The sequence below is a fragment of the Nonomuraea sp. NPDC050663 genome, from assembly GCF_044456985.1.
Taxonomy (GTDB): Bacteria; Actinomycetota; Actinomycetes; order Streptosporangiales; family Streptosporangiaceae; genus Nonomuraea.
Map to the genome: position 1 here is coordinate 1 of NZ_JBITGL010000012.1, position 225771 is coordinate 225771.

Sequence of the window (225771 nt, forward strand, 5' to 3'; positions counted from 1 at the left end):
ACTGTTGAGTTCTCAAGAAACGGACGCGAACACCGTCTGCACTAGCCCGGGGCGCTTCGTTCCGTTATGTCTTAATTCTCTCAGGCGCTTCAGTCTCTGTCAAATTGACTCGGACCGATTCACCTGCGGGAATTTCGACCGCCCCGTTTCCGGGACAACCCCTCTAACTTACCAGACGATCCGGACAGATGCGAATCAACCGGACAGACCTTCAGGAAGTGGGATTCGCGCAGAGCTCGTCTGCGCTCTGCAACTGTACCAGCCCTCACGGGCCACACGGGCAACCTTGAGATCTTTCCCGCGCGGAAACCTCTTCAAACCTCCCGCTGCGGCAAGTGGACAGCAAGTCATCCGCAATCGCCCCACGATACGAACTACACACGAGCAGACTGCACCCTCGGAGGTGTCCGCAATGACCCGCTCGGAGTTCGATGACATCCGCGCCTACGTCGCCGACGAGACGACGCAGGCCCGCGACCTGGCGAGCATCGCCCGCAACCTGATCGACGACCTGGAGCGGGCGCACATGCGCGAGGCCGCGCTGCGCACCTACTACCTGCGCCTGCTCACCGCGGCCAGGGCCACCGTCGCCGCGGAGACCGTGGGTGCGCCCGACCCGCTCGCGTTCGTCAAGCACGAGCTGGACGAGCGGGGCCAACTGCCGGAGGACGGCGAAGCCGTACAGCGCATCCTGTCGGACGCCCGGGCCGCGGCAGCGTTGCTGGCCTGCCTGGAGCAGACGCCGCAGACCAGGCCGCGGGGCCCGCGCCTGCGCAAGTGCGTCGGCACCGGCCGCAGCCTGCCCCGCTGAGAACCGCCGGCCGCCGGCTCAACCGACGGCCTGCGGGACCAGGCCACCGCTCGGGCCGTCTCTCCAGCACCCATCCCCCGCCACCACCAGCGCACCCCGCAACCTGTTGCCCCGATAAAACCGTCGCAACACCCTGCCTTGGCGCTCCGCCTGCAACGATGCGCTTATGTGGCATCGGGGGTTGAACTGGGCAGCCATCGTTCTCGTCGGTGGCTTCGCGCTCACGTGGCTGGGCGTGGTGGTCTTCGCGGCCGACGCCTCCGCCCTCTGGGTCCGGTTCGCCCAGGCGGCATTCGGCGTGTTCCTCGTCGGCTGGGCCATCCAGAAGACGGTGGTCATGATCCATGACTGACCAGCCGTACAACGTCAACCAGGACCTCGGGGACGACGAGCAGATCTCCGAAGAGGCCCTGTACCTGGACAGGCTGCCCCAGCGCCACAAGATCGAGGAGATCGACGACGAGGCCAGTCGCGGCATCTTCCACTGGGTCAACGAGGAAGACAAGCGCGATTCCGACACCTACAACGACCCGCTCGAAGAGCCGGAAACGCTCAGCGAGATCCTCGATCACGACCGCGCCGAGAGCGACGACTAGTCACGCCGACGGCTGGTACGGCGGCGCCACACCCCACCCCCACCTCGGCACCGGAGCCCGCGTGGGCGGAGTCGCCCCGGGCTGCGAGTTCGCCAGCGCCAGCCGCGTCCCCCACTCGATGTAGCTCGCGAAAGCCGCCCGGAACTCCGGATCGTCCGGCAGCCCGACCTCGTCGGCCGCGTCCATGAGCAGGCTCACCCACCGCCGCCGCTGGGCCTCCGTGATGCCCTTCCCGAGGTGCTGCGCGAGCATGTGCGGATATCCGCCCCGCTCGCTCGTGTACCGGTCAGGCCCGCCGAAGACCTCACTGAGCCACATCGCCACGTACTTCGGATGCCCGGGGTCCATATGCGCGAACAACGGACCCACCACGTCGTCCTTGCGCACATGCCCATAGAACACCTCGGTCAGCCGCGAGAACGCCTCCTCACCCCCTGCCCACTCGAAGAGCGTGGGTTCGGTCTTGTGCAGGATCCGCTCGTAGTGCCGCATCTCCTCGATGTCCGTCACATAAGGCTGGATCTCGGCAAAGAACTCCCGGAAGTGCTCACTCTTCCGGAACCCCTCCATATGCCCCTGCGCGGAGGTCCACACGATGCGCAGGATGTAGTGGTCGGGCTCGTCCACACACTTGCTCAGCTCGTAGTCGAGGCACTGCGGCGCCTTGCCGAGCGGCACCGCCGCTCTGCCGTACGCGGCCTCGAACTCCGCCGCCCGCCCGGCCGGCACCGTGTACCGGATGTATTCCACGATCATGTAATCATGTAATCACGCCGCCCTGGCACCCACAAGGTTAGAGTGCGGTCGTGGAGCTGATCGCCGCCGGCCGCACCGCCGACGTCTTCGCCCTCGACGCCCACCGCGTGCTGCGCCGCTACCGCTCCAACAGCACCGCCCTGGCCGAGGCGAAGATCATGGAGCACGTCCGCGCCCACGGCTTCCCCGTGCCCGCCGTCCACGACGCCACCGAGACCGACCTCGTCCTCGAACGCCTGCAGGGCCCGACCATGCTGCAGGCCTTCTCCCGCCGCCCGTGGCGGGTGCTGCGGTACGGCAGGCGGCTGGGCGAACTGCACGACCGCCTCCACCGGGTCCCGGCGCCCGACTGGCTGCCCGGCGACGGCAACCAGGTGCTCCACCTCGACTTCCACCCGGACAACGTGATCATGACGCCCGACGGCCCCAGCGTGATCGACTGGTGCAACGCCCGCTCGGGCGAGCCGGCCCTCGATGTGGCGACCACCCTCATCCTCCTGACCACCGGCGAGGCACCCCAGGGGGTCGAGCGCCTCGCCAGAAAGGTGATCAGCGACGCCTTCCTCCGCGGCAGCCGTACCGACCCGGAACCCGGGCTGCGAGCGGCGACGCGAGCCCGCCTCGACGACCCCAACACCACGCCCGCGGAGCGTGTCCTCCTGCTGGGCATACTGGAACGATGCTGAGTCTGTTCGATCGCCAGATGCGGCGAGATGCGCGGCCCGACGCCCCGGACGCGAAGGTGGAGCACGTCGACGGCGTCGTACGCCAGGTCTCCGCGGGAGGATGGAACGGCATCCTCTGGTCTGGTCTCTCCCATGACACCGCGGACGCCGCCATAGCCGCGCAGGTCGCCTTCTACGGTGACCTGGGCTACGAATTCGAGTGGAAGCACTACGCCCACGACCAGCCCGCGGACCTGCCCGAGCGGCTTCTGGCCGCCGGCTTCACGGCCGACGAGCCCGAGACCCTGATGCTCGCCCGCATCGACGACCTGGCGCTCGACGGCCCGGTGCCCGACGGCATCGAGCTGCGCCGCGTGACCTCGCCCGCCGACGTCGACCTCATGATGCGGGTGCACACCGCGGCCTTCGGCACCAGCGCCGAGCACATCCGCACCCGCCTGCTCGCCCAGCTCGACTCGGTCGTCGCCGTCGTGGCCATGGCCGGCGACGAACCCGTCAGCGCGGCACGTCTCGAACTCCACGAAGGCACCGATTTCGCCAGCCTGTGGAGCGGCGGCACGCTGCCCGAATGGCGCGGACGCGGACTCTATCGCTCTCTGGTCGCCCACCGCGCGGGCATCGCGACCGAACGCGGCTTCCGCTACCTGCAGGTGGACGCCTCCGACCAGAGCCGCCCGATCCTCGAAAGGCTCGGCTTCACCCCCGTGACCACCACGACCCCCTATACGAGGTAGGCGTGGATTCGCCCGGATACGGATCCCGGCACCCGGAGCTGATCACCCTCCTCGACACCCTCACCCCCGTGGCCGTCACGCGCATCTCGTGGATCGGCCTGACCGACCTCGACGTCGCCGCCTACCGCGACTGGCCGGCGTGCCCCGACTTCCTCGTGACGTCCGTCCGGTGCATCGTGCGGGTCGACGACCGCGTCGTCGTCTGTCACACCCCGGACGGCCCCCACATCGTGCCCGGCGGCCGACGCGAGCCGGGCGAAAGCCACACCGCGACCGCCGTACGCGAAGTGCGCGAGGAAACCGGCTGGCTGCTCGACGAACGCGACCTCACCTTCGCCGGCTTCTTCCACTACCGGATGCTCGACCCCCTGCCGAAGGATCATCCCTTCCCGCACCCGGACATCCTCCAGCTGGTCTACACCGCCAGAGCGACCCGGCACTCCGCCGACTGGAGCTCCTGGAGCGACAGCGAGGGCTGGGAACAACACCACGACCTGGTGCCCACCGCCGACCTGCCCACCCTGCCCGTCCCCACCTACCAGCTCAGCCTGCTCCCCACGTGACCACCCGTCAGGCGGAAAGCAGAACCCCCAAGAACAACGCCGCCAGCGCGGTGAGCCCGCTCAACGCCCCCAGCACCGCCATCGCCTTCTTGCTCTTCGCCCGCGTGTGCAAGAACGCCGTAACCCCGGAAAGCACCACAACGCCCAGCTTCACGTGCAGAGTCGCCTTGAAGGCAGGATCGTCGTTGTCGTCGGCCAGCATGTTCCACACGCCCGTCGCGACCAGCACGGCGAACGCCGGCCAGGCGGCCCGGTTGAACGCGTTGGCGGCCACCTTCGTCACCCCGTCCGCGGTACGGCGGAGCGCGGGAACCAGAAACGCGAGCGTGAACTGCCCACCCACCCAGATGGTGGCGGCCAGCACGTGCAGGAAGACACGGACGGTGTCGAGCGATACGGAGAGCACCAGAACAACCTAGTGGCCAGGCCCCTCGCCCCCCGCACCGCAACCACCTGTCGCAGAACCATCCACCGCCCATCAGGATGGTGGAACAGGACCCCCGGTGCCAGCCAGAAAGGCAGCCCCATGTCGACCGCGCAGTTGTACGACACCATCGGAGCCACCTACACCGTCACCCGCCGCACAGAACCCCGCATAGCCGCCCAGATCTGGGCCGCCCTCGGCGACGCCCGCACCATCCTCAACGTCGGCGCAGGCACCGGCTCCTACGAACCCTCCGACCGCTACGTCCTCGCCGTCGAACCGTCGGCCCTCATGCGCTCCCAACGCCCCCCGAACGCGGCCCCCTGCCTGGCAGGATCCGCCGACCACCTGCCCTTCGACGACCAGACCTTCGACGCCGCCATGGCCATCGCCTCCATCCACCACTGGCCGGACCCGATCGCCGGCCTACGCGAGATGAAACGCGTCGCCCGCCGCGTCGTGATCTTCACCCACGACACCAGCGAGGAAGGATGGCTCGACCGCTTCTGGCTCATCCGCGACTACCTGCCCGAGATCTCGAACCTCCTGACCGGCCGCCCCACCGCCACCGAACTCGCCGACACGATCGGAGGCCGCCTGGAACCGGTCCCCATCCCTTGGAACTGCGCCGACGGCTTCTTCGAGGCCCACTGGCGCCGCCCCGAGGCCTACCTTGACGAGAGCGTCCGCCGCGGGGTGTCGGTGTGGTCCCGGGTCGGGGCGGAGGTGGAACAGCGTGTCGTGCGCAACCTTCGCGACGACCTCACCTCCGGCCGCTGGTCCGACCGCAACCGGGACCTGGCCGACCTGGAGGCAGCAGAGCTCGGCCTGCGCCTGCTGATCGCCTGACCGCGGGTTGGACCGTGATGGATCGGATGGCGCTCGCCCTCCTGCTGCAGGACGGCGGAGACGCGGCATCGGCCTGCCGCAGCGTCCTGCTGGCGGGCGGCACCTTCCAGGTCTACGAGGGGGCCGTCTCCGTCGGCAGCTTGTTCTCGACCTATCGGCGTCGGGAACGGCTGACGCGGACAAAGGGAGTCGATTCCCTGGGCTTCGCCTCCGCAGTGGCCCTGCTCGAAGCCTGCGAGTTCGAGCAGGTTCTTGTCGGCTACGTGCAGGGCGGCGAGCCCCCGTATCACTTTCAAGTCTTCCTGGCCCCAGATGCCACAAGGCTGGTCGCCTGCCTCGGCGTCCCTTTGGCTCGTCGCCGCACCGAGTAGCCGCCTGCTGTCACCCGCATGGAGGGATATGTCGCTCCTCGCCCGTGACCGCAACCGGGGGCGCGTGAGACGCCCGTGGCAAGACTTGAAGGGAACCTGATGGAGGCTCAGCTTTCTGATGAGGCCCGCCGGCGATTCCGCGAGGCTGCGGAAGCGCTGGCCGCTGTGGTGATGCAACATGCCGAAACCCTGTGCGCGATGGAGGGCGGACAACGTGAGGTACCCGAGATCTTCTCGCTGAACGACCGCCTCTCGCAGGCTGCGGGGCGCTTCAAAGAAGCCCAGTTCGACCTCACCGGAACCTACCCATCCTTCGACGTCACCCAAGACGAAGATGACTGGGAAGAGGATCACTCGGACTCTCCGCCCGCAGAACGCATTGCGATCCTCATGCGCCATGACTTCGTGATCACAGATCAGGAAGCGCTTCTCAAGGCCGGCAGAGCCGCCTACCTGCAGACGTGGCCGGACGACATCGACGATGACGCGCTCTTTGACGTCCAGACGGCAGATCGGGCCGTCTACCAGTTGCTCCATGCCTCCGGTCAGGACCAGATCCTTCGCGACGTTCCTGGACTCAGCCCAACCGGTGGCGTCCAGGCCACGCGGGACGTGAACGAGCCCCTCGATTTCGCCCACCCGTTCGCCGTCTATTACGACGAGAGTGACGAGGTCCGCTGCCCTCTCGGCCAGGCACCTCCTCGGGAAGCGCCGGAGAGGCCGAGGAGAACCTCACCGACACGAAGCAACGGGTGAGCCTCCGCGTATCGTCGCGATCTGCGGGTCAACCCGTTTCATGATCGAGATGACGGAGGCCAAGTTGCGGGAGTGCAGAGCCGGCAGCCTAAACCCGGTCGCTGAACAAACCCGTGCGGCCCGACCGCGACGCCCAACCACCCACCCCTCCACAGCTCCGGCGCACTGGAAGAAGATGCACTGGCCGTGGTCGGACAGGACATCGGCCCAGTCGGACGACGCGTCGGCCTACCCGGCGTCGGATCTCGCCAACAGGCGGCCAGGGGCCCCGGTGTCGCGGCAGTCGATTGCCATGCGGTGAAGCGTGCGACTGGGGCGATAACGGACGACGGACGACCGGAATACAGCTTCATCAGGAAGCTTGTGCCGCGAGAGCCTGGATTGCGATATTCGACCGGTGTCCGATCTTGTGCAGGAGACCCTCGCCGACCATCCGGAAGCACCGACCCGACGTCGCCGACTAACCGCGGTGCTGGCCGTGGTGGCGGTGCTGCTCGCCGGCGGCGGATTCGGCGCCTGGAAGCTGTACAGCGCCGACCCCGGTCTTACCTCCCCGCCGCAGCGGCCGTGGCCCACGGGTGGCACGCTGCGCGTCTTCGTCTGCGCGGGGAAGGCGGAAGGCAGATTCTGCGACGGCAAGGTCGCCACTCAGGAACAGAAGCAGGCGGTGGCCCAGCGCCTCAGAGCCCTGCCCGGAGCCACCGCCATCCGGTTCGAGGACCAGGCGACGTTGTGGGCGAACATCTGGAAGCCCATCATCGATGCTCCCGGGATGCCGCCCGTCCAGATGACGGAGAAGGACGTCTTCGAGGCGTTCTCCGTCAAGGTGGCCGAACTGTCGGCGGACACCGCCGCGACCTTCGAGAACGTCCCCGGCGTCGCCGGGGTGTCGTGGCGGCGTACCGGATTCTGGGTGGGGGTGACGGACCTGCGCGTCAGGTTGTGCGGCTACCGAACGGCCGCGAGGGAGGGCTCGCCGTGCGAGCACCGGAGCCTGGCGAGCGAGGAGGAGATCCACGCCATCTACGAACGGCTGCGCGCCGTGCCCGGGATCACGGCGATCTACCGGGAGAACGCCTCTCACGCGCGACAGGACCTCGACAACCAGTCGCCTCCAACTTCCTCGACATCCGGCGACGACCCCGGACAGCAGCCGGGGAGTTCGCTGCACGTGAAGCTGGACGACCCCGCGATGGCGGACGAGGTCAAGCGCGCAGTGGCGGGGATGGCCGGTGTGGACGAGGTGGCGGCCGACGTCGACCCGTTCTAGCGCGGCCCGCTGGAAACAGAAAGCTCCGCCAAGCACGCATCCGGGGCGATTGCCAAGCAGGGAGCATCCGCTGAGATGTGCGAGCCGAGAAAGCGCCTCGAGACAGCAGGCGGGCTACACGCAAATAGAAAATGCCCTCCGAGAGGATCTCTCGGAGGGCATTTTCACTGGTATCGGGGGCAGGATTTGAACTTGCGGACCTCTGGGTTATGAGGCGAACCACGATCGTCTCCGCCGTCTCGGGTCGTCGCGAGCATCGCCCGGACCTCGGATCGCGGGTGTACGGCAGAGCCGTCAGATCACGTCTCGTCCACCCGGTTCCGGGTCGTCTCACTGCGTCCCATTTTACAAATCCGTTTACGAAAGCGTCGCCTGACCTGGTCCTACGCGTCAGCAGAACCGAAGACGGGAAACCGCTCTTCAACCTCAGTGAGGGCGGCAACGATCGCCGGGATGTCGCTCTGGTCCAATCCCTCGATCTCAAAGCTGAGGGTGTTCCACATCGACGGGTCGTCCGCCACAGTCGCCTTGATCGTCAGGGAACCATTGCCGTGGCACTCAACGACCAGCTCTATCCAGTTCTCCAGCGAAGACAGCACGGCACGTCCCTCGACGGCTGCGTACACGCGCTCCAACTGCTTGTGGAAGGACTGAAGCTCGTCACTTCGCAAGCCTGCGCCGATCTTGGCCGTGAAGCCGCCCACCCTTACGAAGATGGGCGAGATGAGCCAGTTCCCGTCCCAGTAGTCCACATGGCTCGGGTGCATCCGGCCGTCCACACGAATGGCGATGTGATCAGACTGCTTACTCCGGCCAATGAGGATCTCCGCGGGCTCCATACGCTCATCCTCCCTGATACAGGCTGCTTCCCGAGCTCGGCCATGCGGGCCACCCGCAGACCCCGCCCTGCCGGATCATCCCGGGGCCCGAGGCCCCGCCGGAGGCGTTGAATTCAGCCTTCCGCTAGGCACGGGCATGTGCCGTCGAGGTGCTTGTAGTCGTAGTACCTCGGGTGCCCGCAGTAGCAAATGCTGCGCCACATGTTCACCGGGTCGCTGGACTGGTCGGGGCCGGTGCCGCATGCCGGGCAGTCGGACGGCTCGTCATCATCGTTCCGAGGAGGCGGGCTGTCCATGACGGCACTGTACGTCGCGGCGGCGTGCCGGTGGTCGGCGAGTTCGCTGGGTACGGCGGGGCCGCGTCTACGGCGATGCCCCGCGCGGCGCCCGGCGCCCAGGGCGCAGCGCGGCACGGGGACGCTGGCGCGGGGCGTACGGCGGCGCGGCGCGCCGCCGCTTGATCCTCATGAGAACAATTCGGCAGGATTCTCGTCCGTGCACGATGAATCGGTCATGTGCTGATGCTCTGGGCGCTCCATGTGCTGTATCGGTTGAAGATCTCAGAGATGCCGTTCGCGCCGAAGCGGGCTTGCATAAATTCGTCGAGTAGGTCGAAGAGCACGCCACTTGCCACCCGATCCGCGTCCTGGGACAAGGGAAGCTCATAGCCATCAGGGAACGCAATCTGGAGGGTGAGGGCACCCCATACGAGCGAGGAGTCTCGCCCAAGGCGCATGATCAGCCACTCGCGGAAGCCCGCCAAGAGCCCCCACTCGTTTCCGGCATCGCAGCCGGTCAGGAAGATCTCATAGTGCTTGAATGAGCCGTCGAGGCCGTACATCCCTGGACGCGTTTGAACCAGGCGGAACAACCGTCGGTAGTCCACCGGCACCTCACCTGACTCGGGAATCGACGGCGGCGAGTGCGAGCTGCCACGGATAGATGTCCAAACGCTCCTCACTCGTGCTAGGCGGGTGTGGTTCAAACTCTCCAGGGCCGAAGAGCACTCGGACTCCGTCTCGCTGAAGGCTGCCCATGCTCTCGCGGAACGGCTCACGGTTCGCCAAGGCACAGTTGACGAACGGGAGCACAACCACAGGGATCTCCAAGCCGGGCGCCTCGGAGAGCACTCCAAGTGCGTAAGTGTCGGCCACACCGTGGGCGAACTTGTTGATCGTATTGAAGGTCGCGGGAGCAACGATGATGGCATCGGCTCGGGGCGATTTTGGTTCGTCAGGCTTGCGGTACTGGCTCCGCGCCGGTCGGCTCGTCTGCTCCTCCAAAGCAGGAACGTCGATGAAGGCGAGCGCCGATGGTGTGGCAACGATCTGGACGGTCCAACCCTCGGCCCGGACCAACTCGACCAAGCGGCCCACCTCACGTGCGGGGCCGGCGGCGCAGACGTTCACACAGAGGACCTTGCTCAAGCCGTGACTCCCAAAGACTCCGCGAACTCACGCGCCTCCCGGCGGGCAGTGATGGGCGCGCCGTCCAGTAGATCACGGACGAGGCGGAGTGACGCTGGGCGGGGCCGATCTCCTCGGGTGCAATGTCTCCAGCGGCCCGCATGACGTAAAGGGCGCGGTGGTGCTGCTTGCCCCAGATGAGGAACGCGCGAGCGGTGTCCAGCAAGAGCGTGGCCTTGCGCTCGCTGATCGGCAGGGCGTCGATGTCGGCCTGGTCGTCATCGAGATCATGCGCGTCGTGGTGGACGGCAAGGTCGTGGAGTCGGACGGCAAAGACCGAGAATGCTCAGCGCATCAGGGCCCTCGACCCGTTCACTCACACCCCGGTACGATCACCGGACGGTTCAAGGGCCTTGCCGCCAAGGCGCGTCTCCCGGAGATCGACCTCCGCGACGTACGGCACAGCTACGCCACGGCGGGCCGAGACGCAAAGATCGACTGGAAGGCCCTCAGCCAGCGGATCGGACACGCTGACGTGGCCTTCACGATGAAGCAGTACGTCCAAGCCGACCTCGACACCGACCGCCAGGTCGCCAACGCCTTGGCCGAGCTGATCATCGGCGGGAATCTCGCTTCGGTAGAGAAAAGTGCGTGAATCACAACGCGGGTTCCTCCAGGGCTCTCGCGGCCGCTGTTGCTGTTACGAACACCTTCGGCCAGCCAGGATGCCGCAGGTACACCTCGGCCGACACGTCGCCAAGAGCGTCTACCACGGCGATCAAAGCGTCTACCGCCGCCTGGACGGTGTCCGCTTCACGTTCCGACCGAAACAGCTCAGGGACCATCTCGCGGGCCGACCCCACGTCCATGAACGTATCGTCGATCAGCCAGTGGACGGCCGAATCAAGATCTGGCCAGCCTTGCCTGCGCCGCCAGAGTTCGTGCAGCGTGTCGTCGCTCAAGGCGCGCAGAGCCTCCAGGACGTTCCCCCGCCATTCGGGAAAGGTCACGTCGCCCGCCCCGTTCTCCACCTGCATGAGCCGGAGCGTAACCGAAGATCCCGTTTGCACATCCGTTTACAGAGCACACGAAAAGGCCCTTCCGGAGAGATTCCGGAAGGGCCTTTACCTGGTAGCGGGGGCAGGATTTGAACCTGCGACCTCTGGGTTATGAGCCCAGCGAGCTACCGAACTGCTCCACCCCGCGTTGGCGTGTGTCTAAAGACTATCGACAGCGCGGAGCGGGCGCAAATCAAGTGCCCCTACGACCCCCCACTAGGAGAAGCCGAAGGTGAAGCGCTAGGCGAGGGGCTGGCCGAAGGGGTAGCCGAGGCTGTCGGCGTGGCACTGGTGCCCTGCGCCTTGAGCTTCTCGAGGTTCGCCAGCGCCCCCTGCAGCGCCTTCTGCGACTCGCCGAACTTCGTCCAGTTGGGCGGCGACTCCTTGAGAGCGTTCTGCCCGTCGTTGTAGGCCTTGGCGACGGCGTCGATCGCCTGGGTGAGCTGCGTCGTCGCGGGGTTGGCCGGTTGCTGGTTGCCTGGGTTCGTCTGTGGCGGCTGGTTGTTGGCCGGGGCCCCACCGAAGACCTGCTTGAGCGCGTCTTCCAGGGTGTCAGCGGAGCCGATCTTGTTGCCGAACGAGACGAGCACGCGGCGGAGGATCGGGTACGGCTCCTGGCCGGTGCCGGCGGCCGCCTGGATGTAGACGGGTTCGACGTAGACCAGGCCGCCGGCGTACGGCAGCGTCAGCAGGTTGCCGTAGCGGACCGCCGAGGACTGCAGGCCGAGGAGGTTGAGTTCTCCGGCGAAGCGGCTCTGGAAGTTGTTCTGTGCCTGGCCTGGGCCCGGGATGGCGGTGGATGACGGCATCCTGAGCACCCGAAGCTTGCCGTAGTCGGGGCCGGCGGTGGCGTCGACGGCCATGAAGGCGGCGAGGTTGGGGCCCTGGCGCGGGACGAACGTGGTCGTCAGCGAGAAGGTGGGCTTGCCGCCGGGCATCGTGGTGGTCAGGTAGTACGGCGGCTGCTTGATGTCGTTGTTGGCTCCGGCGGAGGGGTCGCGCGGGACCACCCACACGTCCTGGCCGCCGTAGAAGGCGCCCGGGTCCTCGATGTGGTAGCGGGCGAGCTGGTAGCGCTGCACCTTGAAGAGGTCTTCCGGGTAGCGCACGTGGGTGCGCAGGTCGGCCGACATCTCGGAGACGGGCCTGATGATGCCGGGGAAGGCCTTGCCCCACGTCTTGAGGATCGGGTCCTTGTCGTCCCAGCCGTACAGCGTCACCGTGCCGTCGTAGCCGTCGACGACGGCCTTGACGGAGTTGCGCATGTAGTTGATCTTGTCGCGCGGCTGGGCGGCGACGACGCGACGCTCGACGGCCAGGTCCCTGGTCATCGTCTCCAGCGACTCGCTCTGGGCGTACGGGTAGTTGTTGGAGGTCGTGTAGCCGTCGACGATCCACTTGATGCGCCCGTCGACGATCGCCGGGTACGGGTTGGCGTCGAGGGTGAGGAACGGCGCGACCTTGGCGACGCGGTCGCGCGGGTCACGCTCGTAGAGGATCTTCGACTGGTCGTTGACATCGCTGGAGAGCAGGATGTTGACCTCGCCGTACTTGGCGGCGTAGACGAGCCGGTTGAAGAACGAGCCGACCGGCACGCCCACGCCGGTGTAGGTGGTGTTCTTCTGGCCGGTGCCCGCGCTCTCGGGGTAGTCGAGCTCCTGCGGGTTGTTGGGGTTGCCGCCGGCGATGACGTACTCGGTCTCGGCCTGCTCGCCGAAGTAGACGCGCGGCTCCTTGAGCTTCTCGGCCAGCGCGCCGCTGCCGGGCAGGTCCTTGGCGTCGTAGTCGGGCAGGCCGCCCTGGGTGGTCACGTCGCCCGAGGTCACCTTGTTGCCGGGCGCGGCGACGAAGCCGAAGCCGTGGGTGTAGACGAGGTGCCGGTTGATCCAGTTGTCCTGCTCGGAGGGCGGGCCGGTCAGGTCGCGGACCGCGACGACGTGGTCGATCATCTTGCCGCCCGTGTCAGGGTAGCGGTCGACGTCGAGCGCGTCGGGGAAGTCGTAGAAGCCACGGATGCGCTGGGTCTGCTGGAAGGTCTTCGACACGAGCGACGGGTCGAGCAGGCGCACGCCGGAGACCGAGGTGTCGCCCGCCGCGTTGACCTGCGCGGGGTCCTCCTTGGCGTCGTATTCGATGACCTCGGCGTTGTCGATGCCGTACGCCTGTCTGGTGGCGTCGATGTTGCGCTTGATGTAGGTCGATTCCTTGGCCTGCTGGTTGGGCTTGACCTGGAACTGCTCGACGAGGGCGGGGTAGACGCCGCCGATGAGCACCGCGGACAGCACGAGGAGGCCGAAGGAGACGCCGGGGAGCATGCCGCCTGGCCGTACGACACCCGCGAAGAACATGGCCGCGCAGATCAGCGCGATGATCGCGAGGATCGTCTTGGCCGGGAGGACCGCGTTGATGTCGGTGTACGACGCGCCGTGCACGAAGCCCCGGTCGGAGAAGACCAGGTCGTAGCGGTCGACGAAGTAGGCGCCGGCCTTCAGCAGCACGAACACGCCCAGGAGCACCGACAGGTGCACGCGCGCGGCACGGGAGGCGTGCACGCCGGGCGACTGCAGGCGGAAGCCGCCGTACAGGTAGTGGGTGATCGCGGCGAGGATGGCCGACATCACGATGGCGGTGAACAGGAAGTTCAGCAGCATGCGGATGAACGGCAGATCGAACATGAAGAAGGCGATGTCGAGCCCGAACTGGGGATCCTTCTGCCCGAAGTCGGTGCCGTTGACGTACTGCAGCCAGGTCTTCCACTGCCCGGCGAACTGGGAGCCCGCGAAGAGCGCCAGCACCGCCATGCCCACGATGAAGATCAGCTTGCGGTGCGGATCCAGCGCCATGCGGTAGCGGTCGGCGCCGCTGGCGCCGCCGAACATGGCGGGACCGAACATCGGCCGCATGCGGAAGGCCAGCAGCATGTTGCCGCCGACGATGCCGACCATCAGCAGCGCGCCCACGACGAACAACACGATCTGCGTCAGCAACATGCCGGAGAAGACCGTGGTGTAGTCGACGTTGTCGAACCACAGATAGTCGGTGTAAAAGCCGGAGAACAAGAAGAACAGGGCCACGATCGCGACAATGGCGATCGCGACAGGAAGCAGCAGTCGGGGGCGGCGCAAACGCATCGCCCGTCCGCCTCCTGGGGTCCGGAAGCTCAAGGCCAACCCCTCGGTCGTGATTTACAAACGGTCCGTGTCTGGCAACCTACACCGATGTGCCAGCCGTACGGCTAACGCATGGCGTCCGCCAGAAGTTTCATCCAGCAGCGCAACTGGGCACCGGGCCCTTACCGGACGCCAGGGCGTCGAGGGCGGTGACCGCCTCGTGGAGCGTCGTGGCCTTCACCAGGCGCAGGCCGTCGGGGGCGGAGTTGACCGCCTCGGCGCAGTTGTCGGCGGGCGTGAGGAAGACCGTGGCGCCCGCGTCTCGCGCGCCGACCATCTTCTGCGCGATGCCGCCGATCGCCCCGACCCTGCCCTCCGGCGTGATCGTGCCGGTGCCGGCGATCGACTTGCCGCCGGTCAGCTCGCCGGGGGTGAGCTTGTCGAGGATGCCGAGCGAGAACATGAGGCCGGCGCTGGGCCCTCCCACGTCGCCGACGTTGATCGTGACGGTGAAGGGGAAGTTGTACTTCTTCGTCGAGAGTGACACCCCGACCATGGCGTTGCCCTCGGGCCCCGCTGCAGCGACGATCGGGACCTCCTGCTGCTTGCCGTCGCGGGAGATCGTGAAGACCACCGTGTCGCCCGGCTTGTGCGATTTGACCTGCGCGGTCACCGTGTCGACGGTGACGACGTCGACGCCGTCGACCTTGAGCAGCTGGTCGCCCGTCTTGAGCTTGCCCTCGGCCGGCATCTCCTTCTCGGTGCCCGCCACGACGACCTCGGCGGTGAAGGGGATCTTCAGTTCGGTCAGCGCCGCCGCGGTGGCGTTGTCCTGGGAGCCGGTCATCTCGGCGGCGTTCTGCTGCTCGACCTGCTGCGCGGTCTGGTTGGGCGGGAAGATCGTCGTCTCGGGCACGACCGCGACCGTCGGGTCGAGCCAGCCGCGCAGGGCGGTCAGCAGGTCGATGCGGTTGGTCGGCCCGCCCTTGTACTCCACCGTGACCAGGCGCAGGGCGCCGGTGGTGGCGAAGGTCTCGTGGCCGGTGATCGTGATCACGGGCTTCTTCTCGACCTCGCCGAGGGTGTTCTCTGTCGGCCCCGGGCTCAGCACGACGTACGGCACCGGCAGGAACGCTCCGACGACACCGAGCGCGAGCACGAGGAAGCTCGCCACCAGAAGGGTCAACGCACGTCGCGACATGGGGATGAGCTTATTCGCAGGCGCCGACCCATTCATTCGACCCGTCGGCGAACTGCTGATGTTTCCAGATCGGGACCTCCGCCTTGAGATCGTCGATGAGCCGGCGCGACGCCTCGAAGGCCTCCCCCCGGTGCGGGCAGGCCACGGCCACGATCACCGCGATGTCGCCCAGCTCCAGGTCGCCGACCCGGTGCACGGCCGCCAGCGCGGTCACGGGGAAGTCGGCGGCGACCTTCTCGGCGACCCTGCGCAGCTCGTCGACCGCCGACGGGTGGGCGGAGTAGGACAGGCGCGTCACGGGCTTGCCGTGGTCCTGCTCGCGCACGGTGCCGACGAACAGCGTCGTGCCGCCCGCGGCATGCGAGCCGACCGCGGCGAAGATCTCGTCGACCGACAGCGGCGTGTCACGAATGTCGAGCAACCGGATGACGTCCACGAGCAAAGCCTACGGCAGAGCCACGTCACGATCCCGTACGGCAGGCAGCCTGTGGACAACGCCCCGGATCAGATGCGCCTCTTCTTGCGCACCTGACGCACGATCGCCGCGGTGCCGATGACGGCGACGGTCGCGCCCGCCGCGGTGAGGGTCGCCTCCTTGACCGGCAGCCGCCTGCCGACGACGGTGGTGCGGTTCTCGCGCAGCTCCAGGAGTTGTTCCAGGGCGGCCTCGTTGCTCCAGGCCGGCTTCCATCCCGCTTCACGCAGCTTCGCGCAGTCGACGACCCAGGGATAGACCACGTAGTGCAGGTCAGTGGCCGGAGCCGGGGTGATGCCCAGCCGGTGCAGCCGCTGTGCCGTGCCGAAGGTCAGTCCCGCGGGCAGCTCGAAACCGCGGATTCCGGACAGCTCCTCGACCTTCTCCTGCTCCAGCCAGCTGTCGGAGCCGACCGCCACGACGCCCGTGACCAGGCCGCGTGCGGCCATCTCCAGCGCCGACACCAGGTCGTCGACGTGGCAGAACTGCCATCGCGGCGAGCAGCCCTTGACGGTCAGCAGGCGAGGCGCCTCGAAGTGGCGCGTGATCACGGTGTCCATGCCAGGACCGACCACCGCCGCCGGACGCAGGACGGTCAGCTCCAGGCCGGGATGGCTGCGCGCGGCCAGGCGGGCGACCCCCTCGATCTCCAGGTAGTCGCCGACCACTCCCGTGTCGGGCTCGGCCGCCACGGCGGATTCCTCTGGAAGCGGAACCGGGTTGTCGGCCGCCGCGCCGTACACCATGGCACTCGTGACGAGCACCACGCGCCGCACGCGAGCGGCCGCGCTGGCGGTCAGCACCGTCTGGGCGGCCCGCAGGTTGTAGGCACGCCGTTCCGACGGGTCGGAGTCGAGGGCGAAATCACCCGCGAGATGGACCAGGACATCGATGTCGGAGATGCGGTTCGCCAAGAGCGGATCGCGGACGTCGAGCACTCGCCACGTGACGTCCTGGACGTCGCCTCGCTGCTCGTCGATGGCCACGACTCTGCGGAAATCACCGGAGGTCGCGAGCCTGGAGAGCAGTTCGCGGCCCAGGCCCGAGGCGGCGCCGGTGACTGCGACGACGGGTTGGCGCGGTCGTTTCGAGGTAGGCACCAGGTCCTCACTTTGCACTGATCCGCCGTGGGACGACTAACGTGGCGGATGTGGACTCCTCCCTATCCTGCACGAGGTAGAGCGGTGACTGACCTGCCAGGTCGTGAAAACGACCCCAACGAGAACCCGTTCGCCATGTTCGGCAACCCTGAGCAGATGGCTCAGGCGATGCGGCAGTTCGCCGACATGCTGTCGGCCCCGCAGGGCTCCGGCCCCGTCAACTGGGACATGGCCAAGAACATCGCCCGCCACGCCGTCGTGGCCGAAGGCGACCCCAGCGTCATGGAGGGAGAACGCCGACAGATCATCGAAGCGCTCAAGCTGGCCGACCTGTGGTTGAACGAGGTCACCACGCTGCCCAGCGGCGTGACGCAGCCGCAGGCGTGGAGCCGGTCCGAGTGGATCGAGAACACCGTTCCGGTGTGGAAGCAGCTGGCCGAACCGGTCGCGGCCAAGATGGTCGAGACCATGAGCGGCACGCTCGGCGGCTCGGGGCTCCCTCCGGAGGCCCAGCAGATGGCCGGGCCGTTGATGGGCATGCTGAAGCAGATGGGCGGCATGATGGTCGGCCAGCAGATCGGCACGGCCCTCGGCTCGCTGGCCCGTGAGGTGGTCGGCACCACCGACATCGGCCTGCCGCTGTCCGACACCGCCGCGCTGCTGCCCGGCGGCATCGCCGCCTTCAGTAGCGGCCTGGAGATCCCCTCCGACGAGATCAGGCTCTACCTGGCGCTGCGCGAGGCCGCGCATCACCGGCTCTTCCAGCACGTCCCGTGGCTGCGCTCGCACCTGCTCGGAGCCATCGAGGAGTACGCCAAGGGCATCACGATCGACACCTCCGCCCTGGAGGAGCAGATCCGCAGCATCGACATCAACAACCCCGAGGCCATCCAGGAGGCGCTGGGCGGCGGTCAGCTGCTCAAGCCCGAGGAGACCGAGCGCCAGAAGGCCGCCCTGGCCCGCCTGGAGACCACGCTCGCACTGGTCGAGGGCTGGGTCGGCAACGTGGTCGACGCGGCGGCCGGCGGCAAGCTGACGTCCGTCGCGGCGCTGGGCGAGACCGTACGGCGGCGCCGGGCGACCGGCGGTCCCGCGGAGGTGACCTTCGGCACGCTCGTCGGGCTGGAGCTCCGTCCCCGTCGCCTGCGCGAGGCGGCGGCCCTGTGGTCGGCGCTTGAGCAGGCACGTGGCGTAGACGGCCGCGACGACGTCTGGGGTCACCCCGACCTCATGCCGACCGCCGAGGACCTCGACGACCCCGCGGCCTTCGTCAGCGGCGACTCGACCTGGGACATCTCCAAGCTGGACGAGGACAAGTGACGGCGCTTCACGACGACGCCGTCACCGTCCTGACCGCCTGGACGGCTCCGACGCCCGAGGAGGAGGTGCTGCGCAAGGAGTTCCTGGCGCATCTCGAGGCGCACGCCGACGCCATGGACCGCGGCTGCGTGCCAGGGCACCTGACGGCGACCACCGCGGTGCTGTCGCACGACGGGTCCAAGGTGCTGCTGACGCTGCACCCGAAGGCGGGCATGTGGCTGCCCATGGGCGGCCACTGCGAGGCCTCCGACACCTCGCTGGCCGGCGTCGCGCTGCGCGAGGCCACCGAGGAGTCGGGCATCGAGGGGCTCAGGCTGCTGCCGGGACCGCTCGCGCTCGACAGGCACGAGGTGTGGTGTCACCCGCCGTTCTCGTGGCATCTCGACGTGGAGTACGCCGCCGTGGCGCCCCCCGGCGCCGAGGCGGTCATCAGCGACGAGTCGCTCGACCTGCGCTGGTTCCCGGTGGACGACATCCCGGATCCGTCCGACGCGGCCACCCGCAGGCTCGCCCTCCTCGGTCGCGCCCTGGTGGGCTGATGGTCGGCGGTGAGATCGTCGTCCCTCGCCGCAAGCGCCGGATGCCCGCCGCGCTGGCCTGGACGGCGCTCACGCCCTTCATCGCCTGGGCGGTGACCCGGTCGTTCGGCCTGGAGCGCGGCGCCTGGGCCACGCAGGTCATGACCGCCACGCCGTACGCCGCCCTGGGTTCGCTCGTCCCGCTGCTGCTCGCGGCCGGTTCTCGCCGGCGCGGGGTGACGGCCGTGGCCGCGCTGACCACCGTCGCCCTGAGCGCGAGCGTCCTGCCCCGCGCGTTCGGCGCCGCCGACGCGGCCACCGGCCGGCCGCTACGGGTGCTCTCGATCAACCTGCTGTACGGCAGAGCCGACGTCACCCAGGTGATGGAGCTGATCAGGCGCCTGAAGCCCGACGTGTTCAGCGCCCAGGAACTGACCCCTGGAGCGGTCGAGGCGCTCGACGCCGCCGGATTGATCACCCTGATGCCCCACCGGGTGCTCCAGCCCGAGTGGAACGCCGGGGGAAGCGGCCTGTACTCCCGCTTCGGGATGACAGCGCAGTGGGACCTGGTCAACGCCACGGCGGCCCACAAGATGCCCGCAGCCCGCGTTGACGTGCCGGGGACCGGCAAACCGGTCGAGATCATCGCGGTGCACCCCTACGCGCCGATGGGCCACCACGTGACCGACTGGGAGCAGGCGCTCGACGCCCTGCCCGCCGCCACGCCCGAGGTGATCAGGGTGCTCGCGGGCGACTTCAACGCCAGCCTCGACCACGCCGCGCTGCGCAGGGTGCTGACGCGCGGCTACAAGGACGCGGCCGACTCGGCCGGGGCCGGGCTGATCCCCACCTGGCCCGCCGGACGGCGGATCCCGCCGATCATCACCATCGACCACGTGCTCGTCGACTCGGGCGTGGGAGTGCGCTCGGTGTCGGTGCACACCCTGCGGGGCACCGATCACCGGGCGATCTTCACTGAACTAGCGCTCTGAGGTTGTCCCAGCCTTCGAGGCCGGGGTCGAGGAGCCTCAGGTCCTCTGGCTTGCGCAAGCGGTGCCAGCCCGGTCCCGTCGCGATCATCCGGCGGCCGGGAGCCTGCTCCCGCATGGCCTGGACCGGGTTGTCGGCGTCGAGATCGGGGTGCACCCAGTCGGGCAGGGGCAAGGCCGCGGCGATCGCGACCGCTCCGCCGTACAGACTGGGGCAGACCGCCAGCGGCGCGCGCCCGAGCTCGCGGAAGAGCTTGCCGATCAGCAGCGGCGGCAGATCGGGGGCGTCGGCGCTGACGATCGCGGCCTGCTCGGCGCCGAGTTTGCCGAAGATCTCTCTCAGCGGCGTGTCATCCGCGATCGTGATCACTTCGGTGCCGGGCCAGACGATCTCCTCGAGCTCCGGGATGCTCGTGACCAGGACCGGGGTGACATGCTGCAGGCCCGCGACGACCTCGTAGGTGTCCTCCGCCATCGCGGTGAGGATCTCGCGGTCGAACGAGTCGTTCTGTTTCGCCAGGACGGCGACGATACGGGTCAACACTCCTCCGGCTGGTTCGCCGCCGCGGCGGAGAACCCTTCAAGAAAGCCGCGCGCCCGCTCCGCCTTGGGGTACTGTTCGACCAGCTTCCAGAACCTGGGGCCGTGGCTGGGCACCAGCAGGTGCACCAGTTCATGGATGATGACGTAGTTGATGACCCATTCGGGCAGGCCCCGGATCCGGGTCGAGATCCTGATCGTGCCGTTCTCCGGAGTGCAGGAACCCCACCTGTGCTGCTGGTTGTCGACCCAGCGCACACTCACCGGCTGAGCCATGCCGTTGAGATACTTCAACGACAGCTCGTTGGCCCGCTCCAGCAGACCATCGTCGGTGGGACGTCGGCGTTTCTCCTTCGCCGCCAGCCGCTCGAGCATCCGGCTCACCCATTCATCCGCGTCTTCGCCGCTAAGCCAGGCGGGCAGAAGCACGATCGTCTTGTCGCCGTCACGATAAGCGGAAACCGTACGCCGGCGACGAGAACTTCGTCGGACCTCGACTGTCTCGGGGGGCACATATGCACGGTAGCCGACACGCGCAAATTTCCACAGGGGGTGGATCCCGTTTTCCCTGGTCAACAGATTAAGTCCCGGTGAATTTGGGCCGCCGCCTTTCCCGATTGGCCGCCAGCCCTTCCAGCATGTCGGCAGAAGCCATGGTCACGGGCTGTGCGAGCGACTCCCATCGCAGCGCGGCCTCCAGATCCGGATGCTCCTGGTTCAGCGCGACTTTCGTGAGCTTGGTGGCGACGGGGGCGTTTCCCGCGATCATTGTGGCGATCGTGGCGACCTCGGAAATCAGATCTTGATTGGCGAATGACTGATTGATCAGACCTCGTGAAGCCGCCTCGTCTCCTCTGATGGTGCGACCGGTCAGGAGCAGTTCCCGCGCCAGGCGCGCTCCGGCCGCCCTGGGCAGCAGATACGTGGCCGCCATACCGGGGTGAAGGCCCAGGCTGGTGAAGGGGACGAGCAGTTTGGCGTCGTCGGCGGCGTAGACCAGGTCGCAGGCCAGCGCCAGGCAGAATCCCGCGCCCACGGCGGGGCCGTTGATCGCGGCGATCGTCGGGATCTCCAGCTTCGTGATCGACAACCAGGCCCGGTAGAAGGCGAGCATGCGGTCGCGCAGGTCGGGGACGGTTTCCGTGCCGCGCTCCGCCAGCCACGACATGTCGCCACCCGAGCAGAAGGCGCTGCCCGCGCCCGTCACCACCACGACCCTGGCCAGGCGATCCTTCGCCAGCTCCGCCATGGTGCGCTGCCACTGCTCGGTCATGCCCTCCGTCATGGAGTTTCTGCGGTCGGGGCGGTTGAGGGTGAGGGTGACAACGCCGTTGTCGTCCCTTTCGACCAGAAGCTCGCTCATGGTCGAGATCGTAGACCGCCCGGAGGTTATCCACAGGGCGGCACAACCAGCCCAGCTCGGTTGATCCGCTGTGGCAACCTCTGCGGGCATGAGGCCACGAATCAAGCCAGGGCTCCGCGTCGTCGAACGCGACGAGCACACCGTGCAGGTCGGGCTGCATCCGGGGCGGCGGGTGCTGATCGGCGACGGCGACGGCGCCACCGTGCCCGTCGGGCGGTTCACCGAGCGGGTGCGGCGGTGGTTGCTGGGGCTCGACGGCACCCGCGACCTGGAGGGCGTGCTCCGGGCGGCGGCCGGGGCGCGGCTCGATGCCGGGCAGGCCCGGGAACTGGTGGGGCGGTTGTTCGAGTGCGGGGTGCTCGACGACGTGCCGGGGGTGGTGGGGGCCGACCTGTCCTTGGCCGAACGGGACCGGCTGCGGCCGGAGCTGGACGCGGTCGCGCTCGGCGCCGGTGACGGCGGGCACGCCGCCTTCGAGCGGCGCCGTGGCGCGCACGTGCGGGTGCACGGGGCCGGGCGGGTGGGGGCGCAGGTGGTGGCGCTGCTGGCTGCCGCGGGGGTGGGGCGGATCTCGGTGACCGACCCCGGGCCCGCGAGGCCGGAGGACATCACGCCCGGTGGGCTGGGGTGGCAGGAGGTGGGCGGCCGGCGAGACGCGGGGGCGGTCGCCGTGGCACTGCGAGTGGCGGGTGGCGGCGCTTTTGCGCGCGACGGCGCGGGGCAGAGCTCAGGCGCGTCGCAGCCAGGCCAGCGTCCGGGTGAGGTCGCACCTTCTCCAAAATCTCGAGCGCGGTCTCGCGATCTCGGCAAACCCACCCCCATCCACGAGCCCGGCACCCCCGTCCCCCTCCGCGCCCCGTCCGTCACCGCCTGGGTCGCCGGTGGCCAGGTCAGCGACGGCTCCCAGCTCCCCGACCTCGTCGTCCTGGCCCCCGTCACCCCACTCGACGGCCTTCTGATACGCGACCTGCTCGCCTGGCGCGTGCCCCACCTCCTGGCCGAGGCCTACGAAGAACACGGCGGCGTAGGCCCCCTCGTCGTGCCGGGCGTCACCCCTTGCCTGCACTGCCTCGACCTGGCCCGCCGCGACGCCGACCCCGGCTCGCCGATCGTCTCCGCGCGGGTGGGCGGCTCGTCCCCCGGCGAGTTCTCCTGCAGTACGGCTCTCGCGACGCAGGTGGCGGCGGCTGTGGCTGGTCATGCGCTTGCTTTCCTGGAGGGCAGGGAGACCCCTGTGACGAACGCCACTATGGGGATATTGCCTGATTGGCGCATGAAGTGGAGATCGGTAACGTTTCATGAGCAATGTCGTTGCTTCCGAAACAATCCCGGTTCGCTAACAATGGTCGAGTCGACCCTTTGTGGTTGACCCACGGATCCAGCTCGGGCAGACCGGCATCGGCCAGCCCTGCGCGACCGACCGACGGGGGTCGGCCGTAACGTGGCTGACCAGAGATCGGTGCGTCCGAAGCGACCGACCCGATGCCGAGCCGGCCTCCATCGGCCGCGCCGACATCGTGTCAGCCCGACCGGCGTCTCGACTTCGTGGCGGCTTGGGGGGTAGATGTGATGGTGAGGAAGCCGAAAGGCCGGTTCACCGTCAGATCGTCCCGAGCGGCCGATCCGGTGGCGAGCCGGCCCAGCGGCCGGCCCGACGTCGAGCCGGGGCGGTCCGAGCGGCCGGCCCGGCATCAAGTCGGGGCGGTCCGAGCGGCTGGTTCGGCAGCGAGCCGGGGCGGTCTCAACGGCCGGCCCGACATCGAGCCGGGGCGGTCCGAACGGCTGGTCCGGCAGCGAGCCGGGATGGCCCGAGCGGCCGGCCCGACATCGAGTCGGGGCGGTCTCAACGGCTGGTTCGGCAACGAGCCGGGGCGGTCCGGGCGGCCGGCCCGATATCGAGCCGGTCGGTCCAACGGCTGGTCCGGTCCGGTGCCCGCGACTGATCACGGGAAGGGGGGAGCGGGAATCTCCATGAGATCCCGCGCAACACGGTGAGCGATCTTCCGCGCCGCGCTGTCACGCGTTCCGCCAAGCTGGCCACGCTTCCGCTGAGCTTCGCCGGCCGCACGGCCGTGGGCATCGGCAAGCGCATCGGGGGCAAGTCAGCCGAGCTCGTCGCCCAGGAAATCCAGCAGCGCACCGCCGATCAGATCTTCAAGGTCCTCGGTGAGCTCAAGGGCGGCGCGATGAAGCTCGGCCAGGCCCTGTCCATCTTCGAAGCCGCACTCCCCCCGGAGATCGTCGGCCCCTACCGCGCCACGCTCACCAAGCTCCAGGAAGCCGCCCCTCCGCTGCCCGTCTCCACGGTCCACCGGGTCCTGGCCGAGGAACTCGGCGACGACTGGCGGGAGAACTTCCTCGACTTCGACGACCAGCCCGCCGCGGCCGCCTCCATCGGCCAGGTCCACCGCGCCGTCTGGCACGACGGCCGCGCCGTGGCCGTCAAGATCCAGTACCCGGGTGCGGGCAAGGCGCTGCTCGGCGACTTCAAGCAGCTCGCCCGCCTCGGCAAGCTCTTCGGGGTGATGCTGCCCGGCCTCGACATCAAGGCCGTCCTCGACGAACTGCAGGAGCGCATCGCCGAGGAACTCGACTACCTGCGCGAGGCGGAGGCCCAGCACGCTTTCGCGCTGGAGTTCAAGGACGACCCCGACTTCTTCGTGCCCGACGTGATCGCCGCCAACGAGCACGTCCTGGTCACCGAGTGGATGGACGGCACCCCGCTCTCCAAGGTCATCACCGGCGGCACCCAGGAAGAACGCGACCAGGCCGGCCTGCGCTTCGTGCGCTTCCTGTTCTGCTCGCCGGCCCGGGTCGCCATGCTCCACGCCGACCCCCACCCGGGCAACTTCCGCCTCCTGCCCGACGGGCGGCTCGGCATCCTCGACTTCGGAGCCGTCAACCGGCTGCCCGACGGGTACCCCGTGGTGTTCGGGCAGCTCACCCGGATCTTCAACCAGGGCGACATGGACACCGTCGTCGCCGGACTCCGCGCCGAGGGTTTCATCCGCCCCCACATCGAAGTCGACGCCGACGCGTTGAGGGCCTTCCTCGCGCCGTACGTGGAGCCGACGGCGGTGGAGGAGTTCACGTTCAGCAGGGAGTGGCTGCAGGCGCAGGCTGCCACGGTCACCGACCTGCGGCCGACCAACGTGGTCAGGCAGCTGAACCTTCCCGTGTCGTACGTGCTGATCCACCGGGTGCACGCGGCGGGGGTGGGTGTTCTGTGCCAGCTGGGAGCGACGGCCCGGTTCCGCGACGAGGTGATCAGGTGGGTGCCGGGCTTCGCCGACGACGAGGCGGTTCCGCTGGCGTAGGACGAGCTCCGGTCGCTGAGGCCCCCTTCGCCATGCCGCGGGCGGCCTCGGTTGCCGCCGTCCCTTCGCCACGCCAGCGGGTCGCGTCGCTCGCCGCGGCCCGTTCACCATGCCATGCCGTGGGAGGCCTCGGTCGCCGCCGTCCCTTCGCCACGCCAGCGGGTCGCGTCGCTCGCCGCGGCCCGTTCACCATGCCATGCCGTGGGAGGCCTCGGTCGCCGCGCCCCCATCCGGACGCCATGGGAGAGCTCGGTCGCCGTAACCGCCATGCGCACGCCATGAGCTCTCCGTCGCAGCCCGGCCTCACCGCCATGGACCGCGAACTTCGCCGCACTCCTTCACCGCCCCCAGGTAGGCGACGTCGCCGCGCCCCCACCGCCTAAGAACGCGGACGTCGCGGCGTCCCCTACCGCCTAAGAACGCGGACGTCGCGGCGTCTCCCACCGCCAAAGACCACGTGCGTCGCCGCGTCTCCCACCGCCAAAGACCACGAATGTCGCCGCGTCTCCCACCACCGCCAAAGGCCTCAGCCTTCCCCTCCCCACAAACGAAAAGGCCGAGTGTGCGTGCACACTCGGCCTTTGTTGCGGGCGCTCATCGGTACTACCCGAGGACGCGGGCGAGGCGTTCGGTCGCTCGCCGTACCTCCTCCCGAGCGCGGCGGACGCGCTCGGCGCGGGTGGCGAGGCGGTGCTCCGCCGCTTCGCGGTGGAGGGTCTGCATTCGGTCGGCTACCAGTTCCTGGTGCATAAACATGGGGTGTAAATCCTCTGAGTAAGTGGGAGGCCGTTGCCTCCGTTGGGGTGCGCCCGGCGAATGGTCGCCGGGCGCGGCGGGGTGCCGGGCGTGCTCTTCAGCGCCCGGCTCAAGCTCTGCGCTGGGCCTGCTTTTCAGCGCCCGGCTCAGGCTCTTGCGCCGGGCGTGATCTTCAAGGCCCGGCCCAAGCTCCTGTGCTGGGCCTGCTCTTCAGCGCCCGGTTCAAGCTCTTGCGCCGGGCGTGCTCTTCTGTGCCCAGCTCGGTGCTCGTGCTGGTACGGCGGGCCGTACCGGGTTGTCGTTTCGCACGGGGGCCGATCGGGTCGGCCCCCGGCGAAGTGGGTGGTTGGTTGTGCGGGCCCGGGGACCGCGCCGGCGGGTTGGCGCCGGCGCGGTGTCGGACCTGGTCACGCGGGGTCGGATGTGCTCTTCTCATCCGGCCCGGGTGGGTCGGGCTGCCTGGAGGTCAGGCATGCCCGCCCGGGTTCGGGCTCGCCCCGGCGGTGCGGGGGGTCACCCGACTCGTGGTCAGTTCACGAGCGCGCGGTTGAGCCTCTCGGTGGCCCGGCGTACGTCCCGCCGGGCGCGCTGGACGCGCGACATCCGAGAGATCAGGCGCTGCTCCTCCGCCTCGCGGTGGAGGGTTTGTATTCGATCGACGACCAGTTCCTGGTACAGATAAGGCATTTCGAGGCTCCGGGTGGTGAAGTAGCTCATTGGTTTGGTTCTTTCGTGCTCGTAGGTGCGATGTGCGAAGTGCGAGGTCTCAGGCAGCGACCGGGTGCTTGCGCGGACGCCCGCGAGGCCGCTTACGCGGAACGACGGTGCCCCTGAGGATGAGCTCGCCGCCCCACACGCCCCACGGCTCCTCGCGCTCCAGCGCGCGGGCCAGGCAGCCTTCCCGGATCGGGCAGCTACCGCACAGGGCCTTGGCGAACTCGACGTCCTCGGGCGACTCGGCGAACCAGAGGTCGGGGTTGCTTCGGCACGGGATCTTGGCTTCGTCGATCAGGTCCATGATCGGCTGCGCCCCCATCGTGTCTCCTTGGGTCGAACTAATGTTCTGGTTGGTTACCTCTTGGGTGGTGGGGAGTCGCGGAAAAACAAAGAGGCCGCGGATCCTGTCTGCGGATCCGCGGCCTGGAGGCTGATAGTCGCCGGTCAGGTTATGACCGGTCTATCCCTCCAGGGTTGCGGACCACGCAGTCCACCCTTGTTGGCGATCTGCTGGGTCGGCAGGTAGGCAGGCAGAGCTGCGGCAAGAGCCGGAACTCCACGGTGAGCGTCACGGATGAAGACAGACTTCGCCCGTGCGACTCTTTCGACGCCGCCGGCGAGAACCGGACCGGCCTCACGGCATGCGGAAGCGAGCCACTTCGTGGCCAACTCACTCTTCATGCTGATGATCACCGGTAGCTCACCTCCACTCTCTGGATCGTCGGACAGGACTGTCCGACTCGCTTGACCATGACCCTAAACCGGGAAGCCGGGAAGGGGCAACATATTTTCTACCTGGGATTTTGCGACTTTGTCACGCGGATCATCGCCTCCTGAACCACGGACACCACCAGGTCTCCCGATTCAGTGAACATCTGCCCGCGGGCCAAACCACGCGCGCCCCCCGACCAGGGGGACTCTTGAGCATAGAGCAACCATTCGTCCGCTCGGAACGGGCGGTGGAACCACATCGCGTGATCGAGTGACGCGCCCATCACATTGGACGCCCCCCACGCGAGGCCGTGCGCGAGCAGCACCGTGTCGACGAGCGTGAAGTCGGAGGCGTAGGCGGCGAGCACGACGTGCAGCAGCGGGTCGTCGGGCAGCTCGGCGTCGGCGCGGATCCACACGTTCGTCTCGGCGCTGCGCAGCGACGGATCCTTGTGCGCCTCCCACGTGAGCGGCGAGATGTAGCGCGCGTCGATCGGCCGAGGACGCTCCAGCCACGCCGTCCACTCGGGATCGTCACCCACGACCTCGCGCATCCGCTCCTGGAAGTGCGGCAGCACCTCGGGCCGCGGGACCTCGGGCATCTGGGTCGCCTGGTGCTCGATGCCCTCCTCGGGCATGTGGAAGGAGGCCGACATGGTGAATATCGCCTTGCCGTGCTGGATCGCCACCACCCGCCGCGTCGTGAACGACCGCCCGTCGCGCACACGCTCCACGTTGTAGACGATCGGGATCGACGGGTCACCCGGGCGGATGAAGTAGGCGTGCAGGGAGTGCACGTTGCGATCCTTGGGCACCGTGCGGCCCGCGGCCACCAGCGCCTGCGCGGCCACCTGCCCGCCGAACACCCGCTGGATGCGCTCCTCCGGGCTCCTGCCACGGAAGATGTCGAGCTCGATCTGCTCCAGATCGAGCAGATCGAGCAGCTCCTTGAGCGCCTCGTTCACCGCCGCTCCCATTCTTTGGATTCTTGCCCGCCTGATGGCGTACGAACAGTGTGACGTGTCCGCACGCCCCCGGGTCACCCGGGGGCGTGGGCTGTGGACAACCATGTCGTACGGCTGGCGCAGGGTTGCCGCCACCCGCCGCCGTGGGCGGGCGTGCGTGCTCCAGGGCAGGCAGTCGGACGTGGCCGGGCGCCGTCACGTGGTGAGGATTGCCCACGTCCGGGGTTGAGGGACGCGGTCGTGGCCCTCCCGACGCACGGCGGGTGCCGACCGTAAGCGAGCCGGGGCGAAGTGGCGTGGAGTGAGGCGGGCGTAGGGCGAGCCCGTCCTCTCAGGCCGGGGACGAGTGGTCCGCGCGGCACAGCTCCAGCACGTCGGCCCCGTACTTGTCGAGCTTCACCCGCCCGATCCCCGCGATCGCCAGCAGCTGCTGCTCCGAAGTCGGCACCCGCTCGGCGATCGCCTGCAGCGTCACGTCCGTGAACACCACGTACGTCGGCACCTTGGCCTCCTTGGCCGTGGCCGTACGCCAGGCCTTGAGGGCGGCCAGCAGCGCCTCGTCGTAGTCGCTCGGGCAGCTCGCGCAGCGTCCGAGCTTCTGCTCCGCCGCTGCGACGAGGGTCTTGGCGCACACGCGGCACGAGATGGGCGCGGCCGGGGTGCGGCGGGGTTCGCGGGTGGCGGTGGAGGAGCGGGCCGGGGCCGTGGCGCGGCCGGTGAGGCCGTCGAGGAAGCGTGACGGCTTGCGGCCCTTGCGGCCGCCCGGGGCGCGGGCCAGGGCCCACGACAGGTGGAGGTGGGCGCGGGCGCGCGTGATGCCGACGTAGAGCAGGCGCCGCTCCTCCTCGATCTGCTCGGGAGTCTCGGCGTAGATGATCGGCATCATGCCGTCGGTCAGGCCGACGAGGAAGACGGCGTCCCACTCCAGGCCCTTGGCGGAGTGGAGGGAGGCGAGGGTGACGCCCTCGACGGGCGGGGCGTGCTGCTCGCTGGCGCGGCGTTCGAGCTCGGCGACGAAGGCGGACAGGTCGCCGCCCTCGGCGGCCACGTCTTCCGCCAGGTCGGCGAGGGCCTTGAGCGACTCCCACTTCTCGCGGGCCTTGCCGCCGCCGGAGGGCGGGTTGGGGGTGAGGCCGATGCCGGACAGGATGTGGTGGACCTCGGAAGCGAGGGGCGCCTCGCCTGCCGAGCGGGCGGCGCCGCGCAGGAGCACGACCGCCTGCCGTACCTCGGGGCGTTCGAAGAAACGCTCGGCGCCGCGCAGGACGTAGGGGACGTCGGCCTTGGCCAGGGCCTCTTCGTAGGCCTCCGACTGGGCGTTGACGCGGAAGAGCACGGCGATCTCGCGGGCGGGCACGCCCTGGTTGAGCAGGGTGGAGATGGCGCGGGCGACGGCGGCGGCCTCGGCGGGCTCGTCGTCGAACTCCTCGAAGCGCGGCCTGGGCCCGTCGGGCCGCTGGGCGACGAGCTCGAGTCTGTGGGGGGTGCGGCTCTTGGCCAGGACCAGGTTGGCGAGATCGACGACCTGGGGGGTGGAGCGGTAGTCGCGCACCAGCTTGATCACCTGGGAGTTGGGGAACTCGACCGAGAAGTTGGTGAGGTAGCGGGGCGAGGCGCCGGTGAAGGAGTAGATCGTCTGGTTGGGGTCGCCGACGACGCACAGGTCGTCGCGCCCGCCGAGCCAGGTGTCGAGCAGGAGCTTCTGCAGCGGGTTGACGTCTTGGTACTCGTCGACGACGAAGTAGCGATACTGCTGCCTGATCTGGGTCGCGACCTCTTGGTGCTCGGTCATGACGGCGGCGGTGAGCTCGAGGATGGTCTCGAAGTCGACCAGGTGGCGCTCGCGGCGGATGCGCTCGTAGGTGTCGTAGAGCTCGGCGACCTGGGCGGCGTCGATCGGCGGCGTGCGGTGGTGCTTGGCCGCGGCGGCGACGTAGTCTTCCGGGCCGATCTGGGTGACCTTGGCCCACTCGATCTCGCCGGCGATGTCGCGCAGCTCGGACCGGTCGGGATTCTTGCGGATCGCGCGGGCGGCCTCGACCAGGAGGGGCAGCTTCGACTCGATCACGGCGGGAGCCGATCCGCCGATCACCCGCGGCCAGAAATAGGTCAGCTGGCGCAGCGCCGCGGCGTGGAAGGTGCGGGCCTGGACCAGCGGCGCGCCGAGCACCCGCAGCCGCTGGCGGAGCTCTCCCGCGGCCCGAGTGGTGAATGTCACAGCGAGCACTCCGGAGGGCTCGACGACCCCGGATCGGACGGCGTGGGCGATGCGGTGGGTGATGGCGCGCGTCTTGCCCGTGCCTGCTCCAGCGAGGACGCAGACGGGGCCGCGCACGGCCTCGGCCACTTCGCGCTGCTCCGGGTCAAGCCCGGCAAGAACGTCATCCACTCGCTCATCCTCCCAGCAGGTGGCGGAGGAGTCCGCCAACCTGGCAATATTCCAGGCGCCATGTGAGAGTCACGCCAACTCCAAAAGTTAGGCCATCACCCCGACAGTTTCGGGGGCACGGTGGAAAGGAAGGCCCCGTTTGCGACCCGCGGTGACCTTGGCTGCGCTCGCTCTCGCCGCGCTCGTTCCCGCGGCCGCGCACGCCACCAGTGCGACGGCCGCTGCCGCGTCCACGCTGAGCATGACCTCGGCGAACGCCGCTGCCGCGTCCACGCTGAGGACGACCTCCGTGAACGCCGCTGCCGCGTCCACGCTGAGCTCGACCTCGGCGACGGCCGCGAAGGACCCGACGCCCGAGCCGACCGTTCACACCACCACCGACCCGTTCGGCGTCGGCGGCTTCGCCTTCGAGACCATCTCGTACGGCCCGCACAAGCGCCAGGCCATGGACGTGTGGTGGACCCCCGACGGCATGAAGCGCCCCGGCATCTTCCTCATCCACGGCGGCTGGTGGTCGTCGGGCGACAAGACGCAGGCGACCTCGATCGCCCGCACCTACGCCGAGCTGGGCTACACGGTCTTCAACCTCAACTACCGCCTGTCCGGCGACGCCGCCTGGCCCTCCCAGCGCGGCGACGTGCTCGACGCCATCCACACCGGGATCAGGTCGGCCGAGCGCTGGCAGTTCGACCCCAGGAACTACGTGATCCTCGGCTTCTCCGCGGGCGGTCACCTGGCCACCGCGGTGGGCACGTTCGGCGACGGCGAGCTGCCGGGGCTCAAGGGCGTCGTGGGCGTCTCCCCCGTGATCTCGCCGCTGCTCGCCTTCCACGACGGCGACGAGACCATCGACCCCAACCGCCGCAAGCTGCGCGATGCGGCCGTCCAGCTGGCCGGAGGCTGCGAGCCGCTGGGCAAGTGCTCACGCGTCTGGGCGAGCATGGAGGTGCAGTGGCACGCCAGCCGCAAGGACGCGCCGGTGCTGACCGTGCACTCCCAGGACGAGTTCGTGCCGCCGTCGCACAGCGTGCGGCTGAAGAGCATGCTCGGGCAGGTCGGCGTCCCGATGACGGTGCTCACCGTGCCCGGCATCGCGCACAGCTCGCCGCTCTACCGGACCCCCGGGGTAGCCGAGCGCATCCAGAAGTGGATCCTCGAGAAGATCGGTTGATCTTTGAAGGAATTCCGACGGGGACTCGCGTTGTTGCAGTGAGCGCCTCATAGACGGAAGGACATCTGGAGATGGCGCTCACGGTTTACAGCACCACGTGGTGTGGCCCCTGCAAGCGGCTGAAGTCGCAGCTCAGCAGGGAAGGCATCGCCTATCGGGAAATCGACATCGAGGCGAACCCCGGCGCGGCCGAATTCGTGATGAGCGTCAACAACGGCAACCAGACGGTGCCGACCGTCGTCATCGAGACGCCGAAGGGCAAGGTCGTCAGGACCAACCCGAGCGTGCTCGAGGTCAAGGCTCTCCTGGGCGTGTGACGGGCGTGACCCTGGGGAGCTCGGCGCTCCCCAGGCGAGGTCACCAGTCGCCGTCGAGGTGCCTGCCGTACCAGGTCTCGATCAGCCGGCGCGCGATCGACACCGGCGGCGGCAGCCGTACCTCGCCGGACTCCAGGGCCGCTGCGAGCTCCTCGCGTGAGAACCAGCGGGCCTCGGCGATCTCTTCCTGGTCGAGCACGAAGTCGGTGCTCACCGCGTCGGCGAAGAAGCCCAGCATCAGCGAGCGCGGGAACGGCCACGGCTGGCTGCCCAGGTAGCGCGCGTTGACGACGGCGACGCCGACCTCCTCGGCGACCTCGCGGGCCACCGCGTGCTCCAACGACTCCCCCGGCTCCACGAAGCCGGCCAGAACCGACAACCGGCCGGTCGGCCACTGGGGTCCGCGGGCGAGCAGGCAGCGGTCGTCCTGGTCGCGGATGAGCATGATCACGGCGGGGTCGACCCGCGGGAAGTGCTGGCTGCCGTCGGCCGGGCAGACGCGCACGTGGCCGCCCTGCTTGGACTCGGTGAGCGTGCCGCATTGGGGACAGAAGCGGTGCGTGGAGTGCCAGGCCTCGAGTGCCACGGCGTAGACGAGCAGGCCGGCGTCGCGGTCGCCGAGCAGGCCGCCCACCTGGCGGAGCCCGGCGGCGACGGGACGTCCCTCGGGGGCGTCGCCGAGCCGCATCGGCACGGTGACGCGGCCGTTGAGGTCGGCGGTGTCGGGCAGGTCGGCCACGACGGCGAAGTAGGTGACGCCGTCGGAGACGCCGAGCAGGAACCGCTCGCCCACGGGCGCGTCGGCGGTGGGGAACAGGACGGCCTCGACGTCGGAACCCGAGCGCGTGACCAGCGTGTGGCCCTGGCTGACGACCATGACCCTCGTCGCCGGGTCGCCCCAGGCCCGCTCAAGCCCGGCCGGATCGTTGCGCAGCAGCGCGGAGCGATCGATCGTCCCCCGCGCCAGCAGCAGGGGGCCCAGCAACTGTTCGCCAATGCTCATGGTCACGCGCCACTACCTCCCAGAACCTTGGCCATCCTATGCCGACAAAAAGTCCCGGCCATTAACCTGGCCGGGACCGAGGGTCGACGCGCGGGATCGTCGCAGGTCAGCGGGCGAAGACCACCACGTTGTCGCGGTAGCTGCGGCCGTCGAACGATCCGCCGCAGGTGATGAGACGCAGTTCAGGGCCGCGCGTGGCGCCGTAGACGACGGCGTTCGGGACCTTGGCCTTGGAGTATTGGGCGATCCGGTAGACGGTGAACGTCGCCCGGGTGCCGTCGGCGCGATGGACGTGGATCTTGCGGCCGGGGGTGAGCGAGCGCAGGCGGTAGAAGACCGCGGGGCCGGTCCTGGAGTCGACGTGCCCCGCGATGACCGCCGCGCCGCGCTCGCCCGGCTCGGGGCCCGCGACGTTCCAGCCCGCCAGGTCGAACCGCTTGGGGGCGACGAGCTTGCCCTTGCGGTCGAGAGGGAGCGGGATGATCTTGGTGCTGACGCCGATGGAGGGGATGCGCAGCCGCACGGGGTTCGCGACGTCGGCCGGCGCGGCGACGGGACGGGCGCGCGGGACCCGGGCGTACGGCTCGGCCTGGGTTCCGGCCTGGGTTCCCGCCTGGGTTTCCGTGTACGGCTCGGCGAGGGGCTGGGCCTGGGGCACGAGGACCGGGCGCAGGGGCTGGAGCGAGGAGGTCGCCGGGGGTGAGGCGGCGCAGGCCGTGGAAGCCAGCGCCGCCATTCCCAGCGCCGCCAGGGTGCGGCGCACGGTCACCGCTCCTGGGCGGAGGTGCGGCGGCGCAGCCACACGGCACCCCCGGCGAGGGCCGTCAGACCGGCCAGGCCGGCCGCGGCGGGAACGAGCGGGTTGACGCCGGACTCGGCGGAGACGGGCTCGACCGAGGTCCAGGTGCCGCCCGCACCGGTTTCGACGCCGCCGCTCGGGGTGTCGTCGTCATCGTCGTCGCGGGCGACCCCGCCCTTGCCCGTCTCGACGCCACCCTGAGGCGAGTCGTCATCGTCGTCCCGGGCGACCCCGCCCTTGCCCGTCTCGACCCCGCCCTGAGGCGAGTCGTCGTCATCGTCCCGCGCGACTCCACCCTTGCCCGTCTCGACGCCACCCCGAGGCGAATCGTCGTCGTCATCGTCGTCGTCGCGAGTGACACCGCCCTTGCCGGTCTCGACCCCGCCACGCGGCGCGCCGTCGTCGCGGTCGTCGTCGCGGTCGTCGTCGCCGCGCGAGGAGCCGCGGTCGTCATCGTCGTCGTCCCCGCCGTCATCGTCGTCGTCATCGTCATCCGCCACCACGACCGCCACCCCGCCCAGGGGCGCGGCCGTGGCGGAGGCCGGTACGGCGCCGGCGGCGAGCAGCCCGCCGCCGCTCCCCCCGACGATCGCCAGTGCCAGAACCAGACGCTTGAGTTCCATCGAATTCCTCCCGGATCCCGAAGTCGTTTCACCTTCCTGACTTCAAGATTCGAGCCCCCCGGTGGCACTCTCATGACGCCCGCGTGAGACGCCTCTCATCCGGCCTTCAGCCGGTACCCGGTCCCCCGCAGCGTCTCGATGCGGTCGCTGCCGATCTTCTTGCGCAGGTATCTCACGTACACGTCGACCACGTTCGAGCCGGGGTCGAAGTCGAACCCCCACACCTGGCTGAGCAGCTGCTCCCTGGTGAGCACCTGGTCGGGGTGCCTGCAGAACACCTCGGCGAGCGCGAACTCCCGCGTCGACAGCTCGACGGCCCGTCCGTCGACGTGGACTCTGCGCGTGCGCAGGTCGAGGGAGATCCCGCCGACCTTGAGCACGGTCGCCTCGGGCGCGCCCCCGGCCTTGAGCCGTAGCCGCACACGCGCCAGGAGCTCCTCGAAGGCGAAGGGTTTGGGCACGTAGTCGTCGGCCCCGCCTTCCAGCCCGGCGACCTTGTCGGCGACGCTGTCGCGCGCGGTGAGGATGATCACCGGGATCGTCACCCTGGCCTCGCGCAGCCGGCGCAGCACGGTGAAGCCGTCGGCCAGCGGGAGCCCGATGTCGAGCACCATGAGGTCGAACTGCCCGCTGCGCGCGTATTCGTAGGCGGCCTCGCCGTCCTCCACGACGGTGGTGACGAATCCGTTGCCGCGCAGCCCCTTCTCCACGAAGGAGGCGATGCGCCGTTCGTCCTCAGCTATCAGGATCCGGTTCATCGCACGTCCCTTCCACAGTGATCACGAAGCGCGCGCCGTCCTCGACGTGCACGGTTCCGCCGTGCGCCTCGGCGATGGAGCGCACGATGGCCAGGCCGAGCCCGGCTCCTGGGCTGGATCCCACGCGGACGAAGCGCTGGAAGATCCGTTCCCGGTCGTCGGCGGGCACGCCGGGCCCGTCGTCGCGCACCCACAGGGTGACCTGGCCGTCCTGGACGGCGGAGCCGACGGCGATCTCCCCGCCCTCCCCGGTGTGGCGGAAGGCGTTGGCGACGAGTTGCATGAGCGCCTGTGTGAGGCGCTGCCGGTCGGCCATGATGCTCACCTCGGCCAGCGAGTCGACTCTCCAGCGCCGTTCGCCGAGCGCTCTGGCCTTGGCCACGACGCTGACGGTCAGGTCGGCGACCTCGACCTCCTCGACGGCCAGGAAGCCGGGTTGTTCCGCCTTGGCCAGCGTGAGCAGGTCCTCGACGATCCTGCTCATCCGGTCGAGTTCGTCGGTGACGAGGGCGAGGGTCTCCTCGCGTTCCTCGTCGGAGGCTCCCATGAGTTCGAGGTGGCCGCGCACGACGGTGATGGGGGTGCGCAGTTCGTGCCCGGCGTCGTCGAGGAACTCCCGCTGGATGGCGAAGGCACGTTCCAGCCGGTCGAGCATGTGGTTGAAGGTGCGGGCGAGCGCGGCCACGTCGTCGTTGCCGGTGACGGTGAGGCGCTGGCTCAGGTCGGAGGAGTCGCTGATGCGCTCGGCGGTGGTGCGCACGAGCCGTACGGGTGACAGCACGCGTCCGGCGACGAACCATCCGGCGGCTCCGGCCAGGGCGAGCGCGCCGAGGGCGGAGAGCACGAGGAGCCTGACGGCGCGGTCGACCTCGGCGCGGTGGCGGTCGTAGAAGACGAGGATCACGAAGTGACCCTTCCTGGCGTCTCCGATGACGCTGACCGGGATGGCGGCCCAGCGGATCCTGCCCTCGTCGTGGGAGCCGGTGGCGACCTGGGTGTGCCGCGCGATGCGGTCGATCAGCCGGGGGTCGGCCTCGGCCCTGTGGTCGGGCGATCGGCCGTGCCAGCGGCCGTCGACGAGCGTGAAGAAGGTCTCCCAGCGGTCGGCGACGTTGACCTGGAGGTAGGCGTCGAACAGCTCGTCGAGGTCGCTGACGGGCCGCTGGGCGGCGAAGCCCCTGAGCTTGTCGACCTCGTTGCGCAGCTCGTCGTTGACGACTTCCGCCTCGCGCTGCACGAGCACGGCCCATCCGGCGGAGATCGCCACCGCCAGCGCCAGCCCGACGACCGCCAGCATCCAGCCCACGATGCGGAAGCGGGCGCTCACGGCGGCGGCTCAGTCGTCATCGTCCTCATCATCGTCCCTGGCTGGAGGTTTGCGCGAGACGCGTTCCTCCTTGGTGGCCTCCGGCCGGGCCGAGCTGGACGACGTGGTGGGAACCACAGACGGGGTGACGACCACCGGGCCGCCGAGCTCGGGCTCCTGCGCGCTGACCGCTTGCATGGTGATGAGCACCAGCGCCAGCACCGCCGCCGCGGCCACCCCTGCCAAGGAAGTCCTCCGGATCACGGCCGCCACGCTAGCCGCGGCCGCCGCCCTGCTTCGTGAGACGAGGATGAGAAAACTCTCATACCCTCTGATTGGAGCGTCGGGCCCACATGATGATCTCATCCCGGCTAGGATCAGCGACTTAGGTTAGCCTTACCTGATCTCGGGGGTACTCTGCCTTGCGGCTCTACCTGACCGCGCTCAAGCCGACCGACTCGGTGACCCACGGCTTCCTGCCCGCCGCCGAGGCCCTGGGCTGCGAGGTCACCATCCTCACCGACCGGCCGGAGCAGCACCCCGGCGCCGTCCGCTGCGACGTGCGCGACCCGCGGGCGCTGATCGACGCGATCGAGCATCTCGGACGCCCCGACGCGATCTTCTCCAACTCCGACCACCTCCAGACCGAGACCGCCCTGGCCGCGGCCTACTTCGGCCTGCCTGGCAAGGACTGGAGGGCGTGCCTGGCGGCCAAGAACAAGTTCCTCATGCGCCGGGCGCTGACCGGCGTGGAGCAGGTGTTCTCGCTGCGGCTCGCGCCGGGCGACCCGGTGCCGGACGGCCTGCCGTACCCCCTGGTGGTCAAGCCGCGCGAGGGGGTGGCCAGCGAGGACGTGGAGCTGGCCGACGGGCCCGGCGGGGTCGAGGAGGTGCGGCGGCGGCGCGCGGGCGAGGCGGTGGTGCTGGAGGAGTACCTGCCGGGACCGCTGTACACACTGGAGACCCTGGGCGATCCTGACGGCATCACCGTCCTCGGAGGGTTCCGGACGACCTTGGGAGCTCTGCCGTACTTCGTGGAGGAGCGGCTGGACTGGACTCCCCCGCCGCCCGAGCACAACCACGTGCTCGATGCCCTGCGCGTGCTCGGCGTGGGCTTCGGGGCCTGTCACACGGAGTACGTGATCACTCCGGGCGGCCCGCGCCTCATCGAGGTCAACTACCGGGTGATCGGCGACCACTGCGACTTCCTGCTCGCCGACCTGCTCGGGGTGCCGCTGTTCGAGCACATCCTGCGCGTGCACCTGGGCGAGCGCGTGCCCGAACTGCCGGCCGCAGGCAGGTACGGCACGGCGGTCTCCATCGTGGCCGAGCGCTCAGGAGTGATCACGGCGGCGCCCGGCGAGGTGTCGGCGCACGACGGCGAGGTGCGCCTGTGGCACCGGCCGCTGCGCCAGGAGGGCGACAAGGTCGAGCAGACCCACACCAACCGCGACTACCTCGGCGTCGTCCGCGCCGTCGGGCCCTCCCGCGAGGCGGTCGAGCGGGCCGTGGCGGCCTTCCGCGCCGCCCACCCCTGGGTGGTCTCATGATCGCGGCCCGCGTGCTCAACGCGCTGCTGAGGGAGAACTACGGCGACCTGGCCCGCCGGGTCTCGCGCGACAAGCACGGGGTCTCGGTGACGCTGGCCGGCGGCCGGGCCGTACGGCTCGCGCCGGGGCGGCTCTTCCAGGACTTCGTCGTGGCCCCCGGCGAACGCCTGGAGCTGCCGGAGGTGCTGGAGACCCTGGAGGCCGTGGCCGACCCGGCCGACGCCGACGGGGTGGCGGCCTTCCGCCAGGAGTGCGCCGAGGCCGAGCTGGCCTGGGCGCTGCTGCAGGAGCACCGCGACACGATCCTGCCCCGGCTGGCCGACGGGTCGCTGATCTCCCTGGAGAGCCTGGCCGCCTTCGCCGACCACCCGGTCTACCCGACCTCGCGCGCACGCGGCGGGCTGACGGCCGAGGAACTGCTCGCCTACGCGCCGGAGTTCGCGCCCTCGTTCGAACTGCGCTGGGCGGCCGTGCGAGCCGCGGAACGGCACGACCTGCCCGCCTGGTGGCCGGAGTTCGGCCAGGTGGGACTGGCGCCGATGCCGGGGCACACGCTGTTCCCCGTGCACCCGCTGTCGCTGGCGCAGGTGGCCGCGCTCGACGGCGTGACCGTGGCGCCCCGGCCCCACCTGCGCGTGCGGCCGACGTTGTCGATGCGGACGGTCGAGGTCGAACCGCGCACCCATCTGAAGCTCCCCCTGGCCACCAGCACGCTCGGCAGGCGCAACAGGAGGTCCATCAAGCCCGGCACCCTCGACGACGGCGCCAGGGCCCAGCGGCTCCTGGAGCGGATGGCCGACCCCCGGGTGCTGGTCGCCGACGAGCAGACCTACGGCCACGCCGGTCACGAATACCTGGCGTGGATGGTCAGGAAGCTGCCCGGCCAGGGCCAGATCGTCCCCGTCGCCGCCTTCCACGCGATCGACCTGCCCGTCGAGGAGCTGCTCTCCTACCTGGAGATTCTGATCGGCTGGAACGTGCGGTTGTTCGTGGAGTACGGCGTGGCGCTGGAGGCCCACCAGCAGAACCTGGCGATCGTGCGCTCGCCCGATGGCCCGAGGTTGCTGGTCAAGGACAACGACGGCCTGCTCGCGTCGCCGTCGAGACTGGCCGCCCGGGGCATCGAAGCGCCCGCCTTCTCCGACGAGCGCATGCTGACCGACGACCCGCACGCCCTGGCCGACGTGTTCGTCACCATCACCCTGCACCTGGCCGCGGCGGCCGTGCTGGTGGGCAGGCTGCCTGACGACAGCGCGACCGGCCTGCTCAGGCAGGTGCTCGACGACGCGCTCAGGCCGTACGGCAACGACCCCATGGCCAGGATCCTGCGCGCCAGGACCCTGGAGGCGGCCCGCCTGACCGGCAAGTCCATGGTGATCGCCGGGACCCTCGTCGCCAAGGAGCGCACCGGCGCCCGCGACGTCAACAAGTACTACGGCACCAGCGGCCCCAACTACCTGCGTGCCCCGTCGATGCTGAGGAGTGCCTGACGTGGAGAGCCTGCTCCTTGATCCACCGGCCGCGCGGGCCGAGGAGGCGACGCTCGCCGCGCTGCTGCGCTGCTGCGTCCGCGAGGTGGCCGGGGTGCGCGGCCTGGTCTGGTCGGCTCCGCCGTACCTGCTCCTGCGGGTGGCGGGGACGTTGGTGCGGGTGCGCGCGCACGGCGGCGCGGCGCTGCGGTTCGAGGGCGCGCCCGAGCGGCTGGCCGACGGCGCCTGGGTGCCGCTGACCTCCGGCGAGCTGGTACGGCTGACCTCGCGGGAGCTGTCGGGGCACAACCCCGAGTTCTCCGGCCAGGTCGCCACGTCGAGGGAGGCGATCGCCGCCATCCTGCGCGCCAGGGCCGAGGCGGCCCCGCCCGCCGACCCGTGGCTCGTCTCCGAGCAGTCGCTGGTCTACGGGCATCCCTTCCACCCCAGCCCCAAGGCGCACGGCGGCACGGGCTGGCTGCGCTTCGCGCCCGAGGCCCACGCCGAGTTCCCGCTGAGGTTGCTGGGCGTGCCCGAGGAGCTCGTGCGCCAGGAGGGCGATCCCGGCGCCCTCGACCTGCTGGGCACGGCGCCGCCCGGCCATGTGCTGCTGCCCGCCCATCCCTGGCAGGTGGAGCTGCTCAAGCTCGACGACCGCCTGCTCGACCTGGGCGAGACGTCGTGGCCGGTGTCGCCGACGTCGTCGGTGCGCACGGTCTACGACCCGGTCAGCGAGAAGTGCCTGAAGTTCAGCCTGGACGTGCGCATCACCAACTGCGTGCGCAAGAACGCCTGGTACGAACTGGCGGGCGCGGTGGAGCTGACCAGGCGCCTGGAGCCGGTCTTCGCGGCGCTGGGCACCAAGTGGCTGCCGGAGCCCGGCTACCGCACGACCGCCTCGCACATCGAGGGGCTGGGCGTGATCGTGCGGGAGAGCCCGTGGGCGGTCTGCACGCCCGGCCTCACGCCGACGCTCGCCGGGGCGCTGGCGCTCGGGGTCGAGACCTCCGACCCGCTCGCCTGGTGGTCGGCCTACGTCTCGGCGGTGGCGCTGCCCGTGCTCGACGCCTACTTCACCCACGGCGTGGTGCTGGAGCCGCACCTGCAGAACGTGCTGGTCGCCATGGACGACCTGCCGCGCGAGGCGATCTTCCGCGACCTGGAGGGCACCAAGCTGGTCGCCGGGCGGCACGACCTGTCGGGCCTGGACCCGGCGGTGGCGTCGGCGCTCACCTACGACGCTGAGCGCGGCTGGTCACGTGTCGTCTACTGCCTGGTGGTCAACCACCTGACCGAGATCGCCGCCGCCCTCGCCGGTCACGACGACGACCTGCTGCGCACGTTGTGGCAGGAGGCGCGCCGCCTGGTCGCGGAGTACGCCGGGGAGATCGGCTGGCCGGTGCGGCTGTCGGACCTGCTCGCGGGCGAGCCACTGCCGGCCAAGGCCAACCTGACCGTACGCTGGGCCCGTCATGCCGACCGTTCGGCCGGTTACGTCCCGATTGGCAATCCCTTCGCATGATCACCGCACGCGTCGTCGAAGCCGCCCAGCGCCTGGGCGACCAGCCCGCCTACCTGTACGACCTGCCTGCGCTCGACGCTCACGCGGCAGCCGTACGGCAGGCGCTCGACGGGGTCGAGCTGTACTACGCCGCCAAGGCCAACCCCGATCCCCGCCTGCTGGAGGTCCTGGCCCCGCACGTCGACGGCTTCGAGGTGTCGTCAGGAGGCGAGTTCGCGCACGTGCGCGGCCTGTTCCCGCGGGCGAGGCTGGCGCTGGGCGGGCCCGGCAAGACCGACGCCGAGCTCGCGCTCGACCCCTACCGCCTGCACGTCGAGTCGCCGAACGAACTGCGCAGGATCAAGCGCCTCGGCGTCGAGGCCGACGTCCTGCTGCGGCTCAACCTCGACACGGAGGTCGCGGGCGCCTCCCTGACGATGAACGGCCCCTTCGGCATGGACCCGTCGGCGGTCGCCGAGTGCCTGCCGCTGTTCGACGAGCGGGTACGGCTGCGCGGCGTGCACGCCCACCTGGCCAGCGGGCTGGAGGCCGCCCAGCTGCTGGAGCTGGCCGCCGAGATCGCCAGGCACCACCCGAAGGAGGTCAACGTGGGCGGCGGCATGGCGGTCTCCTACACCGACCAGGGCCACCGCTTCGACTGGCAGGCGTACGGCAAGGGCCTGGCCGCGCTGAAGCGCCCCGACCAGGTGCTCCGCGTCGAGCCCGGCCGCGCGCTGACCGCCTTCTGCGGCTACTACGCCACCCGCGTGCTCGACGTGAAACGCACCAGGGGCGAGCGGTTCGCCATCCTCCAGGGCGGCACCCACCACCTGCGCACCCCGGTCACCAAGGGCCACGACCAGCCGTTCACGCCCATCCCCGCCCGGGCCGGGCGCGAGGAGCCGACGACCCTCGTGGGCCAGCTGTGCACGCCCAAGGACGTCTTCGCCCGCCGGGTGCCCACCGCCCTGGAGATCGGCGACCTCGTGGTCTTCGAGATGGCCGGGGCCTACGCCTGGAACATCTCCCACCACGACTTCCTGATGCACCCCGAGCCCGGCTTCTTCTACCTCGACTGAGGCACGGCCTCGATGAGCGCGACCAGGCCCGCCTCGTCCATCAGGTTCACCGGCCGGATCGTACGGTTGACCCTGACGTAGTGGAAGGCGGCGCCCACCTGGGTGACCGGCACCTCCGCCAGGTGCGCCCAGGCCAGCCGGTAGGCGGCCAGCTGCACCGAGGCCGCCTTGGCCGCCTTTCCGGTGGGCGGCTTGCCGGTCTTCCAGTCGACGACCTCGTAGGAACCGTCGGGCGCCTGGAAGACGGCGTCCATGCGGCCGCGGACCAGCCGGTCGGCGATCATCGTCTCGAACGGCACCTCCAGGTCGAGCGGCCTGCGCTCGGCCCACTCGGACTCCTCGAAGCGTGCCTGCAGCTCGGCGAGCCGTACGTCGGCCTCCTCCTCCTCGAACAGGTCGAGATCCAGGTCGTCGATGAGCCGCTGCTGGCTCCAGCGGCCTTCGAGCCACTTGTGGAAGTTGGTGCCGCGCCTGGCCAGGGGGGCGGGCTTGCGCGGCACCGGCCGCCTGATGCGGCGGGCCAGCTCGCCGGGATCGGCGGCCAGGGTGACGAGGGACGAAACGGTGAGCTTCGAGGGCAGCTCGACGGCCAGCCCGGCCCGCTCGCGGTAGGACGCCCGCTCGCGCAGCAGCAGCTCGGTGTCGCGTTCCCAGGCGCGCAACCGTTCGTCGTCGAAGGGACGCAGCGGGTCCTCCGCGATCTCCAGCGCGCCGACGAGCGCGTCCTCGACCATGCGGGCACCGTCGAGCACCGACTCGTAGCGCAGACCCTCGGGCGTGACGGGCCAGGTGGCCTCGGCCGGCTCGGCGAGCAGCGGGTTCGTCTCGCCCTCGGCCAGCGGCGGCGCCCAGAAGGCGATGCGGTCGGCGGTGTCGCGCACCTCCAGCAGGAACTCCGACGGGTCCAGCGGCTTGGTGGCGCTCCCCCAGCGGTATCCGGAGCAGATCAGGTGGAAGTGGGCGCGGGTGACGGCCACGTAGGCGAGCCGCCGCTCCTCCAGCAGGTCGCGCTCGCGGCACTGCTCGTCGAAGTCGGCCAGCTCGTCCTTGGTCAGCCCGGTCAGGCGCGGCAGGTCGCCCGCGTCGCCGCGCAGCGGGTAGGGCAGCTTGCGGGGGTTCTCGGTCCAGCGGGAGTTCATCACCGGGGTCGCGGGGAAGATGCTGCCGGTCGTGACCGTGCCCTTCGAGCTGAGCAGCTGCGACATGCCCGGCACCACGACCACCGGCCACTCCAGGCCCTTGGAGGCGTGGACGGTCATCAGCTTGACGCTGTTGCTCTCGCCGACGCGCCCGGCCTCCAGCCCGAACTCCTCACTCTCCGCGGCCTGGAGGTAGGCCAGGAACGCGCCCAGGGTCGGGTCTTCGGCGTCTCCCGCGAAGCGCGAGGCGGCGTCCTGGAAGGCGTCGAGGTCGGCGCGGGCGGCGAAGGCCCCGCCCCGGGAGCCGACCTCGATGTCGAGGCTCATGCGCCGCTCGATCTCGGTGATCAGGTCGGGCAGCGGCTGGGCGGTGCCCTTCCTGAGCGCCCGCAGCTCCTGCGCGTAGGCGACGAGCCTGGTGCGCGCCAGCGGCGAGAACAGCTCCAGCCACGCCTCACGGTCGGGCAGCTCGTCGAGGGCGTCGACCAGGCTGCCGCGCTCCTCCGCCAGGTCCACCACGACCTGGTCGAGCGGGTCCTTCTCGGGCTTGCTGCCCTCGCGCGCCTCCCGGTTGAGCTCGCGCGCGCACTCGCCCAGCTGCTTGAGGTCGGCGGGACCGACCCGCCAGCGCGGACCGGCCAGCAACCTGACCAGCGCGTCGCCCGCGGTCGGGTCGTAGATCACCCGGAGCGTGGCGACGATGTCGTTGACCTCGGGCACGGTCAGCAGGCCGCCCAATCCCACGACCTCGACCGGGATGCCGCGCTCCTCCAGAGCCCGCCTGATGGCCGGGAACTGCGACCGTTTGCGCGCCAGGATCGCCACGTCGTTGGGCTGGATGGCGAGCGTCTTGGCCTTCTTGCGCTCCCCCTCGCCCCACGGCAGCCCGTCGGGCGCGACCTCCTGGCCGAGCAGGTGCGCGATCCCGTCGGCGATCCACTTCGCCTCGTCCTCGGCCGTCTCGTGGAAGGCGCACGTCACCCGCCCTCTGTCGACCCGGTTGGAGCCCGGCACCAGCACCGGCACCTCCCTGGCCTCCATCCGCAGCGGCAGCTGGACCCTGGCCGCCACGTCGAGCACCCGGTCGCCGTTGCGGAAGCTGACGCTCAGCTGCCTGACGGGCGCCTCGTCGCCGCTGGAGGTGCGGAAGTCCTGGGCGAAACGGCGCAGGTTGCCCGCCGAGGCGCCGCGCCAGCCGTAGATGGACTGGCACGGGTCGCCCACGGCCGTGACCGGATGGCCGTTGCCGAAGAGGCTGCGCAGGAGCACGAGCTGGGCGTGGCTGGTGTCCTGGTACTCGTCGAGGAGCACCACCGAGTAGCGCCCGCGCTCGATCTCGCCCACTTCCTTGTGGTTGGAGGCGATGCGGGCCGCCAGCGACATCTGGTCGCCGTAGTCGATCACCTCACGCCGGCGCTTGAGCCGCTCGTAGGCCTCCACCAGGGGCAGCAGTTGCTCCCGGGCGTCGTGGACGGCGAGCGGTCTGCTCTGCGCCTGGGTGGTCTTGCCGGTCAGCTTGCCGTACCCCTGCCTGAGCCACTCCCCCACGGCCCGCACGTCGTGCCCGCCGCGCAGGTGCTCCGACAACTCGCCCGCCAGCTCCAGCACGGCGGCTGTGACGCTCGGCGGGCCCAGCTCGACCTTGTCCATCGGCCCGTCGTAGCCGACGACCACCCGGCTGGCCAGCTGCCACGAGATAGCCGGGGTGACCAGCCTGAGCGTGGGCTCCAGCGCCTCGCGCAGCGCGTGGTCGGTGACCAGGCGGGCGGCGTAGGCGTGGTAGGTCGAGACGGTCGGCTCGTTGTCGAGCACCTCGGGCTCGACCAGGCCCGCGTCGGCCAGGCCCGCCAGCCGCTCCCTGACGCGGTGGGCGAGCTCGGCGGCGGCCTTGCGGGTGAAGGTCAGGCCCAGCACCCGCTCGGGCCTGACGAACCCGTTGGCGACCAGCCAGACCACCCGTCCGGCCATCGTCTCGCTCTTGCCCGAGCCCGCTCCCGCCATGACGACCATCGGCCCCAGCGGCGCCTCGATCACCAGGGCCTGCTCGGGCGTGGGCGGCAGGACCCCGAGCTTGCCCGCCAGCTCGACGGGGTTCAGGGGGCTGGGGGTCTCCTTCAGCACACCTGGCCTCCGCTGTCGTTGACGGGACACGAGCCGCGGGCCGCGCAGGTGCGGCAGCCGTCATTCACCTTGGCCTGGAAGAACGGGCCCGACATGCCCAGCGCGACGGTGTCGACCAGGTCCTTGGCCCAGTTCGGGTCCTTGTCGTCGGCCAGGGCCTGCTGCTTCTGCTCCATGGCGTCGTTCTTGCCGGCCGCCTTGCCGACCTGGACCAGCGCGGCGCCGCCCGGCTCGGTCAGCCCGTGCTTGGCGAAGGCGTCGAGCAGCACGGCCAGCTGGTAGACGCCGAGCTGCGGGTGACGGTCGAGGTCGCCCGCCTTGGGCTTGCTGGAGCCGGTCTTGAGGTCGATGATCACCGCCCTGCCCTGGTCGTCGCGCTCGACCCGGTCGACGCGGCCCTTGATCTCGACGCCCTCGGAGACCATGGCGGTGAACGACTCCTCCATGGCGACCAGCTCGCGGGGATTCTCCTTGTGCCAGCGCACGAACTTGGAGATCATCTGCTCGGCCACCTGGCGCTGCTTGCGGTTGAACCACACGCCGCCGAAGTCGAGCTCGTTCCAGATCTGGTCGAGCCGCTGTCCCAGCAGGTCCTCGCTGGGCAGGTCGGTGGCGGCCAGGACGGCCAGGGCGTGGATGACGTTGCCCAGGCCCTGGGCGGTGCTGGTGCCCGCCGCGCCCACCGCGGTCTCCAGCAGCCAGCGCAGGCCGCACTTGGTGAAGTTCTCGACCGCCGACGGCGAGATGCGCACGATGTCGTCGGGCCAGCCCAGCGGCCGGTCGTCGGTGATCGGCGTCAGGGCGTACCAGTCGTTGGGATGGGCGCCCTGCACCCCGGAGGCGGCCAGCCTCGCCAGGTGCTGGGCGGCCGTCTGCCGCACCCTGGCCGGCTTGGTCGGGTCGGTGACGACGCTCCTGAGGTCGGCCACGAGCGCCGACATGTTCAGCCACCTGGCCTTGTCGTCGACACCGGCGTTCTCGACCGCTCCCGGCATCAGCTCGGCCAGGAACCTGGAGGGCCGCTCGTCGGTGTCGTCGCCGCCCACCGCCGTGACCACCAGCTTCTTCCTGGCCCTGGTCGCGGCCACGTAGAAGAGCCTGCGCTCCTCCGCCAGCAGCTTGGAGGCCAGCTGGGCCGCGGCCACCTGGGTGGAGTCGAGCGCCTGGCCCTCCGACAGCTCGATCAGGGTCTCGGAGCCCAGCATCGAGCCGCGCAGCCGCAGGTCGGGCCAGGTGCCCTCCTGCACTCCCGCCACCACGACCACGTCCCACTCCAGGCCCTTGGAGCGGTGGGCGGTCAGCACCCGCACCGCGTCGCCCTCCGGCGCCCGGTCGGCCAGGGTGTCGGCGGGGATCTCCTGGCTGGCCAGGTCGTCGATGAACACCTCGGGGCCCGCCTTGGGCACCCGGTCGACGAACCGCGCGGCATAGTCGAACAGCGCCACGACGGCGTCGAGGTCGCGGTCGGCCTGGGCGCCGCGCGCGCCGCCCGCCAGGCTCTGCTCGGTCCAGCGTTGCGACAGGCCGCTGGCGTCCCACAGATCCCACAGGGCGTCCTCGGCGGTGCCGCCCTGCAGCACGGTCGCCTCTGCCACAGCCAGCAGCTTGGCCACCCGCTCCGCGGGCAGCGCGATGTGGTCTTCGAGCCTCGTCAGCTCCCTGGCGTCCCTGATCGCCGCGATCAGCAGCTCGCCCGAGGACCTGGCCTCGCCCGCCGGCTCGCCGTTCTCCTCGGCGAGCTGGATCGCCTCGTTCTCGGCGATCTTCAGCGCGCGCCTGAGGCGGCGCACGCCGATCATGTCGGTGCCGCCGAACGGGCCGGTGAGGAGCTCCTCCGCCACCGCCTCCTCGAGCATGGCCGGGTTGATCGCGATGCGCAGCAGGGTCAGCAGCGGGCGCACGCCCGGCTCCTGGGCCAGCGGCACCTCGTCGCCCGCGACCAGGGTCGGCACGCCCGCCGAGACCAGGGCCCGCCGCAGCAGCGGCACCTGCCGCGTCGCCGAGCGCACCAGGACCGCCATGCGGTGCCACGGGACACCGTCGATCAGGTGCGCCCTGCGCAGGGTGTCGGCCACCACCGCCGCCTCCTGGGCGACGCTGTCGGCCAGCAGGACCTTGACCTCGCCCGGCTCCGCGTCGTCGGCGGGGATCAGGTCGCGGTGGCCCTTGGCCTTCCTGGGGGGCGGAGCGATCCACTCGCCCTGGCCGTTGGGCTCCTGAGCGGGGGCCTTGTCGGGAGTGGGGGCTGCGGGCAGGCGGGTGGCGACCCGGCGCGACGCCTCCAGCAGATCCGCGCCGCTGCGCCGGCACACGCGCAGCGCCACCACCGGAGCCGCGTTGCCCTGCCGGTCGGGGAAACGGCTGGGGAACTGGAGGATGCCCTGGACGTCGGCGCCGCGGAAACCGTAGATCGACTGGTCGGGGTCGCCGACGGCGATCAGCTCGCGCCCCTCGCCCGCCAGCTGCTGCAGGAGGAACTCCTGGGCGGGATCGGTGTCCTGGTACTCGTCGACGAAGACGACGTCGTAGGCGCCGCGCTCCCTGCGCCGCACGTCGGGCTCGGCCAGCAGGCCGCCCGCCTCGCGGATCAGCTCGGTGTAGTCGAGCGACGGCTCGGGATCGAGGTCGAAGCGGGCTTCGTACCGCAGGGAGAAGCGCCCGGCGGCCACCCAGTCGCCCCTGCCGTACTGACGGCCGAGCTCGACCAGGCGCTCGCCGTCGAGGCCGCGCTCGGCGGCCCGCGACAGGAAATCGCGCAGCTCCTCGGCGAAGCCCCGGGTCTTCAGCGCCTCGTGCAGGAACTCGGGCCAGCCGCGCGCGCCGTCCTCCAGCTCGCCGTGGAGCAGGCGGCGGACCTCCAGCAACTGCTCGGGACCGGTGAGCAGGCGGGGCACGGGACGACCCTCGCGTACGGCCTCGCGGCGCAGCAGGGTGTAGGCGTAGCTGTGGAAGGTCAGCGCCAGCGGGGTCCTGGTCGTGCGGCGCATGCGGCCGGTGATGCGCTCACGGAGCTCACCCGCCGCCTTGCGGCCGAAGGTGAGGATCAGCACCCGCTCGGGATCGAGGCCGCGCCGCTCGATGCGGTCGACGACGGCCTCCACGATCGTGGTGGTCTTGCCGGTGCCGGGACCTGCGAGGACGAGCAGCGGGCCGCCGGTGTGCTCGACGACCGCACGCTGGTGCTCGTCGAGAACAGGAGGCGCAACCGGCCCCCCGCCCCCACGTCGCACCAATCGCCAGGTCTGACCACTCACAACACTCAATTCCACCAGACCACAGAGGTAGATCGTGCCGAGTTGACCGTTCTGGCGCGACGATTCGCTCAAGGTAGCGGTCCAGCCGGGGACGAAACGCCCGACACGCCGTCCGCAGCCATGCCGATTCGGGCTGGCGCGGCCCTATCCGCGCAGGCGAGATCGTGCCGAGTCGCCGATGTTCACATCGGTGCACTGGCGAGTGCACCCCGTGCGGGTGCGGGGGGCGGCCGATAAGCCGACCGACCCCCGACCGGCGGAGACCGAGCTTCTAGCCGAAGAGGTGGTCGACCACGCGGGCCGTGGCCTTGCCGTCGTCCTTGGGGGCGAAGGTCGCGCGGAAGCTTTCGTACCTGTCGGCGTAGGCCGAGGTGATCGCGGGCAGGTCGCGCAGCGCCTCCACCACCTCGGCGGCCGTCGACAGCACCGGGCCCGGCGCCTGCTCGCGCAGATCGAGGTAGAGCCCGCGCTTGGAGGCGTACTTGTCGAGGTCGTAGGCGAACACGATGATCGGCTTCCCGGTGGCCGCGAAGTCGAACATGCTCGACGAGTAGTCGGTGACCAGCGCGTCGGCCACGAGCAGCAGGTCGGCCGTGTCGGGGTAGGTGGTCACGTCGACCGCGCCGGCGGGCACGTTGGGCATGGCCTGCATCGGGTGGGCCCTGACCAGCAGCTGGTAGTCGTCGGACGCGGGCAGGCGCACCGAGGCGTTCTTGCGGTCGTAGTCGCGCCACGTGGGCGCGTAGAGGATCACGGGCCGGTCGGGGTCAAGGCCGAGGCGGGCGCGGATCTCGGCGGCGCGGGCGCCGGCCGACGACGAGGAGAGCATGTCGTTGCGCGGCAGCCCGGCCTCGATGATCTCGCCCTGGTAGCCGAAGGCGCGGCGCAGGACCGGGGTGGCCCACGGCGACTGGGAGATCAGCAGGTCCCAGCCGCGCACCTCGGCGGCCTGGCGGTGCCAGACCGGCGGGCGCGGGTCGCGCTGCATGTGCGACTGGTCGTTGCCGATGTGCTTGGCCGGGGTGCCGTGCCAGGTCTGCACGACCACCTGGTCTTCGCGGGCGCGGAACCAGGTGGGCAGGAAGGAGTTGGTGATGATGTGGCGGGAGCGTGCCAGGGCGGCGTGGTGCTCGCGGCTGCCCGCCCGCACCAGGGTCGCGCCGTCGACGGTGAACGCGCCGTCCTTGACGATCCAGATGTGCTCGCCGGTGTGGCCGCGCCTGACGCGCTCCTCGAAGATGGCGCGGACGCTGTCGGCGTAGAGCCGCCCGTCGTTGACGACGTAGACGGTCGCGTCGTTGAGCGGCTCCTTGCGCTGGGCGGGGTAGAAGACCCGGCGCAGCTGGTGGGTGCCGGCCAGGCCCTTCTCGTCGGCGGGCCGCACTTCCTCCGACATGATCACGGGCACGTCGAAGCGGGTGGAGACCAGGCGGAAGGAGTGGCCGCCGACCGTGCGCTGCTCCTCGTCGAGGTCGCGCAGGGCGGCGTGGTCCATGCGGACGGGGACGATCTCGCCGGACGGGTGCTTGACCGACAGGTTCCAGGTGCCCGACGACAGCGGGACGGTCTCGCCGAAGCGGGGCATCGAGCCGGGCTCGAGCCGTACGGAGAAGTCGTCGCCGTCGCGGACGAGGGGCAGGTGGTACATCAGCCCGGAGCGGTGGCGCAGCGTCAGCTCGGTCGCGCCGGTCACGTCGGGGTAGTGGGCGCGCAGCTCCAGCGTGGAGCCGTTCCACGAGACCGCGCGGATGACCGGGCGCACGCGGTGGGCCGAGACGACGACGCGGTCGCGGCGGTCGCCCAGCACGGTGATCTCGCGGTCGCCGACGACGGCGCGCGTCTCTCCCGCGTCGGACAGCATGACCGAGGCCGCCGGGTCGCCCTTGGGCTCGACCCAGAGCCGGCGCCCGTCCTTCTCGTTGACCAGCGAATGTACGGCCAGGCCGATGAGGACCTGGGTGCCGCCGGCGACGGGGGTGAAGTCGGCGGCGATGCGGTGGCCGCCCAGCCGCGCGTGTCCCTTGGTGACGTTGCGTCCGGGCAGCAGGACCCGCAGCTCCAGCCGGTCGTCGTCGAGCGAGACCCCGGCGAGCTCGGCCCGGTTGGGCTGGAGCACGACCTGGAGCGCCCGGTCGGAGGTCCACACGGGACGCACCCACCAGCCTTCGCGCACGCGCAGCCCCGTGGGGCGCTCGGTGCGGCCGATGGCGGCGCCGCGCAGCAGTCCGGTGGCGCGGGCGCCGCGGCTCCAGAAGACGATCTCGGCGCGCCAGGTGGTGGTCTCGGGGATCGCCAGGCGGCGGCGGACCAGGCGGCGCACGCCGCTCACCATGGCGCGCAGGGAGGCGCGCCAGCGCAGGGCGGCGGGCGAGACGGTCGCGGTGAAGCCCGACCAGTCGTAGTTGCAGCCGACCTCGCGGGCGGTGTGGGTGGCGTGGGGGGCGTGGGCGCGGCGGGTGCGCAGGCGCACGGGCGGCAGCCAGCGGGGCCCGCGCAGCACGACGGTGGCGCGGTTGAAGCGGCGGCTGCGCACCGACAGGCCCGCCAGGTAGGCGTGGCCGTGGACGTGGAGCCTGCCGTCCTTCCAGTGGATGTCGTCGATCTGCGTGACCGGCACCAGGTCGGACTTGCGCAGCCGGAACAGCTCCGCGGGCAGCTCGCCCGCGAAGGGCAGGTCGGCGTACCAGCGCAGGCCGCGCCTGATGCGCCTGGACGGCTCCGCGGCGGCGGAGACGACCTTCGACAGCGTGTCGCCCTCGACGAGCTCCTCGACGTCGCGTGTCTCGATGAGGTGGACCAGCAGCCGACGGGCGACCGGGAGGTCGCGCTTGACTGAGGGCGAGACCTGCGCGAGGTAGGGGCGCAGGAGCTCGACGAGCTCGCGCCTGCGGGCTCCTCCCCGCTTGATCGCCAGGTCCATGCGGGCGCCGAGCGGTCCGCTCAGCACATCCGCGTCGAAGGAATCCTGCCCGCCGCTCCCGACGGCCGTCATGACCGCCTGGAGCGATTCGCCCCGATCGCAAAGGTCTTGAACAGCCCTCAGGCGCTCGCCGCCCAGGCTTGGGGGTGTGACGCCGGTGGCCATCGGCGAGACCGCCTTTCGCAACCTGTTCTCCAGTGCTGGCTAGCTTAGTGGTCGCCGTCCACCGGATTACCTACATCGGACTGTCTACGCAGCTCATGACTTTTCCTGAGAATCCGCTGAACCGTCCCATCTGGCACACCGCATATCTGCTTTCTCATGACGCACAGGAGTACCTTCTGAACGCCAGTGCTGGAGGCACTCCTGCTCGTGCCCCTGAACCGGGCGGCCGTCGGCCCGCACCACCCGCCACCACGGCACTCCTCCGCCCCAGTGCGACATCACCCTGCCCACCTGGCGGGGCCCGCCCTGGCCCAGGTATTCGGCGATGTCGCCGTAGGCCATCACCATGCCGGGAGGGATGCGCTCGACCACTTCGAGCACCAGTTCGGCGTACTCGTCCACGCGGACCAAGCTAGCGACGTTGGTTGAGCACCGCCACCGACCACCCGAAGGCCACGAGCCCGAGCAGCGCTCCCCCGCCGAAGATCCACATGTGCCACGGGTCGGGTCCAGGCCGCGACGGCTGGGGCGCGTTCGGGCCGGCCCCGAAGTGCGCGTTGTCGGGTACGGCCTTGCCGCGCTGCTGCGGCTGCAGCTTCTCCGCCGCGGCCAGGGCGGCGGCGGCGTCGACGACACCGAAGCCGGTCTTGTCGTCGTATCCCGCCAGCGGGCGGGCACGGGTGCTGGCCGACAGGGCCTGGGCGACCTGCTCGGGCCGCAGGCTCGGGTATTCCGACTTGATCAGCGCCGCCACCCCCGCCACCAGGGCCGAGGCGCCGCTGGTCCCGTCGGCGACGGAGTAGCGCCCCGACCTCTCGGCGATCGGCAGCCCCACCCCTGGCGCGGCGACCAGCACCGAGAGGTTGTCACTGCTGAACGTGGCGCCCTTGCCCGCCTTGTCGACGGCCGAGACGCCGATCACCCCGGGGTACCCCGCGGGGAAGGTCCAGTAGGAGGTCTGGTTCTGCTTGGCGTACTCCGACAGGCCGTCGTTGCCGACCGCGGCCACCAGGACCACGCCGCGCCGCAGGGCGTAGGAGACGGCCTCGCGCTCGGAGCGGTTGGCGCCGTAGGAGCCGATCGACATGTTGATCACCTGGGCGCCGTGGTCGGCGGCGTAGCGGATCGCCCTGGCCAGGGGGCTGACGCGAGAGGGCGCCACCTCCTCGGCCGGCGGGATCATGTTGGGTCCCGCCTCCTCCTCCAGCTCGATGGGGAGGGACAGGACCTTGGCCTCGGGCGCCGCGCCGATCATGCCCTTGTCGGCCCCGGAGGCGGCGATCAGCGAGGCCATCGCGGTGCCGTGCTCGCCGATGGTGCCCGGCCGGTTCTCCGCCGTCGTCATGTCGCCGGCGAGAGTGACGCGGCCCTTGAGCTCCTTCACGTCGGGGTCGACGCCGCTGTCTATGACGCCCACGGTGACGCCCGCCCCCTTGGTGGTCGCCCAGGCCTGCTCCAGGTTGAGGGCGTTGATCACCCACTCCTGCTGCTCCCGCACCGGAGGCGCGCTCGCGGTGCCGTACAGCAGGACGGCGGTGGCGGTCAGCGCCTTGGCGAGGGTCAGCACACGTTCCCCTGGGTGCACGGAGGGACGCTCGGCGGGTCGGCCAGGAAGTAGGCGATCTGGTTGCCGATCGACTTGGCGGCCGGCCACAGCTCGCTGTGCAGGATCTCCTCGGGAGGTATCGACTCGCGGGTGCGGCCGTCGGCGTAGCCGCCGGTGGAGAAGACGATGTACGGCCCCGCGCCCACCCAGCCGTTGCGCTGGCGCTGCTCGACGCCGAACCGCTCGGCGACGGTGCCGGGGAACGACACCGGCAGCACCCCCACCCGGTCGTCGGCCGAAAGCTCCTCGTTGGCCGAGACGCGCGACTCCTCGCTCTGCAGGACCGCGACCCCGACGGTGAAGACGAAGGTGGCGCTCTCGTCCATGTAGGTGGCCCGCAGGAGGGCGACGCAGCCGTGGCGCCCGAGCACGTCGGCGACGGTCACGTCGAGGCCCTGGGCGCAGGTCGACTGCGGGGCGATGCCGATGCGGCGCGCGTACTGCGGGGCCCGCTCCAGGCCCATGTACTTGACCTCTTCCGGGAAGACTCCCGCCGCCGGCCAGGCCTGCCAGCGCTGGGCGATCTCCTCCTGCTGGTAGCGGTACTGCTCGGCGGGGGTCAGCGGGCGCGAGCGGGTCTCGACGATCATTCCTGCGGAGCCGAGCAGCACCACGATCGCCGACAGGGCCACGATGAAGCCGACCATGCCGCGGAAGAGGCGGCGGTAGCGCACGCCCTGCTGGAGGTCGGCCATCTCGGCCCGGCGCTGCGCCGCCAGGGAGCCCGCCCGGGTGGCGGCGGGCCAGGAGCGCACGCGAGAACGCCGCGTGGCCGCCGCGCCGAACGGTGACTCACCGCTTCGTCGGCTGCGGGGCAACGGGGTCATCGGCCTCCTGGGGGCCCTGCTCGGCTGATCACTCACTCGCACACTCCGCGGATGTTCTGCCTATTTCGTCCCCTCAAGCAGGCGGATCATGCGTCGTCATACGAGTAAGTGCGGCGTGCCCTTTTGACAACGAGCACGATCGCCCCTACCGAAAGCGCGGCCCCGAGTGCCCCTGCCAGGGCAATCGCCCCGTAGAGGGCGATGTGCCGCCGGTCGCGCCGCACGATCTGGATCGGGTCGGCCGGGCCGGGTCCGAGCGCCTGGTCCGGATTCTGGGCGGTCGCGGCGACGTGCGTGTGCTTCGCCAGGCGTGCCGCGGTGGACAGCGAACGCGAGGCGTTGACGACGCCGAAGCCGGTGCCGGTGTCGTAGCCGCCCCTGGTCCCCCGCACGGCCCCGGCGGTCAGCGCCTGGGCCACCAGGGCGGGCGACAACTTCGGGTACTTGGACTTGACCAGTGCCGCCACGCCTGAGACGAGCGCGGAGGCCTGCGAGGTGCCGCGCCCCACCCAGTACTCGTCGCCGGGACCGGCGCCGAGGATGTCGACGCCGGGGGCGGCGACCGTCACCGACGGGTTGTCGTTGGAGAACGACGCGCGCCTGGCTCCCTGGTCGGTCGCGGCCACGGAGATCACCCCGGGGAAGGCCGCGGGGTAGGAGTAGGGCGCGAAGCCGTTGGCGCCCTTCTTGCCCGCCCCGTCGTTGCCCGCCGCGGCGACCAGCACGACGCCCTTGGAGATCGCGTAGCGGACCGCCGCCCGCTCCTCCTTGGTCGCCAGCTCCTTCGAGATCGACATGTTGATGACGTCGGCGCCGCGGTCGACCGCGTAGCGGATCCCGTTGGCGACCACGTTCTCGAACCGTTCGTCGGAGTTGAAGGCGCCGAAGCCCTTCTCCTCGTCCTCCAGGATCACCCGGACCGACAGCAGCCTGGCCTCGGGCGCCACCCCGATGACGCCCTCGCCGCCTTCAGGACCGTGACCGTGCCCGGCGATCAGCGAGGCCATGTAGGTGCCGTGGAGCTGCCGCGGCGCCACGCCGGGCGGGTTGGCGCCCTCGGTGAAGTCCTTGCCCACGATGACCGAGCCGGCCAGGTCGCGGTGGTCGGGGTCGACGCCGGAGTCGAGCACGGCGACCGTCACGCCCTTGCCCTTGGTGACCCGCCAGGCCTGCGGCAGCGCGAGGGTGTCGATCACCTTCTGCTGGCTGCCGCGCACCTCGTCGGCCTGCACCGGCAGCGCGGGCACCAGGACGAGCGCCAGGGCCACGGGCGCCGCCCTGCGCCAGCGGATCAGCACTGCCACTCCTGTTCGCCGCAGGCCGGCACGCCCGGCCTGGACAGCGCCGCCAGCACCCGCTCCCCCAGCTCTGAGGCGAAGGCGAAGATGGAGGGGCGGCTGCCGCCGATCGACTTGGCCGTCCGGCCGTCGACCTGTCCCGCGGTGGTCATCACCACGTACGGCCCGGCCTGCCGTACCGAGCCCGCCTGCCTGCCCGCGTCGGTGAAACGGTCGGCGACGGTGCTCTTGAAGGCCAGCGCCCGCAGCCCTGGCACCGGGTCGCCGCCCTGGGAGAACAGTGACGCGGCCCGCTCGGCCCTGAGCTCGTCGGGCAGCACGAGCACCCCCACGGTGACGACGACGCCGCCGAGGGCGTCGAGGTAGGTGGCCTTGAGCGCGGCGCGGCAGCCGGTCTCGCTGAGCGCCTTGCGCGCCTTCTTGTCGACGGCGGCGGTGCAGCCGGTGGCCGGTGAGATGCCGACCCTCTTGGCCTTCTCCTCGCCGCCCTGCTCCGCGGTGTAGACGAGGGTGCTGGGGAAGATCCGCCCGGAGGGCCAGGTGCGCCAGCGCTCGGCCACCTCGCCGTCGGCGGCGGACTCCAGCTCCGCCAGGGTGGGCCCGCGGGTGAGCTCGCTCGCGGCGACGTTCGCGGCGACGACGGCCGCGACGGCGCAGATCACGGCCAGCGCCGATGCGGCGATCAGCGACGGCCATGGACGGGTGGAGCTCACGCCCACTGACCCTAATAGGGACGAACGAGTGCCATCACCCGTTCGTCCCGATCGGTCGGCTAGTAACTCGGCAGGCTCGGGTCGACGGTCTTGACCCAGCTCAGCACGCCGCCGCCCACGTGGACGGCATCGGAGAAGCCGGCGTTCTTGACGATCGCCAGGGCCTCGGCCGAGCGCGCGCCCGACTTGCAGTGGAGCACGATCCGCTTGTCCTGCGGCAGCTTCTCCAGGGCCGAGCCGTTGAGGAACTCGCCCTTGGGGATCAGCGTGGCGCCGGGGATCGAGACGATCTCGTACTCGTTGGGCTCGCGCACGTCGATGAGGAAGATGTTGTCGCCGTTGTCCTGCATCGCCTTGAGCTCGGCAGCGGTGATGGTCGAGCCGCTGGCCGCCTGGGCCGCCTCGTCGGAGATCGTGCCGCAGAAGGCCTCGTAGTCGTCGAGGAGCTGGGTGACGGTCGGGTTCTTGCCGCACAGCACGCACTCGGGGTCCTTGCGGACCTTGACGTCGCGGTACTTCATCTCCAGGGCGTCGTAGATCATCAGACGCCCGACCAGCGGGTCGCCGATGCCCGTGAGCAGCTTGATGGCCTCGTTGACCTGGATGGAGCCGATGCTCGCGCACAGCACGCCCAGCACGCCGCCCTCGGCGCAGCTCGGGACCATGCCGGGAGGCGGGGGCTCGGGGTAGAGGCAGCGGTAGCAGGGGCCGTGCTCGGCCCAGAACACGCTGGCCTGGCCGTCGAAACGGTAGATCGAACCCCAGACGTACGGCTTGCCGAGCAGGACCGCCGCGTCGTTGACCATGTAGCGCGTGGCGAAGTTGTCGGTGCCGTCGACGATCAGGTCGTAGCCCGAGAAGATGTCCATCACGTTCTCGGTGGTCAGAGACGTGTTGTGGACGATCACCTCGATCAGCGGGTTGATCTCGCGGACCGTCGCGGCGGCGCTCTCGGCCTTCAGGCGGCCCACGTCGGACTGGCCGTGGATGATCTGGCGCTGGAGGTTCGACTCGTCGACCACGTCGAAGTCGATGACGCCCAGCGTGCCGACACCCGCCGCGGCGAGGTACATCAGGGCCGGCGAACCCAGGCCGCCGGCGCCCACACACAGCACCTTGGCGTTCTTGAGCCGCTTCTGGCCCTGCATGCCCACGTCGGGGATGATCAGGTGGCGCGAGTAGCGGCGCACTTCGTCAACGGTGAGCTCGGCGGCCGGCTCGACCAACGGAGGCAAGGACACGGTTCTACACTCCCGTTTCAGGGGTTCTTTCCAGAAGGAAACCTAGCTGGCCAGTGGGGCATTCCCCAACCGCGTCTCAAGGATCAGACGGCGCGCCTCTGCGGCCACGACCTGCGGAAGCTCCATCTGGGCGCAGTGGCCGCAGTTGGGAAGCAACACCAGCCTGCCGTTGGGGAAAGTACGGCCTGCCTTCCTGGCCATGATCGGGCGCACCAGCCGGTCGCGCCTGCCGTAGATGAGGAGGGTCGGCGCGGTGATCGCGGCGGCGTCGCTCCAGAGGGAGCCGCGGAAGTATTCCGCGACGATCCCGCGCGCCGAGCCGATCATGGCCTGTCCTGAGTACGGCAGGCCGTCACGGCGGCGAAGCTCGGCCACCGCCTCCTGCAGGCGCTCGGGGTGCACCAGGCCGGGGTCGGCGTAGATCATCGCCATCGTGGCGGCGACACGCTGCTCGGCGGGCAGCCTGCCCAGGACCGTCGCCGCCAGCTCGCCCAGGCGGGGCGTGGTGGCCAGGAAGACCCTGGCCGGGCCGTACCTGGGCATCAGGTCGGGCAGCGCCGGGCTGATCAGGGTCAGCGAGCGCACCAGGTCGGGCCGCAGGGCCGCGGTCCGCACCGCGACCGCGCCGCCCAGCGAGTTGCCGAACAGGTGCGCGGGCCCGGTCTCCTCCAGCAGGCCGATCACCGCTCCGGCGTGGCCGGTGATCGTGTAGTCGCCGCCGGACGGCGCGGGCGAGTGACCGTTGCCGGGCAGGTCGACGGCGTGCCCGGTGACGACGTCGCGCAGCTCGCCCATGAGGTCGGTCCAGTTGGTGGCGGAACCCGCCAGGCCATGGACGAACACCGCCTGCTCCGGCGGTCCTGACGGGGTTTCGCGCACGTGCACGGGCCCGGCCATGCGCCCGGGCCACACAGGGATCGGCTGCTCCACGCCTCCACGATAGCCGGATCCTGTTTGTATAAATTAGTGATAAATCGCGGTTTTTGGGGGCGATTGTCCGGATATGTCCTAGGGCGATGGACAGCCGACCATTCGGGGGAAGCACGATGTCCAAATTCCGAACCAGATTCGCTGCCGCGGCGCTGATCGCCGCGCTGACCGGTGGATTCATCGAACTGGGAGCCACCGGCGCCAGCGCAGCCACCAGCGCCTCGCCGAGGACCGCGGTGAGCACGGCGAGCACGGGACAGAGCTCCATGGCACCCGTGACCGCCAAGCCCTGCTGGCGGTTCAAGAAGGCCAAGAAGCGCCGGCACTGCTACAACAAGCGCTCGAGCTGGGGCTGGGGCTGGGGCTGGTGGGGCTGGAAGCACCGCGGCTGCGGCAGCAAGAAGGTCGTCATCTCGGTCAGGAACGGCAACTGGCACATCAAGCGCTACCGCAAGTGCGGATGGCGCTCGTGGTGGTGACCAAGCCGACGGTGTAGTTCCGTCGTCCTGACTCGCGGCCGGGCCCAGCCCGGCCGCGAGTCCTTTTTTATATAAATTGGGAATAAATAGACTCTTATGTCCACAATTGTCCCGATATGGTGCTTATGAGACGAGCACGACAGTCAGGGGGATGGCAATGTCCAAGCTCAGAACGACGCTCACCGGCGCAGCCCTGGCCACCGCACTCGCGGGAGGCTTGATGGGCTTCGGGGCCACGAGTGCCAGCGCCGGCACCGTCTCAGGGATCACCACCGCGTCGCCCGTGGTCTCCGGGCACAAGTGCATCTGGATCGGCAAGAAGCTCAAGGTCTACAAGGGCTACAAGGTCAGGAAGGTGACCATCGTCTGGAAGAACGGGGACTGGCGCATCAAGCGCACCTGGGGCTGCTCCCTGAAGAAGAAGTGGCACTGGTGAGCACGCTCCTGCGCAGGCCCGCCGCGACCTCGATCCCGGCTGGATGGGGCTCGCACGGCAAGTGGCGCGACGTCGAGGGCTGAGGCCCGGAGACAGAGAGATGCCCGTGGATCCAAGGGGTCCGCGGGCATCTCATTTTGGACATTTCATATCAAATGCGGACAGGTGCTTAAATCAGCCACCAATGACTGCAATGAACGTGCCCAGCGATAAGCAAAAGCCTCTTATTCGCCGTTTATGATCATGAATGCTCGGAGATCATCCCAACCAGGAAGACTCAAGACGAGAGAGTCATCCCGGACAATAGCCAAGCAAATCCGGCTATTTTCCGAAATGCACCAACCGTCAAGGGGAAGCACATCATGTTCAACATCAAGCGTGCAGTCGCGGCGGCCGCCCTGTCCGCCGCCATGGCTGGTGGGGCCCTGACTCTGACCACTACTTCCGCCAGCGCCGCGACGCAGGGCGTCACCGCGTCGCCTATGACCATGGGCCCTTCGTGCATCTGGATCAACAAGGGCAGCAAGCTGAAGGTCCGCAAGGGCGAGCGGTACAACAGGCTCAACGTCCGCTACAACTTCGACACCGACACCTACCACTGGAAGCGCGTGCGTGGCTGCGCCAAGGTCTCGCGTCACTCGTGGTAATTCGCTGATTTGGGTCAGATATTGACCCGAATGCGAAGGGCGGGGCTCCTTTAGGGGCCCCGCCCTCCACGCTGTATTCATATATGCGCCGGTGGAATTCGCGGAATGCGAATTCCACCGGCGGTCAGGCCGACTTACGCGTCTTGCGCTTGGGCTCGGCCTTTTCCTCCTTCTCGGCCTTGTCGGCCTTGGCCGGCCGCTTCGGCTTGGCGGTGGAGGTGCCCCGCTCCTTCTTGGCCGCCTCCACGGAGGCCCGCAGAGCCGCCATGAGGTCAACCGCGGGTCCGGCCTCCTCGGTCTCGGGCGCGGCGACGACCTCCCTGCCCTCGATCTTCGCCTCGATCACCTGCTGCAACGCCTCGCGGTACGCGTCGTGGTACTCACCCGGATCGAAGTCCGACTCCATGGTCGCGATCAGCGACTCGGCCATCTTCAGCTCCTGAGCCCGCACCTCGATGTCCTCGTCGAGGAAGTCGAACTCCGGCTTGCGGATCTCGTCGGGCCAGAGCATCGTCTCCAGCACGAACACCCCGTCACGCACGCGGAGCGTCGCCAGCGACTCCCGCTGGCGCAGCGCCACCTTGACCACGGCGACCTGGCCCGAGCTCTCCAGCGCGTTGCGCAACAGCACGTAAGGCTTGGCGCCCTGGGCGTCGGGTTCCAGGAAGTACGACTTGGCGAAGTAGATCGGGTCGATCTGGTCGGCCGGGCTGAACTGCAACACGTCGATGCGACGCGAAGTGCTCAGCGGCAGGCCCTCGAAGTCCTCGTCGGTCAACACCACGATCTCGCCGGTCGCCAGCTCGTACCCCTTGGCGATGTCGGCGTAGGCGACCTCCTCACCGCACTTGGTGCACACCCGCTTGTAGCGGATGCGGCCGCCGTCCTCGCGGTGCACCTGGTGGAAGGCGACGTCCTTCTGTTCCGTCGCGGAGTACAGCTTCACCGGGATCGTGACCAGCCCGAAGGAGATCGCGCCCTTCCAAATGCTGCGCATGGCCCACCTCACTCAATATCCGGGCTCATCTCGGGGCACATACCCGGACATGGGCGATCCAATGCCGTTTCCCGTCGAACCCATGCTGGCCGTACCAGGCGCATTGCCGTCCGATCGCGAGCAGTACGGGCTCGAGGTCAAGTGGGACGGCATCCGCGCGGTCATGGATCTGACGGGCGCGTTGCGCATGACAGGAAGGCATGGGGCGGACTACACCCGCCGCTACCCTGAAATATCGGGATTTCCTGTGACTGACGTGGTCCTGGACGGCGAGATCGTCGCCCTCGACCCCAGCGGGCGGCCCAGCTTCGTGCGCCTGCAGCACCGCATGCACCTGACCGATCCCGATCCGGCCATGCTCCGGCTCTACCCCGTCACCTATCTGCCCTTCGACCTGCTCTACATCGACGGCACGTCCCTGCTCGACGTGCCGTACCGGACCAGGCGCGACCTGCTGGAGCAGCTCGACATCGGGGCTCCGCCGTACTTCCCCGGTGACTCCGACCTGCTCGCGGCCACCATGGCCCAGGGGCTCGAGGGGGTGGTCGCCAAGCGGCTCGACTCGCCGTACCGGCCGGGGACCAGGTCGAACTGGTGGATCAAGGTCAAGAACCTCGACTCCAGGGAGGTCGTGATCGGCGGCTGGAAGCCCGGCAAGGGCCGCAGGGCGGGCGGCATCGGCTCGCTGATCATGGGGGTGTTCACCGAGCGGGGCCTGACCTACGTCGGGCACGTCGGCACCGGCTTCACCGACGCGGCGCTGGAGCGGCTGCACGAGGTGCTCAGCCCTCTGGAGATCCCCCGCAGCCCCTTCCACAACCCGGTGCCCTGGCGCAACAGGTGGGTTAGGCCCGATCTCGTCGGGGAGGTGGGTTACACGATGTGGACCGACGATCACAAATTGCGTCACCCGGTGTGGCGCGGACTGCGACCCGACAAGATCCCTGCTGAGGTGGTCCTGTGAAGAAGGTGCCCGTCAAGGTCGACGGCCGGGAGCTGGTGCTGAGCAACCTCGACAAGGTGCTCTACCCCGAGGTCGGCTTCACCAAGGCCGAAGTCATCGACTACTACAGCCGGATCGCCCCGGTGCTCCTGCCGCATCTCGACGGCCGCCCCCTGACGGTCAAGCGCTACCCCAACGGCGTCGACGGGAAGTCCTTCTTCGAGAAGAACGCCCCCTCGCACACCCCGTCATGGGTGCGGCGGGCGCGGCTGCCGGTGCCCGGCAGCACCAAGGACCGCGACACCATCGACTTCGCCGTCGTCGAGGACCTGCCGACGCTGGTCTACTACGCGAACCTGGCGGCGCTGGAGCTGCACGTGCCGCAGTGGCGGGTCACCAAGGGCGGCCAGGCGCAGGAGCCCGACCAGCTCGTCTTCGACCTCGACCCGGGCGCCCCGGCGACCATCGTCGAGTGCTGCCAGGTCGCGCTGCTGCTGCGCGAGGTGCTGGAACACGACGGGCTGCGGGCCCGGCCCAAGACGAGCGGCAGCAAGGGCATGCAGCTGTACGCCGACTGGGACGGGCGCGCCGAGCCGTCGGTGTACGCCAAGGCGCTGGCGCAGCTGCTGGAGCGCGAGCACCGGGGGAAGATCATCAGCACGATGACCCGTTCGGCCCGCACCGGCAAGGTTTTAATCGACTGGAGCCAGAACAACCCCGCCAAGACCACCGTGGCGCCCTACTCCCTGCGGGCCAGGCAGCAGCCGACCGTCTCCACACCCCTGTTGTGGACCGAGGTGGAATCCTGCCGAACTCCCGATGAACTGGTATTCACCGCTGCTGACGTGCTGGAACGGGTAGAGGAACATGGCGACCTGTTCAGCCGGGCGTAGTGTGGAGAGGTCCACGACAAGAGGGGACGAATGATGTCGGAGATGGACGTACGTGGGGATGAGCGCCCCTTCGACGACGACACGGAACTGCCGCTGGAGGCCTCGGAGGCCGACGCCGCCGAGCAGCATCGCGGACTGCGCGACGACGACGAGGAGCCGCGGCGCGAGATGCCGCTCGACGTCGATCCCGCGGACGCCGCCGAGCAGGACAGGCCGGCCGCCGACGATGACGACGACGATTACCGCTGAGTATCGGAGGAGTCTCGATGAGGTCGTTACTCGCACGTAGGATGTCCGAACGAACGACGGATGTCCCCTCGCTCTAGGAGAGCTCATGACAGCAACGCCGGATGCGAAGCCCCGAGGCACTCGGCTGCCCCGGCTCGCGCGCCGCAGGCAGCTGCTGAGCGCCGCGCAGGAGGTCTTCGTCGAGAACGGCTACCACGCCGCCGCCATGGACGAGATCGCCGACCGCGCAGGGGTCAGCAAGCCGGTGCTGTACCAGCACTTTCCCGGCAAGCTTGAGCTCTACCTCGCGCTGCTCGACCTGCACGTCGACGACATGATCAACCGTCAGCGCGAGGCCCTGGCCTCCACCCGCGAGAACAAGCTCAGGGTGCAGGCCACCTTCGCGGCCTTCTTCGACTTCGTCTCGACGCAGGGCGAGGCCTTCCGCCTGGTCTTCGAGTCCGACCTGCGCAACCTCGCGCCCGTACGGCAGCGCGTGGAGCGTTCTCTGCGCGAGTGCGCCGAGATGGTCAGCGTCGTCATCCAGGAAGACACCGGGTGCTCCAGCGAGGAGGCGCACCTGCTGGCCGTCGGGCTCGTCGGCATGGCGGAGGTCAGCGCCCGATTCTGGGTCACCACCCACGGCTCCATCCCGAAGGAGGCCGCCGAGCAGCTGATGGCCCGGCTGGCCTGGCGCGGCATCAGCGGTTTTCCGCGTACGGCGTAAGCCGTTCGCTTGCCGCGATCACCTGCGTTCCCGGGGCCCGCATGCGGTCACGATGGGATGGGCAACCCGTCTCATGAGGGAGCACGATGGAAATCAAGATCGGCGTACGGTCCGTACACCGCGAGCTCATTGTGGAAGTCGACCTGACGGCTGAGCAGGTCGAGGAGGAGATCAGGCAGGCGATGGCGGCCGACCGCGGCGTCTTCGCCATCACCGACGTCAAGGGCCGTCGCGTCGTGGTCCCGGTCGCCTCGCTCGGCTTCGTCGAGATCGGCGAGGACGAGGCCCGGCCGGTCGGCTTCGGCGGCACGCTCTGACACGACCTCACGCCGGGGGCAGGGCTCGATCAGGGCCGCCCCCGGCTTCGTCGTGTCCGGCGCGCGGCTTCGTCGTGTCCGGCGCGCGGCTTCGTCGTGTCCGGCGCGCGGCTTCGTCGTGTCCGGCGTGCCCCGGGCCGTCAGTCGAGGGCTCCCGCCCAGTCGCTGACGAGCTTGGCGTAACGCGCCGGATCGGCCTCGTGCATCACGTGGGGCGCCTCGGGCAGCGACACGTAGTCGACCCGCTGACCGGCGGCCTCGATGATCTCGCGCACCCGCCGCGCCTGCAGGTCGCTGAGCGCCCCGACCAGGTGACCGCTGTCGGGATCGGCCATCCGCATGTGGTGCGTCATGAGCACCGGCACCCTGACCCGGGCCAGCATCGCCTGGTGATCGCAGCCCGCGTTGGCCAGGTCCGTCGACCACGCCCGTGCCCACTCCGGGTCGTACTCCTTCAGGTGCTGCGGCGGGGTGGCCGACGGGCTCTCCCCGTCGCCCAGCATGAACGCGATGGCCGGCACCAGCGCCGGGGGCAGCTCCCGCGGCAGCGCCTCGATCATGCCCTCCCAGTCGCCCACCGACCATTGGTCGCCCAGCCACTTGGCCCACGCGTCGAACATCGGGCCCATGGTCTGGCGCATGCCGGGGCCGTACGGCGGGGCGGCCTGGGCGGAGAACAGCGGCGGATCCTCCAGAACGGCCCCCCGGATCTGGCCCGGCTTGGCGAAGGCCGACAACCACGTGGCGACCAGCCCGCCCGATGAGTTGCCCGCCACCACGACGGGGCGCTCGATCACCAGGTCGATGAAGCGCACCAGGTCGTTGCCGAAGTTGTCGAGCGTGTAGCGGCCCGGGGTCCAGGTGGAGCGTCCCTGGCCGCGCAGGTCGACGGCGAAGACCTGGAAGTGAGGGGTCAGCAGGGGGATGGCCTGTTCGTAGCCCCACCACGACTCGCCCTGCGCGGGGACGAGCAGCAGGGCGGGGGCCGCCGGGTCTCCCTCGGCGACGTGGTTCATCCGGACCTCGCCGAGATCCACGATGTGCTCCTCGAAGGCGTGCGGCACGAAACTGTCCGCACGGTCCTCGGCCTCGGAGATGCGCATGAAGATCCGCCTGCCCGCCGTACGCTCCCGCAAACGGGGCCGGGCGAGCGCTCAGATGCCCAAGGCGGCCATGCGCTTGCCGTGCTCCTCGGTCAGCTGGGCGAACAGGCGCGAGATGTCCGCCTGGTCGGCATCGGCCAGGAGCCGCGCGAGCTGGGGCCGGGCGGCGGCCACCTGCTGGGCCTGGCTGAGCCCTTCGCCGACGAGCCGCCTGGCCCACAACGCCAGCCGTCCCGCCTGCGTCGGGTCGTCGGCGAGCGCCGCGCGCACCCGGTCGACCACGAACTCCGAGCGCCCCTGGTCGGCCAGGACCTCCTCGACGAGCGGCGCGATGGAGGGCTCCAGATGACGGGCGGCCTCGCGGTAGAAGTCGAGCGCGATGCCGAGCCCCACGTAGGCCTTGACGAGAGCCTGCAGCCAGTCGCCCGGCTTGGTCTGCTCGTGCCAGGCGTCGAAGGCCTCCGCGAAGGGCGCCATCGCGGACTCCGGGTCGGCGCCCAGCTCGGCGATCCGGTCGCGCAGCAGCACGAAGTGTCCGTACTCGGCCACGGCCAGCGATCCGAGCTCGGCGCGGTCGGTCAGGTTCGGCGCCAGCTGGGAGGCGTCCTCGGCCATCCGCAGGAAGGCCGTGAGTTCGGCATAGGCGAGAGCACCGAGCAGATCGACATCACCGGATTCCGTCATGGACGCAGCGTAGGTCATGGGAACAACCTGAGTCTCGGCCAGCGTTGTGCTATCGAGTACACTGCTGTGTGAAAGTGCGACCGCACTGTGTTAGTCCGGGGGAATCTCTCCCGCCAACCCCCAATTCTGGGTTCGCGAGGGCGCGAGTTGATGCGCCCGAGCCGCCAAGCGTAGCTCGGCGAGAGACACAACGGTCGCTGACGAATTGAGAGGACTGGCCTCTCCGCGCGGACCACATGATCCCGGAGACCCAGTCTTCACTGGTGAGACTGAGGCAGGCCAACCTGACTACGTTCCGTGAACTCGGAGTAATTCCGGAGATCGCCGATGCCCTCGAGACCGAGGGCATCTCCACCGCCTTTCCCATCCAGGAAATGGCGCTCCCGCTCGCGCTCGCGGGCCAGGACCTCATCGGTCAGGCTCGCACCGGCACGGGCAAGACCTACGCGTTCGGCATCGCCATGCTGCAGAGCATCGGCAAGCCACGCAAATCCCGCAAGAAGCCGCGCGGCCTCGTGGTCGTGCCCACCCGCGAACTGGCGATCCAGGTCTCCGAAGACCTGACGACCGCCGCGGGCAAGCTCGGCTCCCGCGTGCTGACCGTGTACGGCGGGCGCGCGTACGAGCCCCAGGTCGAGGCGCTCAAGGCCGGTGTCGACGTCATCGTCGGCACGCCCGGGCGCCTGCTCGACCTGGTCAAGCAGAAGCACCTGGACCTGAGCCAGGTGACGATGCTGGTGCTCGACGAGGCCGACCGCATGATGGACCTCGGCTTCCTGCCCGACATCGAGCGCATCTTCAAGCTCGTCCCCGACGAGCGGCAGACGATGTTGTTCTCGGCGACCATGCCCGGCGAGATCGTCGCGCTGTCGCGCAAGTACCTGAACCGTCCGACGCACGTCCGCGCCGAGAACAGCGACGTCGACGAGAGCGAGCTGACCCCGCAGGTCCGCCAGTTCGTCTGGCGGGTCCACCGCATGGACAAGATCGAGCTCCTGGCGCGCATGCTCCAGGCCGACGGCCGCGGGCTGACCATGGTCTTCTGCGAGACCAAGCGCGCCTGCGACATGGTCTCCGAGCAGCTGCAGACCCGCGGTTTCGCGGCTGCGGCCGTCCACGGCGACCTGGGTCAGGGCCAGCGTGAGCAGGCTCTGCGCGCCTTCCGCAACGGCAAGATCGACGTTCTCGTCGCCACCGACGTGGCGGCGCGCGGCATCGACATCGACGACGTCACCCACGTGGTCAACTACGACACCCCCAACGACGAGAAGACCTACGTCCACCGGATCGGCCGCACCGGACGTGCGGGCCGCACCGGCATCGCGGTCACCTTCGTCGAGTGGGAGCAGCTGACCCGCTGGAAGATGATCAACCAGATGCTCGGCCTGGAGTTCGCCGAGCCGGAAGAGACCTACTCCTCCTCGCCGCACGTCTACGCCGAGCTGGGGATCCCCGAGGGCACCAAGGGCGTTCTGCCCCGCGAGGCCCGCAAGCGGGCAGGGCTCGACGCCGAGAGGCTCGAAGACCTGGGCGAGACCGGACGGTCGCGCACCCGCGTCAAGGAGCGCGAGCGTCCCGCGCGCGCCCCACGCGAGCGTCGCCGCACCCGCGGCGGTCGCAGCGTCGAGGAAACCCAGGTTGTCGAGGCGGAGGTCGATTCCATGCCCGAGCGCAAGGTCGAGGAGACGCCGGCGCTGATCTCAGCCGATGAGCTGGAGACCAAGCCCAAGCGCACCCGCACCAGGCGCACGGTCGCCGAGCCGGTTCACGCGGAGGCCGCGGACGAGGCGCCCAGGCGCGTGCGTACGCGGCGCGAGCCCGTGGTGGCCGACACGGCGGTGGCCGACACGGCTGACGTCGCGGTGGCCGAGCCCGTCGTGGCGGAGCCGGTCGCACCCCAGCCCGTGGCGCAGCCCGCGGTCGCGGAGGCGCCGAGCTTCCTCAGCACGCCGCCGCCCCCGGTGCGCCGGGAGCCGGAGCGGATCGTGCCCGCGAGCCCGTTCCAGGTGATCTTCCAGTCACCTGACCTGGCGACCGACGACGACGAGATCGCCCCGTCGGCGGCCACGGAGCGGCAGCAGCAGCGCCGCCGCGCCCGTGGCAACGGCGCCGGAGGCGGAGGCCAGCGGCGCCGCTGATGTGGCGTTGAGCGAGACGAAGGGCGCGGCCATCCGGCCGCGCCCTTCGCCGTACCGGCAGGCGGCGGCAGGCAGCGGGAGGCAGGCGGCACGTGGCAGGCGGCAGGCGGCAGGCGGCACGCGGCGGGAGGCAGGCGGCGTGAGACGCGTGGCAGGCGCTTTCGGCGCATCAGCCGCCCGCGTCGGAGTACGGCGGGCGGCTAGAGCTCCAGGCGCATCAGCGGGCGCGTCGGCGTCCTGCGGGCCACCTCCACGAAGCCCGCCCCCTCGAACAGCCCCTTCCACCCGTGAAACAGCTCCGCCGCCGGAAGCTTCTTCTCCGAGTCCCGCGGATACCCCTCGACCGCCCGCGCCCCCTGCCCTCGTGCGAACTCCACCGCCGCCTCCAGCAGCGCCGTGGCCGCGCCCCGCCCGCGTCCGGCCCGGGTCACGTAGAAGCACGGCACCGACCACACCCCCTCCACCGGCTCCGACTCGTCGACCGGCTTGGCCACGCGCGAGCCGGCGAGCCGTACGAACGCCGTCCGCGGCGCGATGGTGCACCACCCCACGGGCGTCTCGTCGAGATAGGCCAGCAGCCCTGGCGCCGGTCCCGGCGACTCCACCAGTTCCCGCAGCCGCTCGCGCGCCCCGTCGCCGCGCAGGGTGCGGTATTCGGCGTTCGTCACGCGGAAGTACATGCACCAGCATCCGGAGTAGGCCCCCTGCGGCCCGAACACCTCGCACAGGTCGGCCCACGAGTCGGCCGGCCGGATCACAAGCTCACCCATACACCTTCATCTCCCCAGGACTCGCACCAGCGTAGTCGCGTGACCGGTGTCGCGACCGGGGCGGCTGGGTATTGTTGCCCCACGTGAGTACGCCGCGATTCCTGACCCTGCCCCCTGGCGTGACGCCCACGCGGATCGACACGCCGCGCGGCACGTTCGCGGCTCTCGAGGCTCTCCCCGGCAGCGGCATCGCCGAGCGCTGGCCCGCGCTGCTGGTTCCCGGGCTGACGGGCAGCAAGGAAGACTTCATCGCGGTGCTGCAGACGCTGGCCCAGTCGGGCAGGCGCATCGTCGCGATCGACCTCAAGGGGCAGTACGAAACCCCGGGTCCCGACGACCGCGAAGCCTACGCCTGCGGCGAGCTGGGCGCCGACATCGACGTGCTCGCGGCGGTCATCGGAGACGGCGAGCCGGTGCACCTGGTGGGACATTCCTTCGGCGGACTGGTGACGAGGGCGGCGGTGATCGACGGCGCCCACAGGTTCGCGTCGTACACGATGATGGCCACCGGCCCCGTCGGCATCACGGGACGCCGCGCCAAGGGCGGCAAGAAGATCCTCGAAGAGGCGACCGACCTGGGCCTCGAGCATCTGTGGCAGACGAGGTTCGAGCCCGAGGCTCTGGCCAACGGGGTCTCCGACGACATCATGGCCTTCCTGCGCAAGCGCATGCTGGCCAACTCCCCCACCGCCCTGGCGGCGATGGCCGAGCAGTGCCTGGAGATCGACGACCGCACGGAGGAACTCCAGGAGGTGGGCGTCCCGATGCTGGTGCTGTTCGGCGAGCACGACGACGGCTGGCCGCCGGAGCTGCAGGCCGCGACGGCCGAGCGGCTGGAGGCCGACTGCGTGGTGGTGCCCGGAGCGGTGCACTCCCCGGCGGTCGAAGCCCCGGAGACGACGGCGTCGGCGCTGGTGCGCTTCTGGAACACGGCCGAGACATTGGATCAAAAGTCCAATAAAGTCTGACCATGGAAACGGTTCAGCCCCCGCAGTCGGTCACGTGGCTGGTCCACCTCGACCGGGCGATGTGGGTGGGCGGCGTACGCGGCCTCATGCTCCAGGCGCTGCATCCGATGGCGATGCTGGGCGTCTGGCAGAACTCCAATTTCCAGGACGACCCGTTCGGTCGGCTGCGCCGTACCGCTGATTTCGTGGGACGGGTGACCTTCGGCAGCCCGGAGCAGGCCGACGAGATCGGGCGGCGGGTGCGGGGCATCCACCGGCAGCTGCGGATCCTGCACGAGGGGCGCCACCATCGGGTCGACGACCCCGAGCTGCTGCTGTGGGTGCACTGCGCCGAGGTCTCGTCGTACCTGGAGGTGGCCAGGCGCGGCGGGCTGGGGCTGAGCGAGCGCCAGGCCGACCGCTACCTGCGCGAGCAGCGCCGGTCTGCCACCTACGTCGGGTTGCACGAGGAGGACGTGCCCGGCTCGCTGGCGGAGATGGACGCCTACTTCAAGCAGATGCGGCCGAAGCTGCGGGCCGTCCCCGAGGCGGTGGAGACGGTGCGGTTCCTGCTGTGGCCGACGCTGCCCAAGGAGCTCAGGGCGCTGAATCCGGGCAAGCCGCTCTACTTCCCGTTCGGGGCGCTGTGCTACCTCTCGCTGCCCGAGTGGGCCAGGCGCATGTACGGCCTTCTGCCCGAGGTGCCGCAGGCCGGGGTGACGGCGGGGTTGCGGGCCTGGCGGCTGGCGATGAACTCGGTGCCGGAGCCGGTGCACGACCGGGCGTTCATGCCCGCCACGCGGCAGATGCTCCAGGAGGCGCGCGACCGGCTCGGGGCGGCCGGCTACGACATGGGCAAGGGGCTGCGGGGGCTGACGAACCCCCGCCGGTGGGCGACGCAGGACGCCGCCTGAGATGGGCCGCGCCTGGCCGGTCGCACGGCCGAACGCTGGACCTGGCCTCCCTGGTGCTGTCGGGCAGTGAGTATCGGGAGTTCTGTCACTCGGAGGCGGTCAGGCCGTCCCACGGGAGCCGCTCGGGCGCCGCAGCCCGCCCTTCGGGGCAGTGACGGCGGAAGTCGCACCACGAGCAGATCGGCCCAGTGCTGGGAGCGAACATGCTCTCGGTGTCGCCGCCGCGATAGCTCTCGTCGGCCGCTCCCGCCTCCTCGGCCATCTCCTCGGCGCGGCGCAGGTGCCGTCCGAGTGACTCGTCGGAGTGTTCCCACTCGACGATCTCGCCGGTGGGCAGGTGATGCAGCTCCACCTTGTGGCAGGGCGTGCGCAGCATGCGCGAGGCCGCGATCGCGTAGATCGCCAGCGCGAGCGACGAACGGGCGTCGTCCTGCGTCAGCGGCCGCCGCCCGGTCTTGTAGTCGACCACGACCAGTTCGTCGCCGCGCCGGTCGAGCCGGTCGATGCGACCGGACACGGCGATCACCTTGGTGCGGGTGCCGACCGTGCGCTCCACGCCCACCGGCTCGTCGGAGGGGTCGAGCGTGGTGACGTATCCCGCCACCATCTCGCGGGCCCGGTCGCGGAAGACCGTCGACTGGTCGGCGTCGCGGAAGCCCTCGGAGATCCACCCGTTGGTGAGCAGGATGCTCGCCATGACGGGGGTGCGTTTTTCGTACGGCTCCCGCCACCAGCCGGCCAGCGCGTTGTGCACGCTGGCCCCGACGCTGTTGTGCGCCCACGCCGGGCCCTTCTGGGGCGCGGGCCGGTCAAGGTAGGTGAACCGGTAGCGCCTGCGGCAGTCGAGCCAGGTGTTCAGCCGCGACGGCGTGCAGGAGTAGAGCCGCCGCGGCATGCCCTCCAGCGGGAGCTGGTCGTACACGACTCAGTCGTCGCTCGGGTCGAGCGAGATCCCCGACGCCTTGGTGCCGTCGAGGAGCGGGCCCTCGGGCTGCTCCGTGCGGGTCAGCGAGCCGGAGACCCAGTCGTCGAAGTGCGGCTCCAGGTCGCCGACGGTGGTCTCCTCGCCCTGCGAGGGCAGCACCCTGGTGGCCATCGGCAGGGTGAAGAGCCGGCCGCCGATCGAGGTGAGCTGGTCGGCGAGCGCGGGGTATTCACCGCCGAGCTTGCCGGGGCCGTCGGCCTGCAGCGACTTGCCGGTGAAGACGACCTCCAGGTCCTCGCTGTAGAGGGAGATGCCGCCGGGCGTGATGCCGGGGGTCTCCATCACGTCGAGGGTGGAGCCGGCCACCTCGAACCGGCCGTCGTCCTCGAGGTCGATGTCGGGCCAGGTCTCCGACCAGGTCTCCCGCCAGATGGGCTTGTCCTTGGGGTGGAGGGCGACGATGGCCTCGTCGCGGCTGGCCACCTCGATGGCCGCGCCGACGTGGTCGGCCAGTCCGTGGGTGCAGATGACGGCGAGCACCTCGCGCTCACCGACCTGCTCCATGATCTTGTCGGCGTCGCGGGCCGGGTCGATGACGATGACCTCGTCGTCGTCACCCACGATCCACGTGTTGTTCTCGACCTTGAAGTCGACGCCGTCGACGTCAACGACGCCCTCGGTCACCACTCGCTCGATACGCGCTGTCACGCTTCCGCATGGTACTGGGTTTAGCCGACAAGAGCCCGAACGGCGTTGATGATCAGCTGTACGGCAAGCGCGGCCAGCAGGAGTCCGGCGATCCTGGTGATCAGTTCGACGCCGTTCTCCTTGATCACTCTGATGATCGAGACCGAGAACCGCATGAACACCCACAACACGAGGTGCACGGCGGCGATGGCCAGACCCAGGGCGAAGATGTTGCCCACGTGTCCCTCGGCCTGCTGGGCGAAGACGATCGTGGCCACGATCGCGCCAGGACCGGCGAGCAGGGGCGTCCCGAGCGGCACCAGGGCCACGTTGACGCTCGACATGCCCTCGTCGGTCTTGGGCGCGGTCTGCCCGCGCAGCAGCTCCAGAGCAACCAGGAGCAGCAGCAGGCCGCCGGAGATCTGCATGGCCGCCACCTCGACGTGCAGGTAGCCGAGGATCGCCTGGCCGAAGACGGCGAAGACCACGATGAGGCAGAACGCGGTGACGGCCGCCTGCCAGGCGACGCGCTTGCGCTCGGCCAGGGTCCGGCCGTTGGTGTAGGCCAGGAAGAGCGGGATGACGCCGGGAGGGTCCATGATGACGAACATCGTCACGAAGGCCCCGACGAAGAACTGAAGGTCGAACATGATCCCCCTGCGGCTTCAGGGGGAGTGCGTCCGATCCTAGCCTTCGAGCCTCGGGGAGAACGCTCCGAAGGGCACGTCGAGCGGCGCGCTCTCGCGCAGGTCCAGGAGGCTGAGCTGGGCCAGGGCGATCAGGCACCCCGCCTCGGCGGGCCAGCCGATGGTCCACAGCCAGTTGCCCAGCGCCTCTCCCGCGTACACCGCGCGGTCTCCCGGCCCCGTCGTGACGCACCACAACGCGGTGGGATGGCCGAGCACGTCGATCTTGGCGTTGGGGGGACCGTCGTCGAAACCCCGGCCGGGATCGGGCCCGTCGAGGCCCGCGAACGCCGCGCCCAGGCCGATGCCCGGCTCCTCGGCGATGATGAGCAGGTCGGCCGGCCCGTGCGTCACCGAGGGCCCGCTGAGGGCCACCACGCTGGCCCTGCCGCCCGTACGTTCGTCGCCCACGTCGCCGAATCCGGTCACCAGCCATCCCGGCGGCAACGGCCACGGCAGCCAGACCGGGACGACGGTCTGGAGTCTGATCAGATCGATGGCCGCGGCGGACGGCGGTTTCGGCGGCTGAAACGGCAGAACGTCGGCATGCGCGTCGCAGCGCCAGGCGCTGTGCCAGGCACTTGGCGGCTGAAGCGGGCCAAAACACCGCGGACATGTTGGTGCCGCTCTCACAGCTACTCACGGTGCGTCGTCCGGCACCGATCCGTCAAGGCCACGCCGTTATATAACCGCAATGTGCGCGTAAATTGTGTCGGAGCCATCGTGATCCGCGACGATCTCCTCCTGCTGGTCAGACGGGGCCGTCCCCCGGGACAGGGCCTGTGGTCGTTGCCCGGCGGCCGGGTCGAGCCGGGCGAGAACGACGACGAGGCCCTGCGTCGCGAACTGCGCGAGGAGACCGGCCTGGAGGTCCAGGCGGGACCGCTCGTGGGCACCGTGGACCGCCCAGGGCCCGGCGGCGTCGTGTACGAGATCCGCGACTACCGCGCCACCGTCACCGGCGGGGTGCTGCGCGCCGGCGACGACGCCGCCGACGCGCGCTGGTGCCCGCTGGACGAGCTCGTACGGCTCCCGCTCTCGGAAGGACTGCTGGAGACGCTCATCGGCTGGGAGATCGTCAGCGCTCCGCGGACAGGGTCGAGTTCCACAGGATGAGATGGTCGGCGTTGTAGGTGGTCGAGCGGCCCAGCCCGACGACCTGGGTGCCGGCCAGGCTCACCGCGGCCAGCCACTGCCTGCCCTCCCCCGCCAGTTGGTCGGCGTCGAGCTCGCTGCGATGCCAGGTCCGGCCGTCCTCCGAGGTCCAGGCGGCGCCGTCGCCGTCGTGTGTGCCCACGGCGACCACTCCCTGCTTCTCGGCGGCCAGGTCGTGCACCGTCGCCGGGTGCTCGGCGGGCAGCCAGGTGTACTCGCCCCAGGTCTTGCCGTCGTCCTCCGAGGTGACGGCGAAGGCCCGCGTGGTGCCGTTGTGCTGGGCCGTACCCGTCACCACGACCCGCTCGCCGAGCACCGCCACCTGCCTCAGCCCCGCGCTGGTGGCCCCCGCGGGCATGACCCGCGGCCTGGCCTTCCAGTTGGCGCCGTCCTGCGACCACCAGAACACGCCGCTCTCGGAGTCGCCCTCGCCCGCCCCGCCCACGGCGAAGTACTTCTCGCCCGCGGCGGCCAGGTCGTGGATGCGCACCCCCGCGCCCGCCTGGGGAAGCGGGCGCGCCTTGGCGTAAGTCCGGCCGTCGGCGGTGAACCACAGCGCCGCCGCGGCGCCGGGGGCGTTCTGCTCCTGCCCGGCCATCACGTAGCCGTTCTCGCCCGCGGCGACGGCGTGCAGCGACACCGAACTCTCGCCCCGGGAGGGCGCCGCCGCCTTCTTCCACGTGAGGGCGTCCTGCGACGAGACCACGAGAGGCTCGCTGGTGATCGTGTCGAGCGAGTTGGAGCCGACCGCCAGCCAGCCCTTGCGCCCGTGCGCGACGTCCAGCAGCGCCTGCTGGCGCGGACCGCCCAGGCTGGCAGCCCGCCACACCTCGCCGTCGGAACTGGTCCAGATGCCCGCGTCACCCGAGACCGAGCCCACGGCCACGAAGCGGCCTTCGCCCGCCCCGACCCTGCTCACCTCACGTGCCGCCCTGGTCAGGCCGTCGATGCCGCCCAGATCCACCTGGGAGATCTCGCCGCTCTGCGTCGCCGTCAGCAACACCGGCCGGTTGTCGATGTCGGAGGCCGCCTGGTCTCCGCCCGCGAACAGCACGCCGGTGTCGGTGATCGCGAACGCGCGCAGCGTGGCGTCCGTCAGCTGGTCCAGCGTCACGCGCTTGCGCCAGCTCTTGGCGTCGTCGCTGACCAGCACGGTGTAGCCGTTGAAGCCCACCTTGCTGACCGCCGCCACCCCGCCGTCGTGCGAGATCAGCAGGTCGACGCCGTTCCGCTGGCCGCCCAGGCCGCCGATCTCGCCGCACTGCGCCCACTCGGCCCCACTCGACGAGCAGTAGACCTGCACCCGCCCCTCCGGCGAGCGATACTCGATCGGCACCAGCACGAACTGCTTCGCCACGACCGCCAGCGTGCCAGGACGCGCCTCCGCGACGCCCAGCTTGAACTCCGTCGCCCGCCACGTCAGGCCGCCGTCGGGCGAACTGATGGCGCGCATGCCGTCGTCCCCTGACGGCTTGCCCAGCGCGACCACCGCGTCTCCCCTGGCCTGGACGGCCTTCAGCTCGCCGACCTCCAGGCCCCGGGTGTCGCCGCGCTCCCAGGTGTGGCCGTCCGGCGACGACCACACCGCCGCGCCGAATCCGTTGTCGGACGGCGCCCCGCCGACCGCGACGAACCCCTCACGGGTGCGGGCGATGTCGTGGATCACGTCACCGCGCCTGAAACCGGCGGGCTGCACGCTCTCCCAGGTGAAACCATCGGTGCTCGTCCACAGGCCCAGCTGGCCCGCGTCGCCGCCACTGGCCAGCCAGGCGCCGTCGGCGCCGACCACGCGCAGCACCGTGGCGGTGGGCGAGTCGGTGACCTTGCCCAGCTGCCAGCTCCTGCCGTGGTCGGCCGAGAAGAGGAACAGGGGGCGTGGGGTGGGGTTGGTGGTGTCGCTGCCCACGGCGACCACGGTCTTGCCGACGGTCGTCATGGCGTTCAGCTTCTGGTTGGAGCCGCCGACCGCCGAGGAGAGCTTGAACCACGTGTCACCCGAGTGGATCTGGCCCGTGGCCAGGCTCAGGCCCTGGCCGGGAGGGCCGGTGAGCTGGCGGTATCCGAGGATCCCGCCGGTGATGGTGAGGGCGATGGCGACCAGGATGAGGACCGGAACGATCGAGCGGCGCCTGCGCACCGGACTCGACCTGCGGGCCGCGGCGGGCGCGGTGCCCCGATGGTGCCTGCCGCCGTTGGGCCTGGGCGGGCCGGTGGCGACGAGCAAGTCGGGCCGCGTCGGCCGCCCGCCGGGCGGCCGCCCGACCCGCCGCACGGGCTCCTGCTCGTCGGGCACCCGCTCGGGCTGCGCGGGGATCTCCTGCTGCACGGGGATCGGCTCGGGCTCATGCTCGCGGCCGTGGTCACGGCCGTGGTCACGGCCGTGGTCACGGCCCGGCTCGGGCTCGTGCCCGTGCTCACGGCCGTGGTCGCGGCCCGGATCGGGCTCGCGGTCGCGGTCGCGCCCGTGGTCGTCGCCTGACTCCGGATCGCTGTCCGTCTCGCGCTCGGCGGGGGTCCAGCCGGGATCGGGGCCGGGTTCCGGCTCCTGCCTCGGAGGGGGCGGCGGCCAGCGCGGGCCGTCGGGCCGGGGGTAGGGCTGGGTGGTGCGGCTGCGGTCGATCTCCTCGGCCGTCTGCTGCGGCCGCGGCTCGCCGCTGGCCACCAGCTTGTCGGGACGCGAGACCAGCCTGCGTGCCCGCCGGCGCGGCTCGGCCTCGGGATCGGCGGTCGGCGAGCCGTACGGGTGGCGTCCTCTGCGCACGTCGGGCGGCTCGTCCTCGGGCGTGGGCGAGGAGAAGGGCGGCCGGCCCCACGGGGAGGAGCCCAGCGGTAACCCGCGCGCACGGTCGTCGGTCGGTCCCGGCGGCGTGTGCTCGATGCGCGGCTCCCGGGGCGAGGCCTGCTCACCCGCGCCCCGCCCCGTTGCAGCGTCACTTTGGCCGCGCCCCGTCGAGGACCCGCCCTGGCCGCGTCCCGGAGGCGTCTGGCCGGGCTCCGGGGGCGGCTCGGCACGGGCGCGGTCGGCGGGCATGACGTACGGCTCGCCACGGCGGCGGGGCCCGCGCGAGGCGGCCTCGCCGGGGTCTTGGCCGGCGTCGGCCGTGGGGGCTGGTGCCTCGCCCTGAGGGTCGTCGCCCGGGCGCGGTTCGTCCGGGCGTCGCTGTGGCGGATCGCTGGGGCCGGAGGCCACGCGCCGCACCTCCTCGTCGATTTCCGGACCGTTCCACTCCTATGCGGCCATCGCCGGAAATTCCGGTAATGCCACGGGACTACTTCTACCCCGTCCCGCTGAGATGATCACCCGGAATCCCCGATGTGTCGCAACATCCAGACCAGCATGCCCCAGCCGTAAGCGCGAGACCTCTCTAGCGAGATTCGCCAAACTCTCTGGTGATTTGCGGCGAAAGCTGACTGATTGCCCGTTTACGAGCCAAGAACAGCACCCCCGCCGCGAACACGCCGAGCTGCACCACGGTCCCCGCCAGCGAGGGCCACGGCACCGCCCCCTGCTGCATCGCCTTCTCCAGCTCACCCGCCGCCGCCGACAGCCCGAAGGCGAAGACGTTGTTGACCACGTGCATCGCGATGGCCGCCTCCAGCCCGCCGGTGCGCACGGCCAGCAGCCCCATCACCACCCCGAAGCTGAACACGTCGACCATGCCCGCCCCCGTGTAGCCGTGCAGCGACATGAAGGCCAGCGAGCCCAGCAGGATGCCGAACACGGGATTGCGGAAGTAGGCGCCGAAGGCCTGCAGGAGCCACCCGCGGAACAGGTACTCCTCCGTGGCCGCCTGGAAGGGCACCAGCAGCAGGATCACGACCAGCGCCGGCAGGAACCGCTCCCAGCCCGCCCAGCCGAACAGCCCGGAGACGTCCTCGCCCGCGATGGCGTAGGCCGCCACCAGGGCCGCCTGGCCCAGCGCCAGAGCCACGGCCGCGACCAGCACGCACTGCCAGAGCCACGACCAGCGCAGCCGCCCCGCCACCGACGACAGCGTGCCGGGGCGCCGCCGCTGGATCAGCGCCGTCGTGCCGTACACGACGGGCAGCACGGCCGCGATCGACAGCAGCAGGAAGACCAGGGCGTACACCGGGTCGCCGAACAGCCGGGGGTCGTTCTGGAGGACTTCGATCCCCAGCACGACGGCCAGGAACATGCCGATCAGCAGCACGGCCAGGCCCACCCCGAAGAAGGCGACGCCCAGCACGATGGTGCCCACGAGCGGGCGCCACCAGGCGTTGGCGGCGTTCCTGGCCAGGTGGTCGTAACGCGCGCCCGGCGGTGACGGCAGGAACCAGGGCTGGGGCGCCTGCGGGGTGTACGGCTGCGGCGGGCCGTACGGGGGCGGCGGGTTGTCGTGCATTACTCCATTGTGGCCATCGGGCGCGCATTTCTTCACAGACAGGCCGCGCGAACGCGTGGATTCTCTAGGGCAAGCAGTCCAACCCTGGGAGTACGTCATGTCCAAGCTGGGGCCGTTCCTCACCCTCGCGGCAGGTGCTGTCCTCGCCGCCGGGCTGGGCGTGGCCAGCGTCACCGCTCAGTCGGCGGAGTCACCCGCCACCGCGGCGAACGTCGCCGAACCCGGCGCCACCGCCGAGGCCACGTCCGTGGCCACCCCGTCCAGCAAGCCCGAGGCCTCCAAGCCGGCCAGGGCCGTCCGTGCCGACTACGCAGGGCGTGTGGAGGGCACCCGCGCCCTGATCGCGGTCTCCGTCCGTGACGCCAAGGCCATCGGATACTTCTGCGACGGCAAGACCGAGGCCTGGTTCGTCGGCAAGGTCGCCGAGGGCCAGGTCTCCTTGGAGGGCTTCGGCGGCGCCACGCTGTCGGCCACGCTCGGCGGCGGCAAGGCCGTCGGCGAGGTCGCGCTCGGCGGCAAGAAGTGGGACTTCACCGCCCCCACCGCCAAGAAGCCCTCGGGCCTGTACCGGGCCAGCGCCATCGTGCGCGGCGCCCGCATCAAGGCCGGCTGGATCTACCTGCGCAATCCCAACGGCGACGGGTTCGTCCAGGTCGGCACCGCCTTCGTGGGCGATCAGCAGGTCGAGACCCCGCAGCTCACGCCCGGTCGGCCCGTGACCATCGACGGCGAGCAGCTGGAGCCCAAGGACGTCGACGGATTCATCGAGGAGATGCAATGACCGCGGTAGCCCAGTCACGGCAGCAGCGGCACGGCGCCGCCGGCCTGCTGGTCCCGCTCCTGGTGGGCGGGCTCGTCATGGTGGCGCTCGGGGTGTACGGCAGGCTCCACACGCCCACGGGTTTCGCCGTCGGCCCGGCCGGCTTCTCCGGCCCGTTGGCGATGAAGTCGTGGCTCACCACGGGCGCCTTCGTCCTGGCGTTCGTCCAGATCGTCTCGGCGCTGTCGATGTGGGGCAAGCTCGGCATCCGCATCCCGGCGGGTGTGCACCGGTGGTCGGGACGGCTGGCGTTCGTCCTGACCATCCCGGTCGCCTTCCACTGCCTGTACGCCCTGGGCTTCCAGTACGACGTGCCCAGGGTGCTCATCCACTCGCTGCTCGGCTGCTTCTTCTACGGGATCTTCACGGCGAAGATGCTGGCCCTGCCGCGCAAGGGCCTGCCCGGCTGGAGCCTGCCGGTGCTCGGCTCGCTGGCGTTCACCGCGCTGGTGGGGCTCTGGCTGACCTCGTCGTTCTGGTTCTTCACCACGATCGGCGTCAGCTTCTGAACGAGGTGGTACGGCTGAGCCCGGCCGCCCGCCCCTTGGCCGCCACGACCAGGGCCATCTTGCGGGAGGCCTCGTCGATCATCTCGTCGCCCAGCATGACCGCGCCGCGCTGCTCCACGGTGGTGTAGTGCTCGTACGCCTCGAGGATCAGCTCGGCGTGGTCGTAGTCTTCCTGCGAGGGCGAGAAGACCTCGTTGCACGCCTCGACCTGCGAGGGGTGCAGCACCCACTTGCCGTCGTAGCCCAGCGCCGCGGCCCGCCTGGCGACCTTGGTGAAGCCCTCGACGTCCTTGATCTGCAGGTAGGGGCCGTCGATGACCTGCAGGTCGTGCATCCTGGCGGCCATGAGCAGCCGCATCAGGATGTAGTGGTAGGCGTCGCCCTCCGGGTAGCCGGGCGGCTGCTCGCCCACGACGAGCGTGCGCATGTTGATGGAGGCCATGAAGTCGGCGGGGCCGAACACGAGCGTCTCGAGCCGCCTGGAGCTCCCGGCGATGGCGTCGACGTTGACCAGGCCGCGGGCGTTCTCGATCTGCGCCTCGATGCCGATGCGGCCGACCTCGAAGCCCATCGTCTTCTCGATCTGGGTGAGCAGTGTGTCGAGCCAGACGACCTCGGTGGCGTCCTGCACCTTCGGCAGCATCACGCAGTCGAGCCGCTCGCCCGCGCCCTCGACGACTTCGATCACGTCGCGGTAGGTCCACTGCGTCTCCAGCGCGTTGACGCGCACGACGCGCGTCTTGCCGGTCCAGTCGCCTTCGAGCAGGGCCTTGACGACGTTGCCGCGTGCCTGCGCCTTGGCCAGCGGGGCGACGGAGTCCTCCAGGTCGAGGAAGACCTCGTCCACGTCGAGACTCTGGGCCTTCTCCAGGAAACGGGGGTTGCTGCCGGGGACCGCGAGCACCGAACGTCGAGAGCGCATGCGGCTCACGCTAGCGCCCTTCTATCGCACCCGTACAAACCCCTGTCCTGGTTCTTGGAGCACCCCACCTAGGAGTTCGGATGCGCGGGGCGGCAACAATAAGGTCAACCGCATACAAAAGAGGAGTTTCGATGGCTTCCGTCCCCGCGGCACACCGCCCCGCCGTCCTGTCCGACCTGATTCCCGGCGCCCGGGTCCGCGACGCCGCCCTGGTCGTCGGAGGCGCCGCGCTGACCGGCCTGGCAGCCCAGGTCTCCTTCGGCTGGCCGGTTCCCTGGTCCGGTCAGACCTTCGCCGTGCTGCTGGTCGGTGCGGCGCTCGGGATGAACCGCGCGGCCCTCAGCCTCGCGCTCTACGCGCTGGCGGGCGCGGCGGGCGTTCCGTGGTTCGCCGACGGGACCTCCGGCGTGATCAGCGCGACGACGGGCGGGCTGCTGCCGTCGTTCGGCTACATCCTCGGCTTCATCGTGGCCGCCGCGATCGTCGGCAAGCTGGCCGAGCGCGGCGGTGACCGCACGGTGCTGCGGACCGTCGGCACCATGGTCGTGGGGAACGTCGTCATCTACGCGTTCGGCATCCCGGTCCTCATGGCCACCCTCGACCTCGGCCTCGGCACCGCCCTCTGGGAGGGCGCGGGCAAGTTCCTGGTGGGCGACGGGCTCAAGATCGCCCTCGCCGCCGGGCTGCTGCCGCTGGCCTGGAAGCTCGCCGGCCCCAAGCGCTGACCCGCCGGCGCCGGGCGGTCACCCCGCCCGGCGCTGCGCGTGGGCCCGCAGCGCCCGGAGGAAGTCGATCTCGCGGAAGCCCGGCCAGTAGACGTCGCAGAAGTGCAGCTCCGAGTGGGCCGCCTGCCACAGCAGGAAGCCCGACATCCGCTGCTCACCGCTGGTCCTGATGATGAGGTCGGGGTCGTCGCGCCCGGCCGTGTACAGGTAGGGGTCGAGCGACTCGGCGCTCAGCGACTCGGCCACGTCCGCCAGGGAGTCGCCCGCGCGCGACAGCAGCAGGGAGCGCACGGCGTCGACGACCTCCTGGCGCCCGTCGTAGCCGATGGCGACGGTGAGAACGTGGTCCCGGCCGGCGGTGGCGTCCTGGGCGAGCTTCAGGGCGTGCGCCGTGGAGTCGGGCAGGGTGTCGAGCCGCCCCGCGACGTGGATGCGCCACAGGGGCGCCGACTCCACGAGCGTGCCGGCGATGATCCGCTCGATGAGCTCCATGTAGTACCTCACCTGGAACGACTCGCGCTTGCGCACGTTGTCCTCCGAGGCGACGTAGATCGTGACCTGGCGGATCCCGAGCCTGGCGCACCAGCCGAGCACGGTCTCGATGTGGGCGACCCCGTGCTCGTGGCCCAGGCTGGGGTTGTCGAAGCCCATCTGCCGCGCCCAGCGACGGTTGCCGTCCATGATGAGACCGACGTGCGCGGGCAGCGGGCCACGCCCGACCTTGTCACGCAATGTCCGGAGATAGAGGGCGCGAATCATGCCCATACTCTGGTGCACATGCTCCTGCGGACCAAACGCCTGACCCTGCGCCCGGTCACCCGGGACGACCACGCGACGCTGCTCGCGCACTGGACGAGCCCGCAGGTGCGGGCGTTCCTCTTCGACGGCGAGGTCCTGAGCCCGGAGCAGGTCGCCCGCGCGATCGAGGAGACCCCGCACCTCTGGCTGGTCCACGACGGCGAGGCCCTGGCCGGCACCGTGGCGCTGCGCCCCCTGGAGGACCTGGGCCTGGAGGTCGTCTACAGCCTGGAGCCCGCGGCCTGGGGCAGGGGCTACGCCACCGAGGCCGCGCGGGCCGTGGTCGACCACGCGCTGACCACGCTCGGCCTGCCCGAGGTGCTCGCCGAGGTCGACGAGGGCAACCACGCCTCCATCAGGGTGGTCGAGCGGCTGGGCATGCGGCCGTTCGAGACAGTGGAGGGACTCCTGGGGCCGATGGTCCGCTTCCGGACACTGCCGATCAACGAGGAGCGGGCGTAGGGTCCCACCATGACACCCTTCCACATCGACATCCCGCAACAAGCGCTCGACGACCTGCATGAGCGGCTTCGTCGTACGCGCTGGATGCCCGAACTCCCGGGCGCGGGATGGGAACGAGGCGTACCTGTCGGCCACCTCGAGGAGCTGACCGACCACTGGGTGAACGGCTACGACTGGCGCAAGGCGGAAGCCGAGCTCAACCAGTGGCCGCAGTTCACCACCGAGATCCAGGGTCAGACCGTGCACTTCAGGCACATCAGGGCTCAACGGGAGCACGCCCTGCCGCTTCTCCTGATGCACGACAACCCCGGAGGAATCATCGGGCTGCTCGACGTGCTCACCCCGCTGTCACGCGACTACCACATCGTCGCGCCGACCATGCCGGGCTTCGGCTTCTCCAGTCCGCTGGCCAGCACCGGCTGGACGGTGCCGCGCACCGCGGCGCTGTTCGCGGAGCTCATGGACAGGCTCGGCTACACCAGGTACGGCGCGCACGGCGGGGGCGGCGGCGCCAATCTCTGCATGGAGCTGGGCCGTACGGTCCCTGAGCGGCTCGAGGGCCTGCACGTCAACGCCTACGTCGCGATCCCGGGCGACGACCTCGACGGGCTGGGGGCCGACGACATGCGACGGCTGGGCACCATCCAGACGTTCATGCAGGACGGCTTCGGCTTCAACCTCATCATGTCCACCCGCCCGCAGACCGTCTCGGCGGGCATGCACGATTCGCCGGTCGGCCAGCTCGCCTGGATCGCCGAGAAGCTCAAGGCCTGGGCGGGACCGGAGAATCCGATCTCCGCCGATCGCATCCTGACCGACGTCACGGTGACCTGGTTCACCAACACGCAGGTGTCGATCGCGCAGTCCTACTTCGACAGCGCCCACGACCACGGCGCCTGGGGACCGAAGGACCGGGTCGAGGTGCCCACCGCCTTCGCGGTGTCGGCGAACGACGTCACCATCCGCCGGTTCGCCGAACGTGACGCCAACGTCGCCTCCTGGACGGAGTTCGACCGCGGCGGCGCCTTCATGGCGCTGGAGCACCCTGACCTGATCGTCGCCGACCTCAAGAAGTTCTTCGGCTAGTGCTCGGCCCGGTGGGCGGGGTACCACTCCTCGCCCACCGGCTCGCCCTCCAGGTTCCAGCTCCACGAGAGGGTGGGCGTGATGCGCACGTAGAAGCCGGGCCCCATCATGCCCACCCGCTCGACGGGCGGCTCCGCCCTGCCGTAGATCCTGATGCCGCGCGCGACGAACGGGTCGAAGGAGACCATGTCGTCGATGACGAGCGCGACCGCGTGCCGTCCCGCCCGGACGTTGCGCACCTTGCGGGTGGCCAGCACGCTCGGGCCCGAGCCGCCGACCCAGAAGTGCTCGCCGTCGAACTCGTAGGCGACGGGCACCACGTCGGGCTGCTCGCCGTCGGGAGACAGGGTCGCCAGCCTGGCCAGCGGCTGCGAACGCAGGTAGGCCAGTTCTTCCTCGGTGAACGACACGGTCAGTACCTTTCGGCGTAGGCGGTCGGCGGCTCGCCGAACATGTCCTTGAAGTCGCGGGTGAAATGCGCCTGGTCGGCATAGCCGAGCTCGGCCGCGACGCCGGCCCAGTCGAGGTCCATACCCCTGGCCAGCCGCTCGGTCACCTCGTGCAGCCGGTATCTGCGGATCACCCACTTCGGCCCGATGCCCACGTAGTCGGCGAACAGCCGCTGCACCTCGCGCACGCCCGTGTCGAGGCGCCGTGCCAGCACGTCGACCCTGGTGATCTCGGGCGTGCCCGCGATCAGCGCCACGACGGCCGCCGCGCGCTCGGCCCTGGGGTCGGGTTCCGGCAGTCGCGCCCGCAGCCACTCCTCGACGGTCGCGGCCGTCACGGGGTGCGGCAGCGCGCCGGGGAGGATCTCGGCGGCCGGGACCACACGATCCGTGATCGTCGAGACGGACGTGCCCAGGAAGGGGCGGAAGCCGCCGGGCCTGAAGGCCACGCCGAAGACCCCGCCGCGCCCTTCCAGGACCCTGACCTGGTGTCCCCTGCACACGCCCTGGATCCAGGCGCCGCCGTCGCGGAAGGTCAGGTGCACGTTCGGGTAGGGCACGATCAGCTGCTGGTACGGCTCGCGGTAGTGCCAGGTGACCGCCCAGTACCTGTCGACGAACGGTGCCAGGTCGGCGGAGGGCGCGCCCGGCTCGTCGTGCCGCTGGAACCTGCGCCACGCTCCCCCGAGTCCCCGCGCGTCAGTGGCCATGTCGTGTTTATACAAGACAGCCCCCGCGTGCCTTGCTTTCCTGTACGGCATGCACCTGATGAACCGCGCAGCACAGCCCATGATCCAGATCATCCGCGCCCTCCGCCCCGAGGACCTGGCCAAACCCACTCCCTGCGCGGAGTTCGACGTGCGCGAGCTGATCAACCACATGCTCTACTGGGGGCCCTCGCTGGTGGCCGCGGCGTACAAGCGTGCTCCCGAACTGCCTGCCGTACCCGAGGACGAGGCCGATCTGGCCGCTGGCGACTGGGCCGCGGCGCTGGAGTCCCAGACCGTCCGGCTCGCGGAGGCGTGGAGCCGTCCGGAGGCCTGGGAGGGCACGGCGTCGCTGGGCGGACCGACGGAGCTGCCCGCCTCGCTCATCGGCGGCATGGCCGCGGGCGAGCTGGTGATCCACGGCTGGGACCTGGCCCGCGCGACGGGTCAGGAGCCGGAGTGGGACGGCGAGCTGATCGAGTTCGTCCACGACGAGGTGGCCAAGACCGCGCTCCAGGGACGCGAGATGGGGGTCTACGGTCCCGAGGTGGAGGTGCCGGAGCCGGCGTCGTTGCTGGAGAAGGCGCTCGGGCTGACCGGCCGCGATCCGCGGTAGGGCTACTTCTCGAGCACCTGACGGAGGCGGGGCAGGAAGGTCTGCGGGTCGTCGGCGAAGCCGGTGTGCCCGCCGGGGAAGAACGTGGGGCCGATGCCCAGGGCCTGGGCCAGCGCCCTGGTGGTGCGGTCGCACAGCTGGTCGGTGGAGTCCTCGCCGATGCCGGCCACGACGGGCACCCGGCCGAGCTTGTCGAAGTCGGGACGCCAGCGGGTGGTGCCGCGCAGCTCGTGGTGGAAGAAGCGCTGGTCGCTGGCCTCCTGCACCGGCCCGCGTTCGCCGCCGAACATCATCTCCAGCACCTCGGCGGGCAGGTGGATGTTGGCCGTGGTCATGAACTGCGACCAGGCGCCGAGCACGTCACCGCGGGAGAAGGTGGCGATCATGTCCTCGGTCTGGGCGACCAGCTTGTCGCGGTCGTCGACGAGCAGTTGCAGGGGCGGCTCGTGGGCGATCACGAGGTTGACCTGCTCGGGGTGGGCCTGGGCCAGGGCGAGCACGGTCACCGCTCCGCCGCTGGAGCCGAACACCGCGGCGGGGCCGGCGTCGAGGTGGCTCAGCAGGCGCGACAGGTCGTCGGCGCGCAGCTCGGGGGTGGAGTCCTGGGTGGGGTCGGCCAGGGAGCTGCGGCCGTGGCCGCGGGGGTCCATGGTCAGGATCGTGTAGTCGGCGGCGAGCTGCTCGGCGACGGCCTGGAAGGCGTCGGCGCCCATCGGCGAGGCCACCAGGGCGACGACCGGGCCGCTGCCGCGCACCTCGTAGTAGAGGGTCGCGCCGGGAACGTCGAGGGCGCTCATGGAGTCCTCCGGTAGATGTGTACGATGTCCACATTACGACGATAGCAAGAAGTGGACGCTGTACACAACCTGGGAGGCCTGCGGTGAAGCGGGAGACGTATCGGCACGGCAACCTCCGGCAGGCCCTGCTGGAGGCGGGGATCGAGCTCGCCAGGGAGGGCGGGCCGGACGCCGTGGTGCTGCGCGAGGCGACCAGGCGGGCCGGGGTGGTGCCCAACGCGGCCTACCGTCACTTCGCCGACCGCAACGCCCTCGTGCACGCCGTCTCGCTGGCCGCGATGGCGGAGCTGGCCCGCACCATGGAGGCCGAGCAGGCCGGCCGCCTGGCCCGCTGCGCCGCCGATCCTCCAGAGGAGAGCCGTTCCGCCGCCGAGGAGGCACGGGCACGCTTCCGCGCCGTCGGCACCGGATACCTGCGCTTCGCCCGCACCGAGCCCGGCCTGTTCCGCGCAGCGTTCTTCGTCCCCGGCGACATGGTGGAGGCCGAGCTCCCCGTCTCGGCGGGCGAGGGCGGGCTCACGCCGTTCCAACTGCTCGGCGCCGCGCTCGACGACCTGGTGGCGTGCGGCCTGATGCCCGCAGGGCGCCGTCCAGGCGCCGAGTTCCTGGCCTGGTCGAGCGTGCACGGGCTGGCGGTCCTGCTGATCGACGGGCCGTTGCGCGGCCTGGCTCCCGAACAGGCGGAGCAGGCCACGGAACTGCTGATCGACATGATCGAGCGCGGCCTGTAAGACTCGGAGGCGTGACAGTCATCGAGGAAGGCGCGAAGAAGTCGGGCGTGTTGTGGCTGGCGCTCGACAAGCCGCGGCTGGCCTGGCACACCTGGCACGAAGGCGCGGTCTACGTGGTCACCGGCGAGGGCGAGCAGAGCCTGCCAGGACTGACGACGCGCGACACCGTCGAGGTGATCCTGCGCAGCAAGGACAACGGCGCGCGGCTGGTCGCCTTCGAGGCCGACGTCGAGGTGGTCGACCAGGCCGCCGAGGCGGAGGCGGTGGCCGCGCTGGCCAAGGACCGCCTCAACTCGCCCGACGGCGCCGGCCTCGCCGACCGCTGGGCCCGCGAGGCCACCGTCGTCAAGCTGCGCCCGCGTTCCTAGACCGCCGCGGGCTCGGTCACGCTCGGCTCCCGCTCCGGTTCCCGTACGGCGGAGCGCGCGGTCGACAGCTGCGCCAGCAACGCCCCGGCCAGGACGGCCAGCCCTCCCCCGATCTGGAAGGGCCCCAGATCTTCGCCGAGCAGCAGCCAGGCCACGATCGCCCCGAAGATGACCTCCAGCGTGGCCACGGTCGCCCCGATGGCCGCCGACAACCTGCGCACCGCGTTGACGCCCAGCACGTAGGCCACGGCGGTGGCCACGACGATCATCCACAGGTAGGCGCCGACCACGGGCAGCGTGTTGCCGCCGATCGTCGCGGAGGCGCCGAAGGCCTCCCACGGGATGTTCCACGGCTGGGCGAGCGGCACGAGCAGGACGGCCGCGCCGAGCATGCCCCACGCCACCAGGCCCAGGGGGCTGACCCCGTCACCGATGCTGTCACTGAGCAGGAAGTAGGCCGCGCAGCAGGCTCCGGCCGCCAGTCCGAGCACCACGCCCAGGGCGTCGAGCCGCATGCCCTCCCAGAACTCCACGACCACGCCGAGCCCGGCGAAGGCCAGGATCGCTCCGGCGAAGGCGATACGCGGCAGCCGTACCTTGCGCACGAAGCGCACCCAGAAGACGACCATGACCGGCGCGGTGAACTCCAGCAGCAACGCGATGCCGACGGGAAGGCGGGTGATGGCCACGAAGTAGAGAGTCTGCACGCCCGCCACCGCGACCAGGGCGTAGGCGGCGAAGAAGCCCCACTTGGAGCGGGGGATGCGCAGCACGGCGGGCTTGAAGACGGCCAGCAGGGCGAACATCAGCAGCCCCGCGCCGCTCATGCGCAGCCAGACCGACTCAAGGGGGGCCAGTCCCGCCGCGTTGAGAAATTTCGCCATGGGGCCGGAGAAGGCGAAACACCAGGACGAGACGAAAGCCAGCGCGAGTCCCGCGTAGCGCATGGGTGACACCACCATAGGGGGGTAAGGAGTATTAAGCAGGTTTGATACTGTCACACCACCCCCAATTTTGCGAGCATCTCCCTACATCTGCCCACATCGTCAGGATCAAGCAGATCAAGAAAATGGCGCCGGATGCCCTGCAGGTAGACCGGCGTGGCCTCCTCCACCCGGGCCTCGCCCGCGGCCGTCAGCACCGCGTACAGGCCACGCGCGTCGCTCTCGCAGGCCTCGCGCGAGACCAGCCCCTCGCGCTGCAGCCGGTCCACCAGCCGGGTCAGCCCGCTGCGCGACAGCAGCACCCGGTGGGCCAGATCGTTCATGCGCAGCCGGAGCCCCGGCGCCTCCGACAACCTCAGCAGGACCTCGTAGGAGGCCAGCGGCAGGTCGTGGGCCGTTATCAGGTCTTCTTCGAGCCGTCCCGCGATCTGCACCTGAGCGCGGTGGAGCATTCGCCACACGGCGAGTTCCTCGGGGGTGGGATGCACGCAGTAACCTTAGAACGTTGCGTGTGCATCTACTGCGGCGCCCACCGATATCAGCGGAGCTTCTTCATGGCACCTACCCCAGAGCAGGTCACGGCCGCACTCGCGACCGTGAACGACCCCGAGATCCGGCGTCCCATCACCGACCTCGGCATGGTCAAGAGCATCGACATCTCCCCAAGCGGCGAGGTCGTCGTAGGGATCTACCTCACGGTGTCAGGATGTCCGCTGAAGGACACCATCACCCGTGATGTCACCAACGCGGTCATGAAGATCGACGGCGCGACGAGCGTCCGCGTGGCGATGGACGTGATGAGCCAGGAGCAGCGCAAGGTCCTGCAGACCAAGCTGCGCGGCGACAAGGGGCCGGAGAAGGAGATCCCCTTCAACCAGCCCGGCTCGCTCACCCGCGTCTTCGCGGTCGCCAGCGGCAAGGGCGGCGTCGGCAAGTCCTCGGTGACGGTCAACCTGGCCGCCGCCATGACCGCCCAGGGCCTCAAGGTCGGCATCGTCGACGCCGACATCTACGGCCACAGCATCCCCCGCATGCTGGGCGCCTCCGAGCGGCCCACCAAGGTCGAAGACATGATCATGCCGCCGGTCGCGCATGACATCAAGGTCATCTCGGTCGGCATGTTCAAGCCGGAGGGAAACAGCCCCGTGGTCTGGCGCGGCCCGATGCTCGACCGCGCACTCCACCAGTTCCTCGCCGACGTCTACTGGGGCGACCTCGACGTCCTCCTCCTCGACCTGCCCCCGGGCACCGGCGACATCGCCATCTCCGTGGCGCAGCGCCTGCCGGGCGCCGAGATCCTGGTCGTCACCACGCCCCAGATGGCCGCCGCCGAGGTCGCGGAGCGCGCGGGCTCCATCGCCGCCCAGACCCACCAGCAGATCGCCGGCGTCATCGAGAACATGTCGTGGCTGCCCTGCCCCCACTGCGACGAGCGGGTCAACGTCTTCGGCGAGGGCGGCGGCCAGACCGTGGCCGACGCCCTGACCCGCATCCTCGGGGCGCGCGTGCCGCTGCTCGGCCAGGTACCGATCGACATGCGCCTGCGCGAGGGCGGCGACGAGGGCAAGCCCCTGGTCATCACCGACCCCGACTCGCCCGGAGCCGCCGAGCTGAACAAGATCGCTGCCGCGCTCTCCAAGCGTTCCAGCAGCATCAAGGGCATGCAGCTGGGCCTGGCGCCCTCCCGCCGCTGACCCCGGTGACCGGGCAGGTCCCGCCAGGGATCCACCCGGTCACCCCACCGGCGCTGTGGCCCTGCCGCAGCCCGGAGAACGTCCCAGGGCCGCAGCGGCGGCGCGTCTCAGGGGTCCCTTCGCTCCATCACCCCAGCCACGTCGCGATCTGGCTCCTGGCGTTCGAGGCCCAGCCCAGCTTGAGGTGGTTGAGCCCCAGCGTGACGCTCGCGGCCCGGTTGGCGATGCCGTCGGCCGCCGTGCAGCTGGCCACGAAGACCGCGCCATCGGAAGGTCCCGCGTGCTCGTTGTGCATCAGCGCCATGTCCGCCGCGTTGCCGCACAGCTGGTAGACCGCCACCGCCGCCGGGGTGCCCGCGTCGATGAGCGGCTGCACGAGCGAGCCGCGGTCGATGGCCCACTGGATGCCGTTGCCCTGGGTGTAGAAGCCGGTGCCGCCGTAGTAGGTGGTGTACCAGTCCTGCTCGGTGGTGGGCAGCGGGTAGACGCCGTCCCAGCGGTAGAGCATGTCGTCGGAGCCCGGATAGGCGTTGCCCTCGTAGCTCAGCTCGGGATGGTTGCGCCACAGGCCGTAGCAGATCATCGCGGAGTGCGGCGCGGGGGCGTTCAGCGAGCCGCCGCACTCGGGGAAGATCGCGAAGTCGTGCGTCCAGCCGTGGCGGTAGCCCCAGTCGAAACCCTTGTTCGGCCCTCCGATGAGGATGAGCTTGCGCACGTCGCCGGCGTAGGCCGTGCCCCATGACTGGCGCAGCGACGAGACGTACATCCTGGCGTTGAACGCCCCCTTCGACCAGCCGATCACGTCGACCTGGGCGGCGCCGGTCTTGGCCTTGACCCGCTTGACGGCGTCGCCGATCTGCTCCGACCAGTAGTGGCCGTCGCCCGTGACGTGCGGGAAGCCGATGGCGAAGACCTTGTACCCGGCGGCGTCGAGGTGCTGCATGAGGCCGGTCGTCGGACAGGAGGACTGCCCGCAGCCATAGGCCCCGCGGGCGTTGGGGTTGGCCCACGCCAGGTCGGCGGTCTGGTTCGCGCCGTGTACCAGCAACACGGGCGTCGCCTTGGCCCCACTCTGCCAGCCGGGCGCGTGGTAGAGCAGGAAGCGGGAGGAATGCGGCCGGGCCACGTCGCCGAACAGGCGCCGGCCCTGGCCGGTGTGGTCGCCCCGGCCGTCGGGAGGATAGGTCTCGGCCTGGAAGCCGGTGGAGGTGTCTCGGTATCGCTCCACCAGCGCCCAGCCGTTCTCCAGGCCCGTGGTGTAGGTGGCCTCCAGGGTGACGGAGGCGGTCGCGGAGGTGGTCGCGGAGGTGGTCGCGGAGGTGGTCGCGGAGGTGGTCGCGGACGTGGTCACGGAGGTGGTCACGGAGGCAGTCGCGGAGGCAGAAGCGGTCACGGTGGCGGAGGCCGGGAGGGGGGCGGCGGCCAGGCCGGCGGCGAGCAGCAGGGCGGCGAGGACTCGGCCCGGTAACACGTTCGTCTTCACCGCCCCAGCTCACGTCACGGGCGCGGCGCCGACAATGTGGCCGGCCGCCATGTTGTCAGCCGCCGACCAGTCGGCACACCACGGACGGCCGCATTAGACAGCTCCCGACCAGGCGCTGATCACCTACACGGCCGAGCCGGGAACACCATCGGGGGCGCCTCATCGCCGCCCGGGAGCCGCAGCCGCCGGCCGACCCGCTGGAGGCTCAGGTGGCCTCGCTGTCGTAGGGCGGGATCTCGCCATAGCCGAGCTGCGACTCGGCCGCGCCCAGCGCAGGCTCCGGGAGGGGGTCGGTCGCCGTGGCGGGGTTGCCGTTCCAGCTGTCCTCGACGTCGTCGAGCAGGTGCTTGCGGACGAAGTTCTTCGGATTCAGATCCGTCGGATCGAAGTCGGCGAACTCCGGCCCCAGCCCCGCCCGCAGGTCGTCACGGGCGTTGTTGGCCATGCGCCGCAGGTTGCGCAGCGTGCGACCCGCCTGCGCCGCGGCCTGCGGCAACTTTTCCGGGCCGAAGACCAGCAACGCGATGACTATCAGCGCTGTGATCTCCAGCCAGCCAAGTCCGAACACCGTGAACTCCTCACCACGCCGGGGACGATTCCGGCCACTCCAGACTAAGGCAGGTTAGGAGGGAGTCGGCGTGGCGACCGGTTCCGCATCGGCCTCGACCGTGAGCGTCGCGGTCTTCTCCTGCCCGTCGCGCACGTACTTGACGTTGAGCTTCGATCCGGGAGCCTTTGACCTGACCAGCGCGATGAGTTCCTCGTCGTTCTCCAGGCGCAGGCCGTCGACCTCCAGGATGACGTCGCCGCCCTTCAGCCCGGCCTTGGCGGCGGGGCCGTCCTTGGTGACCGGCTGGCGGCCCTGCGCCGGGTCGGAGGCGATGCGCACGCCCTCCCCCGTGTGGCCGGGGTCGATGACGATGCCGATGAGCGGCTTGCGCGCCTTGCCGTACTTGATGAGGTCTTCCGCCACCCGCCTGGTCTGGTTGCTGGTGATGGCGAAGCCCAGGCCGATGTTGCCCTGCTCGCTGTTGGAGACGCGGCTCAGCGTGGCGATCGCGGAGTTGACGCCGACGACCTCGCCGTTGGCGTTGACCAGCGGGCCGCCGGAGTTGCCCGGGTTGATGGCGGCATCGGTCTGGATGGCGCTGATGTAGGCGACGTCCTCCGCCGTCCGGGCGCTCTCGGAACCGGCCACCACGGGGCGGTTCTTGGAGCTGACGATGCCGGTGGTGACCGTGCCCGTCAGGCCCAGCGGGGTGCCCACCGCGAGCACCGGGTCGCCGACGACGACGTCGTCGGAGTTGCCCAGCGCGATCTCGGGGGTGCCGAAGGTGTTGTCGGGCTTGATGACCGCGAGGTCGGAGCCGGGGTCGGTGCCGACGATGCGGCCGGGCGACTCCTTGCGGTTGTTGAAGATGATGTTGATCTCGCCGCCCTTGACGGCCATCGCGACCACGTGGTGGTTGGTCACTACGTAGCCGCCCTTGATCAGGAAGCCGGAGCCGCTCGCACCCTCGGTGCGGTTGCCGTTGCCGACCTCGAGCGAGACCACGCTGGGCAGGACCCTGGCCGCCACGCCCGCCACCGAGTCGGGCGGCCGGTTGGTGCTGCCGGTCGGGACCGGGCCCAGGCTGTAGTTGGGGTTGGTGTCGGAGCCGTCGCGGGTCATCAGGTAGGTGCCGGCGCTGGCGGCCAGCGCGGAGACCATGGCGATGACGACGCCGATCGCGACGAGCACGCCCACGCCGGGGCCGCGCGAAGGGCCGGCCGTGGAGGCGGCGCCGGGCGGCGGCGCCCATCCGGCGCCCATGCCGAGCGGGCGCCCGGGGGGAGGCGGGGGAACGTTGCCCCCTCCTGAGCCGGACCCGCCCTGCGTGCCGTACGGGCCGGTGTTGCCCGCCGGGGAGCCGAACTGGCCGGTGTTGCCCGCTGGGGAGCCGAACTGCGGGTGTGTGCCGGTGTTACCGCTCACGGTGGCGTACTGGCCGGTGTCGCCGGTGCTCTGGGAGCTGTGCTGGCCGCTGCCCTGCGGGGCGTACGGGCCGGAGGTGTGCTGGCCGGAGACGGTGTGCTGGCCGGTGTTGCCGTTCTGGCCGCCGTATCCGCCGTGGGGCGGCGGGCCCGAGGGCGGGCTGAACGACGGGCCGGAGGGCGGGCTGAACGAGGGCATCGAGGAAGGCACCGAGGAGCCGGGCGCGGGCGCCGAGAAGCCAGGCGCGGGCGCCGGGGAGCCAGGCGCGGGCATCGAGGAGCCAGGCGCGGGCGTCGGGGAAGGCCCCGGGGGCGGCGCTGAGGAGGCGCCGGGCGCGGGGGCGTCGAAGGCGGGCCCTGAGGGGGGCGGCGCGTCGAAGGCGGGGCCGGAGGGAGGAGGTGCGTCGGCGCCCGATCCCGTGGGCCCGCCGAACACGATCGTGTCGCGCGGACGCCCGGAAGGGTCGCCCCAGCCGTTGCCGCCGGAAGGCGACGTGGTCTCGCCGGCGGGGCGGAACTCGGGTCGTTCGGGCACCTCGGTGGAGTCCGACGGCATGCGTCCGGAATCAGGGCGCGTCTCGTCGGTCATCTAGTTCCTCACTACTCCTTGCTCGGCCACTCGTCATCCTGGCGGGCGGGGCATACGAGATGTGTAAAGCACCGAATCACGATCGTATGCCCCTGACGCCGTTGACTAAGCCAAGGGATGCCCTACGGCACGCTCGTCTTGTGCACCTGCGCAGGAGGCGGACCCGAGGTCTGGTTCGCCGTGGTGACGAAGAGCGTGCCGAGCGCGACGGCGGCGGAGACCACGCCGACGGCCACGTAGGTGGAGCGCCGCTTACGCCCAGGGCCTGAAGAGGCCCCGGAGCCCCTGCTGGGGCGGTTGTCCAAGGGGGCGATGCTGCGCGGGCCAGGCAGCGGCACCCCACCGAAGGTCTTCGGGAAAGGGCGCTCCCTCGGCGGAAGCGGACCGCCGGGCTCGCCCATCAGCAGCAGCGACATGGTCAGGTCGGCCGGCATCGCGGGCCCCTCGAGCGAACGCAGGCGCGACTTCAGCGCCCGCATCGACTCCACCTCCTGGCGGCAATCGGCGCAGAAGGTCAGGTGGGCCAGTGCGCGCTCACGTTCCATGTGACTGAGCTCGCCGTCGACCAGTGCGGATACATTCTCTCCAAGATGCGACATATCAGACTTCCTCCCCGCGAGTGCCGAGCGGGGGAAGGTGGCGGGGGGCACGGTGATCCAGCGCCTCCCGCAGTTGTGCCCTGCCACGGTGGATCCTGCTTCGAACCGTTCCCAGCTTCACGCCGAGCGTGGCCGCGATCTCCTCGTACGACAGCCCCTCGATGTCACACAGCACGACCGCGGCCCGGAACTCCGGAGCCAGGCCGTCAAGGGCCGCCTGGATGTCGGGCTCGAGGTGCGCGTCGTCGAGCGCCTGGGCCGGTGACGGCTCACGCCCGCGAAGACGCTCCGCGGCGTCGTCGGCCAGCCCCTCGAAGCGGATGCGCTGCTTGCGCCTGGCCATGTCGAGGAACAGGTTCGTGGTGATCCTGTGCAGCCAGCCCTCGAAGGTGCCGGGCGTGTAGCTTGACAGGGATCTGAAGACACGGACGAAAACCTCCTGTGTGAGGTCCTCCGCGTCGTGGACGTTGCCGGTCAGCCGGTACGCCAATCGGTACACCCGGGACGAGTGCGTACGCACTACTTCCTCCCAGGTCGGAGGAGTCCACTCAGACACCTGGTGGTCGCTCGCGTCCACCAGTACTCCTCTCTCTGGGACCACCGTCGCTACCGCCATAGTGCCTGGTTTTGTCCCTTCGTGCGAAATGCCGCCGTTGTGGACCGGCAAAGCCCGTTTAAACCTGCAACGCGTTGGGTGGCACTTGAGTTCCCGTCATGGCGTGTCTCCCCTAGGCTGCGATCAGTGATTAATGGCACTAATAGGAGGGAGGAGGCCCATGACCAGTCCGGTAGAAGCGAGCCTGGCCTACGCGGAGCAGTTCTCTCGTGAGGATGAGATCCTGCGCGCCGCCCGGCAACGCGGTCAGGAGATGGGCGCGGTGCCCATCCTTCCCGGCGGCGGCGCGGCACTGTGTGTCCTCGCCACGGCCATCAGCGCGCGTTCCGTGGTGGAGATCGGCACCGGATGCGGGGTGTCGGGGCTGTGGCTGCTGCGCGGCATGCGCCCTGACGGCACGCTGACCAGCGTCGACCTGGAACTTGAGCATCAGCGGCTGGCCAAGCAGGCCTTCGCCGAGGCGGGCTTCTCCGGCAGCCGCATCCGGCTGATCACCGGGCGGGCGCTCGACGTGCTGCCTCGCCTGTCCGACGGCGGGTACGACCTGGTGTTCGCCGACGCGGCCAAGCAGGAGTACGCCGACTATCTGGCGGAAGCCGTACGGCTGCTGCGGGTCGGCGGGATCGTGGCCTTCGACAACGCGCTGTGGCACGACCGGGTGGCGGACCCCACGCAGCGCGACCCCGAGACGGTGGCGGTGCGGGAGCTGGGCAAGCTGGTGCAGGCCGACGATCGGCTGCGCGCGGTGATGCTGCCGGTGGGCGACGGGCTGCTCACCGCGGTCAAGATCAGCGACTGACGCGCACGGCACGGCGGGGCCCAGGAGGCCCGGGGCGCTCCGGCGGGTGAGACGAAGAAGCGGCCGCCCGGATCGGGCGACCGCTTTCGAAAGCCGTCGTCAGGCCTGGCCCGACAGCCAGTCGACCAGCACCCTGACGCCGAACCCCGTCGCCCCCTTCGACAGCGTGCCCTCGTCGACCGAGCTGCGGCCGACGCCGGCGATGTCGAGGTGCGCCCACGGCCGCCCGCCGGTGAACTCGCGCAGGAACAGCGCCGCCGTGATCGAGCCCGCACCGTAGGTGGAGCCGCTCTCGACGTTGGCCAGGTCGGCGATGGCCGACTTCAGCGCGGGCGCGTAGTCGTCGACCAGCGGCATGCGCCACAACCGGTCGCCGGTGTGCTCGCCGCTCTCGGCCAGCTCCTTGGCCAGCGGGTCGTCGGAGGCGTAGAGCCCGCCGACCCCCGCGCCGAGCGCCACGCGGACCGCACCGGTCAGGGTCGCGATGTCGATCATCACGTCGGGGTCGAGCGTCGCGTCGGCGTAGGCCAGCGCGTCGGCCATGACCAGGCGGCCCTCGGCGTCGGTGTTGAGCACCTCGACCGTCTTGCCGCCGTGGATGGTGATGACGTCGCTGGGCCGCTGGGCGCTGCCGGACGGCATGTTCTCGGCCGAGGCGATGAGGCCGGTCACCCGGACCCGCACGCCGAGCTCGGCCAGGATGCTCATCACGGCGATGACGACCGCGCCACCGGCCATGTCGGTCTTCTGGAACTTCATGTTGTCGTTCGGCTTGATGGACAAGCCGCCCGAGTCGAAGGTGATGCCCTTGCCCACCAGCACCACGTGCTTGCCGGCGCCCTCGGGCGCGTAGGACAGCTGGATGAGCCGCGGCGGGTTGGCGGACCCCATGCCCACCGCGGAGATGCCGCCGAATCCGTCGGCCGCGAGCGCCTCTTCGTCCCACACCCTGGCCTGCAGTCCCGTCTGGGCGACGGCCTGCTCGGCCAGCCACGCGGGAGTCTTGACGGAGGCCGGGGTGTTGGACAGGTCACGGGCCAGCCCGACCGCACGGGCGATGGTCTCGCCCCGGCGGATCGCGGCCTCGTCGCCGTCGTGCACGAAGGTCAGCGCGCGCACCGGGGTCTTGCCCGGCGCCCCGATGCGGAAGGAGTAGGCCGCCAGCAGTGCCGCCTCGGCGAACACGGACAGATCCCCGCCGTCCGGAAGCACCACGGTCAGCGCCTTGCGGCCCTTCACCCTCCTGACCAGTGTCGCGGCCGCCTTGCGCAACTCCCTGGGCGAGCCGTCGCCCACGCCGTACAGCAGGATGCGGCCGACGCCGGACCCGCGCGCGACGGGAACTTCGATCACCTCGCCCGCCTCGCCCTTGGCCTCGTAGTGAGCGAAGAGCTCGGCGGCCGGTAGCGGCAGGTCGGGGACGTCGAGGTCACCGGTGTACGGCACCGCGAACAGGTCGACGTCGGCGGGTGGCTCGGCGGCCACGGACAGGCTGGTCTCAATAGGCATCGTGCGACTAGCCGACCACGCTCTTCAGCGCCTCACCCAGCGCCTTGGCTTCGTCGGCCGAGATCTCCACGACGAGCCGGCCGCCACCTTCCAGCGGAACGCGCATGACAATGCCGCGCCCTTCCTTGGTGACCTCGAGCGGACCATCGCCGGTCCGCGGCTTCATCGCCGCCATGCGCGCATCCCTTCCTGCAGTGGGTTCACCGCGACCGGCCGTACCGGCTTGACTCACGGTGCCCGACGCATTCACGTCTTCTGTGATGTCCTATTCTCCCGCATCAGGAGCCGTGATGGGTAACGATCTCCTCCCAGATGCGTTGTAGAGGCTCGCGAACGCGGCCAAACTGGTCCTCGTGAACGCACGCGCCGCGCTGTTCGACCTCTACGGGGACCACCTGCGTCCGCGCGGTGGACGAGCCTCCGTGGCCGCTCTCCTCCGGCTGCTCGCGCCGCTCGACATCGCCGCTCCAGCCGTGCGCACTGCCGTTTCGCGCATGGTTCGCCAGGGGTGGCTGAGGCCGCTGAGGCTGGCTCAGGGACCGGGCTACGGGCTCACTCCCAAATGCGTTACCCGCTTGGACGAGGCCGCGCTGAGAATTTACCGAGCTGGAACGCTCGACTGGTCCGGCAGATGGCATTTGATCGTCTTCGAGCCCGTGCGCGAGCGGCCACGCCGCGAGCGCCTGCGGGCGGACCTGGTCTTCCTGGGCTACGCCCCGCTCTCGGAGACGACCTGGATCGGCCCGCGGCCTTCGCCCGAGCTGGATCCCCTGCTGGCGCCGCACCGGGCCGACTGCTTCGAGGCCGTGCTCGACGGCGACCCGCGCGAGCTCGTGGCCCGCGCGTGGGACCTGACGGCCATCGGCCAGGCGTACGAGAAGTGGCTGACGGAGGCGGTCGCCCTCATCGGCGCGCTGCCCTTCGACGCCACGCCGAACGAGGTCTTCGCCACCCGCAGCAGGCTGGTGCACGGCTGGCGTAACTTCCTGTTCCGTGACCCGGGCCTGCCCGCGCAGCTGTTACCGGCCGGCTGGCCCGGTGAGAAGGCGCGGGCCTACTTCGAGCAGGAGGCGGCCCGCCTCATGCCGGCCGCCGCAGCGTTCGTCGACCAGGAGTTGAAGTGATTTCTTACGAGGTATCCGAGCAGGTCGCCACCGTCACCCTCGACCGGCCCGACGCGATGAACTCCCTCACCGTCGAGATGAAGACCGCTCTGCTGGAGGCGCTGACCAATGCCGCCTCCGACGCCGGGGTGCGCGCCGTGCTGCTCACCGGCTCCGGCCGCGCCTTCTGCGCGGGCCAGGACCTGCAGGAGCACGCCGCCAACCTGGAGGCGGGCCGTGGCCTGGCCGGCACCGTGCGCCTGCACTACAACCCGGTCGTCGAGCTGCTCACCACGATGGACAAGCCCGTGGTCGCGGCGGTGAACGGCGTGGCGGCGGGGGCGGGCGCCTCGCTGGCCTTCGCCTGCGACCTGCGCGTCGCCTCCGACCGGGCCAAGTTCGCGATGGCCTTCGCCGGCATCGGCCTGGCTCCCGACTCCGGCGCCTCCTGGACCCTGCAGCGCCTGGTCGGGCCGGGTCGCGCGGCCGAGATGCTGCTGCTCGGCGAGGTCGTCGACGCCGCCCGCGCCCTGGAGCTCGGGCTGGTCAACCGGGTCGTGCCGGGCGACGAGCTGGGCAAGGCGGCACGTGAGCTGGCCGTACGGCTGGCGCAGGGGCCGACGGCCGCCTTCGCCGCCACCCGCAGGGCGTTGCGTCACGCGGCCACCCATTCCCTGAGCGAGTCTCTGGAACTGGAGGCGGTGCTGCAGGACGAGTGCGCCGCCACCGAGGACCACCTGGCCGCCACCCGCGCCTTCCTGGCCAAGCAGCAGCCCACCTTTCAGGGGCGATGAGCGGCCTGGCCTGACTCGAAGTACGTCACCAGCTCGGGATCCAGCTCCGGCACCTCCATCGGGGCGCCGCCGTTCCTGAGCGAGGCGGTCGCCTGGATGCCGGCCGCGACGCTCATCCTGGCCGCGACGGGCGAGGTGTCGGTCGGCCCGCCGTGCCGTACGAAACGGAAGAACTCGGCCAGGATCTGCGGGTCGGCGCCGCCGTGGCCGCCGTCGGCCGCGGGGATCTCGTGGACGGCGTCGGCGTCCTCGCGGTAGCCGGAGCGGCGGGCGTTCCAGACCTTGACCGCTCCGCCGGGGCCGTTGCCGAAGTTCTCCAGGCGTCCTGCGTCGCCGATGACCGTGTAGTTGCGCCAGTAGTCGGGCGTGAAGTGGCACTGCTGGTAGGCGCCGATGACGCCGTTGTCGAGCACCATGTTCATCACCGACACGTCCTCGACGTCGACCTCGGGGTTGAGCCCGGTCTGCGAGAGCGGCGGCCAGTTGGCGGCGGGCGCGTACCAGTCGTCGGGTTTGGGGGTGCCGGGGGCGCGGCGGGGCAGGGAGCCGTAGACCATGAGGTCGCCGAAGGCCTGCACGCGGCGGGTGTAGCCGCCGGCCAGCCAGTGCACGACGTCGAGGTCGTGGGCGGCCTTCTGCAGGAGCAGGCCGGTGACGCGGGAGCGTTGCGCGTGCCAGTCCTTGAAGTAGAAGTCGCCGCCGTGGCCGACGAAGTGGCGCACCCAGACGCTCTTGACCGCGCCGATGTCGCCGCGCTGGATGATCTCGCGCATCAGCCGCACGACCGGCATGTGGCGCATGTTGTGGCCCACGTAGAGCCGGGTGCCGCTCTCGCGTGCCGTACGCAGGATCTGGTCGCAGCGTTCGAGGGTGATGTCGAGCGGCTTCTCGACGAACGCGGGCACGCCCGCGCGCAGGGCCTCGCAGGCGAGGTCGGCGTGGGTGTCGTCGGGCGTGAGCAGCAGCACCGCGTCGACGTCGCCGAGCATCTCGCGGTGGTCGGCGTACGGCTTGGCGTCGAATCGCCGCGCGCCCTCCTGCCTGAGCACGGGGTCGAGCTCGGCGACGGCGGTCACGCGCGAGCCGTGACCGGGCCGGTGGGCGACGGCGGCGAGGCTGCCGCGCAGGCCCAGGCCGATCACGCCGATTCTGAGGTCGGTCATCGCAGGAACATCTCAATCACGGGAACGGTCACGTCGGGCCGGGTGACGGGCAGCTGGAGGGTGAGCGTGTCGTCGGGCACGCCCCTCAGGTAGTGGTGGAACGGCTCGTTCGGGTCGAGCTGGACCATCTGGACCTCCGAGGCGTCGTGGAGGAACTGCGCATATCGCACCTTCCCCGCGAGGCCGGGGAGGAAAAGGTGCTTCAGCGGCCACGACAGCAGGTGCAGGTAGAGGCGGTCGCCGCGCTGGGTGTAGCGGCAGTCCTGCGGCGGGGTGAACTCCGAGGCGCCCGCGCCGCGGATCGAGCGGGCGTGCAACCGCATCCACTCGCCGACCCCGGACAGCCGCTCCAGGGCCCGGGGCTCGAACTCGCCGCGCGCGTTGGGCCCGACGTTGAGCAGCATGTTGCCGCCCTTGGAGACGGTGTCGACCAGCATCTTCAGCAGCAGGTCGACCGGCTTCCAGTCGAGGTTGTCGCGGTGGTAGCCCCAGCTGCCGTTGAGGGTCTGGCAGGCCTCCCAGACCCCGGCTCCCGGCAGGCCGCCCGGCGGGATGACCTGCTCGGGGGTGCGGAAGTCGCCGGTGCCCAGGCCGAGCCTGTTGTTGATCAGGATGCCGGGCTGCAGGGAGCGCACCAGCTCCTCCAGCTCGGTGGAGCGCCACTCGGCCGGGCCCTTGGCGCCGAAGCCGCGGCCCTCGTAGGAGAAGTCGAACCACATGGTGTCGATGCGGCCGTAGTTCGTGAGCAGCTCGCGGACCTGGCCGTGCAGGTAGCCGGTGTACTTGGCGACATCGCGCTCGCCGAGCTCCTCGTCGCGCTGCGGGTGGTAGAGGTCGTTGGGGAAGTCGGGGTGGTGCCAGTCGAGCAGCGAGTAGTACAGCCCGACCTTCAGGCCCCTGGACCGGAAGGCGTCCAGCATCGGGCCCAGCAGGTCGGTCCTGGCCTTGTAGTCGGTCAGCGCGGAGTCCCACAGGCAGAAGCCGTCGTGGTGCTTGGTGGTGACGACCAGGTACTTCATCCCCGCCCGGACCGCCGTGTCCGCCCAGGCCTCCGGGTCGTACAGGTCGGGGTCGAAGTGGTCGAAGTAGCGCTGGTAGTGCTCGTCGCTCATGCGCTCGTAGGACTTGACCCACTCGTGGCGGGCCGCAGCGGCGTAGATGCCCCAGTGGATGAACATCCCGAATCGGGCGTCGGTGAACCAGCTCATGACGCGGCCAGCACCTCCTCGAACTCCTTGCGCGCCTGGTCGCCGCCCGCCGCGCGCCAGTCCTTGACGAGCTGGTCGTAGTCGCTCATCGGGGCGCGCCCGGCCATGATCGAGGTGAGCCTGTCGACCCGCATGGTCGACAGCGACTCCAGCTTGTTCTCGTGGGCCGGGGAGTACAGGCCGGTGGTCGGGTCCTCGACGCCGACGGCGATGAGCCTGCTGATCGCGTCGTGCTGGATCCTGACCGCGTCGGCCGAGGTGGCGTCGTAGACCGGCTGGGTCGGGGCGGCCAGGTACTTCCACGGCACCGTGGTGTCCTTGGCGCCCTGCTCGGTCAGGACCGGGTTGCCCTTGTCGTCGCGGGTGTAGTCGGTGCCCTCGACGCCGTAGTTGATGAGCGTGTACTCCTCGCTGCCGAAGGGGGAGGCGAAGAAGTCGGCCACGCGCAGGACCTCCTTGACCTTCGCCTCGTCGGCCTTCTTCACGAAGTTGGTGGCGAAGGCGATGTTGTTCATGAAGGCCACGGCCTTGCCGCCGAAGGGCACGAGCGGGCGCGGGTCGGCCTTCTGGTCGATCTTCTTCTGCGTCTGCAGGTATCCGGCCGCGCCCAGGTAGGCGGGCAGGCCGTCGTAGGTCATGGCGGCGCCGCCGGAGTTGAAGGTGTTCTTGCGCTTGAGGGTGTCGAAGCCCTCGGAGCCCGGGTAGATGATGCCGGCCTCGCGCAGCTTGATCACGTACTCGACGGCGGCGCGGTACTCCTCGGTCTCGAAGCCCGCGGTCAGCTTGCCCGTGGCCTTGTCGAGCCTCCAGCCGTTGGGGGCCCCGAACAGCTGGGAGAAGATCGACAGCCCGAACAGGCCGCCGGTGGCGGTGACGACGCCCCACCGCTTCCTGGCCGGGTCGGTGACGGCCTTGAGCGCCTCGAAGAGCCGGTCCATGTCGGTGATCTGGGCCAGGTCGGTGACCCCCGCCTCGGCGAGGATGTCGGCGCGGTAGAAGCCCAGGCCGCCGACCAGGTTGCGGGGCACGGGGATGCCGTAGAGCTTGCCGCCGACGATGCCCTGCTTCCAGAAGATCTCCGGGATGGCGGCCAGGTTCGGGTACTCCTTGACCGCGTCGCCGCCGAGCAGCGCGGTCAGGTCGGCGCACTGGCTGGCGGCGAAGGCCGGCAGGTTGTTGACGCCCTGGGTGGCGATGTAGGGGAACAGGTCGGGCAGGCTGTTGCCGGCGACCATGGTGTTGAACTTGGTGGCCCAGTCGTCGGCGGCCACGACGGTCAGCTCGACCTTGCCGCCGAGCCGCTTCTCCATCTCCTGCCAGGCCGGGTTCTGCTCGCGGCCGGGCGGCGGCGGGGAGAAGGTCTGCGAGGCCGCGGTGATCGTGCCGCCCGACATGGGCGGCTTGGCCACGGCCTTGAACAGCTCCTTCGGGTAGGTGAAGTAGCCCTCTGGCACGCCGGCCGCGTTGCCCGCGAGGTCCGGCTTGAGCGCGCCCGCCAGGGGCGTGTACGAGGGGAGCTTGATCGTCAGGCCCTGGGCCTTGGCGGCGGGAGCAGCTCCCCCACCGGAACCGCAGGCCGCCAGGGCGGCCACGGACAGCGCGGTGGAGGCACTGAGTCGGAGGAATCCACGACGGTTCATCTGAGTCCTTAACCCTTGATGGCGCCGGTGAGAACGCCCTTGGTGAAGTAGCGCTGGAGGAAGGGGTAGACGAGGAGGATCGGGACGATGGCGACGACGAGCACCGCCATCTGGATCGCCTGGACGGGAGCGGGCGCCTCCGACGACGCGATGCTTTCGAGCGTCCGTCCCTGCAGCACGAAGCTGCGCAGGATGAGCGGCAGCGGCCACTTCTCGGTGTCGTCGAGGTAGAGCAGGGCGTTGAAGAAGGCGTTCCAGTAGGCGACGGCGTAGAAGAGGGAGACGACGGCCAGCACCGCCTTCGACAGCGGCAGCACGATGCGGACCAGGATGCGCAGGTCTCCCGCTCCGTCCATGCGGGCGCTCTCCAGGAGCTCGCCCGGCAGGCCCATGAAGAAGGAGCGCAGCACGACCAGGTTGAAGGCGCTGACCAGGCTCGGCAGGACCAGGGCTCCGAAGGTGTTGAGCAGCCCGAGCTCCTTGACCAGCAGGAAGTTGGCGATGATGCCCGGGTTGAAGAGCATGGTGAACAGGGCGACCATCAGGATGATCCGGGACCCGGTGACCTCGCGGCGGCTCAGGCCGTACGCCATGCCGATGGTGGCGCAGACGCTGGCCAGGGTGCCGATGGCGGTGACCACGACACTGATCAGCAGGGCGCGGGTGACCGTGCCGCCGTCGAAGATCGCGCGGTAGGCGTCGAAGGTGGGGTTCGTGGGCAGCAGGACGAATCCCCCGCTGCGCGCGATCTGCACCTCGTCCGACAGGCTCGTGCCGAGTACGCCGACGAACGGGTAGATCACCAGGAGGGTGACGCCGAGCAGCACCGCGCCCTTGGCGACCAGGCCTGGCGTGCTGGGCTTCTCCATCCACGCGGGACGTTCACTTCGTGGCACCGCGGTACACCCCCTCGTGGCCCAGCAGGTGGGCGACCTTGTTGGCGCCAAGCACCAGGGCCGCGCCGACGACCGCCTTGAACAGGCCGACCGCCGCCGCCGCGCCCCACTGGCCGTCGCGCACGCCGTAGTGGTAGATGAAGGTGTCGAGCACCTCGCCCGCCTCGGCTCCGACCGCGTCGCGCTGCAGCAGGATCTGCTCGAAGCCGACCGACAGGATGCTGCCGAGGTTGAGGATGAGCAGCAGGATGATGATCGGCGTGATGCCGGGCAGCGTGACGTGCCACAGGCGCCGCCACCGGCCCGCGCCGTCCATCGCCGCGGCCTCGTAGAGCTCCTGGTTGATGGAGAGCAGCGCGGCCAGGAAGATGATCGTTCCCCAGCCGGCGTCCTTCCACAGCAGCTGCAGGGTGACCAGCAGCGGGAAGGTGTCGGGGTCGGTCATCATGTCCCAGCGCGGCAGCCCGACCCCGGCCAGGAGGTCGGGCAGGACGCCCGCGCCGCCGAGGATCTGCTGGAAGATCGAGACGATGATCACCCAGCCGATGAAGTGCGGCAGGTAGACCACGCTCTGCACGAATCTGCGGATCTTCTCGCTCATCACGCTGTGCAGCAGCAGCGCCAGCGCGATCGGGGCGGGGAAGAACAGCACCAGCTGGGTGACGGTGATCTGCAGGGTGTTGACGATCGAGTCCCAGAACCTGGAGTCGGAGAAGACGGTCGCGAAGTTCTGCAGGCCCACCCACGGGCTGTTCAGGTAGCCCAGGTAGGGCTGGTAGTCCTGGAAGGCCACGACGTAGCCGAACAGCGGCGCGTAGTGGAAGACCAGGAAGTACAGCAGTCCCGGCAGGGCGAGCATGAGCATGGTCCGGTCGCGCCAGATCCTGCGATGCAGCGGCGGCCTGGCCCTCTTCTTCTCCGGTACGGCAGGCGTCACCACCGGGGCGGTCCGCGGAGGGGAAATCGTCATGCGTGGTCCTTCCAGTTGGCGAGGACCGTAGTAAGCGGTTTCTGCTTTCGTCAAGACCCCGCCCACAATCTGATCTGCCGATCCGACGTTTTCCATGGACAGGAGCTTGACGTGCTGCCGGAATCCCCCTAGCGTGCCGCTTCATTCATAGAACGCGCTTACTATCGGGGAGCACGACGTGCAGGATGACAGGGCGCCCGCCGGGCCCCGGCGGCCGAGAACGGCGCTGGCCATGGGGGCGGGGGTGCGGGAGACGGTCTTCGGGGCGGAGGCGCTCGAACGCCTGGCCGGCCTGGTGAACCTGCACGAGGAGGTGGTCGTGGGCCCCGACAGCGTCCCGCTGGCCGACGCCGAGGTGCTCGTCACCGGCTGGGGCGCGCCCCCGATCGACGACAGGCTGCTGGCCAGGGCGCCGAGCCTGCGCTTCATCTCGCACGCCGCGGGCACCGTGAAGACCTTCGTCGACCCGTCCGTGTTCGGGCGCGGCGTCAGGGTCTCCAGCGCCGCCGACGCCAACGCCGTCCCGGTGGCCGAGTTCACCTTCGCCGCGATCGTCTTCGGCGCCAAGCGCGCGTTCACCATGGCCGAGCGCTACCGCGTCAGCGGAACCAAGCGGGATTTCTCCGGCATGCCGTGGCTGGGCACCCACGGGATCACCATCGGCCTGGTCGGCGCCTCGCGGATCGGCAGGCGGGTCCTCGCGCTCCTGCGCGGCCTGGACGCCGACCTGCTGGTCTACGACCCGTACGCCGACCCGGTGGAGATCGCCGGGCTCGGCGCCCGCATCGTGGAGCTCGACGAGTTGCTCACCCGCTCCCACGTGGTGAGCCTGCACGCGCCCGAGACCCCGCAGACCGTCGGCATGCTCGACAAGGAGCGGCTGGCGCTGCTGCCCGACGGCGCGGTGGTGGTCAACACCGCCCGCGGCGCGCTGATCGACCATGACGCCCTGGTCGCCGAGGTGACGGCCGGGCGTCTCGACGCCGTGCTCGACGTCACCGATCCGGAACCGCTCCCGCCCGGACACGCCCTCTTCGGCCTGCCCAACGTCTTCGTCACGCCGCACCTGGCCGGGGCGCAGGGCAACGAGCTGGCCAGGCTGGCGGACTCCGCGCTGCGCGAGGTTGCCCGCTACTGTTCCGGAGCACCGCTGCGGCACGAGATCCATGCCGACGAACTCGGCAGAATAGCGTGAGGGACGAGGAGGCAAGATGAGCGAGGCGACCATCGCCGACGTGGCCAGGCTGGCCGGGGTGTCCAGCGCGACCGTCTCGCGGGTGATCAACCGCAACTACCCGGTCGCCGAGTCGACCCGGGCCAGGGTCGAGGCGGCGATCAGCGAACTCGGCTACGTCGCCAACGCCCACGCCCGTGCCCTGGCCGGCGCGACCAACCGCACCGTCGCGATCATCATCAACGACCTGATCGACCCGTTCTACGCCTACATCGCCAGGGGCGTCGAGCGCGAGGCCACCGCCCAGGGCAGGCTCTGCCTGGTCTGCTGCACGCACGGCAGCCACGAGCAGGAGCTGGCGCTCATCGACCTGCTCCACGAGCAGCGGGCCGACGCGGTCATCCTGGTCGGCGGCGCCTACGAGGACCGCGCCTACGCCTCACAGGTGGCCAAGCGGGCCAGGGCCCTGCACGCCAGCGGCTCCACGCTGGTGTTGTGCGGGCGGCCGGGGGTGGGCGACGACGCGCCGACGAAGGTCGTGGAGTACGACAACGAGGGCGGCGCCTTCGCGATCACCGACTACCTCATCACCCAGGGGCACCGGCGGGTGTTGTTCCTCGGCGGGCCCTCGCTGTTCTCCACCACGATCGCCCGCCTGGCCGGGCACCGGCGCGCATTGGAGCTGCGCGGCCTGCCGTACGACGAGAGCCTGATCAGGCCGGGGCCGCTCAGCCGCCGGTTCGGCTACGAGCGGACCAGGGAGCTGCTGGCCGAGGGGCCGGAGTTCACCGCGATCTTCGCGGCCAACGACAACGTGGCCGCCGGGGCGATGCAGGCGATCGAGGCGGCGGGCCTGTCGGTGCCTGGCGACATCTCGGTGGCCGGATACGACGACGTGCCCCTGGCCCAGGAGTTGCGTCCGCAGCTGACCACCGTGCGCATCCCGCTGGAGGAGATGGGCCGCCAGGCGGTCCAGCTCGCGCTGGGCGTCGCCGACGGCGGCGACTACCTGTCGCCGGTGCGCACCACGACCCGCGTCGGCACCAGCATCGTGGTGCGCCAGTCGGTCGGGGCGCCCTCCGCGAAGAAGGCGCTTGCGGCGGCCTCCGGCAGAAAACGCGCAGGTCGCTGATAGAAACGTCTAGAAAGAAATAGCAAGGTCTTGACGGTCCATAGTAAGCGTTTTCATGCTCTCGCCATGAATCTCGAGCTGAACCGCCGCCGTTTCCTCACCGTCACCGGTCTGGCGGGAGCCGCCGCCCTCGCGGCGCCCGCCGTCCCCGCCCTGGCCGATCCCGCGCGGCACACGGTCGTGCTCCGGGCCAGGGCGGGCGCCGAGAGCGAGCGGCTGCGCCTGCAGCAGGCGCTGGGCACCACCGACTTCCACCCCACCGGCGTGCACCTGCCCGCCGGCACCCCGCTGACCCTGCGGGTGGAAGCGCCCGACGGGCTCCTGCCGACGCTGCACGTCGGCGCGCCCGACACCCACCAGGACGCCGCCTACAAGCAGCCGCGCGCCTACCCGCTGGTCGCGGGCGAGAACACCGTGCAGGACCCGGGCGGCGGCCTCGTCTACCTGAAGATGATCGGCGACGGCCAGCGCGCCCGCGTCAAGTTCCTGTCCGGCGGCGTCAGGGTGCCCGTCTTCGAGCTCGGCAGGACCACCGCCGAGGACTTCCAGGCCCAGCTCGACACCCTGACCGGCGCCCCGCAGGTGGAGCTGGTCTCCCGCCACGCCATCGTGACCGTCACTCGCGAAGGCATGCTGGCTTGGCGGGGCGAGGACCGCGTGGCGCACCTGGAGCTGCTGGAGACGATCATCGCCTCGCACGCCGCGATCTCCGGCCTGTCCGCCGCAGAGCGCAGCCCGCTCCCCTTCCATCTCGTGGAGGCGCCGCGCATGCCCACGGGCGCGGGCGCCTACGCCACCCACGGCTGGACCGCCTACCCGCGCACCTACCTCGACCGGCTGCTGTCGGTGGAGGGCCTGCGCACCCGCGGCTGGGGCGTCTACCACGAGCTCGGCCACCAGCACCAGCAGATGGCCTACAAGCCGACCGACCTCACCGAGGTCACCGTCAACATCTACGCCCTGGCCGCCCAGCGCACCCTCGGCCAGCAGTCGAACCTCACCAGGCCCGACGCCAAGACCGGCCTGACCCCCTACCAGAGCGGCCTGGCCAAGCTGCCTGCCGCCGACTTCACCAAGCTCGGCGCCTTCGAGAAGCTGGTGCCCTTCCGCCAACTGGAGCTCGCCTTCGGCGACGACTTCTGGCCGCGCCTGCACCAGGTGGTGCGGGCCGAGAACCCGCCCTCGGACTGGACCGAGAGCGCCAGGCGCTGGGGTTACCTGGCCGTCTACACCTCCAGGATCGCCGGACGCGACCTGCGTGCCTTCTGGCAGCGCTGGGGCGCGCCGCTGACGGCCGAGTGGCTCGACGCCGTCGCCGCCCTGGGCCTGCCCGCGCCGGGCTCCGACCCCAGCACCCTGAGCGAGAGCGCATGAGCATGACCAGGCGCACCGCACTCGGCCTCGGCGCGGGAACGTTACTGCTGCCGCTGATCCCGGCGGGCGCGAGCGCGCGAACCGAGTTCGACGCGCTGCGCGCCAGGGCGGCGGCGCTCATCACCGGCGGCGCCTTCGACACCGCCGACCCCGCCCTCGCCGCCCCCCTCGCCCGGCTCGGCCAGTCGGCCGCGGACCTGCGGCGCACGCTCGTCACCGCCGCCGGCCGTATGCACCTGTGGGCCGACCTGCCGCTGACCGGGGTCTCCGGCGACATCGCCTCCAGCTACACCCGGCTGCGCACGCTGGCCACCGCCTGGGCCACCCCCGGCACCATCCAGTACGGCGACGCGGACCTGGCCGAGCTCGTCCTGGACGGGCTCGACTTCCTGTACGGCCACGCCTACAACGAGTCCAAGCGGGAGCTGGGCAACTGGTGGCACTGGGAGATCGGCGCGCCCAGGGCGCTGATGGACACCTGCGTGCTGCTCGACGACCTGGTCACCCCAGAGCAGCGGGCGGCCTGGATCCGCGCGGTCGACCGCTTCTGCCCGAACGCCGATCGGCGCACCAACCTGGCCGACTTCGCCGAGACCGGCGCCAACCGCGCCGACAAGGCGCTCATCGTGGCCCTGCGCGGCATCGTGGGCCGCAGCCCCGACCGGCTCGCCCTGGCCCGCGACGGGCTGTCGAGCCTGCGCGACGGCGGCAAGCACAGCCTGTTCGGCTACGTCACCAGGGGCGACGGCTACTACGAGGACGGCTCGTTCGTCCAGCACGACGACATCGCCTACACCGGCTCCTACGGCGTCGTGCTGCTCGGCTCGGTCAGCACGATCCTCGCCCTGCTGGCCGGATCGAGCTGGGCGGTCACCGACCCGAAGGTGAACGTCGTGCTCGACTCGATCGAGCGCACCTACGCGCCCTGGATCCACGACGGGCTGATGATGGACAGCGTGCGCGGCCGGGGCGTCTCCCGGCAGTTCGGCCGCGACCAGCACGTCGGTGCCGACACGATCGCCTCCATCCTGCTACTGGCCGACGGCGTGCCCGAGCCGTACGCGACCCGCTTCCGCGAGTTGTGCGCGGGCTGGATCGAGCGGGGACGCTTCCTCGAACACGTGGGGGTGGCCGCCACCGCCAGGGCCTCGGCCCTCACCGCGCGGCCCGCTCCCCGGCCCGTCATGCACCGCGTCTTCGCCGACATGGACCGCGTCGTCCACCGGCGGCCGGACTGGTCGGCGGCGCTCAGCCTGTCGTCCAGGCGCATCGCGGGCTACGAGTGCGGCAACGGCGAGAACTACCGGGGCTGGTACCAGGGCGACGGCGTGCTCTACCTCTACCTCGACCAGGACCACTACACCCTCGACTACTGGCCGACGGTCGACTCCTACCGGCTGCCCGGCACCACCGTGGACACCAGGCGGCGCCTGCCTGCGGTCTCCTCGGGCGGCACCGGCACGTTCGGCCCCGACAACGCCTGGGCGGGCGGCGTCGTGCTCGGCGACCACGGCCTGGCCGGGCTCGACCTCATGGCCATGGGCAGCACGCTGCGGGCCAGGAAGTCGTGGTTCTTCCTCGACGACGCGATCATCTGCCTGGGCGCCGGGATCCATGGCACCGACGGGCGCACGATCGAGACCGTCGTGGAGAACCGGGGCACTTCGGGCACGCTGTTGCTGGAGGAGGGCTGGGCGCACCTGGAGGGGGTGGGCGGTTACGCCTTCCTGGACCGGGCGCCGGTGAGGTCGCTGCGCGAGAGCCGTACCGACCACTGGCGGGCCATCGACGACGGCGCCTCCACGGGCGGGACCACCGATCCGGTCACCAGGGAGTACGTGACGCTCTGGTACGACCACGGGGTCTCCCCGGTGGACGCTTCGTACGCCTACGCGGTCCTGCCCGGCGCCACCCCGCACGCGACCAGGCGCTGGCGGGGCGCGCACGTGCTGTCCAACACCGCCCAGGCGCAGGCCGTGCGCGCGGGCGGCCTGCTCGGGGCGAACTTCTGGAGCCCGGGTACGGCAGGCGGCGTCACCGCCGACGCGCCCTGCGCCGTGCTCGTGAGCCGGAAGGGCGAGCACCTCCGCGTGGCCGTGTCCGACCCCGGCAGGACCACCGATACGGTGACGCTCACCCTCGACCACCCCGCGCTCGGCCTGGTCAGCGCCGACGACACGGTCACCGTGCGGACCGGGCGCCGCCCGGCGATCACCGTCGGCCTCGCCGGCTCGCGCGGGCACACGCACACCGCCCACCTCACCGTCCCACCTCATCCCTAGGAGCCCTCGCCGTGCAGTTGCCACCCACCGACCGCGTGCTCTCCTCCCGCACCGGATGGACCCGCGCGCACTGGGAGGCGGTGGCCGACCACCTGCTGGACTCGGTCGTGCCGTACGCCTCCCCCGACTTCTCGCGCTACGGCCTGCCCGGGCGGGCGAGCTGGTCGGGGGTGGCACTCGACGGGCTGGAGGGGTACGCCAGGACCTTCCTCCTGGCGGCCTTTCGCATCGCGGGCGGGGGCGCGCCCGACGCGCTGGCCGAGAGGTACGCGCAAGGACTGGCCGCCGGGGTCGAGGGGGTCTGGCCGGAGCTGACCGACTGCTCGCAGCAGATGGTGGAGGCCGCCTCCATCGCCGTCGGGCTCCACGAATCACGCGCGTGGCTCTGGGACCGGCTGCCGCCGCGCACTCAGGAGCGGGTCGTCGACTGGCTCGGCGGCTTCGTCGGCAAGCGCACCTGGGACAACAACTGGATGCTCTTCCAGACCGTCACCGAGGAGTTCCTCAAGTCGGTCGGCGGGCCGTACAAGCAGGAGGAGATCGACAGGGGGCTGGCCAGGATCGAGGACTGGTACGTCGGTGACGGCTGGTACACCGACGGCGGGACTCGCAACTTCGACTACTACTGCGGGTGGGCGCTGCACCTGTATCCGCTGTTGTGGGCGAGGATGGCCGGGGAGGAGGGGCAGGTCTACCGGGAGCGACTTTCCACCTTTCTCCAGTCTTATCAGCACTTCTTCGGCTCCGATGGCGCGCCCGTCCACCAGGGGCGCTCCCTGTGCTACCGCTTCGCCTCGCTCGCGCCGGTCTGGATGGGAGCGCTGGCCGACGCCACCCCGCTGGCCCCCGGGCAGACACGCAAGCTCGCCTCCTCGGTGCTGCGCCACTTCGTGGAACGCGGGGTGCCCGACTCACGCGGGCTGCTGTCGCTCGGGTGGTACGACACCTTCCTGCCCTCGACCCAGCCCTACTCCGGTCCCGCCTCGCCGTACTGGGCGTCGAAGGGGTTCCTGGGGTTGCTGCTGCCCGCCGACCACCCGGTGTGGACCGCGCCGGAGCAGGGGCTGCCAATCGACCACGGCGACGTCGTCGCCGAGATCCCCGCGGTCGGCTGGACGCTGCACGGCACCCGGCACGACGGCATCGTGCGCCTGCTGAACCACGGCAGCGACCACGGCGAGGTGAGCGACCCCCACTACGCCAAGCTCGCCTACTCGACGCGGACCGCGCCCGAGGCGGGCGAGCACGCCCGGGTGCAGGAGGTCGACAACCACCTCGCCCTGCTCGACGGCGCGGAAGCTGCGGCCAGGGGAACGATCGAACGGCTTTCGGCGTCGTCGTCGCGCTCCGTCACCCCGCTGGGCACCGTCACCAGCCACTCCTCGGTCAGAGGCGCCTGGGAGATCAGGGTGCACCACGTCACAGGCGCGGGCGAGGCCGTGACGGTGCGCGAAGGCGGCTACGCCGTCGCGGACGCGTCGGCGCCCGCGGTGGAGTCCGGCCCCGGCTGGGCGATGGCCACGCGGGCCGACGGGCTCACCTCCGCGATCATCGGCCTGTACGGCTGGCAGCACGCCGAGGTGATCCGCAACGTGGAAGCCAACGCCTTCGGCCCCCACTCGGCCGTGCCGTGCCTGACCGGCGACTCCCCCGGCCTGCACGTGTCGCTCGTCGTGCTGTCGGGCGACACCGTGCATCCGGCCGCGCTCCGCGAGGCCGTCACCGTCGCCCGCGATGCCGGCGCCGTCGTGGTCGCCTACCCCGACGGCGCCTCGGTCACGATCCCGTTCGGGTGACGCACTCCGCGATGTGGTCGTTGACCAGGCCGATCGCCTGCATGAGCGCGTAGGCGGTGGTGGGGCCGACGAAGGCGAAGCCGTGACGCTTCAGCTCCTTGGCCAGGGCCCTGGACGCGGGAGTGATGGCGGGGACGTCGGCCATGCTCTTGGGCACGGGCGAATCGGGGTCGTGATATTTCCAGACCAGGGCGGACAAGCCCTCTTCGAGGCGCTGGGCCGCCTTGGCGTTGGTGACGGCCGCCTCGATCTTGGCCCGGTTGCGGACGATCCCCTCGTCGGCCATCAGGCGCTCGACGTCGCGCTCGGTGTAGGCGGCGACCTTGGGGATCTCGAAGCCGTCGAAGGCACGGCGGAAGTTCTCGCGTTTGCGCAGGATGGTCAGCCAGGACAGGCCCGACTGGAAGGCCTCCAGGGAGACCCGTTCGAAGACCCGGTCGTCGCCGCGGACCGGGCGGCCCCATTCCTCGTCGTGGTAGGCGGTGTAGAGCGGGGTCATCGTGCCCCAGGTGCAGCGGACGACCTCCGTCACCGGCGGTCCTCCGCGCTCACGCGCTCGTCGTCGTGCTCGTCGATGGTGTCCGCGGCGGCCGTGCCGGGGCCGGCGTCGGCCTCCGGCTCGTCGTCCCAGCGGCTCTTGCCCGCCGTACGCGCGGCGGGCGCGCCCGACGACGCGGCGGAGACGTCCGCGCCGCTCGACGAGCCCTCGGGCTCGCTCTCGGAGCCGCGGTCGGAGCCTTGCTGGGCGTTTTGGTCGGAGCCGCGGTCGGAGCCTTGCCGGGCGTCTTGGTCGGAGTCGCCCGCGGCCTCGCTCCTGGTGTCGCCCGCGGCCTCGCTCTTGGCGTCGCTCGGCGTGGCCACGTGGCGGCCCAGCCTGATCGCCGTCGCGTCCTCCTCCAGCTCCACCGGCTCGGCGTCGGCGCCCGCCGCGGTGGCGTGCCTCCCGTACGGCTCGATGCCGAGGCCGCGCACGGCGGGCTCCGCCTCCGACAGGACCAGGGACGCGTCGGACGGGCGCGGCTCGTGCTGGGTGCGCAGGGCGTCGCCCGGCCCGGCGTGCACCTCCTGCCGCGCCTGCAGCCTGCTGGACAGCAGCTCGGAGACCCGCTGCTCCAGCACGGCGATGCGGGTGTCGCGCGCGCTGATGGCGTTGGCCGCGCGGCGCAGCGTCTCGTCCACCGACTGCGTGTGATAGCCGACGAGGTTCACCGGCAGCTGCAACGCCATGAAGTCGACGGCCGACAGCTGACCGGGCTCGGGCAGCTCAAGCGGGGGAATGTCGGGCGGGAACTCGGTCAGCTCACCGCCCTTGCCCAGGGAGACCAGCACCACGCAGACCAGGACGGCGGCGGCGGCGATGGCGAGTACGACCAGCACATTGGCATCGTACTCGTACGATCGAGACATGAGTCCCGCACTCGTGACACCCGGCGCGCCATGGGAGCCCGACTGGGTCCAGGCGCACACCCCCTCCGAGGCCGCCAGGCTGTCCGCCGAAGGCAGGACGGCGCTGGTCAGGCTGCCCGCCCAGCTCGACGCCGCCCTGGCCGCCGCCTCCGTCTTCCGCTGGCACGGCGCCACGATTTTCGTGACGGAACATACCGATCAGGTAGGTCTGGCCGTGGAGATGACCGACTGCCTGGCGGGCAGGCGGCCTCCGGCGCTCACGCGACGGGGGCTGGCATGAACGAATCCGAGATCTCCGCCTACCTCGCGCGCATCGGCGTCGACCGGTCCGGCGACCTGTCACCGCGGGCCCTGCAGTACGCCCACCTGACCACGGTCCCGTTCGAGAATCTCAGCATCCACCTGGACGAGCCGATCGTGCTCACTCCCGAAGCGCTCTTCGACAAGGTCGTCAATCAGCGGCGCGGCGGGTTCTGTTACGAGCTGAACGGCCTGTTCGCGGGGCTGCTCACCGCGCTGGGCCACCGGGTGACGCTGCTGGCGGCCCGGGTGTACGGCGGCGACCGGCTCGGCCCGCTCTTCGACCATCTGGCCCTGCGTGTCGAGCTCGACGAGCCGTGGCTGGTCGACGTGGGGTTCGGCGACTTCGCCGACGCGCCGCTCCGCCTCGGCGTGCGCGGCGAGCAGGCCGACGGGGCGGGCGTCTTCGAGATCCGCCCGGCCGATCACGGCGACCTCGACGTGCTGCACAACGGCAGGCCCGCCTACCGCCTGACGGAGCGGGCCTACGAGCTGGCCGACTTCGTGCCGACGGCGTGGTGGCAGTCGACCTCGCCCGACTCCCACTTCACCAGGTCGGCGGTCTGCTCGATGCGCACCCCCGAGGGACGCATCACGCTCAGCGGCGACAAGCTGATCACCACCTCGTACGGCGAGCGCGCGGAGAAGGTGCTCGCCGAGGCGGAACTGCTTCCCGCCTACCGCGAGCACTTCGGTGTCGAGCTGGGCCGCCTCCCGGTCGTCAGATGACCGCCTCGCCGAGCTCCTCGGGGCTCGGCGAGAGGTGCACGGTGCGCCCTTCGAGCCGGTCGAAGGCCTCGTCGACCGTGGTGGTCCAGGAGATCGCGTCGAAGACGTCCGCTCTGGTGAACCCGGCCTCGTAGAGCTGCTCGATCAGGTCGCGCAGCGGCTGGAACAGCCCCCACGGGTCCAGGATCACCAGCGGCCGGTCGTGCAGCCCGAGCACGCGGGCGGTCCAGATCTCGAAGAGCTCCTCGAGGGTGCCGATCCCGCCCGGCAACACCAGGAACGCGTCGGAGCGGGCGTCCATGAGGCCCTTGCGCTCGCGCATGTCCGTGGTGATCACCAGCTCGTCGGAGTCGTTGTCGGCGACCTCGATGTCGACGAGTGCCTGGGGGATGACGCCCACGGTCCGCCCGCCCGCGGCCCGCGCCGCCGACGTCACCGCGCCCATGCACCCGACGGTCGCTCCCCCGCTCACCAGGACGTGGCCGCGTTCGGCAATCCGCGTTCCGACTTCAGCGGCCAGATCCAGATATTTGGGGTCGATCTTCTGACTTGATGCGCAATAGACGCAGATATTCACAAAGCCAGACTATTGGGGCTCCGCCGAGTGCTGCGCGACGGCCTCCTGCTCATCCTGCCGCTGCTTGGACCTGACCCGATCGGCCTCCACGATGATCCGCACCGCCTCGTCCACGTCATCGGTCACGGTGAACAGATCGAGGTCCTGCTCGGCGATCTTGCCGGTGCCCAGGAGGGAGTTCTTGATCCAGTCGACCATGCCGCCCCAGAACGAGGTGCCCAGGAGCACCACGGGGAAGGAGGTCACCTTGCGCGTCTGGACCAGCGTCAGCGCCTCGAACAGCTCGTCGAGCGTGCCGAAGCCGCCGGGCAGCGCGATGAAGCCGCAGGAGTACTTCACGAACATCGTCTTGCGCACGAAGAAGTAGCGGAACTCGATGCCGAGGTCGACGTACTCGTTCATGCTCTGCTCGAAGGGCAGCTCGATGCCGAGCCCGACGGAGATGCCTCCCGCGTCGACCGCGCCCTTGTTGCCCGCCTCCATGACGCCGGGGCCACCGCCGGTGATCACCGCATATCCGGCCCTGGCCAGCGCCTCGCCCAGGTCACGGGCGAGTTTGTAATCCTCCGAGTCGGGCTTGGTCCTGGCGGAACCGAAGACCGACACGGCGGGGGGAAGCTCGGCGAGCTGCCCGAAACCCTCGACGAACTCCGCCTGGATGCGCAGCACCCGCCACGGATCCATGTGCACCCAGTCGGCCGGACCCTGGCGGTCGAGCAGGCGCTGATCATGAGTGGAGTCGGGTACCAGACTGCCGCGGACCACGGCTTGACCCTGCCGACGCTCGGGGCGTGACTTTTTCATGGGCCAACGTTACCCATCCGCGCGCGTCGCCACGCGAGGGCAAAGGGGACGGCGATGACCGTGCCCGCCACGCCGTACACGCCGATGGCGGCGGCGGGGCCGAAGGCGTCGGCGAGCGGCCCGCTGAACAGCACGCCCAGCCCCTGGGAGGCGACCAGGGCCGACTGCGCGACGCCGATCACCTGGCCGCGCCGTTCCGTGGGCGCGATCCGCACGTACTCCCCGTTGGCCAGCACCTGGTAGGAGGCGAGCGCGCCGACCACGAACCAGATGACGACCGACGCCACGACGCCGGGCTGCAGGGCGCAGACGATCAGCGGCACGCACGACGCCACCGCGAGCGGCGCGAGCGCGTCGACGCCCACCCGCAGCTTGTTGACCAGGTACATGCCCACGACGCTCCCGGCGGGGATCGCGCACAGCAGCAGCGCCAGTTGCGGCCCGTCGCCGCCGAGCTGGTCGTTGTACGGCACCGCGAGCCCTTCCGGCGCGATGTAGAACAGCGCCAGCATGGCCATGGCCAGCAGGGTGCGCAGCCGCGCGTCACCCAGCACGATGCGCACCCCGGCCAGCAGCTCGCCCGGCGCGACGACCTTGCCGGTGCTCGCGGCCGGGCGGTCCTTGGTGCCCACCGCCACGATCAGCGCGGCGACGAGGAACGACACCGCGTTGGCCAGCAGGGCGACGCGGGTGGGCAGCGCGGTGGCGATCAGGCCGCCGAAGCCCAGGCCGACCAGGACCGTCACCTGCTGGGTGAGCCCCAGCAGGTTCACGCCCGTCTGGTACCGCTCCTCGTCGAGCACGTCGGGGGTGGTGGCGATGCGCGCCGCGCGCTCGGGGGCGTCGATGAGCGTGGTGAAGAACAACATCACGCACAGGACGGGGAACGGGATCGCGGGCACGGCCATGAGGCCGACGAGCAGGGCGCGGGCCAGGTCGCAGGCGATCATCAGGCGGCGGCGCGGGAACCGGTCGGCCAGGTGGCCGAGCAGCGGGCCGCCGATGAGGTTGGGGATGAAGGTCAGGGCGTAGGTCAGGGTGGTGATCGTGGCCGACCGGGTGAGCTCGTAGGCCAGGACGGCCAGGGCCACCCTGGCGAGCTGGTCGCCTAATCGGGAGATCAGTCCTGACACCCACAGTGCACGAAACTCGGTCACGCGGAGCACGTCGGCGAAGGTGGTCACGGTGCCGAGCATCGGACAGAGCGCTATGGATCGACTATATTCGCAGGTGAGCGCCCTTTTGGGGCGTTCTAAAAAATCTTGAAAAATCTGCGGAACCAGATTTCGCACCCCCCGCGTCTAAGGACCGAGGGTGCTGCTCGGGACTGAAAGTGGCTTTCCCCGCCAAATGGCCGGCGAGGAAAGCCACTTTCGCATTATGCGAGCCAGTCGAGCATGGCCGCCTCGGCCTCCACGATCTTGGACAGGGTGACGTACTCGTCCTTCTGGTGGGCCAGATTCGGGTCGCCAGGACCGTAGTTGACGGCGGGGGTCCCCAGCTCGGAGAAGCGCGCCACGTCGGTCCAGCCCAGCTTGGCCCGCGGCTGCCCGCCCACGGCCGCGGCGAAGGCCGCCGCCACCGGATGCGTCAGACCGGGCCTGGCCGCCGGCGCGAGATCGGTGAAGGTGACCGCGAAGCCCTGGAAGACCTCCAGCACGTGCTGCTGCGCCTGCTCCACGCTCAGATCGGGGGCGAAGCGGTAGTTGACGGTGACCACGCACTCGTCGGGGATCACGTTGCCCGCGACCCCGCCCCTGATCGACACGGCGTTCAGGCCCTCGTGGTAGCGCAGCCCGTCGACGACCGGCGTGCGCGCCTGGTAGGCGTTGAGCCGCGCCAGCACGGCCTCCGCACCGTGGACGGCGTTGACGCCCAGCCACGACCTGGCGCTGTGCGCCCGCTTGCCCGACACCGCGATCTCGGCGCGCATGGTGCCCTGGCAGCCGCCCTCGATGACGCCGTCGGTCGGCTCCATGAGCACCGCGAAGTCGGCGGCCAGCCACTCGGGATGCCGCCCGGCGACCCGGTTGAGCCCGTTGCGCTCGGCCTCGACCTCTTCGCAGTCGTAGAAGACGTAGGTCAGGTCCTTGGCGGGCTCCCTGATCAGGTGGGCCAGGCGCAGCGCCACCGCGACCCCGGCCTTCATGTCGGAGGTGCCGCAGCCGTAGAGCAGGTCGCCCTCGACCCGGCTGGGCAGGTTGGAGTGCACAGGGACGGTGTCGAGGTGCCCGGCGATCAGCACCCGCTCGTCCCTGCCCAGATGCGTGCGCGCGATCACGGTCTCGCCGGAACGCTCCACCGCCAGGTGCGGCAGCGCCGAGAGCGCGGCCTCGACCGCGTCGGCGATGGCCTTCTCGTCGCCGCTGACCGACTCGATGTCGACGAGGGCCGCGGTGAGCAGCCGGACATCCTGCGACAGATCAAGAATCGTCATGCGTTCACCCCATGCTCCCGCAGCACGTCGTTGAGCGCCGCCTTGTCGTGCCGCTGCCCTGGTTCGAGGCGCTTGAGCACGAGAACCGCCGGCAGGCCGTACGTGCCCCCGGGGAACTCCTTCATCCGCGTGCCGCTCACCGCCACGCACCAGTCGGGGATGCGGCCCCGGCTCAGCTCCTCGCCCGTCTCCACATCGATCACCGGCATGGACGCCGACAGGATCGTTCCCGCGCCCACGACGGCTCCCCTGCCGACCCGGGCGCCCTCGACGATCATCGAGCGGCTGCCGATCAGCGCGTCGTCCTCGATGACCACCGGGACGGCGTTCGGCGGCTCCAGCACCCCGCCGAGGCCCACCCCGCCCGACAGGTGCACGTTCTTGCCCACCTGCGCGCACGACCCCACGGTCACCCACGTGTCGACCAGGGTGTTCTCGCCGACGTAGGCGCCGATGTTGGTGAACGACGGCATCAGCACCACGCCAGGGGCCAGGTGCGAGCCCCAGCGCGCGATCGCGCCCGGAACCACCCGCACGCCCTCGAACCTCGACTTCAGCGGGATCCGGTCGTGGTGCTGGAAATCGCCCACCTGCGACCTGGCCATGCCGAGCACGCGGAAGCCGAGCAGGATCGCCCGCTTGGCACGCTCGTCGACGATCACCTCACCGTCGCCGCCCACGACGGCCACCCTGGCCTTGCCGGCGTCGAGCTCGTCGACGGCGCCGACCACGACCCTGCGGGCCTCCGCATCACCCGGCGAGAGCTCCGCGCGGCGCTCCCACAGCTCGTCGATCGCCGCGGGGAGCGGGCTGGAGTAGCTGTCCTTCATGGCCAGCGAGCTTATCCGGCTCACCTCGCCACGGACGGCGGTAGGTTACTTAGAGTGCGCCTGCACTTCTCCCGCTCTGTCATCGTCATCATCGTGATCGTCGTCGTGTTCGCGGTGGCCATCAGCGTGGCCGTGCTCAAGCTGCTGGAAAAGGTCGAGCCGTTCGTGGAGCCGCAGGCCAAGTGCACTGTCACGACCCCGCAGGGCGAGCTCGAGCTCGATGTCGAGCAGGCGCAGATCTCGGCGACCATCGCCGCGGTCGCCGCGCGCCGCAAGCTGCCCGAGCGCGCCGTGATCATCGCGTACGCCACGGGCATCCAGGAGTCGAAGCTCTACAACCTCGACTACGGCGACCGCGACTCGCTCGGCGTCTTCCAGCAGCGCCCGTCGCAGGGCTGGGGCACGCCCAAGCAGATCATGGACCCGGTCTACTCCACCAACAAGTTCTTCGCCGCCCTGGTGAAGGTGAAGAACTACCGCAAGCTGCCCATCGCCGACGCCGCCCAGGCCGTCCAGCGCTCGGCCGGCGGCTACGCCTACGCCGACCACGAGGAGAACGCCCGCATCCTGGCCGCCGCCTTCACCGGCCGCGTGCCCAAGGCCGTCCACTGCACCTACCCGCCCGGCGCCAGCCCGTCGCCCACCTCGACCGCCTACGAGGCCGACCGGGCCAGGCGCGACCTGACCAAGGCCCTGGGCGGTACGGCCACCGCGGGCGTCAAGCGCGGCTGGCTCATCGCCACCTGGTCGGTCGCCCATGCCCAGAAGTACGGCCTGCGCAAGGTCGGCTTCGACGGAGTCACCTGGTCGCCGGAGTCCGAGACCTGGACCTCCGACTCCCGTGCCGGGCGCGACGAGGTCGCCCTGTCCTGAGAGGTTGAGTAGGGCGTACTCAAGCCGCCGATCATCCGGCTCCGCATGCTGATCTCATGCGGAGAACCCTCGTGTCCAAGCTGATCGTGCTGCTCGTCGCCTTACTCACCATGAGCCTGCTGGCCGCCTGCGAAGACTTCCAGATCCCCGGAGACCGGGCCGAGGCGGCCGGGCCCCAGAAGACCGCCCAGGCGCCCAAGAAGAGCTTCTGCCCGAAGGCCGGGCCGATCACCCGGTCGCAGCTCCCGTCGCCCGCCGACGCCGAGCGCATCGCCACCAACCCGTGCGTCAACGTCAACGGCCTGGTGGGACTGGCCGTGCAGAACATCCCCGACTCGGCCGTGAAGACCACCTTCCGTGCCGGGATCAAGAGCTTCGCCGGCAAGTTCCTCCTGGCGGCCGACGCGGTGAACTGCGCCTACGAGAACGACCACCTCGCGGTCGCGGTCTACCGGGATCCGGAGTACACCTGGTCGACCGGGCTGGTCGCGGTCGTGCGGGGTGACGCGGCGGCGCTGGCGGAGGATGCGATCTGCCTGCTGGAGAAGCAGCTCAACCCCTTCGACGACTTCGGCGCCGTCGTCGAGGACAAGCCCAGCCCGAGGTTCTGCGCCGACCACGAGTCACGCACGGCCGAAGGCTACGACTTCAAGATCCTCTGGATCGCCAACTCCACGACGATGTGCCGCAACCTCGCCTACTCCATCCGGTCGGCCTAGGAGGCACGCGCCAGCAAGGAGACGGAACCGGGTGGCAGAGGATGGGCGTAGGCGGCGGTCCACTGCGAGCCCTGGACGCGGTTGAAGGACAACAACCGTCCGTCGGCCGCGCGGTAGTCGGCGAAGTCGAGCAGGCCGCGCTCGGGGTGACCGGAGGCTTCACCCTCGGCCTTGAAGGCGGCGGTGCCCCGCTCGATGGGGAAGAACTCGACGCCCTCCATGATCAGCATGCTCTTGGCGGGCACCATGCCCTGCGTCGGGACCTCGGTCCAGAGCAGCACTTCCAGGTGGGGGGCGTCGCCCGAGGCCAGCCCGTGGCGCACCTCGACCGACAACCACTGGTAGCGGCGCAGGGAGTCTTCGATGAAGTATTCGGTCCACTGCTGGCCCTGCCAGGACACGTGGAGCGCCCCGAGCACCCGCCAGGGGGCGCCGTGCACCTCGATGCGGTCACCCACGCGGAAGGTGCGGGGGTCGATGAAGGTGGGCGTGGCCACGGGAGCGGGCACGGGAGCGGCGGGCTGAACCGGAGCGGGCCTGGCGGCCCGCCGGTCACGGCCCTGACGCATGGTGGCGAGGAACGCGCCGAGTAACAGGATGACGGTGGCGACACTGAGGCCGAGCACGACCAAAGCAGATGCGCTCATATCACCGCCCCGCGCGCGACGAGGCTGCGCCGATCAGTTCGTTCGACAACCTCGCCCATGCCGGGGAATCTTACTGGAGGCGGCGCACCGCCGCACTGATGCGTTCGTCCGTAGCCGTCACAGCGATACGGATATGTGAGCTACCAGCAGCTCCGTAGAAGTCACCCGGCGCGGCCAAAATCCCGATTTCGGCAAGTTCGGCCACCTGCGTCCAGCAGTCCTTGCCATTGGACGCCCAGAAGTAGAGCCCGGCCTCGGAGTGCTCGATGGTCCACCCGGCCTTCTCCAGGGCGGGACGCAGCACGGCACGGCGGGCGGAGTAACGCTCCCGCTGCTCCTCGGCGTGAGCGTCGTCGGCCAGCGCGGCGGCCATCGCGGCCTGCACCGGCGCGGGCATGATCATGCCGCCGTGCTTGCGGATCTCCAGCAGACGCTTGACCAGCGCCGGATCGCCCGTGACGAACCCGGCGCGATAGCCGGCCAGGTTGGAGCGCTTCGACAGGGAGTGCACCGCCAGCAGCCCCTCGTGGGAGCCGCCGCAGACGTCGGGGTGCAGGATCGAGATCGGCTCGGCCTCCCAGCCCAGCTCGATGTAGCACTCGTCGGAGGCGACGATCGCGCCGCGCTCGCGCGCCCACTCGACGACCTTGCGCAGGTGCTCGGCGGGCAGCACCCGGCCCGTCGGATTCGACGGGGAGTTGACCCACACCAGGTCGACAGGCTCGGGCCCGAGGGCCACCAGCCCGTCGGTGGCGCTCGCCTTGGCGCCCGCCAGCCTGGCCCCCACGTCATAGGTCGGGTAGGCCAGCTCCGGCAGGGCGACATGCTCGGCACCCAGGTAGGTGGGCAGCCAGGCGACGAACTCCTTCGAGCCGATCAGCGGCAGCACCGCCTGCTCGCCCACGCTGACGCCGTGGCGGCGCGCCAGCCAGCCCGCGGCCGCCTCGCGCAACTCCCTGGTGCCGTGGGTGAGCGGGTAGCCGGGGCTGTCGGCCGCCTTCACGAGAGCTTCCTGGACCACCTGCGGCACCGGGTCGACGGGGGTTCCCACCGACAGGTCGACGATCCCGTCGGGATGTTCCAGGGCGCGCCTCTTGTGCGGCTCCAGCTTGTCCCACGGGAAGTCAGGCAGGTTGTTCACGGCTCTCCTCGATGGCAGCACTCATCGCCGGGCGGAGCGGATGCGCCGGCCCGGCGTTGTCGCGCCGACCAGGTTAGTGCTCCTCGGCCTGCGGAGGCAGGACGGAGACGACAGGGTGATCCTTGTCGATCTTGCCGACCTTCGAGGCGCCGCCCGGTGAGCCAAGGTCGTCGAAGAACTCGACATTGGCCTTGTAGAAGTCCTTCCACTGCTCGGGCAGGTCATCTTCGTAGAAGATGGCCTCCACCGGGCACACCGGCTCGCATGCGCCGCAGTCCACACACTCGTCGGGGTGGATGTAAAGCATGCGTTCGCCCTCGTAGATGCAATCGACGGGGCATTCCTCGATGCACGCCTTGTCAAGCACGTCCACGCAAGGCTGCGCGATGACGTAGGTCACCTCGAGCTCCTTCACGACTTCGACCGCGGTTTGCTACGCCCTAGTATTGCCGTGCCCGCCAAGTGTCGGAAACGGAGGGTGGCGAAAACTCCATGGCTGCCCGGCTAGTCGTGTCCATCACGCCCGCCGACGTGGGCGCTCGGGTGACGACACGAAGAAGAGTGCCAGAGGGCTTCCGTGACGCGGTAGGCATTCTCGAATCGTGGGACGACGGACTGCTGGCCGTACGAAAACATGACGGCACCTTGGTGGAGATTCCGCAGGACACGCTGGTCGCGGCGAGGGTCGTTCCTCCTCGTCAGCGGTAAGTATTCGTAATGTGACTGAAAGTAGCAAGGCCGTCCTCATGTGCGCGGCCGCCTTCGTGCTCGCCGGATGCGGCCAGTCGGCCGTGCCCGAGCAGCCGCTCCCGCCCGTCAACGTGCAGGCCGCCTCGCTGAAAGAGGGTTTCACCACCCTCGACCGGCTGGCCGAGACCGCCCGCAAGGAGGGCGGGCTCAACCTCATCGGCCTGCCCCGCTCCTGGGTGAACTACGGCGAGATCATCGACGCGTTCTCCGAGAAGTACGGCATCAAGGTCAACGAGCTCGAGCCCGACGCCAGCAGCGCCAGGCAACTCGTCTCGAACGCCAAACCCGACTGCTACGAGCTGAGCCTCGACACGGCCGTGGCCAACGCCGCCCGGTTCGCGCCCTACAAGGTCAGCGGCTGGCACGACCTGCCCGACGAGGTCAAGCAGCCCGACGGCGCCTGGTACGCCAACTACGGCAGCTACATGTCGATCGGCTACAACCCGGCCAAGGCCAAGCCCGCCTCGTTCGCCGACCTGACCAAGCCGGGCGCCACCGTCGCGCTGGCCGGGGACCCGCGCCAGGACGCGGCGGGCTTCTACGGCGTCATGGCCGCCTCGCTGCGCTCGGGTGTACCGCAGCCGAGCCAGGCCGTCGAGCTGTTCTCCCAGCTCAAGGGGAGGATGGCCGACGCACGGACGGCCGACGTCGTGATCGACTGGGACCACGTCAACGCCGCGCGCGCCGCCAAGGCGCCGGAGAGCTGGAAGGTCACCATCCCGCGCGACGCGGCCCTGGGGACCTTCTACGTCCAGGCGATCGCCAAGAACGCGCCGCACCCGGCCTCGGCCAGGCTGTGGCAGGAGTACCTCTTCTCCGACGAGGGCCAGAACCTGCTGCAGAAGGGCTACGCCCGGCCGGTGCGCGCCGAGGCCATGCTCATGCGGGGCACGCTCGACACCGAGCAGGCGGCCAAGCTGCCCGTCGCCCCGGGTCCGCCCGTGCTGCTGACCGTCCCGCAGACCGACGCGGCCAAGTCCTACGTGCGCGCCAAATGGAGCTCGGTGGCCGGCTGACGCGTTCACGACAAAAGCCCCCGGCCTGCTTGGGCCGGGGGCTTTCCCATGATGACCATAGTCACGGAAGTGACTGATATGTCGTAGAGACATTCACGCCCTAAAGTGAGCGCACAGGGGGAATGACGTCTCAGAATGTGAGCTGATTGTCTTGCGATACGACACACCGAGCTTGATGCGGTGGAACAGTCGCGCCTACGACAGCAGTTTCGGCTATGTCTCGGCCAAGGGCGCGCCCCTGGTCGACCTGCTTGACCCGCAACCCGGCGAGAGGGTGCTCGACCTGGGATGCGGCACGGGGGTGCTGACCGCGGAGATCGCTTCAAGAGGCGCGCAGGTCCTCGGCATCGACGGCTCGCCGGTGATGATCGAGAAGGCGCTGGCACAGTTTCCCGGCATTGACTTCATCATCGGCGACGGCCACGACTTCACCGTCGCCCAGGCGTACGACGCGGTCTTCTCCAACGCGGCGCTGCACTGGATGAGCCGCGACCCCGACTCGGTCATCGAGAACGTCAGGGAGGCGCTCGTCCCCGGCGGCAGATTCGTGGCCGAGATGGGCGGATCGGGCAACTGCGCGGAACTCACCGCGGCCATGTCGACGGCCTGGCGGGATTACGGCCTTCCGGAACCCGAGCTGCCGTGGTACTTCCCCACCCCCGCGGAGTACGCGGGACGGCTGGAGAGGAACGGGTTCGTCGTACGCATTCTCGAATACTTCGACCGTCCCACGCCACTTGACGAATGCCCCGGCGGTGCCGCCGACTGGGTGCGCATGTTCGCCGGCAATGTCCTGGCAGGCCTGCCCAAGGACCTGGTGGAGCCGTTGCTGAGGCGAGTCAACGAGCTCGCGGCACCCGCCTTGCGCCGGGAGACCGGATGGATGGCTGATTATGTTCGCCTACGCTTCGCCGCCGTCCGACGCTGATACGTAGTCCATGATGCACATGGGTGTTTTGCCGGACTATGGTCTGTTCCGGAGGCCGCAAGAGTACGGCTGCGCCGCGACGGCGGCGTGAGGGGCTGGTGAACGGAACGGGATGAACTTCTGCCTGAGTGACCTCGTACCACCGCTGAGGTGGAGCGACGCGGCCGCTATCACGCTGCTCAACGCCCATCCCGGCCTGCCCGACGCCTGGTGGCGTTCGCTGCCCATGCCCAGCGTGCTGGCCGCGATCGGACCCGAGCCGCTGGGCGACCTGCTCACGGAGATCGCCCTGGAGCACTGGCCCGCCGCCGCCGTGGGCGACGTGCTGCCCGCGCTGCACGTGCTCGACCCCGACGAGGCCGACGAGCCCCACGTCGCCATCGCCCTCGACCGGGCGGGGTCGTGGCCGGGACTGCTCAACCTGACCAGCCGCGAGCTGATGGACCAGCCCTTCATCCAGGCGCGTCAGGTGTTGTCGACGTTGTTCTCGGCGACCTTCGTACGGCTGGCGCCGGCAGCGGGGCCGCTGTCGCCGCCACAGCTCATCGAGAAGCCCGAGCCACTCGCCCGGCCTGAGACGGGACGGCAGAAGACAGCGACCGGCCACGGCCGGGGGGCTTCGGTGGCGGCGGCTGCAGCTGCGGCCGCACCGGCAGCTGCGGCCGCACCGGCAGCGGTGGCCGCACCGGCAGCGGCGTCAGAGGCGGCCTCGGCGCCCGAGTCGGCGGCGTCGAAGGGCGCGGCGCCGGAGGCGGCGAACGGCGCTGCGGAGCCGACGGCAGACGCGGCCCTGGCCGCCGAGCCGGTGGCCGACGCCGAACCGGTGGCCGACGCCGAACCGGTGGCCGACGCCGAACCGGTGGCCGACGCCGAACCGGTGGCCGACGCCGAGCCGGTGAACGAAGACGGCGCGGCTGACTCTGCGGCAGACGCCAAGCCAGCGGCAGACGCTGAACCGGTGCCCGACGCTGAACCGGTGGCCGCGGCTGAACCGGTGGCCGCGGCTGAACCGGTGGCCGCGGCTGAACCGGTGGACGCGGCTGAGCCTGTGGCAGGCGCTCAGGCGGTCGCTGACGGCGGCGGGGCGGCTGAGGCAGAGGCGGAGGAGCCGGGGGCGGCGCCCGCGTCTGAGGACGCCACCCACGAGCCCGCAGGCGCCCCGGTCGGCGACGCACCCGAGCCTGTGAAGGCCGCGCACGCTGCCGAGCCCGTGGGCGCCGAGCTTGTGGACGCTGAGCACGCCGCCGAGCCCGTGGGCGACGCCGAGCACGCCGAGCACGCCGCCGAGCAGGCGGACGGTCCCGAGGCCCAGCTTGGCGAGCCTGAGGCGCAGCACGCGGACGTGCCCGAGGCCCAGCACGCCGAGGGACCGGGCGGCGAGCCCGAGCGCGACGAGCACGAGCCCGTCGTCGCCGTGGTCGCCGAGGCTCCCGACGACCCCGTCCAGGAGCCCCCCGCCCTCCCCCTCGTCGTGGAGAGCGCCCCCCACCATCTCCACGAGCTCGTGGAGGCCTCCTTCGCCGGTCTCGACGACAAGAGCTGGGCCGTCGCACAGAACCGCGTCTTCACCGACACCCCCTCCGCCCTCGACCAGCTGGCCAAGCTGTTCGCCGTCCCCGCGGCCGAGTTGCAGGCCGTGGAGGCCGACCTGCATGCCCGCCTGCGCCAGTGGCTGGACAGCCATGAGGCGGCGCCGTACAGGGAGCACCTCGAGTCCGTGCGTCGCGCGGTCGGTCAGAACCCGTCGAAGGAGCAGCTGCTCCAGGCGGCCGACTGGCACCGGCTGGAGGTGCGCCCGCTCGAGGTCCCGGCGTGGCAGTTCGTCCTGGCCACCCTGAACGTGGCACCGCCCCAGCCGCCCGCGGAGGCGCCGCAGGCGCCGCGCTTCCAGCCCCCGGCGGCCCAGCAGCAGCAGGATGCCCGCCCGTTGAAGGATGTCGCGCTGACCAAGCGGTGTTTCCGCCAGCCCGACGGCCGCTGGTGGTTGCGGGTGGACGTCACGGCCGAGCAGCTCCAGGGCGGCGAGTGCCCGCTGCCGAGCGGTTTCGCCGCCTATCTGAACCTGAACCCTGGCGAGAGCCGTACGGTGCGCAGTGCGGCGGGTGAGCTGGCGCTGAGCTGGCACGGCCGCCCGGTGCTGGAGTCGGTCGGCAAGTTGTTGCAGGATGTCGGCGCCAAGGAGGGCGGCCACCTGTTCCTCACGCTGTCGGACGAGGGCGTGTTGCGGGCCAGGCATCTGCCGGTGGCCTCCGACAGCGCGGAGCCGATCACGAGGGCGTTGCGCCTGGTCGGTTACACCGCTCCTGGCGGCACGCTGGACCAGGCGGCGAGGGTGATCGCGACGAGGATCGGGATGACGGGCCCGGTGAGCCTGTCGGACCTGAAGGCCAGGCTCCGCGAACGCGGTGACCGCGACCTGCTCGCCCTGTTGGACTGAGCCGTATGCCGCGCCTCGCGATCGGCCCCGATCTGCCCAGCGCACTGGCCGCGCCAGTGGGTGGGCTCGGGCGCGGGCCGGCGCTGGCGGCGTTGCGTCTGTTCCTGGCCAACGCGGCCGGGGCCCCGCATCCGGAGAGGGTGCGGGGGGCGCGGGACGCGCGGGTGCAGACGTTGCGCCTGGCGGAGGGCCTGCGCGGGGTTGTCGTACGGCAGCGCGACGTCTATTGGCTGGTCACCGCGCTGCCGGATGCAGAGGCGTGGGATTTCGCCAACCGGCACAGGTACAGCGTCAACTCGGTCATCGGTGTCGTGGAGGAGTGGGACGCGCAGGCGCTGGGCTCGGTGGAGCCGGCGTTGCGCCGGTCGGCGGGCGCTTCGCGGTTGTTCGACCCGGTCTGCGACGGCGATCTGCTGGCGCTCGGCATCAATGTGTGGATCCTGCCGCTGATCAGGCACATCACCACCGAGGCCGACGTGGAGGCGATCGAGCCGTTCCTGCCGCCGACGCAGCATCGTCCGCTGGCCGTACTGGCTCGTGGCGGGACGATCACGGAGGCGTGGCGGGAGCTGGACGAGTGCCGGGCGATCGACGCCGATCCCGGTCCGGTGGATCCCGACGACCTGCATCAGGCGTTGCTGCGCAGCCCTGACCGCGCGGTCTTCGTGGGTGACGTCGAGGAACTGGAGCGGCGCCTCGACGCGCCCGACTGGTGCACTTTCCTCCATCCCCCGCAGCACCGGCTGGCCCGCTCGCATTACGATCACCCGGTCCTGGTCACGGGCGCGGCGGGCACGGGCAAGACGCTGATCGCCCTGCATCGGGCCGCCCATCTGGCGGAGCACGGCGAGGGCAGGGTGTTGCTGAACACGTTCTCGCAGAGCCTGCGCGAGGAGCTGTCGAAGCGGCTGGACACGCTGGTCGAGGACGCGGCGGTGCGCAAGCGCATCGACGTCGACAACGCCGACCATCTGGCGCTGCGCCTGGTCGCCGACGCCGAGGGCAGGCAGCCCGCCCTGGTCGGGCCGGGGGCGCGCAACCTGACGGACCTGACCGAGGAGGCGGCGCGGCTGCTCAACGCCCCGCCCGGCGACCTGCTCGGCGAGGTGCGCAAGCCGTACAGGCACATCGTGGTCGACGAGGGGCAGGATCTGAGCCCGGCCCAGTGGCGGCTGCTGCGGGCGGCCGTCCCGCACGCGGATGACGACTTCTTCGTGCTGGGCGATCCGCACCAGCGCGTCACGGATCACCGGGTGACACTGGAGCAGGTCGGCATCCTCGCGACCCATCACACGCTCAAGCTCTCCTACCGGCTGCCGCAGGAGCTGCTGTCCTTCGGCGTACGGCTGCGCGGCGGCGGGCCGACCGACGGCCTGGTCACGGGGGTGTCGGAGCTGTACGGCTATCGCGCGACGCGTCATGGCGAGCGCCCGATGGTCCGCGCCTACGACTCGCCCGAGGCGGAGCTCGAAGGGCTGGCGGCCACGGTCGACGGCTGGCTGGCCGAGGGGGTGGCGCCGGATCGGATCGCGGTCGCGGCGCGCACGACGGCGCTGGCCAGACGGGCGGGCAGGCTCCTGCAGGGCCGCGACGTCCTGGTGACGACCTTCTACGGGCTCAAGGGCCGGGAGTTCGACCGGGTGGCGTTGTTCGCGGTCTCGGAGGGCATCGTGCCCGACCCGCCGCCCGACGATCCCGGGTCGCGCGCCAGGGCGCTGCAGCGCGAGCGTAGCGTGCTGTTCGTGGCGTGCACCCGGGCTAAAGCTTTGCTCTATATCTCCCACTTTGGGAGGGGCAGCCCGTTTCTGTCGTTCTAATCACATACCCTGAACTGCGGATATCTCTCCCTTGCCGGTTGGACCTCGATGAATCTCAGCCTGAGCGACCTTGCGCCACCGGTGCGCTGGACCTCCCCCGGCCAGATCGCACCGATCGCGGAAGACGCCGACCTGCCAGAAGCATGGTGGCAGGCGGTCCCCTTCGACCGTGCCTGCGCCATCGTCGGCCTTCCACGGGTGGCCGACCACCTGGCCGACCTGGCGATGGCCTGCTGGGGGCACCTCCTGCTCGGCGACATCCTGCCGCTGCTGCGCCTGTCGGACCCCGCGGAGAGCGAGCGCACGCCCGAGTCGCTCGGCCGCGACGTCGTGCAGAAGCTCTTCATGGGCGTCTTCGAGCGTCTGCTGGAGCCGCCCTCGCAGGCGGCGCAGGTGCGCGCGGCCCGTCCCGACCGGCCGCTGCCCGAGGTGATCGACGAGATCTTCACCACGCTCGACGAGCGCCAGCGCGCCATCGCCCGCGACCGGCTCTACGCCGCCAACCGGGTCACCCTCGACGACCTGGCCCAGCGCTTCAACGTCACCCGCGAGCGCATCAGGCAGATCGAGCGCGACCTGCGCGACCACGTCGACGGCTGGCTCGCCTCCCCTGACGCCCAGGCCCTGGTCGCGCACGTCACCTGGCTGCGCGGGCGGCTCGGCTCCGCCGTACCGGCCGACGACCTGGCCGCCGCGGTGCCGTGGCACCACGAGGTGCTCAAGACGCTCGACATCCCGACCTGGCGCTTCGTGCGCACGCTGCTCACCGGCTACGAGCAGGCCGACGGCTGGCTGGTCGTGGGCGGCTCCGACGAGCTCAGGGAGAAGACCCGCCAGCTGTTCGCCGACGGGCCGCGCCCGGTCGCCGAGGCCGTCGCCATGGTCGCCCAGCTCGGCGTCCGCGAAGACGTGGCCGAGCGGTGGATCGAGGCCGTGCCGCAGCTGCGGCTGTTCGAGGGGCACGTGGTGCCCTGGCCGCGCTCGATCAACGAGAAGGCCGAGGCCGTGCTGGCCGTCTCGGGCGACCCGCTGTCGCCCGAGGAGATCCAGGAACGCATCGGCGAGGACTACTCCCTGGTCGGCATCCGCAACCAGCTGACGGCCGACGACCGCTTCCTGCGGGTCGACCGCAACAAGTACGGCCTGACCCGCTGGGGCGGCGACGAGTACCTGGGCATCCGCGAGATGATCGCCCGCGAGATCGAGCGCGCCGGGGGCGAGGCCTCCATCTCCACGATCGTGACCAACCTGACCTCGCGCTACGACGTGAGCGAGAGCTCGGTGCGCGCCTACGCGGGCGGTCCCGGCTTCGAGCGCACCCAGCGCGGCTGGGTCAGGGTCGCGGGCACGGGCGGCGCCGGCTCCGAGGCCGCCGAGCCGTACCAGCCCCGCAAGGACGTCTCGGAGACGCGGCGCAGTTTCCGTTCGCGCGACGGGCGCTGGTGGCACCGGGTCGACATCAACGCCGAGCACCTGCGCGGCTCCGGCTCGCCGCTGCCGACCGGGTTCGCCGCCTACCTGGGCATGGCTCCCGGCGGCTCGCTCACCGCCTCCGCCCCCTCGGGCGACGTGGTGATCTCGTGGCACAACCAGCCGACGATGGGATCGATCCGCAACGTGCTGGCCGAGTTCAAGGCGGCCGACGGCGACCACGTCTTCCTGACCGTCTCCGACGGCGGCGAGCTGCTGACCAGGTTCCTGCCCGGCGCCCACCCGGGGATCCCGCCGCTGGCCAGGGCCCTGCACCTCATCGGCTACACCGCCCCGGTGCAGTCGGAGGCGGAGGGGATGCGGCTCATCGGGGCCAGGATCGGCCTGCCCGACACCGCCGCGCGCGAGGAGATCGTCACGAGGCTGCGTGAGCGGGGTGACCGCGACATCCTGGGCTACCTCGGAGAGTAGGCTCGGTTCATGTTGCGGCTCTACGACACGCGAACCCGTCAAGTCGAAGAGATCAGGACCGGCCGGCTGGTCCGCATGTACACCTGCGGACCCACGGTCTACCGCTACGCCCACGTCGGCAACCTGCGCTCCTACCTGCTGTCGGACCTGATCCGGCGGGTCCTGGAGCGACAGGGGGCCCGGCTGCTGGTGTGCCAGAACATCACCGACGTCGGCCACCTCGTCGACGACGCCGAGATCGGCGAGGACAAGATCGTCATGCAGGCGCGCGCCGAGGGCCGCTCCACGCTCGACGTCGCCCGCTTCTACGAGGAGGCCTTCCGCCGCGACACCTCGGCCCTGAACCTCCGCCCGCCCGAGCACACCCCGCGCGCCACCGAGACCATCGACCTGATGATCGAGCTGATCGCCAAGCTCATCGAAAAGGGCCACGCCTACGTCGTGCCCGACGGCTCGGTGTTCTTCGCCGCCGAGACCTTCCCCACCTACGGGGAGATCTCCGGCAACCGGCTCGAAGACCTCAAACCGGGTCACCGCGTCGAGGGCGTCGACCCGCGCAAACGTTTCCACGCCGACTGGGCCCTGTGGAAACACTCCGACCGCGAGTTCGTCTGGGACACCCCCTGGGGCGGCACCGGCTTCCCCGGCTGGCACATCGAGTGCTCGGCCATGTCGCTGTCGCTGCTCGGCGACCGCATCGACCTCCACACCGGCGGCATCGACCTGCGCTTCCCCCACCACGAAAACGAGCGCGCCCAGTCCGACACCGCCGCGGGCACCGAGGTCGTGCGCCACTGGGTGCACGGCGAGCACCTGCTCTTCGACGGGCGCAAGATGGCCAAGTCGACCGGCAACGTGGTGCTGCTGCCCGACGTGGCCGAGGCCGGCCTCGACCCGCTGGCCGTACGGCTGGCGTTCATGGAGCACCGCTACCGCCAGCAGCTGAACCTGACGTGGGACACCCTGCGCGCGGCCGACCGCACCCTGAGCCGCTGGCGCGCCCGCGTCGCCGAATGGGCCGAGTCGCCCTCCGCGCCCCTGGCCGCCGATCTCGTACGGCAGGCGGAGACGGCCTTCGCCGACGACCTCGACACGCCCGCCGCGCTCCGGGTGCTGCGCGAGATCGAACGATCACCGGATCTCGCGCCAGGATCGAAGTTCGAGACCTTCCTCTACCTCGACTACGTGCTCGGGCTGGAGTTGTCTGCCCAGATCGGCAAGGCGGCGGTGCTGCCGCCCGGCGCCTCCGAGCTGCTGGAGCAGCGCGAACGGGCCCGCGAGGCGCACGACTGGCACGCGTCCGACCGGCTGCGTGACGAGCTGGCCGCCCTGGGGGTGAAGGTCGCCGACACGCCCACGGGGCAGGTCTGGTCGGCCTGATCGGTCCTCCCAGCCAATGCACTCGGTAAGCGCTTCCGCATGATCCGAACCGCCCCCGGTTGTCCACAGGGCGACCAGAAGGTGGTTCGGGCATCGGCACGGAGCTGCCACACTTGTGCAAGAGCAGGTCAAGGGAGGGTTTGGCGATGTTGAGGCCGTTTGCGTGGATGCCGCGACCGCTACGCTGGCTGGCGCGCGTGCTGACGGTCGTCCTCGCACTGGCGCTGGTGCTCGCCGGCGTGGTGGCGTGGATCGTGCGCGCGTCCTTCCCGCAGCTCGAAGGCAGCCTGACGCTGCCCGGGCTGTCGGCCAAGGTCGACGTCTACCGCGATGCCTTCGGCATCCCCCACATCTACGCCGACACCACGGAAGACCTCTTCATCGCGCAGGGCTACGTGCACGCCCAGGACCGCTTCTGGGAGATGGACTTCCGCCGCCACGTGACCTCGGGACGCCTGTCGGAGCTGTTCGGCTCCGCCACCCTCGAGCAGGACAAGGCGATCCGCACCATGGGCTGGCGCAAGGTCGCCGAGCAGGAGCTGCCCGAGCTCAAGGAGGAGACCAGGCGCTACCTCGACTCCTACGCCAAGGGCGTCAACGCCTGGATGAAGGCCAACGTCAACGCCTCCGACCGCAGCCTCGAATACTCCGTGCTGAAGCTCACCAACTCCGGCTACCAGCCCGAGCCGTGGACCAGCACCGACTCGGTGGCCTGGCTCAAGGCGATGGCGTGGGACCTGCGCTCCAACCTCGAGACCGAGATCGACCGGGCGCTGGCGGCCACCAAGCTGCCGCCCGACCGCGTGGCGCAGCTCTTCCCCGCCTACCCCTTCGACCGCCACACCCCGATCGTCGAGCAGGGCACGGTCTTCCAGGGCCGCTTCGACCAGGACGGCGAGCCCGAGCTCACCGCCGCGAGGCCCACCTCCTCCGGTCCGGCCGGCGCCGCCGAGTCGCTCACCAGGGCGGCCGAGACGTTGTCGAAGGTGCCCAACCTGATGAGCGTCGAAGACCGCGACGGCATCGGCTCCAACTCGTGGGTGGTCTCCGGGCAGCACACCACCACCGGCAAGCCCATCCTGGCCAACGACCCGCACCTGTCGGCCCAGATGCCCAGCGTCTGGTACCAAACCGGGCTCCACTGCCGCACCAAGTCGCCGTCGTGCTCCTACGACGTCACCGGCTACTCCTTCTCCGGCGTCCCCGGCGTGATCATCGGCCACAACGACCGCGTCGCCTGGGGCTTCACCAACCTCGGCCCCGACGTGGCCGACCTGTTCATGGAGAAGGTCGAGGGCGACACCTACCTCTACCGCAACGAGGTGCGCAAGCTCGACAAGCGCTCCGAGACCATCAAGGTCGCGGGCGGCGAGCCGGTCGTGCTCGAGGTGCGCTCCACGGTCCACGGGCCGCTGGTCGGCGAGGTCATGGACATCGAGCCCAGCCAGGGCGCCAACGCGGTGGCGCTGCAGTGGACCGCGCTCACCCCCGGCTCCAGCGCCGATGCGATCTTCGCGATGAACCTGGCGCAGAACTGGGAGGAGTTCCGCGTCGCGGCCTCGCAGTTCGACGTGCCCGCGCAGAACCTGGTCTACGCCGACGTCGACGGCCGGATCGGCTACCAGGCGCCCGGCCGCATCCCGGTCCGGCTCAAGGGCGACGGCACGGCGCCGGTGCCCGGTTGGAGCGGCGAGTACGACTGGAAGCCCGAGCCCATCCCCTTCGAGCAGTTGCCGACGCTCGCCGACCCGGCCGCAGGCGTGATCGTCACCGCCAACAACGCCGTGGTCGACCCCCGCCGCTACGCTCCCCTGCTGACCAAGGACTGGTCGTACGGCTACCGCAGCCAGCGCATCGCCGAGCGCCTGGAGCAGGTTCTCGGCCAGGGCAAGATCAGCCCGGAGCAGATGTCGCAGATCCAGATGGACTCCGTCAACACCTTCGCCCCCGTGCTGACGCCCCACCTGATGAAGGTCAGCCTCGCCGGTCCCGCCGTCGAGGCCAGGGCAAGGCTCGAGGGCTGGGACGGCACCCAGACCCTCGACTCCAAGCCCGCCGCCTTCTTCAACGGCGTCTGGCGCCACCTGCTCAAGCTGACGTTCGACGACGACCTGCCGGAGGCGGCCCGCGCGACCGGCGGCGACCGCTGGTACGAAGTGGTCCGCGCGCTGCTGGAGCGCCCCGACGACGTGTTCTGGGACGACACCACCACCGCCCAGGTCGAGACCCGCGACGACATCCTGCGCCAGGCGATGGCCGACGCGGCCGCCGAGGTCGGCGAGCGCACCTGGGGCGAGACCCACACCCTGACGCTGACCAACCAGACCTTCGGCACCTCCGGCATCGCTCCCGTCGAGTGGCTGTTCAACCGCGGGCCCTTCGGCGTGCCCGGCGGCAAGGACGCCGTCAACGCCAACGGCTGGAACGTTCAGAAGGGCTACGAGGTGACCTCGGTCGCCTCCATGCGCATGGTCGTCGACCTGGCCGACCTCGACAACTCCCGGTGGATCAACCTGACCGGCAACTCCGGGCACGCCTTCCACGACAACTACTGGGACCAGGCGTCGTTGTGGACCGAGGGCCGCACGCTCCCGATGCTCAGCGACCCCGCCTCCATCCGCAAGGCGACGACGCACACCCTCCAGCTGCTCCCTGGGTCGTAGCCGACGACGGGACGCCGGGCCGATTCCGTGAGGCGCGGCCCGGCGGACCCTGGAGGCATGACGCGACTCTGGTACTCCATCGGAACACTGCTTCTCGTGGCCGGCCTGTTCCACCTGGGCGTGCTGGCCGTCACCGGCGGGCCGTGGGACGGGCCTGTCTCCTTCCGCAAGCCCTTCACCTTCGGCGTCTCGTTCGGGCTGAGCGTGCTGGCGCTCACCTGGGTGGCCGGGTTCGTCCGGCTGCGCGGCAAGAACCTGTGGCTGGGCGCCTTCGTGACCGCCTCGGTGGTGGAGGTCGTCTTCATCACCACGCAGACGTGGCGGGGGGTGCCGTCGCACTTCAACCAGGAGACCGCGTTCGACACGCTGGTGTCGCGGTTCCTGGCGTTCGGGGGCGGGGTGCTGATCGCCGTGGTGATCGCGCTGACCGTGGCATCCTTCCGCCGTAATCCCGAAATCTCGCCCAGCATGCGCCTTGCCGTACGAGCCGGTTTCGTCACGCTGTTGCTGGCGATGGCCTTCGGCGGCGTGATGATCGCGCGCGGCATGGTCGAGGTCGCGACCGGCAACCCGCAGCTGGCCTACACGCTGGCGGGCTCGATGAAGCCGGCACATGCCGTCCTGATGCACGGCGTGCTGCTCCTGCCCGCGCTGGCGGCCCTGCCGCTGGCCGAGGCCGTACGGATCAGGCTCGTGCGGTGGGCCACGCTCCTGTACGGCGTCGCGTCGGCGCTGGTGGCCGGGCTCGCGGCCCTGGAGATCACCGTGGTCGGCGCCTCGGCCGCCTCGGTGCTGGCCGCCGGAGCGGTCAGCGGGCTGGGGGGCGCGGCGCTGGCCTGGAGCTACCGGGAGCGCCGCCAGCGGGGCACCCTGCGCTCGTAGCCGCCGTCGTCGAGGTTGGCCAGGCGCTCGAACGGGTTGTAGGACGCCTGGTCACCGCAGATGACCACCGAGGCCGCCATCGCCACCAGGTAGAGCGGCAACATCGGCAGCCCGATGCAGCACGCCCACTGGCTGGCGTGCCGGTTCTCGTGGGTGATCAGGCGCTCGGACAGCTCCGAGTGCTTGGTCACCACGACGTTTCCCACGGTGAAGGCCCCCGCGATCGGGAAGCCGTACCGGTAGCCGAAGGCCAGGATGAGCCCGTGCGGGCCGGGCATCGGGCTGGCGCCGCCCACTTTCGCGATCAGCAGCCCGAGCGGGGTCGACAGGTTGACGACGTTGAGCACTCGCCGGATTCGGTAGCGCCTCTTCACACGACCAGTAAATAATGACCAACGTCCTGAAATCTCCCTCCCGAGCAGGATCATGCGATTCCTCATCCTGGCGGCCCTGGTAGTGACGATGGCTCTGGCCACCGCGGGCGGTCTCCTGATGACCTCCACGGTCTCCCACGAGAACGCGACACCGCCCCGCGAGTCCTACCTCCCGGTCGCCCAGCCTTCGGCCACCCCGACCCCGACGACCACCACGGCCAAGTACACCCTTGTCGCCAAGGTCGTGAAGAAGAAGGACGTCTCCTACCTGGAGGTGTCGATCAAGTACGGCGCGGCGGGCCGTTTCACCGTCAAGCAGAAGGTCTGCAAGGGCTCCTCCTGCAGGACCGTCACCAGCTCGATCCCCGTGACGACCGGCGCCGCGACCAAGACCGTCAAGCTGGGCAAGGGCTCCTACCGGCTCAGCGGCAAGCCCAAGGTGACGGTCAAGGTGCTGCCCTGGCCCACCCGCACGGTCACGGCCACGCCCAAGGTGACGGCCACCGCCACCGTGACGACCGGGCCCACCGTCACCCAGTCGGTGGCCGGACCCACCACCACGATCACCGTGTCGGCCACGGTCACGATCACCGCCACCGCGACGGCCACGGCGACCTCCACGGTCACCGCCACCATCACCGAGACGCCCAGCGGCGGCACCACCACGACCGTCACCGTGACGACCGCGCCGCCCCCGAACGCCGGCTGCGACGCCCCGTGGAACCCCTACCGCTACTACTTCTGCACGACAGAGCCCACGGCCGTGATCACCACCCTGGCGCCCGAGCTGTGCACGTACTTCCAGTGCCTGACCAGCCCGCTCCCCGCGCCGACGGCCGGCCAGCGCCTGATGGCGTGCACCGACGGCAAGATCTTCTGGTCGACGCCGACCCCCTCGCCCGACCCGTGCGCGAACAACGGCGCGCTCAAGGGCGACGTGCTCATAGCCCCGGAACCCGCGGCCGGCGCGCAGGCGCTCACGGCGGCCACCGGGACCCCGACGCCGACGCTGACCCCGGCACCGCCGGGCCAGTAGCGTCACACCGTGCGGTAGCGGCCCTCGTGATAGATCAGCGGGGCCGCCTCCGCCGGGGTGGCCATGGCGACGACTTCCCCCACCACGAGCGAGTGGTCGCCGCCGTCGTGCACCGCCCAGGTGCGGCACTCCAGCGTCGCCAGTGCCTGGTCGAACAGGGTGACGCCGATGTCGCCGTGATGATGCGGCCAGTGGTCGTGCCGCGAGGCCACCGGCCGTCCCGGCTCGGAGAAGTAACGCGAGGCGTCCTCCATCGCGGCGGGCAGAATCGACACGCCCCAGATCCCCGACTCCAGGACCAGATCGTGGAAGCGGGCCCGGCGATCGGCGCAGAACAGCACCAGTAACGGCTCCAGGGACACCGACGTGAACGAGTTGACCGTCATCGCGTGGTCGACATCGCCCAGCCGCGTGGTCACGACGACCACACCGGTCGCGAATCGGCCGACGACACGTCGGTAGGCCCGGGAGTCGACGATCGAACGCACGCAGGTTACTTTATGCCGCTTCCTCGCAAAAGCCATGATCCGCCCGAAGAAGGCGAACACAGGAAAGCGATCACCACTGCTCCCATACCTCCATAGAGGTAGATGAGACCCGCCGAACCGGAAAAGACGAAATCTCCCGCCGAGGGCTGGAGCGACAACCCCATCGACACGATCAGCCAGCCCAGACCCACCGCGGCCGCGCCCATCTTGCCGCGCATCATGCGCCCGGCCGCGAAGGTGACCGCGAACAGCACGATCACCCACAGGCACGCCGCCAGCGGCACCTCGCTCAGCGGCCCGAGCTGCACCGTCCAGGCCTGGCTGAACGCGCCCACCAGCCCCACGACGGCGCCCAGCACGAACAGCATGCCGTACGCCATCCCGGCCATCGCGGACTCCATCTGCCAGAGATTAGTGGATGCCCGCGAAAAGATCGTTCTCGCGGGTGTGCGGCTCGCCGATCCCGCCCGCCTCGACCGGCGCCCCGGGGCCGGTGGGACCCGGCACCCCGCGCTTGAGGATGAAGTGCTCCACCCCGAACGCCTCCTGCCCGATGTTGTTTGACAACGCGAACCAGGGCGCGTCGACGCTGATCTGCGTCGCGTGCGCGCGCATGGCGTCGAGCTTGTGCTTGACGTACGGCCGGGCGTCGATCTCGGTGGTGACCACGTCGTCCGGGCAGCCGAACGGCATGTCGTCGACGTCCTCGACGGCGAACTCGGTCTCGGCCTCCTTCAGCGCCTCCGACTGGCGGCGCATCACCGACCTGGGCAGGGCGGTGAAGTAGAACTTGGCGATCTGCCAGGCCTCGCCCGTGCCGAAGGCCGGGTCGGCGGCCAGCTCAGCGGCGCGCCAGGCCACCCGGTGTGCCTGGATGTGGTCGGGGTGGCCGTAGAAGCCGTTCTCGTCGTAGGTCACCAGGACCTGGGGGCGGACCTCGCGGATGACGGCGACCAGTTCGGCGGCGGCCTCGTCGAGGTCGGCCTGCCAGAAGGCCTCCGTGCGGTCGTTGGAGGCCACGCCCATCATGCCGGAGTCGCGCCAGCGCCCCGGGCCGCCCAGGAAGCGGTGGTCGCTGACGCCGAGGGCCTCGCAGGCCCGCTCCAGCTCCCCGATGCGGTACTGGCCGAGGGTGTCGTCGCGGTCGGCGGCCAGGTGGGCCAGCTCGGCCGGGATCACCTCGCCCTCCTCCCCGAGCGTGCAGGTGACGAGCGTGACATGGGCGCCCTCGTTGGCGTACTTGGCCATCGTGGCGCCGGTGCCGATCGACTCGTCGTCGGGATGCGCGTGCACGAGCAACAAGCGTCGATCACTCATGGGGTCAATCCTGCCAGGAAGGTGAATGCTGGCAGGATTGACCCCATGAGCTTTCCGCGTCTGCATGCCAGGACCCGCCGCTTCACCCTCGGGGTGCCGCGCGGCTTCACCATCGCCCCCGACGGCAGCCGTGTGCTGTTCCTGCGCACCCAGTCCGGCACCGACGCGGTGACGTGCCTGTGGGAGCTCGACACCGCCAACCACGTGGAGCGCCTGGTCGTCGACCCGCGCAAGCTCGGCGCCGACGAGGAGAACCTGCCGCCGGAGGAGCGCGCCCGGCGCGAGCGCAGCCGCGAGCAGGCCGGAGGCGTGGTGGGCTACGCGGTCGACCGCCAGGCGGTCAAGGCCGTCTTCGCGTTGTCGGGCGAGCTGTACCTCACGACTCTCGCCTCCGGCGAGACCGTCCAGCTCGAGACCCCGGGCGGCGTCATCGACCCGCGCCTGTCCCCCGACGGCCGCTACGTCTCCTATGTGTCGGGCGGCGCCTTGCGGCTGCACGACACCACCACGTTCGAGGACCGGGCGCTGGCCGAGCCCGAGAGCGAGACCGTCGCCTACGGCGTGGCCGAGTTCATCGCCGCCGAGGAGATGGACCGCATGCGCGGCTACTGGTGGTCGCCCGGCTCCGACCGGCTGCTGGTCGCCCGCGTCGACGAGGCCCCGGTGCGGCTCTGGCACATCGCCGACCCTGCCAACCCCGACCGTCCCGCCGTCGAGCAGCGTTACCCCGCCGCGGGCACCCCCAACGCGATCGTCGAGCTGTTCGTCTACGCCCTCGACGGCTCCCGCGTCGCCGTACCCTTCGAGCAGGAGTACCTGGCCAACGCCTCGTGGGACTCCCACGCCCTCTCGATCGTCACCCTCGCGCGCGACCAGAAGTCGCTGCGCCTGTTCACCGTCGACCCGTCCACCGGCTCGTCGGAGCAGCTGGTCGAGGAGACGTCACCGGCCTGGGTCGAGATCGGCCAGGGCGTGCCCGCCCACCTCGACGACGGCAGCCTGGTGTGGTTGTCGGGCACCCAGCTGATCGTCGGCGGGAAGCCGGTGACGCCGCCGTCGATGATCGTGCGCGCGGTGCTCGACGTCGACCGCGACAGCGTGCTCTTCCGCGCCTCCGGCACCGACTCCACCGAGATCCAGCTGTGGACCTGGGACGGCCACTCGCTGCTGCCCGTCTCCACCAGCTCGGGCGTCTTCTCCGGCCGCCTCGCGGGAGGCGTCGGCGTCCTGACCGAGCAGACCCTGGAGAACGAAGGCGTCTCCGTCACGGTCGTGCTGCCCAGCGGCATGACCATCCCGATCCCGTCGCTCGCCGAACGGCCGGGCCTCGACCTGCGCGTCTCGATCGGCCGCTCGGGCTCGCGCGAGCTGGCCACCGCCGTCATCCTCCCGTCGTGGTACGAGTCGGGCTCGGGGCCGCTCCCGGTCCTGCTCGACCCGTACGGCGGGCCGCACGCCCAGCGGGTGCTCGCCGCGCACTCCATGTTCCTGACCAGCCAGTGGTTCGCCGAGCAGGGTTTCGCCGTCGTCGTCACCGACGGCCGCGGCACCCCGGGACGCGGACGCGCCTTCGAGCACGAGGTGCTCGACGACCTCGCGGGGCCGGTGCTGGAGGACCAGATCGACGCCCTCCACGGCGTGGCCGAGCAGTACCCCCAGGACCTCGACCTGACCCGCGTCGGCATCCGCGGCTGGTCGTTCGGCGGCTACCTCGCCGCGCTGGCCGTGATGCGCCGCCCCGACGTCTTCCACGCGGGCATCGCGGGCGCCCCCGTGACGGACTGGCGGCTGTACGACACGTGCTACACCGAGCGGTACCTGGGTGACCCCAACACCCAACCCGAGGTGTACGACCAGTCGTCGCTGTTCGCCGACGCCGCCAAGCTGGAGCGGCCGCTGCTGCTGGTGCACGGGCTCGCCGACGACAACGTGGTCGCGGCCCACACCCTTCGCCTGTCGTCCGCCCTCCTCGCGGCGGGACGCCAGCACTCGGTGCTGCCGCTGTCGGGCGTCACCCACATGACGCCGCAGGAGGTCGTGGCGGAGAACCTGCTGCTGCTGCAGGTGGACTTCCTCAAGCAGTCGCTGGGGGTCGCCCAGAGCGGCTGATGACGCGGAGCTCGCCGGCGATCAGGGGGCGGGCGTATCTCGGTGGACCCGCCCCTCCACTCCCGGCACGATGATCGTATGACCTGGATCGTGCCGCCGTTCGACCGCGTCGACGAGCCGTTCGTCGCCGACGAGCGCGCGATGCTCGAGGGCTTCCTCGACTTCAACCGCGCCACCCTCCTACGCAAGTGCGCCGGCCTGACCGCCGACCAGCTCGCGATGCGGCCGCTCGCGGTTTCCAGCCTGTCCCTGCTCGGCCTGGTCCGGCATCTGGCCGAGGTCGAGCGCACCTGGTTCCGCCGCCGCTTCGCCGGTCAGGCGCTCGGGCCGCTCCATGCCCGTGACGACGTTCCCGAAGCGGCGTTCGAGCTCGTCGATCCCGCCACCGCCCAGGACGACGTCGCAACCCTGCTCGCCGAGCAGCAGGCGGGGCGAGAGGCGATCGCGGGGCTCGGGCTCGAGGCGACGTTCGCCAGCCCTCGCTGGGGCACGATGTCACTGCGGTGGGTTCTCAACCACATGAACAGCGAGTACGCCCGTCACAACGGCCACGCCGATCTTCTACGCGAGCACATCGACGGCGCAACCGGCGTCTGAACACGACCCGCGAGTGACCGCACCACCTCCAACCACGACCGGCGGCGGTACGGCCCGGCGCCGAATCATCGCCCGGTCGTCACCTCGGCCAGAGCCGCTCCGAATCGGCGCATGCCCTCGGCGATCTGCTCTGGCAAGTAGGTGCTGAACGACAGGCGCAGCGTCGACAGGTCCGGCTCGCCCGGGTAGAACGGCGCTCCCGGGACGAATGCCACGTCGTGCGTGAGCGCCACCTTGAGCAGCTGTGCCGTGTCGATCCCGCCGGGAAGGCGCGCCCAGATGAACATGCCTCCGTCAGGGTCGCTCCAGGTGCTGCCCGCGGGTGCGACGGCGGCGAGGGCGTCGATCATGGCGTCGCGGCGCGGGCGGTAGGCCTCGGCCAGGGCGCGGACGCGGGCGTCGAGGTCGACGGTGGCCAGGTAGCGGGCGGCCGCCGCCTGGTCGAGGGTGGAGGTGTGCAGGTCGGTCGACTGCTTGGCGATCGTGAGGGCGCGAAGAAGCGGGGCGGGGGCGCGCAGCCAGCCGATGCGTAGTCCGGGTGCGCCGATCTTCGACAGGCTGCCCAGGTAGACGGACGATTCCTCGGCGCCCGGGTAGGAGCTGAGCGGCGGGAGCGGGGTGCCGCGGTAGCGCAGCTCGCCGTACGGGTCGTCCTCGAGGATCCAGAAGCCGTGCGAGGCGGACAGGGCTGCGACGGCGCGGCGGCGTTCGTCGGTGAGGGTGCGCCCGGTGGGGTTGGCGAAGGTGGGCACGAGGTAGAGCAGGACGGGCCGCTCGCGTTCGACGGCTTCGCGCAGGGCGTCGGGGTCGAGGCCGGACTCGTCGCTGCGCACGGGGACGATCCGGGCGCCGGTCAGGCGGAAGCACTGCAGGGCGGCCAGGTAGGTGGGCTCCTCGACGAGTACGACGTCGCCGGGTTCGAGCAGGGCGGTGGCCACGAGCGAGACTCCCTGCTGGGAGCCGGTGGTCACGAGGAGGGAGCCGCCGGTGGTGGGCAGGCCGCGGCCGGTCAGCCGGGTGGCGATGAGTTCGCGCAGGTCGGGGTCGCCCTCGGTGGAGGAGTATTGCAGGGCGCGGCGCACCCGTCCGGAGGAGAACACGTCGTCGAAGGCCTGTCGCAGCCCGTCGACGTCGAAGAGGGTGGGGCAGGGCAGCCCGCCGGCGAAGGAGATGACTTCGGGCCTGTCGATGAGCGCCAGCAGATCGCGAACCGGTGAGCTGTCGATCCGGCCCATCCGGCCGTCGGCGGGGCTCTTGAGTGGCATGGTGGGAAACTCCGGGACTCGGCGGCGTTGAGGCGGGTGAGGTCGCGCTTGTGGCCGCGTGTCACTCGCGTGGGAGATGTTCGCCGGTCGGGCGTTCGAGGCATCCTATCGCCGCTCCTGGGCAGTGCTTCATGATCCCGACACGAATGTACATAGGGTGTGAGCATGGACGTCCTGCGTAGGAACCACGTCACGGTCACCGGAAACCCGGCCGGCCGTGCGGTGGTGCTCGCCCACGGGTTCGGCTGCGACCAGAACATGTGGCGCCTGACGCTGCCCGCGCTGACCGCTTCCTACCGCGTGGTCCTGTTCGACTACGTCGGTTGCGGCCGCTCGGAGTTGTCGGCCTTCGACGAGGAGCGTTACAGCACCCTCGACGGCTACGCGCGCGACGTGACGGAGGTGTGCGAGGCGCTCGACCTGCGTGACGCGGTGTTCGTCGGGCACTCGGTGAGCGCCATGGTCGGGGTCCTGGCCGCGCGGCTGGCTCCCGAGCGGATCGGCGCGCTGGTCATGGTCGCCCCCTCCCCTCGCTACATCGACGACGAGGGTTACCGCGGCGGCTTCAGCCTCGACGACATCGACGAGCTGCTCGTCTCCCTGGAGTCCAACTACCTGGGCTGGTCGGCCACGATGGCCCCGGTGATCATGGGCAATCCCGACCGCCCCGAGCTCGGCCAGGAGCTCACCAGCAGCTTCTGCTCCACCGATCCCGCGATGGCCAGGGTCTTCGCCCGGACCACGTTCCTGTCCGACTCCCGCGACGACCTCAAGTCGGTCTCGGTGCCCACGTTGGTGCTGGAGTGCACCCACGACGTGATCGCCCCGCGCGAGGTGGGCGCCTTCGTGCACGCCCACGTCCCCGGCTCGAAGCTGGTCACCCTGGAGGCGACCGGGCACTGCCCGCACCTGTCGGCGCCCGAGGCCACCAACGAGGCGATCACCGCGTTCCTGGCGGACCTGCGGTGACGGGTCCGGCGACCGATCCGGCGTTCGTCGAGCTGCTCGAGGACAGCGCGGAGGAGCTCTACGAGAACGCCCCGTGCGGCTACCTGTCGACGATGATGGACGGCACGATCGCCAAGATCAACGCGACGCTGCTCGGCTGGCTCGGGCTGGAGCGCGAGGCGGTGGTGGGCCGCATGCGCTTCTCCGAGCTGCTCACCGTCGGCGGCAGGCTCTACCACGAGACGCACTTCGCGCCGCTGCTGCGCATGCAGGGCACGATCAACGGCATCGCGCTGGAGCTGCGGGCCGCGGGCGGCGAGCGCATGCCCGTGCTGGCCTCGTCGGCTCTCAGGTACGGCGAGGCGGGCGAGCCGCTGCTCGTCCGCACGACGGTCTTCGACGCCCGCGAGCGCCGCGCCTACGAGGAGGAGCTGCTGCGCGCCCGCAGGGACGCCGAGGAGTCGGCCAGGCACGCCATCGCCGACCGGGCCAGGCTCCAGGACGCCCTCGCGGTGCTGCAGCGCAGCCTGCTGCCCGACTCGCTGCCCGAGGTGCCGGGCATGGAGGCGGCCGCGTACTACCACGCCGCCTCTCCCGACCAGCTGGGCGGCGATTTCTACGACGTGTTCGCCATCGACGGCAAACGCTGGGCGTTCTTCCTCGGCGACGTGTGCGGCAAGGGCCCGCAGGCGGCGGCCTTGACGTCGCTGACCCGCTACACGCTGCGCGCCGCGGCCCTGCACGACCCGGACCCCGTCTCGGCCCTGGCCACGCTCAACACCGCGCTGCTCGAGCGCTACAGCCACGACGACCCGCGCTACTGCACGGCCGTCTTCGGGGTGCTCGAACCGGATCCCGACGCCGGGATTGTGACCGTTCACCTGGCGGCGGGCGGCCACCCGCCGGCGCTCGTGGCGCGCGCCGACGGCTCCTGCGACTTCCTGCCCACGCCGGGCGGGATGCTGGTCGGCCTGCTGCCAGAGCCGCTTTTCACGGCGGCCACCACGATCCTGGGCCCCGGCGACAGCCTGGTGCTCTACACCGACGGCATCACCGAGGCCCGCACCGGCTCCGACCGCACCACGCTCTACGGCGACGAGGCGCTGCGCACGTTCGTGGCCAGGCGAGCGGGCTCGTCGCCGCGGCGCCTGGTGGAGGCGATGACCGGGTTGCTGAAGAGCTTCGGCGACGGTCTCGACGACGACACCGCCCTGCTGGTCCTGGGGGTTTCGGAGCCGGGCCGTCGCCCGTTCCCGGAGGCTCAGGCGGCCGAGTAGACGACGAAGCTGACCGCCAAGGTCGTACTTGCATCATGGCTGCGGCTCCCCGCGAGGGACGCCCGAGAGCTAAAGGGATTCCGCACAAACGGGACGTTCGGTGCGATTCCACGCCATGGAGATCGCGATGCAAGGCGATCCAATCCGAGTACTCGGAGCGATCAGACAGTCACGCAAGGCAAAGACCAAAGACGTCAGCGAAGCCGTCCAACGCGCAGCGATTGAGGACTGGGCCGCGCGGCACACCAAGCCAATTTAGATTGTCGGATGGGCTGTCGGTCTCAACGTCTCCGGCCACAAGAATCCATTCGACCGGGAACAAGTCGGCGAGTGGTTAGAACACCGCATGGATGCGCTCGATTCGCTGGCGGCCTACGAGCAGGACCGCTTTTCGAGAAATCAGGCAGATACGCACGTCTTCTGGAGCTATTTCAAGCGAATCAACAAGGGATGCGCTTTCTTCAGAAGGCACTGATTTTTCGGACCCTGCCGATCAGATGCAGATCAGCATCCGAGCCATGATTGCGGGACAGAAATGAATTAAGTTCCAAGAGCGGTCCATCGACAACCGCCAAACAATGCCTCGAAACGGCCACTGGGCTGGTGGCCGAATTGGATTGGGCTGAAGGACCTTGGCGGAGGACGAGTGGCATGGGACTCGGATCACGTACCCATCCTGCTGGACATGGTTCAACGAGCAATCGATGGATACGGCTACGGCGCAATCGCAAAGAAGCTGACGCAACTTGGCGCTCCCACCATTACAGGCCCCAGAACCCTGACCGCGAAGACAGCGCATGGGGCTGGACGGATCGGGCGGTCAAACTCGCGCTAACCTCTCAACAACTAATCGGCGAGATTGCCGATTAGGGGCGAGTCGTCTTGGACGACGATGGCAAACCCCTTTGCCCAAGGCCGCCGTTGATTGACAGTGACACCCGAGACTCGCTCCAAGCAGCACTCAAGCGGAGAAAGCGACATGGCACACCTTAGCCAACGAACACGTCGCTCCTGCGAAAGGTAGTCGTTTGCATCTGCGGCAGTACCGTTAGACGCGGAGGCGGAGACGAGGCAGGGGATCACCGCTACAGCTGTACAGCGCGCTTTGTACGCCAGACGGATTGTGCAAACCCAGGGATCGCCGCTTCCATCATCGAAGGTCACCTAGTCGACTCCGTCCTGAATCTGCCACTCCGTGATCTTGGATACGAGTGGGATATCTTTGCTGACGTTCCCCGATTCAAGAAGGAGTATCAGGCAATCGTGGATCATCGGCCTGAGCTCAGACGCCTGGCGGCGCTCATCAAGCGGTTAGACGATGAGTTCCTCGCTGGAGTGCACAATGACGATGAAGACTTCTTCCGTGAGCGCATTGAGGGCTACCAAGAGCGTCGCAGGAAGCTAATCCTGGAACAGAAATCGCAGGGAAACGGATACAGGGTCATCTCCATGGGCCAGACGGTCGGAGAGTACTGGCAGGCCTGCGACGTCAGACAGCAGAACGCCTTTCTCTGCGAACTGGGCATCCGCATAATTTACGACAAACGCGAGGGGCCGCCGAGGTTTCAGATCGACTTCGGAGAGGTGGAGGCGCTCGTAGGCGTTGCTCAGCACGCCCGCAACAGCGAGCGCTTGACATCCGAGATTGGCGGAACTTAGCGTCCAATCAGCCCCGCCCCAGTGGCGGGGCGAACTATGTCCGGGAGGTCCGCATGATGCCGTATCACCCCCCACGGGGCCTCAGCATGACCTTGCTATAGCAGTTGCCCGCGCGGTCGCGGATGGATGGCGGGTGGAGTCCCACATCCCCTATGCCGCTGTGCTCGTTGGAGGCCAGAACCCTAACCACGTACTTCATGTGCTGGTCTCGCTCTTCACCTGTGGTTTGTGGGTGCCCATCTGGATACTGATTGCCCTGACCAACTCCCAGAGACGAGCCATACTCACGGTGGACACTTACGGGCGGCTCTACTGGAACGGGCAGGCTAGCGGGCATGGTCCAGGAGCCGGTGCCCCACACAGAGGGCAATAGCCCTGTATAGAATCGTTACCCTGGCCGAGGGGTGGGCGATCGGAGATGTTCACACTTCTAACACCCCATGGGAAGGAGAACCTACAGGAGGGGATGGGTTCCAGCCCCTGAAGGCTGTAAACCCGAAGGCATTAAAGCCATAGGGGTTACAGAGACTATACCTGAAAGCGAGCCCTTGGAGGCTAGCTTTTGTTATGTAGAGGATCGGCGCCATGGCTGATCCGCTAAAGGGGTAGCTAGCTCAATCTCCATTCCGTGTATTCATCCGACATCGAGGTTGCACGGGGCAGCCAGATGAAGAAAGAAGTTGGCCGGGACCTCTACGTCCCGGTCACCACGAAACCCCGAACATCCGGCTACTCCCGTCAACGTGGGCTATCCAGCTAGGCGGTTCCTCCTCTCGCCGCCGCCGATCCGGGCTGGGCAATGCTGGGCGGGAGGATGTGCCAGCACATATCTCAGGAGGTTGCTTGCCACGAGCGAAGTCCATCTGCTCCGAATCCAACTGCCGCCTGACGGCAACTTCCGAGGGCAAGTGCGAGAAGCACAAGCGGGAGCCTTGGAGATACTCACCCCGCAACCAGAGCCGGCCAACTGACTGGCGCCGACGTAGAAACTCCGTACTCCTACGTGGCCGCGGAGTCTGTTACATGCTCCGGGAAAGTTCCTGGTGGGGAGACCATGAAGGTGGAGACCCGCATCACGCGGGATGGCACCTACGTTGCTTCCGCGACCAAGACTTGCTCGCTTCCCTATGACAGCCGCGTGAAATGCACCGCAACCGCTATCGCCTTGAATCCCGCTTGCAACCAGCCCTGGCGTGAGGAAGTGCTTCTCTACATCAACAACGTCTACGTCACCTAGGACGAGTCGTGCGAGAGCGGCAACTACTAATCGAAGCCTCAGCGGCCTAATGGCCGTCCTGACGCGTAGCTCAGTCGGCAGCGCAGCGGATTGTCAATCCACTGGTCCCTGGTTCGAGTCCAGGCGCGTCAGCTTGCAAGGAAGTCGAAGTGGAAGGCTAGTGCAATAAGCACGAAGGCTACAATTCTAGCAATCAAGATAAGATTGTCATGCTCGGCCAACCAGAGGTACCGACGCATGATTCCGGGCCTACCATCCAGGCGGATGCAGCCGTAGATCAGGCTGAGGACGGCAACCACGCCAAGCCACCAATTAGACTCGCTTTCCCAAATTCCGAGGTCGGCAAACAAAAAGAAGGCCTGTAGGCAAGCAATCCAAGCACTTGTCCATAGCCCAGCTGCAACTTTAGACGCTTCTTGACGCCATCTCGCCAGGAATTGCTCTAGTCGCTTTCGGCCAATTATATCGAAAACGATAATTGATGCGGCCAAGAATGCGGCTGTCTTGGACAAGCGAGCCCACCAGAAGATCTGCATTCCCCACAGCACTCGTTGACGGATGTCAACGCCGTCAGCCCACGCTCCCCAGGCCTCAAAGAGGCTGGTGCCCTCGCCCGCCATAGCTGCCAGAGTACGCCTCCAGTGGAGTCTGCGCGCAGGGTGCAACAAACCGGACTGGATCAAAGCTGAGATCCTGGTTCGAGTCCAGGCGCGTCAGCAAGCTCCTAATTAGAACCAGACGGTCTCAATTTCAACGCGCCTGATTTCGGCCTGCCCCTTTTTCAAGTACTCTGCATACCAGAGCCGGTCCTCTTTGACGATTCCGATAACAAATCCTCGATTTCTGCAAGACATGATTGTCCGCACGCCTGCAACGCCCAAGCTCGTTCCCGAATGGCGAGCGCACACGTCCACAGACTTATGGAGTCGAATCATCCACGCAGCCGCTGGCGTATAAACGTTCTTGGGCTTTCGCGAGGTGTCCCAGTCTTCGAAATGTGCAATGCGCCGATAGACCGGGTGCCGATCAGGCCAGGTGACGCAGGCAACTAAACTAGAATCGAAACTATCCCTGATCCAATCCGGCTCAGGGAAACAGTCATCGTAGACCCCGTCGTCTATGAAGCACCTACGCGTTCCTCCCCACGGACGTATGCTCCATCCCTGACATCTACTTTGCCTATCATACTTGGCCACCTTCGCCTGCTTCTCTGCGTCCGGCGCAAGCCAAGGATCATACGGAACCAGATGCGTTTTTAACGGTGGGGGTGGATCGAAGTAATTCCAGACCGCCTGCCACGCCGTGCCAATAACTCCTGACACCGTTAAACCCAAGATCGCCACAATTGCGGACACAAGAGCCAGGCGCTCTGTCCAGGTCTTTAACTTGCTGGGCTGTTGTGCCGGTTGGGCCATACCTCACGGTAAGCATCTCATTGTGTCACGTCAAGCACAATACGTAACTTCGCAGAGTGGACAGGTTGGGTCATCCTTGCGGGTTTCATAGGCCCTGAGATCGTGGGTTCAAATCCCACCCCTGCCACTACGTCACAATGACTGGCGATCCATACTGCCATTTGCTTCTGTCGATGCCGCAACCACGAACACCGTTGGCGACGTTCGCGAACTTGAAGGCGTGTACGCCCGTCACACCATGCAGGTCGTACTCGGGCATTCCACATGCCCCCTTCTACGCCGCCCTGGACGGCTCGTTGGATGGCGGGAGCTGGCAGCAGCTCGGCCAGCTGGCAAGCAACATCGGTAGTCGTCTGCTTCACTTGGAGGGCTGTCTGCGCTATGTGCGGGCACGCGTCACCAGCATGAGCGGTACCGCCGTGGCCACTGTCTACGTGGCGAGTGCGTAGCTCTACAAACCCATCTGGCGAGTGGACAGCCCAGCCACAAGGCTTCGCCAGAGGCAGAACATATGCCCCTAGCTCAATTGGTGAAGCAACCGCATCCAAAGCGGTGGGGTCCGGGTGCGACTCCTGGGGGTGTGCTGTGACCGTAGCTCAGCGGTAGAGCACCGGGTTGTGATCCCGGTACGGCGAGGGTTCAAGTCCCTTCGGTCACCCCGTGGAATTGGTGAACTGGTATCACGGCTGGTTTGGGGCCAGGCGCTGGGGGTTCGATTCCCTCATTCCGCACCTCCCACTAAGGGGCCGGAGTGCCTCGACCCCTTACGCCGGACTAGTCAATCAAAGAACTTCGAAATCCATTCAATCAATAGAAGAAAAGCTTTAGCTGCCACTAGCAGCCATTCGCCCCATCGGTCTTTCGACATGTCATCACCTCTTTCGCTATCAATATCAACCATTATATTAACTCACTTAGAAATGGTCAATGTTTAGCAATGCAGGTTTCAGATATTTCAAAAGCAGACTAATGCCGCTTTAGCCCAATGACAGAGGCGTCTGTCATTGGAACAGAAGGTTCCCGGTTCGAGTTGGGGGGTACTGGCCGCGTTCGCTGGCCTGACTATCTACTGTTCACGATCAGGCAAGAGCTGACCGTTGACCGTCTTCAGCTTGGTCACGTTGGCGCAGTCCTGCCCATCGACCTTGGTCAACTCTGAGGCGGACACACGCTCCTGCCTCACATAATGTTCGGTCTCAACGGCCGCGATGGGCGTGTGCCTGGGTCGTAAATGATCGCTTCCTGATGCCCGCCCGTGGTGATCACGACGTGCAGGAACTATGTCAGACCCCCGGTAGTCGAGGACGGGCGGCAAGAGCGGAACTCCATCCATGTGGGCCACCATACCGAACACATGTTCGGTTTGGAACGTAGGTGATGCCATGGCTGGTAGTGGACCAGCACCCAAGGACAACGCCGTCAGGCGGAACGTACAGGAATCAGTAGAGGTCTTGGGAGCCCCCTCCCCCCGATGCCCCCAAGCTCTTCAAACGAGCCAAGTACAGCGCGGCAACCCACCGCTGGTGGGACACCTGGGTTGAGAGCCCTCAGGCCGAAGCCTTCCTACCTACCGATTGGGAGCGACTCCAGATGCCCGATCCCATGGTCGAGGCCTATCGGCAGGGTGATCTCAAGCTTCTGGCCGAGATACGCCTGAACGAGGAGCGCCTGGGCGCGACCGCCAGTCCCTTCGTATGCGCATCGACGCCGAGGCGAAGAAGAAAGAAGAAACGGCACGTGTTGTCGCCGAGGCTGAGAACGTCGTGGATATGGAGCTGTTCAAGTCACTCGGCGGGGCGTGATCAGGGTTCCAGCTCGCGCAGTTCGGCTCTCGCGCGGAGAAGTTCTTCATACGCCTGCTTCGCCTTCTCCGCCTCGACACGTCCGTTGTACCAGGCGGTTTGCAGACTCGGAAACCATGAGCCAATTTTGTCCGGGTTCTTGAAGATATACGCGGCAGCAGTTGCGACGCCAGCGCTGCTAATGCCAGCGATAAGTAGATCCACCACTAAGGGCGAATTCATAGCGATCCTACGAACCCGAGAGACCCGCGATGATCGCTGCTCAAGCTGCCTGACATACCCGCTGAAGCGCGGGTCGTCGAAGGGGAGCTGGTAGAGCCGCACCCGAACGAAGTGCGCGGCGTCCAGCACACCAATGAATGTATCCACGTGGCTCAAGATGAGAAGTAAGTCTGCGAGATACGGGAAGCGTGAGTCGGGGTCCGGATCCTCATGAGAATGCGCGCTGAGCTGCCACGCTACGGGAAGAACGAGGCGTAGCCCTCTTTGGTCCGCGCTCATCTGCGGAATGTCCGTCACACCTCCCAGAGCGTAGTGCGTGACGCTCCCGTCCAGCGCTGACTTGCTCTTCAACTTCATAACGGCCGAAGGTGATGCCCTGTTGCAGGCAGGCAACCTCCCCAAGGTGTCCCCTCTCCAAATCGTTCGCTGGGATACCAGATCCTTCGTTGGCTGAGACTCACGTCCTCCAGCCAGACGGCGAGTCCGCTGGAGAGCCATGGCGGTTCACCACCGAACAGAAGCGCTTCAATCTCTGGCTCAACGCCATCGACGATCGGGGCAAGTGGCTGTACTCGGCTGCTGCTCTTAGACGCAGCAAGGGGTGGGGCAAGACGCCGCTCCTGGCGGCAATCTGCATCATCGAGTTCATCGGTCCCGCGCGGTTCTCCCGCTGGGATGAGTGTGGCCGGTCCATAGGCAAGCGCGTCCCGCTCCCGCTTGTGCAGATCGCTGCAACCTCGATCGATCAGACGCAGAACACCAGAGACATGATTCGCGGCATGCTCGCTGAGTCGCCCGCGGAGCGCGAGTATCAGATCGAGATCGGCAAGGGTCTCATCCAGTTTGCCAACGGCAAGCCCGGTCGTATCGAGCCCGTCACCTCGCCCAGTCGTGGATTGGAAACGCGCCAAGCCCACCTTCGTGGTCTGCGATGAGACGCACCAATGGATCGAGTCGCACTCAGGCATCTACGTCTTCGAGACGCTCGACCGTAACGTCCGTAAGACCTCAGGCTCCGGCAGCCGCCTTGTCGAGACAACGAACACGTACAACCCCACTGAGAACTCTGTTGCTCAGCGCACGCACGAGGCCGTTCTGGGTGGTACGGAGAGCATCCTCTACGACTGCGTTGAGTCCGTCGCCAACGTCGATCTCAAGAATTTCGATTCCCTCAGGGCTGGCCTCACGGAGGCTACGCAGATTCGTCCTGGCTGGACCTGGATGGCCTCATCACGGCCATCCTCGACCCGCGAACACCTGAGGCCGTTGCTTACCGCTTCTACCTCAACAATATCCGCCAGACGGCGGACTCATGGATCGAACGCCACGTTTGGGATGCATGCCGCTCCGATAACGACTTGGACCCGATCAATCCGGGCGACCAGATCGCCCTAGGCCGTGTCCTTTAGATCTTGGCGTTCGGCTGAGGTCGATCACCTGGTTGGGTTGTGATGATGGCATGGTCCGTCGTCATGAGCTGACCGATGCCGCGTGGGCGCGGATCGAGCCGCTGTTGCCGGCTCAGCCGGTACAGGGTAGACGGTGGCTGGATCATCGGACGGTCTTGAACGGGATCTTGTGGAAGCTGGCCACCGGCGCCCCGTGGCGGGACCTGCCCGAGCGGTACGGCAACTGGAAGAGCGTCTACGAGCGCTACCGGCGCTGGGCGGCCGACGGCACCTTCGACGACCTGCTCCAGCACGTGCAGGTGCACGACGACGCCGTCGGACGGCTGGATTGGACGATCAGCGTGGACTCCACCATCGTGCGCGCTCACCAGCACGCCGCCGGCGCGCGCAAAAGGGGGAACCCTGCGGGACGAATCAGGCGCTCGGACGGTCCCGCGGCGGGCTGACCAGCAAGCTGCACCTGGCCACCGACGGACGCGGCCTGCCCCTGGCGGTGCTCATCACCGCCGGCAACGTCAACGACTGCACCGTCTTCACCCAGGTGATGGAGAAGATCACTGTCGCCCGGGCCGGTGCCGGACGCCCTCGCACCCGGCCCGACCGGGTCATCGCCGACAAGGCCTACAGCTCCCGCGCGATCCGCGGCCACCTGAGATCCCGAAAGGTCAAGGCCACCATCCCCGAACGCGCCGACCAGCAGGCCGGACGGCAACGACGAGGCAGCCGCGGCGGTCGTCCGCCCGTCTTCGACCCGGTCGCCTACCGCCAGCGCAACGTCGTCGAACGCTGCTTCGGCAAGCTCAAGCAATGGCGCGGCATCGCCACCCGCTACGACAAACTCGCCCGTAACTACCAGGCAGCCATCACCTTGATCAGCACCTTGCTATGGATCAACACTGATCTACCGGACACGCTCTAGGGCGTGTTTGTGGATCGTGATTGAGCCAGAGGATCAGGCTGACGATCGTGACCACGCTCCGGTAGTGGGCGGCGAGCTTGTCGTAGCGGGTGGCCAAACCGCGGAAGCGTTTGAGCTGGTTGAAGCAGCGCTCGACGAGGTTGCGGCGCTTGTAGACCTCACGGTCGAAGCCGCAGCGGCGGTGACCTCGTCGGGCACGGGCCGCTAGCTGATCGCTGCGCTCGGGGATGGTGTGGCCGATGCCACGCCGACGCAGGTAGGCGCGAATGGTACCGGTGGAGTAGCCCTTGTCGGCGATCACGTGGCCGGGGCGGGTCCGAGGACGGCCCGTTCCACGCCGGGCAACGCGGACGGCGTCGATGACGTCCACAAGCCGGGTGCAGTCGTTGATGTTCCCGGCGGTGATCACGAAGGTCAGGGGCAGGCCGCGGCCGTCGCAGGCCAGATGAATCTTGGTGGTCAGTCCACCTCGGGAGCGTCCGAGAGCTTGGACGGCCGGGCCGGGGTGGCCGGTTGGTGCGGCCGGTTGGTGCGGGTTCGTCCCTACCTGGCTCCCCCTTTTCGAGCGCCCGCGGCGTGCTGGTGAGCCCGCACGATGGTGGAATCGACCACGGTCACGCTCCAGTCGAGACGGCCGATCGCGTCGTCGTGCACCTGAATCTCGGCCAGCAGCCGATCCCAGGTGCCATCGGCTGACCAGCGGCGGAAGCGCTGGTAGAGGGTTTGCCAGGGGCCGTAGCGTTCGGGCACGTCACGCCAGTCGGCGCCGGTGCGGATCTTCCACACGATGCCATTGATGACCTGGCGATGGTCTCGCCAGCGGCCGCCTCGGCCGGGATCGGCCGGGAGTAACGGCTCGATCCGGGCCCAAGCGGCATCGGTGAGTTCATGACGGCGCACCATGACACCATCAAGCCACACCCTCTAGATCAAGATCTGCAAAACACGCCCTAGGCTTCGGCGGCTCCGTCCGGTGGGACTCAACCGCCCTGGTAGGCGTGCGACTCAGAGACGGCAAGCACTTCCTGGCCGGCCTCCGGGAGAGGCCCAAAGGCGCAGAGGAGTGGGAGGTCGACGCATTAGCCGTCGATGTCCGGCTCCACGAGCTGATGAAGAAGTACAGGGTCGAGTGGCTCTGTGCCGACCCCTGCTACTGGTAGATGACGATCGGCCAGTGGGCCGTCGAGTACGGCGAGGATCGCATCTTCGAGTTCGCTACAAACCGCGACAAGCCGATGTCCGAAGCCGTTGAACTAAACGGCCCGACTCCCACCGATGCTCTCGTGGAGCAGTTCGGACCCGCTGCCACCGAAGCCATTCAGGCACTCAGGTCGGCTAGCAAGATTTACGGCGCAACCCGTGCGCGCCGTTCGCCCGAAGCGAGCCTTCGGCCCAGCAGTTCGCAACCTCAGAGCCACGGCTGATGCCGCCGAGGCCGAAAGCGACCGCCTAGAGGCGCTGTACAGGCAATACGCAGCTGTCGGCGCGCGCCGGAAGGCACACGATCGAGCTGCTCGACAATCGAGAACAAATCCGTAGCAGTTACCACGACCTCATCGGCCAGGCACAAGAGGAGGTTCTGTCCTTCATCGTTGCACCGTTCCAGGGTCTCGCCGACTATCGCGACCCCGTAGATGAAGCGGCCCTAGACAGGGGCGTAGAGTTCAAGATCATCGCGGGTGAGCCGCTTCTCGAAGCGCCCGATGTTCTGAAGCGCATTGAGTGGACCATGAGCCGGGGAAGTCAGGTCTGGTTTGCGCGGGACTCGAAAGCGACTCATCATCGTCGACCGTCGCGTGGCCATGGTCACCGAGTTCCCCAACACCCACCCGTCATACGACGAGACATGTCTGGTGGTGGAGCGTGGAACGGTCCTCAACATGCTCGTCAACGAGTGGTTTCGCGTCCGAGAAGACGCAGCTTCCTTCCTTCTGAAGGACGGGGTGCCCCTTCGGAAACAGCGCAACTCTAAGGCTCACCCCCCCTGCTCTCGTCCGCCAAGCAGGAGCTTCTCAGCCTTCTGGCGCGGGGCTACAAAGATGAGCAAATCGCTCGCTTGCTCGGAATGAGCGTACGCACGGTGCGCCGCGATGTGAGCGTCATCATGGATCTGCTGAAGGCTGATAGCCGCTTTCAGCTGGGTTGGAGCGTGCGCCATCTCGGCATCGTGTCTCCGACGCCTCAGCCACACGTGAACCGCGCGAGCTGAGTGTAAACGTCTTCAGGCTAGGCCCCAGCCGGTGATCTGGGGGCCTGTCGTTCTTTCTTCATCCCTCGATCAGAGACCGGGCGTACGCGGCCCCACGGGCGAATGTGACGCGGTCCTGGGGTGTCGCATCCCCCCATGCAGGACCGTCCAAAGGCACGCTTTCGTCGAGCCGGACAAGGCAACGAGCGATAACACGCCAAGCATCCGACCCGTGAGCAGCTCACGCTTCTGCAATTCCAACAATGCCCTCCATCGGAAGGTTCACCTGGAATTCCGCCGCTTTCAGCGCGTCTAGGAGCGCAACAGAATCGACCCCGCACCGCATCGCTTCGACCACATCCCGGGGACCATCGAGCGCAGTCGCCAGCTCTTGCATCTCAGCCTCGTCCGAGGACTCTGTGATGGCGATGAGGTCCTTGCGTACCCTCGTGGCCGCCTCCCGCAGTGCAGCCAATTCGTAGCTGAGTCTGAGGACTTGTTCGACACGAGGGTGAGGCCTAGTCAGGCCTCCCAAGCTGGGATGATGCATGCGGGGAGTCTGCCACGGACCCTCAATGTGCAAGAACGACCATTGACACCGCCACGTACTGCACGATGTAGGCCACCACGGTGAACGCGTGGAACACCTCGTGGAAGCCGAACCACTTGGGCGACGGATCGGGCCTGCGCACCCCGTAGACGATGCCGCCCGCCGTGTAGAGCACCCCGCCCACGATGACGAGCACCAGCGCCGCCACCCCCGCGCCGTCCATGAGTTGCGGCAGCACGAACGCGGCGACCCAGCCGAGCGCGATGTAGAGCGCGGTCGACAACCATCGCGGCGCGCCCTTCCAGCAGACCTTGAACAGCACGCCCGCCAGGGCGCCCGTCCAGATCACCACGAGCACCAGCACCCGCGGCGGCCCGTCGAGGGCGAGCAGCGCGAACGGGGTGTAGGTGCCCGCGATGATGAGGTAGATGTTGGCGTGGTCGAACCGCCGCAGGATCTCGGCGACGCGGGGCGACAGCCGGCCCCGGTGGTAGGTGGCCGAGACGCCGAAGAGCAGGCCGGAGGTGATCGCGTAGACGGTGGCCGCGAGCCGCGCTTCCACGGTGGGCCCGAGGGCGACCAGCACGAATCCCGCCACCAGTGCCGCGGGCAGGGCTCCGGCGTGCAACCAGCCGCGCAGTCGCGGCTTCTCCAGGACCGTCATGCAACCTACGCTACCGTAACTTACGTTCGCGTAGGTTGTTGGCCTCGTCACACCGCGATGAGCACCTTGCCGCGGGTGAGTCCCGCCTCGCTGCGCCGGTGGAGGTCGGCCAGCCCGTCCAGCGGCACGGTCTCCGTCACGTCGACCCGCAGCTCCCCCTTGGCCGCCAGCGCGTCCAGCTCGGCCACCTGACCGGGGTCGTTGCGCGCGGAGAAGGAGAAGAACCCCTGAACGGGCGCGGCGACGGAGACCCCCGTGCCGCCCGGCCTCACGAGCGTGGCAAGGACCGCGGCCTCCTCGGGACCGATGGGAGCGAGGTTGATCACCGCGTCCATGCCCGCCGGCAGTGTCGAGCGAGTGTAGTCGACGACCTCGTCCGCGCCCAGGTCGGCGACGGTGGCCGCGCTGCGGGGCGACGCCGTGGCGATCACCGTGGCCCCGGCGAGCTTGGCGAGCTGCACCGCGAACCCGCCGACCCCGCCGCCCGCACCGTTGATCAGCACGCGCTGCCCCGCCGTCACCTTGCCGTGCTCGATCACGGCCTGCCAGGCCGTGAGCCCGGCCACCGGGACGGCGGCCGCGGTGGCCAGGTCGGGGAAGCCCGTCGCCTCGACCAGCACCGTCGCGGGCACGGCGGCGAACTCGGCCGCGGCGCCGCCCGCGTCGGACCGTCCCATCACCCGGTCACCGGCCTTCCATCGCCCGGCGCCGGTCACGACGGTGCCCGCTACGTCCCAGCCCGGGATGTAGGGCAGGGACAGCGGAAGCACCTCCCGCAGCCGCCCGGCCCGCAAAGCGGTGTCGGAGGGGTTGAACGAGGTGGCCGCGATCCTGACCAGCACCTCGCCGGCCCCCGGCTCGGGCACAGGGACGGGCTCGACCCTGATCACGTCGGCGCCGCCGTACTCGTGGAAACGTGCTGCTTTCATCATGCGACCCAACCTACGAGCTGGGATCAAGACGATGAATGCGTGAAGGTATGGCATTCATACGTCATAGTCTTGGAGCATGGACATCCTCAGCGACGTGCTCGCCAGCGTGCGCTCCGGCCGCCCGAGCTCGGCGACGGTGACCTGGCACGCCCCCTGGGGGCAGCGTTTCCCCGAGGTCAGGGGGAGCGCCGGATTCCAGATCATCCTCCAGGGTTCCTGCTGGCTGATCAGGCCGGACCACGAGCCGGTGGCGCTGAACGTCGGCGACGTGCTGTTCTTCCCGCACGGCCACTCCTACGCGCTGGCCGACTCCCCCGACCGCGACCTGGCCGACCCGCGCTGCGACCCGCTCCAGGACAGCGAGCTGTTCGTGCGCGACTCCATCGGCACGACCGGCCGGGCGACCGTCACCCTGTGCGGCGGCTACGGGCTGGATCCCGGCCGCGCGCACCCGCTCCTGCGAGACCTGCCCAGCCACATCCACCTGCCCGCCAGGCTCGGCCACCATCCCCGGCTCAGGGCCGCGATCGAGTTGCTCGCCGCCGAGGCCGACAGCCCTGGGCCGGGCGCCGACACCGTCGTGCTCGCCCTGCTCGACACGATGCTGGTCTACCTGCTGCGCGCCTGGCTCACCGAGCCGAGCCGCTCCACGTGGGCCAGGGCGCTCGGCGACCCGGCGATCGGGGCCGCCCTGCAGGCCGTCCACGAGGCGCCCGAGCACCCGTGGACCGTGCGCACGCTCGCCGACCGGGCCAGGCTCTCCAGGGCCGCCTTCGCCCAGCGGTTCACCGCCCTGGTCGGCCGCCCGCCCCTCGCCTACCTGACCTGGTGGCGGATGACCACCGCCGCCCGGCTGCTGCGCGAGTCCGACGCGCCGCTGAGCGAGGTCTCCGCCCGCGTCGGCTACGGCTCGGAGTTCGCCTTCGCCAACGCCTTCAAGCGGGAGTACGGCCAGCCGCCCGGCCGCTATCGCCGCTCATCAGTTCCTCGTCCTCGGCAGGAAGCCACGAGCCAGGAGGGCGCCGCAGGTCAGGCGTAGCGACGGCGAGCAGGGCGTCGAGGCCGGGGTGCCGCAGCTCCTTCAGGTGGACGAGGCTGATCAATGCCAGCGGCACCGGCTCGACCAGCGGGCGCGTCACCGCGCCCGGCACGCCGTCGAGGTCGACGCCGGCCAGCACGGCCTCCCGATGGCGTCGGAGGTAGAGGCCCATCTCGTCGTGCCCGATGGCCGGCACGTGGGGCCGCGACAACCGCAGCCCGAACTCGGCCGCGAGCCGCCGCCCGAGGTCGGTCCACTCGGAGGTCGCGGGGTTGCCCTCCAGGACGTCGAGGTCGTGAGAGGCGAGCACCGACAGCGGGATCTCGGGCAGCGCGGCCAGCGGGTGGTCGTCGGCGAGCAGCACGGCGAGCGGGTGGAAGCGCACGGGCTGATGGGAGACCCTGGCGCGCAGCTCGTGGGTCAGGCCGGCGAAGCGCCCGAACGAGATATCGAGCCGCCCTGCCACCATCGCCGTGACGGCCGAGGCCAGGCCGTTGTGATAGCGCGCCAGGAACTCGATCCGCGGGGCCAGTTCCCTGGCCCTGGCCAGGATGGGGTGCTCGCCAGGCCCGTTGACGTCGACCAGGAGAGGTGGCGGGGCGGTCAGCGAGGAGACCAGCTCGTCGTGGGCGGCCAGCAGCCCGCGGGCGCCGTCGAGCAGCCGCGCACCGGCAGGAGTCAGCGAGACCCTGCGCGTCGAGCGTACGAGCAGCGCGACGCCGAGCTGCTCCTCCAGGCGCCTGATGTCGCGGCTGAGCGCCTGCTGCGCGATGAACAACCGCGCGGCCGCCCGGCCGAAGTGGAGTTCCTCCGCGACCGCGACGAACGCCCGGAGCACCCGTGGATGGAGATCGAGCACATTGACAACATATCTGAGTTAATCCCGAAAAATCAGGTGTTGGACCTGGTCAGGCGACTGGCGAGACCCTGGGGTAATGATCCCCCGAGTGAATCCGTCAGTCGCCCGCCTCTTCCTCGGCCTCCCCAAGCGGGGAGACTGCCCCTGCCTGCTCAGGATTCCGCACGACCGGCGGGCACACCCGCGTTAGCGGTGCCGTGCCAGCTGTCCCACAACGCGGCGTAGGAGCCGCCCGCGGCGACCAGCTCGTCGTGCGAGCCGAGCTCGCTGATGCGCCCGCCCTCGACCACGGCGACCCGGTCGGCATCGTGCGCGGTGTAGAGCCGGTGCGCGATGGCGATCACGGTGCGGCCCTCCAGCACGGCGGCCAGGGAACGCTCCAGGTTGCGCGCCGCCCGCGGGTCGATGAGCGAGGTCGCCTCGTCGAGGACCAGCGTGTGCGGGTCGGCCAGGACCAGCCTGGCCAGCGCGAGCTGCTGGGCCTGGGCGGGCGAGACGGTCGCGCCGCCCGAGCCCACCTCGGTCTCGAGCCCCTCGGGCAGGGCCATCACCCAGTCGAGGGCGTCGACCGCGCGCAGGGCGTCGAGCACCTCGTCGGCGTCGGCGCCCGGCCGGGCGATGACCAGGTTGTCGCGCAGGGTGCCCTTGAACACGTGGTGCTCCTGGGTGACCAGCGCGACGTGGCCGCGCAGGTCGTCGAGGGGCAGCTCGACCAGCGGCACCCCGCCCACGGTCACCTCGCCCGAGCGCGGGCCGTGGATGCCGGCCAGCAACCGGCCGAGCGTCGACTTGCCCGCGCCCGAGGGCCCGACCATGGCCAGGCGCTCGCCCGGCGCGACCGTGAGCGACACGTCGTGCAGGACGTCGCGGCCCTCGCGGTAGGCGTAGCGCACGTTCGCGGCGGCCAGCATCTCGTCGGACGGCTCGGCCGTACCGGGAGCACGGTCGTCGGGCACCGAGGAGACGCCGAGCAGGCGCGCCATCGCGGCGGCGCCCACCTGGAGCTCGTCGATCCACATCAGGAACCGGTCGAGCGGGTCGACGAGTTGCTGTGCCAGCAGCGTCGCGACGGTGACCTGCTCGATCGTGGCCATGCCGTTGACGTACAGCAGGCCGCCGACGAACAACGTCGAGACCACCGGGATCACGTAGCCCAGGTCGACGCACGGGAACCAGACCGTGCGCAGGCCGAGCGTGTAGCGCTCGGCCGCCCACGAGCGGCTGATGTCGTCGTCGGTGCGGCGGTGCCTGCGCTCCTGGAGCCTCAGCGCCTCGACGGCGCGGGCGCCCTCGACCGTCTCGGCCAGGCCGGCGGTCATCTGCGCGTAGGCGGCGCCCTCGCGCAGGTAGCCGTCGCGTGCCCGCTTCAGGTACCAGCGCGTGGAGACCCACAGCAGCGGCGCGGCCAGCAGCATGGGAGCCGCCAGCAGCGGCCCGACCAGGACCACGCCGCCCAGGCTGATGGCGAAGGTGACGACCGCGATCAGGGTCTCGGGCACAGCGTGACGCACGGTGCGCGACAGCGAGTCGACGTCGCGCGAGGTGCGCGTGATGAGGTCGCCCGAGCCGGCCCGCTCGACCGTCGACAGCGGCAGGGCCAGCACCCGGTCGACGAACTCCTCGCGGAGCTCGGCCAGGACCTTCTCGCCGAGCCTGGCCGAGGCCAGCGTCGCGTAGCGGATCAGGACGGCCTGCAGCGCCAGGAAGGCGCCGATGGCGATCGCGACGACGGCGACGTTGATCTCGGCGCCGTCCTGGACGGCCCCGACCAGGCGGCCGAGCTGCCACGGCACGGCCAGGCCCGCGACGGCGGCCAGGCCGTGCAGGAGGAGGGCGCCGCTGAGCTCGCGCGGATACTTCAGCGTCAGCCGCCGCGCGTAGGCGCGTACCTGGGCCCGGTCGGCGACCGGAAGGATGGTGGTGCTCATCTCAGTCCTCCCCTCTCGTGACGGTCATGGCGTACTCCCTGGAGCCGGCCAGCAGCGACCGGTGGGTGCCCTCGGCCAGCACGCTGCCGTCCTCGACGTAGATGACGTGGTCGGTGCGGTCGAGGACCAGCGGGCTGGTGGTGCAGATCAGCGTGGTCTTCCCGGCGCGCGCCTTGACCAGCCGCTCAGCGATGCGGGCCTCGCTGTGGGCGTCGACCGCGCTGGTCGGCTCGACCAGGATCAGCACCTCCGGGTCGGCGATCAGCGCCCGCGCCAGGCGAAGGCGCTGCTGCTGGCCGCCGGAGAACTCGCGGCCCGACTCGGCCACCTGCGCCTCCAGGCCGTCGGGCAGCGCCTCCACGATGTCGTCGGCGCAGGCGGCGTGCAGCGCCTCCCTGATGAGGGAGTCGTCGGCGTCGCGCACTCCGAGCTCGTCGCGCAGCCGCCCGGTGAACAGGCGGGCGCCGTTGTCGGCGACCAGGATGCGCGAGCGCACCTCGTCGATCGGCAGCGTGGCCAGGTCGGTGTCGCCGAACAGCACGCGGCCGTCGCTGTAGCGGCCGAGCCGGTCGGCGATCTCGATCGCCTGCTCGGTGGTCGAGGTGGCCAGCGCGGTCAGCTCGCCCTCACGGACGCGCACGCCGCTGGCCAGGTCGCGCAGCTCGCCGCCGAGCGAGCCGGCGGTGCCGCCGCTGACCTCGGGCTCGATCGACAGGATGCGGATCACCCGCTTGGCCGCGACGGCGCCCTTGGTGAGCTTGTCGGCGGCCTCGATGAGGGTGCGCATCGGGGCGATCAGGAAGACCGAGTAGGCGTAGTAGGCGACCAGCTGGCCGACGGTGATCTGGCCGCCGACGGCGAAGGTGGCGCCGACCATGGTGACCGCGGCGATCAGCAGGCCGGGCAGCAGGATCTGGGCGCCTTCGAGCAGCGATTCGACGCGGACCACGCGCACGCCCGCGTGCCGTACGGACTGGGACTCCTCGCGGTAGCGGTCGGCGAAGACCTTCTCGCCGCCCACGCCGCGCAGGACCCGCAGGCCCGCCACGATGTCGGCGGCCCTGGTCGACAGCTCGCCCTGCAGGTCGCGCTGGTGCTTCTGCCGCTTGTGCAGCGGCCGGAGCAGGGGTCCGACGGCCGCGGCCATGAGCGGCACGCCGATCAGCACCATCAGGCCGAGCTCCACCGAGGTGGAGAGCATGATGATGGTGATCGTGGCGATGGCGACGACCGCGCCGGTGCCGCGCAGGAGGATGTCCATCGCGTTGCCGATGTGGGCGATGTCGGAGTTGCCGACGCTGACGACCTCGCCGGTCGACAGCCGCTTGGGCAGCGTCGCGCCGAGGCGGGTGGCCTGCCGCGTGGTCACCTGGACGGTGCGGTAGGCGGCGGCCAGCCAGTTGTAGACGGCGTAGCGGTGGCGCATGATGCCCGCGAAGGCCTGCAGCAGGCCCAGCCCGAGCAGCACCGCCGACCAGGTCATCAGCGCGCCGGTGTCCTTGCCCGTCACCGCGTCGACGCCCTTGCCCAGGATGAACGGGACGAACGCCTGCGCCAGCCACCACAGCACGGCGAAGGCGATGCCCGTCAGGAGCGGGGTCGCCTGGCGGCGCGCGTTCCACCACAGGTAGCGGAGCGCGCCGCGGATGTCAGGGGTGCCGGGATCGGCTTCGGGGAGGGTTCGCATAGCCTGTCAAGGTTGGCAAACGGCCCCCTGACCAGGCAAATCATTTTCTCAGCATGCGGGTGTAGATGAACGCCGCCAGGGCGGTGGCGGCCAGCAGCAGGTAGCCGATCGTGTAGGCGCCGGTCGTCTCGTAGACCGCGCCCATGACCAGCGGCGGGAAGTAGCCGCCGAGGCCGCCGGCCGCGCCGACGAGGCCGGTGACGGTTCCGACGCGCTGCGGCTCGACCAGCTTGGCCACCAGGGCGAAGACGCCGCCGGTGCCCAGGCCCAGGAAGAAGGCCATCAGGACGAAGCTGGCGCCCGCGGCGAACTCCAGCGGCGGGTTGAAGCACAGCACCACCGCCATGACCGCGGCCCCGGCGAAGGAGGCCATGAGGATCTTGACCGGGCCGACCCGGTCGCTCAGCACGCCGCCGATCGGGCGGGCGATGACGGCCGCGATGGAGAAGCCCGCGGTGCGCAGTCCTGCCTCGGTCTGAGCGAACTCGTAGACGTTCTGGAGCAGGGTGGGCAGGTAGGTGGAGAAGGCCACGAAGCCACCGAAGGCGACGGCGTACAGGAACGCGCACTGCCAGGTCGCCTTGAGCTTGGCCGCCTCCTTCATCCTGGGCATGGCCGGCTGGGTGGAAGGCTGCCATGACGGCGCGTTGCGGCTGGCCAGCAGCATGATGACGCCCATCACGGCGAGCGCGATCGCGATCACGACGTGGGTGGCGCCCCGGCCCAGCGACTCGACCAGGCGCGGGGTGAAGAACGCCGACAGGGCCGTGCCGCCCATGCCGGCGCCGAAGACGCCGGTGGCGAAACCCCGTCGCGCGGGCTCGTACCAGGCGTTGACGAACGGGATGCCGACCGCGAACGAGGTGCCGCCGATGCCGAGCACGAAGCCCCAGAACAGCAACGACCCGTAGGAGTTCGACCAGCCGACGAACAGCACGGGGATGATCGTGATGAAGCAGATGACGGCGAACATCAGCCGCCCGCCGAACTTGTCGGCCAGGACTCCGACCGGGATGCGGCCGAGCGAACCGACCAGCACCGGGATGGCCACCAGCATCGAGGTCTGCGTCGCCGACAGCCCCAGCGCCTTGCTGTAGCTGCCCGACAGCGGCCCGATGAGGTTCCAGGCCCAGAAGGTGATCGCGAAGGCCAGCGTGGCCAGCGTCAAGTTTCGCCCCTGCATACCACCCTGTGTAACAGATCACTACTTTGGGTGACGAAGCGGGGTCATGCTTTCTCGGCCCGACTTGTGTCGTGTTCGGCCCCGTCCCTCGTCTAGCGGAGCCCGACTGCGAGAGGATGTCTCCTCATGGGACACCTGCGGCACGGCTACACCAACAGCACTACGGGTGACGGCGTGTACGTGGTGAAGTGCTATCAGGGGCCCGACGCCGAGGAGCGGCTCCACACCGAGCGCACGATGCTCAGACGCTATCGGGGGCGGCTGCCGGTGCCGGCGGTGGTCAAGGTCAGCGACACCAGCCTGACCACCCGGTGGGTGGCGGGCGAGCACGGACAGGACCTGCTCGACGACGGTCACGCGAGAGAGGTGCTGACGGCCTGCGGCACGCTGCTCCACCTGGTGCAGTCGATGCCGATCAGGAGCGGCAAGGTGCTGGTCCACGGCGACTTCGGGCCCAACAACATGCTCTTGGAGGATCTGGGGAGCGCCACGCTCGTCGACTGGGAGTGGGCCCACGCGGGCGAGCCGATCGAGGATCTCGCCTGGTGCGAGTGGATCGTGCGGATGCATCACCCCGAGCACGTGGGCGCTCTGCCGTACTTCTTCGAGGCGTACGGCGGGCCGGTGCCCTCGTGGACGGAACGCCAGGCGGCGATGCTCGCCCGGTGCCACCAGCTGCTGGAGTTCTGCAGCCGGTGGGAGCCGGGCGGCGAGGCGGAGAAGACGTGGCTGGAGCGCATCGAGGCCGTCACCGGATGGAGTGACCGACACTGAACAGGCCACGCGGGTCCCACGCGCGCTTGACCTCGGCCAGGCGCTCGTAGCCGGTGAAGGCGTCGGGCGTGCGGCCGGTGTCGGCCAGGAAGTTCAGGAACGACCCGCCGGTGGCGTGCGGGCCGAACGCCTCGGACAGGCCGGGCAGCGCCTCGCTGACGATCACGGAGTAGGAGGCGTTCGCCGCGGCCACGGGCCCGCGGTGGCCGGCCATGGCGCCGCCCCAGTGGCGGATCTCCACGGTCGCCTGCCTGCCCGCCTCGACCGCCGTCTCCATGACGTCGTCGTGCAGGCCGGTGAAGAAGTCGAGGTGCCTGGCGGGGGTGCCGCCCATGACCGCCTCGCGGAACGGGATCGCCTCGAAGCCCTCGACGGGCACGGTCGACATGACCTTCAGCTTGGTGCCCTCGGGGCTGATGATCAGGGCCGTGCTCATCGTGTCGGGCGCCTTCTCGGTGAGCGCGCGGTAGTCGCCCTGGAAGGGGATGATGCCGGCCCAGACCTGCTTGACCGGGTAGAGCCGGAACTCCAGCTCGGTGACCAGGCCGAAGCTGCCGCCGCCGCCCTTGAGCGCCCACAGCAGGTCGGGGTGCTCGTCGGTGCAGACCAGGCGGCCGTCGGCGGTCACGACCTGGGCGCGGATCACGCTGTCGGCCGCGAAGCCGTACCTCCTGGACAGCCAGCCCACGCCGCCGCCCAGCGTGAAGCCGGTGACGCCGACGTCGCGCGACGATCCGGCCAGCGGGACCAGCCCGTACGGCGCGGCGGCGTCGATGACCGCTCCCCAGCGGGCGCCGGGGCCGACCTTGGCGACGCGGCGGATGGGGTCGATCTCCACCTCGTCCATGTTCGTGGTGCGCAGCAGCAACGCCCCGTTGGCTTCGGTGTGGGTGCCGTGGCCGGTGGCCTGCACGGCGAGCGGCAGGTTCCGCTCGGTGGCGGTCAGCACCGCGGCCCTGACGTCGGCCACGCCGTACGCCTCGACGACCATCGCGGGACGCGGGTCCAGGGCGGCGTTCAGCGGCTTGCGCAGGGCCTCGTAGGCCTCGGAACCGGGCAGGTGGACGGTCTGGCGCTGGGTGGTGAGCATCTCTTCTGTCTCCTTCAGTGGGTCTGTTCGGTAGACCTTCGCCGGGTGGCGAACTCATCGCTCATAGCGTGTCTTTCTGGGTGGGTGCGGGACATCCGTGGTCACCACGGAACGACCACGGAAGTACGGTGGTCCGTGTGATTTCCGAACGTGAGGCAGAGGTGCTGTCCGCACTCGGGCAGCGGTTGACGAACGCCGAGATCGCCCGGAAGTTCCACATCTCCGTGCGTACGGTCGAGAGCCACGTCTCCTCGCTGCTGCGCAAGTACGGCGTGGCCGACCGCCGCGCGCTTGCCGCGCTGGCCGGCACGGTGGCGCCGGGCACCGAGCAGGTGGTGGGACTGCCCGCGGCCCGCAGCACCTTCGTCGGCCGCCTCGACGAGCAGGCCGCGGTCGCCGGGGCCTGCAAGGAGTCGCGCCTGGTCACCCTGCTGGGCCCCGGCGGGGTGGGCAAGACCAGGCTGGCCACCGTCGTCGCCGGCTCCCTGGGGTACGGCGGGGCGTTCGTCGACCTGGTGCCGGTGCGCTCCGAGTTCGTGGTGCAGGCGGTCGCCGCCGCCCTGGGCGTCATCGAGCGCTCCGAGCAGCCGCTCGCCGACGCCGTGGCCGAGCGGCTCGGCTCGCGTGACTCGGTGCTGGTGCTCGACAACTGCGAGCACGTGCTCGACTCGGTGGCCGCCTTCGCCGACCGGATCCTGTCGTCGTGCCCTGGCACCCGCGTGCTGGCCACCAGCCGGGAGCGGCTCGGGGTGCCGGGCGAGCGGGTCGTCCCCGTCGCCCCGCTCCCCCTGGGCGGCGCGGCCTCCGACGCCGAGCTGCTCTTCCTCGACAGGGCCCGCGCCGCCGATCCCGCCTTCGCCGCCGACCCCTCCGTGATCGCCGAGATCTGCGCCCGCCTCGACGGCGTGCCGCTGGCCATCGAACTGGCCGCCGCCCGCAGCGCCGCGCTCGGCCCCGACGGGCTGCTGGCCGCGCTCGACGACTCCCTGCGCCTGCTGTCCGGCGGGCGCGGCGGCGACGAGCGGCACCGCTCGCTGCGTGCCGTGCTCGCCTGGAGCCACGAGCTGCTCGACGACGAGGAACGGGCGCTGTTCCACCGGCTGTCGGTCTTCGCCGGCGCCTTCGACCTCGACGCCGTCACCGCCCTGACGGGCGACCGGCTGGGCGCGGTCGACGGGCTGGCCAGGCTGGCGGACAAGAGCCTGGTGGTGCGCGACGGCCAGCGCTGGAGGCTGCTGGAGACCGTGCGCGCCTTCGCCTGGGAGCAGCTCGGCGACGAACGCTCCGCCGTACGACATCGGCACCTCGAGTGGGCCGCCGGCCGGGCCGCCGCGCTGGAGGCCTGGCCCGAGGGGTGGCGGGCGGGCTTCGACGACGTCGCCGCCGACCTGCGGGCGGCGCTGGAGGTCGAGGGGCACGAGCCGGACAGGCACCGGCTGGCCCGCTCGCTCGGGCACCTCGCCTACGCGCGGCGCTTCCTGCGCGAAGCGCGTGACCGCTACCGGCAGGCGTCCGAGCTGGCGCCCTCACCGGAGGAGGCCGCGCACGATCTGTGGAGCGCCGCCGACATCGCGCTCGCCACGGCCGCCGCCGGGGACGCCTTCGCGCTCTACCTCGCCGCCGCCGACCTGACCGGCGGCCGGGATCGCACGATCTCCCAGAGCCGCGCCGTCACCACCGCGCTGCGGCACGGGGGCTTCGGCTTCGCCACCGGCACGTCCGGCGACGACCTGCCCGCCATCGACCCGGCCCCGCAGGACGACCCGGCCGTCGAGGCGCACGTGGCCGCCGCGCTGGCCTGGAGGTCGGGCCCCGAGAACGCCACGGCCAAGCTGGAGCACGCCGAGCGCGCGATCACCGCCGCCCTGGTCGCCGACGACCCGGTGCTGCTGAGCGGCGCGCTCGACGCCCTCCTCTCGGCCCGCGCCAGGCTCGGCGAGGTACGGCAGGCGTACACGATCTCCGAGGAGCGCGTCGAGCTGATCGACCGGCTGGACCGCCACGACCCGCGCGCCGGCATCGAGATCGTCGACGCCTACCACTCGGCCTCCTCCTACGCCCTGGCCACCGGCGACCTGCCGGGAGCGCTCTCGATCGCCCACCGCAGCAGCGACGACGACCTCGTCGGCAGCCACCAGGCGATCCTGCTGACCAAGCTGGTGCCGCCGCTGGTGCTGATGGGCGAGTTCGAGCAGGCGCTCAGGCACGGCACGGTGATGTGGGACAGCCGGGCGTCGGCGGGCAGCACGCCGGGGCACTGGCTGTCGATGGCCGTCTACGCGGTCGCTCTCGGGTGCAGCCTCAACGACGACCACGAGCGGGCGCGCACGTGGTTCGACCGCGCCCGGTCGCTGACGCCCTCGCGCGATCTGGTGGCCTTCTCGGCCTTCGCCGACGCCCTCATCGCCGTGCACACCCGGCGGTTCGACGACGCGCAGGAGCTCGTGGAGCGCGGCCTGGCCGAGATGGTGCCCGGCCGCTTCGAACGGTACGCCACGGCCGCGGCGGCCGAGCTGGCGGTGGCCGCGGGCCTTCCCGGCGCTGCCGGGATGCTCGACCAGGCGGCCGGCGCGGGCGAGGGCAACGACTGGGCCGCGGCCTGCCTGCTGCGCGCCCGGGGCCGCCTCACCGGCGACCGCGACATGCTGGAGGCCTCCGCGGCCGCCTGGGAGCGCATCGCGGCCCACTTCGAGCGCGAGTGCACGCTGGAGCTGCTCAGAACATGAAGATGACGCGGTCGATGGCGCCGTCGGCCACATGGTAGGCGACCAGCAGCTTGACCTCGCCGCGCGCGGTGCCGAAGGCGTGCTCGTGGTCGACCACCCATTCGCCCTGCTCGACCCGGTTCAGCAGGTCGGCGCGGCAGGACCTGGCGGTGAACTGCGGCGTGTAGCGCTCGCGCAGGTAGTCGTGCCCCTTGCCCTGGACCTGGTCGCCCGCGAGCACGAGGACGTCCTCGGCGTAGCAGGCGACGAACGCCTCCAGGTCGTGGGCGTTGTAGGCGTCGAGCTGGCGCTGGGCGAGATCACTGGCTGTCATGGCGCCATGGTGGCAGAACGGCTCACGACGAGCTGAGGTTGACCATCCACTGGACACCGAAGCGGTCGGTGCAGGCGCCGTACTCGTCGCCCCACATCTGCTTCTCCAGCTCCATCTCGACGTGGCCGCCCTCCTTGAGCTTGGCGAAGTACTCGCGCAGCACGTCGTCGTCGCCGTTCAGGCAGATCACGATGGAGTGGCCGGGGGTGTGCTCCATGCCCGGGGGAAGGTCGGCTCCCATGATCGTGTAGCCGGACGGGGTTTCGAGCTGGCCGTGCATGATCTTGTCGGCCTCCGGGCTGTCGGGCATGCCGTACTGGCCGAAGGTGTTCAGGATCAGCTCGCCGCCGAAGACGCCCTGGTAGAACTCCATGGCCTGGCGGGCGTCACCGTTGGTGAAGGAGATGTACGGGTTGAGGCGAGAAGTCATGCCTTCACCATTCACCTGGACATCTCGCTCTACCACCCGTTTGACGTCAAAGGTCGTTAGATCTCCTCAGCAGGGCCTCGCGTTCGGCCTCCGACGAGCTCAGCTCCGCGGCCCGGCGGAAGAGCGCCGCCGCCCGCGCCCGGTCGCCGGACCTGGCGACCATGTCAGCCTCGGCGGCCACGGCCAGCGAATAGTCGCCGAGATCCACCTTCTCCAGCAGCGCCAGCCCCTCCTGCGGGCCGAACGCGTAGCTGTGCGCCACCGCGCGGTTGAGCTCCACCACGGGCGAGGGCTGCAGCTCCGCCAGCCGGTCGTAGCAGGCGGCGACGAACGTCCAGTCGGTGGCGGTGGCGTGCGAAGCGGCGATGCGGGCCTGCAACGTGTAGGGACCCTCGCCGTCGATCGCGGCCAGCAGGTCGAGACCCTCGGCGATCATCTCCTGGTCCCAGCGGCCACGGTCCTGGCGGTCGAAGGTGAGCAGGTTGCCCTCGTCGTCGACGCGGGCGTCGCGGCGCGAATGCTGGAACAGGAAGAGGGCCAGCAGCCCGCCCGCCTCCGGCTCGCCCGGCATCAGCTCGCGCAGCAGGCGCGCCAGCCGAATCGCCTCCTCCGCGAAGGCCGGGTAACCGTTGTAGCCGTGGGTGAACAGCAGGTACAGCACCGCCAGCACCCCCGGCAGCCGCTCGGTCAGCGACCGGCCCGTCGGCACCCTGTACGGGATGCGGGCATCGGCGATCTTCGTCTTGGCCCTGGTCAGCCGCCTCGTCATGGTCGAATCGGTGACCAGGAACGCGCGGGCGATGTCAGGGGTCGGCACCGCGCAGATCGTGCGCAACGTCAGCGCCACCCTCGCCTCCAGCGACAGCGCCGGATGGCAGCAGGTGAAGATCAACCTCAGCCGGTCGTCGACCACCGGTTCCTCCACGGGCGCGGACTCCTGCGGGATCAGCTCGGCCAGCTTCCTGCGCTCCACCGCCGCCCGCCTGAGCTGGTCGATCGCCCGGTTCCTGGCCACCGTCATCAGCCAGCCGCCCGGGTTTGCGGGCACGCCGCCGGACGGCCAGCGCTGCAACGCCAGCGCCAGCGCCTCCTGGGCGCAGTCCTCGGCCAGGCTCCACTCGCCCGTGACGCGGATCAGGGTGGCCACGATCCTGGGATAGGCGTCACGGGCGGCGGCCTCGACCGTGTCGTACACGGTCATGCGATTACAGGTCCACCAGGGGGCGCAGCTCCAGCCTGCCGCCACGCGCCATCGGGTGCGCCCTGGCGACCTCGATCGCCTCGTCCAGGTCGGCGCACTCCAGCAGGTCGTAGCCGACGATGAACTCCTTGGTCTCGGCGAAGGGCCCGTCGGAGACGAGCAACTGCCCGTTGCGCACCCGCACCGTCGTCGCCGACGACCTCGCCCCGAGCACGCTGCCGTCGAGGCGGCGGCCCCTGGTGTCGTTCTCCTCGACCCAGACCTCGATGTCGGGCTCGGGCGACGGATCCGTGTCGGGCTCGGTGTCGGTGCAGACGAACATCATGTATTTCATGGTCGCTCCTTTCACCTGGATGACGAACGGGGCGCGGCCTTCCGGACAAAGGTGGCCGATGTTGTGGGACCTGATGCGGCTAGGCCGGCCCCCACAGCATGTCACCGCCCCGCCCGCTTCACCGCCTCGACCACGGCCGCGGCACCGTCCTCGTCCGCGAGCGCGGCGGCGAGTTCCCGGGCCCTGCTGCGGTAAGAGCCCTCCGACACCGCGGACGCGAGCGCCGCGCCCAGTCGCTCGGCCGTCAGCGACCGGAACGGGATCACGTCGGGCGTCACACCGAGCGCCGCCAGCCGCGCTCCCCACAACCGCTGATCGCGAACCGCCGGCAACGCCACGGACGGGACACCCGCCGCCAGCCCCGCCCCCGTGGTGCCGCTCCCGCAGTGGTGTGCGACCGCGGCCATGCGGGGGAAGAGCCAGTCGTGCGGCACCTCCCCGACCCCGAGCACGTCGTCCGCCAGCACCCCAGGCACGCCGGTCTGCAGCACCCCGCGCAGCCCGGCCAGCCGCAGGGCCCGCACGGCCACCTCGGTCAGCCGCTCGGCCATCCCGGCCGCCTGGCTGCCGAAGCCGACGAAGACCGGCGGCGGCCCCGATTCCAGGAAGTCGGTCAGGACCTCGCCGCCCGCCCAGCCGGGCGGACGCTGCGGCCACCAGTAACCGACGACCTCCAGCCCTTCGCGCCAGTCCGATGGGCGGGGCAGCACCCGCGGGCTGAACCCGTGCAGCACTGGCCATCGTTCCGACTCCCGGCGCCGGTAGACGGCACGCGAGCTCATCGGCGCGAGCCCGAGCCGGGCGCGCAGCGCCTTGGCCGACCCGGCGTGGGCTGGTGAGGGTACGGCGAAGCCGAGCCGGGCCACCGTGCGGTTCCCCCGTCGTCCGAGGGAGGCGCCCCAGGCGCTCACGACCGGAGGAAAGTCGCCGGTCGGCTCGACCGGCTGCAGGTGCACGCCCATGCTGGGCACGCCCATGGCCTCGGCCACGTGGTATCCGGCGGAGGCGGGCACGTTGAGGAGCAGGATGTCAGCGCCCTTCCCTGCCGCCTCGACGATGCCGTCGGCGACCTGCCTGCCGTACTGCGCGAACATCGCGGCCTTGGCGGCGAGCGAGACCCGCGCCCCGCCCTTCCCTGCGGACAGGAGCGCGAGCGGGTCTCCCGCGATGACCCGGTGCTCCAGCCCGGCCCCCGTGACCAGCGGGCCGTAGGCCTGGTGGCAGGCGATCGCCACCTCGTGCCCCGCGTCGCGCAGCCTGGCTCCCAGCCCGGTATAGGGGGCCACGTCGCCCCGGGTGCCGACGCCGACGATCAGAACCCGCATGCGAGCCTCCCCGGTTATTACAATGCACTCGCATCATAAACCGTTTTTCATACACTCGCATTGGAAAACTTCCGCATGCCCAAGATCGTCGACCACGAGTCGCGCAGGCGTCACATCGCCGACGCCGTCCACCGCCTGATCGACGCCCGCGGCCTCGACAGCGTCAGCCTCCGGGAGGTCGCGGGCGAGGCCGGCATGTCCATGGGCGCGGTGCAACACTACGTCGGCACCAAGGAGGAGATGCTCCGGCTGGCCTTCCAGCACCTGAACACGCGGATCGGGCTCAGGATCGCCGCTCTGTCACCGGACGACCCGCTGGCACTGCTGCGATCGGCGATCCTCGAACTCCTGCCGCTCGACGAGGAGCGCCGCTTCGAGGCCAGGATCGGGCTGGCGTTCCTGGCCAGGTCGGTCGTGTCGGAGGACCTGGCGGCCATGGTGCGGCAGGGCATGCCGTACGTCCTGGAGTTCTACGCCGGGCAGTTCAGGGCGGCGCAGGAGGCGGGGCAGCTGGGGACGGAACACGACGCGGAGGCCGAGGCGGTGTTGTTGTTCGCCTTCGCCCAGGGAATGGTCCATCCGATCCTGGTGGGCCACTACTCGCCGCAGGAGGCGGAGCGGGCGCTCGACCATCACGTGGCGCGCCTGCGCGCGTAGGTCCGGGAACGCGAAAGCCGCACCCCTCGGACGACGGGGTGCGGCTTTCGCGGCGAAGGGCCTAGTTGGCCCTGAGGAAGTCCGCGTTCATCTGGGCGATCGTGTCCAGCGGGATCCCCTTCGGGCACACCGCCGTGCACTCGCCGGTGTTCGTGCAGCCGCCGAAGCCCTCGGCGTCCATCTGCTCCACCATCGCCTTGGCGCGCGACAGGCGCTCCGGCTGGCCCTGCGGCAGCAGCGACAGGTGGGTGATCTTGGCGGCGGTGAACAGCGAGGCCGAGCCGTTCGGGCAGGCCGCGACGCAGGCGCCGCAGCCGATGCAGGTGGCCGCGTCGAACGCCGCGTCGGCGTCGTCCTTGCGCACCGGCACCGAGTGGGCGTCGGGGGCCGAGCCGGCGGGCACGGAGACGAAGCCGCCCGCCTGGATGATGCGGTCGAAGGCCGAGCGGTCCACGACCAGGTCCTTGACGACCGGGAAGGGGGCCGCGCGCCACGGCTCGATGGTGATCGTGGCGCCGTCCTCGAAGTGACGCATGTGCAGCTGGCAGGTGGTGGTGGCCACCTGCTCGCCGTGGGCGACGCCGTTGATGACCATGCCGCACATGCCGCAGATGCCCTCGCGGCAGTCGTGGTCGAAGGCGATCGGGTCGTCGCCGTCGAGGATGAGACGCTCGTTGAGGACGTCGAGCATCTCCAGGAAGGACATGTCAGGGGAGACGTCCTTGACCTTGTACTTCACCATCCGGCCGGCGTCCTCGGGGCCCTTCTGGCGCCAGACGTTGAGGGTCAGGTTCACTTGTAGCTCCGCTGGCTCATCTTGACGTAGTCGTACTCAAGCGCTTCCTTGTGCAGCACCGGCCCGTCGGGCGTGCGCTCCCAGGCGGCGACGTAGGCGAAGTTCTCGTCGTCGCGCAGCGCCTCGCCGTCGGCGTCCTGCGACTCGGCGCGGAAGTGGCCGCCGCACGACTCGGTGCGCACCAGGGCGTCCAGGCACATCAGCTCGGCCAGGTCGAAGAAGTCGGCGACGCGGCCGGCCTTCTCCAGCACCTGGTTGAGCTCCTCGGCGGTGCCGGAGACCTTGACGTTGCGCCAGAACTCCTCACGCAGGGAGGGGATGAGCTCCAGGGCCTTGCGCAGCGACTCGTCGGTGCGCTCCATGCCGCAGTAGTCCCACATGATCTTGCCGAGCTCCCGATGGAAGGAGTCGGGCGTGCGCTCGCCGTTGACCGACAGCAGCCTGTCGATCTTCTTGCGGACGGCGATCTCGGCCTCGGCCACGACCTGGTCGTCGACCTCGTCGAAGGGGCCGTCGGCCAGGTAGTCGCCCAGCGTGGTCGGCAGCACGAAGTAGCCGTCGGCCAGGCCCTGCATCAGCGCGGAGGCGCCCAGGCGGTTGGCGCCGTGGTCGGAGAAGTTGGCCTCACCGATCACGAACAGGCCGGGGATCGACGACTGCAGGTCGTAGTCGACCCACAGGCCGCCCATCGTGTAGTGCACGGCCGGGTAGATGCGCATCGGCACGTCGTAGGGGTTCTCGCCGGTGATGCGCTCGTACATCTCGAAGAGGTTGCCGTACTTCTTCTCGACGGCGTCGCGCCCGAGGCGCTTGATCGCGTCGGCGAAGTCCAGGTAGACGCCGAGCCCTCCGGGGCCGACGCCGCGGCCCTCGTCGCAGACGTTCTTGGCGGCGCGGGAGGCGATGTCACGCGGGACCAGGTTGCCGAAGGAGGGGTAGATGCGCTCCAGGTAGTAGTCGCGCTCCTCCTCCGGGATGTCTCCTGGGGCGCGGGTGTCGCCCTTGGCGAGGGGCACCCACACGCGGCCGTCGTTGCGCAGTGACTCCGACATCAGGGTCAGCTTCGACTGGTACTCGCCGGAGACCGGGATGCAGGTCGGGTGGATCTGCGTGTAGCAGGGGTTGGCGAAGTAGGCGCCCTTCTCGTGCGCCCGCCAGATCGCCGTGGTGTTGCAGCCCTTGGCGTTGGTCGACAGGAAGAAGACGTTGCCGTAGCCGCCGGTCGCCAGCACGACGGCGTCGGCCAGGTGCCGCTCGATCTCGCCGGTGACCATGTCGCGCACGATGATGCCGCGCGCCCGGCCGTCGAACATGATCAGCTCCAGCATCTCGTGCCGGGTGAACATCTCCACGGTCCCGGCCGCGATCTGCCGCTCCAGCGCCTGGTAGGCGCCCAGCAGCAGCTGCTGGCCCGTCTGGCCGCGCGCGTAGAAGGTCCGCGAGACCTGGGCGCCGCCGAAGGAGCGGGTGTCGAGCAGGCCGCCGTACTCACGCGCGAACGGCACGCCCTGCGCCACGGCCTGGTCGATGATGTTCACCGAGACCTGGGCCAGGCGGTAGACGTTCGACTCGCGGGCGCGGAAGTCGCCGCCCTTGACGGTGTCGTAGAACAGCCGGTAGATCGAGTCGCCGTCGCCGCGGTAGTTCTTGGCGGCGTTGATGCCGCCCTGCGCGGCGATGGAGTGCGCGCGCCTGGGCGAGTCCTGGTAGCAGAACGACTTGACGTTGTAGCCGAGCTCGCCCAGGGTCGCGGCGGCCGAGCCGCCGGCCAGGCCGGTGCCGACCACGATGACGTTGAGCTTGCGCTTGTTGGCCGGGTTGACCAGGCGGGCCTTGAACTTGCGCGTGTCCCACCGCTCCTCGATCGGCCCCTCGGGAGCCTTCGTGTCGCGGATGGGCGAGCCTTCGGTGAAGTCGATCACTTGACGATTCCGATCATGATGGCGAGCGGCGGCGCGAGGAAGCCCACGACGAGCACCGCGGACAGCAGCGCGGCGGCGGCCTTCAGCACCTGGTAGCGCTTGGCGGCCAAGCCGAGGGTCTGGAACATGCTCCAGACGCCGTGCCGCAGGTGGAGGCCGACCATGACGACCGCCACGACATAGAAGAGGGTTACCCACCAGCGCGAGGGGTCGAACCCGGCGATCATGCGGTCGGCGGGCAGCGAGTCGAAGCCCTTCGGGTTGACCACACCGAAGGTCAGGTCGAGCAGGTGCCAGACCAGGAAGATCACGATGGTGACGCCGCCCCAGCGCATGATGTGCGTCGCGTAGCCGGTGGCCTTCGACTTCTTGGCAACGTACTTGACCGGGCGGGCCTTGTGCGCGCGGCGAGCCAGCGAGATGGCGGCCCACATGTGCAGCACGACCGCGGCCACCAGGCCGATCTCCAGCAGGGTCAGCACCGTGCGGTAGGGCACGAACGGCTCAAGCAGCGTGCGCAGCCAGTGCGCGTATTCGTTGAAGGACTCGCGGCCGGCGAAGATCTTCAGGTTCCCGAGCATGTGCAGCACCAGGAAGCTGATCATGATCGCGCCCGTGACGGCCATGACGACCTTCTTGCCGTTCGAGGACCCCAGGAACGACGTGGGCTTCTTGCCCGGCTTGCGCACGGGAGTGGGCGGCGGGGTGGCGGGGGTCACCGGTGCGGTGGCGGAACCGCGCTCTATCGTGGCTGTCACGTTTTCGAAGGCTAGATATCCAGCAATGATCCGTCCAAGTCATCACATCTCTCGTTTCGATAGCCATAGGCTATGATCCGTTGTTTGTACGGCGGGCATAAGGAATCCGCCCCGGTGAATGCGACTAATCTCACATGCAGCTACAGCAGCTCGCTTACTTCGTAGCAGTGGCAGAAACCCGACATTTCACCCAGGCCGCGGAACGGATGCGCGTCGCCCAGCCGTCCCTCAGCAAGCAGATCAAAGCCCTCGAAGACGACCTCGGCGCCCCCCTGTTCTCCCGCGCCCGCGGCAACGTCACCCTCACCCCCGCCGGCGAGGCCCTGCTCCCCCTGGCCAGGCGCATGCTCGCCGACGCCGACACCGCCCGTCGCGAGGTAGCGGAACTCGCCGGACTGCGCAGAGGCAGGGTACGGCTCGGCGCCACACCCAGTCTGTGCGCCGGACTCCTGGCCGACGCGCTGGCGCGCTTCCACCTGACCTACCCCGGCATCGAGCTCCTGGTCGAGGAGGGCGGCTCCCGCGACCTGGTCCGCACCCTCGCCCGCGGCCAGCTCGACCTGGCGCTGATCATCATGCCCCTGCAGAGCGACGACCCAGCCCTGGTCACCGAGGAGATCCTGCGCGAGAACCTGGTCGTCGCCACGCCCTCCTCCCAGGCGCCGCGCAAGCCGTACCTGCGGATCGAGGACCTGCGCGGCACCCCGCTCGTCATGTTCCGGCGCGGGTACGACCTGCGCGAGGCGACCCTCACCGCCTGCCGCCAGGCCGGGTTCGAACCCCGCTACGCTGTCGAGGGCGGCGAGATGGACGCCGTGCTGCGTTTCGTCGAGTCCGGATTGGGGGTCGCCGTGGTTCCGTCCATGGTGCTCGACGGCCGTCCAGGACTGGCCGGCACCCCGCTGGCGCCGCCCGGGCTCCGCCGTACGATCGCCCTGGCCCACCGCAAGGACGTCGAGCCCACCAGGGCCGCGCGGGCCTTCCGTGACACCCTCCTGTTCTTCCTCGCGGAAGCCTCACACGAGAGCACTCTTCCGCAGGGGCTCGAGCTCATCGCAAAATAAGTGGCGATGACACAGACCCTGGATGTCCCGCTGACTCTCCTGCTCATCGAGGATGACGCCGGAGACGCCTTCCTCGTGGAAGAGCTGCTGCAGCAGGCCGAGGTGCCGCCCAAGCTGATCTGGGTGCGCAGCCTCGAGGAGAGCCGTGCGCGGCTGACCTCCGACATCCAATGCGTGCTCGTCGACCTGTCGCTGCCCGACGCCCACGGCCTGGAAGCCCTCGAAGAGGTGCTGAGAATGGCGCCGCACGCCGCCGTGCTGGTGCTGACCGGCACCCGCGACGTGCACATGGGCGTGGCCGCCGTGCAGGCCGGCGCCCAGGACTACCTGGTCAAACAGGACGTCGACGCCCGGCTGCTGGCCCGCGCCGTGCGCTACTCCATGGAACGCAAGCGCGCCGACATCGCCCAGATCAACCTGGTCCAGGCGCAGCTGACCGCCAAGGAGAACGCCCGGCTCGAACGCGGCCTGCTGCCCAACCCGATCCTGCGCACGACCACGCTCGAACACACCTCCCGCTACCGGCCGGGCCGCGAGCGCGCCCTGCTCGCGGGCGACTTCTTCGACACGGTCGAGACCGCCGACGGCGCGGTCCACATGGTCGTGGGCGACGTGTGCGGGCACGGGCCCGACGAGGCCGCGCTCGGCGTCGCCCTGCGCATCGCCTGGCGCACCCTCGTGCTCGCCGGTCAGAGCGACAACGCCCTGCTCACGGTCATGGACACGCTCCTGAAGACCGAGCGCAAGTCCCCAGAGATCTTCACGACGCTCTGCACCGTGACGATCTCCCCCGACCAGTGCCAGGCGCGCATGTACGTCGTGGGCCACCCCTCCCCGCTGCTGCTGCGCGGCGACGGCGACCCTATCTCGGTCTCCGCCTCCCCGTCGGGGCCGCCGCTGGGCATCTTCTCCGGCATCGAATGGACCCCGGTCGACGTACGGCTCGGCGAAGACTGGTCCCTGCTCGTCTACACCGACGGGCTCATCGAGGCCACCGTCGGCGACGGCAGCGACCTGCTGGGCACCGAAGGACTCATCAAGATCATCAAGGAGCACGGCCAGATCGACCTCGACCGGATCATCCAGGGGGTCACCGAGATCAACGACGACGTGGCCGCCGTCCTGGTCTCCCGGAAGGGATGATCATGAGCGATCGGCTGCGCACCCTGCCCGTGGGCCGCTGGTTCCTCTTCGCCAGCATCGTCGGCGCCCTCGTCCTCGTCGCCGGCACCGCCGCGACACTGAACAGCCTGCACCAGCTCGACAACGCGCGAGACGACATCATCAACGTCATCGACCCGGCCACCATGCGCACCCTCGACCTCACCCTCGCCCTGTCGATGCAGGAAGGCTCGGCCCGCACCTTCGCCCTCACCCAGGACCCGCAGTTCGCCGACAACTACCGGCGCGCGGTGGCCGCCGAGGAAGTGGCCCTGCGCGAACTGAACCGGCTGGTCCCGGACGACCGCACCGGCCTGCAGGAGATCGCCCGCACGGCTCTGACCTGGCGCACCGAATACGCCGAGAAGCTCATCGCCGGCGCCCCGCCCAACACCGTCCTGGCACGACACGGCGCCGAACGCATGAGCCCCGCTCGCGAAGCCCTCAGCCGCGAACGCACCACCCTCGAACGACGCCACGCCGCCGCCAAGATCGCCATCGAGGACCGGGCCCGCGAGGTCTACCTCGCCATCGGCGTCGTCCTCGCCGTCATCATCGCCCTGCTCGTCATCCTCGGCCTCATCGTGCGCAACTTCGTCATCCGCCCCATCTCCGAGCTGGCCCGCCAGGTCGACGGCGTCGCCAAGGGCGACTTCGACCGCACCATCCACGTCGACCGGCCCGCCGAACTCGAAACCCTCTCCGGCCACATCGACGGCATGCGCCGCGAGATCGTCCAGCAACTGCAGCTGTCGGAAGGCCAGGCCACCGAACTCCGCCGCTCCAACAGCGACCTCGAGCAGTTCGCCTACGTGGCCAGCCACGACCTCCAGGAACCCCTGCGCAAGGTCGCCAGCTTCACCCAGCTGCTCGAACAGAGGTACGGCGAGCAGCTCGACGAACGGGCCAAGCAATACATCACGTTCACGGTCGACGGCGCCAAACGCATGCAACTGCTCATCAACGACCTGCTCGACTTCTCCCGCGTCGGCCGCATGGGCGGCGAGATCACCACCCTCGACAGCGCCGTCCCCCTCCGCGCCGCCCTGCACAACCTCGAAGCCCAGATCGACCACACCGACGCCGTCATCACCCACGACCCGATGCCCAAGGTGCGCGGCAACCGCACCCACCTCACGCAGCTCTTCCAGAACCTCATCGGCAACGCGCTCAAATTCCGCACCGACGCCACCCCGGCCGTCCACATCGGCGCCCGCCAGACCGACGACGGGACATGGGAATTCTCCTGCGCCGACAACGGCATCGGCATCGACGCCAAATACGCCGAGCGCATCTTCATCATCTTCCAGCGGCTGCACCCGCGAGAGGCCTACCCCGGCACGGGCATCGGCCTCGCGCTCTGCCGTAAAATCGTCGAAAATCACGGCGGCACCATCTGGGTGGACACCTCGGCCTCCCCCGGCACCACGGTGCGCTGGACGCTACGAGGAGCGGACGATGCCTGACATGCACCCCATCGAGGTGCTACTCGTCGAAGACGACGCCGGAGACGTGCTGCTCACGCAAGAGGCGTTCGAGCTCAACAAAGTGCAGAACCGGCTCCACGTGGTGAGCGACGGCGAGCAGGCCATGTCATTCCTGCGCCAGAACGAGCCCTACACCGGAGTACCCCGGCCCGACCTCATCCTGCTGGACCTCAACCTTCCGCGTAAGGACGGGCACGAGGTGCTCAGCGAGATCAAGGCCGACGCAACACTGCGGACGATCCCGGTGGTGGTGCTCACGACCTCGGAGGCGGAGGAGGACATCCTGCGGAGCTACCAGCTGCATGCGAATGCGTATGTGACCAAGCCGGTGGATTTCTCGCAGTTCATTCGGGTGGTGCGGCAGATCGACGACTTCTTCGTCACCGTGGTGAAACTACCGGGCAACCCTTAACTGCATGGTCCTCGCCGGTCGCGCGCCTTCGGCGCTGGCCTTGCTCGGGCTCCCTTCATTGGGGGGCCGAGCCCCCCAAGTCCCCTGCCGGGAGCCTTCCGGCCCCCGGACCCCCGGTCGTCGCCATTGTCGAAGGCTTTCTGATTCAGCCCGGTCTCGTGGAGCAGCCACCGCGTCGGTCAGCAGCACGGACTAAGCCGCCCCCGCCAGGGGCGGAACATTTGGCTTTGACGACGAGGCGGTTGTTGACCTGGTTCCGCGAGGCTCATCCGGGAATGGTCGAAGCCACGCATCAATTGGCGATTTCCTGCGACCTTAGCTGCGCGGAGACCCGCCCCGGCGGGCCAAGGACGTCCGCCCAGACCGGCCACAGTAATTCAGCAGCCTGCTTGCCGACAGGTGCGCGACAGCCTACCCGTGTCCGCCAAGATCTCCGGCCCCAGGGATCGAGGAGAACGCGTCTGCCTTGGTCCGACTTCCACAGCCATGGCGCATCACCTCGCCAAGGTTGCCGTAGCCTCCCCCATCCCAGCTGTTACATGCCGCGTACCGCGATCGAGGCGCACGATGGCGATACGCAGACGGAGCGAATCCTTGATCGAAATCGATACCTCAGCAGGCGACCCAAAGGCTGCCGTTACCCGCTTTGCCGATTTGCCATCGACAAGAATCTCGAAGCTGACCTCGCCGTCCGTGTCGGACGAATCGTCAAGCACAGCCTGGAACGAGAGCACCGAGTAGTCCCTGGAGAGGTTGTACTCCACAAACGCTTCATCTCCTGCGGAGAAGCGCGGCTTGTAGATCGAGTGAGAGAGGGCGTTGCCGCCAGCCTCTATCACGCCGGTTTGAAATCCTACGAATCCGGCATCGTTCTCCGAGGAGAAGGACGCTCCAAGGCGGGGGTGAAATCTGGCGGCGACGACCGGCAATTCTTCGAGAAACACCGCGGGCGCGGCCGATTCAGTCTCAGCTTCCGCAGAGGTCGTCTGCTGGCTTGCCGCAGTACCGACGGGTGAACCGGACGAGGTTGGCGAAGAAGCCGGTGATGGTGGAGCAGGTGTGGAGGAGGCCACGATCGGCACCGGTTCCGCAGATTTGGCATTTCCGAGGGGCTCATTGAAGTAGCCAGTCACTATCAGGCCTACGATCGTGACGATGAGCGCAAGAGCGCCGATAATGCCAGCAATACCTTGCCACTCCGGTCGCGCAAGGTAACGACGCCATCGAGGGCGCCGCGAGGACGCAGGTGAAGATGACTGCGCGCGGCTCACGAGCCTCCATCCCACAGCGGTTGGAACACAAACGCTGCCAGCCACCGGCTAGGCCTTCATGGTAGCTCCAGGAAGTTCGATATACCCCCGCTTTAGTGCTCGCGGAGCATAACGCCGGGAGCTCCTGGCTTGAATATCCTCGACATGGCCCAATATTTGATGAAAGAGACATTTCGCCCTCACGAGGCAAAAAGGATATTCGGATAAAGAAGCTCTCCCACTAATGCCCAGGGTGCAGTCCGCACCACCGGGGCGGGAACGTCCATGTCGCTGCAGACGCGGGGCCCGAATCGCAGGTGGGCCAGAACGAATGGCGTCTGACCAGCTGAGTGCGGGTGCCACAGCCGGAGCCCTGACCCCCGGTCAGGCGTCGAGCCTTGACCCACCGCTGCCTGACCGAGAGTCTTCCCCATCAGGTCGAGAGCCTGAAGTCCCCTGAGGGCCGCAGCGCCACGACAAACGACCTCGCTGCGTGCGCTCGGCCACCAAGCCGCGAGGCTGCCCACCCTGACACCTCAACCTCAGCCCCGATGATGCTCCACCAGCCGCGCGAGCAGCCCCACGAGCACGCGCCGTTCCTCCTCCGACAGCGGCGCCAGCACCTCCTCCTGGAGCCCTTCCAAGACCCGCTCCAGCCTCTCCAGCCATCCCCGCCCGGTCGCCGTCACCGTGACTACGTTTCGGCGCCGGTCGTCCGGGTCCGGCGTCCGCTCCACGAATCCCCGCTCCTCCAGCTCGTTGATGACCGCCACGAGGTCGCTGCGATAGATGCCCGTGCGGTCGCTGAGCGCCGCCTGACTGGCGGGGCCACCGTCGGACAGTGCGACGAGGACGGCGTAGTGCCACTTCCGGGCGTCCTCGGCTCCCAGGCCTGCCGTGACGAGGCGGTCGGCGTGGGCGGCGGCGATGTTGAGCAGCCGGCTGGGCAACTGGCGCAGGCGGGCGGGTGTGGCGGGGCTGTCGCCGAGGTGGTTCACGGGAAGCGAGTCTAGCGGTTGCGTTAGTCGGACTAACGACGTATGTTCGTTAGTGTCATAAACGTTAGTGAGACTAACAGTGGAAGAAGGCTGGGACGTGCCTACGATCAGCGTGCTCGATTCGACGATTTACTACGAGGACCACGGTGCGGGCGGCATTCCCGTGGTGTTCCTGCACGGCAATCCATCCTCCTCACACACCTGGCGGAAGGTGCTTCCCCGCATCCCGGGGCGGAGGTTGCTGGCACCCGATCTGATCGGGATGGGGCGATCGGGCAAGCCGGAGATCGCCTACAGCTTCGATGATCACAGCCGGTACCTCGACGCCTGGTTCGATGCCCTGGGGCTGGACGAGGTGATCCTCGTGGGGCACGACTGGGGTGGGGCGCTGGCGTTCGACTGGGCCGCGCGGCATCCGGGGCGGGTGCGCGGGGTGGCGTTCTTCGAGGCCATCGTGCGAGGGATGTCGTGGAGCCAGTTGGGGGAGGCGCCTCGCAAGCGCGGGGAGTTGATTCGCTCCGAGCAGGGCGAGGAGTTGGTGCTCGGCGGGAACTTCCTGGTGGATACCGCCTATACCGGTGGGGTGCTGACGCCGGTCAGCGATGAGGAGAAGGCGGCTTATCTGGAGCCGTACCCGACGCGGGAGAGTCGGCGGCCGTTGTTGCGGTGGGCTCGGTCGATTCCGCTCGATGGGGAGCCGGCGGATGTGGCGGCGCGGGTGGACGCCTATGGGGAGTGGCTGGCGGGGTCGGAGACGGTTCGGAAGCTGTTGCTGACCTTCGAGGGGTCACCGACGTTGATGATCACGCCTGAGCTCGCGGAGTGGTGCGGGGCCAACATCGCGGCGTTGGAGACGGTGCATGTGGGGGCGGCTGGGCATCATGCCACCGAGGATCGGCCCGAGGAGATCGCTTCGGAGATCGGGAAATGGATCGAGAGGCTTTGAGGCCGACCACGAGGACGCCGACTACAACACGTGGCAGGCGTGGCGCAGGCGGGTGGCGAGGTCTGCCGCCTGCGCCTCCGACCAGCGGATGAGCCCGTTCTCCGTCATCAGCGCGTGATACTGCTGCTCCTCGTACGGTGTCCCGGGAGGCAGCGGGGCGATGTGCCAGTGCACGTGGCTGTTGCCCTGCTGGCTGCCCAGCGACAGCAGATACATGCGCTCGCTGGGCACCACCGACTCGACCGCCAGCGCGACCCGGCGCACGAAGGCCATCAGCCGGAGGTAGGCGTCGGCGTCGAGGTCACGCACGACGTGCTTGACATGCCTCTTCGGGGCGGCGAGAACCTTGCCGGGCAGCGTGGGGTAACGGTCGAGGAAGGCCACGTGCTCGTCGTCCTCGAAGACGATCTGCTCCAGGTCGAAGCCGGGCGCTCCGGTGAGCAGGGAGCAGATGAAGCACGCCTCGCGACGCACCCGCTCCACGTATGACTGGAGGTCCATCGCCTCGCTGCGTTCCACGGGGCCACGCTAGCTAGGGCGGGGACTAGGTGCGTAGGTCCCGGTTCGCCCAGCCGAGGGCCGTCAGTGCCGCTAGCAGCGCCACTGTCCATCCCACGTGCACGATCTCCCAGTTGGCCTCCTGCGGGTAGAGCCAGGGCCAGTACGGCCCGCGCAATGCCAGGGTGATCGAGACGATCGCCAGCAACCCGCCCAGTCCTGCCATCCCGGACACGCGCCCATGGTGGAAGCGTCCGGCGATCGCGGCTGCCAGGAGCCCCAGCGCGATGCAGGTGGCCGCCTCAGCGGCCATGCCGGGCACCCGCAGAGTCGGCACCCGGCTCGCCGCGATGAGGCAGGCCGTCGACCACAACGCCATCGCGGTCAGGCCGCCGAGCCCGGCACGCAGCCATTGCCGCAGCCAGCGCGGGACGGGCGTCGCCCCGAGCGTGGCGCCCATCTCGTCGGCCACCGCGAAGCCGGCGGCGGCGCCGAGCAGCACGCCGAGCATGCGCAGCAGAGTGAAGAGCTCGCCGGTGCCGGCCTGCCATGCCAGGAGGACGGCGAGGGCCCCAGCGACCGCGAGCGGCGCCCAGTCCATGGCCCGGATGAGGCACCTCAGCAGGGCGAGGAGGGTGATGGCGGAGCGGGTCACGGGCACCGCTGCCACGCGAACGGCGCGCATCATGCGCACCGCTCCCCACGCACAACACTCTCACCAGGCGCAGGCAGGCCGAGTAGTTCGGCGGCCCGGCTGAGCGAGGTGCGAGGGTCGGTGAGCACGTCCCAGTGCGCCCACACCCGCTCCCTCCCGTCGCCAACAGCCAGGAGCCGCCGCGCGAGCTCCAGCTCCGCCGGACCGTACACCACGTTGCCGAGCGGCGACCGGACCGTCAGGAAGACGCTCGACCCCACCTGCACCTCGGCGTACGAAGCCAGCCGCGGGGCGACGCTCTGGCCGAGCAGCCAGAGGGCCACCAGGGCCCGGCCTTGTCCTGACAGGTCGCAGCCGTCCCTGCCTGCTGGGCGGATCGCCAGCGCGCGCCGTACGGCGTCCGCTGCCAGGGCCGCGCGCTGTTCGTTTCCGCGGCTCCACACCATCGTGGCGCCCCGGGACGCATGATCGTCCTGGTAGAGGAACCACGAGTCGGTGCCCTGCAGGACGGGCGGCAGGTCGGCTCGTGCCGCCGGGGGCAGCGCCCGGACGACCGGGTCGAGGGCCGACACCCAGACGGGGATCCACGCCGCGTAGGCGGGATAGGCGCAGTAGTCGAGCCCGCTGTGCGTCTCGCAGCTGCGCCGTACGTCTGGTCCGATGTAGCGCTCGCGGATCTGCGGGGTGAGGGAGCGTCCTGTGTATCGGTTGGCCATCTCGTCACCCGGCCCGGCGGCGGTCGCGGCGGCCCCCGCGGGCACCATGACCGCCAGTGCGGCGACGGCGGCCACCAGCCATCGGGACGAGTGGCGGGCGAGCGCGGCGCAGGAGCACGCCACGATCGCGGCCATGAGGTAGAGGGTGTGCAGGCCCGAGGGCCGGGCGGGCCAGTCGGGGCCGTGGAAGAGGACGATCGGCAGGAACCAGCCCCCGTAGCCGCCCTGGTTGCCGTTGAAGTAGATCAGCGCGCCCAGGGTGAAGGCCGCGGTCGGGACGGCGACCAGCCATGGGGTCCAGCGGCCGAGCAGGGCGCCGAGGGCGGCGGCTGCGCCGACGGCGATGATCGCGTCCACGGCGTCCCAGAGTGCGAAGACGCCTGCCACAGGGCCCGTGTACCAGCGGATGGCCAGGTAGGCCGCCATCACGGCGGTGGCGTAGGCGATCCCGGTGAGTGCGGCGGCCCCGGTGGCGGCGGCGGTGCGTGCGGTGGCGTCGCCGGTGGTCGCGAGCAGGGACTCGGCCATCCTCCGGTCGCGCGAGACGGCGAGGTAGGCGGCCATCATGGCCGCGGCCGCCAGGATCAGGAGTGCGCCCCCGGTGCTCGCGGGCTCGACCGACATGTCGGGTAACCAGCCCCATGTCGCGTGAAGCCGCAGGCCGAAGCAGAGCAGCGCCGCTCCCCACAGCAGGGGGTTGCGGAGCGACCTGCGCACCTCGAAGCGGAACAGCGCCGGCGACACTGGAGAACCCCTCACGCCGGCGCCCCGAGCAGCAGAAGGTACCCGTCCTCGACCCCCGGCTCGACCGGCGCACCGCCCGGCGGCGCCGTCCCGACCGAGCGGAAGCGCCCGTCGGCGGTCCGCCACGACAGGTCGGCCCGCGACGGCTCGGCCGTCGAGATCCACACCTGCCCGGACGCCACGGCGGCCAGCTCGCCCGGCGTGCCCTCGAAGACCACCCGGCCTTCCCGCATGACGGCCACCCGCTCGCACAGGGCGGCGACGTCCTCGGTCTGGTGCGTCGACAACAACACGGTACGGCCGGCGCCCAGCCTGGAGACCAGCGAGCGGAAGCGCACCCGCTGCGACGGGTCGAGCCCCACGGTCGGTTCGTCGAGGATCAGCAGCTCGGGTTCGCCCAGCAGCGCCTGCGCCAGGGCCAGCCGCTGCCGCATGCCGCCCGACAGCTTGCGCACCCGCTGCCGCGACACGTCGGCCAGTTCCACCTCCGCGAGCACCCGGCGGATCTCCCTGTGGCGTTCGCGCCGGTCGTTGAGCTCCTTCAGGATCGCCATGTACTCCACCAGCTCCCACACGGTGAAGTGCGGGTAGAAGCCGGGGTTCTGCGGCAGGTAGCCCAGGCGGCGGCGCAGCGCGAGCTGGTCGGAGCGGTCGGCGGGGTCCAGGCCGAGTGCCCGTATCCGGCCTTCGTCGTGGGCGAGGGTGGTGGCCAGGCAGCGCAGGAGGGTGGTCTTGCCCGCGCCGTTCGGGCCGAGCAGTCCGGTCACGCCGCGGCCGAAGCTCAGGTCGAGGCCGTCGAGCACGAGCTTGCGTCCGTAGCGTTTGGTCAGGGCGGTCGCGCTCACGTTCATCTGGGCTCTCCGGAGAATCGCAGGTGGACGAGGGGGATGAGGATCACGGCCGCGGTGCCGTACAGGATCTGGGCGAAGGTGGAGAAGCCGGCCAGCTTGTCGCCGGTCAGTTCGGACCACAGGGCGGCTGCGCCGAACCAGCCGGCGGCGAGCAGCCCGGCCGACATCAGGGGCGCGAGCCGCGCGGACAGGGCGAGTGAGGCCAGCGCGAGCACGAGGGCGGGCAGCAGCCAGGCCGCGGCCATCGAGGGCAGGAACGGCGTGGCGGCGCCGGTCAGGACGAGCGCGGCGATCAGAACGGCGACGGCCCGCAGCAGCAGCGCCCGCGAGCCGGCCATGGGGGTGGCGGCCTGGGTCTCGTACACGGGGTCGACGCGCGGGCCGTAGGCGAGCGCGATGCCGGAGAGCGGCAGGACCGGCGCGAGCACGAGGAAGAACAGCAGGGCGTCGGGCGATTCCGTCAGGCGTGCGGCCAGCACGGCGAAGGTGCTCACCAGCCCGACGGCGACCAGCCAGCCCCTGGCCAGCGCGGGCGTGGCGGCCAGGAAGACGGCCACGTGCTCGGGCACGCCGGCGGCGCGCAGCAGCCGCGTGACCGGCCGCAGCCGTGGCCGGTCGACGAGTTCCTCGATGCCGGCCCAGCTTCTGGCCAGCCAGTCCTCGGCGTACGGCACGGCGTTCCTGCACTTCTCGCACGCGGCGAGGTGGGCGTCGACGGCCATCGCCTGGACCGGCGAGAGCTCTCCGCGCAGGTAGGGCTCGATGGGCGGATGCCATGTCATGCCAGGAACCCCCTCAGTTGAGCCTTGGCCCGCATCACGCGTGTCTTGACGGTGCCCTCGGGGATGCCGAGGAGCCCGGCGGCCTCCCGCGCGGTGAGGCCGTCGAGCACGGTCGCCTGCAGCGCGGCCCGCAGCTCGGGGGTGAGCCTGGCCAGTGCCGTGCCGAGGTCGCCGTGCTCGATGCCGAGCAGGACCGCGTCCTCGGCCGATGCGGTGATCGGTTCTTCGTGGGTCAGGCCGGGCAGGCGGCGGCGCCGTAGCGCGGAGACGAGCCGGCGGATCGCGATCGTCCAGATCCAGGCCTGGGCGGCGCCGCGTCCCGCGCGGAAGCGGCGGGCGTCGCGCCACACCGCCAGGAAGGTGTCCTGGATGGCGTCGTCGACCAGGTCCTCGTCCGCGCACCTGCGGGACAGGCGGGCCCGCAGCCATGGCGCGTAGCGTTCGTGGAGGAGTCTCAGCGCCTCCACGCGTTCCGCCGCGACCGCTTCGATCAGCTCCGCGTCGGTGCTGCGGGCGTCGACGGGCGGGGCGTCACGGTGTTTTCGGAAGAATGGCCGCACATCTGGATATTCGCGGAATCTCCCGCCGGGAGTTCTATCCCTTCACCGATCCCCGCAGCAACCCGGAGACGATGTACCTCTGCAGGAACCTGAACAGCAGCACGCTGGGAATCGCCCCGAGCAGCGCCCCCGCCGAGAAGGCCCCCCAGTTGGCCGAGAGCTGCTCGGACACCAGCCCGTACAACCCCACCGCCAGCGTCTTACGCTCCGGATCCTGCAACATGATGCTGGCGATCATGAACTCGTTGACCGTCGCGATGAACGACAACAACGCGATGACCGCCAGCACCGGCGCCCCGAGCCGCAGGATGATCGTGAAGAACACCCGCGCGTGGGAGGCCCCGTCGACCTTGGCCGCGTCGTCCAGCTCGCGCGGGATGGAGTCGAAGAAGCCCTTGATGAGGAAGATGTTCACCCCCATCGCCCCGCCCAGGTAGACCATGACGAGGCCCCACTGCGTGCCCAGCCCGATGCCGGGGAGCGCCCCCTTGATCTGCGCCATCAGCAGGAAGATCGCCACGGCGGCCAGGATCTGCGGGAACATCTGCACCAGCAGCAGCCCGAGCATGCCCAGCCTGCGCCCGTGGAAGCGGAAGCGCGAGAACGCGTAGGCGCCGCTCGCCGCCAGCAGCACGGTGGCGACGGCGGTGGCGCCCGCGATCCACAGGGTGTTGACGAACCAGAACGTGTAGGGGATGTCGCCCAGCGCCCGGTAGTTGTCGAGCGAGGCGTCGGCGAACAGCCGGACGGAGGCGGTCAGGGTGCCGCGCGGGTTGAGCGAGGCGCTGATCACGAAGACGAGCGGGAAGAGGGCGAACGCCAGCGCGGCGAACCCGACCACATGCCGCCATCCGAAGTCCCTGAACCACCTGGTCATGAGTAGGTCTCCTCCAGCGCTCTGGTCCGCCGGAACGACGCCGCCGAGATCGCGGCGACGATGAGGAAGATGATCGTCGACATGGCGCACGCGAAGCCCCACTCGCGCCCCGCGCCGCCGAAGGCGACCTTGTAGACCATGGAGATCAGCAGGTCGGTGCTGCCCAGCGTGATCGGCGCCTCCGGAACGTTCGGCCCGCCGCCGGTGACGAAGTAGATGACCGTGAAGTTGTTGAAGTTGAACGCGAACGAGGCCACCAGCAGCGGCCCGGTCGAGACGAGCAGCAGCGGCAGCATCACCCGGCGGAACAGCTGCCAGGTGCCCGCCCCGTCGATGCGGGCCGCCTCGACCACCTCGCCCGGGATGGCCTGCAGCGCCCCGGTGCAGATCAGGAACATGTACGGGAAGCCGAGCCACAGGTTGACCAGCAGCACGCTGACCTTGGCGAGCGTGGGGTCGTTGAGCCACGGGATCTCGGCGCCGCCGAGCAGCCCCTGGTTGATGAAGCCGAAGCTCTGGTTGAGCATGCCCGTCCAGACCAGCGCCGACAGGAACGACGGCACGGCGTAGGGAAGCACCAGCAGCGACCGGTAGACCCCTCGCCCTCTCAGCCCCTCCTTGTTCAGCGCCAGCGCGAGCACCAGCCCCAGGAGGCAGGTCGTCAGCACCGACAGCAGGGCGAAGGCGAAGGTCCAGGCGAAGACCGACAACAGCGGAGCCCTCAGCCGCTCGTCGCTGAAGGCCCTGACGTAGTTGTCGAACCCGACGAACTCCCGCCAGCCGGGCGTCAGCGCCCTGCCGTCGTCCGATTCGAAGAACCCGCGTTCCGTGGCCCGGTAGACGGTGCCGGTGGTGGTGTCGGTCAGCTGCCCGCCGGCGTAGCGCAGGGTCGGCCGGGCGATGTATCCGGTCGAGCCGTCCTCGGTGCGGATGGACCCGCCCTCCACGGGCACGCGCAGGGCCAGCACCTCCTGCTGCCGGCTGACCAGGTCGCGCAGCTGCAGCACGCGGTGGCCGGCGGGCGCCCCGGAGACCGGCTCGCCGTCGAGGGTCGTCGTCCCTTGCGGGTCGGTGGCCAGCAGGTGCAGCCGGCCGTCCGGCCCGGCCAGGACCTGGACCCTGTACGGCGGGCTGCCAGGCACCCGTTTCTCCGACACCGCGAGGATGTGGCTCAGCGCCTGCTCGCGGGTCAGGTTGTGGCCGTCTCCCACGTTGGTGAGCCCGGCGTAGGCCGTGTAGACCACGACGTAGATCTGGAAGACCAGCAGGAAGAGCATCCCGGGCAGCAGGTAGCGCGTGGCCAGGGTGCGGCGGCTGAAGTAGACGTAGTCGACCGCCGCGGTGGCGACCAGGAGGACCACGAAGATCCCCCAGTCGCGCACCGCGTAGGTGGCCACCAGGCCGTAGACGGCCAGCGCGTTGACCACCCCCACCAGGAGCAGCTTCGCCCCCAGCGTTCGCAAATCACCCACCGATTTTGTCGCGGATCTTGGCGGCCGCCTGCTGCATCAGCTTGGCCGGGTCGCCCTTGCCCAGCAGGATGTCGCGCTCGGCGTGGCCGTACTCCGTCCACACCGCGTCCATCGCCGGGATGCTGGGCAGCGGCTGGCCGATGTCGCCCACGGCGGCGAAGCCGGCGATGATCGGGTCGCCCTTGACCTGGTCGTAGACCGCGGTCATGGCGGGGGGCCGCTTGCCGGTGTCGTAGAGCTCCTTGCTGACCTCGGGCGTGCCCAGGTAGTTCAGGACGAAGTCGTTGGCGACCAGCTTGTTCTTGGCGTTGGCCGAGATCATGAAGCCCTGCACGCCGACGAACGGAGCGGCGGCCTGGCCGCCCGCCGACGGGATCGGGTCGACGGCCAGCTTGATGCCCGCCTTCACCGCGTCGTCGGTGTTCCACGGCCCGGTGATCTGGAAGGGCGCCTTGCCGGTGTTGAACGCCTCCTTGGCGATGTCGTAGGTGATGTCGGCCGACAGCGCCTTGGCCTTGCGCCAGCGGTCGAGCGCCTTGGCGAAGGCCAGCCCGCCCTCGTTGTCGATCAGCAGCCGGGCCGGGTCGTAGCTGCCGTCGGGCTTGACGCCGAAGACGCCGCTGCCGAAGGAGGTGGCGAGCGGGTAGAAGTGGTATGGGTCGCCCTCGGGGCCGACCTGCAGCGCGATCGGCAGTTCGGCCTTCTTGGCCTTCACCAGGTCCTGGCCGGCCTTGAGCAGTTCGTCGAAGGTCTTGGGCGCCTCGGGGGCCAGGTCGGTGTTGCGGAAGAGCGCGATGTTCTCGATGGCGTACGGCAGGCCGTACACCTGCCCGTCGTAGCTGAAGGCCTTGACGGCCACGTCCTTGAACTGCCCGAGCTTGTCGCCGAGCTCCAGGGGTGCCACCGCGCCGTTGGTGACGAGCTTGCCGAGCCAGTCGTGGGCTCCGATGATCACGTCGGGGCCCTCCCCCGCCGGTCCCTGGGTGACGAGGTTGTCGCGGATGTCGCCGAACTCCAGCTGCTGGACGGCGACCTTGACGCCCTTCTCCGCGGCGAAGCGCTCGGCGATCTTCAGGATGATCGGGCTTCTGGTGTCGTCGGCCCAGATGACGAGGTCGGCGGCGGCTCGTTTGATCGGGCCTTCCGTGGGCTCGACGATCGTGGTGGCCTGGCCGGAGGCGGTGGGAGCGGCGGCGGAGGGGCTGGGTGCGGGGTCCGCCTGCTGAGCGGGCGAGCCGCCACAGGCGGCTAAGAGCAACGTGAGACCAAGGACCAGTGCGTTTCGGCGCATGGTGGCTCCAGTGGGATGAGTCGCACTTTCAGCAAGAAAACCACGGATTTCGGCAAGTTTCTAGATCGTTACAAAGTTGTGCCGCGGGGCTCTGCAGAGTGACGACAATCACACAGGGTCTTGGGAATTGTGGCGTGACTGTTCTCACACTGACCGGGGTAGTCAGGCGTAACGTATCCCCACCGATAGACGCGCCAACACTTGGTGGAGAGGTCTGTGATGACCCAAACGACGCCAGAGAGTCCGGTCCGTAGACAGCGTGCCCAGGTCACGGTGCGCACTCTCCGCACGGATCGCTGGTGGCTTCAGCCGCTTTTGACCTTCCTGGGACTTGCCTCGTTCCTGGTTTACAGCTTCTGGGCGATTTTCAACAACGACTACTTCGTCGATCCCTACATCGCGCCCTTCAGCTCGCCCTGCCTTGCGGAGTCGTGCCCTGAGGGAGCGAGGTTCCTGGGACTCGCCCCGTTCGGCGAGTGGTACGCCCTGCCGCCCGCCCTGTTGATCCTGGCCTTCCCCGCCGGGTTCCGTTTCACCTGCTACTACTACCGCAAGAGCTACTACCGCTCCTTCTGGCTGTCCCCGGCGGCCTGCGCGGTGCAGGAGCCGCACGGGAAGTACACGGGCGAGACCCGCTTCCCGCTGCTCCTGCAGAACCTCCACCGCTACTTCTTCTACGCGGCCATCGCGGTCGGCGCGATCCTCACCTACGACGCGATCCTGGCGCTGATCCACAAGCCCGCCGGCCTCGGCACCTACATCCTGCTCGCCAACGCGGTGCTCATCTGGTGCTACACGCTGGGCTGCCACTCCTGCCGCAGCATCACCGGCGGCCGCCTCAACCACTTCTCCCGGCACCCGGTGCGCTACAAGATGTGGCAGCTGGTCTCCAAGCTCAACGCCAAGCACCAGCCGTTCGCCTGGGCCTCCATGTTCTCCGTGATGATCGCCGACTTCTACGTCCGGCTGGTCGCCATGGGGGTCATCTCCTTCTCGTTCGCCTAAGGACTGTCTGCAGTGGAAATCGAACGTCACGACTACGACGTCGTCGTCATCGGCGCCGGCGGAGCAGGACTCCGGGCCGCCATCGAGGCCCGGCAGCAGGGCAAGCGCACCGCGATCGTCTGCAAGTCGCTCTTCGGCAAGGCGCACACGGTCATGGCCGAGGGCGGCGCCGCCGCGGCCATGGGCAACGTCAACTCCGACGACAACTGGATGGTGCACTTCCGCGACACGATGCGCGGAGGCAAGTTCCTCAACAACTGGCGCATGGCCGAGCTCCACGCCAAGGAGGCGCCCGACCGGGTCTGGGAGCTGGAGGCCTGGGGCGCGCTGTTCGACCGCACCAAGGACGGCAAGATCTCCCAGCGCAACTTCGGCGGCCACGAGTACCCCCGCCTGGCGCACGTCGGCGACCGCACCGGCCTGGAGCTGATCCGCACGCTGCAGCAGCGTGTCGTCGCGCTCCAGCAGGAAGACCACGAGACGCACGGCGACTACGAGGCCTACATCAAGGTCTTCGCCGAGTGCACGGTCACCCGGCTGCTGAAGGACGGCGACGCCATCTCCGGAGCCTTCGGCTACTGGCGCGAGACCGGCAACCTGATCGTCTTCGACGCCCCCACGGTCGTGCTGGCCACCGGCGGCATCGGCAAGTCCTACGTCGTCACCTCCAACTCGTGGGAGTACACCGGTGACGGCCACGCCCTGGCCCTGCTGGCCGGCGCGAAGCTGATCAACATGGAGTTCATCCAGTTCCACCCCACGGGCATGGTCTGGCCCCCGTCGGTGCGCGGCATCCTGGTCACCGAGTCCGTCCGGGGCGACGGCGGCGTGCTGCGCAACTCCGACGGCAAGCGCTTCATGTTCGACTACATCCCCGAGGTCTTCAAGGACAAGTACGCCACCTCCGAGGAGGAGGCCGATCGCTGGTACACCGACCAGGCCAACAACCGCCGCCCTCCGGAGCTGCTGCCGCGTGACGAGGTCGCCCGCGCCATCAACTCCGAGGTGAAGGCGGGACGCGGATCACCCCAGGGCGGCGTCTTCCTCGACGTGTCCACGCGTCTTCCCGCCGAGGAGATCAAGCGGCGCCTGCCGTCGATGCACCACCAGTTCAAGGAGCTGGCCGACGTCGACATCACGACCGAGCCCATGCAGGTCGGCCCGACGTGCCACTACATCATGGGCGGCGTGGAGGTCGACGCCGACACCGGCGCGGCGGCCGTCCCCGGCCTGTTCGCCGCCGGCGAGGTGTCGGGCGGCATGCACGGCTCCAACAGGCTCGGCGGCAACTCGCTCTCCGACCTGCTGGTCTTCGGCCGCAGGGCGGGCCTGGGCGCCTCCGAATACATCAACGGGCTGAAGGCGCGCCCGAAGGTGAGCGAGGCGTCCGTCGAGAGCGCCCGCAAGGAGGCGCTCGCCCCGCTGGAGCGCACCGGCGAGAACCCGTACGAAGTGCACCAGGAGCTCCAGCGTTCGATGAACGATCTGGTGGGCATCATCCGCAAGGCCGGCGAGATCTCGGAGGCCCTCGAGGTCATCGAGAAGCTCAAGGAGCGGGTGCAGCTGGTCGGCGCGGCAGGCAACCGGATCTACAACCCCGGCTGGCACCTGGCGCTCGACCTGCGCAACATGCTGCTGGTCTCCGAGTGCGTGGCCAAGGCGGCCCTGCTGCGCGAGGAGTCGCGCGGCGGCCACACCCGCGACGACTTCCCGGTCATGTCCTCCGACTGGCGGCGCAAGCTGCTGGTCTGCGCCACGGCCGACGGCTCCGGCGTCACCGTCGTCGAGCAGGCGCAGCCCGAGATGCGCCAGGACCTGTTCGACCTGTTCGACCGGGGAGAGCTGAAGAAGTACCTCACCGAGGAAGAGATGGACCGATGAGCTACAAGGGGAAGTTCCGCGTCTGGCGCGGTGAGGGCGGCGAAGGCAAGCTCGAAGACTTCACCGTCGAGGTCAACGAGGGCGAGGTCGTCCTCGACATCATCCACCGCCTCCAGGCGACGCAGGCGCCCGACCTGGCCGTTCGCTGGAACTGCAAGGCCGGCAAGTGCGGGTCCTGCTCGATGGAGATCAACGGCAAGCCGCGGCTGGGCTGCATGACCCGCATGTCCACCTTCACCGAGGAAGAGGTCATCACGGTCACGCCGATGCGGACCTTCCCGGTGATCAAGGACCTGGTCTGCGACGTCTCGTTCAACTACCAGAAGGCACGCGAGGTGCCGTCCTTCACCCCGCCGAAGGACGTGCGGCCCGGCGAGTACCGCATGAAGCAGGTCGACGTCGAGCGCTCGCAGGAGTTCCGCAAGTGCATCGAGTGCTTCATGTGCAACAACGTGTGCCACGTCATCCGTGACCATGAGGAGAACAAGGCCGCCTTCTCCGGGCCGCGCTTCCTCATGCGGATCGCCGAGCTCGACATGCACCCGTACGACGTGGCCGACCGCCAGGTCTCCGCCCAGGAGGACCACGGCCTGGGCTACTGCAACATCACCAAGTGCTGCACCGAGGTGTGCCCCGAGCACATCAAGATCACCGACAACGCGCTCATCCCGATGAAGGAGCGTGTGGTCGACCGCAAGTACGACCCGCTGGTCTGGCTGGGCAACAAGATCTTCAAGCGGAGCAGCAGCTAGAAACCCGTTGCGCCTGCCGTACCCAGGGATCGATCATGGGGCGGCAGGCGCACGCATGTCGAGAGGAGACGCCAGTGAGGGCAACACCCGCCGCCGTTCACTCCTCCGGCGTCGTGGTGTCCATGTCCTAAAGGCGCCGGAGGGTCCCTTCCCGACCCCTGGAGCCTTTCCTTGCATGCTCGTCCGCTCTATCTCCTCATCTGCGGCGCCGCCACCTTCGCGGGAAGCACCGCCTTCACCCTCAACCTCGTCTACCAGGCGACCGTGGCTGGGCTCAGCCCGCTGCAGATGATCCTGGTCGGCACCGTCCTCGAGACGGTGTGCTTCCTCGCCCAGATCCCCACCGGAGTCCTCGCCGACCTGCGCTCCCGGCGGCTGTCGGTGATCATCGGGTATCTGCTCTTCGGCGCCGGCATCATGATCGAGGGCCTGGTGCCCGCCTTCGCCGCCATCATCGTCGCCAACATCGTCTGGGGCATCGGCTTCACCTTCGTCGACGGCGCTCAGGAAGCCTGGCTCGCCGACGAGGTCGGCCCCGAGGCCGCCGGCGAGGTGATGCTCAGGGGCGGCCAGGTCGCGCAGGCGGCCTCCGTCGCCGGCATCGGCGCCGCGGTGAGCCTGGCCGCCTTCGGCCTGAACGTGCCGATCGTGGCCGCCGCCTGCGTCTGGATCGCCCTCGGACTCCTGCTGATCTTCGTCATGAAGGAGGACGGCTTCACTCCCCCGGTACGGCAGGCGGGCGCGGCCATGCGCGACGCGTGGCGCTCCATGGCCGGCCACACCCGCACCGCCGCCTCGTCCGTGCGCCGCGACCGCGCCCTGCTGCTGGTGCTGGGCGCCACGCTCTGCACCGCCTTCGCCAGCGAGGGCCTCGACCGGCTGACGCAGCCCTTCCTCATCGAGCTGGGCCTGCCCGGACCGGTGTGGTTCGGCGGCATCGCCGTGTGCGGCTCGCTCGGGGCCATCGCCGTCACCGAGGTGATCAGGCGCCGGATGCGCGGCGCCCCACCTCACCGGGTGCTGCGCGCGGTCGCCCTGCTGCGGGCGGGCTACGCGGTCGCGACCGTCGTCCTGGCGATGACGGGGGCGTTCTGGCAGGCGGCGGGCGTGGCGGTGGTCATCACGCTGCTGCGGGCCGCCACCGGGCCGCTGATGGGCGGCTGGCTGGCCGTCCAGACCGAGTCGGCCACCAGGGCCACGGTCTACTCACTGTTCAGCCAGATCGACTCGGGCGGCCAGGTCGTCGGCGGCCCGCCGCTGGGGCTGATCGCCGAGAGGTTCGGCATCCGTGCCGTACTGGTCAGCGCGGCCGGGGTCGTGGTGCCCGCGGTCGCGCTGCTGGCCGCCGCTAGCGGTCGTGTCCGGGACGAGGTTCCTCGATAGTCCGATCCGGGACCTGGTAGGTGATGGTGCTGTCGTCGGAGTCGTCCCACGGCAGCCCGTCACCGTGCTCGGCCGCGGAGGCGGCGGCGTGCCGGTCGTCGTAGGGGGCGTCGCCGCCCGGCGGGATGTCGCTCACCGGAACCGCCGGCTCGAACGGGTCGCGGAAGTCGGCCACCGGCTCGGGCTCGTAGTGAGGCTCCGGCTCGTAATGCGGCTCGGGCACGGGCTCGTAGTACGCGGGAGCCGGCTGCGGCTGGTGCGGGCCCGGGTCCGGGTAACCCTGGTGGCCGTAGGCGGCGGGGTCGGGGTAGCCCTGGTGACCGTAGGCCGCCGGGTCGTGGTAGGCCGGGCCGTACGGCATGTGCACCGTCGGATAGGTCTGCACCGGCACGAGGCTGATGATCGGCGCGTAGGCCATGCCCGGGCTGCCCTGGTAAGGACCGGTGAAGCCGGAACCCGCCGGGTAGCCGTCGCCCTGCGGCGGCTGCGGGCCCGCCTTACGTACGGCCGCGGCGTGCGCCATCTTGCGCAGCCGCCCCTCGAAGATGAGCACCGCGAACAGAGCCAGCAACACCAGCACGAGCGCCGGGATGGCCAGCTTCTGCGTCAGCCCGGTCTGGTCGAACTCCGGCTGCGCGTTGCGCGCCTCGAGCTGGACCTGGTCGCTGACCTCCGAAGGCGTCGTATTGGTGCTCGGCACCGCCGTCTCGGGTTCCGCGGAGGGCAGCTGGAGCACCGGCTCGGGCGCCTCGGAGGTGGTCGGCACGATCGGCGGCTGCGTCGGCTGCTGCACCGGCGCCTGGGTCGGCTGCTGGACCTGCGGCTCGGGCGTGGGGGTCTTGCTGGCCTTGGGCGACTTGCTCTTGCTCGGGCTCGCGGTGACCGTCTGGGTCACCGTCACCTCGGTGGGAGTGATCGTCGGCGTGGGGAGCGTGGTGGTGACCGTGACGGTCACCTCGGGGTTCTCGCACACCCCCGACTCGTCACACGGCGGCTCCATGCCGGGATCCAGCCGGAACACGGCCGCGTTCGCTCCCTGCGCGATGAACGGAGTCGCTGCGGCCGCACTCAACCCCATGGCCAGGAGCAGCGCGGATGCGGCCGTCAGTCGCCTGGACGCCACCTGTATCCCTCCGCACACCCGAATCCAAGGTCAAGGGAATCCTAGCCGGGTAAAAGTAACAGTAAAGTGCGAATTACGATACAGCTTGCGCCCTTCGGCGAATCCGCATGACTTCGCGGCGCGAGACCGCCGCGCAGCCCGCCCACAGGGCGGCGACGCCGCCCAGCACGAGGGGCCAGCCCGTCCAGCCGTCGGCGAAGCTGATCGGCGCCGCCTGCGCGGTCTTCTTGCCCGCCACGTCCACCTCGCGCGGCAGCGGGGCGGCCAGGATCTGCGGCGCAGGACTCGGCGCGCTCGCCGGCGGGGCGGCGGACGGCAGCCTCAGGCCGGGGTCGTTCCACAGGCCCTCGGCCCGGCCCGCGGTGTCCGGGTTCGTGACCACGCCGGGATCGGCGGCCGCGTAACCGGCGCCTTGGAGCGGCTCGGTCTGGTCGGGAACCGTCACGGGGCCGCCTGCGCCCCTGACGGCCTCCCCGGCTTCCTTGCCGGGCCGACCGTGGCCCCCCGACCGGCCGCCGAGGTCGCCCGCCTGGCCCCCGAGAGCGCCCGCCTGCCCGAGGTCGCCCGCGTGGCCACCGCCTGCCTGACCACCGCCCGCTTGGCCACCGCCTGGCTGGCCACCGCCTGCCTGGCCGCCATCTTCCTGGCCGCCATCTTCCTGCGTGCCGGAGTCCTGCACCGCGGGCGGCTCGGGCACCTGCCCGGCGACCACGGTGGGCGGCTCCTCCACGACCCTCCGCCCCACGGTCATCGTCGTCGTCTTGGTGACCATCTCCGGCCGCTCGGCCTCACCGCCCTGCCGCTGCGCCACCGCCGCGAGGGTGACCACGTCCGCCCCCTCCGGCACGGTGAGCTGCACGTCCATCGCCCGCTCCCCCGCCGCCTCGCGCAGGGTGCACACCCCGGCCGCGCCCGCCTGCCGTACCGAGGCGTCTGGCACCGGCACCTGGCTCCAGCTCCCCAGGACGGTGTCGGAGGACGCAGCCGGCACGTCCTGCGTCGCGGTGGCGCTCTCCGGCGCGCACGTCACCCCCGACAACGCCCCGGCGGGATTGGTCGCCACCGCGAGCTTCGTGTCGTGGGCCGTGCCCTCCAGCCGGATACGGAAGCGCAGCACGTCGCCGGTGCGCACCCATTGCGCGCCCTCCGGCGGAGGATCGTCGATCCGGTCGACCGCGAGCCGCATCGCGGCATCGTCGTCGGCCATGGCAGCGCCGGTGGTGAAGACGGCCCCGAGCATCAGCGCTCCGGCCACGGCCCACCCCTGCGGTCCCCACTGGTGCATGTCGTTTTACCCCCGAAACATCACACCCAGTAGTGGTTATGTCACTTAGGGGAGGATCCTAATCCTCTCTTCGAGAGCTTTCATGACGGGCAGGTCGGCGGCCAGCCACGGCACCGAGTAGTAGTCCTGCGGCCCCAGCCAGCGCAGGGCCATGTGCTCCTTGGGCACGGGCGTGCCTGCCAGCAGCGTGGACAGGTAGACCCGCATCACGTAGTCGCTGGTCAGCGGCCAGTCGCCGCCCACCTGCTCCCCCACCGCGATCTCGACGCCGAGCTCTTCGCGGCACTCGCGCACCAGTGCCTCAGCCTCGCTCTCGCCGGGATCGACCTTGCCACCGGGGAACTCCCAGCCGCCGGCCAGCTCGGGCGGCTCGGCACGCTGGGCGGCCAGCACCCGGCCATCAGAGATGATCGCCGCGGCGACCACGACCACAGTCATGGGACTAGAGCGTATTCTGCAACTTCTTGAGCTGCTCCAGGACGTCGGGATTCATCAGCGGCCGGGTGAAGCCCATGAGGCTGGTGCGGTCGTCGTAGGTGGTCACCTTGATCGGCCCGCACAGGCGGCAGCGGGCCTCGACCATCTTGCCCTTGGAGACCACCAGCCCGACGTGCCCCGGATTGTCGGGGCCGGTGCCGGGACCGGCGTTGAAGAAGACCAGATCGCCCGGCTGTTCCTGGCCCGGGTTGATCCGTACGCCGAAGGGCCACTGGGTGAAGGTCGTGCGCGGGATCGACAGGCCGACGCTCTGGTAGGCCATGTAGATGATGCCCGAGCAGTCGAAGGCGTCGGGGCCGGTGCCGCCCCAGAGGTACGGCTTGCCCCGCTGCGCCAGTGCGTAGGCCAGGATGCGCTTGACCAGCTCGTTGGGGGCGCCGGCGACGATCGGCTCGTCGCACAGCGGATCGGCCTCCGGCGGCACCTTGACCTCGCCGCTCTTGGCGTACTTCCCGGCGATCTCCATGACCTGGTCGACGTACCACCAGGCGCGGTTGTAGACGAACAGCGCCCGCCGCACGTTCTCCGGCGCGCCGTTGCGCTTGAGCATCTTGGCCGCGCCCAGGATCGCGTCGGCCGGGTTGTAGACGTCGCCGATGCCGTCGCCGTCGCCGTCGGAGGCGTAGCCGTTGAACTCCTCGCTCACCGACAGCTGCGCCTTGCCGCCCCACGTGCTGATCAGGAACTGCATCGGCCCCGCGGCGCCCGCGTAGTTCGTGCCGCTCTTGACGCCGGGCAGGTCGGAGCGGCCGTGGTCGGTCTCGCGCTTGCCGACCGCGGCCAGCACGTTCCACTGCACGCCGATCTTCTCGCCGTGCTTCTTGTACAGCTCCAGCATGCGCGGAGGGATGTCGGAGACGCCGGTGTCGGAGACCTCCTCACCCTGCACCGCACCCGGCTTGCAGTCGGCGGGATCACCGCCCCCGCTGCCGATGAAGGAGGGGATCGAGGTCATCAGCATCGGCGACATGATGATGACGAGGAGGAGCACCGCGGCGACGCCGATCGCCACGGCGATGCGAGAAGGCGACGCTTTCACCCTTGGGCGTCCCCGTCCTGTCCCTCGGTGGCCGGCTGCAGATCGAAGACCCGCCAGTCGGAGCCGACCCTGGTCACCGTCACCGCGTAGTCGTCGGCGTGCGCGGAGGCGCCGTTCTTGGTGGTGCGCTGCTGGGTGCCGTTGATGACGAACACGACCGAGTTGCGCTCGACCGTGCGGATGCCCTTCAGCTTGCCGGTGCCCTGGGAGACGACCTGGTCGTCGCGGTTGCGCTCCACGGTACCCGGCGAGGTGAGGGTGCGGGTCAGCACGTCACCCAGGCCGCCGGTGGTGAACGTCTTGACCCGCGCCGCGTACGCCGCCGGGTCCTCGTCGTAGCGGAAGGTGCCGTAGGCGGCGGTGAACCGCTCGGCCAGGTCGGCCGCGGCGGCCAGCTGGTCCTTGGCGACCGGCAGGTAGTCGTAGATCTCGAAGGGCTTGTCGGTGGCCGTCGCCAGCGGACGGCTCGGCCCACCGGCCACCACCGCCGTCGGTTCCCCGGTACGGCCGGCCGCCGGCTCCTCCGGTCCGGAGGTTCCCTGGACGGTCAGATAGACACCCACGGCGACCATGACGGCCACGACCCCCGAGAACAGCAGGACCCTTCTGTCGGCCATTTACTCCTTCTCCGGCTTGTTGGGCTTCAGCCAGAACGGCACCGGCGGTTCCTCACCGCCCCGGCCGCCGCCTTCCCTGCCGTGCAGCCAGAGAGGTGGCGGCTCGGACGAGCGTGCCCTGGGCACGTCGGCGTTGCGCGAGCCTCCGAAGATGCTGCCGCCTGACGAGGCGCGCTCGGGCGGCCGGGTGTTCCCCGACGACCTGGAGCCGCCTCCGAACAGGCCGCCGCCCGAGGAACGGCCGCCCGACGAGCGCGATCCGCCGCCGCTGGAGCGCGAACCGCCGCCGAACAGGCCACCGGAGCCGCGGCTGCCAGAGGAGCGGCTGCTGCCGCCGCTGCGGGACGCCCAGCCTCCGGCCCGGCCGCTGAACCAGCCGCCGCCGGAACCGCTCGACGAGCCCGAGGAGCCGCCTGAGCCGCTGGACACCCGGGAGCCGCCCGACGGCCGGGAGCCGCCTGCCGTACCCGGGCCCGCCGCGCCAGGTCCTGACGAACCAGGTCCTGACGAGCCTGGGGCGCCCAGCCGGGGTCCGCCCGTCGTGGAGCGGGTCGGCGCGCCGCTCAGGTTCAGCGGCGGCGCGGAACCCGAGCGGGTGGCGGCGGCGGGACGCGTGCCCGCCTTGCCCGCCTGCTCGGGGTTGAGCGGGGCCGCGGCGGCGGGGATGCGCGTGCCGGACGGCGTCGCGCCCTCCTCGCCGCGGGCACGGCCCTGGGCGGTGGAGGCCGCCGCGGCGGCCGCGACACCGGCGGCGCCGCCCGTGGCGGTGGCCGCGATGATCGGCTCGGCCTTGCGCAGGCCCCACTTGCCGACGCGGGAGGCGGCGACCGGCGGAAGCGCGACGGCCGAGCGCTCCAGCACCGACGAGCTGGCCGCCTCGCCGAGCATGCGGGTCGTGATCGTGTGCCCGCTCATCGACGAGAACAGGTGCTGGAACGGCCTGCGGTAGAAGAAGACGGCGATCGTCAGCAGCGCCATGAACAGGATCTGCAGGCCCCACGACATGGTCGTCGACATGATCAGCGCGTAGCCGTACACCAGGACCGACAACACCAGCGCGAGCACGGCCTGGCGGAGCAGGGTGCCGACCAGCATCTCGACCCAGCGCATGGCGATGATGCGCCCGCTGCCCGGGTGCACGCCGATGAGCAGGAAGACCGGCCCGAGGATGAGCAGCAGCAGGAAGCCGACCTTGAGCACGAGCAGCGAGACCGCGACCAGGAAGATCAGCAGACCCGCGACGAGCGCCGCCAGGAGCGCCCCGATGGCGACGCCGAGCCGGTTGGTCCAGTCCTTGCCCTGCACGATCTGGAAGCGCGGGTCGCTCTTGAGCGGATCGACGATCCCCACGTAGGCGGCCTGGTGGGCGCTGCTGTTGGAGGGCTGGCCGAGCTCGGCCGGCTCGATGGTCTGGATCTCCAGCATCTTCAGGCCGAAGTCGCGCACGACCGGCTGCTGCGGGTCGGAGGTGCCGAACTGGCCCATCAGCCACGGCTTGCAGACCAGGGTGGACCACAGCGCGTTGGCGTTCTGGTCGACGCCGGTCGCGCCGGTGTTGCCGAACGTGGTGCCGCCGCCCGGCGCGGGCAGGCAGTCGGTGCCCTGGGCGCCAGGCAACCCGGAGAAGGCGGAGTTGATCACTTCGCCGGTCTTGTCGGTGACGAGCTTGCCCAGGCCGGTGAAGTCCTGTGGGCGCGCGAAGAACCAGGTCGCGACCGTCACCGCCAGGACCATCCAGACCACGCCCTCGACGCTCACCGAGGCCCGTTTGCGCAGCAGGCCGTACCAGGCCAGCCAGATCGCCGCGAGCAGGATGATCGGGGTCAGGTAGGGCCAGTAGAGCGCGTCGGAGAGGTTCTTGACGATGTCGTCGACGACGTCCTTGATCGACTGCAGCGGGCCCTCGCTCGCGGCCGCCTGGTAGGTGCTGATCGTCAGCTTGTCGATCGACTTGGCCCACAGGAAGATCGTGTTGGCCCACGAGTTGCCGAAGACCGCCGCGATGTCGGAACAGCCCAGCTCGTGGGTGTGCCAGAACTGCCCGGCCATGCCGAAGCGGTTGTAGTTCGTGGTGGCCGGAGTGCCCTCGGTGGCCGGTGGCTGCAGCAGGCCGTCGACGCTCGAGCCGACCACCTCGGGCGTGAGGTCGGGCGACAGGTCGCACGGGCCGTCGGCCACCGCCGATCCGGGCATGACGAAAAAGCCGACAAGCAGGAGCAGAACCACAGTCCACAACCTGCGTCGTCTCATGAGCGCACCTCCCGCATAACTCCCCCTTGAAGATCATGCCCGTTGTCTTCGGGTTTGTCGTGCGTAGGATTCGTGTCGAGCCAACGGAGCAGCTCATCGGAGATCAGGTCTACTCCGATCCGCCCCGCTCTGCCATCCAGATCACGGAAAATGCATTCCCCGTTGCCCAGTGATCGCAGGACGGCCTTGTGCTCCTCCGAGGAGTCGACACCCAGGAGCGACATCACATGGTCGACCTCGGTGCGCTCGGTGGAACGGAAGGCGAAGACGCTCGACAGGCAGTTGGTCACCTGCTCGTTGAGCAGGTCACCGGCGTTCTGCGAGACCAGCACCAGCGCCGTGTTGCGGGAACGGCCCATCCGGCTGACCTCGGGCACCAGCTTGGCGCCCTCCGGCGTCGACGTGATCGCCCACGCCTCGTCCAGGAAGATCGCCTTGGGCGCCCTGCGGTCGAGGCCGTTCATCAGCCTGCGCGCGAACTGCGAGACCAGATAGAGCAGGGCGACGCTCAACCGCTGCTCGTAGGAGTAGTCGTCGCGGCCCGTCGCCACATCGGGCAGGGTCAGGCCCTGCAGCGTGAAGACCGTGGTCCAGCCCTCGGTGTCGATCTGCTCGCCGCCCGACGGGTCGAAGCACAGCCTGGCCAGGTGCATCTCCGACATCGAGCGCAACACCGCGCCCAGGTTCTTCGACGCGGCGTCCTCGGCCTGCTCCAGGAAGTCGACCACCTTGCCCAGACTCGGCGCCTCGGCGTTCGACACCGCCGAGACCGCCTGGACCATCGCCGACTCGCGTTCCTCCGACATGCGAGGCAGCAGCAACCGCAACGTCTCGGTGGCCATCATCTTCTTGGTGGCGATGTCGTCGCCGAACGAGAACGGGTCGAGCAGACCCGGCGCGGCGCTTCCGAGCGGGATGATGCGCGCCTTACGATCGCGCTTCTGCAGCAGCCTGACCAGCGACGCCGCGTCGCCCTTCGGGTCGATCACCGCCACCGTGACCCCGCGCAGCGCCATCTGGTAGATCATCAGCAGCGCCAGCGTCGTCTTGCCGCCACCCGGCTCGCCGGTGATCGCGATCGCCGTCGGGCGGTTACGGCTCGCCGCCACCAGCGGGTCGAAATGCACGATGCTGCGCGCCCTGCCGATGGTCTCGCCGATGTACGGCCCCAGCCACGCGCCGTCGTCCATCCGGTCGCCCAGATCGACGGTCGCCGTGGCCATACCGCCCGCGATCGTGCGGAGCGGCTGGCGCTGGGCGTAGGCGTTGACCGTCACCCTCTCGCCCGGCAGCGACTCGCGGAACAGCGAGAACTGGTCACCCGTGGAGTTGACCACGTCGATGCCCATGTCACGGTAGTGCTCCACCACCGCCTCGACCCGCTGCAGGCACATCGCCTCCGTCGGGCCCGACACGATCAGCCGGTGCCAGCCGTACACGAACGGCAGCCGCTCCTTGGTGATGCCGTGCTCCAGCATGCGCGCCGCGTCGATCTGCTCCGCCAGCGCGATCGGCGCCTCCGCGCCCGCCTCGCGGATGTGGATGTCCATGTCGCGGGCGTGCGCCAGCTTGCGCGCCACATCCCGGCTCGCCTTGACCGGCGGGATCAGCCGCATCCGGGAGGAGACCTCCACCGGGAACGGCAGCTGGTCGGCGAAATGCATCCACGGCTCGCCGTCGGGGAACGGCATCAGATCGGGGAAACGCGCGAACGACAGGTGGGCCACATACGCCTCACCCTGCGGCTGCACGAACCTCAGCAACGACCTGCCGTTGTGGATCTGCCCCTCGACCAGCGCCTCGATCTCGCCCTTGCCCCAGCGCCGCTTCGGGCTCGCGCTCGCGGGCGGGTCACCGACGCTGCCCGCCGCCGCGTGCTGGAACAGCCACGCCACCTCCGTCGACGCGGCGTGCCTGGCATACAGCGAGCTGGAGGCCAGGGCCCGGCCCAGCCGCTCCGCCTGCTCGGTCCACTTGGCGATCTCACCGTCGGGCACATGATCGTCTTCCAGCCCGAGCGCCTTCTCCGAACGCTGGTAGAAGCCGAACAACTGGCTCAGCACACCCTGCCCGAGCTGCCTGCCACGCGGGCCCAGCCGTACGCCGAGGTAGACCTCCTTCGTCCAGAAATCCTTCGCCCAGACGTGGGAGTACATCTCCTCCAGATACTCACGCCAGCCCGCGCCCTGGTCGGACGTGGAGTTCAGGGCCAGCGCCCACTCCGCCGCCGGATAGGTGCGGTGCGCCACCCGCAGGTGCACCTCGGCGTCCGGCATCCGGATCGCCGCCAGCGCGATCGTGACATTCGTCGCCAGCGCCTCGCGCTCCTCCGGCGTCACGAACTCGTAGCTCACGGTCGGCAGCCGGAAATACGCCCACGCGCAGGTGTCGGTCAGCAGAATGCGGTCGTCGAAAAACCGGACCGCAAGACGGTTATGCGCCTTGGAAGCCCTGCTCACCGGCCCTCCTTCGTCGGGCCGATGAGCAACTCACCCGTGTTCATTGGTTCACTCGCAAGCTCACTCACAGCTCACCGATTCTCGCGCCCGGAGGGTCACCCGCCAGCTCCCTGTCCTTCACCGGTTGTGCCTGCGCCTTCGCGAAAGCGGCCACCACCACGCCCGCCAGGGCCAGATACGCCCTGCGACCGGCGTTGCGGAGCTGGTCCAGCTCCACCGGCTCGCCGGTGACCGCCAGTTCGTCCTCCCACGGGACCCGCACGATCGCCCGCACCCTGCCCCTGGCGACCGACTCGGCCTGCTCCACATCGCTCATCGTGCGCCTGCTGACCCCGTTGACCACCAGGACCGCACGCCTGCGCAGGTCGGAGCAGCCATGCCCGTCGAGCCAGTCGAACGTCATCGCCACCGCGTCCGCGCCGTCCTCACTCGCCGGCACCACCAGCACCAGCTGATCCGCGTACGGCAGCAGCCTGGCCGCCAGCGCCGGAGCCGGATCCAGCACCGACAGCTTGTAGTGGCGGTCGAGGACCTCCATGGCCTGGCCGAGACGATGCTCCGAGAACAGCGTGCGATCCGCCAGCCGCTGCTCGGCACCCGTACTCGTGTCGGCCGCCACCACCTCCAGGCCCGACGGGGTCCTCGTGGTGAAGGCCCGCATCGTCAGGTAGCCGCTCACGCTGCCCAGGCCGCTCAGCAGGCTCGTCAGGGTCTCGGGGGACTCCTCGATGATCCGGCTCGTCAGCGTGCTGTCACCCGTGCTCGCATCGACGGCCAGCACCCGGTCGTCGCGGTGACCCGCCAGCGTGTGACCGAGCATCAGCGCCGTCGTGCTCTGACCGGCGCCGCCCGTGCAGCCCAGGACGACGATCCGGCGGCTGCCGCTGAACACGGCGCGCGTCCTGGCCTCGTCGATCTCGGAGCCGTCGGCGTGGACGCTGTTGTTACCGACCACCACCTGCGCGATCCGCCGCCAGCCACCGGAGGTGTCACGACCGACCACGGACTCCACGCGGCGCACCTTCTCACCGGGGCGGGGCCCGGGGACCTTGCGGTCGGGGGGGACGACCTTGGGCGGGGTCAGGGGGGTCGCGGGAGTGGCGGGAGCGCCTGGGCTCGCGCCGGTGCCCGGGGTCGCCCGGCCGGCGCTCGCGGCCTCGGCGGCGGGCCTAGGCTGCACTGCGGGACGAGCGGGCTTGTCGGAGGCGGGCTTGTCGGAGGCGGGCCTGTCTGAGGCGGGCCTGTCTGAGGCGGGCATGTCGGCGGCGGGCTTGACTGCAGCGGGCCGCCCAGCGGCAGGCCTGTCAGCCGCCGTCTTGTCAGCAGCGGGCTTCCCCACCGCGGGCTTGTCGACGGCGGGCTTCCCCAGCGCGGGCTTGTCGGCCGGCCATACCCGGTCGGCACCGAGCAGCGGCGTCACCGACGGCGCCGGAGGCACCTGGCGGGGCGGCTGGCCCTTGCGGTGCTGGCTCCTGGCCCTGTCGTCGTCAGCCACCGGCTCCACCGCCGGCGACCCCGCGCCCGGCAGCTGCTGCCCAAGCTCGGGCGCCCTCGCCGCCGGGGCCTCCGCACTAGCGGCCAGCTTCCGCAGCCGCCGCAGCGCCTCGTTGTCGATCGGCTTGCTCGCCCCAGGCGCGTGAACAACGGGCGTCTCCAGCGCGGGACGTACCTCTCGCTCAGGGGCCGCTTCCTGCGCGGCGGGCGCTTCCCGCACCACCGGCGTCTCACGCACGGCAGGCACGTCGCGTACGGCGGGCGTTTCCTCCGACCCGGGCACATCCCTCGCCGCGGAGGCTTCCCGCTCCCCGGGCACCTCCTGCGCGACAGGCACGTCCCGCTCGGGAGCCGTCTTCGGCACCGCTCCCCTGGCCGCCTCGGCCGCCGCCTCGCGCTCCTCCGCCTCGCGAGCAGCCTTCTCGCGCTTCTCCGCCTCGCGAACAGCCACCTCGCGGGCAGCCGCCTCGCGAGCAGCCGTGTCCTCGTCCCGCGCCCGCTCCACCGGCCGCGTGCCCTCCGCGGACCGGGCGGGCATGTCCTCCACGCGTCCCCGTGCCATCGCCTCGACGCCGCGGACGGCCTTGGCGATCGCCTCAGCCCCCCGCTTCTGCCCGGCCGTACCAGCACCTGGCGCCGGCATCCCCAGCGCGGGGGCGGCGGCGCGGCGCTGGGCGGTGCCGCGGTCCGCGGCGACGCCGCGCACGGTCGGGGGTGGAGCGGAGGCGGGTGCCTGTCCCGTGGATGCCTGGGCAGCCGCCTGGGCGACCGCCGGCCGTACGGCACGCGCCGTCGATGCGGCACCCGTGGACCCGGCTTCGGCCGCCCGAGAACCGCTCATGTGCGCCTCTGCCGTACGCAGGTCGGCGGCGCGGGCCTTCGCCTTGGCGGTGGCCTTCGCGCGGGCCTTGGACGGCGCGGCGGCGCGGGCCTTGCGGGTGGCGCGGTCGGGCAGGGCGCGCCACACGCGCCCGGTGAAGTAGACGGTCTCCGGCTCGCCCTCCGGCGCCATGCGGCACCACACGCGCGGCTCGCCCATGTAGCGTGCCTGCGACTGCATCAGCTCGGTGAGGCGCTTGTTCTCGATGACCGGCCGGGTCGAGAGCCAGGTGACGATGCCGGGCGGCACGAGGTAGAGCACGTGCCAGGGCGCGTCGAACGGCACGCCGACGATGGCGAGCAGGAACGACCACGGGGCGAGCACTCCGACGAACACGCCGATCCAGACGATCGGCAGCGGCATCGGCAGCCGTAGGTCGTACAGCTTGTAGAGCCGCTTCTCGATTCGCCAGATATTGGTATAGGTGGGCAGGTCCACGCGGTCCTCCTCTCAACCCGTCGTCACGTGCTCGGGCCACCGCTCACTTGATGCCCAGCGCACCCGCGATCGCCCGCGCCGTCACCTCGATGATGTTGGGAACGTAGAAGATCACGCCGATCGCCACAGCCAGAATGAGGAACTGCACGAATCTTGTGATCTCCCGCGTGAAGAGGAAGAACAGCGCGACCACCGAGACGATGACCAGGAACAGGGGCGCGAAGAACGAGCGGAGGAAGTTCGCCAGCCCTCCGGTGTCGATGCCGGTGGGGGCCGGGGTGGGCGTGGCGGCCAGCCCGGCCATCTCGGCCAGGTTCAGCAATATGGTTTTCAAGATCACTTCTCGTCCTCCCGGGGGGTACCAATCAGCAGCACGGCCGTGCTTCTATCCAACGGCTCGGCCGGCACCGCGAATGGCCTTGACGTACCACTTGTCGCCCTGCTTCACGACGGTGAGACGGTAGGCCTGCTCCAGGCGACCCGCCATCGCGCTCGGGTCGGCGGGCGTGGGCTCCACGGACTGGCCGCTCGCGCCCGGAACGCCCCAGACCACTACGGCCTGGATGTCTCGGCTGGTGGCATCCCCCACAGGTACCACGAGGTTCTTCAGCTCGACGAAGGTGAACGCTCCGCCGAGGTTGGGCAGGTTCGCGTCGGTGGCCAGGTAGCGCTGCAGCTGCACGCCCGAGGCGTAGGCTCCGAAGAACTCGGCCAGCTGGGGCCGCAGCTCGGCCTCGACCACCTCGTCGGCGTCGGGCTGGGCCACGACCGGCAGCTCCGCGGGAGCGGGAGCGGGCAGGATGCCCGGCTGGCCGGAGACCGCGAAGCTGGGAAGATCGGCGTTGCCGTCCCACACCAGCGGGATCGCCGCGTGGTAGCGCTTGTCGCCCGACTGGAAGCTCACCGTGACCACGACGTTGTGCGTGTCGATGGTCTCCACGCCGGCGGGCTGGAGGTAGGCCGCCTGCAGCCGCCCGTATCCGTCCCAGCCGAACTGCTCGGTGGCCTGCGGTGAGAGGTACGGCTTGAGCCTGGCTGCCCTGATCGACAGCTCGGCGGGATTCAGGTCGAGGTAGAGATGTGCGAATTGCACCGCGAACGCCTTGGCGGCCTCCGTCGGGAACGGAGACTTCTCATTTCCGGCATTTCCTGACGAAACGCTCTGCGGTTGCGTGAACCTGGTGACAATGGCGACTACCCCATTGGCCAGAACGACCAGGATCAACGCCCACACAATGACCCGGCCCGTCGCCACCAGCCAGCGCCCGCCGCCACCCGACCACCCTCGCCTGGCGGACCTGCGGGACTCGAAGTTGGACGTTTCCGGGCGCGCCGAAAGCTCGGGGTCGCCAGCGATCCGGGGATCGTGCTGGACAGTGGACCTTCGAGCCATCACGCCCTCCGCTCGCACCGTCCCCATCCGGAGCGCGGCGCGGTCTGAAGATGTCACATTACCGGTCGCGGCAATTCTTCCAGGAAAGCCACGCCCATGCTGCAGGCATCGCCGTGCCGGAGCAAACCGAGTGTGCATGACATCTCGGAGTGCCCATCCCTGTCCGATTACCGTGGAAAATGCGCTCGACCTGGAGTGATGCTGTCAAGCCCGTATCGCGACGGTCAGAGAATGCTGTCCATAGGGCTCAGATACCATCCCAATCCAGGGCATGATGGGTGTGCCCGGGGTCACACCATCCCCAGCGCACCATGACCTGGGACGCCGGTCAACCGTGGTGTTGGATGACGCCGTGAACGACGATCCCCTCGTACGGCTCCGCGACGCCGTCACCCGCACCCGCGAACTCGTCCGAAATCGCGCGGCCACCGGCCTCCACCACGAGGACGCCGACCCCGCCATCGGCACCATCGGCACCGACAGCGCCCGCGACTTCGACCCGTTCCCCCTCCTGGAGGCTCTGCACGCGCACGGAGTAAGAGCCGTGATCATCGGGCAGGTGGCGGGCATCCTGCACGGGTCGGTGGAACTGACGGGCGACCTCGACCTGCTGTGGGACGGCGACCCCGCCCAGGCCCCCGCCCTCGCGGCGGCCTTCGCGTCGGTGGGGGCGGCGCTCAACGACGACGACGGCGCGCCGGTGGCATGCGAGCCGGAGGCGTTCCTGCGGCCCAAGGTGCAGTTCACGTCGGCGGGAGCCAGCGGGGACTGCTGCACACCGGCGCTGCCCTGGGGCGAACTGAGGGTGGCGGAGTTCCTGGAGCGGGCGGTGGTCGCGGTGGGGAGTGGGGTGGAGGTTCGTTACGTCGCGCGGGAGGATCTGATCGCGATGAGGCGAGCCGTGGGGCGGCCCAAGGACCTACGCCGGGCCGACGAGCTGGAGGCCTTGCCTCGCTCACTCGGTTAGCTCTCTGCGTCTTCGGACCTGATCGTGACTGCGATACCTACCTGCTCCGTCAAGCCTCGGCCGCGTGAGTGAGAGGTTCGATGCCAGGGCGAGCGGTGGACAGAGCCTCTACACGACCTCCGCAGCGGCTCCTCTCCGGAGCGACGCGGACGGCGGCCTGCCCTCCCCACCACGAACGGCCACTGCCAGACGCCCTCAGCCGGAGCAGGACCTGGGGCGGGCGGGTGGGCGGGCGGGGGGCGGGCAGGCGGGTGCACCGGCTACAGCAAACGGCTCAGGCGGGCTCGGGGTCTCCTGCCTGCGAGGTCCGCCTCCGGGCGTGGAGGTCGACGACCTTCCCCGACCCCACCGCCTTCCGGGGTGCGACCCGCTCCAGGCAGCCCCGCAACTCGGCGAGCAACTCCGCGGGGTCCTGCCCGTTCAACCGCCGCGTGAGCTCCTCGCGCTCGTCCATCTTCCGGCGCAGGTAAGCCTCCCGGCTGACGCGCAGGCCGTACATGAGCTCGACCCTGAGGAGCGCGAGCTCCTCCTCCAGGCTGATGCCCACGAGCGTGGGTCGGCGCCTGCTGAGTATGCGGCGGATCATGGGGGCCCTCCGATTCGTCTGTGACGATTGGACGCCGGGGAGCCCCGAGTGGTTGACGTGGAATCGTCAAACGTTAAAGCGAAATTCGACGACGTCCCCGTCGCGCATGACGTAGTCCTTGCCCTCGATGCGCGCCTTGCCCGCCGATCGGGCGGCGGCCAGCGAGCCCGCCTCGACGAGGTCGTCGAAGGAGGTGATCTCGGCCTTGATGAACCCTCGCTGGAAGTCGGTGTGGATGACCCCGGCGGCCTCGGGCGCGGTGGCGCCCTTCTTGATGGTCCAGGCGCGGGCCTCCTTGGGCCCGGCGGTGAGGTAGGTCTGCAGCCCGAGCGTCTCGAAGCCGACCCTGGCCAGCTGGGAGAGCCCCGACTCCTCCTGCCCGACGGACTGCAGCAGCTCCAGCGCCTCCTCGTCGGACAGTTCGTACAGCTCCGACTCGATCTTGGCGTCGAGGAAGACGGCCTCGGCGGGGGCGACGAGGGCGCGCAGCTGGTCCTTCAGCGCGGCGTCGGTCAGCTCGTCGGCGTCGAGGTTGAAGACGTACAGGAACGGCTTGGCCGTCAGCAGGTGCAGCTCGCGCAGGCCTTCGAGGTCGAGGCCGCTCTCGAAGACGGTCTTGCCGGTCTCGAGCACGGCGATGGCGGCCTCGACGGCTTCCAGGGAGGCCTTCTTGTCCTTCTGGACGCGGGCTTCCTTCTGGAGCCGGGGCAGCGCCTTTTCGCAGGTCTGCAGGTCGGCGTAGATCAGCTCGGTGTTGATCGTCTCGATGTCGCGCTTGGGCGAGACGTCGCCGTCGACGTGGGTGACGTCGGGGTCGGTGAAGACACGGATGACCTGGCAGATCGCGTCGGTGTTGCGGATGTTGGCGAGGAACTGGTTGCCGCGTCCCTGGCCTTCGGAGGCGCCGCGCACGAGGCCGGCGATGTCGACGAACTCGACCTTGGCGGGCAGGATCTTGGCCGAGCCGAAGATCTCCGCGAGCGTGCCGAGGCGCCCGTCGGGGACGCCGACGATGCCCACGTTGGGCTCGATGGTGGCGAACGGGTAGTTGGCCGCCAGGGCGTTGGCGCTCTTGGTGAGTGCGTTGAACAGGGTGGACTTGCCGACGTTGGGCAGCCCGACGATCCCGATGCTGAGGCTCACGAGCCCTCCTTTGGTCGGCCTCATGAGCCGATGACTGCGATGCGCCTAGAAGTTTACCCGTAGACAGGTGAGCGGCCGGTGCGTGCTCGTCAGGTAACGATTCGAGCCGTCGGGGCAGGCGGACGCCCGTTCCGCGAAGGCCGTCACGCGCGCCCAGGCCTGCCTGGATTCGCAGGCGACCCTCGTCACCCTGTCGTCGCGCGGCCTGCCGACGCAGTCGCCGACCGTCGGCACCGCGCCTCCCTCGCCGAGGCACACGACGGCCCCCGAGAGTTCGAGCGCGTCACGGGTGCCGGTCGGGCACCGCTCCGGCACGACCGCGACGGCTCTGCCGTACCAGCCCTTGGTGGTGCAGGGCCGTTCCCGCCCGTCGGACGTCACGCAGTCGCCCGCGCGCACGACGCCGCCGCCCATGCCGGGGTCGCCGGGGTGCGGGGCGCGGTGGTTGCGCAGGCAGGCCGTACGGCCCTGCCCGATGCCGACGACGAGGTCGGTCGGGGCGGGGCAGAGGTCGGCGATCGCGATCACGGTGGCCACGCCCGCGTCGCACGACACGAGGTCGAAACGGGATCCCGTACGGCTGGCGCACGATCCCTCGGCCCATCGGAGCGTGAGCTGCGGCCGGGCGGGAGGCGGTTGCTCCTCGGCGCGCCCTGCGAGGGAGGTTCCGACGATGGCCACGGCCGCTGCGGCGACGGCGACGGTGGTCGCGATTGAGACGATCATGCGCGAGCCGGTAACCATATGTGTACTGTGAGTGACAGAAGTGTCGGCGCACAAGCGGAACGAGCAAGGCGTGTCGAAAAGACCCACGCGGGGACGGGTGTCATCATCGATCAGGTGGATGTCGTCTCGATTCTGCTCGGCCTGGCTGTCGGTCTCGCCATCGGTTTCCTGATCGCGCGAACCCGCTCGGCCGTGCGGATCGCCGAGGCAGACGCCAGGGCCAAGGGCGCCGCCGACAAGCTCGTCTACGTCGAGGAGCAGCTGACCGAGAGGTTCCAGGCGCTGTCCACGCGCGCGCTCGACGTCAACAACATCCGCTTCCTGGAGCTGGCCGAGACCCGCCTGGCCGCCAGCCGCGTCGAGGCCTCCGGTGAGCTGGAGCAGCGCAAGCAGGCGGTGGAGCACCTGGTGCAGCCGCTGCGCGAGGCGCTGGCCCGGGTGGAGGTCCAGCTGCGCGAGGCGGAGGCGGGCCAGCGGGCCGCCAAGACGGAGCTCCAGCTGGTACGGCAGAGCAACGAGCAGCTGCGTTCGCAGACGAGCGCCCTGGTGCGTGCCCTGCAGCGTCCCGAGGCGCGCGGGCGCTGGGGCGAGCTGCAGCTGCGCCGCGTCGCCGAGATCGCCGGCATGCAGCGCTACTGCGACTTCGACGAGCAGGTGACCGAGGGCGCCCAGCGCCCCGACATGATCGTACGGCTGGCAGGCGGCAAGAACATCATCATCGACTCGAAGGTCTCGCTGGCCGCCTATCTGGAGGCCGCCTCGTGCGACGAGGACCTCCAGGCGGGCGCCCGCCTCGACGCGCACGCCAAGCACCTGCGCCAGCACGTCGACCAGCTGGCCTCCAAGGCCTACTGGCAGGCGTTCAGCCCGACGCCCGAGTTCGTGGTGCTGTTCATCCCCGGAGAGGCCTTCCTCGCCCCCGCCCTGGAGCGCGACCCGGCGCTGCTGGAGTACGCGATGAACCGCCGCGTGCACATCGCCACCCCCACCACTCTCATCACGATGCTCCGCACCGCTCACTACGCCTGGCAGCAGGCGGCGCTGAGCGAGAACGCCCGGGCGGTCTTCGACCTCGGCAAGGAGCTGTACGAGCGGCTGTCGTCCATGGGACGCAACGTCGACGCACTCGGCAAGGCGCTCACCCGCGCGGTCGAGGCCTACAACAAGACGGTCGGATCGCTCGAATCCCGCGTCCTGGTCACGGCACGCAAACTCAACGATCTGGGTGTGGTCGAGGGCGAGCTGGACGAGCCCGAGATGCTCGACGACCTGCCCCGGCCCCTCGCCTCCCCCGAACTGCTGGAAACAACGTCTCTCGTCTCGCACACGAACGGTAAGTTGGGCAGGTAAGGGGGTGGCGCCGGTGAGTGAGTACGGCAGGCGGTCGGCGATCAGGCTGACTGCCCGCGGCGCCATCGCGCTCGCCCTGCTGTCGACTTTGCTGGGGTATGCCCTGGCTTCAGCGCTCGACCTGCCCATCCTGGTCGGCGCGGTGTTCGTCCTGGGCGCCCTGCTCGCGACCCTGCTCGTCAACCCGCGCGAACTGCTGACGCTCGTGGTCACCCCGCCGCTGATCTTCTTCTGCGCCACCCTGGCCGTCGAGATCGCGCGAGCCCTGGGCGCCCCGTCGTTCGTGCAGTCGCTGGGATTCGGCCTCTACACCTCGCTGTCGGCCGGGGCGCCGTGGCTGTTCGCCGGATCCGCGCTGGTGCTGGCCGTCGCGTGGAAGCGGGGGCTGCCCGCCAACGTGCGCGAACTACGCGAAGACCTGCGCACCACCGCCGACGTCCCCAAGCCTCGCAGGGGCACGGAGCCGGCCTTCGCCCCCGAACCCGAGGGCTACTTCGAGCCCCGCGTCTACGGGTCCCCTCGCCGCGAGGAATGACCTGATCTATCGTCTGCATCGGGGGCCATGGCAGACGGGGTGATGCGTCATGGAAGTGACGCCATTCAAGGGGGCAGACGGCGCGGCGGCACCACCGAGCCCGGTGATGTCGTGGGACGACGGCTCATTTGTGATCAACGTGCCGGGCGAGGACTTACGGCTGCGCCCGGACACTCTCGCGTACTACCACTACGAGCACGCCGACGGAGATCTGTACGGCCTGGCGCTCCTCGACCGAGACGGCCTGATCCTCCTCGACCTGCCAGGTGAATGGCTCCACGGAGAGCTCAGAGACTTCGCCGCCGAGGCTGGGCTCTGGTTCACCGTGATGCGCGAGGCGGACGTGCCCGTACGGCTCGCGCGGCGCGCACCCGGCTGGAAGCGGCTGCCAGGTGTGGTGCCGTCACCGCCCAGCCGCTGGCGGAAACGATTAGTCATGGCCGCCTCGGCCGCCATGACAGGCGCCATGTCCTACGCCATCTCGGCCGGCGCCTGGGAGACCTGGCGGGCGGTCCAGTGGATCGGCAGGATGGCGCTCGAACTCCTGGACGCCAAGTGGGCGGCCCTGATCTTCAGCCCGCTGCTGTTCGTCCTCGGGCCGCTGAAACCGCTGCTCGTGCGGCTCCACCGGCGCAGAGTCGCCTCAGGAAAGGTGTTCGGCCTGCCGTACGGGATCAACATCGTCGCCCGGGTGGGATCCGTCCAGGTCAAGCGGGGCACCCACACCCTGCCTGCCGTCCACGACCAGGGGCTGCGCCTGGTGCGCTACACCTTCGCCGACCTCACCGGGCTGTTCATCGTCGACGACCACGAAGGCGTGCGGCAGCACCTGCCGGGCAACTGGCCGGTGGCGGCGCTCGACCACTTCGCCACGATGAACGGCTTCACGCTGGAGACGACGCAGCTGACCCGCGAGGAGTACATCGAGCTGGTGCGCTCGGCCACGGACGCGACCTTCTAGCCGGCCGGCGTCCGTGGCGGCGAACGACGGGGCGGCTAGCCCGCGCGCAGGTCCTTGCGGAGCTCGTGCGGCAGGGCGAAACGCATGCTCTCCTTGACCGACTCGATCTCCTGCACGTCGCCGAAACCACGCGCGGCCAGGTGGGCCAGGACGTCGGAGACGAGCTCGTCGGGCACCGAGGCGCCGCTGGTGACGCCGACCGTGGTCACGCCCTCCAGCCACGCGTCCTGGATGTCGGCGGCGTAGTCGACCAGGTACGACGCGTCGGCGCCGTAGTCCTTGGCCACCTCGACGAGGCGCTTGGAGTTGGAGGAGTTCTGCGAGCCGACCACGATGACCAGCTGGCACTCGGCGGCCAGCTCCTTCACCGCGACCTGACGGTTCTGCGTGGCGTAGCAGATGTCGTCGCTCGGCGGGTCCATGAGCGTGGGGAAGCGCTCCTTGAGCCGGTTGACGGTCTCGATGGTCTCGTCGACCGACAGGGTCGTCTGCGAGAGCCACACCAGCTTGGAGGGATCCTTCACCGTGACGCGGTCGACCGAGTCGAGGCCGTCGACGAGCTGGATGTGGTCGGGCGCCTCACCCGCGGTGCCCTCGACCTCCTCGTGGCCCTCATGGCCGATGAGCAGGATGTCGTAGTCCTGGTTCGCGAAACGCTTGGCCTCGTTGTGGACCTTGGTCACCAGCGGGCAGGTGGCGTCGATGGTGCGCAGCTGCCGCTGGGCGGCCTCGTTGTGGACGGCGGGCGAGACGCCGTGGGCCGAGAACACCACGATCTCGCCCTCGGGGACCTCCTCGGTCTCCTCGACGAAGATGGCGCCCTTGGCTTCGAGGGTCTTGACCACGTGGACGTTGTGAACGATCTGCTTGCGAACATAGATCGGCGCGCCGTACTGCTCCAGCGCCCGCTCCACCGCTTCGACGGCTCTGTCGACGCCCGCGCAGTAACCGCGAGGCTTGGCCACTAGGACGCGTCGGGTGGCAGTGGGGGTCTGAGGCTCCATGTTCCTATGCTACGTGGAGCGACCAAACCGCCAGTTCGCGATTGGCACACAGCGTTTGCGAGACTGACGGTCCGATAGCGCGTCACCGCCCCGAAGCATCCCAGGGAGACGGCACATGTCCCTCAGCGAATTCATAAAGAACATCGGGAAAACGATCACCGACAAGGAGAAGATCAAGGAGATCCCGCTCGCCATCGTCCAAGGCACGCTCAGCGCCGCCGGCCAGGCGCTGCTGCTCGTCGACCGGGTCAAGAACTCCATCACCGGGGCCTCCCGGCGCGAGGAGGAGACCGAGGAGGTCGAGCTCACCGCGCGCACCGACGACAAGCCCGCGCGCCGCGAGCCGGTCATCTTCGCACCGCGCCCCTCGGTCACGGAAGAGGCCAACGGGGCGGGCAAGCCCGAACCGGTCATCTTCGCTCCGGCGAAGAAGCAGGACACGCCGACCGCGGCACCCGAGGCGGAGAGCAAGGCCACCGAGGCTTCGGCCTCTGTCGCTGAGGCGCCGGCTTCTGTCGCTGAGGCGCCGGCTTCTGCCGCCGAGTCCAAGGACGCCGCTGTGTCGGCTGCCGAGGTCAAGGACGCGGCGACCTCCGAGGCCTCGGCCGTCGCCGCCGCCCTCGCCGCCGAGATCGCCGTCGTCGAGGCGGTCGCCGAGGCCTCCGCCGAGAGGACCAAGGCCGCCGAGGCCGAGGTTGCGGCTGCTGAGGCCGACAAGCCCGCCGCCGAGACGGCGAGCGCAGCGGAGCCGGCTGCTGAGGCTGCCCCCGCGAAGCCGAAGGCTAAGGCCCCGGCCAAGCCGCGAGCCGCCGCCAAGCCGAGGGCCGCCGCCAAGCCCAAGGCGTCCGCCACCGCAGACGCCGCCACCGCCGACGCCACGAGCACCGACGCCACGAGCACCGACGTCAGCGCTGCGTCCGACGTCGCCGCTGCCCCCGAGGCCACGGAAGCCAAGCCCGCCAAGGCTCGGGCCCCCCGACGCGCCACCAAGGCCACCGCCGCGCCCACCACCGAAGCGGCCACCGAAGCCGCGGCTGAGACCGGCGCCCCCGCCGCCAAGCCCGCCGCCAAGCCGCGCACGCGCAAGGCCCCCGCCAAGGCGACAACCCTCGCAGAGGCACCCGCAGAGGCACCCGCCGAAGCGCCCACCGAAGCGCCCGCCGCCAAGCTGGCCGATGCCGTCGCCGCCACTCCGGGCGAGCCGATGCCCGGCTACTCCGAGCTGACGGTCGCCTCCCTGCGCGCCAGGATGCGCGGCAAGTCCGCCATCCAGGTCCAGGAGCTCATCGCCTACGAGCAGGCCACCACCGCCCGCCCCGACGTGATCCGGATGTACGAGAACCGCCTGGCGAAGCTGGAGACCGGAGAATAGTCGGTCGCACACCGTAGTCTTCCGCCATGGCGAACAAGGACCGCGCGTGAGCGGGAAGACCTCTCCGGAGTCCCCGCTCCCCATCCGGACCGTCCTGCAGATGGTCGCCGGGTGGATCGGCAAGCTGGGCACGATCTGGGTCGAAGGCCAGATCACCGAGCTCACCGCGCGCGGCGGCACGGTGTTCCTGACCCTGCGCGACCCGGTGGCCAACGTCTCGGCCCGGGTGACGGCGCCGCGCGGGGTCTACGAGGCGTCGGTGCCGCGCCCGGCCGACGGCGCCCGGGTCGTGGTTCACGTCAAGCCCGACTTCTGGGTCAACCGTGGCTCTTTCGCCTTCACCGCCCTGGAGATCCGCCCGGTCGGCGTGGGCGAGCTGCTGGCGCGGCTGGAGCGGTTGCGGCAGTTGCTGGCCGCCGAGGGCCTGTTCGGCGCGGAGCGCAAGCGGCGGCTGCCGTTCCTGCCGGGCACGGTGGGCCTGATCTGCGGCCGCGACTCGGCGGCGGAGCGCGACGTCCTGGAGAACTCCAGGCGCCGCTGGCCCGCCGTGCGTTTCAAGGTGGAGCAGGTCGCGGTCCAGGGTCCGTACGCCGTGCCGGAGGTCACCGAGGCGCTGCAGCGGCTCGACGCCGACAAGGAGGTCGACGTCATCATCGTCGCCCGCGGCGGAGGCTCCCTCGAGGATCTGCTGCCCTTCTCCGACGAGTCGCTGGTGCGGGCGGTGTCCGCGTGCCGTACCCCCGTGGTCAGCGCGATCGGCCACGAGCAGGACACTCCCCTGCTCGACCTGGTCGCCGACCTGCGGGCCTCGACGCCGACCGACGCCGCCAAGAAGGTGGTGCCCGACGTCGGCGAGCAGCTGACGCTGGTCAGACAGCTGCGTGACCGCGGACGTCGCGTGGTGGGCGGCTGGCTCGACCGCGAGCATTCGTGGCTGGCGTCCGTGCGTTCGCGCCCGGCGCTCGCCGACCCGGTACGCGAGATCGAGCGTCGTGCCGAGCAGGTGGAGGCGCTGCGCGACCGCACGCGCCGGGCCCTGGGCGGTTCGCTCGACCGGGCGGAAGACTCGCTCACCCACCTGCGTGCCCGCCTGGTCGCCCTGTCACCGGCGGCCACCCTGGAGCGGGGCTACGCGATCGTGCAGCTCCCTTCGGGCGAGGTCGTACGGCAGGCCAAGGGCATCGGCGCGGGCGAGGTGCTGACGATCAGGCTCACCGACGACCGGTTGACGGTCCGCACGGAGCCGGAGGAGGGCACCGGCCCGGCACCCGCCGCGAAGCCGGCGCGTGCTCGCAAGCCGCGCAAGAAGCCCGAGGAAGCCACGCCCGACGCCCTGCCGATGGAGTGAGGCCGGGGGCAAACGGGGCATCCCGGCCCGGCTCGGCGGGCCAGGGCCCGGTTGTCGGTCGCTGACCCTAAGGTGGTGCGCGTGGCAGACGAGAAGACACCCTCATACGAGCAGGCCCGCGAGGAGCTGACCGACGTGGTGCGCCGGTTGGAGGCGGGCGGGCTCACCCTGGAGCAGTCGATCGAGCTGTGGGAGCGCGGCGAGAAGCTCGCCGCGGTGTGCGAGGAATGGCTGCAGGGGGCGCGGGTCAAGCTGGCGGCGGCCATGGCCCGCAAGGCCGAGCCGAGCAACGAGCCGGGCGCCCCGTTCTAAACCTCAAGCCCTGAATCGCCCCAGCCCACGGACCGATCACCCAGCCCACGAACCGATCACCTGGCCGAGCCGCCGTCGCATCGACCCGCCGCACCAGCCAGCGGGCCCGCCCACCGAGCCAGCCAAACGGGCCCGCCCGCCGCGCCAGCTAGCGGGCCCGCGCGCCGCGCCAGCCAGCGGCCCGCCGCCGCGCCCGCTCGCCAGCCCACCACCGAGGCGCGGGGCGACATGCCCCCACCGCACGGCTACGACCGGTGAAGCGCCAGAACCGGGATGCGCCGGCTGGTCCGCGCCTCGTACTCCGCGAAGCCCGGCGCGACCGCCACCATCCGGGCGTACAGCTCGTCCCGCTCCGAGCCGGAGATCTCCTCCGACTTGGCCGCGAACGTCTCCGTCCCCAGCTCGACCGTGGCCTCCGGGTGCGCGCTCAGGTTGTGGTACCACGCCGGGTGGTGGTCGGCCCCGGCGTTCGAGGCGATGATCACGATCCGCTCCCCGTCCGGCAGGTACATCACCGGCGAGGTCACCTGCCTGCCGCTCTTGGCCCCCGTGGTGGTGAGCAGCACGAGGTTCGACCCCTCGAACATGCCCCCCACCTTCCCCTCGTTGGCGCGGAACTCCTCGATGACCTTGGCGTTGAAGTCGCTCATCACACGCTCCCATAAGCGGAAAAGTCTCCGGATCGAGCACCACGATAACCGGAGAGGTCTCCGTTTACAAAGCGCTATGCTCCAGGTCGTGAGCGCGCGTCGCGAGTTGCCGATCCTCGGGCAGGCCCAGCCCGAGCGATCCGACGCGGCACGCAACCGGCAGAAGATCATCGAAGCGACCACCCGGCTGATCGCCGAACACGGCACGGAACAGCTCTCACTCGACGAGGTCGCCCGGGCCGCCGGCGTCGGCGTCGGCACCGTCTACCGCCGCTTCGGAGACCGCTCAGGGCTGCTGCTCGCCCTCATCGACGACCACGAGCGCCGCTTCCAGCAGGCCTTCCTCACCGGCCCCCCACCCCTCGGCCCGGGCGCCGCCGACCGCGACCGCCTCAGGGCGTTCCTGCACGCCCTGGTGGACCGCATCCGGGGGCAGGAGGGGTTGTTCCTGATGCTCGAGAAGGGCGTGCGATACAGCGGGCCGTACCAGGTCCATCACACCCACGTGGCGACGCTCGTGGCGGGGGTGCGGCCGGGCTGCGACGCGCACTTCCTGGCCGACGGGCTGCTGGCCCCGCTGAACGCCAACCTCATCTGCCGCCGCGGGTATTCGATCGAACGCATCAAGAGCGGCATCGACCAGCTCGTCGATCTCCTCTAGCCCCGCCAGCGCCCGTCGACGGCTCCACGGCCCACCGCTGCGCGATGACCTCGCGGAGCCCGGGTTCGAGGCGGCAAGGACGGCGACCGAACCCCAAGAAACCACCGACGGCGGGTCACTGCCAGAGGCCCGCGGCCCCAGCAGAACCAGGGGCGGGGCGGGCGGGGAAGGTGGTTAAGCAGTCGGCTTGGGGCGAGGTTGTAGCAGCGCGGCCAGTTGGCCCAGTTCGGCCCAGTCCGCCGTCCCCGTCACCACCAGCGTCACGTCCGGCAGCACGCGCACGAGCGTGCGCTGCTTCTTGTCCTCCCGGTAGCGCTGCTCCCACGTCACGCCGCCCACCTGCTGGGTGCCGACGGCCTTGTCGGAGTTGGCCATGCGGTTGGCGAACCCGGCCGGGGGCCGCTCGTCGCTCTGGATGAACACCGCGTGTTCGCGCGCCTTGGTGGCGTAGCCGAGGTGCAGGACCTTGGCCCCACCCTCGCCGTTGGCGATCTTGTTGCTGTTGGGGATCCAGCCGGCCGGGTCGGAGGTGGGGGCCCAGATCTGGTACGGCACGGCGCGGTTGAAGTTGGCGACGGTGATCGTGTAGTCGCGCCTGGGGATGCGCTCGTCGCGGCTCTGCGGGGCGAAGAAGATCAGGAAAACGCCCACACACGCGAGCACCACGAACACGGCCACCACGTAGCCGTAGAAACCCTCAGTGAACCGTCGCACGTCATGCGAGGCTACCCGCTCTGGGCACCGCCCGTCGCAGCGACCGGGCGGATCTGCCCGATGATGGCGAGGGCGTCCTCGGCGAGTTGCCTGTCGCCGGTGCGTACGACCTCGTTGACGGCAGCCGCGAGGGCGCCGGTGATGACGACGACGAGCGCGCCCTCGTCGCCTTCGAAGAGGGCGGCGTTGCGCTTGGCCCAGGTGCGCAGCCGGTCGCGCATGACGACTTCGAAGCCGGGTGGCCCGTCGCCGCTCAGGAACAGCGCGGCCAGTTCGCGTTCTTCGAGGCAGCCGTCGAGGTAGGCGCGGGCGGAGCCGATGAAGACCCGCATGGGGTCGCTCTCGCCGCGTTCGCGGGTGGCG

218 protein-coding genes, 4 tRNA genes and 4 pseudogenes (1 of these 226 only partly in view) are annotated in these 225771 nt (G+C 69.9%); 99 read left to right on the forward strand and 127 right to left on the reverse strand.

Going from position 1 to position 225771, the window contains the following annotated elements; genetic code table 11:
- The first annotated feature begins 412 nt into the window (after positions 1–412).
- The 3 genes from ACIBH1_RS31750 (at position 413) to ACIBH1_RS31760 (ending at position 1407) form a co-directional block, all read left to right on the forward strand.
- On the forward strand, positions 413–811 hold the full coding sequence (locus ACIBH1_RS31750) for a hypothetical protein (protein WP_397317652.1): 399 nt from the start codon (positions 413–415) through the stop codon (positions 809–811).
- Positions 812–992: 181 nt separating this feature from the next.
- Positions 993–1163, forward strand: coding sequence for a hypothetical protein (locus ACIBH1_RS31755; RefSeq protein WP_397317653.1), 171 nt, complete (start codon positions 993–995; stop codon positions 1161–1163).
- Positions 1156–1407 (forward strand): hypothetical protein, encoded by a 252-nt coding sequence (locus tag ACIBH1_RS31760; protein WP_397317654.1) that lies wholly within the window; start codon positions 1156–1158, stop codon positions 1405–1407. The genes ACIBH1_RS31755 and ACIBH1_RS31760 overlap by 8 nt, the downstream gene beginning before the upstream one ends.
- On the opposite strand, the gene ACIBH1_RS31765 is transcribed toward ACIBH1_RS31760, so the two are convergent.
- Positions 1408–2163, reverse strand: a complete 756-nt coding sequence (locus ACIBH1_RS31765) for a group II truncated hemoglobin (protein ID WP_397317655.1) — start codon at positions 2161–2163, stop codon at positions 1408–1410.
- A 50-nt stretch (positions 2164–2213) separates the two neighbouring features.
- Here ACIBH1_RS31765 and ACIBH1_RS31770 point away from each other — a divergent pair, with 50 nt between their 5' ends.
- Genes ACIBH1_RS31770 through ACIBH1_RS31780 form a run of 3 tightly spaced genes read left to right on the forward strand, consistent with a single transcriptional unit; the run spans position 2214 to position 4146 of the window.
- The gene (locus ACIBH1_RS31770) at positions 2214–2849 is read left to right on the forward strand and encodes a phosphotransferase (protein ID WP_397317656.1); all 636 of its coding nucleotides are present in this window, start codon (positions 2214–2216) and stop codon (positions 2847–2849) included.
- Complete coding sequence (locus tag ACIBH1_RS31775) at positions 2843–3583, forward strand: GNAT family N-acetyltransferase (protein ID WP_397317657.1); 741 nt, start codon at positions 2843–2845, stop codon at positions 3581–3583. Before ACIBH1_RS31770 ends, ACIBH1_RS31775 begins: the two co-directional genes overlap by 7 nt.
- 2 nt (positions 3584–3585) lie before the next feature.
- Positions 3586–4146 carry an NUDIX hydrolase gene (locus ACIBH1_RS31780; protein WP_397317658.1) on the forward strand — a complete coding sequence of 187 codons (561 nt, stop codon included), beginning with the start codon at positions 3586–3588 and terminating at the stop codon, positions 4144–4146.
- 7 nt (positions 4147–4153) lie between these two features.
- Here the strand turns inward: ACIBH1_RS31780 and ACIBH1_RS31785 are convergent, their stop codons facing one another.
- Positions 4154–4552: a hypothetical protein gene (locus tag ACIBH1_RS31785; protein ID WP_397317659.1), complete on the reverse strand. Its 399-nt coding sequence runs from the start codon at positions 4550–4552 to the stop codon at positions 4154–4156.
- Positions 4553–4672: 120 nt separating this feature from the next.
- On the opposite strand from ACIBH1_RS31785, the gene ACIBH1_RS31790 reads away from it, so the two are divergent.
- The 4 genes from ACIBH1_RS31790 (at position 4673) to ACIBH1_RS31805 (ending at position 7816) form a co-directional block, all read left to right on the forward strand.
- The gene (locus ACIBH1_RS31790; RefSeq protein WP_397317660.1) at positions 4673–5419 is read left to right on the forward strand and encodes a class I SAM-dependent methyltransferase; all 747 of its coding nucleotides are present in this window, start codon (positions 4673–4675) and stop codon (positions 5417–5419) included.
- Between the two features lie 26 nt (positions 5420–5445).
- Positions 5446–5790 (forward strand): hypothetical protein, encoded by a 345-nt coding sequence (locus ACIBH1_RS31795; RefSeq protein ID WP_397317661.1) that lies wholly within the window; start codon positions 5446–5448, stop codon positions 5788–5790.
- Positions 5791–5865: 75 nt separating this feature from the next.
- Positions 5866–6546, forward strand: a complete 681-nt coding sequence (locus ACIBH1_RS31800) for a hypothetical protein (RefSeq protein WP_397317662.1) — start codon at positions 5866–5868, stop codon at positions 6544–6546.
- Positions 6547–6943: 397 nt separating this feature from the next.
- Positions 6944–7816 (forward strand): permease-like cell division protein FtsX, encoded by an 873-nt coding sequence (locus ACIBH1_RS31805; protein ID WP_397317663.1) that lies wholly within the window; start codon positions 6944–6946, stop codon positions 7814–7816.
- Between the two features lie 383 nt (positions 7817–8199).
- Here the strand turns inward: ACIBH1_RS31805 and ACIBH1_RS31810 are convergent, their stop codons facing one another.
- From ACIBH1_RS31810 to ACIBH1_RS31820, 3 genes are all read right to left on the reverse strand, one after another.
- Positions 8200–8655, reverse strand: a complete 456-nt coding sequence (locus ACIBH1_RS31810; RefSeq protein ID WP_397317664.1) for a hypothetical protein — start codon at positions 8653–8655, stop codon at positions 8200–8202.
- 511 nt (positions 8656–9166) lie between these two features.
- Positions 9167–9541 (reverse strand): hypothetical protein, encoded by a 375-nt coding sequence (locus ACIBH1_RS31815; protein ID WP_397317665.1) that lies wholly within the window; start codon positions 9539–9541, stop codon positions 9167–9169.
- 7 nt (positions 9542–9548) lie between these two features.
- Positions 9549–10082 (reverse strand): flavoprotein, encoded by a 534-nt coding sequence (locus ACIBH1_RS31820; RefSeq protein WP_397317666.1) that lies wholly within the window; start codon positions 10080–10082, stop codon positions 9549–9551.
- Positions 10083–10170: 88 nt separating this feature from the next.
- On the opposite strand from ACIBH1_RS31820, the gene ACIBH1_RS31825 reads away from it, so the two are divergent.
- Positions 10171–10716, forward strand: coding sequence for a hypothetical protein (locus tag ACIBH1_RS31825; RefSeq protein WP_397317667.1), 546 nt, complete (start codon positions 10171–10173; stop codon positions 10714–10716).
- Position 10717: 1 nt separating this feature from the next.
- Here the strand turns inward: ACIBH1_RS31825 and ACIBH1_RS31830 are convergent, their stop codons facing one another.
- The 6 genes from ACIBH1_RS31830 to ACIBH1_RS31855 form a co-directional block, all read right to left on the reverse strand.
- The gene (locus ACIBH1_RS31830) at positions 10718–11098 is read right to left on the reverse strand and encodes a hypothetical protein (protein WP_397317668.1); all 381 of its coding nucleotides are present in this window, start codon (positions 11096–11098) and stop codon (positions 10718–10720) included.
- A 92-nt stretch (positions 11099–11190) separates the two neighbouring features.
- Positions 11191–11267: transfer RNA gene (locus ACIBH1_RS31835), tRNA-Met, on the reverse strand.
- 55 nt (positions 11268–11322) lie between these two features.
- Positions 11323–14250 carry a UPF0182 family protein gene (locus ACIBH1_RS31840; protein ID WP_397317669.1) on the reverse strand — a complete coding sequence of 976 codons (2928 nt, stop codon included), beginning with the start codon at positions 14248–14250 and terminating at the stop codon, positions 11323–11325.
- A 130-nt stretch (positions 14251–14380) separates the two neighbouring features.
- Positions 14381–15430, reverse strand: a complete 1050-nt coding sequence (locus ACIBH1_RS31845) for a PDZ domain-containing protein (protein WP_397317670.1) — start codon at positions 15428–15430, stop codon at positions 14381–14383.
- A 10-nt stretch (positions 15431–15440) separates the two neighbouring features.
- Positions 15441–15866 carry a molybdenum cofactor biosynthesis protein MoaE gene (locus tag ACIBH1_RS31850; RefSeq protein WP_397317671.1) on the reverse strand — a complete coding sequence of 142 codons (426 nt, stop codon included), beginning with the start codon at positions 15864–15866 and terminating at the stop codon, positions 15441–15443.
- A 68-nt stretch (positions 15867–15934) separates the two neighbouring features.
- A complete protein-coding gene (locus ACIBH1_RS31855; protein ID WP_397317898.1) occupies positions 15935–17008 on the reverse strand; it encodes an NAD-dependent epimerase/dehydratase family protein in 1074 nt (357 codons plus the stop codon).
- 81 nt (positions 17009–17089) lie between these two features.
- Between ACIBH1_RS31855 and ACIBH1_RS31860 the strand changes: the two genes are divergently transcribed.
- From ACIBH1_RS31860 to ACIBH1_RS31870, 3 genes are read left to right on the forward strand one after another with little or no spacing between them, the layout of a single operon-like run.
- On the forward strand, positions 17090–18325 hold the full coding sequence (locus ACIBH1_RS31860) for a zinc-dependent metalloprotease (RefSeq protein WP_397317672.1): 1236 nt from the start codon (positions 17090–17092) through the stop codon (positions 18323–18325).
- Positions 18322–18864: an NUDIX hydrolase gene (locus tag ACIBH1_RS31865; RefSeq protein ID WP_397317673.1), complete on the forward strand. Its 543-nt coding sequence runs from the start codon at positions 18322–18324 to the stop codon at positions 18862–18864. The genes ACIBH1_RS31860 and ACIBH1_RS31865 overlap by 4 nt, the downstream gene beginning before the upstream one ends.
- The gene (locus ACIBH1_RS31870) at positions 18864–19835 is read left to right on the forward strand and encodes an endonuclease/exonuclease/phosphatase family protein (protein ID WP_397317674.1); all 972 of its coding nucleotides are present in this window, start codon (positions 18864–18866) and stop codon (positions 19833–19835) included. The genes ACIBH1_RS31865 and ACIBH1_RS31870 overlap by 1 nt, the downstream gene beginning before the upstream one ends.
- On the opposite strand, the gene ACIBH1_RS31875 is transcribed toward ACIBH1_RS31870, so the two are convergent.
- The 3 genes from ACIBH1_RS31875 to ACIBH1_RS31885 form a co-directional block, all read right to left on the reverse strand.
- The gene (locus ACIBH1_RS31875) at positions 19816–20376 is read right to left on the reverse strand and encodes a hypothetical protein (protein ID WP_397317675.1); all 561 of its coding nucleotides are present in this window, start codon (positions 20374–20376) and stop codon (positions 19816–19818) included. The genes ACIBH1_RS31870 and ACIBH1_RS31875 overlap by 20 nt on opposite strands.
- Positions 20370–20885, reverse strand: coding sequence for a M48 family metallopeptidase (locus ACIBH1_RS31880; RefSeq protein WP_397317676.1), 516 nt, complete (start codon positions 20883–20885; stop codon positions 20370–20372). The genes ACIBH1_RS31875 and ACIBH1_RS31880 overlap by 7 nt, the downstream gene beginning before the upstream one ends.
- Positions 20886–20952: 67 nt before the next feature.
- Positions 20953–21735 carry an enoyl-CoA hydratase/isomerase family protein gene (locus ACIBH1_RS31885; RefSeq protein WP_397317677.1) on the reverse strand — a complete coding sequence of 261 codons (783 nt, stop codon included), beginning with the start codon at positions 21733–21735 and terminating at the stop codon, positions 20953–20955.
- Positions 21736–21823: 88 nt separating this feature from the next.
- Between ACIBH1_RS31885 and ACIBH1_RS31890 the strand changes: the two genes are divergently transcribed.
- Both ACIBH1_RS31890 and ACIBH1_RS31895 read left to right on the forward strand, forming a co-directional pair.
- On the forward strand, positions 21824–23104 hold the full coding sequence (locus ACIBH1_RS31890) for a thiamine biosynthesis protein ThiF (protein WP_397317678.1): 1281 nt from the start codon (positions 21824–21826) through the stop codon (positions 23102–23104).
- A 622-nt stretch (positions 23105–23726) separates the two neighbouring features.
- Positions 23727–25052, forward strand: a complete 1326-nt coding sequence (locus ACIBH1_RS31895; protein ID WP_397317679.1) for an ABC1 kinase family protein — start codon at positions 23727–23729, stop codon at positions 25050–25052.
- A 1284-nt stretch (positions 25053–26336) separates the two neighbouring features.
- Here the strand turns inward: ACIBH1_RS31895 and ACIBH1_RS31900 are convergent.
- From ACIBH1_RS31900 to ACIBH1_RS31915, 4 genes are all read right to left on the reverse strand, one after another.
- On the reverse strand, positions 26337–26525 hold the full coding sequence (locus ACIBH1_RS31900; RefSeq protein WP_397317680.1) for a hypothetical protein: 189 nt from the start codon (positions 26523–26525) through the stop codon (positions 26337–26339).
- A gap of 49 nt (positions 26526–26574) precedes the next feature.
- Entirely contained in the window at positions 26575–26844 is a 270-nt protein-coding gene (locus ACIBH1_RS31905) for a WhiB family transcriptional regulator (RefSeq protein WP_181614562.1), read from the reverse strand.
- Positions 26845–27316: 472 nt separating this feature from the next.
- Positions 27317–28213: an acyl-CoA thioesterase II gene (gene tesB, locus ACIBH1_RS31910; RefSeq protein WP_397317681.1), complete on the reverse strand. Its 897-nt coding sequence runs from the start codon at positions 28211–28213 to the stop codon at positions 27317–27319.
- A 319-nt stretch (positions 28214–28532) separates the two neighbouring features.
- Complete coding sequence (locus tag ACIBH1_RS31915; protein WP_397317682.1) at positions 28533–30590, reverse strand: ATP-dependent DNA helicase UvrD2; 2058 nt, start codon at positions 30588–30590, stop codon at positions 28533–28535.
- A 289-nt stretch (positions 30591–30879) separates the two neighbouring features.
- Between ACIBH1_RS31915 and ACIBH1_RS31920 the strand changes: the two genes are divergently transcribed.
- Positions 30880–31761, forward strand: a complete 882-nt coding sequence (locus ACIBH1_RS31920; protein ID WP_397317683.1) for an alpha/beta hydrolase — start codon at positions 30880–30882, stop codon at positions 31759–31761.
- A 71-nt stretch (positions 31762–31832) separates the two neighbouring features.
- Positions 31833–32078 (forward strand): glutaredoxin domain-containing protein, encoded by a 246-nt coding sequence (locus tag ACIBH1_RS31925; RefSeq protein WP_181614560.1) that lies wholly within the window; start codon positions 31833–31835, stop codon positions 32076–32078.
- A gap of 40 nt (positions 32079–32118) precedes the next feature.
- On the opposite strand, the gene nudC is transcribed toward ACIBH1_RS31925, so the two are convergent.
- The 6 genes from nudC to ACIBH1_RS31955 form a co-directional block, all read right to left on the reverse strand.
- Positions 32119–33081 carry an NAD(+) diphosphatase gene (gene nudC, locus ACIBH1_RS31930; protein WP_397317900.1) on the reverse strand — a complete coding sequence of 321 codons (963 nt, stop codon included), beginning with the start codon at positions 33079–33081 and terminating at the stop codon, positions 32119–32121.
- A 106-nt stretch (positions 33082–33187) separates the two neighbouring features.
- Positions 33188–33844, reverse strand: coding sequence for a class F sortase (locus tag ACIBH1_RS31935; RefSeq protein WP_397317684.1), 657 nt, complete (start codon positions 33842–33844; stop codon positions 33188–33190).
- Between the two features lie 2 nt (positions 33845–33846).
- Positions 33847–34503 (reverse strand): hypothetical protein, encoded by a 657-nt coding sequence (locus ACIBH1_RS31940; RefSeq protein ID WP_397317685.1) that lies wholly within the window; start codon positions 34501–34503, stop codon positions 33847–33849.
- Between the two features lie 95 nt (positions 34504–34598).
- Positions 34599–35261, reverse strand: a complete 663-nt coding sequence (locus ACIBH1_RS31945) for a response regulator transcription factor (protein WP_397317686.1) — start codon at positions 35259–35261, stop codon at positions 34599–34601.
- Complete coding sequence (locus ACIBH1_RS31950; RefSeq protein WP_397317687.1) at positions 35239–36588, reverse strand: ATP-binding protein; 1350 nt, start codon at positions 36586–36588, stop codon at positions 35239–35241. The genes ACIBH1_RS31945 and ACIBH1_RS31950 overlap by 23 nt, the downstream gene beginning before the upstream one ends.
- A 9-nt stretch (positions 36589–36597) precedes the next feature.
- The gene (locus tag ACIBH1_RS31955; protein WP_397317688.1) at positions 36598–36831 is read right to left on the reverse strand and encodes a hypothetical protein; all 234 of its coding nucleotides are present in this window, start codon (positions 36829–36831) and stop codon (positions 36598–36600) included.
- A 158-nt stretch (positions 36832–36989) separates the two neighbouring features.
- Here ACIBH1_RS31955 and ACIBH1_RS31960 point away from each other — a divergent pair, with 158 nt between their 5' ends.
- From ACIBH1_RS31960 to ACIBH1_RS31975, 4 genes are read left to right on the forward strand one after another with little or no spacing between them, the layout of a single operon-like run.
- A complete protein-coding gene (locus ACIBH1_RS31960) occupies positions 36990–38117 on the forward strand; it encodes a siderophore biosynthesis protein (protein ID WP_397317689.1) in 1128 nt (375 codons plus the stop codon).
- Positions 38114–39607 (forward strand): IucA/IucC family protein, encoded by a 1494-nt coding sequence (locus ACIBH1_RS31965; protein ID WP_397317690.1) that lies wholly within the window; start codon positions 38114–38116, stop codon positions 39605–39607. Before ACIBH1_RS31960 ends, ACIBH1_RS31965 begins: the two co-directional genes overlap by 4 nt.
- A 1-nt stretch (position 39608) precedes the next feature.
- Positions 39609–41108, forward strand: coding sequence for an IucA/IucC family protein (locus tag ACIBH1_RS31970; RefSeq protein WP_397317691.1), 1500 nt, complete (start codon positions 39609–39611; stop codon positions 41106–41108).
- Entirely contained in the window at positions 41105–42166 is a 1062-nt protein-coding gene (locus ACIBH1_RS31975) for a type III PLP-dependent enzyme (protein WP_397317692.1), read from the forward strand. The genes ACIBH1_RS31970 and ACIBH1_RS31975 overlap by 4 nt, the downstream gene beginning before the upstream one ends.
- Here the strand turns inward: ACIBH1_RS31975 and ACIBH1_RS31980 are convergent.
- The 10 genes from ACIBH1_RS31980 to ACIBH1_RS32025 form a co-directional block, all read right to left on the reverse strand.
- Positions 42154–45426 (reverse strand): ATP-dependent helicase, encoded by a 3273-nt coding sequence (locus ACIBH1_RS31980; protein ID WP_397317693.1) that lies wholly within the window; start codon positions 45424–45426, stop codon positions 42154–42156. The two genes, ACIBH1_RS31975 and ACIBH1_RS31980, sit on opposite strands and share 13 nt — an antisense overlap.
- Complete coding sequence (locus tag ACIBH1_RS31985; RefSeq protein WP_397317901.1) at positions 45420–48656, reverse strand: ATP-dependent helicase; 3237 nt, start codon at positions 48654–48656, stop codon at positions 45420–45422. The genes ACIBH1_RS31980 and ACIBH1_RS31985 overlap by 7 nt, the downstream gene beginning before the upstream one ends.
- 295 nt (positions 48657–48951) lie before the next feature.
- Positions 48952–51672, reverse strand: a complete 2721-nt coding sequence (locus tag ACIBH1_RS31990) for a CDP-glycerol glycerophosphotransferase family protein (protein ID WP_397317694.1) — start codon at positions 51670–51672, stop codon at positions 48952–48954.
- A gap of 186 nt (positions 51673–51858) precedes the next feature.
- The gene (locus ACIBH1_RS31995; protein WP_397317695.1) at positions 51859–52167 is read right to left on the reverse strand and encodes an MGMT family protein; all 309 of its coding nucleotides are present in this window, start codon (positions 52165–52167) and stop codon (positions 51859–51861) included.
- A 10-nt stretch (positions 52168–52177) separates the two neighbouring features.
- Positions 52178–53332 (reverse strand): S8 family serine peptidase, encoded by a 1155-nt coding sequence (locus ACIBH1_RS32000; RefSeq protein ID WP_397317696.1) that lies wholly within the window; start codon positions 53330–53332, stop codon positions 52178–52180.
- Complete coding sequence (locus ACIBH1_RS32005) at positions 53326–54198, reverse strand: hypothetical protein (protein ID WP_397317697.1); 873 nt, start codon at positions 54196–54198, stop codon at positions 53326–53328. The genes ACIBH1_RS32000 and ACIBH1_RS32005 overlap by 7 nt, the downstream gene beginning before the upstream one ends.
- A gap of 86 nt (positions 54199–54284) precedes the next feature.
- Positions 54285–55496: a S8 family serine peptidase gene (locus tag ACIBH1_RS32010; protein ID WP_397317698.1), complete on the reverse strand. Its 1212-nt coding sequence runs from the start codon at positions 55494–55496 to the stop codon at positions 54285–54287.
- Positions 55490–56209, reverse strand: a complete 720-nt coding sequence (locus ACIBH1_RS32015; protein ID WP_397317699.1) for a hypothetical protein — start codon at positions 56207–56209, stop codon at positions 55490–55492. The genes ACIBH1_RS32010 and ACIBH1_RS32015 overlap by 7 nt, the downstream gene beginning before the upstream one ends.
- 59 nt (positions 56210–56268) lie before the next feature.
- A complete protein-coding gene (gene moeZ, locus ACIBH1_RS32020; RefSeq protein ID WP_397317700.1) occupies positions 56269–57450 on the reverse strand; it encodes an adenylyltransferase/sulfurtransferase MoeZ in 1182 nt (393 codons plus the stop codon).
- Positions 57451–57492: 42 nt separating this feature from the next.
- Positions 57493–58380 (reverse strand): alpha/beta fold hydrolase, encoded by an 888-nt coding sequence (locus ACIBH1_RS32025; protein ID WP_397317701.1) that lies wholly within the window; start codon positions 58378–58380, stop codon positions 57493–57495.
- A gap of 116 nt (positions 58381–58496) precedes the next feature.
- Between ACIBH1_RS32025 and ACIBH1_RS32030 the strand changes: the two genes are divergently transcribed.
- The 3 genes from ACIBH1_RS32030 (at position 58497) to ACIBH1_RS32040 (ending at position 59942) form a co-directional block, all read left to right on the forward strand.
- The gene (locus tag ACIBH1_RS32030; RefSeq protein ID WP_397317702.1) at positions 58497–58859 is read left to right on the forward strand and encodes a hypothetical protein; all 363 of its coding nucleotides are present in this window, start codon (positions 58497–58499) and stop codon (positions 58857–58859) included.
- A gap of 157 nt (positions 58860–59016) precedes the next feature.
- Positions 59017–59295: a hypothetical protein gene (locus ACIBH1_RS32035; protein WP_397317703.1), complete on the forward strand. Its 279-nt coding sequence runs from the start codon at positions 59017–59019 to the stop codon at positions 59293–59295.
- A gap of 362 nt (positions 59296–59657) precedes the next feature.
- On the forward strand, positions 59658–59942 hold the full coding sequence (locus tag ACIBH1_RS32040; RefSeq protein WP_181614543.1) for a hypothetical protein: 285 nt from the start codon (positions 59658–59660) through the stop codon (positions 59940–59942).
- A gap of 124 nt (positions 59943–60066) precedes the next feature.
- Here ACIBH1_RS32040 and ACIBH1_RS32045 read toward each other — a convergent pair whose 3' ends face one another.
- Complete coding sequence (locus ACIBH1_RS32045) at positions 60067–60939, reverse strand: Ku protein (protein WP_397317704.1); 873 nt, start codon at positions 60937–60939, stop codon at positions 60067–60069.
- An 82-nt stretch (positions 60940–61021) separates the two neighbouring features.
- Between ACIBH1_RS32045 and ligD (ACIBH1_RS32050) the strand changes: the two genes are divergently transcribed.
- The 5 genes from ligD (ACIBH1_RS32050) to ACIBH1_RS32070 all read left to right on the forward strand — a co-directional run bounded on the left by ligD (ACIBH1_RS32050) (position 61022) and on the right by ACIBH1_RS32070 (position 64047).
- Positions 61022–61903, forward strand: a complete 882-nt coding sequence (ligD, locus tag ACIBH1_RS32050) for a non-homologous end-joining DNA ligase (protein ID WP_397317902.1) — start codon at positions 61022–61024, stop codon at positions 61901–61903.
- Complete coding sequence (gene ligD, locus ACIBH1_RS32055; RefSeq protein WP_397317705.1) at positions 61900–62775, forward strand: non-homologous end-joining DNA ligase; 876 nt, start codon at positions 61900–61902, stop codon at positions 62773–62775. The genes ligD (ACIBH1_RS32050) and ligD (ACIBH1_RS32055) overlap by 4 nt, the downstream gene beginning before the upstream one ends.
- 42 nt (positions 62776–62817) lie before the next feature.
- On the forward strand, positions 62818–63024 hold the full coding sequence (locus ACIBH1_RS32060; protein ID WP_397317706.1) for a hypothetical protein: 207 nt from the start codon (positions 62818–62820) through the stop codon (positions 63022–63024).
- An 85-nt stretch (positions 63025–63109) separates the two neighbouring features.
- Complete coding sequence (locus ACIBH1_RS32065) at positions 63110–63730, forward strand: TetR/AcrR family transcriptional regulator (RefSeq protein ID WP_181614538.1); 621 nt, start codon at positions 63110–63112, stop codon at positions 63728–63730.
- An 86-nt stretch (positions 63731–63816) separates the two neighbouring features.
- Positions 63817–64047, forward strand: coding sequence for a DUF3107 domain-containing protein (locus ACIBH1_RS32070; RefSeq protein ID WP_397317707.1), 231 nt, complete (start codon positions 63817–63819; stop codon positions 64045–64047).
- A 140-nt stretch (positions 64048–64187) separates the two neighbouring features.
- Here ACIBH1_RS32070 and ACIBH1_RS32075 read toward each other — a convergent pair whose 3' ends face one another.
- Both ACIBH1_RS32075 and ACIBH1_RS32080 read right to left on the reverse strand, forming a co-directional pair.
- The gene (locus ACIBH1_RS32075) at positions 64188–65150 is read right to left on the reverse strand and encodes an alpha/beta fold hydrolase (RefSeq protein WP_397317708.1); all 963 of its coding nucleotides are present in this window, start codon (positions 65148–65150) and stop codon (positions 64188–64190) included.
- Between the two features lie 51 nt (positions 65151–65201).
- Positions 65202–65852 carry a ferritin-like fold-containing protein gene (locus tag ACIBH1_RS32080; RefSeq protein WP_397317709.1) on the reverse strand — a complete coding sequence of 217 codons (651 nt, stop codon included), beginning with the start codon at positions 65850–65852 and terminating at the stop codon, positions 65202–65204.
- Positions 65853–66097: 245 nt separating this feature from the next.
- Here ACIBH1_RS32080 and ACIBH1_RS32085 point away from each other — a divergent pair, with 245 nt between their 5' ends.
- Positions 66098–67972 (forward strand): DEAD/DEAH box helicase, encoded by a 1875-nt coding sequence (locus tag ACIBH1_RS32085; RefSeq protein WP_397317710.1) that lies wholly within the window; start codon positions 66098–66100, stop codon positions 67970–67972.
- 200 nt (positions 67973–68172) lie between these two features.
- Here the strand turns inward: ACIBH1_RS32085 and ACIBH1_RS32090 are convergent, their stop codons facing one another.
- On the reverse strand, positions 68173–68742 hold the full coding sequence (locus ACIBH1_RS32090; RefSeq protein ID WP_397317711.1) for a GNAT family N-acetyltransferase: 570 nt from the start codon (positions 68740–68742) through the stop codon (positions 68173–68175).
- 83 nt (positions 68743–68825) lie between these two features.
- Here ACIBH1_RS32090 and ACIBH1_RS32095 point away from each other — a divergent pair, with 83 nt between their 5' ends.
- Both ACIBH1_RS32095 and ACIBH1_RS32100 read left to right on the forward strand, forming a co-directional pair.
- On the forward strand, positions 68826–69710 hold the full coding sequence (locus ACIBH1_RS32095; RefSeq protein WP_397317712.1) for an alpha/beta fold hydrolase: 885 nt from the start codon (positions 68826–68828) through the stop codon (positions 69708–69710).
- Positions 69711–69712: 2 nt separating this feature from the next.
- Positions 69713–70603 (forward strand): oxygenase MpaB family protein, encoded by an 891-nt coding sequence (locus ACIBH1_RS32100; protein ID WP_397317713.1) that lies wholly within the window; start codon positions 69713–69715, stop codon positions 70601–70603.
- 85 nt (positions 70604–70688) lie between these two features.
- Here the strand turns inward: ACIBH1_RS32100 and ACIBH1_RS32105 are convergent, their stop codons facing one another.
- From ACIBH1_RS32105 to ACIBH1_RS32120, 4 genes are read right to left on the reverse strand one after another with little or no spacing between them, the layout of a single operon-like run.
- Complete coding sequence (locus tag ACIBH1_RS32105; protein WP_397317904.1) at positions 70689–71498, reverse strand: RecB family exonuclease; 810 nt, start codon at positions 71496–71498, stop codon at positions 70689–70691.
- A gap of 30 nt (positions 71499–71528) precedes the next feature.
- The gene (locus ACIBH1_RS32110) at positions 71529–72236 is read right to left on the reverse strand and encodes an MBL fold metallo-hydrolase (protein ID WP_397317714.1); all 708 of its coding nucleotides are present in this window, start codon (positions 72234–72236) and stop codon (positions 71529–71531) included.
- A 20-nt stretch (positions 72237–72256) separates the two neighbouring features.
- A complete protein-coding gene (locus ACIBH1_RS32115) occupies positions 72257–72865 on the reverse strand; it encodes a MarC family protein (RefSeq protein WP_397317715.1) in 609 nt (202 codons plus the stop codon).
- A gap of 36 nt (positions 72866–72901) precedes the next feature.
- A complete protein-coding gene (locus tag ACIBH1_RS32120; RefSeq protein WP_397317716.1) occupies positions 72902–73534 on the reverse strand; it encodes a DUF6758 family protein in 633 nt (210 codons plus the stop codon).
- Between the two features lie 63 nt (positions 73535–73597).
- On the opposite strand from ACIBH1_RS32120, the gene ACIBH1_RS32125 reads away from it, so the two are divergent.
- The gene (locus ACIBH1_RS32125; protein ID WP_397317717.1) at positions 73598–74017 is read left to right on the forward strand and encodes an NUDIX hydrolase; all 420 of its coding nucleotides are present in this window, start codon (positions 73598–73600) and stop codon (positions 74015–74017) included.
- Here ACIBH1_RS32125 and ACIBH1_RS32130 read toward each other — a convergent pair.
- Both ACIBH1_RS32130 and ACIBH1_RS32135 read right to left on the reverse strand, forming a co-directional pair.
- Positions 73980–77246 carry a hypothetical protein gene (locus ACIBH1_RS32130; RefSeq protein WP_397317718.1) on the reverse strand — a complete coding sequence of 1089 codons (3267 nt, stop codon included), beginning with the start codon at positions 77244–77246 and terminating at the stop codon, positions 73980–73982. The two genes, ACIBH1_RS32125 and ACIBH1_RS32130, sit on opposite strands and share 38 nt — an antisense overlap.
- A 175-nt stretch (positions 77247–77421) precedes the next feature.
- Positions 77422–78420 (reverse strand): lysostaphin resistance A-like protein, encoded by a 999-nt coding sequence (locus ACIBH1_RS32135; RefSeq protein ID WP_397317719.1) that lies wholly within the window; start codon positions 78418–78420, stop codon positions 77422–77424.
- A gap of 97 nt (positions 78421–78517) precedes the next feature.
- On the opposite strand from ACIBH1_RS32135, the gene ACIBH1_RS32140 reads away from it, so the two are divergent.
- Positions 78518–79201 carry a hypothetical protein gene (locus ACIBH1_RS32140; RefSeq protein ID WP_397317720.1) on the forward strand — a complete coding sequence of 228 codons (684 nt, stop codon included), beginning with the start codon at positions 78518–78520 and terminating at the stop codon, positions 79199–79201.
- Positions 79198–79749 carry a DUF6529 family protein gene (locus tag ACIBH1_RS32145; protein WP_397317721.1) on the forward strand — a complete coding sequence of 184 codons (552 nt, stop codon included), beginning with the start codon at positions 79198–79200 and terminating at the stop codon, positions 79747–79749. The genes ACIBH1_RS32140 and ACIBH1_RS32145 overlap by 4 nt, the downstream gene beginning before the upstream one ends.
- Here the strand turns inward: ACIBH1_RS32145 and ACIBH1_RS32150 are convergent.
- Positions 79739–80671: an HpcH/HpaI aldolase/citrate lyase family protein gene (locus ACIBH1_RS32150; protein WP_397317722.1), complete on the reverse strand. Its 933-nt coding sequence runs from the start codon at positions 80669–80671 to the stop codon at positions 79739–79741. The two genes, ACIBH1_RS32145 and ACIBH1_RS32150, sit on opposite strands and share 11 nt — an antisense overlap.
- Positions 80672–80802: 131 nt before the next feature.
- On the opposite strand from ACIBH1_RS32150, the gene ACIBH1_RS32155 reads away from it, so the two are divergent.
- Positions 80803–81396, forward strand: coding sequence for a biotin transporter BioY (locus tag ACIBH1_RS32155; RefSeq protein ID WP_397317723.1), 594 nt, complete (start codon positions 80803–80805; stop codon positions 81394–81396).
- A gap of 18 nt (positions 81397–81414) precedes the next feature.
- Here ACIBH1_RS32155 and uppS read toward each other — a convergent pair whose 3' ends face one another.
- Complete coding sequence (gene uppS, locus ACIBH1_RS32160) at positions 81415–82155, reverse strand: polyprenyl diphosphate synthase (RefSeq protein ID WP_397317724.1); 741 nt, start codon at positions 82153–82155, stop codon at positions 81415–81417.
- A gap of 18 nt (positions 82156–82173) precedes the next feature.
- On the opposite strand from uppS, the gene ACIBH1_RS32165 reads away from it, so the two are divergent.
- Both ACIBH1_RS32165 and ACIBH1_RS32170 read left to right on the forward strand, forming a co-directional pair.
- The gene (locus ACIBH1_RS32165; protein WP_397317725.1) at positions 82174–82656 is read left to right on the forward strand and encodes a GNAT family N-acetyltransferase; all 483 of its coding nucleotides are present in this window, start codon (positions 82174–82176) and stop codon (positions 82654–82656) included.
- A gap of 9 nt (positions 82657–82665) precedes the next feature.
- Entirely contained in the window at positions 82666–83742 is a 1077-nt protein-coding gene (locus tag ACIBH1_RS32170; protein WP_397317726.1) for an epoxide hydrolase family protein, read from the forward strand.
- On the opposite strand, the gene ACIBH1_RS32175 is transcribed toward ACIBH1_RS32170, so the two are convergent.
- Positions 83739–84152: a PPOX class F420-dependent oxidoreductase gene (locus ACIBH1_RS32175; protein WP_397317727.1), complete on the reverse strand. Its 414-nt coding sequence runs from the start codon at positions 84150–84152 to the stop codon at positions 83739–83741. The genes ACIBH1_RS32170 and ACIBH1_RS32175 overlap by 4 nt on opposite strands.
- Before the next feature lie 2 nt (positions 84153–84154).
- The gene (locus ACIBH1_RS32180) at positions 84155–84901 is read right to left on the reverse strand and encodes a DUF6597 domain-containing transcriptional factor (protein ID WP_397317728.1); all 747 of its coding nucleotides are present in this window, start codon (positions 84899–84901) and stop codon (positions 84155–84157) included.
- 49 nt (positions 84902–84950) lie between these two features.
- On the opposite strand from ACIBH1_RS32180, the gene ACIBH1_RS32185 reads away from it, so the two are divergent.
- The gene (locus tag ACIBH1_RS32185; protein ID WP_397317729.1) at positions 84951–85514 is read left to right on the forward strand and encodes a TIGR03086 family metal-binding protein; all 564 of its coding nucleotides are present in this window, start codon (positions 84951–84953) and stop codon (positions 85512–85514) included.
- 2 nt (positions 85515–85516) lie between these two features.
- On the opposite strand, the gene ACIBH1_RS32190 is transcribed toward ACIBH1_RS32185, so the two are convergent.
- Complete coding sequence (locus ACIBH1_RS32190; protein WP_397317730.1) at positions 85517–86311, reverse strand: alpha/beta fold hydrolase; 795 nt, start codon at positions 86309–86311, stop codon at positions 85517–85519.
- A gap of 83 nt (positions 86312–86394) precedes the next feature.
- Between ACIBH1_RS32190 and ACIBH1_RS32195 the strand changes: the two genes are divergently transcribed.
- Positions 86395–87042, forward strand: a complete 648-nt coding sequence (locus ACIBH1_RS32195; protein WP_397317732.1) for a TetR/AcrR family transcriptional regulator — start codon at positions 86395–86397, stop codon at positions 87040–87042.
- Positions 87043–87053: 11 nt separating this feature from the next.
- Positions 87054–87410 carry a hypothetical protein gene (locus ACIBH1_RS32200; protein WP_397317734.1) on the forward strand — a complete coding sequence of 119 codons (357 nt, stop codon included), beginning with the start codon at positions 87054–87056 and terminating at the stop codon, positions 87408–87410.
- Here the strand turns inward: ACIBH1_RS32200 and ACIBH1_RS32205 are convergent.
- Both ACIBH1_RS32205 and ACIBH1_RS32210 read right to left on the reverse strand, forming a co-directional pair.
- Positions 87407–88357 carry an EamA family transporter gene (locus ACIBH1_RS32205; protein WP_397317735.1) on the reverse strand — a complete coding sequence of 317 codons (951 nt, stop codon included), beginning with the start codon at positions 88355–88357 and terminating at the stop codon, positions 87407–87409. The genes ACIBH1_RS32200 and ACIBH1_RS32205 overlap by 4 nt on opposite strands.
- Positions 88358–88407: 50 nt before the next feature.
- Complete coding sequence (locus ACIBH1_RS32210) at positions 88408–88842, reverse strand: MarR family winged helix-turn-helix transcriptional regulator (RefSeq protein WP_397317736.1); 435 nt, start codon at positions 88840–88842, stop codon at positions 88408–88410.
- A gap of 66 nt (positions 88843–88908) precedes the next feature.
- Between ACIBH1_RS32210 and ACIBH1_RS32215 the strand changes: the two genes are divergently transcribed.
- Positions 88909–90048: an Mrp/NBP35 family ATP-binding protein gene (locus ACIBH1_RS32215; RefSeq protein WP_397317737.1), complete on the forward strand. Its 1140-nt coding sequence runs from the start codon at positions 88909–88911 to the stop codon at positions 90046–90048.
- A 127-nt stretch (positions 90049–90175) separates the two neighbouring features.
- Here ACIBH1_RS32215 and ACIBH1_RS32220 read toward each other — a convergent pair whose 3' ends face one another.
- The 5 genes from ACIBH1_RS32220 to sigE form a co-directional block, all read right to left on the reverse strand.
- Positions 90176–91531 carry an esterase/lipase family protein gene (locus ACIBH1_RS32220; RefSeq protein ID WP_397317738.1) on the reverse strand — a complete coding sequence of 452 codons (1356 nt, stop codon included), beginning with the start codon at positions 91529–91531 and terminating at the stop codon, positions 90176–90178.
- Positions 91532–91736: 205 nt separating this feature from the next.
- Positions 91737–92099: a sec-independent translocase gene (locus tag ACIBH1_RS32225; RefSeq protein ID WP_397317739.1), complete on the reverse strand. Its 363-nt coding sequence runs from the start codon at positions 92097–92099 to the stop codon at positions 91737–91739.
- Between the two features lie 54 nt (positions 92100–92153).
- A complete protein-coding gene (locus ACIBH1_RS32230) occupies positions 92154–94094 on the reverse strand; it encodes a S1C family serine protease (RefSeq protein WP_397317740.1) in 1941 nt (646 codons plus the stop codon).
- A 122-nt stretch (positions 94095–94216) separates the two neighbouring features.
- Positions 94217–94693: an anti-sigma factor family protein gene (locus tag ACIBH1_RS32235; protein WP_397317741.1), complete on the reverse strand. Its 477-nt coding sequence runs from the start codon at positions 94691–94693 to the stop codon at positions 94217–94219.
- Position 94694: 1 nt separating this feature from the next.
- Positions 94695–95309, reverse strand: a complete 615-nt coding sequence (gene sigE / locus ACIBH1_RS32240; protein ID WP_181614507.1) for an RNA polymerase sigma factor SigE — start codon at positions 95307–95309, stop codon at positions 94695–94697.
- Positions 95310–95469: 160 nt separating this feature from the next.
- Here sigE and ACIBH1_RS32245 point away from each other — a divergent pair, with 160 nt between their 5' ends.
- On the forward strand, positions 95470–96108 hold the full coding sequence (locus ACIBH1_RS32245; protein ID WP_397317742.1) for an O-methyltransferase: 639 nt from the start codon (positions 95470–95472) through the stop codon (positions 96106–96108).
- A 99-nt stretch (positions 96109–96207) separates the two neighbouring features.
- On the opposite strand, the gene ACIBH1_RS32250 is transcribed toward ACIBH1_RS32245, so the two are convergent.
- Positions 96208–97617 (reverse strand): leucyl aminopeptidase, encoded by a 1410-nt coding sequence (locus ACIBH1_RS32250; RefSeq protein WP_397317743.1) that lies wholly within the window; start codon positions 97615–97617, stop codon positions 96208–96210.
- Positions 97618–97624: 7 nt separating this feature from the next.
- The gene (locus ACIBH1_RS32255; protein WP_101788278.1) at positions 97625–97792 is read right to left on the reverse strand and encodes a DUF3117 domain-containing protein; all 168 of its coding nucleotides are present in this window, start codon (positions 97790–97792) and stop codon (positions 97625–97627) included.
- Positions 97793–97970: 178 nt separating this feature from the next.
- Here ACIBH1_RS32255 and ACIBH1_RS32260 point away from each other — a divergent pair, with 178 nt between their 5' ends.
- Together ACIBH1_RS32260 and ACIBH1_RS32265 are read left to right on the forward strand one after the other, a co-directional pair.
- Positions 97971–98741 (forward strand): PaaX family transcriptional regulator C-terminal domain-containing protein, encoded by a 771-nt coding sequence (locus tag ACIBH1_RS32260; protein ID WP_397317744.1) that lies wholly within the window; start codon positions 97971–97973, stop codon positions 98739–98741.
- Positions 98738–99514, forward strand: a complete 777-nt coding sequence (locus tag ACIBH1_RS32265; RefSeq protein WP_397317745.1) for an enoyl-CoA hydratase-related protein — start codon at positions 98738–98740, stop codon at positions 99512–99514. The genes ACIBH1_RS32260 and ACIBH1_RS32265 overlap by 4 nt, the downstream gene beginning before the upstream one ends.
- On the opposite strand, the gene ACIBH1_RS32270 is transcribed toward ACIBH1_RS32265, so the two are convergent.
- From ACIBH1_RS32270 to ACIBH1_RS32290, 5 genes are read right to left on the reverse strand one after another with little or no spacing between them, the layout of a single operon-like run.
- The gene (locus ACIBH1_RS32270; protein ID WP_397317746.1) at positions 99502–100677 is read right to left on the reverse strand and encodes a Gfo/Idh/MocA family protein; all 1176 of its coding nucleotides are present in this window, start codon (positions 100675–100677) and stop codon (positions 99502–99504) included. The genes ACIBH1_RS32265 and ACIBH1_RS32270 overlap by 13 nt on opposite strands.
- Positions 100674–101885: an alpha-L-fucosidase gene (locus ACIBH1_RS32275; protein WP_397317747.1), complete on the reverse strand. Its 1212-nt coding sequence runs from the start codon at positions 101883–101885 to the stop codon at positions 100674–100676. Before ACIBH1_RS32275 ends, ACIBH1_RS32270 begins: the two co-directional genes overlap by 4 nt.
- Positions 101882–103525 (reverse strand): hypothetical protein, encoded by a 1644-nt coding sequence (locus ACIBH1_RS32280; RefSeq protein WP_397317748.1) that lies wholly within the window; start codon positions 103523–103525, stop codon positions 101882–101884. The genes ACIBH1_RS32275 and ACIBH1_RS32280 overlap by 4 nt, the downstream gene beginning before the upstream one ends.
- Before the next feature lie 8 nt (positions 103526–103533).
- Positions 103534–104421, reverse strand: coding sequence for a carbohydrate ABC transporter permease (locus ACIBH1_RS32285; RefSeq protein ID WP_397317749.1), 888 nt, complete (start codon positions 104419–104421; stop codon positions 103534–103536).
- On the reverse strand, positions 104408–105391 hold the full coding sequence (locus ACIBH1_RS32290) for an ABC transporter permease (RefSeq protein WP_397317750.1): 984 nt from the start codon (positions 105389–105391) through the stop codon (positions 104408–104410). Before ACIBH1_RS32290 ends, ACIBH1_RS32285 begins: the two co-directional genes overlap by 14 nt.
- A 178-nt stretch (positions 105392–105569) precedes the next feature.
- On the opposite strand from ACIBH1_RS32290, the gene ACIBH1_RS32295 reads away from it, so the two are divergent.
- The 5 genes from ACIBH1_RS32295 to ACIBH1_RS32315 all read left to right on the forward strand — a co-directional run bounded on the left by ACIBH1_RS32295 (position 105570) and on the right by ACIBH1_RS32315 (position 113149).
- Positions 105570–106586 carry a hydroxyacid dehydrogenase gene (locus ACIBH1_RS32295; RefSeq protein ID WP_397317751.1) on the forward strand — a complete coding sequence of 339 codons (1017 nt, stop codon included), beginning with the start codon at positions 105570–105572 and terminating at the stop codon, positions 106584–106586.
- 16 nt (positions 106587–106602) lie between these two features.
- A complete protein-coding gene (locus ACIBH1_RS32300) occupies positions 106603–107697 on the forward strand; it encodes a LacI family DNA-binding transcriptional regulator (protein ID WP_397317752.1) in 1095 nt (364 codons plus the stop codon).
- Positions 107698–107763: 66 nt separating this feature from the next.
- Positions 107764–109071, forward strand: a complete 1308-nt coding sequence (locus ACIBH1_RS32305) for a M60 family metallopeptidase (protein WP_397317753.1) — start codon at positions 107764–107766, stop codon at positions 109069–109071.
- The gene (locus ACIBH1_RS32310; protein ID WP_397317754.1) at positions 109068–111353 is read left to right on the forward strand and encodes a polysaccharide lyase 8 family protein; all 2286 of its coding nucleotides are present in this window, start codon (positions 109068–109070) and stop codon (positions 111351–111353) included. The genes ACIBH1_RS32305 and ACIBH1_RS32310 overlap by 4 nt, the downstream gene beginning before the upstream one ends.
- A gap of 11 nt (positions 111354–111364) precedes the next feature.
- Entirely contained in the window at positions 111365–113149 is a 1785-nt protein-coding gene (locus ACIBH1_RS32315; protein WP_397317755.1) for a DUF2264 domain-containing protein, read from the forward strand.
- Here ACIBH1_RS32315 and ACIBH1_RS32320 read toward each other — a convergent pair.
- Positions 113130–113681: a DNA-3-methyladenine glycosylase I gene (locus ACIBH1_RS32320; protein ID WP_397317756.1), complete on the reverse strand. Its 552-nt coding sequence runs from the start codon at positions 113679–113681 to the stop codon at positions 113130–113132. The genes ACIBH1_RS32315 and ACIBH1_RS32320 overlap by 20 nt on opposite strands.
- Entirely contained in the window at positions 113678–114526 is an 849-nt protein-coding gene (locus ACIBH1_RS32325) for a hypothetical protein (RefSeq protein WP_397317757.1), read from the reverse strand. Before ACIBH1_RS32325 ends, ACIBH1_RS32320 begins: the two co-directional genes overlap by 4 nt.
- Positions 114527–114554: 28 nt before the next feature.
- On the opposite strand from ACIBH1_RS32325, the gene ACIBH1_RS32330 reads away from it, so the two are divergent.
- Together ACIBH1_RS32330 and ACIBH1_RS32335 are read left to right on the forward strand one after the other, a co-directional pair.
- On the forward strand, positions 114555–114836 hold the full coding sequence (locus ACIBH1_RS32330; RefSeq protein WP_397317759.1) for a hypothetical protein: 282 nt from the start codon (positions 114555–114557) through the stop codon (positions 114834–114836).
- On the forward strand, positions 114833–115585 hold the full coding sequence (locus ACIBH1_RS32335; RefSeq protein ID WP_397317760.1) for an arylamine N-acetyltransferase: 753 nt from the start codon (positions 114833–114835) through the stop codon (positions 115583–115585). The genes ACIBH1_RS32330 and ACIBH1_RS32335 overlap by 4 nt, the downstream gene beginning before the upstream one ends.
- Here the strand turns inward: ACIBH1_RS32335 and ACIBH1_RS32340 are convergent.
- From ACIBH1_RS32340 to ACIBH1_RS32360, 5 genes are all read right to left on the reverse strand, one after another.
- Positions 115578–116162 (reverse strand): TIGR00730 family Rossman fold protein, encoded by a 585-nt coding sequence (locus tag ACIBH1_RS32340; protein WP_397317761.1) that lies wholly within the window; start codon positions 116160–116162, stop codon positions 115578–115580. The two genes, ACIBH1_RS32335 and ACIBH1_RS32340, sit on opposite strands and share 8 nt — an antisense overlap.
- Positions 116163–116171: 9 nt before the next feature.
- Entirely contained in the window at positions 116172–116966 is a 795-nt protein-coding gene (locus ACIBH1_RS32345) for a TIGR00730 family Rossman fold protein (RefSeq protein ID WP_397317762.1), read from the reverse strand.
- Positions 116963–118150 (reverse strand): MFS transporter, encoded by a 1188-nt coding sequence (locus ACIBH1_RS32350; protein WP_397317763.1) that lies wholly within the window; start codon positions 118148–118150, stop codon positions 116963–116965. The genes ACIBH1_RS32345 and ACIBH1_RS32350 overlap by 4 nt, the downstream gene beginning before the upstream one ends.
- Before the next feature lie 194 nt (positions 118151–118344).
- Entirely contained in the window at positions 118345–119397 is a 1053-nt protein-coding gene (gene dapE, locus ACIBH1_RS32355; RefSeq protein WP_397317906.1) for a succinyl-diaminopimelate desuccinylase, read from the reverse strand.
- A gap of 2 nt (positions 119398–119399) precedes the next feature.
- Entirely contained in the window at positions 119400–120233 is an 834-nt protein-coding gene (locus tag ACIBH1_RS32360) for a 2,3,4,5-tetrahydropyridine-2,6-dicarboxylate N-succinyltransferase (protein ID WP_397317764.1), read from the reverse strand.
- Positions 120234–120287: 54 nt separating this feature from the next.
- Here ACIBH1_RS32360 and ACIBH1_RS32365 point away from each other — a divergent pair, with 54 nt between their 5' ends.
- Both ACIBH1_RS32365 and ACIBH1_RS32370 read left to right on the forward strand, forming a co-directional pair.
- Positions 120288–121106, forward strand: a complete 819-nt coding sequence (locus tag ACIBH1_RS32365; RefSeq protein WP_397317765.1) for a hypothetical protein — start codon at positions 120288–120290, stop codon at positions 121104–121106.
- Between the two features lie 56 nt (positions 121107–121162).
- A complete protein-coding gene (locus tag ACIBH1_RS32370) occupies positions 121163–121825 on the forward strand; it encodes a hypothetical protein (protein ID WP_397317767.1) in 663 nt (220 codons plus the stop codon).
- Here ACIBH1_RS32370 and ACIBH1_RS32375 read toward each other — a convergent pair.
- The 3 genes from ACIBH1_RS32375 to fdxA form a co-directional block, all read right to left on the reverse strand.
- Positions 121822–122451 (reverse strand): DUF4178 domain-containing protein, encoded by a 630-nt coding sequence (locus ACIBH1_RS32375; RefSeq protein ID WP_397317768.1) that lies wholly within the window; start codon positions 122449–122451, stop codon positions 121822–121824. The genes ACIBH1_RS32370 and ACIBH1_RS32375 overlap by 4 nt on opposite strands.
- 91 nt (positions 122452–122542) lie before the next feature.
- Positions 122543–123613, reverse strand: coding sequence for a succinyldiaminopimelate transaminase (gene dapC / locus ACIBH1_RS32380; RefSeq protein WP_397317769.1), 1071 nt, complete (start codon positions 123611–123613; stop codon positions 122543–122545).
- 73 nt (positions 123614–123686) lie between these two features.
- Positions 123687–124013, reverse strand: a complete 327-nt coding sequence (gene fdxA, locus ACIBH1_RS32385; protein WP_181614484.1) for a ferredoxin — start codon at positions 124011–124013, stop codon at positions 123687–123689.
- Between the two features lie 319 nt (positions 124014–124332).
- Between fdxA and ACIBH1_RS32390 the strand changes: the two genes are divergently transcribed.
- The 8 genes from ACIBH1_RS32390 (at position 124333) to ACIBH1_RS32425 (ending at position 137388) form a co-directional block, all read left to right on the forward strand.
- On the forward strand, positions 124333–125379 hold the full coding sequence (locus ACIBH1_RS32390; protein ID WP_397317770.1) for an ABC transporter substrate-binding protein: 1047 nt from the start codon (positions 124333–124335) through the stop codon (positions 125377–125379).
- 175 nt (positions 125380–125554) lie between these two features.
- The gene (locus tag ACIBH1_RS32395) at positions 125555–126307 is read left to right on the forward strand and encodes a methyltransferase domain-containing protein (protein ID WP_397317771.1); all 753 of its coding nucleotides are present in this window, start codon (positions 125555–125557) and stop codon (positions 126305–126307) included.
- A 112-nt stretch (positions 126308–126419) separates the two neighbouring features.
- On the forward strand, positions 126420–128744 hold the full coding sequence (locus ACIBH1_RS32400) for a hypothetical protein (RefSeq protein WP_397317772.1): 2325 nt from the start codon (positions 126420–126422) through the stop codon (positions 128742–128744).
- A gap of 5 nt (positions 128745–128749) precedes the next feature.
- On the forward strand, positions 128750–130561 hold the full coding sequence (locus ACIBH1_RS32405; protein WP_397317773.1) for a UvrD-helicase domain-containing protein: 1812 nt from the start codon (positions 128750–128752) through the stop codon (positions 130559–130561).
- Between the two features lie 48 nt (positions 130562–130609).
- Positions 130610–132463, forward strand: coding sequence for a sigma factor-like helix-turn-helix DNA-binding protein (locus ACIBH1_RS32410; protein ID WP_397317774.1), 1854 nt, complete (start codon positions 130610–130612; stop codon positions 132461–132463).
- A gap of 9 nt (positions 132464–132472) precedes the next feature.
- Entirely contained in the window at positions 132473–133843 is a 1371-nt protein-coding gene (gene cysS / locus ACIBH1_RS32415) for a cysteine--tRNA ligase (RefSeq protein WP_397317775.1), read from the forward strand.
- A gap of 146 nt (positions 133844–133989) precedes the next feature.
- Positions 133990–136506 (forward strand): penicillin acylase family protein, encoded by a 2517-nt coding sequence (locus ACIBH1_RS32420; RefSeq protein ID WP_397317776.1) that lies wholly within the window; start codon positions 133990–133992, stop codon positions 136504–136506.
- A 57-nt stretch (positions 136507–136563) separates the two neighbouring features.
- A complete protein-coding gene (locus ACIBH1_RS32425; RefSeq protein WP_397317777.1) occupies positions 136564–137388 on the forward strand; it encodes a hypothetical protein in 825 nt (274 codons plus the stop codon).
- Here the strand turns inward: ACIBH1_RS32425 and ACIBH1_RS32430 are convergent.
- Entirely contained in the window at positions 137349–137762 is a 414-nt protein-coding gene (locus ACIBH1_RS32430) for a hypothetical protein (protein WP_397317778.1), read from the reverse strand. The two genes, ACIBH1_RS32425 and ACIBH1_RS32430, sit on opposite strands and share 40 nt — an antisense overlap.
- A gap of 52 nt (positions 137763–137814) precedes the next feature.
- Here ACIBH1_RS32430 and ACIBH1_RS32435 point away from each other — a divergent pair, with 52 nt between their 5' ends.
- A complete protein-coding gene (locus ACIBH1_RS32435; protein ID WP_397317779.1) occupies positions 137815–138798 on the forward strand; it encodes a hypothetical protein in 984 nt (327 codons plus the stop codon).
- A gap of 2 nt (positions 138799–138800) precedes the next feature.
- Here ACIBH1_RS32435 and ACIBH1_RS32440 read toward each other — a convergent pair whose 3' ends face one another.
- The 3 genes from ACIBH1_RS32440 to mshB are packed head-to-tail and all read right to left on the reverse strand — an operon-like array spanning position 138801 to position 140603.
- Entirely contained in the window at positions 138801–139286 is a 486-nt protein-coding gene (locus ACIBH1_RS32440; RefSeq protein ID WP_397317780.1) for a flavin reductase family protein, read from the reverse strand.
- Between the two features lie 5 nt (positions 139287–139291).
- Entirely contained in the window at positions 139292–139687 is a 396-nt protein-coding gene (locus ACIBH1_RS32445; protein ID WP_397317781.1) for a DUF6113 family protein, read from the reverse strand.
- Between the two features lie 10 nt (positions 139688–139697).
- Entirely contained in the window at positions 139698–140603 is a 906-nt protein-coding gene (gene mshB, locus ACIBH1_RS32450) for an N-acetyl-1-D-myo-inositol-2-amino-2-deoxy-alpha-D-glucopyranoside deacetylase (RefSeq protein WP_397317782.1), read from the reverse strand.
- Positions 140604–140648: 45 nt separating this feature from the next.
- On the opposite strand from mshB, the gene ACIBH1_RS32455 reads away from it, so the two are divergent.
- Complete coding sequence (locus ACIBH1_RS32455; protein WP_397317783.1) at positions 140649–142712, forward strand: prolyl oligopeptidase family serine peptidase; 2064 nt, start codon at positions 140649–140651, stop codon at positions 142710–142712.
- Between the two features lie 78 nt (positions 142713–142790).
- Complete coding sequence (locus tag ACIBH1_RS32460; RefSeq protein ID WP_397317784.1) at positions 142791–143309, forward strand: DinB family protein; 519 nt, start codon at positions 142791–142793, stop codon at positions 143307–143309.
- 65 nt (positions 143310–143374) lie between these two features.
- On the opposite strand, the gene ACIBH1_RS32465 is transcribed toward ACIBH1_RS32460, so the two are convergent.
- A complete protein-coding gene (locus ACIBH1_RS32465) occupies positions 143375–144574 on the reverse strand; it encodes a PLP-dependent aminotransferase family protein (RefSeq protein WP_397317785.1) in 1200 nt (399 codons plus the stop codon).
- A gap of 165 nt (positions 144575–144739) precedes the next feature.
- Between ACIBH1_RS32465 and ACIBH1_RS32470 the strand changes: the two genes are divergently transcribed.
- The 5 genes from ACIBH1_RS32470 (at position 144740) to ACIBH1_RS32490 (ending at position 149827) form a co-directional block, all read left to right on the forward strand.
- Entirely contained in the window at positions 144740–145543 is an 804-nt protein-coding gene (locus ACIBH1_RS32470; protein WP_397317786.1) for an alpha/beta fold hydrolase, read from the forward strand.
- Positions 145540–146799 (forward strand): PP2C family protein-serine/threonine phosphatase, encoded by a 1260-nt coding sequence (locus tag ACIBH1_RS32475; protein ID WP_397317787.1) that lies wholly within the window; start codon positions 145540–145542, stop codon positions 146797–146799. Before ACIBH1_RS32470 ends, ACIBH1_RS32475 begins: the two co-directional genes overlap by 4 nt.
- 1263 nt (positions 146800–148062) lie before the next feature.
- Positions 148063–148458 carry a hypothetical protein gene (locus ACIBH1_RS32480; protein WP_397317788.1) on the forward strand — a complete coding sequence of 132 codons (396 nt, stop codon included), beginning with the start codon at positions 148063–148065 and terminating at the stop codon, positions 148456–148458.
- 1054 nt (positions 148459–149512) lie between these two features.
- The gene (locus ACIBH1_RS32485; protein ID WP_397317789.1) at positions 149513–149695 is read left to right on the forward strand and encodes a hypothetical protein; all 183 of its coding nucleotides are present in this window, start codon (positions 149513–149515) and stop codon (positions 149693–149695) included.
- A 59-nt stretch (positions 149696–149754) separates the two neighbouring features.
- A tRNA-Asp gene (locus ACIBH1_RS32490) sits at positions 149755–149827 on the forward strand.
- Here the strand turns inward: ACIBH1_RS32490 and ACIBH1_RS32495 are convergent.
- Positions 149824–150315, reverse strand: coding sequence for a hypothetical protein (locus ACIBH1_RS32495; RefSeq protein WP_397317790.1), 492 nt, complete (start codon positions 150313–150315; stop codon positions 149824–149826). The two genes, ACIBH1_RS32490 and ACIBH1_RS32495, sit on opposite strands and share 4 nt — an antisense overlap.
- Before the next feature lie 1380 nt (positions 150316–151695).
- Here ACIBH1_RS32495 and ACIBH1_RS32500 point away from each other — a divergent pair.
- Positions 151696–151768, forward strand: a tRNA-His gene (locus tag ACIBH1_RS32500).
- A gap of 2 nt (positions 151769–151770) precedes the next feature.
- Positions 151771–151841 (forward strand) — tRNA-Pro (locus ACIBH1_RS32505).
- 1071 nt (positions 151842–152912) lie between these two features.
- Here the strand turns inward: ACIBH1_RS32505 and ACIBH1_RS32510 are convergent.
- Complete coding sequence (locus ACIBH1_RS32510) at positions 152913–153491, reverse strand: hypothetical protein (RefSeq protein WP_397317791.1); 579 nt, start codon at positions 153489–153491, stop codon at positions 152913–152915.
- A gap of 89 nt (positions 153492–153580) precedes the next feature.
- On the opposite strand from ACIBH1_RS32510, the gene ACIBH1_RS32515 reads away from it, so the two are divergent.
- Entirely contained in the window at positions 153581–154069 is a 489-nt protein-coding gene (locus tag ACIBH1_RS32515; RefSeq protein WP_397317792.1) for a hypothetical protein, read from the forward strand.
- A 524-nt stretch (positions 154070–154593) separates the two neighbouring features.
- Positions 154594–155462, forward strand: a pseudogene (locus ACIBH1_RS32520) (IS5 family transposase).
- Here the strand turns inward: ACIBH1_RS32520 and ACIBH1_RS32525 are convergent.
- Positions 155434–156362 (reverse strand): annotated as a pseudogene (locus ACIBH1_RS32525) (IS5 family transposase). The pseudogenes ACIBH1_RS32520 and ACIBH1_RS32525 sit on opposite strands and share 29 nt — an antisense overlap.
- A 98-nt stretch (positions 156363–156460) precedes the next feature.
- Here ACIBH1_RS32525 and ACIBH1_RS32530 point away from each other — a divergent pair.
- The 3 genes from ACIBH1_RS32530 to ACIBH1_RS32540 all read left to right on the forward strand — a co-directional run bounded on the left by ACIBH1_RS32530 (position 156461) and on the right by ACIBH1_RS32540 (position 157671).
- On the forward strand, positions 156461–156622 hold the full coding sequence (locus ACIBH1_RS32530; RefSeq protein WP_397317793.1) for a hypothetical protein: 162 nt from the start codon (positions 156461–156463) through the stop codon (positions 156620–156622).
- Complete coding sequence (locus tag ACIBH1_RS32535; protein ID WP_397317794.1) at positions 156623–156886, forward strand: hypothetical protein; 264 nt, start codon at positions 156623–156625, stop codon at positions 156884–156886.
- Between the two features lie 560 nt (positions 156887–157446).
- Positions 157447–157671: a helix-turn-helix transcriptional regulator gene (locus tag ACIBH1_RS32540; protein ID WP_397317907.1), complete on the forward strand. Its 225-nt coding sequence runs from the start codon at positions 157447–157449 to the stop codon at positions 157669–157671.
- Between the two features lie 220 nt (positions 157672–157891).
- On the opposite strand, the gene ACIBH1_RS32545 is transcribed toward ACIBH1_RS32540, so the two are convergent.
- The 3 genes from ACIBH1_RS32545 to ACIBH1_RS32555 are packed head-to-tail and all read right to left on the reverse strand — an operon-like array spanning position 157892 to position 159796.
- Positions 157892–158200: a hypothetical protein gene (locus tag ACIBH1_RS32545; RefSeq protein WP_397317795.1), complete on the reverse strand. Its 309-nt coding sequence runs from the start codon at positions 158198–158200 to the stop codon at positions 157892–157894.
- Between the two features lie 22 nt (positions 158201–158222).
- A complete protein-coding gene (locus ACIBH1_RS32550; protein ID WP_397317796.1) occupies positions 158223–158864 on the reverse strand; it encodes a hemolysin III family protein in 642 nt (213 codons plus the stop codon).
- Positions 158865–158911: 47 nt separating this feature from the next.
- Positions 158912–159796: an NADP-dependent oxidoreductase gene (locus tag ACIBH1_RS32555; protein WP_397317797.1), complete on the reverse strand. Its 885-nt coding sequence runs from the start codon at positions 159794–159796 to the stop codon at positions 158912–158914.
- 76 nt (positions 159797–159872) lie between these two features.
- On the opposite strand from ACIBH1_RS32555, the gene ACIBH1_RS32560 reads away from it, so the two are divergent.
- Positions 159873–160835, forward strand: a complete 963-nt coding sequence (locus tag ACIBH1_RS32560; RefSeq protein WP_397317798.1) for an AraC family transcriptional regulator — start codon at positions 159873–159875, stop codon at positions 160833–160835.
- On the opposite strand, the gene ACIBH1_RS32565 is transcribed toward ACIBH1_RS32560, so the two are convergent.
- The 4 genes from ACIBH1_RS32565 to ACIBH1_RS32580 all read right to left on the reverse strand — a co-directional run bounded on the left by ACIBH1_RS32565 (position 160732) and on the right by ACIBH1_RS32580 (position 166492).
- Complete coding sequence (locus ACIBH1_RS32565; RefSeq protein ID WP_397317799.1) at positions 160732–161694, reverse strand: LysR family transcriptional regulator; 963 nt, start codon at positions 161692–161694, stop codon at positions 160732–160734. The two genes, ACIBH1_RS32560 and ACIBH1_RS32565, sit on opposite strands and share 104 nt — an antisense overlap.
- Positions 161695–161846: 152 nt before the next feature.
- Entirely contained in the window at positions 161847–163622 is a 1776-nt protein-coding gene (locus ACIBH1_RS32570; RefSeq protein WP_397317800.1) for an ABC transporter ATP-binding protein, read from the reverse strand.
- A gap of 1 nt (position 163623) precedes the next feature.
- Complete coding sequence (locus ACIBH1_RS32575; protein WP_397317801.1) at positions 163624–165309, reverse strand: ABC transporter ATP-binding protein; 1686 nt, start codon at positions 165307–165309, stop codon at positions 163624–163626.
- Between the two features lie 40 nt (positions 165310–165349).
- On the reverse strand, positions 165350–166492 hold the full coding sequence (locus ACIBH1_RS32580) for a nitrate/nitrite transporter (protein ID WP_397317802.1): 1143 nt from the start codon (positions 166490–166492) through the stop codon (positions 165350–165352).
- 126 nt (positions 166493–166618) lie between these two features.
- On the opposite strand from ACIBH1_RS32580, the gene ACIBH1_RS32585 reads away from it, so the two are divergent.
- The gene (locus ACIBH1_RS32585; RefSeq protein ID WP_397317803.1) at positions 166619–167266 is read left to right on the forward strand and encodes a phosphotransferase; all 648 of its coding nucleotides are present in this window, start codon (positions 166619–166621) and stop codon (positions 167264–167266) included.
- Here ACIBH1_RS32585 and ACIBH1_RS32590 read toward each other — a convergent pair.
- Entirely contained in the window at positions 167241–168356 is a 1116-nt protein-coding gene (locus ACIBH1_RS32590; protein ID WP_397317804.1) for an FAD-binding oxidoreductase, read from the reverse strand. The two genes, ACIBH1_RS32585 and ACIBH1_RS32590, sit on opposite strands and share 26 nt — an antisense overlap.
- A gap of 137 nt (positions 168357–168493) precedes the next feature.
- On the opposite strand from ACIBH1_RS32590, the gene ACIBH1_RS32595 reads away from it, so the two are divergent.
- On the forward strand, positions 168494–171082 hold the full coding sequence (locus ACIBH1_RS32595) for an ATP-binding protein (RefSeq protein WP_397317805.1): 2589 nt from the start codon (positions 168494–168496) through the stop codon (positions 171080–171082).
- Here ACIBH1_RS32595 and ACIBH1_RS32600 read toward each other — a convergent pair.
- From ACIBH1_RS32600 to ACIBH1_RS32620, 5 genes are all read right to left on the reverse strand, one after another.
- Positions 171072–171395 (reverse strand): nuclear transport factor 2 family protein, encoded by a 324-nt coding sequence (locus ACIBH1_RS32600; protein WP_397317806.1) that lies wholly within the window; start codon positions 171393–171395, stop codon positions 171072–171074. The two genes, ACIBH1_RS32595 and ACIBH1_RS32600, sit on opposite strands and share 11 nt — an antisense overlap.
- Positions 171396–171417: 22 nt before the next feature.
- The gene (locus ACIBH1_RS32605) at positions 171418–171825 is read right to left on the reverse strand and encodes a VOC family protein (RefSeq protein WP_397317807.1); all 408 of its coding nucleotides are present in this window, start codon (positions 171823–171825) and stop codon (positions 171418–171420) included.
- Between the two features lie 46 nt (positions 171826–171871).
- Positions 171872–173026 carry an RNA polymerase sigma factor gene (locus tag ACIBH1_RS32610; protein WP_397317808.1) on the reverse strand — a complete coding sequence of 385 codons (1155 nt, stop codon included), beginning with the start codon at positions 173024–173026 and terminating at the stop codon, positions 171872–171874.
- Between the two features lie 4 nt (positions 173027–173030).
- Entirely contained in the window at positions 173031–173360 is a 330-nt protein-coding gene (locus tag ACIBH1_RS32615; protein ID WP_397317809.1) for a YciI family protein, read from the reverse strand.
- Positions 173361–173461: 101 nt separating this feature from the next.
- A complete protein-coding gene (locus tag ACIBH1_RS32620; RefSeq protein ID WP_397317810.1) occupies positions 173462–174685 on the reverse strand; it encodes a glycosyltransferase in 1224 nt (407 codons plus the stop codon).
- Between the two features lie 75 nt (positions 174686–174760).
- Between ACIBH1_RS32620 and ACIBH1_RS32625 the strand changes: the two genes are divergently transcribed.
- Positions 174761–175342, forward strand: a complete 582-nt coding sequence (locus ACIBH1_RS32625; RefSeq protein ID WP_397317811.1) for a TetR/AcrR family transcriptional regulator — start codon at positions 174761–174763, stop codon at positions 175340–175342.
- Positions 175343–175403: 61 nt separating this feature from the next.
- On the opposite strand, the gene ACIBH1_RS32630 is transcribed toward ACIBH1_RS32625, so the two are convergent.
- From ACIBH1_RS32630 to ACIBH1_RS32640, 3 genes are read right to left on the reverse strand one after another with little or no spacing between them, the layout of a single operon-like run.
- Positions 175404–176138 (reverse strand): succinate dehydrogenase/fumarate reductase iron-sulfur subunit, encoded by a 735-nt coding sequence (locus ACIBH1_RS32630; RefSeq protein WP_397317812.1) that lies wholly within the window; start codon positions 176136–176138, stop codon positions 175404–175406.
- On the reverse strand, positions 176135–178060 hold the full coding sequence (locus tag ACIBH1_RS32635) for a fumarate reductase/succinate dehydrogenase flavoprotein subunit (protein WP_397317813.1): 1926 nt from the start codon (positions 178058–178060) through the stop codon (positions 176135–176137). Before ACIBH1_RS32635 ends, ACIBH1_RS32630 begins: the two co-directional genes overlap by 4 nt.
- Positions 178057–178818 (reverse strand): succinate dehydrogenase cytochrome b subunit, encoded by a 762-nt coding sequence (locus tag ACIBH1_RS32640; protein WP_397317814.1) that lies wholly within the window; start codon positions 178816–178818, stop codon positions 178057–178059. The genes ACIBH1_RS32635 and ACIBH1_RS32640 overlap by 4 nt, the downstream gene beginning before the upstream one ends.
- 134 nt (positions 178819–178952) lie before the next feature.
- On the opposite strand from ACIBH1_RS32640, the gene ACIBH1_RS32645 reads away from it, so the two are divergent.
- From ACIBH1_RS32645 to ACIBH1_RS32660, 4 genes are read left to right on the forward strand one after another with little or no spacing between them, the layout of a single operon-like run.
- Positions 178953–179882, forward strand: a complete 930-nt coding sequence (locus tag ACIBH1_RS32645; protein ID WP_397317815.1) for a LysR family transcriptional regulator — start codon at positions 178953–178955, stop codon at positions 179880–179882.
- Between the two features lie 6 nt (positions 179883–179888).
- Positions 179889–181025 (forward strand): PP2C family protein-serine/threonine phosphatase, encoded by a 1137-nt coding sequence (locus ACIBH1_RS32650; RefSeq protein ID WP_397317817.1) that lies wholly within the window; start codon positions 179889–179891, stop codon positions 181023–181025.
- 2 nt (positions 181026–181027) lie between these two features.
- Positions 181028–182509, forward strand: a complete 1482-nt coding sequence (locus tag ACIBH1_RS32655; protein WP_397317818.1) for an ATP-binding protein — start codon at positions 181028–181030, stop codon at positions 182507–182509.
- Complete coding sequence (locus tag ACIBH1_RS32660) at positions 182502–182942, forward strand: response regulator (protein ID WP_397317819.1); 441 nt, start codon at positions 182502–182504, stop codon at positions 182940–182942. Before ACIBH1_RS32655 ends, ACIBH1_RS32660 begins: the two co-directional genes overlap by 8 nt.
- 494 nt (positions 182943–183436) lie before the next feature.
- On the opposite strand, the gene ACIBH1_RS32665 is transcribed toward ACIBH1_RS32660, so the two are convergent.
- On the reverse strand, positions 183437–184075 hold the full coding sequence (locus ACIBH1_RS32665) for an NPCBM/NEW2 domain-containing protein (protein ID WP_397317820.1): 639 nt from the start codon (positions 184073–184075) through the stop codon (positions 183437–183439).
- A gap of 659 nt (positions 184076–184734) precedes the next feature.
- Positions 184735–185190 carry a MarR family winged helix-turn-helix transcriptional regulator gene (locus ACIBH1_RS32670; RefSeq protein ID WP_397317821.1) on the reverse strand — a complete coding sequence of 152 codons (456 nt, stop codon included), beginning with the start codon at positions 185188–185190 and terminating at the stop codon, positions 184735–184737.
- Positions 185191–185287: 97 nt separating this feature from the next.
- On the opposite strand from ACIBH1_RS32670, the gene ACIBH1_RS32675 reads away from it, so the two are divergent.
- The gene (locus ACIBH1_RS32675) at positions 185288–186136 is read left to right on the forward strand and encodes a haloalkane dehalogenase (RefSeq protein ID WP_397317822.1); all 849 of its coding nucleotides are present in this window, start codon (positions 185288–185290) and stop codon (positions 186134–186136) included.
- A 21-nt stretch (positions 186137–186157) separates the two neighbouring features.
- Here the strand turns inward: ACIBH1_RS32675 and ACIBH1_RS32680 are convergent, their stop codons facing one another.
- Genes ACIBH1_RS32680 through ACIBH1_RS32720 form a run of 9 tightly spaced genes read right to left on the reverse strand, consistent with a single transcriptional unit; the run spans position 186158 to position 194582 of the window.
- The gene (locus tag ACIBH1_RS32680; RefSeq protein ID WP_397317823.1) at positions 186158–186655 is read right to left on the reverse strand and encodes an HIT family protein; all 498 of its coding nucleotides are present in this window, start codon (positions 186653–186655) and stop codon (positions 186158–186160) included.
- A 25-nt stretch (positions 186656–186680) separates the two neighbouring features.
- Positions 186681–187322 carry a hypothetical protein gene (locus ACIBH1_RS32685; RefSeq protein WP_397317824.1) on the reverse strand — a complete coding sequence of 214 codons (642 nt, stop codon included), beginning with the start codon at positions 187320–187322 and terminating at the stop codon, positions 186681–186683.
- Positions 187319–188749 carry a hypothetical protein gene (locus ACIBH1_RS32690; protein WP_397317825.1) on the reverse strand — a complete coding sequence of 477 codons (1431 nt, stop codon included), beginning with the start codon at positions 188747–188749 and terminating at the stop codon, positions 187319–187321. Before ACIBH1_RS32690 ends, ACIBH1_RS32685 begins: the two co-directional genes overlap by 4 nt.
- Before the next feature lie 11 nt (positions 188750–188760).
- The gene (locus ACIBH1_RS32695; protein WP_397317826.1) at positions 188761–189600 is read right to left on the reverse strand and encodes an ABC transporter ATP-binding protein; all 840 of its coding nucleotides are present in this window, start codon (positions 189598–189600) and stop codon (positions 188761–188763) included.
- Complete coding sequence (locus ACIBH1_RS32700) at positions 189597–190382, reverse strand: zf-HC2 domain-containing protein (RefSeq protein ID WP_397317827.1); 786 nt, start codon at positions 190380–190382, stop codon at positions 189597–189599. Before ACIBH1_RS32700 ends, ACIBH1_RS32695 begins: the two co-directional genes overlap by 4 nt.
- Positions 190379–190942, reverse strand: coding sequence for an RNA polymerase sigma factor (locus ACIBH1_RS32705; protein ID WP_397317828.1), 564 nt, complete (start codon positions 190940–190942; stop codon positions 190379–190381). Before ACIBH1_RS32705 ends, ACIBH1_RS32700 begins: the two co-directional genes overlap by 4 nt.
- 34 nt (positions 190943–190976) lie before the next feature.
- A complete protein-coding gene (locus ACIBH1_RS32710; RefSeq protein WP_397317829.1) occupies positions 190977–191819 on the reverse strand; it encodes a sugar ABC transporter permease in 843 nt (280 codons plus the stop codon).
- Positions 191816–193291: an ABC transporter permease subunit gene (locus ACIBH1_RS32715; protein ID WP_397317830.1), complete on the reverse strand. Its 1476-nt coding sequence runs from the start codon at positions 193289–193291 to the stop codon at positions 191816–191818. Before ACIBH1_RS32715 ends, ACIBH1_RS32710 begins: the two co-directional genes overlap by 4 nt.
- Positions 193284–194582 carry an extracellular solute-binding protein gene (locus ACIBH1_RS32720; RefSeq protein ID WP_397317831.1) on the reverse strand — a complete coding sequence of 433 codons (1299 nt, stop codon included), beginning with the start codon at positions 194580–194582 and terminating at the stop codon, positions 193284–193286. Before ACIBH1_RS32720 ends, ACIBH1_RS32715 begins: the two co-directional genes overlap by 8 nt.
- Positions 194583–194801: 219 nt before the next feature.
- Between ACIBH1_RS32720 and ACIBH1_RS32725 the strand changes: the two genes are divergently transcribed.
- The 4 genes from ACIBH1_RS32725 to ACIBH1_RS32740 all read left to right on the forward strand — a co-directional run bounded on the left by ACIBH1_RS32725 (position 194802) and on the right by ACIBH1_RS32740 (position 199603).
- The gene (locus tag ACIBH1_RS32725) at positions 194802–195587 is read left to right on the forward strand and encodes a hypothetical protein (protein WP_397317832.1); all 786 of its coding nucleotides are present in this window, start codon (positions 194802–194804) and stop codon (positions 195585–195587) included.
- 12 nt (positions 195588–195599) lie between these two features.
- The gene (locus ACIBH1_RS32730) at positions 195600–197468 is read left to right on the forward strand and encodes a fumarate reductase/succinate dehydrogenase flavoprotein subunit (RefSeq protein ID WP_397317833.1); all 1869 of its coding nucleotides are present in this window, start codon (positions 195600–195602) and stop codon (positions 197466–197468) included.
- On the forward strand, positions 197465–198220 hold the full coding sequence (locus ACIBH1_RS32735) for a succinate dehydrogenase/fumarate reductase iron-sulfur subunit (protein WP_397317834.1): 756 nt from the start codon (positions 197465–197467) through the stop codon (positions 198218–198220). Before ACIBH1_RS32730 ends, ACIBH1_RS32735 begins: the two co-directional genes overlap by 4 nt.
- 171 nt (positions 198221–198391) lie before the next feature.
- Entirely contained in the window at positions 198392–199603 is a 1212-nt protein-coding gene (locus ACIBH1_RS32740) for an MFS transporter (RefSeq protein ID WP_397317835.1), read from the forward strand.
- Here ACIBH1_RS32740 and ACIBH1_RS32745 read toward each other — a convergent pair.
- The 12 genes and pseudogenes from ACIBH1_RS32745 to ACIBH1_RS32800 form a co-directional block, all read right to left on the reverse strand.
- The gene (locus ACIBH1_RS32745; protein ID WP_397317836.1) at positions 199569–200726 is read right to left on the reverse strand and encodes a hypothetical protein; all 1158 of its coding nucleotides are present in this window, start codon (positions 200724–200726) and stop codon (positions 199569–199571) included. The two genes, ACIBH1_RS32740 and ACIBH1_RS32745, sit on opposite strands and share 35 nt — an antisense overlap.
- Positions 200727–200799: 73 nt before the next feature.
- A complete protein-coding gene (locus ACIBH1_RS32750; protein WP_397317837.1) occupies positions 200800–202011 on the reverse strand; it encodes a hypothetical protein in 1212 nt (403 codons plus the stop codon).
- Positions 202012–202056: 45 nt separating this feature from the next.
- On the reverse strand, positions 202057–202449 hold the full coding sequence (locus ACIBH1_RS32755; RefSeq protein ID WP_397317838.1) for a (deoxy)nucleoside triphosphate pyrophosphohydrolase: 393 nt from the start codon (positions 202447–202449) through the stop codon (positions 202057–202059).
- A gap of 4 nt (positions 202450–202453) precedes the next feature.
- Entirely contained in the window at positions 202454–203548 is a 1095-nt protein-coding gene (locus tag ACIBH1_RS32760; protein ID WP_397317839.1) for an NlpC/P60 family protein, read from the reverse strand.
- Positions 203545–204165, reverse strand: a complete 621-nt coding sequence (locus tag ACIBH1_RS32765; RefSeq protein WP_397317840.1) for a hypothetical protein — start codon at positions 204163–204165, stop codon at positions 203545–203547. The genes ACIBH1_RS32760 and ACIBH1_RS32765 overlap by 4 nt, the downstream gene beginning before the upstream one ends.
- Positions 204166–206415, reverse strand: coding sequence for a type IV secretion system protein (locus tag ACIBH1_RS32770; protein ID WP_397317842.1), 2250 nt, complete (start codon positions 206413–206415; stop codon positions 204166–204168).
- On the reverse strand, positions 206412–208874 hold the full coding sequence (locus tag ACIBH1_RS32775) for an ATP-binding protein (protein ID WP_397317843.1): 2463 nt from the start codon (positions 208872–208874) through the stop codon (positions 206412–206414). The genes ACIBH1_RS32770 and ACIBH1_RS32775 overlap by 4 nt, the downstream gene beginning before the upstream one ends.
- Positions 208875–208938: 64 nt before the next feature.
- Positions 208939–210054: a MinD/ParA family protein gene (locus ACIBH1_RS32780; RefSeq protein ID WP_397317908.1), complete on the reverse strand. Its 1116-nt coding sequence runs from the start codon at positions 210052–210054 to the stop codon at positions 208939–208941.
- Positions 210044–210118 (reverse strand): annotated as a pseudogene (locus tag ACIBH1_RS32785) (hypothetical protein); the annotation flags it as partial. The pseudogene ACIBH1_RS32785 and the gene ACIBH1_RS32780, both read right to left, overlap by 11 nt.
- 1271 nt (positions 210119–211389) lie before the next feature.
- Positions 211390–211686: pseudogene (locus ACIBH1_RS32790) on the reverse strand (conjugal transfer protein); the annotation flags it as partial.
- A 43-nt stretch (positions 211687–211729) separates the two neighbouring features.
- Positions 211730–211990, reverse strand: coding sequence for a hypothetical protein (locus ACIBH1_RS32795; RefSeq protein WP_397317910.1), 261 nt, complete (start codon positions 211988–211990; stop codon positions 211730–211732).
- Between the two features lie 81 nt (positions 211991–212071).
- Positions 212072–212779: a conjugal transfer protein gene (locus ACIBH1_RS32800; RefSeq protein ID WP_397317844.1), complete on the reverse strand. Its 708-nt coding sequence runs from the start codon at positions 212777–212779 to the stop codon at positions 212072–212074.
- Positions 212780–213431: 652 nt separating this feature from the next.
- On the opposite strand from ACIBH1_RS32800, the gene ACIBH1_RS32805 reads away from it, so the two are divergent.
- Positions 213432–214046: a hypothetical protein gene (locus tag ACIBH1_RS32805; RefSeq protein WP_397317845.1), complete on the forward strand. Its 615-nt coding sequence runs from the start codon at positions 213432–213434 to the stop codon at positions 214044–214046.
- A gap of 274 nt (positions 214047–214320) precedes the next feature.
- Here the strand turns inward: ACIBH1_RS32805 and ACIBH1_RS32810 are convergent, their stop codons facing one another.
- From ACIBH1_RS32810 to ACIBH1_RS32820, 3 genes are all read right to left on the reverse strand, one after another.
- Complete coding sequence (locus tag ACIBH1_RS32810; protein WP_397317846.1) at positions 214321–214632, reverse strand: hypothetical protein; 312 nt, start codon at positions 214630–214632, stop codon at positions 214321–214323.
- Between the two features lie 66 nt (positions 214633–214698).
- Complete coding sequence (gene ychF / locus ACIBH1_RS32815) at positions 214699–215775, reverse strand: redox-regulated ATPase YchF (protein WP_397317847.1); 1077 nt, start codon at positions 215773–215775, stop codon at positions 214699–214701.
- A 45-nt stretch (positions 215776–215820) separates the two neighbouring features.
- Positions 215821–216501, reverse strand: a complete 681-nt coding sequence (locus ACIBH1_RS32820) for a hypothetical protein (RefSeq protein WP_397317848.1) — start codon at positions 216499–216501, stop codon at positions 215821–215823.
- A 105-nt stretch (positions 216502–216606) separates the two neighbouring features.
- Here ACIBH1_RS32820 and rmuC point away from each other — a divergent pair, with 105 nt between their 5' ends.
- The 3 genes from rmuC to ACIBH1_RS32835 are packed head-to-tail and all read left to right on the forward strand — an operon-like array spanning position 216607 to position 219347.
- Positions 216607–217851, forward strand: a complete 1245-nt coding sequence (gene rmuC / locus ACIBH1_RS32825; RefSeq protein ID WP_397317911.1) for a DNA recombination protein RmuC — start codon at positions 216607–216609, stop codon at positions 217849–217851.
- Positions 217852–217864: 13 nt separating this feature from the next.
- On the forward strand, positions 217865–218386 hold the full coding sequence (locus ACIBH1_RS32830) for a DUF6542 domain-containing protein (protein WP_397317849.1): 522 nt from the start codon (positions 217865–217867) through the stop codon (positions 218384–218386).
- Positions 218387–218435: 49 nt separating this feature from the next.
- Complete coding sequence (locus ACIBH1_RS32835) at positions 218436–219347, forward strand: hypothetical protein (RefSeq protein ID WP_397317850.1); 912 nt, start codon at positions 218436–218438, stop codon at positions 219345–219347.
- Positions 219348–219382: 35 nt separating this feature from the next.
- Here the strand turns inward: ACIBH1_RS32835 and ACIBH1_RS32840 are convergent, their stop codons facing one another.
- On the reverse strand, positions 219383–220351 hold the full coding sequence (locus tag ACIBH1_RS32840; RefSeq protein WP_397317851.1) for a 4-hydroxy-3-methylbut-2-enyl diphosphate reductase: 969 nt from the start codon (positions 220349–220351) through the stop codon (positions 219383–219385).
- A gap of 115 nt (positions 220352–220466) precedes the next feature.
- On the opposite strand from ACIBH1_RS32840, the gene ACIBH1_RS32845 reads away from it, so the two are divergent.
- The 3 genes from ACIBH1_RS32845 to ACIBH1_RS32855 all read left to right on the forward strand — a co-directional run bounded on the left by ACIBH1_RS32845 (position 220467) and on the right by ACIBH1_RS32855 (position 223383).
- The gene (locus ACIBH1_RS32845) at positions 220467–221723 is read left to right on the forward strand and encodes a hypothetical protein (protein ID WP_397317852.1); all 1257 of its coding nucleotides are present in this window, start codon (positions 220467–220469) and stop codon (positions 221721–221723) included.
- 100 nt (positions 221724–221823) lie between these two features.
- Positions 221824–223071, forward strand: coding sequence for an exodeoxyribonuclease VII large subunit (gene xseA, locus ACIBH1_RS32850; protein WP_397317912.1), 1248 nt, complete (start codon positions 221824–221826; stop codon positions 223069–223071).
- An 81-nt stretch (positions 223072–223152) separates the two neighbouring features.
- Positions 223153–223383 carry an exodeoxyribonuclease VII small subunit gene (locus ACIBH1_RS32855; RefSeq protein WP_181614418.1) on the forward strand — a complete coding sequence of 77 codons (231 nt, stop codon included), beginning with the start codon at positions 223153–223155 and terminating at the stop codon, positions 223381–223383.
- A 245-nt stretch (positions 223384–223628) separates the two neighbouring features.
- On the opposite strand, the gene ACIBH1_RS32860 is transcribed toward ACIBH1_RS32855, so the two are convergent.
- Complete coding sequence (locus ACIBH1_RS32860; RefSeq protein ID WP_397317853.1) at positions 223629–224033, reverse strand: nitroreductase family deazaflavin-dependent oxidoreductase; 405 nt, start codon at positions 224031–224033, stop codon at positions 223629–223631.
- Positions 224034–224121: 88 nt separating this feature from the next.
- Between ACIBH1_RS32860 and ACIBH1_RS32865 the strand changes: the two genes are divergently transcribed.
- Positions 224122–224694, forward strand: coding sequence for a TetR/AcrR family transcriptional regulator (locus tag ACIBH1_RS32865; RefSeq protein WP_397317854.1), 573 nt, complete (start codon positions 224122–224124; stop codon positions 224692–224694).
- A gap of 174 nt (positions 224695–224868) precedes the next feature.
- Here the strand turns inward: ACIBH1_RS32865 and ACIBH1_RS32870 are convergent, their stop codons facing one another.
- Both ACIBH1_RS32870 and ACIBH1_RS32875 read right to left on the reverse strand, forming a co-directional pair.
- Positions 224869–225408: a DUF4245 domain-containing protein gene (locus ACIBH1_RS32870; protein ID WP_397317855.1), complete on the reverse strand. Its 540-nt coding sequence runs from the start codon at positions 225406–225408 to the stop codon at positions 224869–224871.
- An 11-nt stretch (positions 225409–225419) separates the two neighbouring features.
- On the reverse strand, positions 225420–225771 hold the 3' portion of the coding sequence (locus tag ACIBH1_RS32875; protein WP_397317856.1) for a TetR/AcrR family transcriptional regulator. 245 nt of this gene lie beyond the right edge of the window; the window shows 352 of its 597 coding nt (coding positions 246–597); its start codon lies off the right edge, out of view; it ends in the stop codon at positions 225420–225422.

Coding starts and splice junctions, on each gene's coding strand:
- ACIBH1_RS32360 (WP_397317764.1), bottom strand. CDS start 120,233: ATGAAGGACAGCTACTCCAGCCCGCTCCCCGCGGCGATCGACGAGCTG.
- ACIBH1_RS32150 (WP_397317722.1), bottom strand. CDS start 80,671: ATGCGCTCTCGACGTTCGGTGCTCGCGGTCCCCGGCAGCAACCCCCGT.
- ACIBH1_RS32575 (WP_397317801.1), bottom strand. CDS start 165,309: ATGCGAACCCTCCCCGAAGCCGATCCCGGCACCCCTGACATCCGCGGC.
- ACIBH1_RS32330 (WP_397317759.1), top strand. CDS start 114,555: ATGAGTCCCGCACTCGTGACACCCGGCGCGCCATGGGAGCCCGACTGG.
- ACIBH1_RS32620 (WP_397317810.1), bottom strand. CDS start 174,685: ATGCGGGTTCTGATCGTCGGCGTCGGCACCCGGGGCGACGTGGCCCCC.
- ACIBH1_RS32425 (WP_397317777.1), top strand. CDS start 136,564: ATGACGCGACTCTGGTACTCCATCGGAACACTGCTTCTCGTGGCCGGC.
- ACIBH1_RS32770 (WP_397317842.1), bottom strand. CDS start 206,415: ATGAGACGACGCAGGTTGTGGACTGTGGTTCTGCTCCTGCTTGTCGGC.
- ACIBH1_RS32075 (WP_397317708.1), bottom strand. CDS start 65,150: ATGCGCATCTCCGAGGCCGAGGACCGTGCGGACAGTTTCGTGCCGCAC.
- ACIBH1_RS32090 (WP_397317711.1), bottom strand. CDS start 68,742: ATGGGTGAGCTTGTGATCCGGCCGGCCGACTCGTGGGCCGACCTGTGC.
- sigE (WP_181614507.1), bottom strand. CDS start 95,309: ATGGCGGTAGCGACGGTGGTCCCAGAGAGAGGAGTACTGGTGGACGCG.
- ACIBH1_RS32410 (WP_397317774.1), top strand. CDS start 130,610: ATGAATCTCAGCCTGAGCGACCTTGCGCCACCGGTGCGCTGGACCTCC.
- ACIBH1_RS32625 (WP_397317811.1), top strand. CDS start 174,761: ATGCCCAAGATCGTCGACCACGAGTCGCGCAGGCGTCACATCGCCGAC.
- ACIBH1_RS32115 (WP_397317715.1), bottom strand. CDS start 72,865: ATGTTCGACCTTCAGTTCTTCGTCGGGGCCTTCGTGACGATGTTCGTC.
- ACIBH1_RS32590 (WP_397317804.1), bottom strand. CDS start 168,356: ATGCTCACCACCCAGCGCCAGACCGTCCACCTGCCCGGTTCCGAGGCC.
- ACIBH1_RS32245 (WP_397317742.1), top strand. CDS start 95,470: ATGACCAGTCCGGTAGAAGCGAGCCTGGCCTACGCGGAGCAGTTCTCT.
- ACIBH1_RS31870 (WP_397317674.1), top strand. CDS start 18,864: ATGGTCGGCGGTGAGATCGTCGTCCCTCGCCGCAAGCGCCGGATGCCC.
- ACIBH1_RS32370 (WP_397317767.1), top strand. CDS start 121,163: ATGCGGAGAACCCTCGTGTCCAAGCTGATCGTGCTGCTCGTCGCCTTA.
- ACIBH1_RS31795 (WP_397317661.1), top strand. CDS start 5,446: ATGGCGCTCGCCCTCCTGCTGCAGGACGGCGGAGACGCGGCATCGGCC.
- ACIBH1_RS32585 (WP_397317803.1), top strand. CDS start 166,619: ATGGGACACCTGCGGCACGGCTACACCAACAGCACTACGGGTGACGGC.
- ACIBH1_RS31905 (WP_181614562.1), bottom strand. CDS start 26,844: ATGGGGGCGCAGCCGATCATGGACCTGATCGACGAAGCCAAGATCCCG.
- ACIBH1_RS31925 (WP_181614560.1), top strand. CDS start 31,833: ATGGCGCTCACGGTTTACAGCACCACGTGGTGTGGCCCCTGCAAGCGG.
- ACIBH1_RS32465 (WP_397317785.1), bottom strand. CDS start 144,574: ATGCCACTCAAGAGCCCCGCCGACGGCCGGATGGGCCGGATCGACAGC.
- ACIBH1_RS32135 (WP_397317719.1), bottom strand. CDS start 78,420: ATGCACGACAACCCGCCGCCCCCGTACGGCCCGCCGCAGCCGTACACC.
- ACIBH1_RS31760 (WP_397317654.1), top strand. CDS start 1,156: ATGACTGACCAGCCGTACAACGTCAACCAGGACCTCGGGGACGACGAG.
- ACIBH1_RS32660 (WP_397317819.1), top strand. CDS start 182,502: ATGCCTGACATGCACCCCATCGAGGTGCTACTCGTCGAAGACGACGCC.
- ACIBH1_RS32840 (WP_397317851.1), bottom strand. CDS start 220,351: ATGGAGCCTCAGACCCCCACTGCCACCCGACGCGTCCTAGTGGCCAAG.
- ACIBH1_RS31885 (WP_397317677.1), bottom strand. CDS start 21,735: ATGAGCGAGCTTCTGGTCGAAAGGGACGACAACGGCGTTGTCACCCTC.
- ACIBH1_RS32290 (WP_397317750.1), bottom strand. CDS start 105,391: ATGACGATTTCCCCTCCGCGGACCGCCCCGGTGGTGACGCCTGCCGTA.
- ACIBH1_RS31790 (WP_397317660.1), top strand. CDS start 4,673: ATGTCGACCGCGCAGTTGTACGACACCATCGGAGCCACCTACACCGTC.
- ACIBH1_RS32420 (WP_397317776.1), top strand. CDS start 133,990: ATGTTGAGGCCGTTTGCGTGGATGCCGCGACCGCTACGCTGGCTGGCG.
- ACIBH1_RS32495 (WP_397317790.1), bottom strand. CDS start 150,315: ATGGCGGGCGAGGGCACCAGCCTCTTTGAGGCCTGGGGAGCGTGGGCT.
- ACIBH1_RS32685 (WP_397317824.1), bottom strand. CDS start 187,322: ATGATGCGCGCCGTTCGCGTGGCAGCGGTGCCCGTGACCCGCTCCGCC.
- ACIBH1_RS32065 (WP_181614538.1), top strand. CDS start 63,110: ATGACAGCAACGCCGGATGCGAAGCCCCGAGGCACTCGGCTGCCCCGG.
- ACIBH1_RS32060 (WP_397317706.1), top strand. CDS start 62,818: ATGGACGTACGTGGGGATGAGCGCCCCTTCGACGACGACACGGAACTG.
- ACIBH1_RS31810 (WP_397317664.1), bottom strand. CDS start 8,655: ATGGAGCCCGCGGAGATCCTCATTGGCCGGAGTAAGCAGTCTGATCAC.
- ACIBH1_RS31940 (WP_397317685.1), bottom strand. CDS start 34,503: ATGGAACTCAAGCGTCTGGTTCTGGCACTGGCGATCGTCGGGGGGAGC.
- ACIBH1_RS32230 (WP_397317740.1), bottom strand. CDS start 94,094: ATGACCGACGAGACGCGCCCTGATTCCGGACGCATGCCGTCGGACTCC.
- ACIBH1_RS31945 (WP_397317686.1), bottom strand. CDS start 35,261: ATGAACCGGATCCTGATAGCTGAGGACGAACGGCGCATCGCCTCCTTC.
- ACIBH1_RS32720 (WP_397317831.1), bottom strand. CDS start 194,582: ATGCGCCGAAACGCACTGGTCCTTGGTCTCACGTTGCTCTTAGCCGCC.
- ACIBH1_RS32765 (WP_397317840.1), bottom strand. CDS start 204,165: ATGGCCGACAGAAGGGTCCTGCTGTTCTCGGGGGTCGTGGCCGTCATG.
- ACIBH1_RS32655 (WP_397317818.1), top strand. CDS start 181,028: ATGAGCGATCGGCTGCGCACCCTGCCCGTGGGCCGCTGGTTCCTCTTC.
- ACIBH1_RS32435 (WP_397317779.1), top strand. CDS start 137,815: ATGCGATTCCTCATCCTGGCGGCCCTGGTAGTGACGATGGCTCTGGCC.
- ACIBH1_RS32165 (WP_397317725.1), top strand. CDS start 82,174: ATGCTCCTGCGGACCAAACGCCTGACCCTGCGCCCGGTCACCCGGGAC.
- ACIBH1_RS32275 (WP_397317747.1), bottom strand. CDS start 101,885: ATGAGCTGGTTCACCGACGCCCGATTCGGGATGTTCATCCACTGGGGC.
- ACIBH1_RS32695 (WP_397317826.1), bottom strand. CDS start 189,600: ATGAACGTGAGCGCGACCGCCCTGACCAAACGCTACGGACGCAAGCTC.
- ACIBH1_RS32035 (WP_397317703.1), top strand. CDS start 59,017: ATGTCCAAGCTCAGAACGACGCTCACCGGCGCAGCCCTGGCCACCGCA.
- ACIBH1_RS32615 (WP_397317809.1), bottom strand. CDS start 173,360: ATGAAATACATGATGTTCGTCTGCACCGACACCGAGCCCGACACGGAT.
- ACIBH1_RS32185 (WP_397317729.1), top strand. CDS start 84,951: ATGCACCTGATGAACCGCGCAGCACAGCCCATGATCCAGATCATCCGC.
- ACIBH1_RS31965 (WP_397317690.1), top strand. CDS start 38,114: ATGATCGCGGCCCGCGTGCTCAACGCGCTGCTGAGGGAGAACTACGGC.
- tesB (WP_397317681.1), bottom strand. CDS start 28,213: ATGGGAGCGGCGGTGAACGAGGCGCTCAAGGAGCTGCTCGATCTGCTC.
- ACIBH1_RS32030 (WP_397317702.1), top strand. CDS start 58,497: ATGTCCAAATTCCGAACCAGATTCGCTGCCGCGGCGCTGATCGCCGCG.
- ACIBH1_RS32835 (WP_397317850.1), top strand. CDS start 218,436: ATGGAAGTGACGCCATTCAAGGGGGCAGACGGCGCGGCGGCACCACCG.
- ACIBH1_RS32470 (WP_397317786.1), top strand. CDS start 144,740: ATGGACGTCCTGCGTAGGAACCACGTCACGGTCACCGGAAACCCGGCC.
- ACIBH1_RS32270 (WP_397317746.1), bottom strand. CDS start 100,677: ATGACCGACCTCAGAATCGGCGTGATCGGCCTGGGCCTGCGCGGCAGC.
- ACIBH1_RS32455 (WP_397317783.1), top strand. CDS start 140,649: ATGAGCTTTCCGCGTCTGCATGCCAGGACCCGCCGCTTCACCCTCGGG.
- ACIBH1_RS32405 (WP_397317773.1), top strand. CDS start 128,750: ATGCCGCGCCTCGCGATCGGCCCCGATCTGCCCAGCGCACTGGCCGCG.
- ACIBH1_RS32155 (WP_397317723.1), top strand. CDS start 80,803: ATGGCTTCCGTCCCCGCGGCACACCGCCCCGCCGTCCTGTCCGACCTG.
- ACIBH1_RS32645 (WP_397317815.1), top strand. CDS start 178,953: ATGCAGCTACAGCAGCTCGCTTACTTCGTAGCAGTGGCAGAAACCCGA.
- ACIBH1_RS32045 (WP_397317704.1), bottom strand. CDS start 60,939: ATGCGCAGCATTTGGAAGGGCGCGATCTCCTTCGGGCTGGTCACGATC.
- ACIBH1_RS32700 (WP_397317827.1), bottom strand. CDS start 190,382: ATGACATGGCATCCGCCCATCGAGCCCTACCTGCGCGGAGAGCTCTCG.
- ACIBH1_RS31765 (WP_397317655.1), bottom strand. CDS start 2,163: ATGATCGTGGAATACATCCGGTACACGGTGCCGGCCGGGCGGGCGGCG.
- ACIBH1_RS32485 (WP_397317789.1), top strand. CDS start 149,513: ATGAAGGTGGAGACCCGCATCACGCGGGATGGCACCTACGTTGCTTCC.
- ACIBH1_RS32600 (WP_397317806.1), bottom strand. CDS start 171,395: ATGACAGCCAGTGATCTCGCCCAGCGCCAGCTCGACGCCTACAACGCC.
- ACIBH1_RS31750 (WP_397317652.1), top strand. CDS start 413: ATGACCCGCTCGGAGTTCGATGACATCCGCGCCTACGTCGCCGACGAG.
- ACIBH1_RS32610 (WP_397317808.1), bottom strand. CDS start 173,026: ATGACCGTGTACGACACGGTCGAGGCCGCCGCCCGTGACGCCTATCCC.
- ACIBH1_RS32460 (WP_397317784.1), top strand. CDS start 142,791: ATGACCTGGATCGTGCCGCCGTTCGACCGCGTCGACGAGCCGTTCGTC.
- ACIBH1_RS32345 (WP_397317762.1), bottom strand. CDS start 116,966: ATGAAAAAGTCACGCCCCGAGCGTCGGCAGGGTCAAGCCGTGGTCCGC.
- ACIBH1_RS31845 (WP_397317670.1), bottom strand. CDS start 15,430: ATGTCGCGACGTGCGTTGACCCTTCTGGTGGCGAGCTTCCTCGTGCTC.
- ACIBH1_RS31890 (WP_397317678.1), top strand. CDS start 21,824: ATGAGGCCACGAATCAAGCCAGGGCTCCGCGTCGTCGAACGCGACGAG.
- ACIBH1_RS32250 (WP_397317743.1), bottom strand. CDS start 97,617: ATGCCTATTGAGACCAGCCTGTCCGTGGCCGCCGAGCCACCCGCCGAC.
- ACIBH1_RS32300 (WP_397317752.1), top strand. CDS start 106,603: ATGAGCGAGGCGACCATCGCCGACGTGGCCAGGCTGGCCGGGGTGTCC.
- ACIBH1_RS32005 (WP_397317697.1), bottom strand. CDS start 54,198: ATGACCCCGTTGCCCCGCAGCCGACGAAGCGGTGAGTCACCGTTCGGC.
- ACIBH1_RS32550 (WP_397317796.1), bottom strand. CDS start 158,864: ATGACGGTCCTGGAGAAGCCGCGACTGCGCGGCTGGTTGCACGCCGGA.
- ACIBH1_RS32145 (WP_397317721.1), top strand. CDS start 79,198: ATGACCGCGGTAGCCCAGTCACGGCAGCAGCGGCACGGCGCCGCCGGC.
- ACIBH1_RS32820 (WP_397317848.1), bottom strand. CDS start 216,501: ATGATCGTCTCAATCGCGACCACCGTCGCCGTCGCCGCAGCGGCCGTG.
- ACIBH1_RS32545 (WP_397317795.1), bottom strand. CDS start 158,200: ATGCATCATCCCAGCTTGGGAGGCCTGACTAGGCCTCACCCTCGTGTC.
- ACIBH1_RS32080 (WP_397317709.1), bottom strand. CDS start 65,852: ATGACCTACGCTGCGTCCATGACGGAATCCGGTGATGTCGATCTGCTC.
- ACIBH1_RS32235 (WP_397317741.1), bottom strand. CDS start 94,693: ATGTCGCATCTTGGAGAGAATGTATCCGCACTGGTCGACGGCGAGCTC.
- ACIBH1_RS32255 (WP_101788278.1), bottom strand. CDS start 97,792: ATGGCGGCGATGAAGCCGCGGACCGGCGATGGTCCGCTCGAGGTCACC.
- ACIBH1_RS32190 (WP_397317730.1), bottom strand. CDS start 86,311: ATGAGCGCCCTCGACGTTCCCGGCGCGACCCTCTACTACGAGGTGCGC.
- ACIBH1_RS32580 (WP_397317802.1), bottom strand. CDS start 166,492: ATGCAGGGGCGAAACTTGACGCTGGCCACGCTGGCCTTCGCGATCACC.
- ACIBH1_RS32180 (WP_397317728.1), bottom strand. CDS start 84,901: ATGGCCACTGACGCGCGGGGACTCGGGGGAGCGTGGCGCAGGTTCCAG.
- ACIBH1_RS32735 (WP_397317834.1), top strand. CDS start 197,465: ATGAGCTACAAGGGGAAGTTCCGCGTCTGGCGCGGTGAGGGCGGCGAA.
- ACIBH1_RS32555 (WP_397317797.1), bottom strand. CDS start 159,796: ATGATGAAAGCAGCACGTTTCCACGAGTACGGCGGCGCCGACGTGATC.
- ACIBH1_RS32400 (WP_397317772.1), top strand. CDS start 126,420: ATGAACTTCTGCCTGAGTGACCTCGTACCACCGCTGAGGTGGAGCGAC.
- uppS (WP_397317724.1), bottom strand. CDS start 82,155: ATGATTCGCGCCCTCTATCTCCGGACATTGCGTGACAAGGTCGGGCGT.
- ACIBH1_RS32725 (WP_397317832.1), top strand. CDS start 194,802: ATGACCCAAACGACGCCAGAGAGTCCGGTCCGTAGACAGCGTGCCCAG.
- ACIBH1_RS32100 (WP_397317713.1), top strand. CDS start 69,713: ATGGAAACGGTTCAGCCCCCGCAGTCGGTCACGTGGCTGGTCCACCTC.
- ACIBH1_RS32335 (WP_397317760.1), top strand. CDS start 114,833: ATGAACGAATCCGAGATCTCCGCCTACCTCGCGCGCATCGGCGTCGAC.
- ACIBH1_RS32395 (WP_397317771.1), top strand. CDS start 125,555: ATGCGGTGGAACAGTCGCGCCTACGACAGCAGTTTCGGCTATGTCTCG.
- ACIBH1_RS32215 (WP_397317737.1), top strand. CDS start 88,909: ATGGCACCTACCCCAGAGCAGGTCACGGCCGCACTCGCGACCGTGAAC.
- ACIBH1_RS31900 (WP_397317680.1), bottom strand. CDS start 26,525: ATGAGCTACTTCACCACCCGGAGCCTCGAAATGCCTTATCTGTACCAG.
- ACIBH1_RS32105 (WP_397317904.1), bottom strand. CDS start 71,498: ATGCCGCGGCGGCTCTACTCCTGCACGCCGTCGCGGCTGAACACCTGG.
- ACIBH1_RS32810 (WP_397317846.1), bottom strand. CDS start 214,632: ATGATCCGCCGCATACTCAGCAGGCGCCGACCCACGCTCGTGGGCATC.
- ACIBH1_RS32750 (WP_397317837.1), bottom strand. CDS start 202,011: ATGCACCAGTGGGGACCGCAGGGGTGGGCCGTGGCCGGAGCGCTGATG.
- ACIBH1_RS32605 (WP_397317807.1), bottom strand. CDS start 171,825: ATGACTTCTCGCCTCAACCCGTACATCTCCTTCACCAACGGTGACGCC.
- xseA (WP_397317912.1), top strand. CDS start 221,824: ATGGTCGCCGGGTGGATCGGCAAGCTGGGCACGATCTGGGTCGAAGGC.
- ACIBH1_RS32860 (WP_397317853.1), bottom strand. CDS start 224,033: ATGAGCGACTTCAACGCCAAGGTCATCGAGGAGTTCCGCGCCAACGAG.
- ACIBH1_RS32510 (WP_397317791.1), bottom strand. CDS start 153,491: ATGAAGTTGAAGAGCAAGTCAGCGCTGGACGGGAGCGTCACGCACTAC.
- ACIBH1_RS32205 (WP_397317735.1), bottom strand. CDS start 88,357: ATGCGCTACGCGGGACTCGCGCTGGCTTTCGTCTCGTCCTGGTGTTTC.
- cysS (WP_397317775.1), top strand. CDS start 132,473: ATGTTGCGGCTCTACGACACGCGAACCCGTCAAGTCGAAGAGATCAGG.
- mshB (WP_397317782.1), bottom strand. CDS start 140,603: ATGAGTGATCGACGCTTGTTGCTCGTGCACGCGCATCCCGACGACGAG.
- ACIBH1_RS32560 (WP_397317798.1), top strand. CDS start 159,873: ATGGACATCCTCAGCGACGTGCTCGCCAGCGTGCGCTCCGGCCGCCCG.
- ACIBH1_RS32845 (WP_397317852.1), top strand. CDS start 220,467: ATGTCCCTCAGCGAATTCATAAAGAACATCGGGAAAACGATCACCGAC.
- ACIBH1_RS31840 (WP_397317669.1), bottom strand. CDS start 14,250: ATGCGTTTGCGCCGCCCCCGACTGCTGCTTCCTGTCGCGATCGCCATT.
- ACIBH1_RS32040 (WP_181614543.1), top strand. CDS start 59,658: ATGTTCAACATCAAGCGTGCAGTCGCGGCGGCCGCCCTGTCCGCCGCC.
- ACIBH1_RS32305 (WP_397317753.1), top strand. CDS start 107,764: ATGAATCTCGAGCTGAACCGCCGCCGTTTCCTCACCGTCACCGGTCTG.
- ACIBH1_RS31990 (WP_397317694.1), bottom strand. CDS start 51,672: ATGACGGCCGTCGGGAGCGGCGGGCAGGATTCCTTCGACGCGGATGTG.
- ligD (WP_397317902.1), top strand. CDS start 61,022: ATGCTGGCCGTACCAGGCGCATTGCCGTCCGATCGCGAGCAGTACGGG.
- ACIBH1_RS32535 (WP_397317794.1), top strand. CDS start 156,623: ATGACGATCGGCCAGTGGGCCGTCGAGTACGGCGAGGATCGCATCTTC.
- ACIBH1_RS32755 (WP_397317838.1), bottom strand. CDS start 202,449: ATGACTGTGGTCGTGGTCGCCGCGGCGATCATCTCTGATGGCCGGGTG.
- ACIBH1_RS32795 (WP_397317910.1), bottom strand. CDS start 211,990: ATGGCCGGGCTGGCCGCCACGCCCACCCCGGCCCCCACCGGCATCGAC.
- ACIBH1_RS31975 (WP_397317692.1), top strand. CDS start 41,105: ATGATCACCGCACGCGTCGTCGAAGCCGCCCAGCGCCTGGGCGACCAG.
- ACIBH1_RS31775 (WP_397317657.1), top strand. CDS start 2,843: ATGCTGAGTCTGTTCGATCGCCAGATGCGGCGAGATGCGCGGCCCGAC.
- ACIBH1_RS32445 (WP_397317781.1), bottom strand. CDS start 139,687: ATGGAGTCCGCGATGGCCGGGATGGCGTACGGCATGCTGTTCGTGCTG.
- ACIBH1_RS32070 (WP_397317707.1), top strand. CDS start 63,817: ATGGAAATCAAGATCGGCGTACGGTCCGTACACCGCGAGCTCATTGTG.
- ACIBH1_RS32710 (WP_397317829.1), bottom strand. CDS start 191,819: ATGACCAGGTGGTTCAGGGACTTCGGATGGCGGCATGTGGTCGGGTTC.
- ACIBH1_RS32170 (WP_397317726.1), top strand. CDS start 82,666: ATGACACCCTTCCACATCGACATCCCGCAACAAGCGCTCGACGACCTG.
- ACIBH1_RS32310 (WP_397317754.1), top strand. CDS start 109,068: ATGAGCATGACCAGGCGCACCGCACTCGGCCTCGGCGCGGGAACGTTA.
- nudC (WP_397317900.1), bottom strand. CDS start 33,081: ATGAGCATTGGCGAACAGTTGCTGGGCCCCCTGCTGCTGGCGCGGGGG.
- ACIBH1_RS32570 (WP_397317800.1), bottom strand. CDS start 163,622: ATGAGCACCACCATCCTTCCGGTCGCCGACCGGGCCCAGGTACGCGCC.
- ACIBH1_RS32650 (WP_397317817.1), top strand. CDS start 179,889: ATGACACAGACCCTGGATGTCCCGCTGACTCTCCTGCTCATCGAGGAT.
- ACIBH1_RS31830 (WP_397317668.1), bottom strand. CDS start 11,098: ATGCAGGTGGAGAACGGGGCGGGCGACGTGACCTTTCCCGAATGGCGG.
- ACIBH1_RS32140 (WP_397317720.1), top strand. CDS start 78,518: ATGTCCAAGCTGGGGCCGTTCCTCACCCTCGCGGCAGGTGCTGTCCTC.
- ACIBH1_RS32280 (WP_397317748.1), bottom strand. CDS start 103,525: ATGAACCGTCGTGGATTCCTCCGACTCAGTGCCTCCACCGCGCTGTCC.